This window comes from Rhizobium sp. BK491 (assembly GCF_014194925.1).
GTDB lineage: Bacteria > Pseudomonadota > Alphaproteobacteria > Rhizobiales > Rhizobiaceae > Rhizobium.
Genome location: NZ_JACIAR010000002.1, coordinates 335,114 through 559,340, shown reverse-complemented (window position 1 = coordinate 559,340; position 224,227 = coordinate 335,114). Strand labels below are relative to the sequence as shown.

Here is a 224,227-nt window from a genome sequence, read left to right as displayed (position 1 = left end):
CCGATTTCGTCGCGGCGCTGCTCGCCGGAGATCGAAGTTTCGAGCAAACCGTCGGCAATGCGGCGCATGGCGGCGGTGATCTGGCCGATCGGTCGCTGCAGGGTCAGGACGAGCGCGATACCGCCGGCAATGGAGAGGATGATGCCGAGTGCGGTTGCCAGGATGGATATTGAATTTGCCTGGTTGCGCTCGCTGCCGGCGCTCTGCTTCTGCGTCTCGGCGAAGGCGGTGAGCTGGCCCCAGACCTGATCGAGCTGCTGACGGGCGCCGGCATATTCGGCGATCCGCTGGTTGATCGTATCGACCAGCTTACCGCCGGCGTCATCCATCGATTTGATTGCCGGACGAATGGCCGAGTCGATGTCGCCGGCAAAATCCATGCTCTTGGCGCTCTGGTTCAGCGTATCGATATCGCCGCCGAGTTTGGAGACTTCTTGACGCAGGCGGACGAGATTGTCCTTGTTGGTATTGGCGTTGAAATCCGCCAGTACGAGCTGCAGGGAATAGATGGAATCCTGCAGGCGACGCGTGTCCTGCAGAACCGAATTGGTCTGTGCGACGCGGGCGTCGAGGGACACGAAGGTCGTGGTCGCCTGGCGCATCATCTGCGTCGCCGTCAGCTGCGTGTAGGTCGAGGTCTGGCGGAAGCGCGAGAGCAGCCGGCCGATATTGGTGATCGTGTCATCGGTCGGAGCATCGGTGCTTTCAGTAAAGGCGGCGAGATCCTTGATCGTGCCCGTCAGCGACTGGACGACGCTCTTCTGGTTCTGCGGCAATGCGAGGTCGATCGACCGCTGCGCCTTGTTCAGATCCGGCAAACGATCCTTCAGAAGCTTGACCTTGTCAGCCGGCGTCGCCGCATTATTGAAGTCTTGCGCCACGGCAACCAACAGGTCGCCGCCTTTCAGCAACCGATCGGCCGAGCGCAGGGTCGAGGTCGCATCAGCCTGATCCTTGCGCATCTGGTCTTCAAGCTGCTGGCTGTTGAAATTGACGTTGAAGCGGGCGCTGATCAGGGCGCGCTGGCCGTCGTCGATCGTCTTGCGCAGGGACAGTTCCTGTTCGTGCAGCGACCACAGCCTGCCGACGAGGTTGGACATGTCGGCGGTCTTTGTCGTCGCTTCGGTGAGGTTGTCGCGGCCCTCCGCCTCGGGAGCGAGCTGACTCAGCGTCGAATTGAGCACGCTCTGCTGCGACTTTATGTCTTCATAGAGCTTGTCGCGCTGGCGAGTGTTGGTGATGCGCAGGAAGTCATCCATGGAACCATACAGGTTCTTGAACCCGGTCAAGGACTGCAGGACGCTGTTGGAAATCTCCATACGTCCCTGAAGCAGGCCCGACGCATAAAGCCCGGTAAGGCCCACGGCGGAAATGCTGATGACGAACGGCAGGACGAATATCAGAACCTTCGTCCTGATGTTGAAACGCGACAATATCTTATCAATGAACATTTTGGCCCAGACCTCACACCGCTCCCCCGTCGACGCCGCCTCGGCGCTGACCGGATGTATAACCATCGTTCTTGAAATATCCGCAGGCGGGGTTCCTGAGTATAAGTCAGGAAGCAATCATTGCTTCGGCTCCAGCTTGCAGTGGAGCGCCCCAAGAAATCGAATGAGATTGTGTGGGTGATTAATTAATTTTCAGATAAAGATGTAATGCGACCACCGTCACACAACCAAACGCTGAAAAGCGGGCGATGAAGCCTATCTATATGCGCGAGGCAGCGCCGCCGCTCGATGGCGGCCAGGAACAATGGGGGCGGCTTTAATCAGAAGCCGCGGATGGCGAGGTAGGCGATGCAAGCGGCCGTAGCGCCAGTCGCCAACATCAGTAGTCTTGCCGCCAGAAGCTTGGCATTGTCACGGGTTTGAGCGATTGCAATGGCGCGAGCACGACGATGTGTTCTGTTCATGAGTATATTCCCATTTTCGCACTGACACGATAACCGGCAAAAGGCCGTTTTCGCAACAGGCAATATACAAAACAGAAATGTAGGAAAAGAAAACGTGAAAACCAGATGTTAGCCGCAAGCCTTGCGGCTAACCGTAATAGATGCGGGAATTGTGGCCGAAGCGCGCTACTTCAATAATGCCGCGATTGCAGGATCCGTCGCCGTTTCCGCAGCCGTCTTGCCGGAGGCAGACTTGATGGTCTTGTCGGCGCCATTCTTCAACAATGCCTTGACGACGGCCGGATCATCCTGCTGGCTCGCCATGTGCAACGGTGTCCAGCCATCGTAATCGCCGGGCGCGTTGACGTCGGCGCCCCTGGAAACCAACAAATCAATCATTTCGGGAGGACCGTAATAGGCCGCGGTATGGAGCGGATACCAGCCCTCTGTCGTCTTCATGTCCAGCTTGGCGCCGCATGCCAGCATCTTCTTGACGACATCGCCTTTCTTGTCGCGGATCGCAATGGCGAAATTCGTGTCGCCGCCCGCATCCTGACCGTTAGGATCCAGCTTCTTGCATTGCGCAGAAGCAGCGCTCGCATCGGACGCCGTGGCGGCAAGCATGCCAGGCATCGCCATGGCCGTAACGATACCTGAAAGAATTGTGCCGCGGCATATCAGAGCCTTAAACGTCATGATTGTCTCCATTGAGTATTTTCGCGCTGGAGATGCTCCTTGCCCGTTTCGCGGCCTGTTGGCAAGGTCAATTCAGGCCGCCTCGCCGGCGACATGGCCGGAAGCCCACGCCCATTGAAAATTGTAGCCGCCGAGCCAACCGGTCACATCGACGCATTCGCCGATGAAGAACAGACCGGGAATGGTCTTTACCTGCATCGTCCGCGAATCGAGGCAAGCTGTATCGATGCCGCCGAGCGTCACCTCCGCCGTGCGATAGCCTTCGGAGCCCGAGGGTTTGACGCTCCACGACTGGATGGCTGCCGCGAGCTGCTGCAGGCGCTTATCGGATTGATCGGCCATGTTGCCGGAGATGCCTTCGCTCTCGACGACATACTGGGCCAGCCGCTTCGGCAGGATTTCCGCAAGAGCGGTCTGCGCCGATTGTCGGCCATTCCCCTGCTTGGCTTTCTTGAGAAGCGCAAAGACATCGATATCGGGCTCGATCACGACCATGATCTCCTCGCCCTCTCGCCAATAGGAGGAGATCTGCAGGATGGCGGGGCCGCTGAGGCCGCGATGGGTAAAGAGCAGGGCCTCGCGGAACGCCGTCTTGTCGTGGCGGATCTCCGCGGGCGCGGCGATGCCCGAAAGCGGTGCCAACCGCTGAAGCAATTGTGGATCGAGGGTTAGTGGCACGAGGCCCGGCCGGGTTTCGACCAAAGGCAGGCCGAATTGCTCGGCGATGCGATAGGCAAAGCCAGTGGCGCCCATCTTTGGGATCGACTTGCCACCGGTGGCGACGACAAGCGAGGATGCTTCGAAGGCGCCTTCCGAGGTGCTGAGGCGATAGCCGCCGGCAGTTTGATCGATATCGCCGATTTCCGTCCGCAACCGCAGTTGCGCGCCCGCATCGCGCATCTCGTCGGTCAGCATGCGGATGATGTCCTTGGCGCTGTTGTCGCAGAAGAGCTGGCCGAGCGTCTTCTCATGCCAGGCGATGCCATGGCGTTCGACCATGGCGATAAAATCCTGCGGTGTGAAACGGGCGAGCGCCGATTTGGCGAAGTGCGGATTGGCCGACAGGAAGTTCTTCGGCCCGGCATGGATGTTGGTGAAATTGCAGCGGCCGCCGCCGGAAATTCGGATCTTTTCGCCCGGCGCCGCAGCATGGTCGAGCACGAGGACGGACCGCCCGCGCCGGCCGGCGCGGATGGCGCACATCATGCCTGCTGCGCCCGCACCGAGGACGATCACATCATATCTGCCTGCCACGCTTCAGCCCTTCATTCTTCGCCGCGCGCTCTCGTCACTTTTCCATCATACGGCGAAAGTCCGAGCGGTTTTCCCCCTCGCCAATTGGCAAACTGCAGTTATGATGCAGTCGTCGATCAACCCAAATACGGTGTTTTATGCCCGCGAGAAAGACCCCGCTGAAAGCTTCCATACCCGTCTCGAAAGCCCCTACAGTACCTCCTTCTCTGAGATCGGCACGCGGCGTGGCAAACTGGAAGGAAGCGGCGCAATGGCTGCGGGCACGCGGGATCGAGGACATAGAATGCATCACGCCGGATCTCGCCGGCGTACCGCGCGGCAAGATGATGCCGACCTCGAAATTCACCTCCAATACGTCGCTGGCACTGCCCTCGGCGATCTATCGCCATACGATCTCAGGCGAGTATCCGGAGGAGACCGAAAGTTTCCGCTACGAACCGCGCGACAGCGATCTGAAGCTGGTGCCGGACCTTTCGACGCTTTCGGTCGTGCCCTGGGAGAGCGATCCGACGGCGCAGGTGATCTGCGATATCGTCAATTCCGAAGGACATGCGGTGTCCTACACGCCGCGCAATCTATTGAAGCGGATCATGGGGCTCTATCGCGAGCGCGGGTGGAAGCCGGTGGTGGCGCCGGAAATCGAGTTCTATCTCGTCGCCAAGAATGACGATCCGGACTATCCGCTGCATCCGCCGAAGGGCCGCTCCGGCCGCTCGATCCTCGGCGGACAGGGCTATTCGATCGCCGGCATCAACGAGTTCGACGAACTGATCGATGATATCTATCACTTCTCCGAGAAGCAGGGTCTCGAGATCGATACGCTGATCCATGAAGAGGGGCCGGCGCAGCTCGAGATCAACCTGCGTCATGGCGACCCGATCGAACTTGCCGACCAGGTGTTCATGTTCAAGCGCACCATTCGCGAGGCGGCGCTGAAGCACGGCATTTACGCGACCTTCATGGCCAAGCCGATGCAGAGCCAGGCCGGCTCGGCGATGCATATCCATCAGTCGGTCGTGAACATCGAGACCGGTAAGAACGTCTTCACCAATCCGGACGGCAGCCCTTCGCAGGAGTTCTTTCATTTCATCGGCGGCATGCAGCGCTATGTTCCGAATGCGCTCGCCATGCTCGCGCCCTATGTGAATTCCTATCGCCGGCTGGCGCCGAACATGTCCTGCCCGGTCAACAATGCCTGGGGCTACGACAACCGCACCACGGCCTTCCGCGTTCCCGTTTCCGATCCGCAGGCCCGCCGCGTCGAGAACCGGTTGCCGAGCTCCGATGCCAATCCCTATTTGGCGCTCGCCGCCTCGCTCGCCTCCGGCCTGCTCGGCATCATGAAAAAGGTGGAGCCCACCGCGCCGACCGAGGATTCGGCCAATGAAGGCTCGATCGACCTGCCGCGCGGCCTTCTGGAAGCCATTGCGCTGCTTGAGGGCGAGCCGGCCTTCGAGGAGGTACTCGGCAAGGACTTCATCGACATCTATGCCGGCGTCAAGCGGGGTGAATTTGAAACCTTCATGCAGGTGATCAGCCCGTGGGAGCGGGAATTCCTTCTGCTCAACGTGTGAAGGAGGCGCCCATGACGCTCCAGGAAACATGGCAAAGCCCGATCGCGCCCGGCCTTTCCTTCTACCAAGCGACCGTCGGCCCGCGTGCGAGCTATCCGAAGCTCGACGGCTCGCGCCGCGCGGATGTCGCGATTATCGGTGGCGGCTATACCGGTCTTCAGGCCGCCTACAATCTTGCCAAAGGTGGCGCAGAGGTCGTGCTGATCGATGCCAACCGCTTGGGCGACGGCGCCTCCGGCCGCAATGGCGGACAGCTCGGCACCGGCCAGCGCTGGTGGCCGGAAGAGATGGAAGAGAAGATCGGCTATGAGCGGTCGAAGGCCCTGTTCGATCTGGCCGAGGACGCCAAGCGGCATCTTCTCGATTTCTCCGCCGAGCATGGCATCGACATCGATTTCCTGCCCGGCCAGATGAATGTCACGCACAAGCGCAGCGACAAGCGTGACTATGTGGACAGTGCGGAGATCGCAGCGACCCGCTATGGCTATCCGCACATGACGTTCATGGATGAGGCCGAAACCCAGGAGCGGCTGGGTTCGTCGTTCTATCTCTATGGCGTTCGGGATATGGGCACGGGTCATATCCATCCCCTGAAACTGCTCATCGGCCTTGCCCGCGTCGCGGCAGAGGCCGGTGCGTCGCTCTTTGAAATGACCAAGGCGAAGGGCTTCCGGCAATTCGGCGGCAAGACGATCATCGAAACGGATGGCGGCGAGATCATAGCCGACCGGGTGCTGATCGCCTGCAATGGCTATATCGGCAATCTGGAGCCGGTGACGGCAAGTCACGTCATGCCGATCCGCTCCTTCATCGGCGCGACCGAACCGCTCGACCGCTTTCCGGCGGTACTGCCTGGTAACGAGGCCGTCGCCGATTCGCGATTCGTCGTGCGCTATTTCCGCAAATCCAAGGATGGACGCCTGCTTTTTGGCGGGCGCGAGGCCTATACGGCGGACAATCCGCGCGACATAACGCAGCACATCCGCCGGCAGATCACCGAAATCTATCCGGCTCTCGGCGATATCAGCATCGATTATGCCTGGGGCGGCTCGGTCGGCATCACCATGCCGCGCCAGCCCTTCGTGCGCGAGGTCATGCCTGGCGTCACTTCCATCGGCGGCTATTCCGGCCATGGGGTGATGCTGTCAAATTATTGCGGTAAACTCTATGCGAAAACGGTTCTCGGGAATGCGGATGAACTTCATCTCTTCAGAGAGTTGAACATACCGCCCTTCCCCGGCGGTGCGCGCATGCGGGCGCCTCTGCTGTTCCTGGCGCTCTCGTGGTTTGCGTTGCGCGACAGGTTTTAAAAACCGGAGGATGATTTCTTCCGCCGGCAATCCGCTCCAAAAAGCCGCATCTGATTTTTGCGATGCACACTGGCCTTTTTAAATCGATTAGATTAAAAGGGGCCTCAACCAAGACCGATTGAGAGATAGCTCATGAGCAGCCAGATCATTCCTGTTGAACCATTTGATTATGTCGTTTTCGGCGGCAGCGGCGACCTTGCCGAACGCAAGCTCCTGCCCGCTCTTTACCATCGTCAGGTCGAAGGCCAGTTTTCCGAGCCGACGCGCATCATCGGCGCCTCGCGCAGCGCGCTTTCCAATGAAGAATACCGCAAATTTGCAGATGCCGCCCTGAAGGAACACCTGAAAAAAGGCGAATATGACGACGCCGAGGTCAAAAAGTTCCTGGCTCGCCTGTTCTACGTGCCCGTCGACGCCCGCAGCGATGCCGGCTGGGATCAGCTCAAGAAGATCCTGGACGAAGGCAAGGAGCGCGTGCGCGCCTTCTATCTCGCTGTCGCTCCGGGCATCTTCGGCGACATCTCGCAGAAGATCCACGATCACAAGCTGATCACCAAGCAGACCCGCATCGTCGTCGAAAAGCCGATCGGCCGCGATCTTGCCTCGGCTCTGCAGCTCAACGACACCATCGGCAAGGTCTTCAAGGAAGAGCAGATCTTCCGTATCGACCATTATCTCGGCAAGGAAACCGTGCAGAACCTGATGGCGCTGCGCTTTGCCAACGCTCTCTACGAGCCGCTGTGGAACGCCAACCACATCGACCACGTGCAGATCACGGTGGCGGAATCGGTCGGCCTCGAAGGCCGCGCCGGCTATTACGACACGGCTGGCGCCCTGCGCGACATGGTACAGAACCACATCCTGCAGCTGCTTTGCCTGACCGCAATGGAAATCCCCTCCTCCATGGATTCGGAAGCCGTTCGCGACGAGAAGCTCAAGGTTCTGCGCGCACTGAAGCCGATCGATGCTTCCAACGTCGAGCAGGCGACGGTTCGCGGCCAGTATCGCGCCGGCGCTTCGGCGGGCGGCCCGGTCAAGGGCTATCTCGACGAGCTGGAAGGCGGCGTTTCCAACACCGAAACCTTCGTCGCCATCAAGGCCGAGATCGGCAACTGGCGCTGGGCGGGCGTTCCCTTCTACATCCGCACCGGCAAGCGCCTGGCCGGCCGCATGTCGGAGATCGTCATCACCTTCAAGCACATTCCGCACACCATCTTCGATCAGGCCGCCGGCCGCATCGTTGCCAACCAGCTCATCATCCGCCTGCAGCCGGACGAAGGCGTCAAGCAGTCGCTGATGATCAAGGACCCGGGTCCGGGCGGCATGCGCCTGCGCAACGTCTCTCTCGACATGAGCTTCGCGTCTGCATTCAACGTCCGCAATCCGGATGCCTACGAGCGCCTGCTGATGGACGTTATCCGCTCCAACCAGACGCTGTTCATGCGCCGCGACGAGGTGGAAGCCGCATGGAAGTGGGTCGATCCGATCCTCAAGGGCTGGGAACACGCCGGCCAGCAGGTGCAGGGCTATACAGCCGGTACCTGGGGTCCGAGCCAGGCTATTGCGCTCATCGAGCGTGACGGCCGCACCTGGCACGACGATATCTAAACCGGGACGACAACGATGACAGCCAACATGCATGCTTTTGCCAATGGTGCCGAACTCGCCGGCAAGCTCGCGGACAAGGTGGCCGAAACCCTTTCGGCTGCGATTACCGCCCGCGGCTCCGCAAGCATCGCGGTCTCCGGCGGCTCGACGCCGAAGGCCTTTTTCCAAGCGCTGTCATCGCACTCGATCGACTGGGGCAAGGTGATGGTCACCCTCGTCGACGAGCGGTTCGTGCCATCAGACAATCCCCGTTCGAACCACCTGCTCGTCCAGGAAAACCTGCTGAAGGATAAGGCGGCTGCCGCCAAATTCCTTCCGCTCTATCAGGCTGCGGCTTCCGTCGAGGAGGCCGCGGTCATCGCCACCGAAAAGACCAAGGCTATCGGCCATCCCTTCGATGTCGCCATCCTCGGCATGGGCAATGACGGCCACACGGCTTCCTTCTTTCCGGGCGGCAGCAATCTCAAGACCGCGCTCGATCCGAACACCCCGCGTGGTATCATCACGATGGAAGCGGAAGGTGCCGGCGAGCCGCGGCTGACGTTCACTTTCTCCAGCCTTCAGGATGCCCGATTGCTGGTGCTCCATATCGAGGGAGAAGGAAAGAAGGACGTTTTGGCCAAGGCCGAAGCGCCGGGCGAAGAAACCGAGATGCCGATCCGTGCCATGCTGCGCCGGGCGGCTTCCCCGGTCGAGATTTATTGGGCTCCGTGATACGGCCTGAAGGCCTGGTCATCGAACCCTGACAGACACAGCAACCCGTGCTGCGCCATGTGCCCCTAGGGCGCAGCGGCAAAGCATTGACTTTTAGACCCCGCGCCGTGCCTTCTGACGAATAGGTACCAAGGGCACCGCGCAGAACAGACGGAGGCAGATCGACCATGGCCGCTGACGCCCGCATATCAGCGATTACCGCACGTATCGTCGAGCGCTCAAAGCCGACGCGCGAGCGCTATCTGGACCGCCTGCGCAGTGCTGCAACCAAGGGAGCGCAACGCTCCGTGCTAGGCTGTGCCAACCTTGCGCATGGCTTCGCCATCTGTTCCCCCACCGAGAAAGACGCGCTGGCGGGAGACCAGGTGCCCAATCTCGGGATCATCACCTCCTATAACGACATGCTCTCGGCGCATCAGCCCTTCGAGACCTATCCGGCGATCATCCGCGAAGCGGCGGCCGAAGCGGGCGGCATTGCCCAGGTTGCGGGCGGCGTGCCGGCCATGTGCGACGGCGTCACGCAGGGACAGCCGGGCATGGAGCTTTCGCTCTTCTCGCGCGACCTGATTGCCATGTCGGCGGCGGTCGGCCTGTCACACAATATGTTCGATGCGGCCGTCTTCCTCGGCGTCTGCGACAAGATCGTCCCCGGCCTCGTCATTGCCGCTCTCTCCTTCGGCCATCTGCCCGCCGTCTTCATTCCGGCCGGGCCGATGACTTCGGGCTTGCCGAACGACGAGAAATCGCGCGTGCGCCAGCTCTATGCCGAAGGCAAGGTCGGCCGCGCCGAATTGCTGGAAGCGGAATCGAAGTCCTATCACGGTCCCGGCACCTGCACCTTCTACGGCACGGCCAATTCCAACCAGATGCTGATGGAGATCATGGGCTTCCACATGCCGGGCGCCTCCTTCGTCAATCCCGGCACGCCGCTGCGCGAAGCTCTGACCCGCGAGGCGACCAAGCGCGCGCTCGCAATCACCGCCATGGGCAATGAGTTCACACCGGCCGGCGAGATGATCGACGAACGCTCGATCGTCAATGGCGTCGTCGGCCTGCATGCGACCGGTGGCTCGACAAACCATACGATGCATATCGTCGCCATGGCGCGTGCGGCCGGCATCGTGCTGACATGGCAGGATATTTCCGAGCTTTCGGACATTATCCCGCTGCTTGCCCGCGTCTATCCGAACGGGCTTGCCGACGTGAACCATTTCCACGCCGCCGGCGGCATGGGCTTCCTCATCAAGGAGCTCCTGAAGAAGGGTCTGCTGCACGATGACGTGCGCACCGTCTACGGCCAGGGCCTCGGCAGCTACTCCATCGACGTCAAGCTCGGCGCCGACGGCAACGTCGTACGCGAGCCGGCTCCGGAAAAAAGCCACGACCCGAAGGTACTGGCAAGCATCGACACGCCTTTCCAGAGCAATGGCGGCCTGAAGATGCTGCGTGGTAATATCGGCAAGGCGGTCATCAAGATCTCCGCCGTCAAGCCGGAGCGCCACATCATCGAAGCGCCGGCCGTGATCTTCCACGATCAGCTGGAAATGCAACAGGCCTTCAAGGACGGCAAGCTGAACCGCGATTTCGTGGCCGTCGTCCGCTTCCAGGGACCGAAGGCGAACGGCATGCCCGAGCTGCACAAGCTCACGCCGGCGCTCGGCGTGCTGCAGGACCGTGGTTTCCGCGTAGCGCTCTTGACCGACGGCCGTATGTCGGGCGCATCGGGCAAGGTGCCTGCCGCCATCCATGTGACACCGGAAGCCGTCGAGGGCGGCCCGATCGCCCGCATCAGGGAAGGCGACATCATCCGCATCGATGCGATTGCCGGTACGCTGGAGGTGCTGGTCGATGCCGCCGATATGGCGGAGCGCGAGCCGGTCGTGGCCGATCTCTCGGAGAATGAATTCGGTATGGGCCGGGAGCTCTTCGTTCCGTTCCGCCACGCCGCGGGACCGGCGGATCAGGGTGCAAGCGTCCTGTTCCGCCACTGAGCTATCCGGCGGATTTCAGCAGTGTGGCATCGAAGGCCAGTCAAGGAGCTTTGGATGCCGCACTTCCTGCTTCCGGCGGAGCCTTGTCCGTCCATGCCGGCGGAAGGCCGAGGCGCCCGCCCACGAAGCCTGTCACGCCCGGCGATTTCCCGAATACCTTGCAGGCGTCGTATTTCGGTGCCCGGCCGATGAGTGACGCCAATTTCGCCCTGGATGGGAAGGAGGGCGCGGCGCCGAACGGCGTCTTGCCCTTGACCAGCATCTTACTGAAATCTCCGCCGAATTTGGCGGCGAGGCCATAGGCATCCCCTTCCTTGGCGACGGTGCCCGAATCAAAGAATGCGTTTGCACCACGTCCCCAGATCATGACAGCCTTCTGTACACCCTGGGGATTGAAAGCCTCAGCCTCGAGCGAGAGGCTGCCCATGCCGATCGGAATACGCGGAACGGGCACCGGTACACCCGGCAGCAACACGCTTTTGCCCACGGAGGCAATTTTCGAGACTCCGACGGCGGTTGCATTGGTTGCCTTCACCTGCGTCACGACGGCGCGAACGGTGAGATCCGCCGGCTCAGATAGACCGACGACGGCGAAACGTTCACTCAATCCGGAACAAAGCGCTCTATCGACGGCATTGGTGACGAGATCGCGCTGTTTGGGTGTGAAAGCAGCGGTTTCGGCGCGCATCGAAAAGGCGGTGGGAATGATCTTCACGGTCTTGGCCGCCAGAACATCGTCCTTGCTTACCCTAAGAAGCGAGTGCGCAACCAGCCCATCCGATCGGGTCAGCCCTTCATAGGACCGCAAAGATCCCGCCCGATCCAGCGGCGCGGAGGCACAGCCGCCCAGCAGGCTCATCAAGAGGGCCATCGACCACATATCAGCCCTCCGATGGCTTTCAGCGGCAGATGGACCATAGGGTCTGCTTACAGCATGATTTGAGATTGTAGCGACTGGCATGGATGTTTGCGCTCCTGCACCGGGTTATGAACATCAGCATCAACATTAAATATCGCACTTAGTGTAATATTAATATCGACCAATTTGCGGCAATCGAGGAGCGAAGCGGAGAATTTGTTTCACCAGAGATTGAGACCACACGGAGCGGAGTGCGGCGAACGCCGATAATTTGAGTGGTATTGCGACTCATGCCAAAGTAAGCGCATGCACGATGCAACATCAAAGCCGGAAGGCTTGCGCGAACAGAAGCGCCGCCTGACCTTTCAACGCATAGCGGACGTCGGAATGAAATCCTTTCTCGCGAAAGGCTATCAGGAAACGACGATCGACGAGATTGCCGCAGCGGCCGGGATTTCCCGCCGGACTTTCTTTTATTACTTTAGAAGCAAGGACGATATTCTTCTGGCGCATCAGCGCCGATATATGGATGCACTGCGGACTGGCATCATGGAGAATGCGTCTGCCGGGCGACCGCTCGAGGTCGTCCATCAAGCCACCCTGGGACTTGTGGCCCGCATCGAGGCGGAAGCGCCTCGGCTTCTGGAGACTGCCAAACTTTTACGTCAAAGCGAGACCTTGCACGCCCGTTCGCGGGGTAACTCTTTGCAGCTTGAGCAAATCGCCTACCAAGCCCTGTGCGAATTGTTTCCGACTAGGGACCGCGACGGTCTGCAGCTGGTTTCGATGATCGGAGTGAGCCCGCTTCGCCTCTCGGTCAACAAATGGCTGCAGGAAAATGGCAGGCTACCGCTGATCAAGTATCTTGAGGATGCGCTCGCAAAATGCCGAACGGAAATCTGATCCGTCAGCCGAACGCAGCGCTAGGCCGCTTCTTGTGGGTCGTTGATTAGGATCTGATGTCGAGCACGCGGTTTTTATGGGCCGGGTGCGTGCTGTAGACGAAGATCTTGTTCATTTCCTTCTCCGTGAGAAGCCGCAGGAAACGAACTTCCACCGTGTTGTTGGAGAAGACCTTCATTAGCACACAGCCGACCTTGGTGATGCGGGCGTCAGGAATATCCAGATAGAACTGCTTCGGCAGATTATACTGGGTGAGGATCGCAAGAACCGCGCTGCTCTGCGAGATACGGATAATATCGCAGCGGCGGGACGCAAGATTCATCACGCCCTTTTCAGTGTATTCGAGGCGGGCGGCATTCATGGTGTCTTCCATGCGAAACCGCACTTCGCGGTCATACATGAAGGATTCTTCCTTGTTAAGGAAATGCTGACCTGAATTAGCTCTGCCGAACGCGGCCATCTTGGTAGACCCCTGAAGTATATTATGAAGAGAAGACTATCAGCCGGTCTTTAACAGAAGGTTTGAGTGCGCCGGCCCAAGATGAATTTTGTTGTTCATTTTTACTTGGGCCGGGGCATCCGGTAAGCGCCTACTTGCGATAGGAGTGGCCGCTGGCGTCGAAAAGATGCAGCTTCTGACGGTCGGCGGCAAAACGCATCTTTTGGCCGCGATGAATATCGGCAATGCCGGGGATCTTGACGATGATCGGCTCGCCATCAACGAGGCCTTCGATATAGAGCTGCGTCACTTCGCCGAGCGCCTCGACGATGGAAACCTCGCCTTCGAAGAGATAGTCATCGCCCGTCGCGAGACGAAGATCTTCCGGACGTACGCCGAAGCTGGCGGCCTTGCCCTTTTCGGAGGCCTCCGTCGGCACGTCCAACGTTACCGATTTGCCGCCGGTCAGCGTCACCGTCGTCGCAGCGCCTGTTTCGGTTACCGTTGCCGGGATGATGTTCATGGCCGGCGAGCCGATGAATTTTGCAACGAACAGGTTCGCCGGGCGCTCGTAGAGTTCAAGGGGAGCGCCGACCTGTTCGACCCGGCCGGCCGACAGCACGACAATACGGTCGGCCAGCGTCATGGCTTCCACCTGGTCATGGGTAACGTAGATCATCGTCGTCTCGGGCATGGAATCGCTGAGTTTGGCGATCTCGATGCGGGTCGCGACGCGTAGCGCGGCGTCCAGGTTCGACAGCGGCTCGTCGAACAGAAAGACCTTGGGATTGCGGCAGATGGCGCGGCCGATGGCAACGCGCTGCCGCTGACCGCCCGAAAGCGCCTTCGGCAGACGCTCGAGATATTGCGTGAGCTGCAGGCTCGCCGCCGCCGCCCGCACACGACGATCGATCTCCTGCTTGCTTTCGCCGGCGATGCGCATGCCGAAGGCCATGTTGTCATAGACGGTCATATGCGGATAGAGCGCATAGGACTGGAAGACCATGGCAATGCCGCGCCGTGACGGCGGCACTTCGTTCACCTTCTGCCCGGCGATCATCATATCGCCCGCGGTGATGCTCTCCAGCCCGGCGATCATCCTGAGCAAGGTGGACTTGCCGCAGCCGGAGGGGCCGACGAAGACGATGAACTCGCCTTCGTTGATCTCCAGATCGATCCCGTGCAGCACATGCACGCTGCCGTAGGATTTCTTGATATCCTTCAGAACAAGTCCAGTCATTATGCTTCCTCCTCCCAAAGGTCAGGCAAGACGCGCGAAATAGGCGCCCCAGGCCGGAATATCGATCTTGTTGCCGTAGTTGTTGCTGGTAAATCCATGTCCCGTCAACGCCTGCCAATTGCCATCAGGCAGGGTTGCCAGCGTTTCGACGGGGCTCATATTGAAGACGCAGAGAATGGTCTCGCCGACATAAGTGCGGGTGTAGATCAGCACGTCGCCCTGCGGCTCCGAAAAGGCAATCTCGCCTTTGGCGAAGGCCGGATGCTGTTTGCGGAACGCGAGGAAGCGACGGTACTGCTCCAGCACCGAATGCTCATCGCCCTGCTGGACGCTGACGGCGCGCAGGATATGTTCGACCGGCACCGGCAGCCAGGGCTTGACGGTGGAAAAGCCGCCCTGCGCCACCTGGCTGTCCCAGACCATGGGCGTGCGGCAGCCATCGCGGCCCTTGAACTCGGGCCAGAACTGGATGCCGTAGGGATCCTGCAGATCCTGATAGGCGAGATCGGCTTCCGTCAGCGCCAGTTCCTCGCCTTGATAGATGCATACGGAGCCGCGCAGGGTCAGCAGCAGCGCCGCATAAAGCTTGGCGAAAGCATCGCGGTCGGCCACCAGATTGCCCCAGCGGCTGACATGGCGCACGACGTCGTGGTTGGAGAAGGCCCAGCAGGCCCAGCCTTGCGGAGCTGCCGTGTCGAAGTCGTTCATCACCTCTTCGACGCGATCCGGCGAAAGAGCGTCCGGCGCGAGGAATTCGAAGGCGTAGCACATGTGCATCTTGTCGCCGCCGGATGTGTATTCACCGACGATTTCGAGGCCGCGCTGGCTATCGCCGACTTCGCCGACGGCGGCAATCGCCGGATATTCGTCGAGCACGGCGCGGAAGCGCTTCAGGAATTCCAGGTTCTCGGGGCGGTTCTTGTCGTAGAGATGCTCCTGAAAATTATAGGGATTGACCGCCGGTGCCGTAGAGGCATTGCGGCGCGAAGGTTCCAGCGCCGGGTTGTCGCGCAATTCCTTGTCGTGGAAGTAGAAGTTGATGGTGTCGAGACGGAAACCGTCGACGCCGCGGTCGAGCCAGAAACGCACGACGTCAAGCAAGCGGTCCTGCACTTCCGGATTGTGCAGGTTCATATCCGGCTGCGAGGTCAGGAAGTTGTGCATGTAGTACTGCATGCGGGTCGGATCCCACGCCCAGGCCGAGCCGCCGAAGATCGACAACCAGTTGTTGGGCGGTGTGCCATCCGGCTTGGCATCAGCCCAGACATACCAATCGGCCTTAGGGTTATCCTTGCTCGAGCGGCTTTCGACGAACCAGGGATGGCGGTCCGAGCTGTGCGACAGCACGAGATCGATCATCACCTTGATGCCGAGGCGATGGGCTTCCGTCACCATCGCATCGAAATCGGCAAGCGTACCGAAGATCGGATCGACGTCCTCGTAATTGGAGACGTCATAGCCGAAATCGCGCATCGGCGACGTGAAGAACGGCGAAATCCAGATAGCGTCGACGCCGAGCGACGCGACATGCGGCAGGCGGACGGCGATGCCCTTAAGATCGCCGATGCCGTCACCGTTGGAGTCCTGATAGGAACGCGGATAGATCTGATAGATCACGGCGCCGCGCCACCAGTCCTTGTCAACTTCCGAAGCCGATTGAAGAGCAATGCTCATGCTGAGTGGGTCCTGTAGTAAGTGCGTGTTTTTGGATCAGCCCCCCTTCACCGACCCGGCGAGCAGACCGCGCACGAGATAGCGCTGCAGACCAAAGAAGACGAGGAGTGGGATAAGGATTGTGACGAAGGCCGATGCCGTCAGGATTTCCCAGTTGCCGCCGCGCGAGCCGAGCAGCGCGTTGAGGGCGGCCGTGAGCACGAGGTGATCCTTGTCGGTGCCGAGGAAGACCATCGCGATCAGAAGGTCGTTCCACACCCAGAGGAACTGGAAGATCGCGAAGGAGGCCAATGCCGGGAAAGACAGCGGCAGGATGATCTTGACGAAGATATCGAAATCGCTGGCGCCGTCGACGCGGGCGGATTCGATGATTTCCTTCGGCAGGCCGGCAATGTAGTTGCGCAGGAGATAGATGGCCAGCGGCAGGCCGAAAGCCGTGTGCGCCAGCCAGATGCCGGGATAGGTCTTCGACGGAACGCCGAATATCTGGCCGATTTCGTTATAGATGCGCAGAAGCGGGATCAGCGACATCTGCAACGGCACGACGATCAGGCCGACAACGAGCGCGATCAGGATCGCGCGGCCGGGAAACTCCATCCAGGCAAGCGCATAGGCCGCAAAGGCGGCGATCAGGATCGGGATGACGGTTGCGGGGATCGTTACCGTCAGCGAATTGATGAAGGACTGGCCGATCCCCTCGCCGCCGAGTACGTTGCGGTAGTTGTCGAAGGTGAATTGCGGCGGTGTGGCAATGGTCAGGTAGATGCGCTTGCTGCGGGCATCGGCCTCAAAGGGACCAGTTTTCTGGTAGCGATAGCTGCCGTCAGCATTCACTGTTAGGGTCTCGCCATTGCCGAGATCGGCTGGCGAGCCGATCTTATAGGCGGCCGGCTCCTGCACGCGCAGGCCGAAGGACTGGATCCTGCCGTTGCCGCTGTTGCCTTGACCGGCAACCGTACCGGCGATGACGTAATTGGCACCGTCCTGCTTTGCCTTGTCCGGGCCGTCGAGGCGGACGGCGGCCGTCTGCGACGAACCGGAGAAAGCCGTCCACCAACCGGAGGCGACGATCTGGTCCTTGTCGCGCAGCGCCGTGACGAAGATGCCGAGCGTCGGAAGCAGCCAGAGCAGGACGATGAGCAGCACCGCGGCATGAACGAAGATGCGTGCGGGACCGATACGGCCGAGATTCCCAATCATGTCAGCGCCCCTTCGTTTCTGCGTTTGCGCGGCGGATATTCCAGATCATGATCGGTGTGACGGCGACCATGATGACGAGCGCTATGACGGCGCTTCGGCCGCTGTCGCCGCCGCCACGGAACATCCAGTTGAACATCAGGTTGGCAAGCACCATCGTGTTCCATTGACCATTGGTCATGGTGAGAACGATATCGAAGACCTTGAGGACGAGGATGGTGATGGTGGTCCAGACTGTGGCGATCGTTCCCCAGACCTGGGGAACCATGATCTTCCAGAAGATCTGCCAGCCATTGGCGCCGTCGATGACAGCCGCTTCGATGGTTTCCTCCGGAATACCGCGCAGCGCCGCCGAGAGGATGACCATGGCAAAACCAGTCTGGATCCAGATCAGCATGACCATCAGGAAGAAATTGTTCCAGAACGGAATGGTGATCCAGACTTCCGGCGTGCCGCCGAACAGCTGGACGATCGCGTTCAGAAGGCCGATCTGCGCATCCGTGCCGCCGCGATATTCATAGATGAATTTCCAGATGACGGAAGCGCCGACAAAGGAGATTGCCATCGGCATGAAGATGACGGCCTTGGCGATATTGCCCCACCAGATGCGGTCGGTCATTACGGCGATAACGAGACCGAAGAAGGTGCAGGCCGCCGGCACAACGGCGAGCCAAAGGATGTTGTTGAAGATCGACTGGCGGAATTCGGTATCGTTGAGCGCCCAGAGATAATTGGCGCCGCCGACGAACTTGCTGCCATCAGGCCCGTAGAACGACAGGATGAAGGTCGCGACGACGGGATAGACGAGATAGACGACAAGCAGGAACAGCGCCGGCCCCAGGAACAGCCAGGGGCGGATAAGACCGCGGCGGCGAAGGTTGACAGCCGCCCGATGGACCTCATCGCCTTCCCTTGCCGGAAAGATCAAGTCCAAGAGCTTGTTGGAAAACCAGAAATAAGCGGCGCAAATGGCAACGCCGAATATCATGGCGGCAATCGCCGATACGATCTGTGAAAACATCCCTTCCCTCCCCGAATTATCTACTTTTGTCCATCAGTCGGGCGTCGGCCGCGCTGAAGGGCGCGTCGTCATATGCAGTATGGCGCCGCCGGCGAGTTGCCGGCGGCGATAGGGCTATGATGTCTTACTTGATGGCGTCCCAGGACTTCTGGATACCGTCGGCTACATCCTGAGCAGACTTGCCGCCGACGAAATCCACCATGCCGGTCCAGAACGAACCCGCACCAATCTTGCCCGGCATCAGGTCGGAACCGTCGAAGCGGAACGTGGTGGCCGTGGTCAGGGTCTCGCCTTCCTTGCGCAGTGTGTCGTTGGCGTAAGCCGCGGTATTGACGGCCTTGTACGGCGTCAGGAAGCCGGACTGGGCCATCCAGACTTCCTGGGCGATCGGCGTCTGCAGGAACTGGATGAAGGCGCGTGCAGCCTTCGAATCCTTGGTAATGGCAGCGAGCGTGCCGGCGCCGAGAACCGGCTTGCCGAGTTCAGGATGCGCGGCGGAGGGCGGGAAGTAGAAGAAGTCCGCATCCTGACCAAGCTTCGTACCTTCCGGGAAGAAGGACGGAATGAAGGATGCCTGCTTGTGCAGGTAGCACTTCGGCGGAACCGTGAAGAGGCCCTTCGGGCTGTCGCGGAAGTCGGTCGAGGCAACAGCTGCAACGCCGCCGGCAACATATTTCGGGTTCTTCGCGAACTTGCCGAATTCCTCGATCGCCGCAACGACCTTTGGATCGTTGAACTTAAGCGAGTTATCGACCCAGTGATCGTAATCCTGCGGCGTGTTCAGGCGCAGCATCAGGTCTTCAACCCAGTCGGTTGCCGGCCAGCCGGTCGCGCCGCCAGAACCGAGGCCGATGCACCAGGGGGTGCCGCCGTCCTTGACGATCTGATCGGAGAGCTTGATCAGATCCTCCATGGTCGTCGGAACCTTGTAGCCGGCTTCTTCGAAATTCTCCGGCACGTACCAGACCAGCGACTTCAGATCGGCCTTGTAGGGGAAGGCATAGAAGGCATCCTTGCCATCCTTGCCCTTGTAGGTGCCATAACCGACCCAGCTATCGCCGGCACCGTAATTGGTCTTGACCCAGCTCGCGAGATCATCGCCGAGCGGCGTCAGGTAACCCTTGCTGGCAAGGTTTGCGAGCAGGCCCGGCTGCGGGAGGATGGCGACATTCGGCGGCGAACCGGCCTGAGTGTCGATGACGATCTGCTGCTCGTAGTTTTCCGAGGACGAATATTTGGCGTTCACGCCGGTCGCTTCGGTGAAGTAGTTGAGGACGCTGGTGAAGAGAGCCTCGTCCTCGCCGCGCCAGGGGCCGAAGATGGTCAGCGTCTCGCCCTTCAGGTCGGCATGCGCCGACTTGAACTCGTCGTAGCTTTTCCAGTTGAACTTGGAGTCCTGGCCGGGCTGGAACTTCAGATCGGCCGCCATCGCCGTACCGGCCACCAGAGCGGCGGCAGCGACGGTCATCAAGAACATCTTTTTCATGCGTTGTCCTCCCTAATAACGAAACCCATGAGCCCAAACACACTCTCGTGCTACGCGCCCCATTCCTCAAAGCGCTTTGGCTACCTCTCTCATCCATTGAGAGCGCGTCAAAGTCAAGCGGTTTTCAAATTCGGGGCGATATACACAGCAAATCTCGCGTTGCAGCATAGAATGTGCATCGATTTCTTGCTAATCGCCTTGTCTCGCACACTTCTCCTGCTACATAATTGAAAGCGCTTTGAATGCTCGCGGCTTTTCAGGAGGTTGGCTCGGCATCTTGGCTGCCTGTAGTGGGAGGAGCTGGAATACCGTGAATCTGAAACAGCTATCGCAGATGCTCGGGCTGTCGCAGACGACAGTCAGCCGGGCATTGAACGGATATCCGGAAGTCAATCACGAAACGCGCGAGCGCGTTCTCAAAGCGGTTCGGGAAACCGGCTATCGACCCAACAAGGCAGCCCAAAGACTTGCGACCGGTAAGGCCGGTTCGATCGGACTTGTGATGCCGACCTCGCCCGGCAACTCTTCGGACGTGCATTTCAGCGAGTTCCTGACGGGGCTGGGAGAAGAGGCCTTGCGGCACGATTTCCATTTCGTCCTGACGCCCGCGGATCCGAACGATGAAGTCGGCGCTCTCAGGCGATTGGCGGCCAGCGGCAATGTCGATGCCCTCTTCGTTAATTATATGCGTGGTCACGATCCGCGCCTGGAGATGCTGAAGTCTCTATCCATGCCCTTCCTCGTGCATGGACGATCGATCGGTTCCGAACCCGACTATCCATTTCTCGACATCGACAATGAAGCCGCCTTCTACGACGCCACGAAGCTGCTGCTGCAGCTCGGACACCGGCGCTTCGCCCTCTTGAACGGCCCGATCTATTTCGATTTCGCCATTCGCCGGAAGAACGGCATGGATGCGGCCCTTGCCGAGCGTGGCCTCGCGCTCGACGAAGCCTGCACCAGCCATACGCCGATGACGGATGAACAGGGCTTGCTCGCCATGGAACGCATCCTACAAATGGAAAAGGACAAGCGCCCAACTGCGGTGCTCTGCTCCAGTACCGTATTGGCGCTCGGCGCCGTTCGCGCCATCAACCAGGCTAAGCTCAGACTTGGCGAGGATATATCGATGATCGCCCATGACGACGTGCTGACCTTGCTCAAGCCGGAAAATTTCACCGTGCCGCTGACGACCACCCGTTCATCGCTGCGTGCAGCCGGTGTGCGCATCGCCGAACGGCTGATCGGCGAAATCAAGCATACGGAAACATTTCCAGCGCAGGAATTGTGGAAGGCCGAATTGATCGTACGCGCATCGACCGGCGTTGCGCCGGCTTAAAACTTCGGCGGCTTCTGACCAGCAGCGCAATGGGCCGCGATGACGGTGTTGGCCATCAGCATGGCGATCGTCATCGGACCCACACCGCCCGGAACCGGCGTAATCGCTGCGGCGACTTCGGATGCCTCCGCATAGGCGACATCCCCCACCAGCCGGCTCTTGCCCTCGCCGCGCTCAGGTGCCGCGATCCGGTTGATGCCGACATCGATGACGGTCGCACCTGGCTTCACCCAATCCGCCTTGACCATCTCCGGACGGCCAACGGCCGCGACCAGGATGTCGGCGCTACGGGCAACACCTGCCAAATCCTTCGTCCGCGAATGCGCCGTCGTTACCGTCGCATTGGCATTGAGCAGCAATTGCGCCATCGGCTTGCCGAACAGGTTGGAACGGCCGATGACGACGGCATTCAGACCCGACAGGTCTTCGCCATGCACCTGGCGCACCAGCAGCATGGCGCCGGCCGGCGTACACGAGATCAGTCCGGTTTTGAGATCGCCGGTTGCCAGCTTGCCGGCATTGACGACATGCAGGCCGTCGACATCCTTCTCCGGCCGGATCGACTGAATGATGTCATCCGAATCAAGATGCTTCGGCAGCGGCAGCTGTACGAGAATGCCGTGGATGGACGGATCGTCGTTCAGCGACTGGACGAGCTTTGCCAGCTCACCTTGCGTCGTTTCCGCCGGCAGCGTGTGCTGGACCGACTTGAAGCCGCATTCCTTGGCCATCTTGCTCTTGGAGTTCACATAGGCGTGGCTGGCCGGATCATCACCGACGATGACGACCGCAAGCCCGGTCTTTACACCGGCCTCTGTTTCAAGTCCCGCCGCCGCAGCCTTCACGGCTTCGATCACCGAAGCTGCTGCCTTCTTCCCGTCGATCACTGTCGTCACGCTCGTCTCCCGATCATGAATTCGCTGGCAATCTACAAGCCATCCGCTCCATGGAATGGCCTGCAAACGCCCTATGGTGTCTGAAAGCGGTAATTGCAAGGGAAAACGATGAGACGATCAGGCGCGGTCCGGATGTCTGCGTACAGCGTAGGTTTCGACCTTGGCACGCAGCGATGCAAGCTCTTGCCGGATGAGGCCCCACTCGTCCGCAATATCGAGCCGATCCGCATCATGGACGAGAGCAGCCGGTGGTTCAGGTGCGATCGCCGGCAGTAACTGAGGCTCCAGATCATCCTCATGGCGAAAAGCGTAGGCTTCCGGCATAGTGCCTTCATCAGCTGCCTGATCTTCTGTCGGCGCGGCACCAGCCAGCCATTTGCGCAGGAATACGGCGCAGAGTGCCAGACCAAAACCTATGAGGAAACCGACAGCCTGATTGCTCACGAGCCGGTTATCCAACGGGGCGGCGGCCGCGACGGCCTGGGACAATACCGTCAGCGGCGGCCTGACTTCGGAAATCGTCATGCCGGCATTCTGCTGATCGGCCTCGTAGCGGCTCTGCGCTGTCGTCATGGCATCCTGCAGTTGCCCGAGGCGAGCGAGGTCCACATCACTCCCCGTCTGACTGAAAGCCGTCATTTGCGCCGAGAGAGCGGTCTGCTTTTCCAGAGCCGCTTTCACGTCCGCCTCGCTGCTGACGGCGAGCCGCTGCAACTGACTGCGCATATTGGCCGCGAGATCATCGACCGTTGCCTGTTGCGCCAGCAGGCGGGGATGGCGCGGGCCGAGCTGCACAGAAAGCTGTGTCAATTGTGACTTTGCGGCGTTGTAGCGGCTGCGCAGGTCATCAAGACCTGGCGACGAAAGATCGCCCGACAATGCGCCACTCAGCACCGATGCCGGCGTCGCCGATTTGACAGCTGCGAGACGGGCCTTGGCGGTGCGTACCGCCAGATCGGCTGCCTTTATCTGCACATCCAGCTGCTGGCGCTGCCGCCGGAGTGTCTCGGCCGCGGCAATCCTGTCTTCGCCATAGCGCGTCTTGAATTCGGCAAGGGCGGCAGAGGCGCGATCGAGTTCCTTGCGGCTGCGATCAACCGCCGTTTCAACCCCGAGTGACGTACCGGCCGCCTTCGCAACACCCGGATCATAGAGGGTTGCGATAACCAGCCGGTTGGCAATATCGGCCGATCTGGCGGGATCGCCCGACGTAACGATCAGGCGCAGCAGACCCGTCTGACTATCGATCTCGACGGCAACGTCTTTGCGCAGCGTGGCCTGCGCGCGCGACGGCGCATCGGATGCGTTGCCGCTGCCGGAAAGCAACTCGACGGCAACGCCGAGGGCACCCGCCCGGCTGCCGGTAAATTCCGGATCGCGATCAAGCTTCATTCTGGCAACGACGTCGGACAATACGGACGGAGCGACGACCCGCTTTGCCGCAACATCCAACAGGGCCTGACGCGCGCGGCCATCGCCTTCCGCATGAAGCACTGCCTGCGAGACATAACGCGGCGGCGGCGCAAGCAGGATCGGAACGACCGCCCCCATCAGTGCGGTTGCGGCGACGAAACAGAGCGCACGGAGGCTGAGAGACCAGCGCCCAGTCCGCGACATGTGTTCAACGGCAACGGGAGCGGAGCCGATTTGCGGTGGAAGCTCCGGCATGCCCTCAAGCAGATCGGGCACGAATTCCAGCAAATCGGGCGCCGGTTCCGATACCCGTTCCGGCAACCGGCGGCGTTCCGCATAGTGGACGTCCGAGATATTTTCGGCCTGTGCGGCTGCTAGCGCGCGCTCCTGCGATCTTCTATGGCCGGACACCGGATAGGGGTCGCCATTCAAACGTCTGCGCAGGATGGCGCGCAGTTCCGCATCACGCGGATCGTCGGTGTTGGCAGCGCGCAGATCGGCTCCACTGGTCAAATCATCGTCTTGACCATAGGGAGAGGCACGTGTTCCAGCGCGCCGCGAAACCTCAGGGGTTTGCGCATCGTGGGGGTAAAATCCGATCCTGGCTTTGCTTTCAAACATGGCGGGCTATCTCGCGCACATGGTCGGAGACCAATGCAAATGGTTAACCCACTCTAAACTTTCATACCAAAGAAAGAGTTAACGCCAAGCCCGCAAATACCAAAGCATTTCCGCTTTTCTTCGAATCGCGAAAACGTTTTAAGCTCTTGTTTCTTTGCGCATTCCGGACGGAAAGCCGCTACGCACTTTTCCTGGAAATGCTCTAACTTGCCAATTTGTCCGGCGGAGCAATGCGCCGCTGCGGCAATGGATGCGGCTCTGCGCGAAGGACGCGTTCCTTGCGGCCGAACTGATGCCTGACAACCTGATAGAAGAACAGCGGTATGCCCAGCATATAGCGCCGCCAGAGCCTGCCCGGCTCCAACACCAGACGGAACAGCCACTCGCTGCGCATCGCGCGCACGAGGCTTGGCGCCCGCGGCACAGTCTCCGAAATGAAATCGAACAGGGCGCCGACGGTCAGGACAAGACGGGCGTGCTGCGGGCCGACATGCTCGGCGACCCATTTTTCCTGCAAGGGCGTGCCCATGCCGACGATCAGGACATCGATCTTCTGGCGGCTGATTTCCGCCGTGACTGCGCTACTCCGGACCGGATCGAAGAAGCCGTCCGATACGACGACGAACTGGTGCCAGGGAGCATGCCGGCGAAATCTCTCGGCTGCCTTCTCAACAACAGAGCGCTTGCCGCCCAAGAGGCCGATCCGTTTTGGCCGCTCCATGAATGTCAGCAGCGCGGGCACGAAATCCGTACCGTTCAGATTGGCCGGGAAAGGTTCGCCATGAGCAACGCGTGAGGCGATGTCGAGGCCGACGCCGTCGGGAAGCACCAGATTGCGCTCGAGAACACTACGGTAGGTTTCATCGCGCAGCATGATAAGCATGTTATGCGCATTGACGAAGGAGATCGACGTCTGTCCGACCGGCAGGGAAGCGAGTTCGTTGACGAAGGTCAGCGCGTCATCCCAGTCGAGATCGCATACCGGCAGATCGAAGATCATGCGGCGTGACGCGGCGACGGCAAAATCGGCTACCTGGTTCAATCCAACACCCTCCTGCCCGGCATCGCTGACGCGCATGATGCCAGTACGCATAAAGCGCATGCCCCTCACCGTTCATCGATGCGGCGACTGGGAGACATGGCTCGTAGGAGTTTATAGCAAGACAAATCCAACTTTCCGTTAGGAAGGAAGGTTGGATTTGCTGGAAGCTATCAGGAGTTTGTTAGGCATACCGACAAAATATAAGAAATTGCTTACGTTTATCGCTTTGCCGTCCAGAGATCTCACTCGACCGGCACTTTGTCCTTTGCCGCGTCCTGCACGATCTTGACGGGTTTGACCGTCCTCTTGCCCACGGTTTCCCCGCCGTGGGTTTCTTCTTTGGAAAGATAGTCGAGCTGCTCTATCAGCACATCGGCGACATAGTCGCCACCAAGTCGCTCGTTCATCCGCTTTTTCAAATCAGCGCGAAAGGCGGCAATATCGAAATTCTGCGCATGAGCGATGTCGATCGTCTTGTTGCCGATCAACAGCGAAAAAAGTTCGTCCGTCGTCAGCTCCGGCAGGGGGATCTGCAGAGCATTTGCCTTGCCCTTCTCCATCATGAAGGAGATGCGCGTCAGGAAATAGCCGGTCACCTGGCCGTTGGCGATAACGGGAACGTTGATCGATTCGCCTTTGACGAGCTCCTGCTGCGCCTTTTTGGCATCGTCAGGGCTGATCGCGGGCGCCGTCGCCACCTGCACCGAAAAATAGACCGAGGCCAATGTTACGGCGCAGACCCACAGGCCGGTGATAACGAGCTTGATCATCCGGCCTCACGGACGCGGAACTGCTCCTGCGAATAGGTGCCATCCCCATCGGCATTCTGCACGGCATTCTTCAAGATGTCGGCGACAGCACGAACCGCCTCGAGATGCGCCTCGACCCGACGAGCGTTCAGAACCAGCTTCTTCTTTAGATCATGCAGCTGTTCGATGTGGGCGGCGGCGAGATCAGCCGGATCGGTATCGCGAAAGAGCATCGACAATTCGTAGAGGCAGCGGCTCTTGTGTGCGTTCGATACCTTGAGATCGAATTCCGGGTCGCTGCCGATCCGGTTGTTCTCATTGTCGATAATCATCTCCAGGCGACCAAGGACAGACTTGATCCGATAGTCCTGCGACATCATTTCCATGTTTGTTACCTCGCTCATGCTTTCTGGGACGTCAACGAATTCTGGTTGGTGATGCTGGTGTTGCCGTCGTTATCGGCATTGGCAGCGGCCAGCGTCTTGCGCTGAAAATCGGTAATCGCGCTGAGCGCCATTTTCTTGTCGTTCTCGTCGGTCGCCGCATGGATGGCGCCGGGATTGCGCATCTTGTCGACCTGTTCCTTGTACATTTTTTCGGCGATGCCCACGCCTCCATTCTTGGAGATCGTATCGCCCAGCTGCTCGGCCATCATGCCCTTCCAGATCTCGCCGGCAGAACCTTTGCCGTAGAGCGTTTCGCTGCTCGGCAACATGTTCTTCACGAAGTTCTGCAGCACCATGGACTCGAACTTGCGATAGGCCTGCGGGACCTTGGTCCCGGCGACATGGGTATTGGCATTGGCAAGGCCCGCCTGGGTGGCGGCGCTGTTCATCGCATCCACCGTCGCGCCGAAGCCGTTGCCGTTTTCGGCAAGGCTGGTGGCAGCAAAAGCGGCCCGGTTGGCGGCAAGCTTGGCCTGCGCGGCCTCGACATCGGCGGGATTGGCGGCCTTGACGACATCAAGGACCAAATCACTCGGAGGCGAAATAGCCATGTCACGTCTCCTTCTGCTCTCGCATGCACTGAAAACGAGCGGCTCAGCGCTCGTGTCAGGGCATGTCGAATCAAACTGTCAAAACGGATCGGCAACCCAACGCTGCGAATCCTGTTCCATGATCGCGATGATTATGGTTTTTGAACCTTGCTGGAGGCTGGCGTTGCACCGGCGAAGCGCTGGTCGATGATGTCGTAGACGCCATTGTCGTCCGCCTCCCGCGTTTCCAGCTCGCGGGCATCCTTCATGTGCTCTTCCAGCCTGTCGCCCTTGGTGCGCTCCTGCTGGACCTTCATCTGAATGAGCGTCTGGATGCTTTCCAGTTGCTGGTCCCGGATCATCAGGCGGCCATAGCGCTCGGCGTAATGGATCGAGAATGCCATGTGAACGGGATCAACGGAGCCGATGGCGACCATGACCCGCTCCATCGATTCGGTGACTTCCGACCGCTGTCGGGTGGTATCGGCCAGCTCGCTTTCCGCCATCCGTTCCAGATGGCGCTGTACCGCGACGAGGCGCTTCAGTTTTTCGGACCGGTTTTTCTCAGCCATCGCTACCTACCCGCCGGTCGCCTTGTTCCGGCTGCACTCGAATCGGTGTTCGCCCTTGTGTCATTACGGCTAATGCCCGTTGAAGACAGTCAGGAACGCATTGGAAAACTGACTGACCAACGCCGCAATACTGACATAGAGCATGAACAGCCCTCCCATCAGCAGATAGGGCGTGGAAATGAAATAGATCGGGATCTGCGGCGCCAGCTTGTTGATGAAACCGATCGAAATCTGAAACATCAGGCCGTAAAGCAGGAAAGGGCTTGCCAGCCGCAGCATGATGAAGAAGGTCGTCGCAAGCGTGTCGGTGATGGAAATCAGTGCCGCGCGCGGCTCGATATGTCCGCCGAAAGGAATGACCGAATAGGAATCGACCAGCGCCTGCAAAACATAATGGTGAAAGTCCAGAATGAAGAGGATCATCAGCCCGCAAAAACTAATGAGGCTGGTGAGCGATGTTTCATTCGATTCCTCGACGAGGTCGGCACCGCCGGGCGCATTGAAGCCGATCAGCATCGATATGACCGTGCCGGTAAACTGCAGGCCCAGCGTGTAGATGCGAGCCATCATCCCATACATCAATCCGATGACGGTTTCGGTAAAGATGAGGCCGATATAGTTCGCATCGCCCTTCGACACCTCAGGATAGATCGTGTTCCAGAGCAACGGCAGGATCGCCATCGTCAGGGCCGCGGAAAGCAACAGCCTGATCTGCGGGGGAACGCGGCCGGAGGAAAATCCCGGGAGGACCATCATGCAGCCGCCGATGCGGCAGAAGGCGACGAACAGCGCCAGAATGGTCCCCTGGGGGTCTGATATCATGAAATCGAACCTAGAATCTTGATCTCGATCCCCTTGGCCAATTCCACATGCGACAGGACCGGAAGCGTCGCGAACAGGCGTTCGATGATCATGCGCACATAGGAGCGCGTTTCCGGCGACGTGACAAGAACGAAGGGCATGCCCCGGTCCATGTATTCACGGATAACTTTGCCCGCCTGCTCGCTGAACTCTTCCAGGCTGCGCGGATCGATATCGAATTCGACGACTTCGCCCTTCTGGTCGCGCTTCAGCGCCTGATGGAAGATGAGGTCCCATTTGCTGCCCAGGCGCAGGACACGCAGCACTCCGTTATCGGCCAGATCGCCGCAGAGCTGCTGTGCCATGCGGACACGCACATGCTCGACGATCTGCTCGGTCTTGCGCACATGCGGCGCCAGTTCCGCAACGGCTTCGAGGATGAGATGCAGGTTACGGATCGAGACACGCTCGGCGAGCAGCAGCTTCAACACCGCCTGCAGGCCGGAATAGGACATATGCGACGAGCAGATTTCGTCGGCGAGCTTCTTGTATTCCGGATCGAGACGGTCGATCAGGACCTTCACGTCCTTATAGGACAGCAGCGCCGGCAGGTTGTTGCGGATGACTTCGCTCATATGGGTGAGCACGACGGAGACATTGTCGATTGGCTGGAAGCCCTCGCGCTTCAGATCCTCGGCAAAGGCTTCGAGGACAGAGAAGGCCGGCATGCCGAAAGCGGGTTCGCGGATCTCGTCGCCCGGGACGGTCGGCTTGCGGCCGGAGCCGGTGACGACGAGCACTTCGCCGACGCGCAGCATGTTGGAGGCGATCGTCGTGCCGTGGATGCGGATCTGGTACGACTTGTCGGCAATCGCCATGTCGTCGATCACCTTGATCTCCGGCACGACGAAGCCGTATTGCGTCGCGAACTTCTTGCGCATCTTGCCGACGCGGAAAGCCAGTTCCTGATGGGCGCCGAGCAGACGGGTGGAGACGATCTTGCCGAGCGCCAGTTCGATCTCTGCGGTCTTCAGCACCGATTTGACCGAATCCTTTTCCATTTCCTTCGTCTGCATCACCTTCTGCTCTTCGGCGTCGCGGCGAAGCTTGTTCTCAGCTTCGATCTGGCGCGGAATGAACCAGGCGCCGGCGGCCATCAGACCGCCGAGGAAAACGAAGGGAAGGAAAGGCATGCCAGGCATGATGGCCAGGATGCCCATGAGGACCGCAGAGACGGCGAGCGCGCGCGGATAACCGCTCAGCTGATTGACGACGGCCTGGTCGGTCGAACCAGAGGTGCCACCGCGCGAAACGAGGAGGCCGGCAGCGAGCGAAACGATGAGGGCCGGCATCTGCGACACCAGACCGTCGCCGACGGAAAGCTTCACGAAAACGTCCGCAGCCTGGCCGATCTGCATGCCATGACGGAAATAGCCGATGATGATGCCGCCGAAGACGTTGATGCAGGTAATCAGAAGACCGGCAACCGCGTCACCACGTACGAACTTGGACGCACCGTCCATCGCACCGAAGAAGGAGCTTTCCTCTTCCAGTTCGCGGCGGCGACGCTGCGCTTCCTTCTCGTCGATGAGACCGGCCGAAAGGTCGGCGTCGATCGCCATCTGCTTGCCGGGGATGGCATCCAGGGTAAAGCGGGCGCCGACTTCGGCGATACGCGTCGCACCCTTGGTGATAACGATGAAGTTGATGGTGATGAGGATGAGGAAGACGATCAGGCCGATGACGAAATCGCCCGACATGACAAGGCTGGAAAAACCGGCAATGACGCCGCCGGCGGCATCATGCCCTTCATAACCGTGCGAAAGGATGACGCGGGTCGTGGCGATGTTCAGCGCCAGGCGCGTCATCGTGGCGATCAGCAAGATCGTCGGAAAGGACGAGAATTCCAGCGGCTTCTTTATCCAGAGCGCCACCATGAGGATCAGCACGGAAAAGGCGATCGAGAAAGCCAATCCAAGGTCGATCAGAAACGGCGGAATCGGTAGGAACAGCACGCACAGGATGACCATGATACCGAGGGCAAACCCGATATCGCGGACGCTAGGATTGGCTTTGGGGAGTGCTATTGCGGGTGGTTGTGCCATCGACCGGTTCCGTCTCTTCATGAGAGGAGGCAAGCGGCTGAACCGCCTGCCCTATTGGAACCGACCTCTAAAGGCCGAAGCTTGCGCGAGCATGGCCGATGCCATCGATGCGCGCGATCCGGAGGCCGAAATGGCCTTCAGATTTATCCTAGAAACCCGATTGAATGCGGGAGAAGACGAGATTGGTGAAGATTGAAATCTGCGCACCGACGAATGGCGCCGAGATGCCGATCGTGACCATGACGGCGACGATCTTCGGAACGAAGGTCAAGGTCGCCTCCTGCACCTGGGTGAGCGCCTGAATCAGCGCGATGACCAGACCGACGACCATGGCGGCGATGACAGCCGGACCGGAAGCCACAAGCACTGTCCAGATTGCCGCCTGGAAAATATCCAATGCATCGGCTTCATTCATAATCTGTCCGCTCCCGGTTCAGCGGCACGTCATGTGCCGCTGGTCTGATCCGTATTCGACGACGAATCACTGTTGCTACTATCGCTCGACGTGGGCGAGGTATCAATGGTCGTGCCCGCCGGAGCGATCGTCACGCCGGCCTGGATCAGAATCTTGTCGCCGGCATTAGTTTCGGCAATGATACCGTCCGTATAGACGCTTACCTGCTTGATCGTGCCGGTGGTCTTGCCGTCGGCGCTCATGATCTGCTTGCCGATGTAATCCGAGGCCTGCGAGATCCACTGGTTCTGCAGCACGGTTTCCAGATGCGAGTTCGTCTGGATCTGCTGCTCCACCTGGGAGAAGCTCGCCAGCTGGGAAATCTGCTGGCTGGCATCCATCGGACTGGTCGGATCCTGGTTCTTCATCTGCGCGATGAGGAGCTGCAGGAAATCGTTGTAGTTCAAAGTAGCCTTTGAGGATGCGGCGGCAGCATTGCTGGCAGTGTTCGGAGAGTTGGTGCTGCTGGCGACGCTGTCTACCGCTGCCATGGAGCGATCTCCCGGCGGATGTGCTCGATCGTTGCCGCCGGCATTTCCTGGCTGTTCAGAATCTGATCCTCTATCGCGTACAGGCTGCGGATCGCCTTCAGCGCGTCAAAGGCGCGGCCGGTGGAGACAAGCCCGTCGATGCGCTTGAGTTCCGCCAGCACTTCCTCATTGTGGAAGCACGACAGCAGCATGACGATCGATTTGCGGAACATCGCCGTCGACTGCTCCTTGCCCTCAGGATTGATAAGGATCATCTGCGCGATGAAATAGAGCTGGCGCAGAGGCGTTGTCGCCTCCTCGGGCTGAAGCACGTGGTTTTCGAGCAGGAATGTCACATCATTCAGGAATTCCAGAGCAACCTTGCGATCGACACGCAGGACGGCCCCGTTGATAAAGATCTTTTCCCCGGCTTTGAGCGATATGCGAAGCGTACTTTTCATTTAAGTCCATCCCTGATGATGGTGGTGACATCTATGATGCCTTGATAATTTTCCGACTGGCGCAGCCGAATTCGATCGCATTCCTTCAAAATCCAGATGGCGATCGAGATAAGGTTGGCACGCAGTTCGACATTGAGCTGGTTCTCCGGGCTTTTAAGGTCGTCGACGAAGCTCACCCATACGCGACGCGTATAGAAGAGAGCCTCGATCGCTTCACGACCGTATTTTTCCGCATCGCGGGCCGCGGAGAGAAGAGCTATCGACCGGTCCAGAACTTGCCGTTCTCGTTCCTTGGCGTCGGCCACAGCGTCCTGCATGACTTCCGCATATGAGAACTGATACATTCATGCATCCTTCCTGGTCATTACATCCCTTTGATCATCAAAGGTAATTTACAAGGCTTAACTGCTGGATCTTGGAAACAATAGTGTAAGCCGTTTGGAGTTGCGTCTGGAGACTGTTGACCTTGGTCGACGCCTCATAGGGATCGACCCCGGTCAGATCGCCAATGCTCGTGGTGAGAATGGTCTTCTGAGCGTTGAGCGTCGTATTCGCATCCGAAAGGCGCGACTGCGACAGGCCGAGCTGGCTTGCCTGGCTGTTCAGCCCGTCAACCGACTGACGCGTATAGCTGATGGCCTGCTTCGTGACCGCGTTCACGGCGCTCTGATTGAGACCGGGAGGCGTGCCCATGAGCGCGTTGGTCACGCTGGTCGCCAGCGCCAGATACCGAATGCCGGACGAATTCGCATTCGTCGAGCTTTCGATGACTTCCGAATTGCTGATACGACTGGTCATATTCTGATCGGACGCACTCGACCAGCTCGACCAGCTGGGGTCGGACGTGAACATCGGCTCGACCTTGGTCTTGATGAAATCCGTTATCTGGTCTGCGGATATGGTCGCTGCGGTTACCGCCGGCGACTGAGCGGCCATGTAGGTCGTCAGTGCCGATTGAATAGCCGCGTTCGTTGTAGCGGATTGATCCGTCATCGGCTGAACGTCGGTGTTGGTTCCGGCAAAGAGATACTCGCCGTTCACCATCGTATTGGCGGAAGCGATGACGTTCGACAGGGTCGATGACGCCGCCTGCTGCGCCAGGGCGACGCTGCTGCCGTCGGTGTTGCCGCTCAGCGCCACCAGTTGATCCATCAGCTTCTGCGCCTGCGTGCCCATGCCGGTCAGGGCGGTCTGCGAGGTTGTCATCCGCTGGTTGGCAATGGAATTGCTGCTGAGGATCGAGTCGATACGGGACACTTCCCGCGTCAGGTTCACATTGAGCGACGTGCTGCCGCCGAGCGAAACACCGATATCGGCGTAAACGCCAGTGGTCGCCTCCGTAGAGGCGCTCGTCATCTCATTTTGCGCCTGGCGGACGGTCTGCCGCATGGCATTCTGAATGGCTGTGCTCGAAATGAAAGAGAGTTTCATGGCTTAGCTCGCAAGGTCCAGTACAGCTTGAAGCATCTGGTTGACGGTGTTCAGTATCTTTGTTCCAGCCTTGTAGGACTGCTCAATATCCATCATCAGTGTCAGCTCTTCATCGAGACTGACACCGGTCGCATTCGAATAGGCGCCCGAAGAGCGCGAAAGAGCGGCGGACGTATTTTCCGCCGCGGTCGTCGCCGTGCTGCGCTGGCCTTCCAACCAGCCAATGGAGCTGGCTGAATAATCCATCAGGCTGGCATTGGTGCTGGAGCCTGCGGTAGGATCGAACGCCATCTTCGCATTCATTGCCGTAATGAAGGCATCAAGCTGTGTGGAATAGCCGCTGCCGCCGCTGGTATTCTTCGTATAACCGGTCTCAGTCGCGCTATTATTGATACCACCATCCCGCAGCAACGTGGGGTCGCCACCTTGGGATGTGATTAATTTCGAATTAACGGTGATCGAGCCGGCCAAGCCAGTGACCGCGGTCCCGCTGGCAGGAATAGTGCCGCCACTCCAGGTAAAAAGACCCGGCAATGTGGGCTTGGAAGGATTGCTGTTCGTTTCCGCAAAGACCGTAACCAACCCTCTGGCGATCTCATCGAGCTGCTTCTGGTAGGTCGGCGCAACGTCGTCGCGGATTTGAAGCGCCGCCTGCAGAGTGCCCTGCGCCGTCGTGTTCGCACTCTGGCCCGGGGTCAGAGCAACGCCGTCGATATAGACGCTGTTGCCGGGGACCGGAGTGGCCGCTATATACGTATCCGTCGACTTGAACGTCACCGTGCGCGGAATGGTCTCGAACAGGGTCGTTCCACTGCTGGTATAAAGCGCCATGTCGTTGTTGCCGCGCGTCACCGTCGTCACGCCAACGATCTTCGAGATCTGGTTCAGGATCGAATCGCGCTGATCCATCGCGTCGGCAAGCGCGCTCGACGTGGGACTGGCAGCCGCCGTGGCCGATTTTACCGCCTCGTTGGCCGTCTGGAACTGCTTGAGAAGGCTATTCAGCGTATCGACGTCGGACTTGATCTGCTTGTCGGCGTCGGCGCGGGCGCCCTGTACCGCCGTCGTGGCATTGTTGAGAGATGTGGCCAGGCTCTGGGCTGCATTGATCGCGGATTGGGCCGCCGTGGCATTGGACGGCGATCCGGCGTAGTTTTGCATCGCATCCTGAAATGCAGACAGATAGGTCGCCGGCGCAATTTCGTTGTCGTTGCCGCCAATCGTTGCCGACTGAAGATTGCTGTAGGCGTTCAGGAGCAGTTGCTGCGCCGAATCCGACGACGCCGAGCTGAGATAGGCCTTCTGCAGTGCAGGTTCGCTGCTGCGCGAGATTTGCACAACCTGTGCGCCGGCCATGTCGGTGGTCAACATTGCCTGGCGCCGCGAGTAATTCGTATTGTTGGCGTTGGCGATGTTGTTCGACACCACGCTGCTCTGCGTGCCGGTATTATTGAATATTGCCTGCGCGTTGTTGAGAGCTGTTGTAAGCGACATGACTGACTCGATACCCTATTCGTTTAGCGCGGCAGATCGGCCGAGGACGCTGGAAATGTCGGAATAGCCTGTCGGAGCGAGGCCGGCGAAATAGACCAGATTGTCGTGGGCAACGGACGGACGGCTCCCCCAGAGAATCCGCGCACATTGATACGGCGGTCAGAAGCGGCGCTGAGGCGGGCTGCCTCTGCACTCACTTCCGCAAACGCGGTCTCTCTGCTGCCGAAATTCCTCATCTGGAATCCTCGTTATCCTTCATACGACTGAGAGTAGGTGGCGGGCCTTGCGTGAAGCTGTCTGAGAAAACGAAAAAACGATCATCGCGAAAAGCGTCGTCGCAAGTCTCGTGCGAGAGGAATGACCGCTCGTTATTATGCCATGGATGGTAAGGGAAGGCGCACTTATTCTTGCTGTGATTGTCCCGCGCACTGCAAAAGAATAAGCCCGGAAATCAAGGGATTTCCGGGCTTATCAGCAGGCTTTAACATCTGGAATGCACGACTGGCAGTATCAGCTCCAGTCGATGCAGTAACCAAGGAAGCGTTTGGAATCGACCGGATCGAAACCGAGCTTCTTGCGCAGCTTCTTGCGCAGCTTAGAAATATGGCTTTCGACGACGTTCTCTTCGACTTCCTCGTCGAAGATGCCGTAAATGGCGTTGAAGATCTGGGTCTTCGTCACGCGGCGGCCGCGATTGGCGATCAAATATTCGAGGATGCGGCGCTCGCGGCGCGGCAGGGCAAATACGGAACCGTTTATTTCCGGATCGCGGCCATCGGCGAAGACGCGGATGGGGCCGATATCGGTATAGTTGTTGATCGCCTTCAACCGGCGGCGGATCGCCGCCGCCCTGGCCAGGATTTCGCGAGGATGGACCGGCTTGCGAACGACATCGTCCACGCCGCAATCAAAGAGTGCAAGCGTGGCTTCCAGCGAGGGCTGGTCGCTGACCGCGATGACAGGTGCCGCCGTCCGGTCGCGAATCGCCCTCGGAAGCTCGAGCACTTGCTGCCCCTGTCCGATCAGGAAGGCTTCGACCGCGGCAATGTCGCCCTCTGCCGCGGTCGAGACCCATTCGCTAAATTCACGCGGATCAAATCCCGTCGAAGGGATGCCCTCGCGCCCAAAGAGTGATGTGTATCCGTCTTTAACGAGCTCTCGCTCATCAACCACTACGATCATTCGTCCGCCTCCGAATCAGTGTGGTGTTTCGATGACCTATGGGTACGAATCGGGCGAATCACGAACAACTGTCGGAAATGAGTGACGGAAATTAATAATTGATTAACCATAAGGGTGCGATTTGCACTAGATGTAGTATGTGCTTGGCGTTTTACACCGATAAAAAACCTGTTAGCAAGCGTATGATTAACATTTCCATTTTAGGCAAAACCACGGCAGTCAACCGCTTCGATTGGGTTAGCGCTGGCTAACCGGATACCGTACTCAACCTATGGGTGCCTAATCCCGACAAAACGTCGCCGCGTTTGGCGTCCATTTTCCGTAACCGGTGGCGACCAGATTGGCGATCACGCGGCAGACATAGACCTTCTGGGCGGGGTCATTGTTCGGGCCAGCATGGTATCTTGCTACCGCCATAGTCCAGGTCTCATGCCTGTCATGCAGATTGCGGAGAAACTTTGCGGCATATTCGACATTGCTGCGCGGATCGAACATTGCGTCGACGGAAGCAAAGTTTTCGCCATGAAAATACTGATTGATCTGCATGCAGCCGACATCGATGAGCTTTGCCCCACTCTGCCGTGCAGCGGCAAATACCTGCAGGGCGGCGCCTTCCGACGGCGGGAAGATCGGCCGTCCCTCGACATTGAGCGCATAGGGATAAAGCGACCCTTTACGACCGGTTTCCGTCAGACCGACGGAATAAAGGATCCCTTCCGGTATTCCGTATTTTGCGGCAGCGGACTGGATTTCCCGTTCACAAAGACCCGCGGCACCGTTGTCCGGCGGCGCCGGATTGCCTGATGCCTGGACCTCAGAGGTAAACCGCACCAGAGCGAGAACGCTGCAGGCCACCACCAGTGCCATCCTCAACGCTGCGCTCACCCGAACTGCGATTGCCATCGTTTCCATTTGCCTGCTGCCCTGAGTAATTCTGGCCCCTGGAGCGCGCGTCGCCCCCCTGCCCCTGGTTCAACAGGGACTGCTGCTGCGGCTGGTTCGATCCGGAGTTGCGGCCGCCGTCCGACTGCTGGTCGGCATTGGACGCCAGGGTGACGGTGATGTTATCGACCTGATAGCCTTGTGCGCGCAGCGCATCGACCATGCGGCTCTGATCGGCATGAAGCTGCCTGTAGGCTTCGCCGGTCTGCACCTTCAGATCGACGCTCAGCTGGTCTCCCGAAAGCCGCATGGTTGCCGTAACGTCGCCGAGATTGTCCGGACGTAGCTGGATCTTCAGCGTGTTGACGACCTTGCCGGTGCTCGTCAGGTTTGCGGCATTGGAAAGCGCCGAGCCCGGCTGCATCGCAGCCGACCATTCGCGGTCGCCCCCGAGACTCCCAGCGACCAATGCCGAGTTGGTGGCAAGCCCGAGATAACGACGCGAATCCAGTACGGTGACTGCCACCGCATCGCCGCCCGCAGCAGCGCCGACTTTGACATCGGCAACGTCATCACCGCTCTTGCTGATCGACAGGTCGAGCGCACCGCCGCGGCCATCCGCCCGCGCCAGGCGGAACGTCTGTGCGACATCCGTTCCCTTGCCGTCATCCGGCAACGTCACAGCCGTGTCTGCGGCATCATTCGCAAATGCTGCCTTGCCTGATGACAATGACTGGACCTTGGCATCGTCTGCCGTCTTGCCTGCCTGGATCGCGCTACCCTGTGCCGTGCTAACCTGTGTCGCAACGACGGGCGGCGCAACGTTCAGCAGGGACAGGGCATCGGAAATCGTATTGGCCGGCAGGCTGCCTTGCGTCGACGCAGACTTACCGTCATCCGCCGCCTGGGCATCCTTTCCATCCTTCGCGCCAGACGTCTTGCCGTCGCTCTTGACCGGCGCCGTCTGACCGTCCGTGGTCGCGACATCGGCCAACTGCTGCGCGATCTCGGCAAGCTGGTCGAGTGCGGCAGACTGCACCGGCACTTTGGCCGTATCGGTCGTAGGCATGGCCGGGTCTGTGGCTGCCGTAGGCTGATCGGCTCCGGTGGATGTTGCGCCGGCCTCACCCGCCGCTGCCGCTGTATTCTGCAGCGCGATCAGCGATTTCGAGAGCGAGACGGCGCCGGCAGGCTGCGAAACTTTCGCGCCCTTGGCCAGGCCGGCGAGATTGGAAAGGTTGGCTCCGGAGGTATCGATCATCCCAACTCCGGCCTTGGTGCTGTCGTCGACGGAGAGAGCTGCCGCGGAGGAATTTCCCACGACCGTCTGTGCCGCACTTGCATCCTTATCGGCAGTCGTGTCCGCATTGGCGGAGGTATCGGCACCGGCATCGGAGCTTGAAGATTTGCCGCCATTGCCGAGCGAGCTCGTCAGCGCATCAATAAAACCCTTGCCGTCATCCTGCTTCGCCGAGCGGCCGCCTTTGGCAACCGCACGAATATCCACCCCCGATGGGGCGCCGGACACACCAATGTCGTTCATATCAATGACTTTCCTGCTTCAACAGGCCGTCGATGGCATCCAGCTTCGAGCGGCTCGTCGTGACGAATGCGTTGAACGAAGAGTCGGCCTCCTGCCGCCCTCCCTCCGGGGCGGGAGCCGCGTTTGCCGAGGCTCCCTGCTCAACACCCGCCGTGCCGGGAGATTGGCCTCCCGCTTGATTCGTCACAGCAGCATCGTGTTCAGTCTTCTGTTGGTTGGGCAGGTTAGGAAAACTGCCTTGCCCGAGGCTTGCAGCATCGGGTGTTCGCAATATCTCCGCCGCGACGGCCTTTGCGGCGTCGCGCAATGCGCGGTCGCGCGCATTCAGCTCGCCCGCCGGCATCTGGTTCACATCGTCGATCGCCGCCTTCAGTTCGGGCGTGGATATGCCCGCCACGCCGCCATAGAAATTAGCCAGCGCACCAAAGGCATCGCCGCCGTCATTGGAGATCGCCTGGGCACGATTGGCCGCCAGCGCGGCAAGATCGGCCTTGCCGGCGATCGCGGCCCGGCGCGCCATGCGCAGATAGATCTCCCGCTGTCTCGGCGGGTCCATGAAGGACAGGATGTCGACGATGTCCTGCTGCTTCACGCCGGAATCGTGGTCCACCACCAGCTGCACGAAAAGATCGGCAAACTGGCTGGCGTAAGGCGAATGCAGAAAGCGCCGCGTATAACGCCGCGCATAATCTAATCCTTGCGGCACCATGCCCGCGTCGGCGCACAAAGCCAGCGAGCGGCGCAATGCCGATTCCTCCACGATCGTGCCGGGTGCCATCAATCGCGCCCAGTCGTAGAGAGGCAAGGCTGCCTTGGCATTCTTGCCCGACATGACATTGCCCGCAACTAGCGAGAGGTAGGGGCCGATCGGCTTGCCGCGATACTCCTTGGAGATGTCGACAAGCGTGTTGACGACAAGCAGACCCTTGCCGTTCAGATATTTCCTGAGCACATCCGCAACGCGATTGTCGAAATTGCCGTTGACGTCGCGTGACATCAGATATTCGAGCGTTTCGGGGTTGCCGCCGCTCATGGCGTAGATGAGAGCCGCATCGACGTTACGACTGTCCTCGAAGACGGATTTGTCCGCGCTGCGCAGCCGCTCATCTATGGTTCCGAGCAGAAAGCGCTGCATCTCTGCGGCAGAACTGTCGCCCGCGACAACGGAATCCTGTACGAATTCGAGCGAGCGCAGCATCTTGTAGAGCGGCAGACCGTCCTGTCTCTCAGCACTCGCAACCCCAGACATCAGCATGCCGAGGGTGAGCGTGAGCGCAAGGCGATGACGATGCTGTTTGCGCGCCATGAACTATCCCTGCTTGCCTTGACCGGACTTGCCCTTGCCCGAAGCCGGCTTGACGGGAGCTTGCGTTCCCGAGGCTGCGGGGTCCGTCGCCGCCTGAGTAGAGGGACTCGCAATCAGGATCTCGATACGGCGGTTCGCATCGTTGAATGGATCGTCGGGCAACTTCAAACGCCGGTCCGCGAAGCCGGACACCTGCACAACCCGCTTCTCATCCAGCCCGCCGCTGGTCAGCATGTAATAGGCGCTCTGGGCGCGATCGAGCGACAGACGCCAATTGTCGTTGCGGCCGCCGACAAGATAGGGGCGCCCATCGGTGTGGCCGCGGATCAGGATCGATCCCTTACGCTCCGCGAGAAGCTTGCCGATCTTCTCCATCGCCAGCACCATCTCGCGCCGGGGAACCGCGGAACCGATATTGAACATCGGATCGTTGGTCTGGTCGGAAATCGTGACCAACACCCCGCCTTCAGCAGCAGTCACCTGCAACCCTTCGGCCAGTTGGCCGGCAACGCCCTTGATCTCAGCCTGAATTGCCTGTTGCAGATCCTTGGCTTCCTGCTGCTGCGCTTTCGTCGGCTGAGCATCCCTGTTTGCAGGCAAAGCGGCATTGTCTTCAGGGGTGGATGCACCGCTTTGCGTGCCGGCCTTGGCAACCTGCTGAGCCTGCGTCTGTTTTTCCTGCGCCTTGCCGGCCGCCTGCTGCTCGCTCACCGTCGGCTGTTGTTCGGGCGTTTGCGGCTGATCGGCCGGCTGGCCGTTGTCCGCAGCCGTTGCCTTCGACAAGGCGACGACTTCACCCTTGGGCGATTGATCCGACTTGGCGGACTGTTCCTCGTTCGCCTTCTTCGAAGCGCTGGAAACCTGCACCTGCTTGGTCCAGAAATCCGGATCGAACGGATCTCGATAGGCCTGGCCGCCATCCGCACCTGTCGCCGGACCCGATTGGGCGGCACCGCCCTCGCCCTTGGCGCTGACATTCGCCTGCTGACCGACTTCCTGTGCGATCTCGGCTAGGACCGAATAGGGATTCTCGAAGAAATCCGCCTCGGAGTAATTCGTCTGATCGCCCGATGTCGAGGTCAGATCCTCGCCGGTCTTGGCTGATTTGCCGTCATTCGGCTTTTCCTGCGGCTTGTCGGACTTCTGCTGGTTCTTTTCGCCCTGGGCCTGATCGACGGGCTTCTTGAGGCCCTTTTCCGTGGGCTTCTCGTCGGCAAGCTTGATGGGATTGAAATAGGAGGCGACCGAGGCCTTCGTTTCTTCGTTGGCGGCGTTCACCAGCCACATGACGAGGAAGAAGGCCATCATCGCGGTCATGAAGTCGGCATAGGCGATCTTCCAGGCCCCACCATGGCCGCCTTCGTGATCGCCGCCGCGGCGCTTGACGATGATAATCTCGTGCTTGCCGTGATTTTGATCGCCGTCGCTCATTTCAGGATCTCTCTCAGACTAGCGGCCCAGGCGGACATACGGGTCACGAGAACGCTCTCGCCGATGGTGACGGTGAGATCGACATCATTGGCCTCGATATGCCGCAGCAGCGCACCGTCGTCGCCGAGGCGGCTATGGAGAACCTCGAAGAGATGGCGCGGACCAGTGACCGAGATCGGCCCGACGCTGCCGTCGAGGATCGAAGCTTTGACCAGCTCGGCAAGATCGCCGACCGCCCTGGTCGTCAGCGTCTCTGTCATGATCGGCGCAAGGATGCCGGCGGCTTCCGTGCTGATCGCCTGCCCGAGCATTATGGCGACGCGGTTCATATCTGCCGCGATCTTTTCCGCCGCCTGCTCTTCGTAATGTATCCGCAGCGCATCCATTTCCGCGCGGAACGACTGGGCCATGGCATCGATTTCGGCCTGATGCTTCTGCGTCAGTTCCTGCGTCGCCGCCTCATGCCCCTCCGCATAGGCAGCGCGACGCTCTGCCTCGACATCAACGGGCGGCTCGCCTGGAATTTCAGCAAATTCGATCGGCTCCGGAAAGGCCATATCCTCGACATGCGACGGAGGAACCTGTTCGGCGCTGAAATCCTTGAGATATCGAGATAGTGCCAAGCTCACGCGCGCATCTCCCCATTCGCGCCGCAGAGGCGCTGCAAGTCGATGCCGGCAGCCGGCCAATCCATTTCCATTCTCAAAACGTCGATCATCACGCTTCCGGTTTCCATCATCAGGCAACAGCGTCCGGGACCAATGTCACCGGCACCTTACGCAACCAAGGCATTGCAAAGGACCGTAGGCAGTCAAACTTGTGCGAGGATGAATGCGATGCGGCATAGCCGATCCGAGTTCTGCCCGACGGTCATTTCGATTGAAGGATGATCAGAATCTTGCTCGCCATGCTGTTGGCGATCGACAATGTCTGAACACCCATCTGCTGCGCTGTCTGCAGGGCACTCTGCCGCACCGAGGCCTCTTCCATGTTGGTGTCGACCAGGTCGCCGACGCTGCTCTTGATGGCGTCGCCAAGCTTGGAAATATAATCCGACTGGTCGGTGATATTGGACGACATCAGACCCAAGGTCGAATCGGCAGACGTTGCCGATTTCAGGAGCGAATTGGTGACGTTGATCATGTCGGTCAATTCGTCGTCCGTCGTGCTGCTGGAGATCGAGATCTCCGTTCCACCTGATGGCGTCGAACCGCCGCTGGCGGCAAGGAGATAGTAGTTGCGAGCCGTCCCGCCGCTGGTTCCCGGAACGCCGAGTGTGCTTGCGTCGACATTCTTCGTCAACAAACCTCGCGCCGGTTGCGCGGTATCGATCATCAGGGTTTGGGAGCTGTCATAATCGATCGTCGTAAAATTGATCTGTCCGCCTGTGCCCCGCGTGAAGTTGCTGATCACCGATTGCTGCGTATTGGCTTGCTGCTCGGTGTTGTAGAGCCAGTTCTCACCGGAGAAGGATGCTGATTGGGCAACGGATTGCAGCTGGCTCTTGAGCTGCTGGATATCGGCGTTGATCGCATTCTTGTTTGTGCCCGATTCCTTGGCCGAAACCAGTTTGGACTGGATCTGGGTCAGCAGGCTGACGACCGTATCCATGGCGGTGGATGCGGTATCGACCTTCGAGGCGCCGAGACCAAGCGCGTCCGTGATCGTGGAAAGGCTGCTTCGGTCCGAGCGCATGGTGGTCGCCATCGACCAATAGGTGGGATCGTCGCTCGCCGTTTGAATGCGGTAACCGGACGAGACCTGCTGCTGCACGACATCGAGATCTTTGTTGATACCGCGCAGCACGGTCAGCGCCGCCGACGTGGAAGGATTCGTCGTCACATTGCTCATCTGAAAATCCGTAATTCCATTGGAACTGGCAAGCCGGACCGATCCGGCAGCAACGATTGGCCTCATGCCCACCAGCGGGAAACATCCCAGCACGGCCCGTCGCTGAAGCGCGGCCCGGCAACCGCTTGGTAGGAGAACGAACGCCGGACCTGCGCATAAACTGCAAATCAATTAGCGGCAACGTTAACAAAAGCTTATACGCGGCGACAAGAGGGAAATGCCGCCGCGCGATCGCAACGCAAGCTCCGGTCAAGGCTCACTTGAAGAGAGCGAGAACGTTTTGTGCGCTCGAATTGGCAATCTGCAGCGATTGGATTGCCAGTTGTTGCTGGGTCTGCAGCGCGGACAGCTTGCTCGACTCCTCTTCCATGTTCGCATCGACGAGCTTGCCGACACCGGAATCAATGGTGTCGTGCAAGGTGGAAACGAAGCTCGTCTGCAGGTCGATGCGCGTCGAAAGCGAACCGAGTTGCGAGGCCGTGCTCGTCATAGCATCGAGAGCACCCTGAATGAGATTCATGGCCTTGCCGATGTCCCCGCCCGTCATGTTGGTGATATCGAGACTGAAGACGGAATAGGATGTACCGCTGATATTCTGCTGAGTGCCCAGAATACCGGAACTGGTATCGATCGTACCGCCGCTTGCGCCGAACAGCACGTTGCCTTGCGAACCGGTGTCGAAGGCGTAACTGGTGCTGTTGACGGAAACCGTGCCGTTATTATTGCGCACGAAGGAGGAAACAACGGAAGCCGAGGCGCCATTCGCCGCATACATCCAGTTTTGCCCGGAGAAGGATGCGGACTGTGCAATGCTTTCCAGCTGCTGCTGGAGCTGAGTAACCTCCTCCTGGATATCAGCCTTCGAAACACTGCTTTCGGTTGCCGCGACCAGTTTGTCCTTGATCTGTTGAACAACTGTAATGGCGTTGTCCATTGCGGCATATGCCGTATCGACCTTGGCCGCACCCAGGCCCAATGCATCGGAGACGGCGGAAAGCGCACCATTGTCGGAACGCATGGTTGTCGCGATCGACCAATAAGCGGCATTGTCGGCTGCCTTCGCAACCTTATAGCCCGAGGAAACGCGGCTCTGCGTATCCTGCAGATTCGTGTTGATGCCGCGCAGGGTCTGGAGAGCGGACATCGCCGCGTCGTTGGTGAGGATGCTGGTCATCGAAAAGTGCCCCTTATGGCTGACTTTGGAAGGGACATTCCGGTCTGCGGCCGGGAACGGCAATCAGCCTCATGCTTGTTAACCGGCTCTTAGGAGAGGTTAACCAACCGTTGCGTTAGCCGCAACTGACAGCAATAGAGTTAATAAAAGGTTAATGCCGCCTGCAAAAGTTAATGGAAGCAACTATTCCGCCGATGACCAGCAGGCAGTGCTTGCTTTGCCATTCCTTGAACAGGAAAGGAGCTGATCCGCCCGGCAGGCGCCGACATGCTATTTTCCATCCGCGCGGCCGTCTGAAGGAATGCAAGAAGCCACGTCAGCCTCGCGCCATCTTCGGCGTCGTAGATAGGCCAACCCGGTGCCGGGCAAAGAGGCCGCCATTTTATCGGTAGCGCTCCGATGACGGTGGCGATACCGGCGGCCGCATGCGAGGTTCAGATGTTCAGTTTGCAAGAGACCGGAGGGGCGGCGGTCGATCACCACGAGCGAACAAGTCTCGACCCCGACGACTGGCAGGCCCTGCGCAAGCAAGGCCACCGGATGCTCGACGACATGTTCGATCATCTCCAGACACTTGCAACGAAGCCAGTCTGGCAGCACGCTCCCTCTCCCGCTCGCGCCAAATTCGATGGACCACTGCCCATAGAAGGCAGCGATCTGGCTGACGTCCACGCCATTTTTCGGGACCACATCCTCCCCTATGGCAGCGGCAACATTCACCCGGGCTTCATGGGCTGGGTCCAGGGCGGTGGCACCGTTACCGGCATGCTCGCCGAAATGCTCGCCGGCGGGCTGAATGCCAATCTCGGCGGACGCGACCATATGCCGATCGAGGTCGAGCGCCAGATCGTCCGCTGGACGCGCGAGATCTTCTCGTTTCCGGAAACGGCAGGCGGTATATTCCTGACCGGTGCATCGCAGGCCAATTTCGTCGCGGTGCAGATCGCCAGATGCCGCAAGCTCGGCCGCGATGTTCGTGCAACCGGTCTGTCCGACGAATCCCGGCTCGTCGCCTATGCCTCGAGCGAAGTACATGGCTGCGTTCCCCGGGCCTTCGAAATGTCCGGCATCGGCAGCAATCAGCTCCGGCGCATTGCCGTCAACGAACTCGGCCAGATCGATATCGATGCGGTGGAACAAGCAATCCTCCGCGACCAACAGGAAGGCTTCACGCCGTTCCTCCTCATCGGCAGCGCTGGAACGGTCAACACCGGCGCGGTCGATGACCTCGTGGCCCTGCGCGGCATCGCCGACGCCCATAATCTTCATTTTCATGTCGATGGCGCGCTCGGCGCTCTTGGCGTTCTCAGCGAGGAGCTCGCGCCCTTGTTTGCGGGGATCGAAGCCTGCGATTCGCTCGCTTTCGATTTTCACAAGTGGGGTCAGGTACCCTATGATGCCGGCTTCCTCCTGGTGCGGGATAGCGAGTGGCAACGGCAAACCTTTGCTTCGGATGCCGCCTATCTGAGCCGCGCAGCGACCGGACTTGCCGGTGGGGACTGGTGGCCCTGCGACTACGGTCCGGATCTTTCCCGTGGCTTCAGGGCGCTGAAAACCTGGTTCACGCTGAAAACCTATGGCGTTAAAGCCTTGGGGGACGCAATGAGCGCCAATTGCAGGCTAGCCCGCCGACTGGCCGAGCGCATCGAACAGGAACCTGCCCTCAAACTACTCGCGCCCGTCGCCCTCAACATCGTCTGCTTCGCCTATGTCGGAGCCTCCGGAACGATGCCGGCATCGGTTAATTCCCACATTGTCGAGCGTCTCCACGCCGAAGGCCGCGTCGCCCCGTCCCTGACCCATCTGAACGGTCAGCCCGCAATTCGCGCGGCGATCGTAAACCACCGTACCCGACAAACGGATATCGATGCGCTCGTTCGGAGCGTTTTGACAATCGGCTCCCAACAGGATCTTCCGCAATGCTGATGACCAAAGCCCCCATCGCCGATCCGGCACTATTGAACATACCGGTTGGCGCCCGAATTCTCGGCATGCGGAGAATAGTCTCCCTCGTCTATGCCGGTTACGACGTGACCCCGCTCTGGAACGAGCTCATGCAGCGCGTAACGGCGGATCCGACCGCCGCCGCTGCATTTCTGGACATGGCCATCATCCTGCAGACGCTCGGCCGCAGTAATGAGGCTCGCCAGATTTTAAAGAATGCCGTGCAGATGCGCCGCGACTATTGCGTCGTCCATGGCAACGGGACTGGTCCGCGGATACTCGCTTTCGTGACCGAAGGCGATTTCATGGCCAATACGCCTATCGATTTTCTGCTGGCCGGCAGCGACTGCGTGCTGTGGCTGCATTACGTTGACCTGCAAACCTTCGCGCTCGTCGATCTGCCGGAGCACGACATCGCTTTCATGGCGATCGGGGAATCGACCGAAAACGCCCCTCTTCTCGCCCATATGCAGACATTGCTTGCCAAATTCGACGGTCCGGTGATGAACCGTAATCCGGGACTGATCGCGAGACTGACGCGCGACGGCGTCAGCGCCATGCTGGCGAATGAGCCCTCCATCCTTTCGCCCTTTACCTACCGCGTATCGCACGCCGATCTTATGGCCGTCGCCATGGGCGTGAAACGACTGGACGATTGCGCTCCGGGCCTTGACTACCCTTTGGTCGTGCGCCCGATCAGCACGCATGCCGGCAACGGCATGGAACGCATCACCGACTCCGTCGAGCTTGTCACCTTTCTGAAGGCTCAGCCCGCTCCGGAACTTTACGTCGCGCCCTTCATCGATTTTCGCGGTTCCGACGGCTTCTATAACAAGCAGCGCATCGTGTTCATCAACGGCAAGCCGTTCGCGAGCCACATGGCGCTCTCAGACCATTGGATCGTGCATTATCTAAGTGCCGGCATGGAGCAGAGCGCGGCAAAACGTGCCGTCGAACAGGCATGGATGGAAAATTTCGATCAGGATTTCGCCCTGCGCCACAAGGAAAGCTTCCTCGCTCTTTGCCGTCATATCCCGCTCGATTATTTCGGCATCGATTGCGCCGAACTTTCCGATGGACGCCTGCTGGTGTTCGAGCTCGATGTCGCCATGGTGGTCCACGACATGGATGATCCGGGCGTCTATCCCTACAAGCAGGCGGCAATGCGGAAGCTGTTCGATGGCTTCGTCGATGCCGCTAGGCAAAAGGCTGCCGCGGCCCTCGGAAAGGCGTCCTGAGCCGGTCGGTACCGATGCGCTGAGCCAAAAACGAAAACCGCGCCTTCCGGAGAAGGCGCGGCGAAGGCTTGTCTGCTACCATCGACCAACGCGCTGCGTTGGTTCTTCCTATTAACGGAAGAGCGACAGGATCGACTGGCTCGAAGAGTTGGCGATCGACAGAGACTGGACGGCCAGCTGCTGCTGCGTCTGCAGAGCGGACAGCTTGCTCGATTCCTGTTCCATGTTGGCGTCAACCAGCTTGCCGACGCCCGACTGGATCGAGTCGGAGAGCGAGGAAGCGAAGCTCGACTGCAGATCGATGCGAGCGGAGACGGAGCCCAGCTTGGAGCCGAGGCTGGTCATGGAGTTCATAGCGGTCTGAACCATGTTCAGGGCGCTGGAGATCTGGCCGCCCGTCATGTTGGTGATGTCGAGGCTGAAGACCGAAGCGCCAACCGACGCATCCGACGTACCGAGGATGCCCGAAGTCGTGTCGATCGTGCCACCGCTCGAGCCGAACAGAACGTTGCCGGTTGCGCTGGCGTCGAAGGCGTAGGAGGTCGTGCTGATCGAAACGGTGCCGTTGGTGCCGCGGATAAAGGACGAGACGACCGAAGCGGAGCCGCCGCTCGAAGCCATGACCCAGTTTTCGCCGTTGAACGAAGCCGACTGGGCAACGCTCTGCAGCTGCTGCTGCAGCTGGCCGATTTCTTCCTGGATGGACTTCTTGTCGACCGAAGCTTCCATGGCGGTGGCAAGCTTGTTCTTGATCTGGCCGACGATGTCGATGGCGCTGGTGACGGCGGTGGTTGCAGTGTCAACCTTTGCGGCGCCGAGGCCGAGAGCGTCGGAAACCGCGCCGATGGCACCGTTGTCGGACTTCATGCTGGTGGCGATCGACCAGTAAGCGGCGTTGTCGGAAGCCTTGGAGATACGCAGGCCCGAAGAAACGGCGCTCTGCGTCTGCTGCAGGTTGGAGCCGATGCTGCGCAGCGTCTGGAGAGCGGCCATTGCGGCGTTGTTGGTAAGAATGCTCGTCATGATATTTGCCCCTTTGGCAGTGGTTAAATAAGGGACATTCCGGACCTAAACCGGTAACGGCATTCAGCATCATGCCTGTTAACCAAAATCGTTAAGGTTAACTCGCCGCTTCGATGGTCCTAAGAAACAGCAATATAGTTAAGAAAAGCTGAACTGGCTTGAGGCAGAAAATATAAAAAAAACCGCACCTTAGGTAGGTGCGGTTAACTTGTTGTTTAGGATTTTCGACCAGCGCGGAGCGCTGGGGCTTCCTATTAACGGAAGAGCGACAGGATCGACTGGTTCGAGGAGTTGGCGATCGAGAGCGACTGGATAGCCAGCTGCTGCTGCGTCTGCAGAGCGGACAGCTTGCTCGATTCCTGTTCCATGTTGGCGTCAACCAGCTTGCCCACACCCGACTGGATCGAGTCGGAGAGCGAGGAAGCGAAGCTCGTCTGCAGATCGATACGGCTGGAGACGGAGCCCAGCTTGGAGCCGAGGCTGGTCATGGAGTTCAGAGCAGTCTGAACCATGTTGAGGGCACTGGAGATCTGGCCGGTCGTCATGCTGGAGATGTCGAGGCTGAAGACCGAAGCGCCAACCGACGCATCCGACGTACCGAGGATGCCCGAAGTCGTGTCGATCGTGCCACCGCTCGAGCCGAACAGAACGTTGCCGGTTGCGCTGGCGTCGAAGGCGTAGGAGGTCGTGCTGACCGAAACGGTGCCGTTGGTGCCGCGGATGAAGGACGAGACGACCGAAGCGGAGCCGCCGCTCGAAGCCATGACCCAGTTTTCGCCGTTGAACGAAGCCGACTGGGCAACGCTCTGCAGCTGCTGCTGCAGCTGGCCGATTTCTTCCTGAACAGCCTTCTTGTCAACCGAACCTTCCATGGCGGTGGCAAGCTTGCTCTTGATCTGGCCGACGATATCGATGGCGCTGCCGACGGCCGTCGAAGCGGTGTCAACCTTTGCGGCGCCGAGGCCGAGAGCGTCGGAAACCGCGCCGATGGCACCGTTGTCGGACTTCATGCTGGTGGCGATCGACCAGTAAGCGGCGTTGTCGGAAGCCTTGGAGATACGCAGGCCCGAAGAAACAGCAGCCTGAGTGTCCTGCAGATTGCTGCTGATGCCGCGCAGCGTCTGGAGAGCGGCCATTGCGGAATTGTTGGTAATAATGCTGGTCATAGGAGTGTCCCCTGGAAACTGGATACAAAAGGAGGACATACCGGACTGGAGATACCGGCGATGACGGAGCAGCTTCATGCCCCTCGATCCATTTTCCTAGAGGACCAAACCCGTCATGTCGCAAGGAAAGTCGCATCCATTGCTTGCCAATTTCTTAAATTCGATCCGCCGGTAAGCAGCTCTCCAGAACGTAGCTAAAAATGCGTAAAGGCATTTTCGGCCGCTGCTTCGGTTTCAGGCAAGCTACGTGCGCGAAGATCGGGCGGAATCCATGATTCCGGCACTCGGCTGTTGGCGAGTGCCAGTTCAACATTCCGCTTGGAGTTCTCGCTCGTGACTACGAAAAATGCCTTTTCGACAGCGTCCGGTTTCTATCAGAAGGGACAGTATACGCGCGCGCTCGAGACACTGAACGAGCTGCTTAATGTCGACAGATCGCCCAAGACCTATGCGTTGCTGGCAAAAACACTGCTCAAACTTGGGTTCAGATCGGATGCGGCGAGCGCCTATGAGCTGGCGGGCCGGCAAAAGCCGCAGCGCGACGACTATCTTCGCGAGGCGCTGCTGCTTCATAGCGAATGCGGCAATGACGATCAGGCTCTCGCGGTCGGCAACCTGATCCTTCCAATGGCGTTCAAGGACCCGGATCTTGCCTTTATTCTCGCCCGCATTTTCCTGAGCCGAGAGCAGAAAGAACTCCTGAGCGGCTTCAAGACGGTACTGGTCGAGGGACCGAAGGCCGAGCATCGGCTCATGGCATCGAAACTCCTCACCGACGATCTCTACGACGAAAGCAACCGGCACCTGGTTGCGACGCTATTCAAGAAACATCCCGACAGCAGCATCGCTCGCATACTTCATCTGATCTTCGCCCGAGAAATATCCGATCTCGCGGTTGTCGACAGGTACATGCCGCCGATCACAGCGGCACTGGCAGAGGGCAATCTCGCTTACGTGATCCCGGACAACCCCTTCTTCCACCTGCATTGGTGTGGCGATGAAGCAATTAACAAGCATGCTATCCACGACACAAAACCCCTGCCCGCCGGCCTTGCCGAGGCTCGTCGCAAATTGCCACACACGTGGAGCAACAAGATCCGCGTCGGCTATCTCTCGTCCGATTTCTGGCCTGGCCACGCGACGATGAAGCTGATGCAGCGGACCCTGGAGCTGCACGACAGGGATCGGTTCGAGATCACCCTCTTCGACCATTCCGATCTCGCTTCCCAGAAGGAACAAGGGTTCGATGATCAGAAGTGGGGGACGATGGTCGACGTTCGCGGTCTGTCCGACCAGGGCGCGGCAGACGAGATCCGAACTCGAAATATCGACATTCTTGTCGATCTCAAGGGGCACACCAAAGCAAGCCGCGCAGCTATCCTCAACCATATGGCAGCTCCGATCCATGTTTCCTGGCTCGGTTTTCCCGGCTCCGTCGTCAACATCGACCTCGACTACATCATCGGCGATCATTATGTGCTTCCGGATCATTCAAAGCCACATTTCCACGAGAAATTCTGCCGCCTACCCGAATGCTACCAGCCGAACGATCCGCTCAACCGTCCGAAGCCGCGACCGACGACCCGCGCGCAGCACAAGCTTCCCGAAGACGCCTTCGTCTTCGCCTCCTTCAACGGCAATCGCAAGATCACCTCACAGATGGTCGACGTGTGGTGCAACATTCTGAAGCGCAGCAAGAACAGTGTGCTTTGGCTGCTCTGCAACGGTCCCCGCGCAGAGGCCAATCTCTGGGCACGTCTGGAAGCGCGTGGCATCAGCCGCAAGCGGGTCGTCTTTACCACTCGCATTCGCTACGAGGATCACATCGACCGTCAGCAGCTTGCCGATCTCGGCCTCGACACCTTCCCCGTCAACGGCCATACGACCACATCGGAGCAGCTGTGGGGCGGTCTGCCGGTCCTCACGGTGAAGGGCACCAACTTCGCCTCACGCGTCAGCGAAAGCCTGCTGAATGCGATCGGCCTGCCCGAATTGGTGGCCGGAGACATCCAGACCTACGAGGACATGGCCGTGCAGTTCGCCGGGCAACCGGAACGTATCGCTGAGTTCAAGCAAATTCTGGCCGCCAATCGCTCCATCAAGCCGCTCTTCGATGCTGAACGCTTCACGCACCATCTGGAGACGGCTTTCGAAATGATGGTAGCCCGAGCCAAGCAGGGACTGGCACCCGATCACATCGACGTGCCGGCGCTGCCGGAGCGCTCGGAACCGTTCATGGAAGATGACCAGAACTCGGCTGCGATCGCGGCCGAGTAAGCTTCAGCGATCATCGGGGCTGCGGCTCCGATGATCGCCTTGCGCTTTTCATATCAGTGGAAAGAGCGGACCAAGCTGCCGACCAAGAGGTTCCAGCCGTCGATCAGCACGAAGAAGAGAATCTTGAACGGCAGAGAGATCGAGGTCGGTGGCAGCATCATCATGCCCATCGCCATGACGATGGTCGACACGATCAGGTCGATGACGAGAAACGGCAGTACCACCAGGAAGCCGATTTCGAAGCCGCGGCGGATCTCCGAGATCATGAAGGCCGGGATCAGAACGCGGTAATCGATCTTGTTGTCGACGACCGTCGACTGGCCGCGTTCCTTCGCCAGATCGACGAAAAGCTTCAGGTCCTTGTCGCGCGTATTGTTCGACATGAAGGTGCGGAAAGGCTCGGCAATGCGCTGCACCGCGTCGGCTTCCGAAACCTGGTTGGCAAGCAGCGGCTGCACGCCATCCTTCCAGGCCTGATCGAAGGTCGGCGACATGACATAAAACGTCATGAACAGTGAAAGACTCAGCAGGATCATGTTCGACGGCGTCGTTGCGAGACCCATGCCGGTGCGCAGGATCGAAAAGGCGATGATGAAGCGCGGAAAGCTCGTCACCATGATCAGGATACCCGGCGCGATCGACAGGATCGTCAGGAGCCCGAAGGTACGGATGATCCAGGCAGCAACCGAGCCGTTGACCGGCGCGTTCAGAAGATCGGTGGGAAGCTGCTGCGACAATTGCTGCGCCGCCGCCAGTTCAGGCGACAAGGCAGCAATCACGAATATAAATAGAGCAAGTGCTGGCCGACTCATTCGATCACGAAAGTTCTGAACATAACTTTCGATACTCGTCCTTCCGAGCGCAGGTCAACACGCTCCTGGATGTCATCCCGAAGATATTGCAGGCCACGGGCGCCTTCGATCTGCTGCAGGGAGACCGTGCGGATATAGGCGAGGATGTCCTGATGGATCGCCTGGGCAAGCTGGGCGTCGGGCGGCCCTTTGAAAACGAGCGCAAGCTCTAGCCTGATCCAGTTCTGCGAGGGATAAGCGAGGTTGACGGTGATCGGATCCAGCGCGATGATGCCGTTTGCCTGGGCGGCGGTTGCAGCCTGCTTGCTGTCGCCGCCAGTCTTTGCCGTCGCCTGCACCGCAGCGGTGGCCTGCTTGATCCGCGGCGCCACCATGGTTCCCAGTACCCAGCCTCCGCCGCCGCCGAGTACGGTGAGTACCAGCAGCCCGGCAACCATCATGATCAGCGACGATCCCTTGCCCTTTGCCGATTCGTCTGCGACTGCTGCCATATCCCTATCCGTTCGCTATCAAATCAGAGCGGCGAGAGCAGGTCGACCGCCTGCTGCCCTCTCGGCGGCTGCTGTATTTCCGTCAGGCGGCCGCGGCCGCCATAGGAAATGCGCGCCTCGGCAATCTTGTCGTAGGAAATGGTATTGTCGGACGTCACGTCCTGCGGCCGGACGATGCCGGCGACATTGAGAATGCGGATTTCCTGGTTCATACGCACTTCCTGCGAGCCGCTGATCATCAGGTTGCCGTTTTCGAGAATGCCCGTCACGACAGCTGCGACCAGAAGGTTGATCTGCTCGGAGCGCTGCATCTTGCCCTTGCTGTCGGTGCTGGTGTCGGAGCCCGAGGTGGCGTCGGCGTTGGTGGCAGGCCTCCAGCCAAAAATCTTGGCCGAAATATCCCAATTCATATCGCTCTTGTTCGTGCGATTGCGATTGGTCTCGTTGTCCCAGTTCGCCTTATCGTCGATCTTGATCGTGACCGTCAGGATGTCGCCGACATTGAGCGCGCGCGAATCCTTAAACAAGGCGGCCTGCGAATCGTTCCAGAGCGAATAGCCCTGTGCGACCTGATGAGGCCGCTTTGGATATTGAGACATCTGCGGCGTCTGCGCATATTGCAGGCCGCTGCCGATCGGACTCATGGCAGGCGCCCTGCCGATTTCCCTGAGGGCCTGCGACTGGCAACCGGCGAGAAAGACGACGATTGCGCAGGCGGCCGTAAGACGCGTGTTCATGAGGGGTCCTTCGACTTCGATGTATTCGGGTCGGATGCGCTGGCGATGATGTTGGTGATGACCGCCGCCTTTTTCGCATCCATCTCTGCAAGAATGAGGCTCGACTGGCGCGCGGAGAGCTTCATGATGATTGCAGCCGCCACGACGGTTCTGACATCATTGAGGCTGGCTGCGGCCGCATCCGGCTTCATGTTCTTGTAGATATCGACCAGGCCTAGATCCGCGGTCTTGAGGAAGTCATCGCGCTTTTTCAGCCAGTCTTCGTATTCGGCCTTGCGCTTGTCCATGGTGGCGATACGCTGATCGACGTCCGCCTGGAGTTTTTCCAGTTCCTGCTTCTGCAGCAAATAGCGTTGGTCGCGGGCCGGATCGGCAATATTGGTACAGAACTGGCGGATCTCATCCTGGCTGGAAGCCGGATCGGCCGCGACCGGCTTCGGCGCTTCCTGCGCAAGAGCCGCACCGAGCGACAAGAGCAGGGCTGCCGTTGCGAGGCTGCAGCCGATCAGCATATTTCTGGCAATGGCGTTCGGGATCATTGCAGCACGAGCTCCGCTTGCAGGGCGCCGGCCGACTTGATGCCTTGCAGGATGGCGATGATACCGTCCGGCTTGACGCCGATATTGTTGAGGCCTGCGACCAGCGTCTTCAGGTCAGGCCCTTCCAGCACCGCCACACGGCCGCCGCTCTTGGTGGCGGTGATATCGGTCTGGTCCTGGATCGCCGTCTGGCCATCGGAGAAGGGTTCTGGCTGGATCACCTGCGGGTTCTCGCTGACCTGCACGGTCAGCGTTCCGTAGCTGACGGCGACCGGCGAGACGCGGACGTCGGCGCCAATGACGATCGTACCCGTGCGCTCGTTGATGACGACCTTGGCCGGCGTGTCGGTCTGAACATTGAGATTTTCGATATCGGCCATCAGCCGCGCCAGATCGGCCATCTTCGGCTTGGCAATCGTCACTTCCTGCGAATCCTTGGCTTCTGCGATCGGCGCACCAAACCGCGAGGTCGCCCAGGTGTTGACCGTGTCGGAAATGCGGATCGATGTCGAGAAATCCGGATTGCGCAGCTGCAGGACCAGATTGACGGAATCCTTGAAACGAGACGGCAGCTCACGCTCGATGATGGCACCGCCGGGCACGCGGCCAGCCGTGGTAACACCCTCGGTCACCGTGGCGGCGGCACCCTGCGCCTGGAAGCCGGATACGATGACGGAGCCCTGCGCCACGGCATAGATCTGTCCATCGGCGCCGCTCAGCGAGGTCATGATCAGCGTGCCGCCGCGCAGCGACGTCGCATCGCCGAGCGAGCTGACCGTCACGTCGATGCGGCTGCCCGGGCTTGCAAAGGGCGGCAAGTTCGCCGTCACCATGACGGCTGCCGTATTCTTGGCGGCGGACTGGCCGCCTTGCGTCGAGATGCCGAGGTTCTGCAGCATCGCGCGCATGGACTGCTCGGTGAAAGGCGAGGAACGCAGCCCGTCGCCGGTCCCCTGGAGACCGACGATCAGACCGTAGCCGATCAGCTGGTTGTCACGGCCGGATTGCAGCGATGCGATATCCTTGATGCGCGATTGCATCGCGAGCGCTGGATCGGCGACGATCAGGCTCGGCAATGCGAATAGGACTGCGAGTAATTGACGAAGCCGTTTCATTTCGCGACCACGCGTATCGTGCCGTTTTGGAGGACCGTGCCGTTGACGATGATGCCGGAGTCCATGTTGCGGGCGCGGATATTGTCGCCGACGGCGCCGTCATCCAGCGGCGTGCCCGCGGCGGTGATCGTCATGCTGCCCATGCTCATCACCAGACGAACATTGGAGCCGCGCGTTACCGCATATGGCTGGCGCAGCGCGGAAATGGAAATGGTGCGTCCGGGAAGTAGCGTGCGCTTCGAGACCAAGCCGGTCACTTCGCGGAGCCGCTTGGCATAGTCACCGCTCAGATTGGGGTTGGTAACATCAACCTCTTCGAGCTGACCGCTGGTGATGATATCGCCCGGATAGATCGTCTCGGTCGGCACTACGGCAGTTCCGAAACTTCCTCCATCGGTGCTCTGCGCACCGGCGGGTGTAGGCGACGCAAATACGACGGAGAGGCTCGCTGCGGCGAACCATGCCATTGCCAAGCTTTTCATCCGGCGAAACCTCATGTTTGGCCCGTCCCTCTCGTTACTTCAGGTTCTTGCTGACGACCTGCGCCATTTCGTCGGCCGTGGTAATGACCTTCGAATTCATCTCATAGGCGCGCTGTGCGGTGATCAGATCGGTAATTTCCTTGACCGGATCGACGTTCGACGATTCGAGATAGAATTGCTTCATGTAGCCGAAGCCGTTCTGGTTGGGATCTGAGACAACCGGATCGCCGGAGGCCGGCGTCTGCGTGAAGAGGTTGCTGCCCATCGGCTGCAGGCCGGCTTCGTTGACGAAATTGGCAATCTGCAACTGGCCGAGTACCGTCGGCGTGGTCGCCGTGCCGATGATTGCAGAAACCTGGCCGGACTGGCTGACGGTGAGGCTGGTGGCATTGTTCGGAACGGTAATGCCCGGCGCCAATGTGTTGCCATCGGGCGTGACGATCTGGCCGGTATCACTTCTGTTGAAAGAGCCGGCGCGGGTGTAAGCGATCGTGCGGTCGGGCATCTGGATCTGGAACCAGCCGCGACCGACCAGAGCGATATCGAGATCGTTTTGCGTCTGCGAGAGTTGGCCCTGGACCTGGATGTTGCGTACGGCCACGGTCTGCACGCCGAGGCCGATATTGGCGCCTTCCGGCACCACCGCCTGGTTCGGCCTGTTGGCAATGCCCTTGGCGCGTTCCGTTTGATAAAGAAGGTCGGAAAACTCGGCGCGCGAGCGCTTGTAACCCGTCGTGTTGATATTCGCGATGTTATTCGCGATCACTTCGAGATTGGTCTGCTGGGCGTCCATGCCCGTCGCGGCAATTGCGAGCGCTCTCATGCTTTCGTCCTTCGAGCCAGGGCGGGATCTCCGAAACCGCGAAGCGGCCTGCGAACAACTCACGCCAAATCAAATAATTAGAGCGGAAAACCCCGCACTAGATCTGCATCTTCGTAATATCGAGAAACGCCGAGACCACCTTGTCGCGCAGTGCGATCGCGGTCTGCAGGGTCTGATCGGCCTGCATGACCTTATCGACCACCTCGCGGGTGCTCATCGTGCCCTTGATACCGGCAAAGGAGGCTTTTTCAGCATCCTTGAGCGAATTGATGGAATCCTTCGCGACATTCGACATGACGGACGCAAAGCTCATTCCGGCATCTACGCCCGCGGCAACGGCCGGCGAGGCGTTCAGCGCGCTGGAAGCGGCGGAGGTCATATCCGTGGCGATGCTGCCAAGGCCGCGTGTCGCCGAGAGGGAGGCTACATTCTTAATCGCGTCGATCATTGGTTCTTCAGCAAATCAATGGTGGAGGAGATGAGATCACGGGCCTGTCTGACCGTCTGCAGATTGGCTTCGTATGAACGATTGGCCTCCCGCATGTCGGCCATCTCGACCAGAACGTTGACGTTGGGCATCTTGACGTAGCCCTTCTGGTCGGCGGCAGGATTACTGGGATCGTATTCTTCGACGAACTTGCCCGTGTCCTCGCCGAGCTTCTTGACGCCGACCGTGGTCAGGCCATTGGCACGATCCATCTCGGCACCGAACGTCACGGTCTTGCGCCGATAAGGATCGGCACCCGGCGTGTCGCCCGTCGAGCGGGCATTGGCGATATTTTCGGAGACGATACGCAGGCGAGTCGATTGAGCCTCGAGGCCGGAGCCTGCAATTTTCAATGCGGCTGATAAGGGGTCCATGACATCTTCACTTCATCTATTGTTTTACGGCCATCAACATCATGCGATGAAAGGAGCCGACGAGGGCGGTGTTCAAGCTGTACTGGCGCTTGATGTCACCGGCCTTGGCGAGCTCGTCTTCCAGGCCGACGGTGTTACCCGACTCCTGGACACCAATTTCCTGGTTGAGCGGCGCCTCTTCGACGTTGACGTTGCCGCTCGTGCTGAATTCGTTGCCCGAAAGATGCGCAGGACTGGTCCGGACCATGTTGACGTTCTGGTTGTCCAGAACCGCCTGGAACGGCGTGACATCCTTGGCGTGAAACTTCGGGGTATTGGCATTGGCGATATTGCCGGCAACAACCTGCTGACGCACCTGGAGCCACTCCGCTTGCCGCGAGGCCAGGTCAAAGAGCTGAATGGGTTGCATGGGCTTCTCTCCGTTCTTACACTGTGAATCTAGCGGGATAATCTTGCGTGGGACTTGCGGGAAATGCGTTCCTGTAAAGTCTTCGAGTGCCTGAAATCCAGGCGATTCCGTGCTTGCCTCAATTGCTGCCGTAGACATCGCCCGTCGAGGTGACGATGACCCATTTTCCTTCCCGTTGTTCGATCGAAGCCAGCCGGCTGCTGTCAGGCAGAAGCGATCCGACACGGACGACATACATGCCGGTGTCGTCCTCAATCAGAGCGCGGCCATTGGCGACATGCAGCAGCTGGAAGGCAGACTTGCCGGGGAACGGCTGCTGATCGGCCGGCGGCCCCTTGTCATCCTCACGGCCGGTATCGCTGACCGTTGCCGTCGTCAGCGGATCGGGGATGAGATCCTTCGGTTGCGAGGGATTCTTGTTGACCATGGCAAGCGGCGAAACGCTGACAACGGCGCGGCCAGGCCAGTTGGGCAGATCGCGGGTGCGATCGCCTTCGGCCACCTGGATGCCGAACTTCTCCGGGTTCAGAAAGACATACCAGGGAAAGAAGGCCGAGGCGCCGGCCAGCGCCAGCCCGGTAAAGGCCAGAGCCTTGTCCGCAACAGTTCGCCTTCTCGCCGATTTCGGCGGGGCGACCGGTTCGTCTGCTTCGGATTCTCTCACTTGCGGCCTCTTTCTCAGCATGACGTTCAGCAATCTTCGACAGGCTTGCGGACAGGAAAAAACGAGATCGTGCGACGGACGACCATCACTTGGCCCTGGCGGGGACGCCGCCCGAAGCATTCCTGAGCGCCGTCGCGAGATCGGTAAAAGCATCCGCCGACGGCTCTTCGCCCGGCGTCTGCTTCAGTATGTCGTAGATAATCGGGACCTGGCGCACCGCGATATCGAGATCGGCGTCGGCGCCCTGGCGATAACCGCCGATCAGGCGCAAATCGCGCGTTTCTTCGTAGCGATGCACCAATGCCTTCAGGCGCGAAACCAGCTTCTCCTGATCCGAGGTCCAGGCCTTGCGCGCCAGACGCGACACGGATGCCAGCGGGTCGATCGGCGGATAGCGTCCCTCTTCGGCCAGGCTACGCTGCAGCACGATGTGACCGTCGAGAATGCCACGGGTGGAATCGGCGATCGGGTCGTTATGATTGTCGCCATCGACCAGGATGGAGATGATGGCGGTGATGGTGCCGGTTCCCTCCGGTCCCGGGCCTGCCCGCTCGAGAAGGCGTGGCAACTCGGTAAAGACGGACGCCGGATATCCGCGTGCGATCGGCGGCTCGCCGGAGGCAGTCGCCACTTCGCGGATGGCATGAGCAAAACGGGTGACGCTATCGACGATCAGGAGAACGTTATCGCCCCTGTCGCGGAAATGCTCGGCTATGGTGATGGCCGAAAGCGGCGCCATCTTGCGCAGCATCGGGCTCTCGTCGCTGGTCGCAACGACGGCGACCGACTTCTGCATGTGGGAACCCAGCGTATCCTCGATGAATTCGCGCACTTCGCGGCCGCGTTCGCCGACGAGCGCGATCACCACCTTGTCGAAAGCATCGGCTCTCGCCAGCATCGACAGCAGCGTCGACTTGCCGACGCCGGAGCCGGCGAAGATGCCGAGGCGCTGGCCAAGGCAGAGCGGCGAGAAGATATCGATGGCGCGAACGCCGGTTTTGAAGCCGGTTTCGACGCGCTTTCGCATCATCGACGGCGGTGCCGTATTTGCGATCGAGCGCGCTTCCAGACCCGATGTCAGGGGACCAAGGCCATCGATCGGCTCGCCGAGCGAGTTGATCGTGCGGCCGCACCAGCTGTCATCGGGCGCGATACGGAAAGCACCCTTGCGGATGATGGTGTCCTGGATGCCGATCGGCTCGCCCGGCTCGATCGGACAGACATAGGTGAGTTCGGGTTCGACGCGAACGACTTCGCCGAGATGGACACCGGTCGACGACCGATGCGCGACGAAATCGCCGAGGCGCACCTGCCTGGAAAGACCGGCAACCGTATAGTGTCCAGCGGCGATGGTGCGCACATGACCGCCATGGGCCACGGCATTCTCCGCCAGCGCATATTGGCCCGCCAGGACGGCCATATGCGAAAGCTTCGGCGACAGCGCGCCCTCCGGCAACCGATCCTCGACCATGACAAGCCCTCTTTACTGGCTGCCGCCGAGGGTTTTGATGGCGTCGGTAAGCGTGCCTTCGCTGCTGCTGGTGAGCGTGCTGATATTGTCGAAGGCACGGCTGACCTCGATAAGATTGGTCATTTCCCGCATGCCGTTGACGTTGGAGTTTTCGAGGTAGCCCTGTGCAATCCCGATGCTCGAGCGATCGATCACCGGCTGCGGCGTATCGGTCGGCAGGATGCCGCTGTTTTCGTAGCGCAGGAAGCCCTTGCTGACATCGGCGCTATAGAGGCCGATCTGACCCATGCTCCGGCCATTCTGCGTGATCGTGCCGTTCGACGCTACGCTCGGCGGACCGCCGGCGGGGTCGAGCTGGATCGGCGCACCGCCCGGATCGAGGACCGGGAAGCCGCGCGTGGAAACCAGCGCGCCGCTTTCGGTCATGGTGAAGCGGCCGTCGCGCGTCAGCACCAGGCCGGCCGGCGTATTCATGCCGAAATAGGCATCCCCCTTGACGGCAAAATCGAAGAGATTGCCGGTGTTTTGAAGTTCGCCATTGTCGGTGGAGAGATAATCGTTGCCCTGAGAGACGAAGGCGACCTTGGCGTTGAGCTTGTTTTCCGTATTGCTGAGGACCTGATCGAACTTGACCTCGGTGCCACGGAAGCCCGTCGTGTTCACGTTCGCCAGATTGTCGGCGATCGTCGTCAGACGCCGCTCGAGCGCCATCTGGGATGACAGCGCGACATAAATACCAGACTGCATTTTCAACGCCCTCCGGACATTGGAGAATAACGGGAAAGGAAACGCCGCAGGCGCTCCTACATTTCGTTAGCGGGGCATGGATGCCCTTACCCGCAATCCTGCAGGGCTTGGCTTGTGCGAAGCTGACAAGGCAAAAAGGATGTTCGGAGACCCATCGAACAGCCTCACGCAAGGCAGGTCCCCTAGTTCGTCATATGAAGCAACGTTCAGGTGTGGACCGACGATGAATATTATTATCGGATTTGTAGTGACCTGCGGCTGCATCATAGGCAGCTTCATGGCTATGGGCGGAGATGTAGGTGCGCTGTTCCAGCCTTTCGAATTCGTCATTATCGCAGGCGCCGGTCTCGGCGGCTTCATCATGGCCAATCCGATGAAGGTGGTGAAGGATTCCGGCAAAGCGCTCGGAGAGGCCTTCCGCCACGCGGTTCCCAAGGAGCGTGACTATCTCGACACGCTCGGCGTACTCTATGCCCTGATGCGCGATCTGCGCACCAAGTCGCGCAACGAGATCGAAGCCCATATCGACAATCCCGATGAATCGGCGATCTTCAAGGCTGCTCCGACGGTACTGAAGAACAAGGATCTGACGGCTTTCATCTGCGACTACGTCCGGCTCATCATCATCGGCAATGCCCGCTCGCACGAGATCGAGGCACTGATGGACGAAGAGCTGGAAACGATGCAGCACGACAAGATGAAGCCCTATCATTCGATCACGATCATGGGCGATTCCTTCCCGGCGATCGGTATCGTCGCTGCCGTTCTCGGCGTCATCAAGGCCATGAGCCACATCAACGAATCACCCGAGGTGCTCGGCCATCTCATCGGTTCGGCGCTGGTCGGCACCTTCCTCGGCATTATCCTGTCCTATTCCGTCTGCGCACCGCTGGTTTCCCAGATCAAGGTCGTGCGCAACAAGCAGCATCGCCTCTACGTCATCGTAAAGCAGACGCTGCTTGCCTACATGAACGGATCGGTGCCGCAGGTCGCCCTCGAATACGGCCGCAAGACCATCTCTTCCTACGAACGTCCATCGATCGATGCCGTCGAGCAGGAAATGATGAACCCCGGCGGTGAGAGCAAGGCAGCCTGACGAATATGAGCCAGCAATCCGCGCACAGAGCACAGACGATGGACCGCACCCTTTTTGCCAAGCTTACAGGCAATCTCGGCGATCAGGCGACGCTTGCGAAACTCGGCACCGCCTTCGCCCAGGTCTATGCCGAATTCCTGCCCGACATCATCAAGACCGAGACGGGCCTGGACATCAACATCGCCTATGCCGGCCATCAGTCCGGCTCGATGAACGAGCTGATCGCCGGGCTCGGTGGCCATCATGCGCTGGTCAACGGTTCGCTGCGCAACTGGGCGCCTAACTTTATCCTCGGCTGCGGCGCCGGCTTTATCATGACGCTGATGGAGCATATGCTGGGTGCGCGCGCGGAAGATATGGAAGCGCCGGTCGCGCGGCCACTTTCAGTGATCGAACTCGATCTTTCCGTCATGGTGTTCGAAAAGATCGCCAAAGTGCTTCGTTCGGCGGTGAATGCAGCCGGCGGTTTCGAGCCCTACCTCGATCCGCCCTACAATATCGAGGACCGCCCGGCGGCCATCGGTGACAACGGTAACGATTTTGCCGCTGCGATCACGATGACGATCTCGCTCGGCAAGTCGATTTCGCAGATCGTTATCATCGCACCGCAACGCGACCTGCTGCGCACCGTCGTCAGCACGCCTCGCGCCAAGAACCCGACGACCGCTTCCCAGACATGGTCGGAGCAGCTCAGCGAGCAGGTGCGTCGCTCGCAGGTAACGCTCGAAGCGCGAGTTCGGCTCGAATCGCTGACGCTCGATACCATTTCCAAGCTCGCGGTCGGCGATGTCATTCCATTCATGGATCATAGCGGCGACGTCCGGGTCGAGGTCAGCGCCAACAGCAAAGACCTCTACATTTGCGAATTCGGCCGCTCTGGCGAAAATTATACCGTGCGCGTCAAGGACAACGTCAACTCCGACGACGAGCTTCTTCGACACTTGATGAATTGATCTGCTGGCGTGTGAGCCCACTCACGGCAGCTTGAGGCAAGTTTCAACTGGAATAGTGATTTCATGGCTACGAAGACGACACAGCAAAGCAGCGAGGAATCGCTCGACATTTCGAACAGCGATGCCGCCTTGGACGAGGCCATCGATGGTCTGCGGGGCGTCCTGAAGAAAGACAATGACGGCAGCCTGCCCGACTTCGAGGCCGACGCATTCGGCGCCGAAACGGGCACGGACCTTTCCACCTTCGGCGATTTCGGCGACGACAATTCCACTCCGGCCTTCGATGACGGCGAATTCGGCGTCGCTTCGGCGGCGGCCGCATCGGTTGCTCCCGGCAGCGCGCTGACCGCCAATATGGACCTGATCATGGACATCCCGATCGACGTCCAGATCATGCTCGGCAGCAGCCGCATGCCGGTATCCGGCCTGATGAACCTGACTGAAGGCGCAATCATCGCGCTCGACAAGAAGATCGGCGAGCCGGTCGAGATTACCGTGAACGGCCGCAAAATCGGCCGGGGCGAGATTACCGTTCTGGAACATGACGACACCAGATTCGGCATCAAGCTCACTGAAATTTATAACGCGAAGAAAAGCTGAACCCTGCTCATGACGAGCCCACTCCCCCTTGCGGGACGGAGACGAAGACCATGATGGACTTTGACGATTTCAGCGGCGCGATCGCCGAGAAACCGTTATCTCAGACTGAAAAGGCAGCCGCCGTCCTTCTCGCCATGGGCAAGCAAGTGGCTGGACGGCTGCTGAAATATTTCACGCAGAACGAGCTGCAGATGATCATCGCCTCGGCGCAATCACTGCGAGTTATTCCGCCGGACGAGCTGGCGCAGCTCGTGGCGGAATTCGAGGACCTCTTCACCGAGGGCGCCGGCCTCATGGACAACGCCAAGGCCATCGAGAGCATCCTCGAAGAGGGCCTGACGCCCGACGAGGTCGACAGTCTGCTCGGCCGCCGTACCGCCTTCCAGGCTTACGAGACCTCCATCTGGGATCGCCTGGGCGAGGCTGATCCGGTCTTCGTTGCCAAGTTCTTCCTGCGCGAGCATCCTCAGACGATTGCCTATGTGCTCTCCATGATGCCTTCGGCCTTCGGTGCCAAGATCCTGCTGCAGCTTCCCGAGGCACAGCGCGCCGACATCATGAACCGCACGGTCAACATCAAGGATGTCAGCCCGAAGGCTGCCCAGATCATCGAAAACCGCGTGGTCGGGCTGATGGCGGAGATCGACACAGAGCGCAACGCCTCCGGTTCCACGAAGGTCGCCGACCTGATGAACGAACTCGACAAGCCGGTCGTCGATACCCTGCTGAGCTCGCTGGAATCGATCAACAAGGAATCGGTCGAGAAGGTGCGCCCGAAGATCTTCCTCTTCGACGATCTCACGCGCATGCCGCAGCCGAGCCGCGTCCTGCTGCTCAACGACATCGCCGCCGACATCCTGACGATGGCGCTGCGGGGATCCGGCAACGAGATCCGGGAGATCGTGCTGTCCTCGATCAGCCCGCGTCAGCGCCGCATGATCGAATCCGACCTGCAGATGGGCAATGCCGGCATCAATCCGCGCGAAATCGCAATTGCCCGGCGTGCCATCGCCCAGGAAGCCATTCGTCTGGCCAACTCCGGCCAGATCGAGCTCAAGGCCAAGGAAAATACGCCTGTGGAAGAAGCCGCATAAGCACGGCGCGACTCAGCCAAAACATCGTAAACTGATGATCTGAGGGCCGCGTATCATGCGCGGCCTCTTTCCGTTTCGCAAAGGGCGGCTGCTTTGGCTGACGAAGACAAGGACAGTAAAACAGAAAAACCGACGGAGAAAAAACTCCGCGATACGATCGAGAAGGGCAATGTCCCTCACTCCAGGGAAGCGACGCTCTTTGCTTCCATGCTCGCGACTGTCATCTACGTCACCTTCTTTCTGCCAGAGCGCATGGGCCGCATGGGCGAGGTTCTACGCGACCTTTTCGAAAAGCCGGATCAATGGCAGCTGGAAACAGGCCCGGACGCCATATCGCTGTTTACGCGCATAGGCTGGGAAGTCGGCAATATGGTGCTGCCGGCCGTGGTGCTCTTCTTCGTCTTCGGGATCGGCGCCTCGATCTTCCAGAACCTGCCGACCCCCGTTCTCGAACGAATCAGGCCACAGTTTTCGCGCATATCGCCGGCCAAAGGGTTCACGCGTATCTTCAGCGCCACCGGCCTGGTGGAATTCGGCAAATCCCTCACAAAAATCGTGCTTGTCAGCATCGTCATGTTTTTTGTGCTGCGCAGCCAGTATTTCCACGCGATCGATTCGATGGTGTCCGACCCGCAGACCATCTTCGTGCGGCTCTCGACGATCGTTCAGCGCATCCTGATTATCGTGCTGCTGGCGACCATCGTCGTTGGCATCGCCGACCTGCTGTGGAGCCGACACCACTGGTTCGACCAATTGAAGATGACGAAACAGGAAATCAAGGACGAACACAAGCAATCGCAGGGCGATCCGATCGTCAAGTCGCGCCAGCGCTCGATCGCGCGCGACCGCGCCCGCCGCCGCATGATGAAACAGGTGCCGCGCGCCACGCTCGTCATCGCCAACCCGACCCACTTTGCCGTCGCGCTGCGCTATGTGCGCGAGGAAAACGACGCGCCCGTCGTCGTTGCCAAGGGCCAGGATCTTATTGCCTTGAAAATCAGGGAGATAGCTGAGGCTAACAATATTCCCGTTTTCGAAGATCCGCCACTCGCACGCTCCATGTTTGCGCAAGTCTCGGTTGATAGCGTCATACCATCAGCATTTTACAAAGCTGTCGCAGAGCTCATCCATCGGGTCTATGCGGCGCAGACGAAAAAACGGGTACGATAAACCAAATGAAAAAATGCCCCTACTCTGCCCAGCGCGAACAAATATTAGCCGAAGCCATCAGCCCGGTCGCAAGCGAACTGCGCCTTCTCGATGCCGCCGACCTGATCTCGCTGCTGCGCTTCGAACGATATGGCAATCTCGGTGATCTCGTGGCCTCGGCGGCTGAGCTTTATTTTCTTCCCGGCACGGTCAACTTCGGGCTCGGCGGCGACTATAAGCTCGAGTGGGGCGGGCCGGCGGAAGTGACGCTCGATCTGGAGATCAAGCCGCGGGGCATCACCATCTATGCCAAGCTCGCGCTGACGGAACATTATGCGGGCATCGAAATCAGCCACATCGCCTTCGACAAGGCCTCGTCCGACCCGGACGAAAATACGGCGCTGCTTGCACGCAGCCTGAGAGACGCACGTTATCTCGTCCGCGGCGAAGCGGCACACGCAGTCTGAAAAATCCAGCATTGCAAGACTTGCGAGGATGATCCGTTTCGGTGCAGCGTCAGCTTATGTAGCCGAAGCGGATCGCCTTTGCGATTGCCTGGATGCGGTTGACGCTATCGAGCTTGATCGTCGCCGATCCGAGATAGGCATTGACCGTATGTACCGACAATCCCAGTTTCTCGGCAATCTCCTCGCTGATGCGTCCATCGCCGGCAAGCTGCAGACAGGCGATTTCGCGCTCGCTCAGCGCTTCGGCAGCCTGTGACCGGCGTTCATCCAGTGATAGGAGCTCCATCATGAGCTGGCAGCTGCGGCCGTGCAGCTCGACGATCATATCGCTCGAAAGGTCCATGAACTTGGCCGTGAAGACGGTGTAGCCATTGCCGACGGCACCGAGCCGCACGGGAAAGGCAACGCCGGCAAAGGGCAGGAGATGCGGCTTCAGGCGCTGCGTGAAGGCGGCAAAATCCGGCGTCTCGGCCGTGCTGTCGCTATCGCGCCCGTTCCACATCAGCGGCAGCAGCGATTTGTCGACATGCTCGATCAGCGCTTCGCCATAGGCCTCAACGAAGGATTTGCCGGCGACCGAGTTGGCCGAGCCCCAATTATCGAGCTCGCATACCAGGCGCTGCTTATGCGGGAGGCCTGAGCCGTGCAGCCGATAAACGGCAAAATGCTGTGCATCGATCAGCCTCTGCATCGACACGAGCTTCGGGAACAGATCGGAGCGGCCGGAAATCCGCCCGGAACGGGTAAGCCGTGATTCGGTCGGCATACCCATTGTCCTGTCTGGCTGATAGCGCATCCGGTCGGCCCTTAAACGAGATTGTTGCGCACGGCGAAGGCGATCGCTTCCGAGCGGGTCTTGGTCGCGGTCTTGCGCATGACACTGGTGATGTAGTTATTGATGGTATTGCGCGAGATCCCAAGAATCATGGCGATCTCGTCGCTTGTCTTGCCTTCGGCGATCCAGAACAGGCATTCCAGTTCGCGCTCGGTCAGCTCGAAGTCGCGCTCCAGCTTACCCTCGAAGCAACGCGTCGAGCTGGCGAGATAGCCGGCGAGGAGGCCGACGTCCCTCAGCCGCTCGGGCGACAGTACTGCCGCTTCATTCGCCAGCAGCAGCAACGAGAAGCGTGTTCGGCCAACATTGAACGTCAAGGCGTGATACTGACGGCCTATACCGTCAGGCAGCGCGATATCATCCGGCAGGGCCGCCAGGCTCGGCTGAAACAGCGCCATGCATTTTTCCAACTCGCCGATACGGCCATACCCGCTCGTCAGTTCCGTCGCCAGACGCCGGACGAGATCGAAGGGCCAATCGGAGGCAATCACGAAGTCGAGACCGCTTTCCTGAATGAGATCGGATCGAACCAGAAGATAATGGGAGGCACCGGCATAGCTCGCCAAGGCATGAAGGCCGGCTTGCAGATAGGCAGGGCCGGAAACGGCACTCAGCTGCAGAACGAGCTGCTCGCGCGAGATGGCTCTGGCGGGCACGCTCGATCGCGCATCCCTATCGCCTTTGCTTACCTGCGATATCTGCATGTCCATACTTGCATTTCCTGCCGCTGTTGGACGATCGGCCGTCAACGAGAGCATTGTTTCGTCAGAACCCAATCCCTTCACCTCAGAGAACCGGCGATATATCTCGATGAAACATCGAAGCCGGGTCTTTCTCGACCGCGGCACAGATACATCCCGGCGGGTTCGGGAAGGTGAGCATAGCTCGCCTCTGAATTCGACATCCGCAATCGTGTCGGCATACATCGCCGCAAACACAAACCGCGAACCATGGACTAAATCTTTCCGCTTTGAACTCTACGAACTTAGACATGCGAAACGCCGAAAAGCGGGGCCGAATCGTTCCGTTTATTCATGTATTACGCAATAAGCACAGTATTTGTAAGTCGATTCTCCATACCCAACAACTGTATGTCCTTTGAATTCCATCTTACGAGCACGTCAATTCGGCTTATAGCGACTAATTAATCACAGGTTCAAATCGACGGCGCTGCAGGCTCCAATGCCACCTGCCTAGACAAAAAAAGACCGGGAGATTTCCCGGTCCTTTCATCAGGCTGCCTGGTCGACGGCCCATTTTCTGAGGATCTTTGCTGCGCGCTCTTCGCTGATTTCCACCATGCGGGACAGGCGGCGCTCCGGCCCTTCCTTGACGCGGCGGTTGAAGGTGCCGGCATCGTCGCCCATGGTCAGCAGATCGTCGGTGCTGTCGAAACCGAAGTCCGAGCCGAAGCCGTCCATGAGAGCCGCGCCAGGGCCACCCACAGCCGGTGCGAAGTCTGGCAGCTCGAGGCCAGCCGCTTCCGGCAGCGCTGCGCTGCCATTTGCACCACCAAGCGAGCGGATCAGCGGACGGAAGCCCATCCAGATGATCAGGACAGCGACGGCGACGAAGGCCAGCGAGTTGATGATGCCAGCCATGTTGCGACTCAGCATGTCGGTGATGCTGAAGCTGGAGGAGGTATCTTCAAGCAGCTGACTGTCGAGGAAATTCATGGCATTGACAGTGACGATGTCGCCGCGGGCCGGATCGACGCCCGCTGCCGTTGCGACGATCTTCTGCATCTCGGCGATATAGGCATCGACCTTCGCCTGGTCGGCACCTTCGCCGACCATTTGCGCGATGCGGCCCTTGTTGACCACTACGGCAACGGAGAGCTTTTCGATCTTGTAGCTGTTGCGGGTCGTGGCCGTCGTCTTGCTGTTGATTTCGTAGTTGGTCTGCTCCTCGCGCTTGTCGGACTGGTCGTTCGACGTCGGCGAGTTGCCACCGGATTTCGGAGCCGCCTGCGGGATATTCTGCTCCACGGTGGCTGCGGTGTCCGGCTGGCTTTGCTGCGACTTCTGCGCTTCCTTAACTGTGCGGACGGAGCGCTCGACCTTCGAGTCGGGATCGAAGGTGGTTTCCTGCACCTGCTGACTGTCAGTATTCAACTGCGCCGTCACACTGGAACGGAAATTGTCCATGCCGAGGAAGGGCGCCAAGGCCTTGTCGATGTTGGATTCGACTTCGCTCTGGACGTTCTGCACGATGCCGAGATTGCGGCTCAGCGCTCCGTTGCCGGGATCATCTCCCGATGCGAGGAGCTGGCCGGTGGAATCGAGGATGGTGACGTCGTCGACCTCCAGGCCGGGAACGGCAGAGGCGACAAGATGGCGGATAGCCGAAGCCGATTTGCGGGCAGCCTCCGCACTCGCGCGGATCATGACCGATGCCGTCGGCTTCTGATCCGCCTTCCGGAAGTTGCCGACATCCTGCATGACGATGTGGACGCGGGCAGCGCTGATACCGGCGATAGAAGTGATGGTGCGGCTGATTTCACCCTCGAGAGCACGCACGCGGGTAACTTCCTGCATGAAGGAAGTCAGACCGAGCGAACCGACATTGTCGAAGAGCTCATAGCCGGCCTTGCCGCTCGTCGGCAGGCCGCGCTCGGCGAGAAGCGCGCGGGCCTTGCCGGTCATGCCTGCCGGAACGGTCAGGCTAGAACCGTCCGTGCCGACCTGGAAATTGATCTTGGCTTCAGCGAGCGCGATGCTGATCTGATTGAGATCCGTCGCGTCCAGGCCGACATACAGCGTCTCCTGAGCGGGCTTATTGACGTAGAGGGCCGCCAAAAGGATCAGCAGCACGGAGGCGGCGCCTACGCCTCCCATGATCATCAGCCGCGTTCTCCCGAGATTCTGCAGATTCCGAAACAGGGGAACTAATTGATTTAACAGATTCATTCTGTTCTCGCACGATTCGTCAAAGACCTGATGGCTTTGTAACCTGCTGCGAAAATAGAAATCGAAACTTGTGCGAGCGTTTCGTCCGGCCAGAAGAGCCCAGGAAAAAGCCGGAAAGAATCGGAAGATTATATAAGAAAAACAGTATCTATCGTCGGCGGCAGCTAGAAGAAGTCGAAATCGCCCGCAGCCTTTGCCATGGGTTGGACCAGGGGCTGGGCCATGGACGGGGAATGTGCGTGAAAACTGCTGCCGCCAAGCGCCCTTTGCATTTCTGTGAGCTTGACGAGGCTCAGCGCCGTTGCCAGATCCACCGTCCAGGCCTCGGGCATCGCTCCGGCAATGGTATCGATGAATTCGGCGATGCCGCGCGTCTTCTGCACCGCAAGATCGATGCCCTGGACGACCTTCATGGCCTCCGGCGAGGCCAGTATATTGGCATCGCTGATGTCAAGCAGCTGAGGTTCGACGCGTTCGATCAGATAGGCGATGTCATGCAATTCGGAAACGATGCGCAGAAGGATAGCCGGAAGCGTCTCCTCAATGGCAGCCGTCTCAACGTGCTGAAAGGGGGTCATGCACTTGCCTCGCTGATCAGAAAAATTCGATCGTGTTGTCGACTGGCTTGGGAGCCACGACCGGACGCTGTTCCAGCGCTACGGTCTTCTGTGTCTCGGCGCCGGTCAGCGGATATTGCCTGGCTCTTCCGGAAATCGGCCAATATTCGATCTTGCGCCCGTGCTCGCCGCCCGTGCTGGAACTGACGACCGGGATACCCTCGTCTTTCAGAAACTGCATGGCAAAGATCGCGTTCTGCTCGCCGACATTGGAGAAGGTCGCGATCGTCTTGGCGCCACCGAAGACTTTCGCCTCCAGCCGGTCGCGCCTTGCGCCCTTCTTCAGCAGACCGTTGATCAGAAGTTCCATCAGGTGCACGCCGTAACGCGTCGCATCGCCACCGCTCACCGGCGAGTTCGCCATTCCAGGGAGAAGGAAATGGTTCATGCCGCCGACGCCGGCGATGGGATCGCGCAGGCAGGCCGCCACGCAGGAGCCGAGGATGGTCGTCAGCACCACTTCGGGATCACTGATGACCGTGTACTCGCCCTGAATGATATGCACGCGACGGGCAGCACCCTCGACGATCATTTCAGAGCTCCGAAGACAGCCTCAATGGCAGCTTTCATCTTTTCGATGGTGAAGGGCTTGGCAAGCACGTTGTTTGCCCCGAGCTGCGCTGCCTTCTGCACCAGCGCCCGGTCGCCCTGCGCCGTCAGAATGATGAAGGCCGCCTTCTTCGTCGTCGGATTCGTGCGGACGGCCTGCAGGAGGCCAAGCCCATCCATCTTCGGCATGTTGAAATCGGAGATGACTAGATGATGGGGCTGCTGCTCCATGATTTTCATCCCCTGTTCGCCGTCGCCGGCAGCCGTGATCTGCTTGAAGCCGAGCTGCGTCAGCGCATCGCTGAGCAGAAGACGGCTGGTGACCTGATCGTCAACGATCAGAACTTTGATTTTCTCCGCTAGAGACATTATTCGCTCCCTTCCTTTCGGGCGGCTGTTATTTTCAAAATTTCCTCGCCAATGGCGTTCAGCGGAAACTGTTGTTCGACGGCGCCAAGCTCGTAGGCGACCCTCGGCATGCCGTAGACCACGCAGGTCTTTTCATTCTGGCCGATGGTGCGCGCGCCGGCATGACGCATCTTGAGAAGACCGGCGGCGCCGTCGCGCCCCATACCGGTCAGGATCACGCCGACGGCATTGCGGCCGGCCAGTTCGGCAACCGAATCAAAGAGCACGTCGACGGAAGGGCGATGGCCGTTCACCGGCCCGCCGTCCACCAGACGGCAATGGGGCGCGGAGGTATTGGCGACCCGCAGGTGCCTTTCGCCGCCCGGCGCCAGATAGATCTTGCCGATTTCCAGCCTTGCGCCATCCGTCGCTTCCTGGACAACAGGGGCGCAGAGACGGTTCAGCCGTTCCGCGAAGCTGCGCGTAAAGGTCGGCGGCATATGCTGCGTGATGACGGTCGGCGGGCAGTTGGCTGGGAATTTCTGCAGTACATTGATCAGGGCCTCGACGCCGCCCGTGGAAGAACCGATGGCGACGATCTTACGCCCCACGCGGAAGTCCGCGACGGCCGGCGGCGGCACGCGCTGAGCGCTGGGCTTCACATACTGACGCTGCGAGCGGGCAGCCGCCTTCACCTTATCCGCCAGATCGCCGAAAGGATGCGGCTCGCCCGGCGAGGGCTTTCCGACGCAGTCGAATGCGCCGATTTCGAGGGCGGCAAGCGTCGCGTCGGCACCACGATGGGTCATGGTGGAGACCATGATGACCGGCATGGGCCTGAGCGTCATGATCTTTTCCAGGAATTCGAGGCCGTTCATGTTCGGCATCTCGATATCGAGGGTGACGACATCCGGATTGAGCGCCTTGATGGCGGCGCGCGCTTCCAAGGCGTCGCCAGCCTGGCCGATGACATCGACCTCTGGATCGGCACGCAGGACGGCGGTGATGAGACCCCGCATGGTTGGGGAATCATCGACGACAAGAACACGAGCGGGAGAATTCATGGTTTCCTTCCCGCGGTCTTGCCGAGATAGCGATAGGTGGTGATGCCGATATTGTCGAAGACGTGCTTGGCCTCCCCGGCTACGCGCTCGGAGTGGCCGATATAGAGATGGCCGGCATCCTGGAGCTGGCCGGCAAAGCGCGTCCAGATTTTCGTCTGGGTCGGCTCGTCGAAATAGATGACGACGTTGCGGCAGAAGATGACGTCGAACAGACCCTTGAAGGGCCACTGCCCGAGCAGGTTCAGTTCGTTGAAGGTGATGAGCCGCTTGACGCGATCGTCGATCTGGAATTTGCGGCGACCCTGGACATTGACTTCCTGGAACCACTGCTTGCGCATGGCAGGAGAAACCGTTTCGAGCGAAGATTCATCATAGGCACCGGCGCGGGCAAGCCCGAGGATCTTGGGATCGATATCCGTCGCCAGGATCCTGAAATCGAAATCGGCGACATTCGGCATCAAGGCAAGCACCGTCAGCGCGATCGAGTAAGGCTCCTGCCCGTCGGAGCAGGCGGCAGACCAGATGCGCACCCGGCCGCCGGCCTTGGCGCGCGCCAGGAGACCAGGCAGAACCTCGTCGCGCAAATGATCGAAATGATGGTTCTCGCGGAAGAATCGGGTGAAGTTCGTCGTCAGATGCGACAGCATCTCGCGACGCGCCGCACTTCCCGCCGGCGACGACACCAGCTGGCAGTAGTCGCGGAAGCCGGCGAGGCCCAGCGCGCGGATATGCTTCGACAGCCTGGAATAGACCAGCGACGCCTTGCTCTCGTTGAGAGAAATGCCGGCATCCGCATAGATCATTGCGGCGATTTCCGAGAGGTCGCGGCGCGTCAGCGGGTATTCGCCGCTCGCCAGCACCTCGTCCGGAGACGCCTTAAAATCCATTGCTCCCATCATGCTCATGCAGCCTCGCTTTCGCTTTCAGGGAACAGGGCTTCCAGTTCGATCAGGCAGATCATGCGGCGATCGATCGCCACGATGCCGCGGGCAAACTGCCGCTCGTGATCGGAGGAAACCTCCGGCGTCGGCTGTATGCTGTCGTCGGTAATGGTCAGGATATCCGAAACCGCATCGACCAGAAGACCGACCGCCTTGCGCTTGACCTGGGCCACGATGATCACATGCCGAACTGTCGGTTCCGCCCGCTTCATCCCGAGCCGGGCGGAGAGATCGATGATTGGCAGCACCGCGCCGCGCAGGTTGACGATCCCGAGCACATATCCCGGCGCATGCGGCATGGCCGTTGCGGGCGTCCAGCCGCGGATTTCCCGAACCGACATGATGTTAACGCAGAATTCCTGGTCGCCGATGCGAAAGGCGATCAGCTCGCGATTGCCCTGGTTCAGGTTCTTGACGGCATAAGACATCAAGTCACCCCGCCGCCGCGTAAGACATTTCGGGCTTCAGCGCCTGGCCGCGCGAAGCGCCGACCACCGCATCGACATCCAGGATCAGCGCCACGCGGCCATCGCCGAGGATGGTCGCTGCAGCAATGCCCGGGACATGCGTGTAGTTGGCTTCGAGGCTCTTGATGACGACCTGGCGCTGGCCCTGGATGGCATCGACCATGAGAGCACGCTGACCACCGCCTTCCGATTCCACCAACAGCGCGACGCCGTCGACCGGATTGGCCTGTGTGGCGCGGAAGTTCAGGATGCGGCCGACGTCAACCAGCGGGCAGAAGCTGTTGCGGATCGAGATCAGGCGGTGGTTGGCGCCGAAGGAGTGGATCGCGGAAGCCTCGGGCTGCAGCGTCTCGACGATCGCCGTCAGCGGCACGACCAGGGTCTGGCCGGCAACCGTGACCACCATGCCGTCGAGAACGGCCAGCGTCAGCGGAAGGCTCATGGTGAAGACCGAGCCCTGCCCCGGCCTGGACGTGATGTTGATGCGGCCGCCGAGCGCCTGAATAGAGCGCTTGACCACGTCCATGCCGACGCCGCGGCCGGAAATATCCGAAATCTTGTCGGCGGTCGAGAAGCCCGGCAGGAAGATCAAGTTGTCGATTTCCTCATCCGATAGATTGGCGTCTGCCGCGATCAGGTCGTTGTCGATGGCCTTCTGGCGCACCCTCTCGCGGTTGATACCGGCGCCGTCGTCGGCAAGCTCGATCAGGATGCGGCCAGAACGATGCTTTGCCGTCAGCCGGACGGTGCCCTCCGGGTTCTTGCCCAGCGTCGAGCGCTTTTCCGGCGTTTCGATGCCATGATCGACGGCATTGCGGATCATGTGCGTCAGCGGTTCGGCAAGCTTGTCGATCACCGTCTTGTCGACCTCGGTGTTTTCGCCCTCGGTGATCAGACGGATCGACTTGCCGGTCATATCGGCGATTTCGCGGACGATGCGCGACATGCGCTGGAAGACGGGCTTTACCGGCTGTGCGCGGATCGCCATGACGCTGTCCTGGATCTCGCGGGTGAGCTGCTGCAACTCCTCGAGACCCATATTGATCGAGGACGCGCCGTTATTGTCATTCTCGATGACACTCTGGGAGAGCATCGCCTGGTTGATGACAAGCTCGCCGACGAGATTGATCAGACGATCGACGCGGTCGAGATCGACACGGATGGTCTGGCCGGCGGCTGCGGCGGCATTGTTCTGCGCTGCGGCGGCATTGGAAGCGGCAGCTGCGGCAAGGGCGGCTTCCTTCTTCTCGACGCGTGCAGCGGCCGAGGCGAGCTGCGTAACATTGCTTGCGGTTTCCGCAGCTGCAACGGCGGCAGCGACATCGTTTCCGGGCGCCGGTGTTTCCTTTCCGGCCTCTGCAGCCGCGGCGGCGCCGTCATTGTCAAGGATCGAAAGATCGAAGGGCACCGGTACCATCGGCAACTCTTCGCTGGTCGAAGACCCGCCGCTTGCGGCCGGCTGGACATCGAGATCGCAATCCCATTCGGCAAATTCAAAGACGGTACGAATGGCGTCTTCGCCCTTGTCCGTCTTGATCGAGATTGCCCATTTGAAATAGGCGCCTTCTGGATCGATGTCGGGAAGGCCCGGCAATGCATCCATATCGCAGAAGATATTCATCTCGCCGAGCCGCGAGAGGTCGCGCAGCAGCAGCGTCGCGTCGTTGCCCTTGGCGTAGAGATCGGACCGCGGCTTGAAGCCGACTTCATATTCCGGCCTGGCATCGACGGCCAGCTCGTCGCTGCCGAAATCATCGTCGAAGCTGAAGGGGATCGGCTGGAAACCACTTTCGTCGGTCGGCGCGGCCGCGACGGACTTCAGAGCAACTTCGGCAACCACCGCTGCCGACGGCGCGGGAACATCGCCATTTGCCAGCGCTTCCAGTTCCTTGACAAGGCCGCGGCTGCGCGCCGGATCGACGCTGCCGCCATCGCGAGCAGCGTTGGTGAGATCCGCCAGAACGTCGGCGGCCTTGAGCATGACCTTCAGGACATCCTGGGTCGGCTCCAGCTTGTTGGATCGAACGCAATCGAGCGTCGTCTCGAAGACATGAGCGAAGGCGACCAGATCATCCAGACCGAAGGCACCCGCCCCACCCTTGATGGAATGAACGGCGCGGAATACGGCATTGACGGTTTCCGGGTCACGGTCGCCATCATTCATTTTCAGGAGACCGGATTCCAGTTCGGCGAGCTGCTCTTCGCACTCCTGGAAGAAAATCTCTTTGATTTCGTTCATGTCCATGAGGGATGGATCCTGTCTAGGCGGTTACGCGCTCGATGGCATCGATGAGCTTGGCGGGATCGAACGGCTTGACGATCCAGCCGGTCGCACCGGCCTGGCGGGCACGGTTCTTCTTTTCCGCGTCGCTTTCCGTCGTCAGCACGAGGATCGGAACGGCGCGGTATCTGTCGTTGCGGCGAACGCCCTCGATAAAGCCGAAGCCGTCAAGACGCGGCATATTGATATCGGTGACGATGACGTCAGGATTGGCTTCTTCCAGAATTTCCAGGCCCTCGACACCGTCTTCGGCCTGAATGGTCTCGAAGCCTGCATTGTTGAGGGTCACGAGAAGCATGTTTCGGATGGTTCGAGAATCATCCACCGTCAGCACTTTTTTCTTCATTGCCGGATCTCCTTGGCAAGCAGATGGGAGATATCCACCCCGATCACCTGCATCGTTTTTTGAAATGCATCCGACACCTTGGAGAAGGTGAAGGAGAGTTTGTCCTCATCCCAGGTCTTGGCGGCAGCCATGATGACCTGCACGCACAAAGTCCCGATCCTTTCGACACCGGACGCATCGATCGCGACATTGCTGCCGCGCAACCCCATCAGCGTACCGCGAAGGCTCGAGGCCTCGTTGAGATCCAGCACTGCGGCCAGACTGATTGTCTTTTCGCCTTTCCTGCTCGGCATCGCGTCATTCCTCGTTGTCTGAAATCAGGCCCGTCGGCCCGCATGTGCATGAAACTGAAAGATCAATAGGCATTGCGATCGCCTCCTGCTGCGGCCCTGCGAAGCGGGAAGCCGAAATCAGCCATATCCTCTTCGTTCTGCGTGATGCCGAGCTCCTCGCGGGCTGGGAGCTGCGGTTGCTGCGCGGCCCTGACCGGGACGGCAGGGGCCGCATGCCGCCGCTCGCGCTCGATGCGGAATTCGCGGATGGTCCGGCCGAGTTCGACGACGACGGTATGAAGGTGATCGGCACCTTCCTCGGAGCGGCTGGCCTCGCTGCCGGCAGCGGCCGCACGCTCGCTATGGCCGCCGATATCTGATGTTAGTGCCTTGAGGCCGGCGACTTGTTCGTCGCTCGCCGCGACAATTCCGGAAATGGCTTCATTGATATCCGTCACCTGGCGGACAATGCTGCCGATCGCTTCCTGGGTGCGGCCGACCATCTGCACGCCGGCATCCACCTGCGCCTTGGTGCCCGTCACCAGAACCTTGATCTCGCGTGCGGCATCGGCGGAACGCTGGGCAAGCGCGCGGACTTCCTGCGCAACGACGGCAAAGCCGCGGCCGCTATCACCGGCGCGGGCGGCCTCGATGCCGGCATTCAGCGCAAGAAGATTGGTCTGGAAAGCAATCTCATCGATGACGCCGATGATCTGGCCGATCTTTTCAGCTGACGTTTCGATATCGGCCATGGCCGATATCGCCTGCCCGACGATCTTGCCGCTGTCTTCGGCCGCCACTCGGGTCGATGCGGTGACGCGCTCGGCCGAGCGGGTATTGGCTGCATTGCCGCGCACCTGTTCGGCCAGTTCCGCTAGCTGCTTTGCAGAGGCCGCAAGTCCTTGCGACTGTTCGAACGATTTTTCCGCCAGGGATTTCGTGGCACGGGAAATGGCGTCGCTCGTCGTTTCGGCCGCCCGCACACCACCGGACAGCGCCGAAAACTGCTGCTGAATATCAGTAAGCGCCGCGTTCAAGGCTTCCGCCACTTCGGTATAGGCCTCGGGACAATCCGTCGGCATACGGGTCGTCAGATCGCGAGCGGTAAGGCCGTTGGCGAGATCGGCAATCAAGGCTGCTGCCTCGGCGCGGTCGGCAGCCCGCTGTTCGGCCAGCGCCCGCTGGTGACCGACCCGCAATTCGTTGAACCGCAACGATACGGCAATCTCGGCATCGACCATCACCAAGCGCACGACCGATGTCACGAGTTCGCTGAGCTCGCGGGCGCGGCGCTTTGCTCCCGGCAGAATGGCGCGGCCGCCCATATCTTCGAGCAGGCCGGCGAGAAGATGCTCCAACATGACGCCGTGGCCGGCAACATGCCAGCGCGGATCGAGCCCCATCTTGCTTTCGCTGTCGGACAGAACCTTGACGCGCTCGGCATAGAGGCTGTCGAAGCGAGCATCCGTCAGCACATCCCAGTGCGAGGAGTGCAAATCCTGGAGCCGTACGAGCTGGCTTTCGCTCGAAAAATTGCGCGCAGCGTCGGGATAGGTCTGGAAACGGAGGAAAAGATCGCGCAGGCCGGCTTTCAGATGCGCCTCGAGCATCGGCCGGTGACGGCGCAGCGTTTCGCATTGTCCCGCATCGAGACCAGCAAAGCGCAAGCGATCGCGAAGGCTGCCAGCCTGCGCCCTGCCTGCCTGATCTGAAGGCGTATCCTGCGCCAAAGTCGCCCCTGCCGAACTGCCGCGCATTGAAGCGCCGGCGAAACCGCTGATGATCCGCGCCAGGCGCAATGAGGAGGCGAGAAAAGGCAGCCGTCGCCGTCGATCGACTGATCGAGGCACCGAAGCTCGCTCGTTCATCAAAGTCTGTTGCGGACCTGTTTGATGGACATGGATACCGGATCGGACCCGGTACGACGGGGCGGCTTCATGCCTGGTGAGAACGAGTCACAATTTTCCCATTCCGACGTTCAAGTTCAATATTTATGGTTAATTCCTTGCCCGAAGGTTAATGACGGACGAGACGCGGCTCGTAGTTATCCCTACTAAATTAGCGACTACTTTGTTGCCGGAAAAGAACATCGATCGTAAGTCACGAGCAAGCTTCATCCCTTACTACCCAAGGGATAGACAGTTTCGATGTCGTTACGGAGAGAGCAATGATTGTTCTTGGTTTGACAGCCTCGCTGATGGCCAGCCTGACGCTTACGGCCTTCATGCTTCTATATCGTCTCGAAGAGGCGCGCGGCAAAGCCACTAGCCGCATTCTCTAGACAAAGCTGTAACGGACGTCTCAGATCCAAGATCGGACATATGGCAGCTCGTGGCCAAGACGGCGAGCGCTGCTGTTCTTACGGACGGCAGGGAGCTAGCTTTGGCCTCAATAGTTCCGTATTAAGCCTCACGATCAGGCACCGAGACCCATCTTTTAATGCTCGACACGACCCATTCCCGAACAAACGCCCAGAAACTTTCGCTGGGGCTCGCCCTCGCGATCATCTTCGGAGTGACGCTCTGGCGCGTGCTCATGTTGCTTCTCAACAAGACGGATCTCTTCGTCGATGAGGCGCAATATTGGTTCTGGGGTCAGAATCTGGATTTCGGCTATTATTCCAAGCCGCCGATGATTGCCTGGGTCATCCGCTTCTTCAATACGATCTCCGGCTCGGATTCGACCTTCTGGATCCGCATATCGGCGCCGCTCTTCCATCTTGCCACCGCCCTGATGCTGATGTGCACCACGCGGCGGCTGATCGACGACGAGACCGGACGCGAGATTGCGCCATGGGTCGGCGTCATCTTCATCACCCTGCCGGCTGCCTCGCTTTCCGCCGTGCTGGTATCGACCGATACGATCCAGATCCTGTTCGTGACGATCGCCATCTGGGCCTTTATCGGTCTGACCAAGCGCTCCTCGGTACTGGAAGCCGTCATCCTCGGCGCCAGCCTCGGTTGCGCTTTCCTGACGAAATATTCGGTGCTCTTCCTTCTGCCGGGCGTCGGGATTGCCATGCTGACGATGCGTTCGGCGCGGATCGCCTGGCGGGATATGGTGATTGCCGCCATCGTCGGCGCCATCGTCGTTTCGCCCAATCTCTGGTGGAACCTTACCCATGACGCTGCGACCATAAAGCACACGGAAAACATCGCCCAATGGAGCAAGAGCGGCGGCGGCAACACTCTGGCGAAGCACATACTCAACGGGCTTAACTTCTTCGGCGCGCAGTTCGGCGTGGTCGGCCCGGTCGTCTTCTTTGCGCTCTTGTGGGCGACGTGGCGCCTGATCCGTGGACAGAGCGACGACCGCGAAAAGCTGCTGTTCTGGCTATCGGTACCTGTCGTAGCGCTAATCACGCTGCAGGCACTTCTCGCCAAGGCCTATGCCAACTGGGCCGTCTCGGCCTATGCCGCCGGTACCATTCTTGCCGTATGGCTGCTCTATCGGCTGACGAAAAAGGGGCTGAGCACCTCGCTGATCATAGGCGCCGTCGTCGCCGTCGTGATCCCGGTACTGACGGTCTTCGCCTATGACATCAAACTGCCGAACGGCAATCTCGTTATGAAGCGCTATGTCGGCCGTAGCGTCATCAGTCAAGAAATCGCCGATATCGCCACGCAGGCGAAGATGAGCGAAATCGTCGCGCAGGATCGCGATATCCTTGCCGATCTTTATTATACGCTGAAGGGCAAGCCGTTCCGTATCTATGCCCGGCCTTTCGGCGGCTTCCCCCACAACTATTATGAGCAGGATTTTTCCCTGCCGGCCAGTGTGACCGGTCCGGTATTGTTCGTCGACAACGATCCGATCGAGTGCCCGGAAGGCCAGGCCGAGCCGCTGAAGAGCTGGTCGCCGCCCTATGGCGAAATGAAGGGCAAGACGCTCTACGCCTATCGCGTGCCGGCATCCTGTCTGGCGCCCAAACCGTCAGTAAGGGGTGCGGCGGAAAATTAAGAAATCGAGCCGGGACTGTTGACCGGCTCGTGCAACTGCATCATGACAGGCCGCTACTAGGAAGACGCTAGGCGTCCTGTTATCATGACCGAACCGCCGGAGTTCGCTCCGGCAAAGGAATGAAGGCATTTTGGACCGTTGAGCCCGCTCGAATTCGGCGCCGCCGACAGCGAAGATAGAGACGAGAGGACGCATCGCGCCGGAGCGCGCGTGATCGCCTCGCTGTTCGTCGCATTTTTCGCCTATATCGGACTGGCGCTCGGCGGCGGCATCAATCTTGCCACGCGCGCCGATGCCGAAGCCCTCTCCTCAGGCAAGGACAGTCAGCCCCTCTACCTTTCCCTGCGCGATCCGGTGCGCGGCATTATCGTCGCCGACCGGCTGGTGACGCCGAAGGCCGCATGGCAAGACCTCGGCCCTGCAACACTTGCCGCCCTGCCCACCCTCGGATATCCGGCGACCTCCTGGCTGCTGAGCCGCCCGAAAGATGCCGCACGGCTCGAATCCCTGGCGTTTCGCGCCTATCTAGCGCGCGCGCCTCCAGGCGCGCTCACCTAAGCGTTGGCGCCTACGCGCCGCATTTCCGATAAGACCTCAAGTCCGCCTGCGGCCAGGCCGTCGGCATAAGCCTATTTTCAAGGATAATACCCATGCGTACCTCACCATGGCTCGTGGCACTCTATACAGTGGTCATCGTCATCGGCTTTCTGATTGCAATGCCGAACGTGCTGCCGCAGTCGGTTCTCAGCAAGATCCCATCCTGGCTGCCTCATAGCCAGGTTTCGCTCGGCCTCGACCTTCGCGGCGGTTCCTATCTCGTTCTTGAAGTCGACGAGAAGGATCTGACGAACGGCCGGCTGCAATCGCTGCAGCAGGACGCCCGGCGCGTGCTGCGCGACAAGAACATCCAGACCCGCTCGATCATCCGCAACGGCGATCAGATCGTCGTGACGCTCACTGATCCCTCGCAGAGCAGCGATGCAGTCACGCAACTGCGCACGCTTGCCAATACGATCACATCCGGCCTCTCAGCCGGTCAGTCCGATCTCAACATCACGCCGAATGGCGCGACGATCGCGATGTCCTTCTCGCAGGCAGGTATTTCGGCCAACGTCGATTCCGCCGTCCAGCAGAGCCTTGAAGTCATCCGCAAGCGCGTCGACCAGGTGGGCGTTGCCGAGCCGACCATTCAGCGCGTCGGACCGAACCGAGTTCTCGTCCAGCTTCCGGGTGCGCAGGATCCCTCGCATCTGCGCGAGCTTCTCGGTTCGACCGCCAAGATGTCCTTCCATCTGCTCGCCGATAATGCCGATCCAAACAATCCGCCTCCCGGCGTCACCATCATGAAGGACGAGCGGGGCACCAGCTATCCGGTTCTCGACCGCATCGAACTGTCCGGCGACCGTCTGACGGACGCCCGCGTCAGCTTCGATCCGAACACGCACGAGCCGCTCGTCACCTTCCGCTTCGACAGCGCCGGCGCCAACCGTTTTGCCGAAATCACCCGCGAAAATGTCGGCAAGCCCTTCGCAATCGTTCTCGACAACAAGGTGCTGAGCGCACCGAATATCCGCGAGCCGATCACCGGCGGTTCAGGCCAGATCTCCGGCAACTTCACCGCAGACAGCGCCACCACGCTTGCAGCCCTGCTGCGCGCCGGCGCTCTGCCCGCCAAGCTCACCGTCATCGAAGAACGCACCGTCGGCGCCGATCTCGGTAGCGACGCGATCCAGAAGGGCATCTATAGCGGCCTCGTCGGCTTCGTCCTGGTTGCCGCCTTCATCTTCGTGCTCTATGGCGCCTGGGGCATTCTCGCCAATGTCGCGCTGCTCATCCACACGGTCCTGACCTTCTCAGCCCTGACGCTTGTCGGCGCCACGCTGACGCTGCCCGGCATCGCCGGTATCGTCCTTGGCATCGGCCTTGCGGTTGATGCCAACGTTCTCATCAACGAGCGCATCCGCGAAGAAACCCGCAAGGGCCGCGGCGCCTTCGCCGCCATCGACAATGGCTTTAAGAAGGCCTATTCGACGATCATCGACGGCAACATGACAGCCCTCATCGCCGCCGCGATCCTGTTCTACTTCGGCTCCGGCCCCGTTCGCGGCTTTGCCGTGACCATGGGTCTCGGTCTCATTATCTCGATGTTCACCTCCGTCGCCTTCGTGCGCGTCGTGATGATCGCCATCACCCGTGGCCGCAAGCTGAAGGTGATCAACATCAGACCGCTGATCCCCTTCAGCCCCTATGACAAGCACATCCAGTTCATGAAGGCCCGCTTCTTCGGCGTCACCGTCTCGGCGATCCTGTCGATCGCCTCGGTGGTTCTGTTCATCCATCCGGGCCTCAACTACGGCGTTGATTTCCGCGGCGGCATCCAGATGTCGGTCAAGACCAAGGACGCAGCCGATCTGTCTACGTTCCGCGAGGGCTTGAACACGCTCGGCCTCGGCGAAATCGCACTGCAGTCCTTCGGCGACAACAATAGCCTCCTTGTCCGCGCTCAGCGCCAGGACGGCGGCGAAGAGGCGCAGACGGCAGCTGTGACCAAGCTCAAGGCCGAAATCGTCAAGATCGACCCAAGCGCGACCATCGAAGGCACCGATGTCATCGGTCCAAAGGTCTCGGGCGAGCTTGCCTGGGCCGGCATCCTGTCGGTCGTAATCGCCAGCCTGGCGATGCTCGTCTATATCTGGGTGCGGTTCGAATGGCCGTTCGCGGTCGGCGCCATCGTCACGCTGGTGCTCGATGTGACCAAGGCGATCGGCTTCTTCGCGATTACCGGCCTCGATTTCAACCTGACGGCCATCGCCGCGATCCTGACGCTTGTGGGATATTCGGTGAACGACAAGGTCGTGGTCTATGACCGCATGCGTGAAAACATGCGGCTCTACAAGTCGATGCCGCTGCGCGACATCATCGACAAGTCGATCAACGAGACCCTGGCGCGAAGCCTCTATACCAATGCCACCGCCTTCCTGGCGCTGGTGCCGATGGCGATCTGGGGCGGCAGCGCCGTCTCCAGCTTCGCGATCCCGATGGTGTTCGGCATCCTCGTCGCCGGCGCCTCATCGGTCTTCATCGCGGCGCCGATCCTGCTGTTCCTCGGCGACTGGCGTCGCCGTCATGCCAAGCCGGTCGCCAATGACACGGCGTCGGCAGTCGGCAAGTCCGGTAAGGACAACAAGCAGATTCCTGCTGCTTAACACATGAAAAGAGGACATGCCCGGCTTCCGGGCATGTCCTCCAGCCGCTTACGAAATCGGCGGCATATGCAAAGGCAAGCCCGGACGCGGGGCCGTAATCTTTTCTACAACTCCGTTTTCCTGCTCGCTGACGAGCAGATGCTTGCCGTCCACGGTGAAGGCGATATTGGCCGGCCTTGTGCCGTCGGTGCGGATATGGCCGGCCATTTTTCCCTCGGTGTCCACCATGGAAATTTCACCCAGGCCGTACATGGCACAATACAGCATGCCACTGCGATCAAAAGCGAGGCCTGCCGGTCCGCGCAGCGCATTGACGGCAGGGGATGTCATCGACTGGACAAACATTTCCTGCCTGCCGCCCACGACTTGCCGATAGATTTTTCCGGTCAGCGTTTCGCTATAGTAGAGCAATCCGTCGGTACCGAAGGCAATACCGCTCGCAAAGAGCAAGCCGGCTGCCAGGACCCGGATGACCCGGCCCTCCGACGGATCGATCTGATAGACGCAGCCATTATAAGCCGCCTTGAAGAAATCGGGATGGATGTGGCCGCCTTCGAGAAGATTGGCAAGGCGGATACCGGAATCGATCATATAAAGCAGGCCGTCAGGTCCGAAAGCGAGTGCATTCGGATGGAGAAACGGACCATCGGCGCTGCCTTCAATGACCTGCAGGACGCGGCCTTGCGCCGACAATCTGACAAGGGAATTCTCCGGGCCATTGGCAACCCAGAAACATCCGTCACCATCCGCCGCAATCCCCATCGGCCAGCCGCCGACCCGGCAAAGTTCCTGCGGTACGCCGCTTGCGTCGAAAAGTTTCAGACAGCGGCGACTGGCATCCATTTCTGCGACCGCGAGGCGGCCGTCCGGCAAGGCCACGAGGCCGCTAGGCAGACGCAGCCCGGTGGCAATCGTTTCGTTCATGTTTTGAAACCTTCATTCTACGCATTACGAAGCCCCAAAAACTCAAAATGCTGCGCCGAAATGATACATAAGCACGAAGAAGATCCTTTTCGAGCCGGGCGAATGCAAATCCCGATAAGATTCTTGCGCCAGAGGTCACATCCGCGTGCGAGCCCTGCTAATCTTGACAGGCTTTAGCGATTCGGAACATCCATAGAACGTTCCTATATCTTCGCGTTTGCGATTCGCCGCATATCGCGCTCCGCGCCGGCCGCCGGAGGTAGTCAGGAGAGTTAATGACCGCCGCCTATCTGGAAAAGCTGAACCCGGAGCAACGGCTGGCGGTGGAACACGGCACGACTGTAGGCGACGGTCATATTGCCGGGCCTCTGCTGGTCATCGCCGGAGCCGGCTCCGGCAAGACGAATACGCTTGCGCATCGCGTCGCGCATCTGATTGTTAGGGGTGCCGATCCGCGCCGCATCCTGCTGATGACCTTTTCGCGCCGCGCCGCCGCCGAAATGGGCCGCCGCGTCGAGCGCATCTGCCGCGAGGTACTGGGAGCGAATGCCGGCATCACCGCCGATGCACTTGCCTGGACCGGTACGTTCCATGGTATCGGCGCGCGCCTGCTCCGGGATTATGCAGAACAGATCGGCATAGACCCGGCGTTCACGATCCACGACCGCGAAGACAGTGCCGACCTCATGAATCTGGCGCGTCATGACCTCGGTTTTTCCAAGACGGAGAACCGCTTCCCGACCAAGGCGACCTGCCTTGCTATATATTCGCGCTCCGTCAATGCCGAAGCGCCGCTCGACGGCGTGTTGCGCGACTTCTTCCCATGGTGCACCATGTGGGAGCAGCAGCTGCGCGATCTTTTCGCCTGTTATGTCGAGGCAAAGCAGGTGCAGAACGTACTCGATTACGACGACCTGCTGCTTTACTGGGCGCATATGCTGCAGGAGCCGCTGATCGCCGAGGATATCGGCAGCCGCTTCGATCATGTGCTTGTCGACGAATATCAGGACACCAACAGGCTGCAGTCCTCCATCCTGCTCGCCCTGAAGCCGGATGGCCGGGGATTGACCGTCGTCGGCGACGATGCGCAATCGATCTATTCTTTCCGTGCCGCAACCGTGCGCAACATTCTCGATTTCCCCAAGGCTTTCACGCCATCGGCCGACATCGTGACGCTCGACCGAAATTACCGCTCGACCCAGCCGATCCTAGCTGCAGCTAACGCCGTGATCGATCTTGCGTCCGAGCGCTTCACCAAGAACCTGCGCACCGAGCGGCAGAGCGCCGAGCGGCCGCGGCTGGTAACGGTGCGCGACGAGGCCGATCAGGCGCGCTACATCGCCGATCAAATACTGGAAAATCGCGAGGGCGGTGCAAGGCTCAAGCAGCAGGCGGTGCTTTTCCGCACTTCGAGCCATAGCGGCCCGCTGGAAGTGGAGCTCACTCGCCGCAACATTCCCTTCGTCAAGTTCGGCGGGCTGAAGTTTCTCGATAGCGCCCATGTCAAGGACATGCTGGCGGCGCTGCGTTTCGCCCAGAACCCGCGCGATCGCGTAGCGGGGTTCCGCCTGATGCAGCTCCTGCCCGGCGTCGGCCCTTCGACAGCACGGCGCGTGCTCGACCAGATCGGCGAAGAGGCAAGCCCTATCACGGCACTCACAGAACTCCCGCCGCCGCCGCGCACGGGAGACGACTGGACCGCCTTTGTCGAGACGATGCGGGAGGTCAAAAGCGGGAAGGCCGGCTGGCCGGCGGAAATCGGCCTCGTTCGCCAATGGTACGAACCGCATCTGGAACGCGTACATGAGGATGCATCGACCCGCCAGGCGGATCTCGTCCAGCTCGAACAGATTGCCGCGGGCTACGGCTCGCGTGAGCGCTTCCTCACCGAGTTGACGCTCGATCCACCCGACGCCACCAGCGACCAGGCGGGTGTGCCGCTACTCGATGAGGACTATCTGATCCTTTCCACCATCCATTCCGCCAAGGGCCAGGAGTGGACGAAGGTCTTCATCCTCAACGCCGTCGATGGCTGCATCCCCGCCGATCTCGCCGTCGGATCATCCGCCGAAATCGAGGAGGAACGACGGCTGCTCTATGTCGCGATGACGCGGGCTAAGGACAATCTCGATCTCGTCATTCCGCAGCGGTTCTTCGTGCACGGCCAGCATGCGCAGGGCGACAAGCATGTCTTCGCCTCGCGCACCCGCTTCATTCCGGCAACATTGCTGCAATTTTTCGAGGTCTGCGGCTGGCCGCAGGCACGGGCTGAAAGCGCTGCCGCCATTCGGGCGCGCGAGGTGCGCGTCGATGTGGGTGCGCGCATGCGGGGCATGTGGCGGTGAGTTGGGGTTATTGAGGCCGGCAGGTCAGGCATGTTCTTTGATGCCGCATCATCGTCCGTGGCCCCTCACCCTAGCCCTCTCCCCGCGAGCGGGGAGAGGGCTAGGGTGAGGGGCAATCCGAGCTCAATTCACTCGATCACCGCGCGTTACACTCACTTCGCCTCGCGAAACATCTCGATGATCGCCGAAAAATCGCGGCCGCCGTTGCCGAGCTTTTCGAAGAGCGCGTAAAGCTGCGCGGCTTCAGCACCCAGAGGCGTCGACGCGCCGCTGGAGAGCGCCGCTTCCTGTGACAGGCGCAGATCCTTCAGCATCAAGGCGGCGGCAAAACCGGGCTTGTAGTCGTTGTTGGCGGGCGACGTCGGCACAGGGCCGGGCACCGGGCAATAGGTATTGATCGACCAGCACTGCCCTGACGAGGTCGATGCGACGTCAAAGAGAGCCTGGTGCGAAAGGCCAAGCTTTTCGCCGAGCACGAAGGCCTCGCAGACGCCGATCATCGAGATACCGAGGATCATGTTGTTGCAGATCTTTGCGGCCTGGCCGGCGCCGGGATCGCCGCAATGGACGATCTTCTTGCCCATCACCTCGAGCAGCGGTTTGGCAGCGGCGAAGCTTTCCGCCGAGCCGCCGGCCATGAAGGTCAGCGTCCCGGCCGCGGCGCCTCCGGTGCCGCCGGACACTGGCGCGTCGAGTGAGAGGCAGCCGGCATCGCCTGCCATGGCATGCGCCTTGCGGGCGCTGTCGACGTCGATGGTCGAGCTGTCGATCAGTAAGGTTCCCTTGGGCACGGAGCGCAGCACGTCGGTCCAGACGGTCAGGACATGCTGGCCCTTCGGCAGCATGGTCACGACCACTTCTGCATCGGCCAGGGCCTCGGTCAGCACGCTGGCGGCTTTCACGCCCGACGTCTCGGCCGCCTTCAGCACGTCATGCGAGAGGTCGAATCCTGTGACGGCGTGGCCGGCCTTCACGAGATTGGCGGCCATCGGGCCTCCCATATTGCCGAGGCCGATGAATGCGATCCGCGTCATGATGTTTTCCTCCCATGATCGGTTATCTTGCGAAAAGCGGCGGCTGCGCCGGTATGAAGAAACGGTCGATGGCATCCGCCGTCACTTCGGCAAGGCTTGCCGGAGACCATTTCGGATTGCGGTCCTTGTCGATGACAGCGGCGCGTACGCCTTCGTAGAAATCGTGATTATACAATATGCCCTTGCAGGCGCCGAGTTCACGATCAAGGCATTCGGCCAGATTGGCGCTCGCTCTCCCCGCCCTGAGCAGCCGCAAGGTCAGCTTCAGGCTCGTCGGCGAGCGGCTGGCGATCACGCTTGCAGCTTCTGCGGCAAACTCTCCCGGTTCTCCGGCCAAGGACTTCAGAATTTCCTCCACCGTGTCTGCCGAAAACGTCCGATCGATCACATCGCGGTTTGCCGCAAGCCGGCTTTCGCCGGCATCTACAGCCATCGTCCTTATGAGGGCGTGCACGTCTGCGGTAGAGGCCGCAGCGGGCAGCGCGGCTATCGCATCGATGAGGGCTGGCAATGCGGAAGACGCGACACAATGATCGGCAAAACCGGCGTGGATAACATCGGCTGCACCGACGGTCTGCCCGGTCAGACCCATCCAAGTGCCGGCCTCCCCCGGCGCGCGCGGCAGCAGCCAAGTGGCACCGACATCCGGGAAGTAGCCGATGCCGGTTTCGGGCATGGCAAGGCGCGTGCGTTCGGTGACGACGCGATGGCTGCCGTGGGCCGAGAGGCCGACGCCGCCGCCCATCGTGATGCCGTCCATCAACACGACATAGGGTTTGGGATAGCGCGAGATGGCATGGTTGAGCAGAAACTCCTCGCGCCAGAAGGTTTCCGCTTCATCAGTGCCCTCCTTGCCGCTCCGATGCAGCAGGCGGATATCACCGCCTGCGCAGAAGCCACGTTCCCCCTCGCCCAGGACGATGACGCTTGCGACCTTCGGATCTACGGCGAAATCCTCCAGGGCCGGCACAATGACCCGCACCATCGGCAATGTCAGGCTATTCAGTGCCTTCGGGCGGTTAAGCTTGATAATGCCGGCCGATCCGCGCCGCTCAATGATGACTTCGTCCGTGCTATCCATGCAAATCTCCTATCCCTGCTGCCATCCATGAATAGGGCTTCATCTGTTGTCGGCAAGGATCATTTCGGCTGCCTTCTCGGCGATCATGATGGTTGGCGAATTGGTGTTTCCCGAGGTGATCGACGGCATGACGGAGGCGTCGGCGATGCGCAACCCTGTCAGCGCCCGCAGCCGCAGGCGGGGATCGACGACGCTTTGCGCGTCACCGCCCATGCGGCACGTGCCGACCGGATGGAAAATCGTCGTGCCGATATCGCCGGCGGCGCGCTCCAGATCGGCATCCGTCTCATAGGCCGGCCCCGGCTTGAATTCCTGCGGCCGGAACCGGGAAAAGGAGGGCTGGGCGACGATGCGCCGCGTCAGGCGAATGGAGCGCACGGCAATTTCCCGGTCGCGTGCGGCAGAGAGATAGTTCGGACTGATGGCCGGCTGCATCGCGAAATCGGGGCTGCGCACATGCACGGAACCGCGGCTTTCGGGACGGAGATTGCAGACACTCGCGGTGATCGCCGGAAAGGGATGAACGGGATCACCGAACCTGTCGAGCGAGACCGGCTGCACATGATATTGCAGGTCCGGTGTTTCCTTGTCCGGTCCGGAGCGGGTGAAGATGCCGAGCTGGCTCGGCGCCATCGCCATGGGGCCTGAACGGCGCACCAGATATTCGAGGCCAATCGCCGCCTTTCCGATCAGTTTCGTCGCCTTCTCGTTCAGCGTGGGCACGCCGGTCACCTTGTAGGCGAGGCGAAGCTGCAGATGATCCTGCAGGTTCTCGCCGACGGACCGAACCTCGCGCACGACCTCGATGCCCGCTTTGCTCAACACCTCGCCATGGCCGATGCCCGAAAGTTCTAGAATATGCGGTGAGCCGATGGAGCCGGCTGAGAGTACTGTCTCCTTGTTCGCATAAGCGTGCTTCGCCACACCATCGTGCTGGAATTCGACGCCGGTGACGGCATCGCCATCGACGATCAGGCGGCGGACCTGCGCCTTGGTATGGACTGTGAGATTGCCGCGCTTCATCGCCGGGCGCAGGAAGGCTTTTGTCGTGTTCCAGCGGATGCCGGAGCGCTGGTTGACGTCGAAATAGCCGGAGCCTTCATTGTTGCCACGATTGAAATCCGCTGTCTCCGGGATACCGGCCTCCTTGGCCGCGGCCTGGAAGGCATCGAGCACTGCCCAGCGCACGCGCGCCTTCTCGACGCGCCATTCGCCGCCGGCGCCATGCATCTCGTCCTTGCCGCGATAATGATCCTCGGACTTGATGAAGTAGGGAAGCACATCGTCCCAGCCCCAGCCGGCGCAGCCGAGCTGACGCCAGAGATCATAGTCGCGCGCCTGGCCGCGCATGTAGATCATGCCGTTGATGGAGGAGCAGCCGCCGAGCACCTTTCCGCGCGGATAGTTCAGCGACCGGCCGTTTAGGCCTGCCTCCGGCGATGTGGTGAAGCACCAGTCCGTGCGCGGGTTGTTGATGCAATAAAGGTAGCCGACCGGGATATGGATCCAGTGGTAATTATCGTTGCCGCCCGCTTCCAACAGCAGCACCCTGTTGTTGCGGTCGGCCGAGAGCCTGTTGGCCAGCACGCATCCGGCACTGCCGGCACCGATGATGATGTAGTCGAAGCGATCCATGTTCAAACTCAGTGATCCCCTCTCCCCGCCAGCGGGGAGAGGGTTAGGGTGAGGGGCCGGAAGGTTCGGCAGAACTCGGTTTTCAAACTACCCTCGGAATAGCCCCTCATCCCCCCTCCGGGCACCTTCTCCCCGTCAAAACGGGGAGAAGGAAATCAAGCGGTCAGCGGCGATATTCAAATCCCAGCTTCCGTCCCAGCCTTGAGGCATAGAACTCGCCCACCACACCGCGGCGGAAGAGCAGGACGCAAACCATGAAGACGATGCCGGTGATGATGGTGACGGGGAATTCCGAAGTCGCCAGATAGTTTTCCAGCGTCGCCACGAATCCCGCACCGAAAATCGGGCCGATCAGCGTGCCGATGCCGCCAAGGAGCGTCATGAGAATGACTTCGCCGGACATCTGCCAGGCGACATCGGTGAGCGTCGCGAACTGGAAGACCAGCGCCTTGACCGCGCCGGCAAGCCCCGCCAGCGCCGCCGACATGACGAAGGCGCCAAGCTTGTAATGCGCGACGGAATAGCCGAGCGAGATCGCCCGCTGCTCGTTCTCGCGGATCGATTTCAGGATCATCCCGAAGGGCGAATTGATGAAACGCCAGATGATCAGCACGCCGATCAGAAAAACCGCAAGGACGAAATAATACATGTTGAAAGAGTTGCTGAGATCGAGGACGCCGAAGAGATAGCCGCGCGGAACCGACTGAATGCCGTCCTCGCCGTGGGTAAATGCCGCTTGCAGGCAGAAGAAATAGAACATGTAGGAGAGCGCCAGCGTGATCATCGCGAAATAGATGCCCTGCCTTCGGATGGCGACGAAGCCCATGACGAGACCGAGCAGGGACGCGCCGGCGACGCCGATCAGGATACCGAGCTCGGGCGGGAGACCCCATTCCTTCACTGCATGAGCAGTGAAATAGGCCGCGCCGCCGAAGAACGTGGCATGGCCGAAAGAGAGCAGGCCGGCATAGCCGAGCAGCAGATTGAAGGCGCAGGCGAACAGCGCGAAGCACAGCACCTTCATGACGAAGATCGGGTAGATGAAGAACGGCGCCCAGATCAATCCGACGAGGCCGACGACCAGAAGCAGCTTTTGTACGGAAAGCTTCGAACGCTCCTTGGAGTTCAAGCTGATCAACCCAGCCATATCACGCCTCCCGACCGAAGAGGCCGGCTGGCCTCAGAAGCAGTACGATCGCCATGATCACGAAGATGACGATATTCGAGGCTTCAGGATAGAAAACCTTGGTGAGGCCCTCGGCAATCCCAAGCATATAGCCTGTGACGATCGCGCCCATGATCGAGCCCATGCCGCCGACGACAACGACGGCGAAGACGATGATGATCATGTTCGATCCCATCAGCGGCGAGACTTGATAGATCGGCGCGGCCAGCACGCCGGCAAAGGCGGCAAGCGCCACGCCGAAGCCGTAGGTGAGCGTCAGTAGCACCGGCACGTTGACGCCGAAAACCTGGACGAGCGTGGAATTCTCGGTCGCGGCACGCAGATAGGCGCCGAGCTTGGTCTTTTCGATCAGCAGCCAGGTGCCGATGCAGACGATCAGCGAAGCGATGACCACCCAACCGCGATAGACGGGCAGGAACATGAAGCCGATATTTTTCGCGCCCGCCAATTCCGTCGGGACGGCGTAGGGCTGACCGGAGGAACCGTAGAGATAGCGAAAGGTCCCCTCGATGGTCAGGGCCATGCCGAAGGTGAAGAGCAATCCGTAGAGCGGATCGATCTTGTAAAGCCGGCGCAGGCAGAGCCGCTCGACCAGCGCACCGAACAGGCCGACGATCAGCGGTGCCAGAACGAGGGCCGGCCAATAGCCGATGCCGGCATAGGCGAGCAGCAGATAGGCGGTGAAGGCGCCGAGCATATAGAGGGCGCCATGGGCGAAATTGATGACCCGCAGCATGCCGAAGATGATCGCGAGCCCAAGGCTCAAGAGCGCGTAGAAGGAACCGTTGATGAGCCCGATCAGCAATTGACCGAGAAGGGCCTGCGCGGGAATGCCGAATATCGTCGTCATGGCTCAGACCCCCAGGACCTTGTGGAGCATACCCATGCGTTCGGAGAGCTCGCCGACCGGGAATTCCGAGACCATCTGGCCGCGATCCATCACATAGAAGCGATCGGCGATGCGGCTCGCAAAGCGGAAATTCTGCTCGACGAGCAATATGGTCATGCCGCGACCTTTGAGCTTCTGCAGGACTTCGCCGATACGCTGGACGATGACGGGCGAAAGGCCCTCGGTGGGTTCGTCGAGCAGCAGCATACGGACGCCAGTGCGCAGGATGCGAGCCATGGCGAGCATCTGCTGCTCGCCGCCCGAAAGCCTGGTGCCGACGCTGTTGCGCCGCTCATGCAGATTGGGAAACAGCTCGAAGATCTCGTCGAGCGTCATGCCGCCCGCTGCGACGACTGGCGGCAGCATCAGGTTTTCATAGACGCTGAGCGTCGAGAAGATGCCGCGCTCCTCCGGCACGAAGCCGATGCCCTGATGCGCCGTCTTGTGCAGCGGCACCTGCATCATGTCCTTGCCGGCGAATGTAACTCTGCCCTTGCGGGCGCGGACGATGCCGACGATCGTGCGCAGCGTCGTCGTCTTGCCGACGCCGTTGCGGCCGAGGATGGTGATGGTCTCCCCCTCGCCCACACGCATATCGACACCGTGCAGAATATGGCTTTCGCCATACCAGGCATTGAGACCCTGAACGTCGAGAAGCGTCGCCATCGTCAAGCCTCCTCCGTGCCCATATAGGCTTCGCGGACGCGCGGATCGCGGCTGACTGTCGCGTAATCGCCCTGGGCCAGGATCTCGCCGCGCTGCAGCACCGTGACATGATGGCAGATATCGGCAACGACCGAGAGATTGTGCTCCACCATGAGCACGGCCCTGTCGCGCGCGACGTCGCGGATGATCGCGGAGACCGTGTTTACGTCCTCCAGCCCCATGCCGGCCATCGGCTCATCGAGCAGCAGCACCTTCGGATCGAGCGCAAGCGTGGTGGCAATCTCCAGCGCGCGCTTGCGACCATAGGAAAGATCGGCGGCGACGGCATTGCGCTCTTTAGAAAGGCCGACGGAGGCAATGAGCTGTTCGGCGCGCGCATTGAGGCTGTCGAGGGCCGATAGCGGCCGCCAGAACTGGTGGGCGAGATTGCTTGGCCGCTGTAAGGCGACCCGCACATTGTCCAGCACCGTCAGATGCGGGAAAACGGCGGAAATCTGGAAGGAGCGCACCAGGCCCATGCGCGCGACCTTGTCAGGTCTCGTCTTGGTAATATCGGTGCCGAGCAGTGTGATGGTCCCATGCGTCGGCTGCAGGAACTTGGTGAGCAGGTTGAACACCGTCGTCTTGCCGGCGCCATTCGGGCCGATCAGCGCGTGGACCTGGGCATGATGTACGTCGAGATCGACATTCTTGACAGCGGTGAAGCCGCCGAAATCGCGGCGCAGTCCCCGGGCGGACAAAACCACCCGGGGCTCTTCATGCGGATGTGTCGCGGACATCGCCATGGGCCGGTCCGTGTCCTATTGCTTGACGAGGTCGCAGCCGCTCTTGGCCGGATCGATATAGGCTTCCTTGCCAGGGATCGTTGCCAACACGTTGAAGTAATCCCACGGCTCCTTGCTCTCCTCAGGCTTCTTGACCTGAAGCAGATACATGTCGTGGATCATTCGGCCGTTGGCGCCGACCGTGCCGCCGCGGCCGAAGAAATCATCAACAGGCATCTCATGCAGCTGCTTGGCAACGGCGTCGGTATCGTCCGTGCCGGCCTTCTGCACGGCCTTCAGATACTGCATCACGGCGGAATAAGTGCCGGCATGGATCATGTTCGGCATCTTGCCGGTGCGGGCAAAGAAGCGCTTGCCGAATTCGCGGCTCTTGTCGTCGAGGTTCCAGTAATAGCCTTCCGTCAGCGTCAGGCCCTGCGCTGCCTGCAGGCCGAGGCCGTGCACTTCGGCGAGCGTGAAGAGCAATGCCGCCAGGTGCTGGCCACCCTGGGTGATGCCGAATTCGGAGGCCTGCTTGATGGCGTTGGAGGTATCGAGGCCGGCATTGGCAAGACCGATCACCTTGGCGCCAGACGATTGCGCCTGCAGCAGGAAGGATGAGAAATCATTCGTTGACAGCGGATGACGGACGGAGCCAAGTACCTTGCCGCCGCTGGCCTTGACGAAATCGCTGGTCTGCTGCTCGAGCGAATAGCCAAAGGCATAGTCCGCAGTCAGGAAGAACCAGGTGTCGCCGCCCTGCTTGACGAGCGCGCCGCCGGTGCCGACGGCGAGAGCATGCGTGTCATAGGCCCAATGGAAGCCATAGGGCGAGCATTGCTTGCCGGTGAGATCGGTCGTGGCAGCGCCGGTGACGATGTCGATCTTCTTCTTTTCCTTGCCGACCGCCTGAACGGCGAGCGCGACCGAGGAGGTCGTCAGCTCCATGATGGCATCGACCTTGTCCTGGTCGTACCATTGGCGGGCGATGTTGGAGGCGATATCAGGCTTGTTCTGGTGGTCGGCATCGACGATTTCGATCGGCACGCCGAGAACCTTGCCGCCGAAATCCTCGGCGGCCATCTTGGCGGCCGCTACCGATGATTTCCCGCCGAAATCCGCATAGACGCCGGATTGGTCGTTGAGGATGCCGATCTTGACGACACCATCGGACGGGCCGGCGGCGAAAGCCGCAGTGCTGGCTGCAAGCAGAAATGCAAGGGACGCAATAAGACTCTTTCGCATATCCTCTCCTCCCAGAGATTTGGCAAAAATGAATCTGTTCAAAATTGGCTAGCCGCTTTCCTCAAAACGGCTTTTCCCGACCGCCAAGATCACGGAATTCGCGCGTTGACGCAAGTCGCGATTGCAATTAATTCCAAACAAGGTCTGTTCATTTTTGAACAGAGGAGGATGCATGAAGCGTACGCCGCACTTTACCTGGGACGATTTGCAATTTTTCCTCGCCGTTGCGCGAACAGGGCAGCTTTCTACCGCGGCGCGACAATTGCGCAGCAGCCATGCCACGGTCTCGCGGCGCATCGACCGGCTGGAATTCGCCTTGAAGGTCAAGCTCTTCGAACGCAATCCACGCGGTTACATGCTGACCAGCATGGGGCAGCGCTTCGTCGATACGGCCGAGCACATGGAGCAGGAGACGGAACGTCTTCGCGCCGATCTTTCTGCGGGATCGGCAGCACAACGAGGTGTCGTGCGCATCAGCGCGCCAGAGGGGTTTTCCAACTTCTTCTTCACCGGCGTCCTGCCGGAATTCACTGCGAAGCACCCAAACATTTCACTCGAGCTGATCACCATCCAGCAGATCATGTCGCTCTCGCGCAAGGAGGCCGATATCGTCGTGGTGCTCGACCCGCCGAAGGCCGGACCCTACTTCACCGAGAAGCTTACCGACTATCATCTCCAGGTCTACGGATCGCGCGACTACCTCGCCCGCCATCCGCCGATCGAAAGCCGCGATGACCTGCCTGACTTCGCCTTTATCGGCTATATCGAGGATATGATCTTCGCGCCGGGCCTGGATTATCTCGATGACGTCCATCCGCGCATCAGGCCGCAATTCCAGAGCTCAAGCATCTTTGCGCAGCTGACGGCGACCAAGAATGGCCAGGGGCTGTGCGTGCTGCCGTTCTTCATCGCCGGCAAGCACCCCGATCTGCAGGTGGTCCTGCCGCACGAGGTGGATCTTAGGCGCCACTACTGGATCACATGCCATCGCGACCTGCGCCAATCGCCGCGGGTGCGCACCGTCATCGATTTTCTCGCGGACGCCGTGCGCAAGAATGCGCCGGCCTTTCTTGGTCCCTGGAGACGTCCGGAAAGCTGAGATCGTCAGTCGCGTTACAGCATGCTTGGAGCGGCGTAGACCCTGCTGACGCCGGCGGCATCAAAGCCCGCGCGTTCGGCGAGGCGGAGCTCCCAATCCAGCGACGAGCGCACGATCATTTCCAGATCGTTGTATTTCGGCGTCCATCCCAATTCGCGACGAGCAAGCGTCGCATCGGCGACGATACTGGCCATATCGCCGACGCGCCGGGGAGCGATGTGGATGCGGAAGGCGCGGCCATAGACGCGCATGACCATGTTGAGCACGTCCAGAACCGAATAGCCCTGGCCGTAGCCGCAATTGGCAACCAGTGAGCGGCCGTCTTCGCGCAGATGCCGCAATGCCATCAGATGCGCCTCGACGAGATCGCTGACGTGGATATAGTCGCGAACACCGGTGCCGTCATGCGTCGCATAATCGGTGCCGTAGATATCGACCTGACCCCGGCGGCCGAGGGCCGCCTCGCAGGCGACCTTGATGAGGTGGGTGGCGCCGTTGGTCGATTGCCCAGCCCGCCCCTCGGGATCGGCGCCGGCCACGTTGAAATAACGCAGCGCCACATAGCGGAAGTCATAAGCAACAGCGGCATCGCGCAGCATCAGCTCGGACATCAGCTTGGATTGACCATAGGGGGATTCAGGCCGCAGCGGCGCATCTTCGCCGACCGGCCTATCCGCCGGCTGCTGGCCATAAACAGCGGCGGTGGACGAAAAGACGAAATGACGGATGCCAGCCCTGATGGCGGCACTCATGAGGATGCGGGTCTTGCCGGTGTTGTTCTCATAATAGGCAAGTGGATCCTCGATCGACACCGGGACGACCGCCGAACCGGCAAAATGAATGATGGCCTCTATATGGTTTTCAGCGAAAATCTGATGCAGGAGCGCTTCATCGGCGATATCGCCGAGATAGAAGCGGGCAGCCGGCGGAACGGCCCAGCGAAAGCCCGTGGAGAGACGATCGAGGACAACCACGTCCTCTCCCGCGTCCAGCAATCTCCAGACCATGTGGCTGCCGATATAGCCGGCCCCGCCCGTCACCAAGACAGTCATTCTTCGCGTCCCCGCCAAGTCTACCGGCTCCATATGAGGCCGCTTCCCCTGCGAAATTGATTAAAAGCGGGCGGCGTGGCGGGAAAGATTGCGGCGATGGTTAGGGTGGGCTTTCGAGGATCGATTGGATTTTATGGATTGACGCTATTGCATGCTTGGAGAGTACGCACCCCCCTTTGTCACTTCGTGACATCTCCCCCACAAGGGGGGAGATTGGAAACTTGTTGCAGCCTCTCGCGCCCAATGAGCGTCATATCTGTTGACGCCAAAGCTTCATCGCTCTTGCTGAGCGCGGCAAACTCCCAACGATCTCCCTCCTCGTGGGGGAGATGTCGCGATAGCGATAGAGGGGGCTCAGAGGTGAAGCAATCGAGAGAATACTTTTCGATCGTGGAGCCGATCGAAGCAAAGCCCTCACAGACCCAAAATATACCGACTCAACCGCTCCGCCGCATCCGCGACCTGTACCGGATCGCGCAGGAAGCAGGCACGCATGAACAGCTCGCCGCCTAGACCGAAAGCCGTCCCAGGCGCGAGGCCGACACCGGTCTTGTCGACGATGTCGATGGCGGCCTTGCGGCTGTCGGTGACGCCATCGATCTTCAGGAAGGAATAGAGCGCGCCATCCGGCTTCAGCGTCTGCACGCGATTGGTAGCAATCAGCGCATCGCAGAGGATATCGCGCGAGCGAGTGGCCTTCTCGATATTGGAGCGGACGAAATCATCGCCCTCGTTCAAGGCCGCAACCGCGCCTCTCTGCATGAACTGCGCGACGCCCGAGGTCGAATATTGCACGAGGTTTTCGATCACCTGCCCGAGCTCTGCAGGTGCGACGATCCAGCCGACGCGCCAACCGGTCATCGACCAGTTCTTCGAGAAGGAATTGACGAAGAGGATCTTGTCGTCCGCTTCCTTGACGTCGAGGAAGCTCGGCGCGCGGCCGCCGGCATAGTAGTAGAGCGCATAGATTTCGTCGGCCATGATCCAGAGATCGTGCTTGCGCGCTAAGGCGAGAATATCGCTGAGATCCTGATGGGTCGCCGTCCAGCCCGTCGGGTTGGACGGGGTATTGATGAACAGGCCCTTTGTCTTGGGCGTGATCGCCGCTTCCAACCGATCGAGATCGAGCGACCATTTACCGTGCTCGAATTGTAAGGGTACGGCGACGGAGCGGGCGCCTGCGATCTCGAGCGCGGCAGCGATGTTCGGCCAGGCGGGGGAGAGATAAACCATCTCGTCGCCGGGAGCGGTGATGGCCTGCACGGACAGCTGAATCGCCTGCATGCCGGAGCCGACGACATAGAAGTTCTCCATCGGCAGCGAGGTGCCGAAATGCCGGCCATAATAATCGGCAAGCGCCTGGCGCAGTTCCGGAATGCCGCGCTGCCAGGTGTAGAAGGTTTCGCCGGCGTTGAGCGAGGCCATGGCGGCGCGATTTATGAAATCCGGCGTCGGCAGGTCACCCTCGCCGACCCAAAGCGGCAGTAGGCCCTCACGGCCACGGGCATAATTGACCACTTCGACGATCCCGCTTTCAGGTGCTGCAAGCGCGCGCGGGCTGAGGCTATCTAGTATCGACATGCAAAGTCTCCGGTTTCCGCCTTCATAAAGCAGAGCGGCGGACAAATCCCATGACTTTGCCTTAGTGACCAATCGATTTTGGTGATGAATAAAGCCCCAGTCCTCGCATGGACCGGGGCTTGCAAAAAGAGTCGAGCAAAGCGAGTCAGCGCTTTGCGAGAAGGTCGCGGATTTCCGTCAGCAACTGGACATCAGCCGGCGGCGGTGCCGCTTCGGCGACCTTGTCATCCTTACGCTCGACTTGCGCGCGCAACGCGTTCACGCCCTTGACCATCAGGAAGATGATCCAGGCGAGAATGAGGAAATTGATGAGGACAGTGATGAAGCTGCCGTAGGCAAGAACCGCGCCCTGGGCACGGGCCGCAGCGAGCGTCGGTGCGTTGACACCCGAGGCGAGGCCGATGAAGTAGTTCGAAAAATCGAAGCCGCCGAAAATCGCGCCGACGATCGGCATGATGATATCGTCAACCAGCGATTTCACGATGCCGCCGAAAGCGCCGCCGATGATCACGCCGACCGCAAGGTCCATGACGTTGCCTTTAGCGATAAAGGCCTTGAATTCATTAAGCATTGAGCAGTCCCCTTCGCGTTGCCGTTGAATTCACTGATGATAATTAGCACCATCTTTTTCCTTATTTTTCAACAGCAAATCGACAGCGCGCCTTGCTCAAGCATGCATATCCCATGATAATTCCACAACCAAAACAACCTTACCGCGCATATGTTCGACTACTTATTCGTCAGTTGCGAGCAACCAAGCCGAAGCGACAGAATGTGCTTGGGGAGTTCGAGTGAGTCGTTCGCAATCGCCGATCGCGCATCAAGTCCTGGCTGTACTCTCCGGCATTACCTTCGTGACGAGCCCGCGAACGTAGTCGGAGTCGGGCGCCTGGTCGAAGAGGATGCGATAAATGATCGGCGAAATGACGTGATCCATCAGTTCCGTCAAGGTGGGAAAGGGCTCGCCGCACGCCTCTGCCCGTGCGATGAAGACGCTCAATTGACAGCGCATATAGGTGCCGCATTTCTCCGCGTTTGCACTGTCGGCTGCCGCAAGAACGTCGCGCAGCATTTGCCGGCCAAGCCCGGAGGCCATCTCATCGGCATATTGTTCGACCCATGCCGCCAAATCTTCACGCGCGCTACCGATGCTCGCCGGCTCGCCCTCCGGCCGCAGGTGCGACGCGGCAACGTCGGCCAAAAGCGCCTGAAGGTCGCCCCAGCGGCGGTAGATCGTCGACGGCGTGACGTTGGCACGCTGCGCGATCAGGGGGATCGTTACATCGGCGCGATCCATGGTTGCCAGCATATCGCGGACGGATTGATGCACGGCCGCCTGCACTCTGGCGCTGCGCCCGCCGGGGCGGGGATTTTCTCGATAGCCCATAAGCCCTTGCCAATTTTTCCCGTTTTGCGGATCGCGAATGACTAAGGGCATCCACTAACGCAAATTATTTGCTTTTATACGCCAGGCATCCTATATCCGCCTAACGCAATCTTTTAGCTTTAGGTAGGATATAGTCGATGACCGAACTCGATTCCACCGCCAGCGCTCCGATTTCAGCCGCCAGACGCCTAGCGCCGTTCTATTATGCCGCAACCAGCGCCTTGTTTTTGGCCGCCTCATCCGCACCGACGCCCCTCTACCGCCTTTATCAGCAGGCCTTCGCCTTCTCGCCGGTATTGCTTACGGTGATCTTCGCCGTCTATGCCTTCTCCCTTCTCGCCGCACTGCTCATCGTTGGCTCGATTTCGGACCATCTCGGGCGCCGACCGGTGATCTTCACATCGATCCTCCTCAATATGGTGGCCACAGCGCTGTTTTTAATGGCTCGAGGTCCGGATTGGCTGATTACCGCCCGCATCGTGCAGGGCTTTGCGACGGGCACTGCCATCAGTTCGATCGGCGCCGCCCTTGTCGATCTCGATCCGATCAGGGGATCGATCACCAACAGTCTTGCCCCGCTTGCCGGCATGGCGATCGGCGCGATCGGCACGAGCCTGCTGATCCAGTTCGCGCCGGCTCCGACCGTGCTTGTCTATGTCGTGACACTTGCCCTGCTGACACTGCAAGCCGCGCTGCTATGGATGGTGCCGGAAACAACGAGCCGACGGCCCGGCGTATTCGCATCGCTGAAGCCGGAAGTCGCCGTTCCCAAGCAGGCACGCCGGACGCTGCTGGCGCTGACGCCGATCAATATTGCCGTCTGGGCGCTTGCCGGCTTCTATCTGTCGCTGGTGCCTTCGCTGGTCAGCGCGACGACCGGCAGCACGGCGCCACTGGTCGGCGGCTCCGTGGTCGCAGCCTTGACGATCAGCGGCGCTGCCGCCGTCTTCCTGCTGCGCCGGAGATCCGCCACCATGATCATGAAGTTCGGCATACCGACCATGAGCCTCGGCATACTGACCATCATCGCCGGCATGCATGCGGCTGAAGTGTCGATCCTAGCGCTCGGAACTCTGATTGCCGGCTCGGGCTTCGGCGCAGCTTTTCTCGGCACGGTGAGAAGCATCATGCCGCTGGCCAAGCCCGACGAACGCGCCGGGCTGCTTTCGGCCTTCTACATCCAGAGCTATCTCGCCTTCAGCGTCCCCGCCATCCTGGCCGGCTTCCTTTCGAAAGCACTCGGCTTCGCCGAAGCCACCGATATCTACGCGGCGGCGATCCTTCTGCTCATCGGCTGGGGTGTGGTTGCGTTGAGGGCGGGGCAAGAGAAGCCATTAAGCCATGCGTAAGCATAATCTTACGCAATCTCTCTGATCTGACGCTGAACCAATCAGTAAAAGGGCCGCTCCCGACAAGAGCGGCCCTTTATTTGTCGCCGGCAATGGCTTGTTGCCTCAAGCCGCCTGCTTGGCACCATAAGGATCGAAGCGCCCGTAAAAGGTCTCGCCCTTCGCGGCCATGTCCTTCAGCAGCGCCGTCGGCCGGAAATGCGGGCCGTAGGCGGTGGCCAGCTTTTCGCAGAGTTCGACGAAAGCTTTGACGCCCATGCCGTCGATGTAGGACAGCGCGCCGCCGGTATAGGGGGCGAAACCGAAGCCGAGGATGGAGCCGACATCGGCCTCGCGCGGATCGGTGACGATGCCTTCTTCAATGGTGCGGGCGGCTTCCAGTGCGATGGTCACGAGGAAGCGCTGCTTCAACACGTTGATATCAACCTCGTCGGCCTTCTTTTGCGGATAGAGATCCTTGAGACCCGGCCATAGCGACTTCTTCGCCGGCTTCGGCGGATAGTCGTAGAAACCCTTGGAGTTCTTTCGGCCCAGACGCCCCTCGCGCTCCACCAGGCCGGCGACGAGCTGCATGTGACGCGGGTCGACCGCCTTCTCGCCGAGATCGGCGACAGTCGCCTTCAGGATCTTGTAGGAGAGATCGATGGCGACTTCGTCGTTGAGCGCCAAAGGCCCGACGGGCATGCCGGCCATCTTGGCGGCATTCTCGATCATGGCAGCGGGTACGCCCTCGATCAGCATGTCATAGGCTTCATGGATGTAGCGGAAGACGCAGCGATTGACGAAGAAGCCGCGCGTGTCGTTGACGACGATCGGCGTCTTTTTTATCGCCGCGACGTAGTCGAGCGCGACGGCAATGGCACGGTCGCCCGTTTCCTTGCCGAGGATGACTTCGGTCAGCATCATCTTCTCGACAGGCGAGAAGAAGTGGACGCCGATGAAATCGGCCGGGCGCTTGGAATTCTTGGCAAGGCCCGTGATCGGCAGCGTCGAGGTGTTGGAGGCGAAGACGGCGCCGGCCGGTAGCACGGCTTCGACGGCCTCGATGACGGCCTTCTTGACTTCGCGATCCTCGAACACCGCCTCGATGACGAGATCGGCATCCTTCAGGTCGGCGTAATCGGCCGAAGGTGTGATGCGGGACAGAAGGGCCGCGCCCTCATCCTGCGTCAGCCTTCCCTTACCGATCGAGTCCTTGACCAGCCCTTCGCCGACGCCCTTGCCCTTAGCCGCAGCCTCGATGTCGCGGTCGATGAGGGTGACGGGAATGCCCGCGGAGGCCGTGACATAGGCGATGGACGCACCCATGAAGCCGGCGCCGACGACACCGACCTTCTTCAGCTCTGCCTTCGGCTGGCCTGCCGGGCGGCGGGCGCCCTTGCCGAGTTCCTGCATGGAGATGAACAGCGAGCGGATCATCGAATAGGCTTCGGTGGTCTGCAGCACATGCGTAAAGTAGCGCTGCTCGATCTTCAGGCCGGTATCGAAGGGAACCTGCAAGCCTTCATAAACGCATTTGAGGATGGCGAGTGCGGCCGGATAATTGCCCGAGGTTTCGCGGCGCAGGATGGCGGGCGCTGCCGGCCAGAGCTGAGCTGCGGCAGGCGTCCAGATGCCGCCACCGGGTGCCTTGAAGCCCTTTTCATCCCAGGGTGCCACAGGCTTGAGGCCGTCCTTGATCATCTGCTTGGCAGCCGGGATCAGTTGATCCGGCTCGACCACCTGATGCACGAGGTTCATCGCCTTGGCGCGTGCTGCCGTCAGCGACTGGCCCGTCGTCATCATCTGCAGGGCGGATTGCGCATCCGTCAGGCGCGCGATGCGCTGGGTGCCGCCGGCGCCGGGGAAGATGCCGACCTTGACCTCGGGCAGCGCGATCTTGACGCTCTTGGCGCTCGACGCGACGCGGCCGTGGCAGGCGAGCGACAGCTCGAAAGCGCCGCCCATGCAGGTGCCGTTGATGGCCGAAACCCAGGGCTTGCCGCAGGTTTCGAGCTTACGGAACAGACCCGTCATGCGGCCGACGAGATCGAAGAGCTTCTTCGCGGCTGCTGCCGGGTCCTTGGCCTTCTCCTCCTGATAGAAAGAGAACATGGACTTGATCATCGAGAGATCGGCGCCGCCGGAGAAGGAAGACTTGCCCGAGGTGAAGACCACGCCCTTGACGGCGGCATCGGCAACCGTTGCATCGATGATGGCGTTCAGCTCTTCGAGGATCTCGGCGGTGAAGACGTTCATGGACTTGCCGGGCATGTCCCAGGTGACAAGCGCGATGCCGTCTGCGTCGGTCTCAACGGTGAAATTTGTGTAAGCCATTGGTTTCCCCTCCTCAGACGCGTTCGATGATCGTGGCGGTGCCCATGCCGGCGCCAATGCAGAGCGTTACGAGCGCTGTGTTGAGATCGCGGCGTTCCAGCTCGTCGAGTACGGTGCCGAGGATCATCGCGCCGGTTGCACCGAGCGGATGCCCCATGGCAATCGCGCCGCCATTGACGTTGATCTTGTCATGCGGAATGTCGAAAGCCTGCATATAGCGCAGCACGACGGCGGCGAAGGCTTCGTTGAGTTCGAAGAGGTCGATATCGGCCAGCGTCAGGCCGCTGCGCTTCAAAAGCTTTTCGGTGACGTCGACCGGGCCGGTCAGCATCAGCGCCGGGTCGGAGCCGATATTGGCGAAGGCCTTGATGCGGCCGCGCGGCTTCAGGCCCATGCTCTCACCGCCCGCCTTGGAGCCGAGCAGCACGGCGGCAGCACCATCGACGATGCCGGAGGAATTGCCGGCGTGATGCACGTAATTGATGCGCTCGACTTCCGGATGCGCCTGAATACCGACGGCCTCGAAGCCGCCCATTTCGCCCGGCAGCTGGAAGGACGGATTGAGCGAGGCGAGCGCCTGCATATCGGTACCGGGGCGCATGTGCTCGTCGCGGTCGAGAATTGTCAGGCCGTTGATATCCTTCACCGGAATGACGGAATTCTTGAAATAGCCCTTTTCCCAGGCGTGGGCAGCACGCTTCTGGCTCTCGACGGCATAGGCATCGACGTCATCGCGCGAGAAGCCGTATTTGGTGGCGATGAGATCGGCCGACACACCCTGCGGCATGAAGTAGGCCGGGAAGTTGACCGAGGGGTCCATGAACCAGGCGCCGCCGGACATGCCCAAGCCGACACGCGACATGCTTTCGACACCGCCGGCAATGACGATATCATCAGCCCCTTGAGCGATCTTCGCCGCACCAAAATTGACGGCATCGAGGCCGGAGGCGCAGAAACGCGAAATCTGCATGCCGGGCGCCTTGGTGGAATAGCCGGCCTCGAAGGCGGCACCCCTTGGAATAACGGCGCCGGCTTCCATGACCGGATCGACGCAGCCCATGATGATGTCGTCAACGGTCTCGGTGTCGAGGCCGTTGCGGTCGCGGATCGCCTCAAGCGTCTTGGCGGCGAGACGAACGGAGGGCACTTCGTGCAGCGAGCCGTCCTTCTTGCCCCGCCCGCGCGGCGTGCGCACATGGTCGTAAATGAAAACCTCGGTCATGTCTCATCTCCCTGCAGCAGCTAACGCCGCCTTGCTCAAAAGGCTTCCGCCGCCAGTTCCATCATCGTGTCGGCGCCGGTTTCGATGCGGGCCTTGCGCAATGCCGTTTCCGGCATGATGCGCTCCATGTAGAACCGTGCCGTGACAAGCTTGTTCTTCAGATAATCCTCGCGCGCGCTGTTGCCAGCCGCAAGGCCTGCTTGAGCCGCTTTCGCCATCTTCGCCCACATGTAGCCGAGGACGACGAGGCCGAAGAGGTGCATGTAATCGGTCGAGCCGGCGCCGGCATTGTCGGGCTTTGCCATGGCGTTCTGCATGAACCACATGGTCGCGGCCTGCACGTCATTCAAGCCCTTCTTCAGATGCTTGGTGAAGAAGGCCATCTGCTCGTCGTTGCGGTTTTCCTCGCAGAAATCGCCGATTTCCTTGAACAACGCCATGACGGCGCGGCCGCCGTTCAGCGCCAGCTTGCGGCCGACGAGATCAAGCGCCTGTATGCCGTTGGCACCCTCATAGATCATGGTGATGCGGGCATCGCGGACATACTGGCTCATGCCATGCTCTTCGATGTAGCCATGACCGCCGAAGATCTGCTGCGCCATGACGGCATGCTCGAAGCCCTTGTCGGTCATGACGCCCTTGAGGATCGGCGTCGACAGACCGAGGATATCGTCGGCTGCCTGACGCTCCTTCTCATCGGGAGAGCGATGGGCGATATCGGACTTCAGCGCCGTCCAGAGCAGGAAGGCGCGGCCGGCCTCGTTGAAGGCACGGATCGTCATCAGCGAGCGGCGGATATCCGGATGGACGATGATCGGGTCAGCCTTCTTGTCCGGCGCCTTCGGGCCGGAGAGCGAGCGGCCCTGGATGCGTTCACGCGCATAGTTGGCGGCATTCTGATAGGCGATCTCGGCGATGGAGAGACCCTGCAGGCCGACGCCGAGGCGCGCTTCATTCATCATGACGAACATGGCATTGAGGCCCTTGTTCTCGGCGCCAATCAGGAAACCCGTAGCCTCGTCGTAATTCATGACGCAGGTGGCGTTGCCGTGGATGCCCATCTTGTGCTCGATCGCGCCGCAGGACACCGGGTTGCGCGCGCCAAGCGAACCGTCTTCCTTGACGAGGAATTTCGGCACGATGAAGAGCGAGATGCCCTTGGTTCCCTCAGGCGCACCTTCGATGCGAGCAAGGACGAGATGGACGATATTGTCCGTCATGTCGTGCTCGCCGGCCGAGATGAAGATCTTCTGGCCTGAGATCTTGTAGCTGCCATCAGCCTGAGGCACCGCCTTGGTGCGCAAGAGGCCGAGATCGGTGCCGCAATGCGGTTCGGTGAGGTTCATGGTGCCAGACCAGCTGCCCTCGACCAATTTCGGCAAGTAAGTCTGCTTCTGCGCATCGGTGCCATGGACGAGGATCGCTGCGATCGCGCCCTGGGTCAGGCCCGGATACATCATCAGCGACATGTTGGCGGCCGAGGTATACTCGCCGACGGCGCAGTGCAGCACGTAGGGGAGGCCCTGCCCGCCGAACTCCTCCGGCACGGCGAGACCCAGCCAGCCACCTTCGCGATAGGCACGATAGGCCTCCTTGAAACCCTTCGGAGTCGAGACCGTGCCATCGTCATGGCGCACGCAGCCTTCCTGATCGCCGGAATAGTTGAGCGGGAAAAGCACCTCTTCCGACAGCTTGGCCGCCTCGCCGACGATCGCCTCGATCATGTCGGGCGTGGCATCGGCATAACCGGGAAGATTGTTGTAGCGCTCCAGCCCGAGCACATCGTTCAGGACGAAGAGCGTATCGTTCACCGGGGCCTTGTAGACTGGCATTTCTCGAATTCCTCCAATTCGCCGCCGGACCTTTAGATTCCGGCCACTGTCATACTCTTACAAAATATTGACGTTTGCGTAAACGTCAAATTCGTGTCTCGCGGTGAAATTTTGGTGAAGCCGGTGAGGAAGAGCATTCCGCATATCGCCGATACGCCTCTCCCCCTCAGCAACCGGGCACCGCCTGCGTGCAAGAATATCAGGCCGTGGGACAGCAGAACCGAAATAAAAGGTTAAGACATCAGACAAACTTAACGAGTTGTTTACCACGTTTCGTAAATTGTACGAGTTGAGCAGCAGTGCTTCGGGTTTCTTCAACTTATGCTTGGAAATCGCGCTGTCTTTGCCGCTCTGTTTGAGGAAAGCCAATACATTTATCCCTTTCCGAACGACGGATGCAGACAGCGCGGCGATATAGCAACGTCTTCTTCCATCAGCATGACGGCCCGGGGTGGTCCATAGTTCAAGGCGAGCAAAGATATGAGCGGATCGCGATCAAATCCTACCGGTACGGGCGACTGGACGTCGCTGGATGCTTTGAGCCGCACGATCGAGGGGCTGGAAGCACGCATCGAAGGGCTGATGGGAACCGCCGCCGCGCGCGATACGCGCCAGCGCGTCGCCGCGGGCTATGCGCCGGCCCCCGAACGAGCCGCCTCGGAGCGGATACCGCCCCGCCCCGAACGCGAGCAATATGCCAGCCGCGCTTACGAGCGCCCGTTGCGCAACGAACGCCATGAGAGCGATCTCCGATCCGATCCGCTTGCCGAGATCCGTCAACGCCAGCGCACGCTGGAGGCAAACCGCGAACGTCTGCAGCCACGGCGCGAGGAAATCTCGCACGCAGAACCGCAGCCGGCCCGGCGGCCGATCGACAGCCATGCGCAGCGCCAGCCGATACGGGCAGCCGCCGCCGACGCACCGGTCGATATCGCCCAGGCGCTCGTCAACCTCCGCCAGGATCTGAAGCGCGACATCGCCGACAGCGTGAGCCGCGAAGTCACCGCTCTGCGCGCCGAAATCCGCGATATCCGCGAAAACGCCGAGGACAAGCATTTTGTCGCCGATGTCCGCCAGGACATGGCCAGGCTTGCCGACAGCATCAACCAGCTCGCCGGTCAACCGGAAACAGCCGGGCTGAAAGCCGAATTCGACGAGCTGCGTTCGCTAATGGACGGCCTTGCCCGCGAGGAATCCCTGCATCACGTCGAGCGCCAGGTGAAGGCGATCGACACATCCGGCCTGCAGGACGAGCTCGTCTCCCTTGCCTACCGCCTCGATGACATCAAACAGCATCTCGGCGGCATGAACGACAGCCCGGCCGTGCATGCGCTGGAAAACAAGCTGCTGACGATCGCAACCGCGATGGAGAGCCTCGGCTCCATGATGCAGCCGCAGGACCAGGCCATGCAACGGCTGGAAGGCCGCCTCAGCGGTCTTGCCGACCAGATCGACCTGATGAGCCGCGATGCTGCCGGCCGGCGTCAGCCTGCCGACGATCTTTCCGGCCGCCTCGAAGCGCTCGCCATGCGCATCGACGAGCTCGGCAGCGCCAAGGCCGTCGCCCGCCTTGAGGAGCGGCTGGACCAGCTTTCGCACTTAATGGAACGTGCGCAGAAGGCCGCGCCGCAGCCTGAACTCGTCACCTATCTCGCCGACATCTCCCACAAGATTGATGCGCTGGAACATGGGTCCGTCGGCAACGTATTGGCCGACCGGCTGGATTATCTCGCCCGCCGCATCGACGAGATCGATTTCCATCCGCCCGCTCCGGCAGCAAGCCTCGACGACAGCATGGCGCGCCGGCTTGAGGGCCGCCTCGCCGATATTGCAGCCCGGCTGGAAGCAAGCACCGCAGCACCGCCGACGGATATGCAGGCACTGCGCAGTCTCGAAGAGCAGATCGCCCATCTCTCGACATTGCTGACTGCCGAACCACGGGCCGTTGCGGATCATCTGCCCCCGGATTTCGATCGCCGCATGAGCGCGCTCGAAGACTATATGGCGACGAATGACGAATATATCATCGAAGCGGCCCGCCATGCGGCGGAAACCGTCGTCGAGGCCTATTCCCGCGAAGGCGGAATGGTGAACGGGTCGCAAGCAGCCGACATGTCGGCTTTGGCGGCTCTTGCGGACGATCTTCGTCATCTCGAGGACCTCAGCCGCGCCACCGACGAGCGGACGCATCGCACCTTTGAGGCCCTGCATGACACGCTGCTGCAGATCGCCGACCGTCTCGATCATATGGAGCAGCGCAAGCCTGCGCCCGCCATGCCGGCCGCAACGTTCGAAAGCGACGTTTTCGCCGAAGAGGATGCTCCAGGCCTGAAGCCGCCCATGGCGGCGCAGCAGAAGGCAGGTCCGATCATCCGCACGGTTGCGCCAGCAGAATCCTTAGTCTCCGGCGAAGTCGCCGTCGCACAGGCGATCGACGCCAATACGAAGGCCGAAATCAAGGCAGCCGTGAAGAAGAGCGGCAAGTCCAGCCTATTCGCGAGCCTCGGCAAGCGTTTCTTTACACCGGAAAAGGCCGAGCCGATCTTTCCGCCGGACCGTCCGGTCATCGAACAGGCGCCATCGATTGATCCCGCCGACGTGATGCCCGGCGAAGAGGCCAACGAACTGCTGGAGCCGGGTTCCGGCGCACCCGATATCAAGAAGATCCTAGAGCGCGTGCGCGCCAGCCAGAACACATCGCGCAGCGGAAACGCGCGTCAGCCGACCGAAAACGAACGGGCCGACTATATCGCAGCCGCCCGCCGCGCCGCGCAGGCCGCTGCCATGGAAGTCGACCAGACGCAACGCTCTGCCCCTGCTTCCAGGAAAGACGCCAAGAAGGGCGGCGCGTTCTCGCGCTTCCGCCGGCCGATCCTGCTTGCATTGGGCGCCGTCATGCTTGCCATCATGGCCTATCCGCTGGCGAACACGCTGACCCGCGGCCAGAAGGCGCCGACACCAGCCCAAGTATCGACGATGGTCGCGCCTGCCGATAGCGCCGCGACCAATACCGTCGCTGCCAATACGAACCCGGTCGCCAACAATCAGCAGCCTGCCGCAAATCAGGCTGCCGCATCCTCGGTATCCACGACGCAGACGGCGGAAGTCCAGCCCGCACCCACGGCCAGCGATCCCGTCGCTGCGCCAGCAAATGATCACCTGACGGCAGCGACCCCGCTCGACGGCAACCAGACAGCAAGCGAAGAGTTGGCACCTGCCGCCAGCGCACCTGCACAGCAGGCCGCTGCCTTCGTTCAGACCGAGAATACGGCGGCCGCAACTCCCGCCGCCACGCCGGCAGCGCCTGATATCGCTGTGCCCGACGGCATCCAGCCGCCATCGCTCGTCGCTGCCGCAAAATCGGCCGATCCGGTCGCGCTCTTCGAAATCGGCGCGCGCTACACGGATGGCCGCGGCGTTGCTGCCGATATGAAGCAGGCTGCGAGCTGGTATCAGCTTTCGGCCGACAAAGGTTATGCCCCGGCACAGTACCGCCTCGCCAGCATGTATGAGAAGGGCAATGGCGTCGATCGAGATCTCGTCAAGGCCAAGCAATATTATGAGCAGGCCGCCAATCAGGGCAACGCCAGCGCCATGCACAATCTCGCGGTTCTCTATGCTTCCGGTACTGCCGGCCCGCAGGATTATAACAGCGCGGCGAACTGGTTTATCCGCGCCGCCGATCTCGGCGTCTCCGACAGCCAGTTCAACCTTGCGATCCTCTATGCACGCGGCAACGGCGTGAAACAGGACCTGCAGGAATCCTACAAGTGGTTTGCTATCGCCGCAAAGAGCGGCGACAAGGACGCCGCCCAGAAGCGCGATGAAGTCGCCAACGCCATGAAGCCTGCCGATCTGGAAAGCGCCCGCGCCAAGGTCGACCTCTGGAAAGTGCAGCCGGCCGATCCGAAGGCCAATGGCACAAATATTCCTGACGAATGGACTACCGGCAAGGGTGTGAACACGGCCTCCATCGACATGAAAAAGGCAATCCGCAACATTCAGGCCATTCTCAACAAGAATGGCTTCGATGCCGGTTCGCCCGACGGCGCCATGGGTGACAAGACGGTAGCCGCCCTGAAGAGCTTCCAGAAATCCGTCGGCCTGCCGGCGGATGGACGGGTCACCGATCAAGTGGTCAAGGAACTGCTCGCCCGCAACAAGTAGCTCCGGGATTTCGTGCGAAAGCGATCTACCGACATGCCGGCGCCAGCGCGCCGGCATTTTGTTTAGGCGCTAAACGCCGCCGCATCCTCTGCAGAGGCTGGCTATTCCGCTATACAGCGTCACAGAAAAGTGGAAAAAACCGAGTTAGGGTGAAATCCGGCCATTCGAAAACTGTGGCAGCCCGGCCTTTCCTAAGGCTCTGGCAATGATTTCAGATTAGAATCCGCCGTTTAAGGGGAAATAGGCTTCGGTCACCGCGCCGAAAAGCCTGCAAATGGGAACAAGGCGTGACGATCTATCTGCCGATCGCAGAATTGTCGGTGAATATTTTCATTATTCTCGGCATGGGAGCAGCCGTAGGGTTTCTTTCCGGCATGTTCGGTGTCGGCGGTGGTTTTCTCATCACGCCTCTTCTGATTTTCTACAATATCCCGCCTGTTGTTGCCGTCGCCACCGGTTCCAATCAGGTCGTTGCCTCCTCTGTCTCGGGCGCACTCAGCCATTTTCGCCGCGGCTCGCTCGACCTGAAACTTGGCTCGATCCTGCTTGCCGGCGGTCTGGCGGGGGCGACCTTCGGTCTCTGGCTATTCGTGCTGTTGCGTAGGCTCGGCCAGATCGACCTGATCATCTCGCTAATCTACGTGATCCTCCTCGGCACGGTGGGCTCGCTGATGCTGTGGGAAAGCGTGCGGGCCATGCGTCGCGCCGCCGGCAAGCTGCCGCCAACAACCGGCAAGCCGCGCCATCACAACTGGGTGCAGCGGCTGCCGTTGAAACTGCGATTCAAGAAATCCAAGCTCTATCTCAGCGCCATTCCGGTCATCGGCCTCGGCTTCTTCGTCGGTATGCTGACGCCGATGGGTATCGGCGGCGGCTTCATCCTCGTGCCCGCCATGATCTATCTGCTGCGCGTGCCCACAAACGTCGTCGTCGGCACCTCGCTGTTCCAGGTCATTTTCGTGACGGCCTTCACGACAATCGTCCAGGCCGCGACGAACTATTCCGTCGATATCATTCTGGCCTTCCTCTTGATGGTGGCGGGCGTCATCGGCGCGCAATACGGCGTTCGCGTCGGCCAGAAACTGCGCGGCGAGCAACTGCGCGCGCTCCTTGGCCTGCTCGTCCTGGCCGTCGGCCTTCGCCTCGTCGTTACTCTCCTGGTGACGCCGGCGGACGTTTACTCCGTCGTCATGGAAGGAGTGAGCCGATGAGGGGATTCGGACTGCTTCTTGCTACCGCATTGCTGCTCGCTCCGTTCACCACGCAGGCGCAGGTGCTGCTCGATCAGCCGACGACCTCGACCACGGCGCGCGAGACGATGGAGATCGGCACGTCGACGAGCGAGATTGCCATTACCTCGGACTTCACCGGCGCCGATCTGACGATTTTCGGCGCGCTCTCCAATACCGACCAACTGCTGCTGGCGATCGGCCAATACGATATCGTCGTCGTGCTGGAGGGCCCACGCGAGAATGCTACGGTACGCCGGAAAGAGCGCGTCTTCGGCATATGGGTCAATACCCGCTCGATGACGTTCGAGCATGTGCCGGAAGCCTATTCGCTCTCCAGCACGCGCGCGGTCGACAACATCACCACACCGCTCGAACTCAGCGACCGCGGTATTGGCGTCGATCATATTCCGCTGACGCCGGTCGGCTTCGTCGGCAATGTCGGCGATGTTCCGGAATTTCGTAATGCCTTCCGGCGCCTGCAAAAGACAGGTGGGCTCTATGAAAGCGATCCCGCCGGCGTGCGCTTCGTCAGCTCCTCGCTCTTCAAGGCAACGCTCAGGGTTCCCGCCGACGTGCCGAACGGTGTGCACATGGTGCGCGCCTATCTCTTCAAGAGTGGCAAGTTCCTGAGCGAGAAATCGCTGCCGTTGCGCGTCATCAAGACGGGAATAGAGCAAACGATCACGGATGCGGCGCATCAGCGGCCGATCACCTATGGCATTCTTTCCGTGCTGCTGGCCCTCGTCACCGGCTGGAGCGCAAGTTTCATCTTCCGGAAGAACTGATCAGCCGGTTTTCCGGCGATTGGCGACTTCGAGATAGGCTTCGGTCAACCGGCCGAGCACCGAGGGCGTGCCCGGAGGCAGCACCTTGCCGAGATGCTTGGCACGCAGCTCGTCCATGAAATCATCCCAGAGCTTCTGGCCACCATCCTCCAGGAGCTCCGCCCGGATCGACAGCTCTTCGGACACCGGAAGATGCTTGCGGCCCCAGGCACCCATATGGGCAAAGAGCGGCACGAGGTCTATCGCCATTTCCGTCAGGCTGTAGATAGCCTTCTGCTTATGCGTCGGATCATCTTCGCGGGTCAACAAGCCGCGCTCCACCAGCCGCTTCAGCCGGTCCGCAAGGATGTTGGAAGCAATCCCCTCCTGCGACTTCTGCAGCAGTTCACGAAAATGCCGGCGATTGCCGAACATGATGTCGCGGATGACGATCAGGCTCCAGCGGTCGCCGAGAATTTCCAGCGTCAGATTGATCGGGCAGCCAGAACGATGCAGCGCGTCCATAATGATCTCCAAAAACTACTTGCATTTTGCCATCAGTCTAGCTAGCTTTCAACTACTTGCTTTTAACAACCAGTTTTGATTATGAGGCAGTTATCACAACGGAGGAAGTGATGAGAAAGCTCGTTATCTGGAATCTTATGACGCTCGACGGCTATTTCGAGGGAACCAAGCCCTGGGACCTCGATTTTCACATGCTCGCCTGGGGCGATGAGCTGGAGCACTATGCGACCGAGCTCGGCAAGGAAGGCGATCTGCTGGTCTTTGGCCGCAAGACCTATGAAGGCATGGCCGCCTATTGGCCGACCGCGACGGAAACGTCTGACATCACCGCCTATATGAACGGCATCGCCAAGATCGCCGCCTCGCGGACGCTCGACAAAGCGGACTGGAATAATACCCGCGTCGTCGGCGACATTGTCGCTGAAGTGAAGAAGCTGAAGGAAGAACCAGGCAAGACCATGTTCGTCTTCGGCAGTGCTGAAGTGGCCGATGTATTGCTCAAGGCGGGGCTAGTGGATGAGCTCAGGATCTGCCTCGTTCCCGTCGTGCTTGGCAGCGGCAATCCGCACTTCAAACCGGCGGCCGAACAACGGCCGATGAAGCTCATCGATTCACGCCCGTTGAAGACCGGCGCGGTGATCCTGCGCTATGAGCCGGCGAACGCGGCCTAGGCCGAGAGATTGCCGAACCGCACGGAATAGATGCGGTCGCGGCCGAGCAGGTGCGCAATCAGGCTTTCCCGCGCGAAGAGGCCAGCCATGGCCTTGTGGCGCAGGTCGAGACCGCCGGTCATCACGCCGAAGGCCGGCATCAGCAGGCGGCCGCCATCCGTTGCAAAGCACGGGCGGCGCACTGATTTCTCCCGACGCCGAACGGTGGCAGAGGGATGCAGGTGGCCAGCGATCTCGCCGGCCTGCAATCCGGCCTTTGGCTCATGACGGAAGGTCAAACCACCACAATGCATCTCGTCGACCGAGTGCCCCGGCAGGTCGACCGTGCCGTCCGGATCATGATTGCCATTGATCCAGATCCATTCGCGACCGCGGGCCATGTTGACGATCAGGCTGCGAAACTCGTCCGGCAAGTGCTGCGAACCGATGCGATCATGAAAATTGTCGCCCAGTGAAACGACGAGTTTCGGATCGTAGCGCGAGATGACGGCGGAAAGAACGGTCAGCGTCGCCAGCGTATCGTATGGCGGCAGCATCATGCCGCGGCGGGCGAAGGCCGCGCCCTTTTCCAAATGCAGGTCGGAGACGACGAGAATGCCGGCATCCGGCAGATAGAGCGCGCCGAGCGGATCACAGACGGCGGCGACACCATGAATGACGGCCTCCACACCCAGCCCGTTGGCTGTGCCGTTGCCTTGAGCATTCATATCTCGCGCTAGCGCCAGGCGATTCATCACTTTAACAATCTACCTTCGTCGTCTGCTTTGCAGCATCCCTATTCCATTGCCTCGCGGATCAGGTCATCGGCCGCTTCCGCGAGCAGGGAATCGTGCGCCTCGCCCGGCACCGGCACCTTGCCGATTTCCAGCATCACCGGCACGGCGAGCGGCGAAATATGGTCCAGCGCGCGATGGGTTATATGGCCCTTGATTCGCTTCAGCATATCCGCAAGTCGGCCAATATCCAAAAGTCCGGTCGCGGCGTCCTGCCTTGTGGCCTGCAGCAGGATATGATCGGGCTCATGGCTGCGAAGCACATCATAGATCAGATCCGCGGAAACCGTTACCTGCCGGCCGGTCTTTTCCTTGCCCGGATGTCGGCGCTCGATCAAGCCGGCAATCACGGCACAATTGCGGAAGGTGCGCTTTAAAAGAAAGGATTCGTCGAGCCAGGCCTCGAGATCGTCGCCGAGCATATCCTCGTCGAAGAGGTCGGAGAGGCTGAGACGCCCGTTAGCGATCATAAGCCCCATATCCTCCAGCCCCCAGATGCCGAGGGAATAATCGGTCGCGACGAAGCCCATAGGCTTGGCGCCGGCGCGCTCCAGCCTTCGGGTGAGCAACATGCCGAGCGTCTGGTGCGCCAGCCTTCCCTCGAAAGGATAGGCGACCAGATAGGCGCGGCTGCCGCGTGGAAAGGTCTCGATCAGAAACTCATCGCGCTTCGGTAGCAACGACTTCTCGTTTTGAATTTCCAGCCAGTCGCGCACCTGATCCGGCAGGCGGTGCCGCCGGTCAGGATCGGCAATCATCGCCCGCACCTGATCGGCGAGATAGGTCGAGAGCGGAAACTTGCCGCCGGCATAAGAAGGGATTTTTGGGTCCAGCGAGAAAGCCTGCGAGGCCAGGCATTCGCTTTCGCGGATGCCCTCGAAGCGCAGCACCTTACCGGAAAAGAGGAAGGTATCGCCGGGCGAGAGCTGCTCGACGAAATATTCCTCGACCTTGCCCAGCGGCGCGCCGCCTCTTCCAAGCGAGCCCAGCGCATTGCGCTTCACCAGCCGGATATTGAGCATCGCCTCTTCGACGATCGTGCCGAGATTCAAGCGATACTGCTGCGCGACCTGCGGATTGGAGACACGCCAGCGGCCATCCGCCATCTTGCGGATGCGGGCATAGCGCTCATAGGTTCTGAGCGCATAGCCGCCAGTGGCGACGAAATCGACGATGCGCTCGAAGGTCTCCCAGGAAAGCTCAGCATAAGGTGCGGCGCTCTGCACCTCGTCGTAAAGCTCCAGCATGTCGAAGGGTTCGGCGCAGGCCATGCCGAGCACATGCTGGGCGAGAACGTCGAGCGCTCCTGCGCCGATGGGCGGCGTGTCTTGGGCGCCCATGTAGTTCGCATCAAGTGCTCCCTGGCATTCCATGACCTCGAAGCGGTTGGCCGGCACCAGGATCGCCTTCGACGGCTCGTCCATGCGGTGGTTGGCGCGGCCGATGCGCTGGGCAAGGCGGCTTGCGCCTTTCGGCGCACCGACATGGATAACGAGATCGACGTCGCCCCAGTCTATGCCGAGATCGAGTGTGGAGGTGGCGACGACAGCGCGCAGCCGGTTTTCCGCCATGGCCGCCTCCACCTTGCGGCGCTGGCCGACATCGAGCGAGCCGTGATGCAGGGCGATCGGCAGATTGTCGTCATTGGCGGACCACAGCTCTTGAAACAGCATTTCGGCCTGAGAGCGCGTGTTGACGAAGAGCAGCGTCGTACGATGCGCCTTCAGCTCACGATAGATATCGGGGATGGCATATTTGGCGGAGTGGCCGGACCAGGGGATGCGCTCTTCCGTCGCAAGGATCGAGATATCGGGCTTGGCGCCACCCTCGACGATGACGAGGCCCGCATGGCGCTCTTCCCCCGACTGCTGCGCCACCAGCCATTTCTGCAGGTCCATGGGGTCAGCGACCGTCGCCGAAAGGCCGATGGTCTGCACGCGCGGCGCCAACTTTCGGATGCGCGCAAGGCCGAGCGACAGCATATGGCCGCGCTTGGAGGTGACGAGCGAATGCAGTTCGTCAAAGACGATATATTTCAGATCCTTGAAGAAGCGTTCGGCCTCGCGATTGGCGAGCAACAGCGCCACCTGCTCGGGCGTCGTCAGCAGAATATCGGGCGGGTTGAGCTTTTGCCGCTGGCGCTTGCCAGCAGGTGTATCCCCCGTGCGGTTCTCGACCGTGACAGGCAGGCCCATTTCCGAAACGGGCTTCATCAGGTTGCGCTCGATATCGACTGCGAGCGCTTTCAGCGGCGAGATGTAGAGCGTGTGGATGCCGGTGAAGGCCGAGCCGGGCGGAATCTTGCCGCGCCGGGTGAGGTCCGTCAGCGACGGCAGGAAGCCGGCGAGCGTCTTGCCGGCGCCTGTGGGAGCAATCAGCAGCGTGCTTTCGCCGGCCTCAGCGCGGGCCAGCAGTTCCAGCTGATGGGCGCGCGGCTGCCAGCCCTTTTCCGCAAACCAGCGGGTGAAGGGGGCGGGCAAGGTAAGGAGGCGGTCGGCGTCGATCTGGTCCACGGGCTGAATGTAGTTGAAATGTGGAGGATAGGAAGCGGGATGGCCGGAGAAGAGCAAGATGGGCCGCGCGTTCTTTCACCAAGGCCGCTTAGGCGCATTGGCTTCCACACGCACCGTCATCCTCGAGTCAAGTCCGAGGATGACGAACCCTTCTTCTAGTAGCAGCTATAACCGGGCATTTCTCGCTCATTCGCCCAACAACAATTCTCTCGCATTCCTCGCTTGACTCCCACCATAATCATAGATAAAAAATATCTACGATTAGAAAGGCACGAAAATGAAGCTCGGAGACGGCGTCGAACAATCCATTCATTGCGTCGGCATGCTGGCTGGCCTTTCCGATGGCGGCGTGCTGTCAGCAGCAGCGCTTGCCGAATTTCACGGTGTCTCTGTCAGCTATCTTCTGAAGCATCTTCAGGCGCTTTCGGGTGCCGGCATCCTCGATACCGTGCCGGGACCGAAAGGCGGATACCGGCTGGCGCGCAAGCCGGAGGAGATCACCCTGCTCGATATCGTGCTGGCCGCCGAGGGCCCCGCCCCCGCGTTTCGCTGCGCTGAAATCCGCCAGCGCGGTCCGAACCCGCTAGAAGGGCGCTACTTCGCCAAGCCCTGCGGCATCAATGCCGCCATGCTGGCGGCCGAGCGCGTCTATCGGGCTGAACTAGCAAAGACAACGATCGCCGACGTGCTGACCGACCTCAGGCAGACGGACACGGACGGTGGCATAGCCGCGAGAGGCTGCGCCTTTCTCGAGCTGCATGAACGCAAGACCAGAAACTGAACCTCAATTTAAACCCAAGGAGAAGACCCATGCATCCGCGTTTCAACTTCGCTAAAGCCTCCCCGGACTCCTACAAGGCCGTCGTCGCGCTGGAAAACTTCGTCCAGAGCAGCGGCCTCGAACGGCGCTTCATCCACCTGATCAAGCTCCGCGCCTCGCAGATCAATGGCTGCGCCTATTGCGTCGACATGCATGTGAAGGAAGCCCGCCATGATGGCCTCAGCGAACAGTGGATCAACCTGATGTGCGTCTGGTGGGAATCGCCTGTTTATGACGACCGCGAGCGTGCTTTGCTCCGCTGGGTCGATTCCGTCACCAAGATCGCCCAGACCGGTATTCCGGATGCCGATTTCGAGCCGTTGAAGCAGCATTTCAGCGAAGAAGAGATTGTGAAGATCACGGTCGCGATCGGCACGATCAACATCTGGAACCGCCTTGCCGTCGGTTTCCGCTCGCAGCACCCGGTGGATGCGGCAAGCAAGGCTGCTTGAGCCTGCTTTCTCTGAGCGTGTTATGGCCGGAGCTCTCCCTTGAACGCCGTCATCCTCGGGTCAAGCCCGAGGATGACGGACCGTGGAGTTAGCAGCGAGGCCCAATAGGGTCTGAGCGACAGCCGCGGCCTGATAAAATTCCAAAACGAAAAACGCGGGACCAAAGCCCCGCGTTATTTATTGGCTCTCTCGTGCTTGGCAAGCAAGCGTGAAAGCTATCAGGCAGCAACCGAGCCGAAACCAGCCGTCGGAACTTCCGAGATGGTCTTCAGAACCTGGGAAGCGATCTGGTAGGGGTCGCCTTGCGAGTTCGGACGACGATCTTCGAGGTAGCCCTTGTAGTCGTTCTTGATGAACGAGTGCGGAACGCGGATCGAAGCGCCGCGGTCGGCAACGCCGTAGCTGAACTTGTTCCACGGAGCCGTTTCATGCTTGCCGGTCAGGCGCATGTGGTTGTCCGGGCCGTAGACAGCGATATGGGCTTCGAGGTTCTTGTCGAATTGAGCCATGAGCGCTTCGAAATAGGCCTTTCCGCCAACTTCGCGCATGAACTTGGTCGAGAAGTTGCAGTGCATGCCCGAGCCGTTCCAGTCGGTATCGCCGAGCGGCTTGCAGTGGAACTCGATGTCGATTCCATACTTTTCGCAAAGACGCAGCAGCAGGTAGCGAGCCATCCAGATCTGGTCGGCGGCCTTCTTGGAGCCCTTGCCGAAAATCTGGAATTCCCACTGGCCCTTGGCCACTTCGGCGTTGATGCCTTCGTGGTTGATGCCGGCTTCGAGGCAAAGGTCGAGGTGCTCTTCAACGATTTCGCGAGCGACATCGCCGACATTCTTGTAGCCGACGCCGGTGTAGTACGGACCCTGCGGAGCCGGATAGCCCGCTTCCGGGAAGCCGAGCGGACGGCCGTCCTTGTAGAAGAAGTATTCCTGCTCGAAGCCGAACCATGCGTCTTCATCGTCAAGGATGGTCGCGCGGCTGTTGGATTCGTGCGGGGTGACGCCGTCGGGCATCATGACTTCGCACATGACGAGAGCGCCGTTGGTACGGGCCGGGTCCGGATAGATGGCGACGGGCTTCAGCACGCAATCGGAGCTGCGGCCTTCGGCCTGCATCGTTGACGAACCGTCGAAGCCCCAAAGCGGAAGCTGCTCAAGCGTCGGAAATGCGTCGAATTCCTTGATCTGCGTTTTACCGCGCAGGTTCGGTACCGGGGTGTACCCGTCGAGCCAGATGTACTCGAGCTTATATTTCGTCATTACGCACCTCATAACAGTTAATCAGGCGAAGTAGGAAAATTTGGCCGGCGCGCCCGCCGGGAAATCCTCTCTACGATCGGCTGGCAAGAGAGATGCATGTGCCGTGCCAGATCGCATCGACATCTGACGCGTCAGGCGAGATTTTTATGATTCAGCCGCGTCCGGGCAAGATTTCCCGGTGCCAAGCATCAGATTCTTTTCAAATCGCCGCCATGGTCCCAATCGAGCTGCCAAAGTGTCGCAGGCTCCACCGGCCCTAAAATGGATTGGAAAATCGGCAGATCAAAGAAGCGGCATCCGCTGCACTATCATCGAATTGCCTATAATTTCATCATTTAGCATTTTTTTTAAGCGGAATGGTGATATTTGCCTTGGGCTTTGCTATATATGAGTTGTCTCTTGAAGCGCGCCCGCTTGAACACCAAAAAGGGAGAGACAGCGAATGGCAATCGGTACTCGGTGCGAAACCGCAAAGATCTATCAGTTTCCCGTCACGGCCCGCCCCACGGCGCTCAGCCAGCGTCCGAAGGTGAACCTCACCCCGGATATCGGCCCGTCTATTGCGACGGCCGCATTCGACAGCTGGTATCACGAAGCCGCGATCGTCGAATCCGACGAGACGCGCAAGCAATAGATACAAGCTTTACAGCGCTATATAGCGGTCTGAGCGATGATTGATCGCAACGAAAAGGTTGAGGACAATTGCGCCGATGACGGAGCAGATGACCACTGGCGGCGTGGTCACGGCAAAAGCGACCGCGAGCACGCATAGGTCGATTGCAAGCTGCACCAGCCCTGCCCTGATGCCGAAACGCTCCTGCAGATAAATCCCCAGAATGCCGACGCCGCCGAGGCTTGCCCGATGGCGATAGAGTGCGAGCAGCCCGAAGCCGAGCAGAATGCCGCCGAGGAGCGCCGACCAAAGTGCATTGATATGTGCGACATTGAACAGCATCGGCTGCAGGTTGGTCAGCAGTGAGGTCAGCGCGATGGCGATGAAGGTCTTGATGGTGAAGGCCGCGCCGAGCTGTTTCAGCGATAGATAGAAGAACGGCAGATTGACCACAAAGAAAGCCAGGCCGAAATTCACGCCGATTGCGTAATGCAGCAGGAAAGCGATGCCGGCAGTACTGCCGGTCAAAAGGCCGGCGCTCGAAAGGCAGAACAGCCCCAGCGACGAAATCAGGCTGCCGGCGACGATACCCTGAACATCCTCAATCCACGAATGCCGGGTCGCGGACGTCTTCCAGACACCAAATGCGCTCTTTGCGTTTGCCATGTGCTTTCCCCTGGGTTTCCAGGCTTTTTGCTGGAAGCTCCGGCGACAATCAAGCAAAAATACGTAAGCAATACTGACCTATTTTAAATTCGCAAGATTCGAAATCATCAAGCCGATTTCCGGGTAATGAACAGAATGCCGTGGACCGGTTTTCCGCCATCCATGCGAATGATGCTGCGGGTAAGATCCAGCACCGTAAAGCCGTGACCGGCCAATATCTCCCGGACATAGGCTTCGGAGTGCGCAAATCGGAGGGAATCACGCAGCACATAGCAATCTGCCTGCTGCGCATCCTCGACTGAAAAGGCGAAGATCGCTCCATCGACCGAAAGTTTGCGGACGATCGCCATTACACCTTGCAGATCGCCGAGATACATCAACACGTCGGCCGCAGTGACCAGATCCGCCCGACTGGCGGCAAGCTCGGCATCGAAAACGCCTGACAGATCCGGCTCTAGCGAGAGGTCGGCTTGGCCGAGATGATCGTAGACGTCCTTTTCCGCCGCCTTGGCGAGCATGCCCTTTGACAGGTCGTAGCCCTCCAGCCGATCGACGCGAGCACGGATTTCCGGCCCGAGCAGGCCTGTGCCACAGCCGAGATCGACCGCGAGGCGGAAATGTTTGGTGGCACCGGCCGTTTCGGCGATCAGGGCCGCAAGCTTGCCAGGCACGCTATAGCCGAGCTTCTCGACAAGCGAGGTTTCGAAGCGGTCGGCATAGTCGTCGAACAACCGCTCGACATAGAGGCTCGGCGGCCGATCCGGCACTTCGGCACCGCCGAGAACGGCAAGCTTCAAGCGGGCGCCGAAGACATCGCCCGCATCGAGCGCCAACACCTCGTTCAACGCTGCGATTGCGCCTGATGCATCGCCGGCCTTCTCGCGATAGGTCGCGAGCGTGAACCAGCCCGCCGCCCAGCGCGGCGCCAGCTCCAGCGCCTGCTCCATCAGCTCGGCAGCACTCGCGGGTTCGCCGCTCTCGGCAAGCATCTTCGCATAGTCGGCGCGGCGGTCGGCAATGACATCGCCGGAGGAAAGCTGGCTCGGCAGCATGGGTTTCATCCTGTTTGACGCTTGCCTTTGAATGCGGCCATAAAAAAACTCAAGTCCTATTTCAGGCAGACGCTGGTTTACGGTGTAAGCTGGGGCAAAAGTGCTTGCGAGTCGCAAGCGCTGGCCCTATCTCAACACCGACCGACTGCCATTATGGAGACGTCAGCATGTCCGATCAGGTGAACAGATTCCTTGGCGACTCGCCAGGCAGAACGCTGGTGAAGCTCGTCATCGTGTCGCTCGTCGTCGGCGCCGTGATGAAGTTCTTCGGCTGGCGGCCTCTCGATTTCCTCTATGGCGTCCGCCGCTTCCTGCTCGATCTCTGGCACAGCGGCTTTGCCGCACTTGGTGAGTTTGGCGATTATGTGCTGCTCGGCGCATCCATCGTCATTCCGATCTTCATCATACTTCGTTTGTTCAATTACCGCAGCTGACATGACCTCCCCGACCCTGACCTTAACGCGCCGCGATGCGTTGCGCCTCACCGCTCTTGCGCTTACCGCATCCGTTGCGAGCTGCGCCACGCCGCCCGCCCGCGTTTCCAATATCCCCGCGAGCGACCAGACCGCCTCCGCCCTGCCGCTCGTCAATGCACTGCGCGCCAAGAATGGCCTGCCACCGCTGAAGGTCGACGCAGCCGCCAGTGCCGCCGCAGTCTATCAGGCCAGGCGAATGGCGGATGCTGGCAAGATGGAGCATCTGATCGGCCTCGGCGACGATTTCGGCAAGCGGGTCAAGACAAGCGGCGTCAGGCTGCCGGCGGCAGAAAACATTGCCGAGGGCCAGCGCGACGTGAGCGCGGCGGTGAAGGCCTGGATCAATTCGCCGAAGCATTTGCACAACATGCTCGGCAAATATGATGGGCTTGGCGTTGCTCTGGCCTACAACCCCTCTTCCGGCGACAGGCCCTATTGGTCCATGGTGCTGTCCTCGAACTGAGGAGGCGTAACGCAGCATGGATATTCAGCAGAGGAGCGTAAGGGTCCTACCCTTCGACGTGACGCATCGACTGGTGCTGTCGATCGCGATTCCGATGACGCTCGGCTTCATGACCACGCCACTGCTCGGCCTTGTCGATACCGCCGTCGTCGGACATATGGGCCAGCCGGACGCCCTGGCGGGGCTTGCGATCGGCGCCGTGCTCTTCGACCTTCTTTTTGCAAGCTTCAACTTCCTGCGTGCCTCGACGACGGGCCTGACAGCTCAGGCCTATGGCCGCCATGATCGACGCGAACAGCAAGCCGTCTTCTGGCGGGCACTGATATCGGCGCTCGGCTGCGGTATCCTAATCGTCATTCTTTCGCCGCTGCTGCTCTGGATCGGTATCAAGCTGATGGGGCCGGAAGGCGGCATTGCCGATGCGACGCGCACCTATTTCTCTATCCGTATGCTCTCCGGCCCGGCCGCACTTGCCAATTACGCGCTGCTCGGCTTCGTGCTCGGCCGCGGCCAAGGCCGCATCGGGCTCTTGCTGCAAACCGTCATCAACGGCGTCAACATCGTGCTCGCCATCCTGCTCGGGCTCCATCTTGGCTGGGGTGTGGCCGGCGTTGCCTGGGGTACCCTGATCGGCGAGGCGAGCGGCATGCTGCTCGGTCTTTTCATCGTGCTGCGCAGCTTTGCCGGCGAGGAGCGGCCGGCGCGCACAGAATTGTTCTCGCGCGCCAAGCTCACACAGCTCTTCGCGCTCAACCGCGATATCCTGATCCGCACTTTCGTACTGATCGGCGCCTTCACGCTGATGACGCGCATCGGCAACAGTTTTGGTGCGGTCATGCTCGCCGCCAACGCCGTATTGATGAACTTCTTTTTGTTATCCGGCTACTATCTCGACGGGCTCGCCAATGCCGCCGAGCAGATCACCGGCCGCTCAATTGGCGCCAATTACAGGCCGGCCTTCGAGCGCGGCTTGAAGCTGACCGCACTCTGGTCCTTCGGACTGGCGCTTGCAGCCGCAATTTTCTTCTTCACGGTCGGGCCGGCGCTGATCCGCCTACTGACAACATCCGAAGAGGTGCGCCTCGCTGCGGAGACCTATCTGCCCTGGGCAGCGATCACGGGCCTGACCGGCGCGCTCGCCTTCCTGATGGATGGCGTCTTCATCGGCGCCACATGGTCACGCGAGATGCGCAACAAGATGCTGCTTTCCTTCGGCGGCTATTTGCTCGCGCTTGGGGTCTTCGTACCGACGCTCGGCAATCACGGCCTATGGATGGCCATGAATGCCTTCCTGCTGTTTCGTGGCATCTTCCTGGCCATGGGCCTGAAGAAGCGGGCGGATCAGACGTTCCGGTTCGCCCAGTAATCCAGCTTGGCGTCGCGCAGGTCGCGGATCGAGCCGGCACGCTCGCGGTCGAGCAGCTTCGACAGGCCGGTGACGATCTGTCCCGGCAGGCCGGGGCCTTCGTAGACCATGCAGGAATAGAGCTGCACCAGATCGGCTCCGGCCTTGATCTTCTCCAGCGCCGTCTCTGCCGATGATACGCCACCGACGCCGATAATCGGCAATGCGGCACCCACGCGGCGGCGCATCTTGGCGAGCACCACGGTCGATTTTTCGAAGACCGGTTTTCCCGAAAGTCCGCCAGCCTCCTTGGCCTGGCGCTGATCCTTCAACCCATCGCGCGACAGCGTGGTGTTGGAGACGATCAGACCATCAAGCACGTGAGACAAAGCTTCGGCGGCGATATCGTCCATGCCTTCCTCGGTCAGATCCGGAGCGATCTTGAGAAAGACGGGAATGCGCTTGCCGGCCTTTGCCGCTTCCTCGTCGCGGGCGGCAAGCACGGCCGACAGCAGGGCCGACAGGCTTTCGCGCGCCTGCAGATCGCGCAGGCCCGGCGTATTCGGCGAGGAGATATTAGCGGTGAAATAGCGCGCCACGGAGTAGAAGCGGCGGATGCCGGCGACATAATCGGCAATACGATCGGCGCTGTCCTTGTTAGCGCCGATGTTGACACCAATGATGCCATTGCCGCGAATAGTTTTGAGGCGTTGGAAAGCCGCTTCATGGCCCTCATTGTTGAAGCCGAGGCGGTTGATGACGCCTTCATCCTCGACCAGACGGAAGATACGCGGACGTGGGTTGCCCGACTGCGCCTTCGGCGTGACAGTGCCGATCTCGGTAAAACCGAAGCCGAGTTTCAGCAATGCCTCCGGCACTTCCGCATTCTTGTCATAGCCGGCGGCCATGCCGATGGGATTGGCAAAATCGAGCCCGGCCACGGTCTGGCGCAGGTGAGGATCGGCGTTGATACGGCAGGTCGGAACCAGCCCCGATTTCAACGCCGCTATCGACATGCCGTGGGCGGTTTCCGGATCGAACAGGAACAAGCCGCGCCGGCCGAGATCGCGAAAGGCGCCGATCATTCCGACATCTCCGGAAAGACGTGAGCGCCATCATCGCCGATCGGCAGTGGCTTTTCCCAGAGCACGGCCGAAAGCGGCAGTGGCGCATAGAGATGCGGGAAGAGATCGCCGCCGCGCGAGGGTTCGAAAACCAGCTTCTCGCCAAGTGCATCGCCATCGATCGCGACGAGCAGCAGCCCGGTCTGACCTGCGAAATAGAGCTCGACGGTTTTCTTTGCCTGCTTCGCGGTGGAGAGATGAATGTAGCCGTCGGTCAGATCGATCGCCGCGCCATGAAAAACGCCGGTTTGTCTGGCTTGCTGCCAGAGCGTGTCCGACACGATCTTGTAAACCACTGGCATGGCGATCATCATCCCTCTGTAAAGCTGTGCTGATAGGGCTTTGCACGAAAACATCAGCCGATGTCCACGGTTTCCGTGATGGATTTGGGGTTTAACGCAGAAAATCCGGAGGATGACATGACGAAGGAACTGAAAATCGGCCTTGCGGCCATGCTTCTGCCCGCTGCTTTTCTTCTCTCCACACCGACTTTGTCGGCCGAACCGGATGCGGAACGCTTCCAGCTGGAGCGCAGCGGCGATCACTTCATCCGGCTCGACAAGCAGACCGGCGCGATGTCGATCTGCCAGGATCAGGGCGGCAATCTCGTCTGCCGCATGGCCGCCGACGAGCGCACAGCCTATGACGATGAGCTGGACCGGCTTTCCGACCGCGTAACGAAGCTGGAAAAAAACGTTGCCGCAAACAAGGGCTCAAGCCTGCCCGACGATGCCGAGATCGACCGCACGCTCGGCATCATGCAGAAATTCATGCGCGGCTTTATGGGCATGGCGAAGGAATTCCAGAACGAGCAGCCGGATGTCAAGCCGCAGCCACAGAAGACCTGACGCCGAAAAAGGCGCCGCCGCGAAAGCACGGGGATAAAGGACCCTATTCCTATGCCGGTCTTTACTCGCCAAAATGCCTCGGTTAACGTTTTCTAAAGAGCACAGCGCCGGGGAGCCGGCGCGCGGATACCGAGCGGTGATGCTGTCACACGAACAGATATGGGGTGCGATCGACCGGCTTGCGGAGCGGCATGCCTTGACCCCTTCCGGGCTTGCCCGCCGCGCCGGGCTTGACGCTACCTCCTTCAACAAATCGAAGCGGCTGAGCCAGGACGGACGTCTCCGCTGGCCATCGACGGAATCGATCGCCAAGATCCTGGATGCGACCGGAGCAAGCCTGGAACAATTCCTGAGCTTTATCCGCCCGGCCGAACCACTGACCACAGCAGTCGTGAACGGAATCCTGCCCTCCGGCACCTCCATCCCGCTGATCGGCTTCGCCCAGGCGGGGGCTGGCGGCTTCTTCGATGATGGTGGCTTTCCCGCCGGACAGGGCTGGGACATGGTGGAGTTTCCGGTTGCCGCGGCACAGAGGGCCGGCGTCTATGCGCTGGAGGTGCAGGGCGAAAGCATGTTGCCGCTTTATCGCGACGGGGATATTCTGATCGTCGAGCCGGGAGCCCAGATCAGAAAGAACGATCGCGTCGTCGTGAAGACCCGAGAGGGTGAGGTCATGGCGAAGGTTCTGCTGCGGCAGAGCGCCAAGTCGATCGAGCTTTTGTCGCTCAATCCGGAACACCCCAACCGCAGCTTCGATCTTGCGGATGTGGAATGGATTGCCCGGATCATATGGGCCAGCCAATAGGAAAGTTTTCTCGTTATGCGTCGTGATATTTGGCTCGCAGGTGTGGCAGGCGCGGTCGTGGGTTCTTGGTTGACCCTGGTCGCGGTACAGTTCGCGGGATATGGCTTCGATTTGCACGGCCGTGGCAACTCGACTGCAGACAATAAACCAGCTGCGACGACGCAGAGCGACACCGCCAAGGCCGAAACCACGCTGCCAAAGGCTATCGAGGCACCCAAGCCTGCCGAAGCGACGAAGGATAAAGCAACAGTCCTGGCGACGGCGTCCCCTTCGACAAGCAGCTCCGACAGCAGCCCCGAGCTGTCTGCGACTGTCATGGCGGCGGCTGCCGCGGCGAGTGCCGGCGACGATACGAAGGTCGAGGAAAACAAGACGGCGGCGGAGCCGGTGAAGCAACAGGACACCAAGGTTTCAACTGATCCCGCGCGCTCCAACGACATGTCGACGAAGCCAGAGGAAGCACAAGCATCGCCGCCCGCAGCAGATACCGTCAACGGCAAGGGCGCTGCCGCGCCTGCATCGCAGCCAAATGAGGCCAAGCCGGACAAGACGGCTGTTACTTCATCGGACACAGGATCTTCCGGTGAGGCCAAGGCCGATCCTGCTCCGGACAACCGGATACCTGCCGATCAGATCGACAGGCAAACGGCGGCGGCCGAACATCGAACCCTATCGCCGGTATCGCCGCAGCAGCAGGCTCAGCCCATGCCTCAGTCTGAACCTCAGCCTCAATCCGAACAAGCAGCGATTGATCCTGCATCCAAGCCGCAGGAGCAGACGACGACGATCGAACTCGTCCGTCCCTTCTCTGATCAGGCTGGTATATTGACTATCGGCGGTAGAAGCGTGCAGCTCACCGGTATCATTCCGACCGATGTCGACCGGATGTGTACCGGCCCGAGCGGAAAGGACTGGCCCTGCGGCCAGGCAGCACGCACGGCATTCCGCATGTATCTGCGCGGACGCTCCATCGATTGCGACGTGCCCGATGCCAATTGGAAAGGCACGGCCAAGGGCGCCTGCCGCTATGTCCGGGTCGATCTCAGCGCCTGGCTGGTCCGCTTCGGCTGGGCCGATCCGGAACCGGGTTCGCCGCTCACGGCTCTCGTCGATGAAGCCAAAGAAAAGAAGCGCGGCATCTACGGCGACGACCCACGCAAGAGCGGAAAATCGACGCTTGCACCGCCTCCGGTCAAGGAAGACCCGCTCAATCCCATCTGACGCCTTGCTTCCGCCACCAGCTTTTGCCATGAGATGCGCGACTTTTCAGTCTGCCAAATTCAAAGGACTTCGCCTGTCATGAACAAGCCGCTTTCTGCTCACGAGGCCCTGATCTACGTTATGGTACTGGCCTCGGCCGTCGACCGCACGATGAACGACCGGGAACTCAGCCGCATCGGAGAGCTCATTCACGCCCTGCCGGTCTTCAAGGGGTTCGACGACGAGAAGCTGATTTCCGTGTCCCGCGATTGCGCCAAGCTGCTTTCGAACAATGAGGGATTGGACATCGTGCTCGAAACCGTGCGCGATACGCTTCCTGCACGTCTGTACGACACGGCCTATGCGCTCGCCGTCGAAGTCGCTTCGGCCGACCTGTCGGTCAAGGCCGAGGAATTGCGCCTGCTCAGCCTGCTCCGCGACCGCTTGGGCCTCGACAAGCTGACCTGTGCGGCCATCGAGCGCAGCGCGATCGCCCGCTATCGCAAGGCCTGAGGCATTACGCATTCCGGACGGAAAACCGCTGCGCGGTTTCCTGAAACTACTGAATCAGTAAAGCCCGTAAGGAAAATAGCGCAGATAGATTTCCTGGAGCCTGCCATCCCGCGACAGGGTGGCAAGCGCATGATTGATCGCCGCCGTCAGATCGGCATCCTGCTGGCGCAGCATGATGGTCATGCCTTCGCCGAGAAATTGCTGCGACAGGTAGGGGCCGTCAAACAGAGCGCAGCATTTTTCCGCCGCCGGCGACGATACCCAGAAGGAAAGCTGCAGGCCATCGGCAAATGCCGCATCGACCTTGCCGTCCTTGACGGCGGCCAGAAGCCCATCCTTGTCGTCGAAGGGCACCGGCTTGATCGCCGGGAAGAAGGCCGCCAGCATCGCGGCGTGCACCGTTCCCTTGACGACGCCGACCGGATGTCCCGAGAGCGAGGCGGCGGTCGTACCGCTGATCGATGCCTTGAGATTGCGCACAAAACGGGCCGGCAACATCAGGAAAGGCCGTGAAAAGGCGAAAGTCTTGCGCAGTTCGGGCGTAACCGCCACGCCGGCGATGATGGCATCGCCTTGCGAAGCGGCAAGTGCGCCCTGCAATTCGCCGAAGGGCAAGGCCTGGATCTGGCATTTGTCCGATATTGCCAGCTCATCGCAGATCTTACGCGCCAGCTCGACATGGAAGCCGGTGAGCTTGCCGTTCTGATCGAGGAAATTGAAAGGCGGAAAGTCGATCGATGTCAGGAAGCGCAGCCTGACCAGTGAGGACAGATCCGGCTTCGGCAGGCGCTCACGCGCATCGAACAGGATCGGCAGGCTCTGCGGCTTCGTCTCCTGAGCGGCAAGCGGCACGGTGCAGGATAGAGAGATCAAGGCCGCAAGCGCCAGATGCCGGGCGACTGACATGATCGACGAAAGGCAAACACGCATGGTCTCGATACGGCCTCCGGTCGTGGATGCACATTCTGATTCACGAATCCGATGTAGCAGAGACAGGCCGCAGGGGGAATATCGCGCTGTTAATGATGACCGAAGCAGCGCCGGGATGGGTGGCGTTGGAGCCTTTTATTTTTTCGGCAGAACGAGCCGTTCAATCTTTCCCGATTGGCTGTCTTCCGCCTCTCCGCGCCGTTTCAACAGCCTTGCAGGAGCGCCGACATAGATGCCGTAAGGCTTGGTCCGGCCCTTGACGACGGCGTTGGCGCCGATAACGCATCCCTTGGCGATATGGGAACCACCGAGGATCTTGGCGCCCGCCCCTATCCAGACATCGTCCTCAATGACGATCGGCTTCTTCGTCACGCCCTGAAGGCGGATCGGCTGCGAGATGTCATCGAAATTGTGATCGAAGGAGACGATCATTGCATGGGCGGCGATGCGCACATCATTGCCGATCACAATCCCGCCGCGGCCGAGCAGAATGCTGTAGTCGTTGAAGGAGACATGGTCGCCGATTTCGATGTTGCCTTCTTGCGCATCGATGATGACGCCCTTGCGGAAATGCACTCTTTCCCCGATGCGGACATCGCCTCGCTTCCAGATGATTTTAGTGCCGAGAGGTACTTTGGTGCTGCGGGCAATCTTCAGCGCACCGCTTCGAAAGAGCGCTCTCAACCTGTAAAACCATGCAATGCCACGCATTTCGACGCTCCTGACAAGGAGCGCCCGTTCTTACACGCTTGTCTGACGCCCGCTTGAATGCGCTACAGATGGCGATGCGGCAGTGCATTCGCAAGTGCCACCCCGTTGCCTGCGCTGTTTAGATGCGCGCGGCAAGGCCTGTGATCAAAGCAATCACGCCGAAGCCCGCGGCCCCTGCACAGACGGCAACCCAGCCGCCGAAATCCCAGGCGGTTCCGGCAAGAGCCGATCCCAGCGCGCCGCCGAGAAAGAATATGCCGACGAAGAGACCGTTGATGCGGCCGCGGGCTTCCGGCTTCAGGAGATTGACGGCACGACGACCCAGGGTCTGATCGCCCGTGACGCCGACATCGAGCAAGACCGCGCTGACGCCCAGAAGGATCAATAGCGCCACAGAGTCGCCAGACCGTATTCCACCCACCCAGGCAGCCAGCGCCATGGCGGCAAGTACGATCAGATGCGACGCCAATGTCGCCGTCCGCGTCCAGCCCCTGTCGCCCATGCGGCCGAAGACGGAAGTCGCGGCAGCACCACCGGCGCCCACGAGGGCAAACAGCGCGACGCCGGACTGGCCGAGTGAGAATGGCGGCTGCGCGAGACGCAGGGCAACGGATGTCCAGAACAGGCTGAAGCTCGCCATCATCAAGGCTGCAGTGAAGGCACGCAGCCGCAGCACCGGCTCCTCCCGCAGGAGCCCGAAGAGCGAACCGATCAAGGCCCCGTAACTCGCGTTGATCAGAGGGCGTCGCTCCGGCAGGCGTAAGGCAAGCACAGCGGCGAGCAGTGCAAGCGTTGCGGCACTCAAGGCATAGAAACTTCTCCAGCCCCAAAAGTCGGCAATCAGGCTCGCCAACGGGCGCGAGACAAGAATGCCGACCATGACGCCGCTCATGACATTGCCGATAACCTGGCCACGATGTTCAGGCGGCGCCATCGCTGCCGCGATCGGCACGAGGATCTGGATGGCGGAACAAGCTGCTCCCAGCAGGAAGAGGAAGATCAGAAGGCTCCAGCCCGTCGGTGCGAAGGCGGCGGCAATAGCCATGACCAGAGCCGAGAGAAGCATGCGCAGCACCAGCTGCCGGTTTTCCATGAGATCTGCCAGCGGCACCAGAAAGAACAGGCCGGCGGCATAGCCGAGCAGCGAAGCCATGGCCACCAGGCCGGCACCGCTTTCGGAAAAGCCGAGCGACGGGCCGATGATGCCGACCAGCGTCTGAGGCGCAAAGAGATTGAGGATGATAACGCCGGTGGCGATGGCGAACAACAAGGTCGAAGGAGCAGCCGTTGTGGAAACCTCTTCCTCCGGCTCGCTCGTCATGTGTTCGGGGACTTGCGACATGAGCTCTCCAATAATCTTTGATAATAATGATAGCCATGTGTATCGCTTTGTCGCATAATGCGGCAATTGAAATGAACTAATAATGATTATGCGAGTTCGGCATGAACATTCATGATCTGGAAGCCTTCGTCGCCGTGGTGGAAACGGGTTCGATTGTTGCCGCCTCGGCGCGCATCAATCTGACCCAGCCCGGCATCACCCGACGCATACAGAACCTGGAAGACAGCCTCGGCATCGCCTTGCTCGACCGGCAGTCAAAGCCCCTGCGGCCGACCGCGGCAGGCCGCGAGGCCTACGAGCATGGGCGCCGCGTGTTGCGCTCGCTCGACGATCTCAAGGCCGGGGTTTCGCCCGGCGGTGCGATCGGCGGCGAATTCCGTCTCGGGATCATGCCCTATCTTTCCGAAGCGGCTTTATCCGCTCCGCTTGATGAGTTGCGCAGTCAGTTTCCGCAATTGACGCTGCGCATCGTCACTGGCTGGTCGCCGCAACTGATCGAGCAGGTCGCTCACAGCCAGCTCGATGCGGCAACCGTCTGCCTGCCGGAGGGGGTGCAGCCGCCGGATAATGTCGTCGGCGAGATGCTCGGAGTCCATGCCGTCATTCTCGTCGCGGCGCCTTCGCTTGGCGTCCCCAAGCAACCGAGGCTTGAGGATCTTTCCCGTTTTCCCTGGATCATGAACCAGAGCGGCTGCGGCTTCCGCGCCTTCATTCAGCATCGCTTCGAAGCCGAGCGCCTGCTCTTCGACGTCGGGGTCGAGGCCATGAGCGCCGATCTGCGCATGTCGCTGGTCGCGCGCGGGCTCGGCATCGGCGTCTTGACGCCGGCGGCATTGGCGCACAGCCGCTGGCGCGATTTGGTCGAAATCGTCGAGGCACCGGATTTCAGCCCGAAAGTCGTCAACTGGCTGGTGCATCGTCCGCCAGCCGGGCGGCTGGCGCGACCGATCGCAATCTTTGGAGATGCGCTAAAGGAAGCGCTGAAATCGAAGAGACCGCTTCTAGCGTGAAGATTATGGAGCGGGTGAAGGGAATCGAACCCTCGTATTCAGCTTGGGAAGCTGCTGCTCTACCATTGAGCTACACCCGCCTGACACCCTGAGATGTCCAACAGTTGGCGGCCTCTGTCAAGATCAGTGAACCGGCTTCTCCCGTCTTCGATGGATCAATCACCGCCGGCGGGCATCGGAAAGGTACCTAGCCACTAAAACACGTTTCCTAGCAATGGCGCGGCAGAATAAGAAACATCGCGGGAAGTATCATCGTTCCGAACAAGGCGCCGTTCGAAATATATGGCAGAAGACGTTTGCGCTTCGGCTTTTTGCGACTTCTCGGTTTCGGAAGAGGGCCGTACGGGCCTTCACCATTTGACTGAAAATAAAAGAAACCAATTGCCATATGTATCAACACGGCGACAACGGCAATCGATAGTATGACAATGGTGCGGGCCCATGCACTCGCGGCGCATTCCACCTGCCGATCGTCTATGTTGAGACCCGTAGCAATCTTGACAACTCCGATAACCGGCAAATACGCGAACAAATATACGAGCATCATATATGCCGCCCCGAGCCGGCCGGTTGGATCACTCGGTAATTTCATATCAGCGCACCCGAATAGACAGCTGAGTCTTCCATTTATCGCCACAAATTTATCCCACGAAATGTGGAGGCGCTCCGCTTCCACCTCAAGATGAGTTCATCACATTCTTTGCGCGAGATTATAGCAAAAGGGGCGCCTGATATTCATCGGACATCCCAGTAGACAGCACCTATCGTTTTCCCAGAAAGGATCACTACAGCCGGAAGTGTTTCGAAAGCTTCAGGCCCTGTGCCTGATAGTTCGAGCCGAGGCCGGAGCCGTAGAGGCTGCTTGGCTGTTCCAGCATGTGTTCGTAGATCAGGCGGCCAACGATCTGGCCGTCCTCGAGGATGAAGGGCACTTCATGGCTGCGCACTTCCAGCACGGCGCGGCTGCCGCGGCCTCCGGCCGGTGCATGGCCGAAGCCCGGATCGAAGAAGCCGGCATAGTGGACGCGGAATTCGCCGACCAGCGGATCGAACGGCGTCATTTCGGCGGCGAAATGCGGGGGAACATGCACCGCCTCGCGCGAGACGAGTATATAGAACTCATCGGGATCGAGGATCAGCTCGGTGCGCCCCCGGCTGTAGAGCGGCTCCCAAAAATCGAAAATATCGTGCTGGGCCTTCTTGTCGACGTCGACGACGGCCGTGTGGTGCTTGCCGCGATAGCCGATCAGCCCTTCCTTGTCGCCGGCAAGATCGATCGACAGTGCGATGCCGCCGCCGGTGATATTCGGCTTCTTGCTGGCAACCAGCGTCTCGCTCTCGTGCAGCGCCAGCAATTCCGGTTCGGTGAGTAGGGCCTGGCCGACGCGGAAGCGGATCTGCGACAGGCGCGAGCCGCGACGCACGACGATCGGGAAGGTGCGCGGGCTGATTTCGAGATAGAGCGGGCCGGAATAACCGGCTGGGATCTTGTCGAACTCCTGCGCACGGTCGGTGATGACGCGGGTGAAGATGTCGAGACGGCCGGTCGAGCTTTTCGGATTGGCCGATGCCGACATATCTTCGGGCAGGTCCAGGCGCTCCATCAGCGGCACGATATAGACGCAGCCTGTTTCCAGCACAGCGCCTTCCGAGAGATCGACGACATGCAGCTTCAGCCGGTCGAGCTTGTCGGCGACCAGATGCGAGGGGCCGGGCATGAAGCTGGCACGGACGCGGAAAGCATGCGAGCCGAGCCTGAGGTCAAGGCTTGCCGGCTGGATCTGATCGACGTCCAGTTCTCTCTCGCTCGTCAGCCGACCTGCCTCAAACAGGGCTGCGATGGCCCGGTCGGCCAGAATTCCAGTATTGCGAGCCATCATGCTTCTCTCATAATTTGCCGCAGACAAAACCAAACTCAGGGAATTGACGCAAGCCGTCAACGGCAGTATTGCAACTTATCCCGTGGTGATTTGGCCGGTCGGCTTGCAGCCACGTTAAACAAATGGCTAAAAAGACCGGGGTTGAACCGGTCTGCTTTTGCGACCGGTTTTTTTGTTTTGAAAGTGGTGATGGCATGAGCAAGACTTGGCGCCCCGCAACCCAGCTCGTTCACGGCGGAACACTCCGTTCGCAATTCGGCGAGACCTCCGAAGCAATCTATCTGACCCAGGGCTTCGTCTATGACACCTCGGAGGCGGCGGAAGCCCGCTTCAAGGGCGAAACGGATGGGTTCATCTACGCGCGCTACGGCAGCCCGACCAACGACATGTTCGAAAAGCGCATGTGCGCTCTCGAAGGCGCTGAAGACGCCCGCGCCACCGCGTCCGGCATGGCCGCCGTTTCTGCCGCCATCCTCTGCCAGCTGAAGGCCGGCGATCATATCGTTGCCGCCCGTGCGCTCTTCGGCTCGTGCCGCTGGGTGGTCGAGACGCTCGCGCCGAAATACGGCATCGAATGCACGCTGGTTGATGGCCGTTTCACCGAGAACTGGGAAAAGGCCATCCGGCCGAACACCAAGGTCTTCTTCCTCGAAAGCCCGACCAATCCGACGCTGGAAGTGGTCGATATCGCCGCTGTCGCCAACCTCGCCAACCAGATCGGCGCCAAGGTCGTGGTCGACAACGTCTTTGCAACGCCGCTCTTTCAGAAGCCGCTCGAACTCGGCGCTCATATCGTCGTCTATTCCGCCACCAAGCATATCGACGGCCAGGGCCGTTCGCTCGGCGGCGTCATCCTCTCCGACAAGCAGTGGATCGACGAGAACCTGCAGGACTATTTCCGCCATACCGGCCCGGCCATGTCGCCCTTTACCGCCTGGACGCTGCTGAAGGGCATCGAGACGCTGCCGCTACGCGTTGCGCAGCAGACGGCGAATGCCTCCAAGGTTGCCGATTTCCTCGCCGAGCAGACGAACAAGGTCGCCCGCGTGATCTATCCCGGCCGAAAGGATCACCCGCAGGCCGATATCATCGCCAAGCAGATGAGCGGCGGCTCAACGCTGGTTGCCTTCGAGCTGAAAGGCGGCAAGGAAGCGGCCTTCAAGCTGCAGAACGCGTTGGAGATCGTGAAGATCTCCAACAATCTCGGCGACTCGAAGAGCCTGATCACGCATCCTGCCACGACGACGCACAAGAACCTCACCGACGAGGCCCGCGCCGAGCTCGGCATTTCGCCGGGCACCGTGCGCTTCTCCGCCGGCATCGAGGACAGCGCCGATCTGGTCGAAGATTTCGCTCGCGCGCTCGAGCAGGTTTCCGCCTGATATCCGTCGAGCCGCCCGGATTTTCTCCAGGCGGCTCGATTGCCTTTAGACAATTGGCAGCCCGTCAGCTGGCGACCTTGAATTCGACCAGGCCGTTGTTCAGGAAGACCATCTTGTCGAACAGCTTGAGATCCAGGGGATTCGGCAGGCGAATATCCGCAAGATCGGGCACGGGCTTCAACGCCGGATCGTAGGAACGGTCGATCTGCGAGATGAAGACGACGATAACGCCTCTGGCGCGTGCAAACGTCTTCAATATCTGAACCTGGATCATTAATTCCGGATTCTCCCGCTTCTGATCCAGTAGTTGCAGAAAATCGACCACGGCCAGCGTGCCAGGCGATGCCTGAGCCAGCCTCTCCACGATATAATCGGCGCTGATGGCATCCGAATTATCGAACTCGAATAGATCAGCAAATTCCGCATGATCGGCACCGATGACCGGAAAACGGTCCAGAACGACCTTTTCGGTGTCTTCCAACGTGAAGAAGATGCCACGGTTGCCAGCCTTCATGGCGTCGACGGCGAGCCTCAGGCTCATCAGGGTCTTGCCGTGACCGCGCCATGCGCCGATCAGCACCAGATCGCCCGGGCTTAAACGCGAATACAGCTCGCCGACGGGCACGGCTGAGTTCGTTTTGCTCGCAAGCAAACTCCAGCCTCCGAAACCCTCGACGGTCGCGACGCGATCCAGCGCGGCGTGCAACGGGATGTTCTGCTGGCGGGACAGGAGCCTCGCCTTACGTTTCAAATGATAAACAGGGGCAGAAAGCCTCATATAAACCTCCTATTGCGAGCAATGACCGCAACCCCTCCTTATGCCAGGCGCTCAAACAGTCGGTTTGGATATCGACGGCCCTGCATGAAATATACTTTCCCGAATGGAGGGGGGAGGCATGGGCGATGCCAGAATCAGATGATAGCCGAAATCCTCCAGCAGGGGAATCTCATGCAAGTCCCGCAAGAGGAACATATAAAAGGAATGGGGGTTATATGGCCCGGAGGTTTTGATGCCGGGAGATCAGGTTGACCACCAATCACAGAAGTCCACGGACAATCGTGGCAAGCGTTTCCTGAGTACGGAGGATGCGCCTACCTCTACTCCGGCAGATAAGATCAAATCACGGTGATCTAGGATACTTGGAGACGACTTGGTTAACCTTCAACATGAACCGTAATAGCTGGCATCGAAACCGTCCCAACCGTTCACGCAAGATTTCATTACGTCGTTCCTTGACGGAAAGCATCGGTTATAGGATACCGCTAAATATCCTGCACTTTGCGGGAATGGTGGAAAGCGGATAATATGCCGCAAACTTAAAAATGCTGAAACGGCGATGCGGCTTCAAGGAGCGCTCGACGTTTCAGGGCAGTGGCAAGGTGTCAGGCATGTATCGCGCCCTAACACGCGACATCGAGGTGGTTGTAGAGCCGTTTTATCTGGAGGAGCAATCCGATCCGGATGATGACCGTTATGTCTGGGGATACCGCATCGTCATTTCCAACCACTCGAAGGAAGCCGTGAAGCTGGTAACGCGCTATTGGCACATCACCGACATGAACGGCATCGTGGATGAAGTGACAGGCCCCGGCGTGGTCGGCGAGCAGCCGCACCTAAAGCCCGGCGATACCTATGAATATTCCTCGGGCTGTCCACTTGATACACCATCAGGCATGATGTTCGGTCATTACCAGATGGAAACGGACGGCGGGGAGCAATTCCATGTTAAGATCCCCGCCTTTTCACTGGATACGCCTAACCTGCTGCGTACGCTGAACTGAGCGACCTCATGCCACCTCTATTTCCGACACTTCGAAGCGATAGGTCGTCGAGCAGAACTCGCAGGTGACGGCGATCTCGCCATTCTCCTGGCTGGCCTCGATCTCCTCGGCTGAGAAACCTTTCAAGACGCCCTTCAGCTTGTCGCGCGAGCACGAACAGCGGTCATAGACGGCCTTCGGTTCATAGACGCGGACGCCGCGCTCGTGGAAGAGGCGATAGAGAAGCCGCTCGGTGCCGACCTGCGGATCCGTCAGCTCATCTGCATCGATGGTTTCCACCAGGCTGCGCGCTTCCGCCCAAGCATCATCCTCGGCATGATCGCGCCCACCGGTATCGCCATCGCCGCCATGCAGGTCCGGCTGGCGCATGCGCTCGGGCGCTTCCGGCAAGAACTGCGCGATCAGGCCGCCGGCACGCCAGCGGTGACGCGGCTTGCCGTTCTCATCGCGATCGAAGAGCTCTGCAGCGCCCAGACGCACGCGCGTCGGGATCTGTTCCGACTGGCGGAAATACGTGCCGGCAATCTCCTCCAGCGAAGCGCCATCAAGCGCGACGATACCCTGATAAGGCTGACTGAAGCGGCCCTGATCGATGGTAAAAGCGAGCACGCCCTTGCCGAGCAGCTGCTCCGGCTCGGTTCTGCCTTCCGCAACTGCCTTTGCCAGCGCTTCTTCATTGAAACGCGCATAGGCCCGAACGTTTTCCGGCGTCGAGAAATCGGCGACCAGAAGGTCGACGGGACCGTCGCCCTTGGTCTGCACGGTGAACTTGCCTTCGAATTTCAGCGACGTACCGAGCAGGACGGTCAGGACGATGGCTTCGGCGAGCAGCCGCGCGACCGGCGTCGGATAATCGTGCCGGGCAAGGATCGCGTCCAGCAGCGGACCGAGCTGCACGGCACGGCCGCGCACGTCCAGACCTTCCACCTGGAAGGGAACGACGTGATCGTCACCGGCGAAATCAAACTGACCCAGCGAGGCTGCATTTTCGGCCATTGCTTTACTCCTACTGCGCCCGCGCCCTTAAAACGCGGCTTCATATCCTCAGATCGCGCCCAGGCACCAAGCAAGAATCGACTTTTGCGCATGAAGGCGGTTTTCCGCCTCATCGAAGACAACGGATTGCGGACCGTCGATCACCTCGTCCGTCACCTCTTCGCCGCGATGGGCTGGAAGGCAATGCATGAACAACGCGTCTTTACCGGCCTGTGCCATCAAAGCCTTGTTGACCTGATAGGGCTGGAAGACGTTGTGACCGCGTGCCCGGTGCTCCTGATTCATGGAAACCCAGGTATCGGTTACCACACAATCAGCGCCGGCGACCGCACGGTCTGCATCATGCGAGAGCATGATTTCGGCGCCCTCGTTGCGGGCCCAGTTCAGATAGTGATCCTTCGGCTCGGAACCAAGGGGTACCGCCATATTCATGCGATAGCCGAAACGGGCGGCCCCTTCGATCAGCGAATGCAGCACGTTATTGCCGTCGCCCGTCCAGGCAAGCGTCTTGCCCTTGATCGGGCCGCGATGCTCTTCGAAGGTCATGATATCGGCCATGATCTGGCAGGGGTGCGTATCGTCGGTCAGCGCATTGATGACCGGAACGGTCGCATGTTCCGCCAGCTCCAACAGGCGGGAATGATCGGTGGTGCGGATCATGATCGCATCGACATAGCGCGACAGCACTTTCGCCGTATCGCCGATCGTCTCGGCGCGGCCAAGCTGCATTTCGGTGCCGGAGAGGAACAGCGTCTCGCCGCCGAGCTGCCGCATGCCGACATCGAAGGAGACACGGGTTCGGGTGGACGGCTTCTCGAAGATCATCGCCAGCATCTTGCCGGCAAGCGGCCTGTCGGCCGTGCCGGCCTTCTGCGCGCTCTTTCGGACGATCGCGTCATCGATGATGTTGCGCAAATCGGCAGCCGGAACGGCAGAGAGATCGAGAAAGTGTTTCGGAGAAGCCATGTCCTTACCTGTGCTCCAGAAAAAACAATAACGCCCGCGTGGGGCAGGAACGCCCCGACAGCGGGCGTTGAATTCAAGCCGATTTCTTGGTGCGGGCAGCGCGCGCGCGCTCGGCGGCGCGCTCCAGGCGGGCGAGACCTTCGCGTGCTTCCTCGGCAGTGACGACCAGCGGCGGCAGCAGGCGGATGACGTTGTCGCCGGCCGGAACGCCGAGCAGATGCTCGGCACGGATCGCCTGCAGCAGTTCCGCCTGCGGAATGGCCGCTTTGATGCCGAGCATCAGGCCTTCACCGCGAACGTCCTCGATGATGTCAGGAAAACGATCCTTGAGCGAGGCGAGCCCCTGGCGGAAGACCAGCGAGACATCGCGCACATGCTGCAGGAAGCCTTCGGCAAGCACGATATCGAGAACCGCATTGCCGACTGCCATGGCAAGCGGATTGCCGCCATAGGTCGAGCCATGCGTGCCGGCCTTCATGCCGGAAGCGGCTTCCGCCGTCGCAAGGCACGCACCGAGCGGGAAACCGCCGCCGATACCCTTGGCGACCGCCATGATGTCAGGCTTGATACCGGACCATTCATGGGCAAAGAGCTTGCCGGTACGGCCGACACCACACTGTACTTCGTCGAGGATCAAAAGCAGGCCGTGCTCATCGCAGATCTCCCGCAGCCCGCGCAGGAATTCGTTTGTCGCCGGGCGGATACCGCCCTCGCCCTGCACCGGCTCTATCAGGATAGCGCCCGTCGCATCGGTAATGGCAGCGCGGACGGCGTCGAGATCACCGAAGGGCACCTGGTCGAAGCCCGGTGCCTTCGGGCCGAAACCTTCGATATATTTTTCCTGGCCACCGGCGGCGATCGTTGCGATGGTGCGGCCGTGGAAGGCGCCTTCGAAGGTGATGATATGGAACTTCTCGGGATGTCCCTTGGCGAATTGATAGCGCCGCGCAGTCTTGATGGCGCACTCCAGCGCCTCCGCGCCCGAATTGGTGAAGAAAACCTTGTCGGCGAAGGTCACTTCCGTCAGCCGCTTCGACAGCTTCTCCTGGCCGGGCACCTCATAGAGGTTGGACAGGTGCCAGACCTTGTCGGCCTGCGCCTTCAGCTCGGCGACAAGATGGGGATGAGCATGACCGAGCGAATTGACCGCGACGCCGGCTGCGAAATCGAGGTAGCGTTCGCCATTCTCAGTGACCAGCCAGACGCCCTCGCCTCGCTCGAACCGCAGCGGAGCGCGCAAGTAGGTGTCGTAAAGCGGCGTGGTCTCGGCCATGGCCATATCTCCTGATCACAACTTTAAGGACCGATCGCTTCCATTTGATGAAACGGGTCCGAAAAAATCAAAAATGCCGCCTTGCGGCGGCTTGGGCACTATTGATGTTTTGCACCGCGATGTCAACAAAACTGCCGTTTTAGCAGGTGCGAGAAAACGCTTGCCGGCAAAAGAGATGCGTCGGGCGGCGCCTATGGCAGAAATGCCACGCCCGGACAGCAAGTTGGGGAAAACCTCGAAATCGATTCCTCAAGATTCCCGCGACTCTTGTCACGGAGTCAGCCTCACACTAGGTTAAAAACCAATTGCTAGACTGCATGCGGCGGAACTAGTCACCACAATTTTAGAGCGTTTCGCGCCTCGATACCATGCGAGGCAATGGTGAGGGATTCTGCCATCGGAAACGCGACAGCGGAGACAGGGCATGAATTGGACAGACGAACGCGTCGAGAAGCTGAAAAAGCTATGGTCCGAAGGGTTGAGCGCCAGCCAGATCGCTGCGCAGCTCGGTGGCGTGAGCCGTAATGCCGTCATCGGCAAGGTGCATCGCCTGAACCTCCCCGGCCGAGCGAAGGCGGGCGGCGCGACAACCGCAGCGCGCACGCCGAAGCGCAGCGCAGCGGCACCTCGCGCTGCGACCTACGGATCGCGCGTTGCTACCCGCACGGTGGTTGCCCGCCAGCAGGGCGCAACCATGCTGAAGGAAGAGATCGAGATCGATTCCGTCAACGAAATCCAGTATCGCCCGGCATCGAACGTCGTCGTTCCGATCTCCCGCCGCCTCGGCCTGACGGAACTGACGGAGCGCACCTGCAAGTGGCCGGTCGGCGATCCGCTGAAGGACGATTTCCATTTCTGCGGCAACGAGAGCCCAGATTCATCGCCTTACTGCACCTACCATCAGCGCCTGGCCTACCAGCCGGTGCATGAGCGGCGTAGGCCGGCCCAGCCGCGTGGCTGAGAGGCTTGATGACTAAGATAAAGAAACGGGCCCTTGAGGCCCGTTTTCTGTTTCCGCCGCTATGTTGATGCCTGATCGGGTATCGCCGTTCAGGCCTCCATGGAGTAGCCCGCGCCGCGAACGGTGCGAATGACATCCTGCATATTGGAGAAATTGAGCGCCTTGCGCAGGCGGCCGACATGGACGTCGACCGTGCGTTCGTCGACGTAGATATCGTGACCCCATACGCCGTCGAGCAGCTGCGAACGCGAGAAGACCCGGCCCGGCGAGGACATCAGGAACTCCAGCAGGCGGAATTCCGTCGGCCCCAGCCGCACTTCGCGGCTCTTGCGGTGGACGCGATGGGTTTCGCGATCCAGCTCGATATCGCCGCAACGCAGCACTGTGGAGAGAACCTCCGGGCGGGCACGCCGCAGCATCGCCTTGACGCGAGCCATCAGCTCCGGCGTAGAGAACGGCTTGACGACATAATCGTCCGCGCCGGTCGAAAGCCCGCGCACGCGCTCGCTTTCCTCGCCGCGGGCCGTCAGCATGATGATCGGCAGGCGCTCCGTCTCCGGCCGCATACGCAGCCGGCGGCAGAGCTCGATGCCCGATACGCCGGGCAGCATCCAGTCGAGGATCAGGAGATCGGGGATGCGCTCCTGGAGACGCAGCTCGGCCTCATCGCCTCTGAGGATCGTGTCTACCTCGAAGCCTTCGGCCTCAAGATTGTAGCGCAGCAGAACGCTGAGCGCTTCCTCGTCTTCTACAACAGCAACTCTCGGAACCATGCGCCTATGGTCTCCTTTCTTCGCTTTCGGATTATTCGGTCACTGCGCCGACGGTATTGGCGGTATCGTCCTTCGGGCGCTCGCCTTCCGGCTGCGCGCCCGTCGCCATGTAATAGATCGTCTCGGCGATGTTGGTGGCATGGTCGCCGATGCGCTCGATGTTCTTGGCGCAGAAGAGAAGATGCGTGCAGGTGGTGATGTTGCGCGGATCTTCCATCATGTAGGTCAGCATCTCGCGAAAGAGCGAGGTGTACATGGCGTCGATTTCCTCGTCGCGTTCGCGGATCGATACGGCCTTGTCCGGCGAGCGGGTCGCGTAGACATCCAGAACTTCCTTGAGCTGGCTCAGCGCCAGTTCGGAGAGATGCTCGATGCCGCGGGCGAGACGGCGCGGGACACCGGTGCCCTGGACGGCGATGACGCGCTTTGCGGTGTTCTTGCCGAGATCGCCGACGCGCTCCAGATCGGATGCGATGCGGATCGAGCCCATGATTTCACGCAGGTCCGCCGCCATCGGCTGACGGCGGGCGATGGTAACGATCGCCTTGTCGCCGACTTCGCGCTCGGCATGGTCGAGAACGACGTCGTCGGAGATGACCTTCTGGGCCAGGGCAGCGTCGCTATTGACCAGCGCGCGTACGCTGTCGCTAACCATCTGCTCTGCCAGGCCGCCCATTTCAGCAATGCGGCGCGTCAGGAACTTCAGGTCTTCGTCATAGGCAGAGAGAATGTGAGTGGAGACCATTTTTCTATCCTCAAGGTGAACTGTGTGAAATGAGCCGCGCGCCTGACATCATCAACCAAAACGGCCCATGATGTAATCCTGCGTGCGGAAATCGTCGGGATTGGTGAACATCTTATCGGTGTCGTTCTCCTCGACCAGATGGCCGAGATGGAACATTGCGGTACGCTGCGAGACGCGGGCTGCCTGCTGCATGGAATGCGTCACGATGACGATGGTGAAATTCTCCCGCAGCTCGTGGATGAGATCCTCGACCTTGGCGGTCGCGATCGGATCGAGCGCCGAGCATGGCTCGTCCATCAGGATGACCTCCGGACTGACCGCGACGGCGCGGGCGATGCACAGACGCTGCTGCTGACCGCCCGATAGACTCGTGCCGGCATCATGGAGCCGATCCTTGACCTCGCCCCAGAGACCGGCCTTCTGCAGGCTGGTCTCGACGATATGCTCGAGATCGGCCTTTGAGCGATGCAGGCCATGGATGCGCGGGCCGTAGGCGACGTTCTCAAAGATGGACTTTGGGAACGGGTTGGGCTTCTGGAAGACCATGCCGACGCGGGCGCGCAACTCCACCACGTCGATGCTGTCGTCGTAGACATCCTGATCGTCGAGCGTGATTTTGCCGGTGACCCGGCAGGTCTCGATCGTATCGTTCATGCGGTTGAGGCAGCGCAGGAAGGTGGACTTGCCGCAACCGGAAGGGCCGATCAAAGCCGTGACGGTATTGGCGCGGATCTTCAGATTGACGTCGAAGAGCGCCCGCTTGTCGCCGTAGAACACAGAAACGTCCTGGCCGATCATCTTGTAAGGGATCGTGGTCATCTTCTTGGCCAAGGCTCTTTCGCTTGCGGCTTCCGTCATCATGTTCATTCCCCGGCCCTCCCTTACCAGCGCCGCTCGAAGCGGCGGCGCAGCAGGATGGCACCGATGTTCATCGCGACGAGGAAGAAGAGCAGGACGATGATGGCGCCGGACGTTCTTTCGACGAAGGCACGCTCGGCTTCGCTCGCCCACATGTAGATCTGCACCGGCAGCGCCGTCGAAGGATCGAGCGGCGATGCCGGATAGTTGGCGACGAAGGCGACCATGCCGATCAGAAGCAGCGGCGCAGTCTCGCCAAGCGCGTGCGCAAGCCCGAGGATCGTGCCCGTCAGAATGCCGGGCATCGCAAGCGGCAACACGTGATGGAAGACCATCTGCATGCGCGATGCACCAAGACCGAGCGCTGCGCTGCGGATCGACGGCGGCACGGCCCGCAACGCCGAGCGTGTGGCGATAATGATCATCGGCAGCGTCATCAGGCTCAACACGAGACCGCCGACCAGCGAGGCCGAGCGCGGCAGACCCATCATGTTGATGAAGACCGAGAGACCCAGCAAGCCATAGACGATCGATGGGACGGCCGCGAGATTGTTGATATTGACCTCGATCAGGTCCGTCAGCCGGTTCTTCGGCGCGAACTCCTCCAGATAGATCGAGGCGGCGACGCCGACCGGCAAGGCAAGCACGAGAACGGTCAGCATCAGGTAGAACGAGCCGATCAGAGCGACGCCGAGCCCGGCGGCTTCGGGCCGGCTCGAGTTGCCCGACAGGAAGAGACCGCTGTTGAAGGCCTTGTAAAGCGCGCCGCTTTCGCTGAGTTGCTTCATCCAGGCGACCTGGCGGTCGGATATCTTGCGATCCTTCTCATCGACTGTCAGATCGATCTGGCCCTTGTTGGCTGAATCGATATTGGAGCTGGCAAGAAAGGTGACGTTCTGCGTCGTCCCTATCATCGAGGGATTGGCAACGACCTTGTCGCGCAGCGCGATCCTGGCACTGTCCGACACCATCGCCGTTGCCTCGCGAACGAGCGCGCGATTGGCGGGATCGATGCTCAAGGCTTTCATCAGCGCGTCGCGCACCAATACCGGGTAGTTGGCTGATACCAGCACCTTCGGATCGCTGGCGCGCTTGCCTGCGGGGTCGATCACCTTCTCGGTGAATTCGATCGGCAGGTTGATCGAGGTCTGAACGAAGGCGGTATAACCCGTGCGGACCACGGTGGAGATCAGGATGATGAGGAAGATAAGGCCGAAAATGACGGCAGTGAGCCCATAGGCGCGGAAGCGGCGTTCGGCGGCATAGCGCCGTCTGATGCCGATATCGCGACGCAGCGACGCACCCGGCGTCAGGCCGCGCGGCATGTTGAGCTGAGAGGAGGATACGACGTCGCTCATTCGTATTGCTCCCTATATCGACGGACGATGTAGAGCGCATAGACGTTGAGGCACAGCGTCAGGAAGAATAGCGTGATCCCGAGTGCAAAGGCGACGAGCGTCTGCGGCGAGGTGAACTCCAGATCGCCGGTCAGCTGGTTGACGATCTTCACGGTGACCGTCGTCATCGGTTCGAAGGGATCGAGTTGCATGCGCGCGGCCACGCCGGCCGCCAGCACCACGATCATGGTTTCACCGATCGCCCGCGATGCGGTCATCAGCAGCGCGCCGACGATGCCCGGGAGGGCGGCCGGCAGGAGCACGCGCTTGACCGTTTCGGAACGGGTGGCACCAAGGCCGAGCGAGCCGTCGCGCAACGAGCGCGGCACGGCCATGATGATATCGTCCGACAGCGAAGAAACGTAAGGGATAAGCATGATGCCCATGACGAAGCCGGCCGTCAAAACGCTCTGTGCCTCGATAAAACTTCTATAGTTGCCCGTCATCAAGCCATCGATCTCGGCTGAAATATCGCGCAGGAAGGGGCCGACGGTGACAAGAGCGAAGAAGCCGTAGACGATCGTCGGGATGCCGGCCAGGACCTCCAGCATCGGCTTGGCGATGGAGCGGACGCGCGCCGAGGCGTATTCGGCCATGTAGATCGCCGCGAACAGGCCGATGGGCACAGCAAACAGCATGGCAACGAGCCCGATATAGATCGTGCCCGCCAGCAGCGGGATCAGGCCGAAGGTGCCTGAAGTCTGCGTGCCGGCGCCGGCGAAGCGCGGGTCCCAGACCGTGCCGAAGAAGAACTCGCTGGCCGGCACCATGCTAAAGAAACGCGCCGCTTCCGAAAGCATGGAAACGACGATGCCGACCGTCGTCAGCACCGCGATGGAGGAAGCGACGATCAGGGCTCCGAGAATGACCTGCTCGACCCGGTTGCGGGCGCGAAAACGTGGGGCGATGGCACGAAGGCCGTGGGCTGCGCAAAGCAGCGATAGGACGATTGCCGCTGCCGACATCACCATACGGCTCACTTCGCGCATGCCATTATATTTGTTGGCGGCGTCGATCATGTAGCCCGTGGGGCGAACGGCGAGCGGAACGCCCTTCTGCGCCAGCAGCAACTGAAGATCAGCCTTGCCTCCATCGACATCGGCGAGCTCCTGGCTATCGAGCATGCGCATCCCATGGGCGATGCTGCGCACCATGCCGTAGCTGAGATTGAGCTCCGCCTGCGGCAAAGACCTTACTTCCTCAGGAAAGGATTTCGTCACTACGCGATCGATCACAATGGGGCTGACGATCAGCCAGACGCAGACGAGCGCGAGAGCGGGAAGCACAGCCCATATAGCGGCATAGGCCCCGTGATAACCGAGCCGGGAATGCATGGATGAGGGCCTGCCGCCCGACAGCGCAGCCGCCCTCACCCGCCCCAGCACGAAAGCGGAGGCGCCGATGACCGACAAGCAGAGCAGCAGCAGCGATACACTCATTCCCATTCCCCGGCGAACGCCGGCACAGCGGAAAGCCGCACCGGTGCTCGACCCTTCAGCATTCACATGATCTTCCCGGCCGCGACATCCTTACGGATCTGGTCGCGCTCAGCATCCGGCGCCGGCACGAGGCCATATTCCGCCAGCGGACCGTCCGGTCCGATCATCTGATCGCTCGTGAAGAAATCGACATATTCCTTGAGCCCCGGGATGACACCCAGATGGGCCTTCTTGACGTAGAAGAACAGCGGCCGCGATACCGGATAGGTGCCATCGGCAATCGTCTGACCCGAAGGCACGATGCCGCTGACGGTGGCAACCTTCAGCTTGTCGGCGTTGTTCTGGAAGAAATACAAGCCGAACACACCGATGCCGTGCTTGTTGGCATTGATGCGGGCCAGCGTCTCGGGATAGTCGCCGTCGATATCGACGGCGGCGCCATCCTTGCGCACGGCAACACATTTTTTCGCCTGCTGAGCCGCATCGGAGACTGCGGCCTTGATGACATCGGCTGCGCCAGAAGCCTTGCAGCCGGCGGCAAGCACCTTCTCTTCGAAGACTTCGCGCGTGCCGTGCTTCTCACCCGGAATATAGGTAGCGATTTCAAAATCCGGCAGCGATGGATTGATCTCAGACCACTTCTTGTAGGGGTTGGCGACGAGCTTGCCATCGACGACCACTTCGGCGGCAATCGCCTTATAGAGATCGACGGGTTCGAACCTGATGTCTGGATTGCTCTTGTCGAAGGCAAAGACGATGCCGTCATAGCCGATCTTGATCTGCTGGATATCGGTGACGCCGGCGGCCTTGCAGGCTTGGACTTCGCTATCCTTGATCGGGCGCGACGAATTGGCGATGTCGATGGAATCCGTTCCGACACCCTTGCAGAATTCCTTCAGACCGGCACCGGAGCCGCCGGACTCGACCACAGGAGTCTTGAAATCGGTAAAGGTCTCGCCGAAGGTTTCGGCAACGATCTTGGCATATGGAAATACGGTCGATGAGCCGGCGATCTGAATTTGATCGCGGGCGGTTGCAGTGCCGACAAGGGCAACCGATGCAACCAGCGCAAGAACGGACATTTTCAAAGCATTCACAACCAATCCCCCTGATGAGCTTTGAAGAGCGCCGAGGTGGAGGCCACATCCACTTTTTCAGCAGTCCATTCTTACTGGCGAAAACACCGCCCTTTTATGTCAGGCGAGTGAAACAATTATGACAGGCTATATGCCTGATATAATTTGGATAAATCGCCGCCCATACTGGGATAGGTGGAGGTTGTCAGAAGCGGACTGTGAAGTCAGTACCTTTTCCGACTTCCGACTTGACGATCAGCCTGGCGCGATGGCGGGTCAGAATGTGCTTGACGATGGCAAGCCCGAGACCGGTCCCCTTCTTGGACCGGCTGTCCTCAACGTTAACGCGATAGAAGCGCTCGGTCAGGCGCGGCACATGTTCTGCGGGTATGCCCGGCCCCTTGTCCGAGACGACCACTTCGACGGCCTGGCCGGCACCGCTGAGTAGCGAAACCTCCACCGACTTGCCTTCCTGGCCGTATTTGCAGGCATTCTCGATCAGGTTCTCGAAGACCTGCACAAGCTCGTCTCTATCCCCCAATACCTCCACCTTGCCCACCGGCAAATGCAGATTGATGCTCACGTCGAGATCCCCCGCAAGCGGCAGCAGAGAGTCACGCACATGACCGAGCAAGGGGACGAGATCCACCTTCTGATCCGGCGCGATATGCGACTTCAACTCCAGACGCGACAGCGACAGGAGATCGTCCACCAGCCTGCTCATGCGGGTCGTCTGATCGAACATGATGCCGAGGAAACGCTGCTGCGCCTTCGGATCGGCTTTGGCAGGCCCCTGGATCGTCTCGATGAAGCCGCGCAGCGATGCCAAAGGCGTGCGCAATTCATGGCTGGCATTGGCGACGAAGTCCGAACGCATGCGATCGATGTGGCGCAACTCCGATATGTCGCGGAACGAGAGCAGAAAGAGCGCATCTTCCTGCCTGTCGATCTCAGGCAGATCGATCGGCGCGATGCGCACGACATAGACCCGCTCCGATGGCAGTCGCTCGGAATGCTCGATCTGGTTCGGCGCATTGGTGGCGATGGTCTCGCGTACCATATCGAGCAGACCCGGCGAGCGCAGCTTGGAGGAAATATGTGCGCCGATCGGAAAGGCACCGAAGGCTTTTTCGACGGCCATGTTCTGCACCAGCACCGACGCCTCGCGATCGATGATCAGCACCGGCATATCGAGCGCCGCAAGTCCCGCAAAGGCGGTGCGCAACAGGGTTTGCGCATCGGCAGGCGCGGGTTCGGCTTGTGACGGCACCTCCACCCGCTCGACCAGCGGCGGACGAATGAGCGTGACGATCATGACGATCGCCCAGATCCAGAATACGGCGCCGGTGTTGATGCCTTCGACGAGGGCGAGCGCGGCAATCAGCGTCGCCAGAACCAGGATGGCGCTCTCCTGCCGCAGCCGCACCGCCAACTTCCTGACAAATGACCATTCGTCTTCCAACTGCGCCGTCCTTCGCCTGCCATCATGGAACGCTGGATTCCGCGTCTTATCTGCGATTCATGACAGAAGTATTCGGCTCTATCCACAGAAGCCAGTAACTGGCAAAAATAAATGTAGCCGGCAAAAGAGGGCGGCGGCAAAAGGCTTGAAACTATTGAATAAATGCCCCAGTTTTCTGGCCAAGCTTTTTGCCGCCGCCGGCGGCAGGGTTAACGCCATGTAAACAGCCGAGGAGCCGAGATATGGGGGAGAAGACAGAGAGCCGGGCGGTGGAGCTGGATATCCACGGCATCAAGCGCATCTTCGATGTCGATGACCCCGTGCTGCCGAGCTGGATCGATGACGAGGCGCTGACCTCGGGCGGTTATCCCTACAAGAAGAAGCTGAAGGAAGAAGAATATCTCGATGAGCTAAAAACGCTGCAGATCGAACTCATCAAGGTGCAGTTCTGGCTGCAGGCGACCGGCAAGCGCGTGATGGCGCTCTTTGAGGGACGCGATGCCGCGGGCAAGGGAGGCTCGATCGCTGCGACCTCGGCCCATATGAACCCTCGTCTGGCGCGCGTGGTGGCGCTGACCAAGCCGACCGACCGCGAAAGCGGCCAATGGTATTTCCAGCGCTATGTCGCCCAGTTTCCGACGGCGGGCGAATTCGTGCTCTTCGACCGCTCCTGGTATAACCGCGCCGGGGTGGAGCCAGTCATGGGCTTCTGCACGCCGAAGCAATACGAGCAGTTCCTGAAGCAGGCGCCGCAGATGGAGAAACTCATCGTTCAGGACGGCATCCATTTCTTCAAATTCTACCTCGATATCGGCCGGGAGATGCAGCTGAAGCGTTTCCACGACCGGCGCCACGATCCACGCGCAGTCTGGAAGCTCTCCTCGATGGATATCGCCGCCCTACCGAAATGGAAGGATTACAGCGAGAAGCGCGAGCGCATGCTGAAGGACACGCATACGGACCACGCACCCTGGACCGTCCTGCGCGCCAACGACAAGCGGCGCGCGCGCCTGAACCTTATCCGTCACATTCTGCTGACGCTCGATTATGACGGCAAGGACAAGAAGGCCATCGGCGAAATCGACGAGAAAATCCTAGGCATGGGATCGGATATCCTCGCCTGACGAGTTCGACGCGTGGCCCGGGCCTAAAGCACTTCCAGGAAAAATGCGCAGCGGTTTTCCGTCAGGAATGCGTTGAGAAATACGAGCATAGAGCGGTTTCGCGATTCAAAGAAAAGTGGAAACGCTCTATTGCCCGGGCAGGACGCGGATGGCGTAGATATTGACACCGCGGGCCTTGCCATCGACATCGCTGTTGATGATCAGGCGCCCTGAACTGGTCGGCGCCATAGCGCGATCAAATTTGACCTGGAACAGCGAATCCGTCTTTTGCCGGCTGACGGTGAAACGATGCCGGCCGCAACGGCCGAGAGAACCGAAATCGCACTCCACCGTGATCTGCGTCGGTGCATCCGAGGTGGACTGCAATGTCAGAGCGACCGTCGAGGCCTTGCCGGCCATCTGCTGCAGTACATTGACGGGCACCTCGATTGAGCCGCTGCCGTCCGGGCCGCTGCTGAGCGAGGTCAGCCTCACGGCCGGCCCTTCATTCTCCGATACGTTTTCGGCCTTCGATTGCGGGCTGGTGGTAACCTTCGGCGCGTCGGTGGGCTTCAATACCTCCAGCCATTCCGCGGAGAAGCTGTTCTGTGGATCGATGGTGGCAAGACCCGGATTGACCGGACCGCTATTGTCGTCCTGATCCGATGTGTCGTCGTCGTTGCTGTTGCCGCTGAAATCCTGCGAATCGACATGCGCCGGCGGATTGGGCACGCTCGTATCCCGCTGGGCGGCGGACATGAGCACGCCCGAGGTCTTGATCCACCAGGCACCGACGCCGAGGAAGGCAAGCAGAATGCAGAAGACGAGCAAGCGCGAGAAGAACTTGCGCGGCTTGCGGCGCACGGCCGCGCGCTCCGGCTTGAAGTTCATCGACCGCGCCGGCCGCGCATCGGCCGTCGGACGCACATCGCTGTCCGCACCGAGATGATCGGCGGGACCGGCGCGCATATCGCCGAAATCATCTTCACGTCCCGCCCGCTCGGCCGACATCGGCTCCACCGGAACGGCAGGGCCAGCCGACATCGGCGGATCGCGTGTTTCCCCGCGCACACTCATGACGGGCTCCTGCGGCCGTGCGGCAGCCTGGCTTGCTTCAGGCCTGGGCGCGGATGGAGAAACGTGCGGAGCGTCCAGCTCCGGTGAAACCGGTATCCCCTGCGCGGGGCGGGCGCGCTCCTCGGCCTCGATCTCGCGGATCGTCGCCTCAAGACGCTGGCGCTGGGCGGCTACGACATTGACATCGGTAATGTCCTGCTTGCGAAGACCGGCTTCCAGCGCCTGCCGTGCCGACTGATAGATGCGAGCCCGAATTTCCGGATTGGCGCGATCAGACCGATCCAACGCGCTTCTGATGGCCGTTTCTAATCCGCTCACATCCGATCCTTTACGCTCACTCGCACCATACTTGCATAGCCCGCTGGCAAGGCAGCCATATTTTCATCAATCGTTAACCGGATTCGGTAACGCCCCGTTCTGCAATACGCAAGCCTCCGCCTTGGGTTAAGGGCACTAGGGCGGGGATAAATGGCAAAGACGACACAAATGGGGTGCCGGTAGGCAGCAGCAGTAGGCGAAGGTGTCGGACCGGGACGGTCAGGCACTATTGCCCATTGCCTCCTACTCTTGCCTGCCTCCTCCACCATCTTCCCCTCTCGGCAGACATCTGCTATCCATTTTGACGTTTTCGTAAACGTCAAAATGGATGATGTTCATGACCCTCCCCTCGATCCTGACCGAGCACCTGCGCCTGCCGGTCGTGGCTTCGCCTCTCTTCATCATCTCTCATCCCGCCTTGACGCTGGCGCAATGCAAGGCCGGTGTCGTCGGCTCGTTTCCGGCGCTGAACGCGCGCCCGGAAAGCCAGCTCGACGAATGGCTTGCGATGATCACCGAGGATCTTGCCGCTTATAATGCCGCAAATCCGGATCGTCCGGCAGCTCCATTTGCAGTCAATCAGATCGTCCATACGTCAAACAAGCGCCTAGAACACGATCTGATGCTCTGTGTGAAATACAAGGTGCCGATCGTCATTTCCTCGCTCGGCGCCGTGCCCGAGGTGAATGCGGCTGTGCATTCCTATGGCGGCATCGTGCTGCACGACATCATCAACAACCGGCATGCCAATTCGGCGATCCGCAAGGGTGCGGACGGGCTGATTGCCGTCGCTGCCGGCGCCGGCGGCCATGCCGGCCAGCTTTCCCCCTTCGCGCTGGTGCAGGAAATCCGCGAATGGTTCGATGGGCCGTTGCTGCTGGCCGGTGCCATCGCCACCGGCGGCGCGATCCTCGCGGCGCAAGCTGCCGGCGCTGATCTTGCTTATATCGGCTCGCCCTTCATCGCCACGGAGGAGGCCCGCGCTGCCGACACCTACAAGCAGGCGATCGTCGAGGGCACCGCTGCCGATATCGTCTATTCCAATTATTTCACCGGTGTGCACGGCAACTATCTGAAACCCTCCATCCGCGCCGCGGGCCTCGATCCGGACAAGCTGCCCGAGGCCGATCCTTCCAAAATGGATTTCGAGGCCGCCACGACAGGCCTGAAGGCTTGGAAGGATATCTGGGGTTCCGGCCAGGGCATCGGCGCGGTCAAGTCCATCCAGCCCGTATCCGCTCTCATCGATCGGCTGGAGAGAGAATACCGACAGGCACGCGCCCGGCTGGTGCTTTGACCGGCACTGAAAAGCGGGGCTATTTTCACAAGTCCCCCCGCTTTTTTGCCAAATGGCAATTTGAGCGCTTGAAATCTGACCGCATAGACTGTATCAGCGCCATGCAAATCGCGGGGCCGAACCGAATGCTCCGCAGAATGCCGCTTTAGCTCAGTCGGTAGAGCACATCATTCGTAATGATGGGGTCACGTGTTCGAGTCACGTAAGCGGCACCATTTTTCTTCCGATTTTTATCGCGTTTCCCTGTCACGCCATCGACGTTGATTTGCGAATGATAAGGTCATGTCACTGAAATTGTGACACTATCCATCTTCCGCACTTTATCCTGGGGCGAGCGGGCAGCGTAATCTGGATTTCGACCTGCTTCGCTTCGTGACGGATACCGCTGCCATTCGAAATCTTCACAAACTTTACGGCATCGAGGCTGTCGGCCACATGGTCTGGCAAATAGAGCGAGCTATGTTCGGCTTCGGTATCAATATTGGCCTTGCGTACCTGCCAAGCGGCACAAATACGTCCACGATCTGAGCGAGATAACCCTGATCGTCAGTCTTCCTCACTGGATGAAGTTGGTATCGCACGAAGAATTCGAATCTTCGTTGCGCACTGAGAATGTGCCGTCCTAGACCGCTAGACGAATGGGACGTGCTATTTCTTTCAAGCTTGGCAGGGTGAATAACGTAGATAACCACATCAAAAACCCATCTGATGTGTAAATCATGATGTCCCCATCTTGCATCACAACGAGATTCCTGTCAGGCTACTATCGAAAGGAATCAGTGATGCTGAAGGAATATGAAATCCAGGCCATTCGCGGACTACTAGTCCGCTTGATTGACGCCGGTCGGTTGGCGGAAGCTTCGCAGGCAGCGTTGCAACATGCGCAGCAGAAATTAGCCGAAGCTCACCACACCATTCGGACTCTGCGCGCGGCATTGGCCGTGTTTGGGTTTTCAGAGGAGCCCGATTTGTGGGACAAGGTTAAGGCTGCGGTTGGCGAGGAGGTCTATGCGGAAGCCTTTCAAGTGGCTCCGTTCTATGAACCGTTTACCTTGAATCCGCTGCCCGTGACCGTTGCAAGCGCAAGAGCAGCGCCGTTTCTTTCCGATGGCGGCGAAACGAACGAGACGGCGCTTCAGCCTATAAGCCAAATGCCCGAGACTGATACGGGTGCACCCAATATCAAGGAAATGGTCCTTCAAAAGCTTAAAGAGGCTGGAAAAGAAGGCATCGAGGCAAACAAGATCAAAGAATCTCTTCGAGCACAAGGCGTTGAGATGCATGATAAAACAGTTGGAATGAATCTTTATCGCCTGTCGCAGGATGGTTTAGCCGAACGACTCAGGCGCACATGGTTTTACCGGCCGCGACGCGAAGAAGAACCCGCTGACGATCAGCCGTCAACTGAAACATCAGCGGCTTCAATCTTTGATTAAAGGAGGTGACCGCGATGTCGGGCGATCCATAACTCCTTCCCGGAGAAAGTCGTTCACAGCGACCCAATCCGGCAGGGGCCGATAGGGCTCCAGGGGTCCGAGGCGTTACGCCTCGGGCTCCACTCCTAATTGACCGTATCATAATGTCCAATTGATCGTCAAACTCTCCAGGATCTCCGCTATAGGACTGGTTTTGGGAGTAGACCTCCCTACGGGTCGAGATACGAGCCATCAGGCCGAGCGCCACCTTTGTAGAGAAGATCGTACTCTGGGCCTTCGGACCAGCGACAGCCTCAAGGTCCAAAGATCGTTCCAACATCCACGTCGACGCTGTCCCACCACGTCTGATTATCGCATCAAGGGCAGATGCCTTCGGTCTTCATGGTTTCATGGACACGATACTCGCACCACTGGTCCCAATTGAACCGGCTCGCCTGAAAGACGCCAACGTCCTTGTTATCGCCGCGGATTCGGACTGGGGGCCAGTCGTTGAGATCGCTGGGTTCTGATGCTTATGCATGTGCGCCAGCTAATGGTGGCGCGTCCGACGACGAAGAATGGGGCCGTCGTCGGACGCTACACTAACGAACTCACGGGTGACGTCCGGGCCGGCATTTGGAATTCTAGAATCTACCGTAGGTTTAGCTGAGCTACCCGTTGTCGTTGCGACGCACCTCGAAAGTGTTCAGGCACTTTGGTGCGGCACTGATCAACCGACCTCAAAGGCACAAACGAGTTGGTTTCTCCCGACAAAGCGCGTTTGCACGCGATCTGTTGAATGCGCACAATTAATACAACCAAAGATTCAGATTTCGATGGTTTTGTGCACCTTGGGATAAGGGTCGGGGGTGCATCATGAAAATTGCCGTTGGCGTGGCGACATGCGGTCGCAAGGCGGTCCTCGCCTCAATGATCGACAGGCTCGCGACACAGGCGCGCAAGCCGGATCACCTCTTCCTGTGTCCGACCAAGGATGACGATATCGACATGGCGCGCCTGAGCTCTGCGCCGTTTCCGGTAACGATCCTCTCCTCGCCGCAGGGAAGCTGCCCGCAGCGCAATGCCATCATCGATGCGGCTGTCGGCATAGATGTCGTCGTCTTCTTCGATGACGATTTCTTCCCGGCAACGAACTATCTTGCTGAGACGGAAGCCCTATTCGAGGCGGATGAAGATATTGTCGTGGCGACAGGCGAAGTCGTTCGTGACGGTATCCTTGGGCCAGGCCTGACGGCGGACGAAGCGGATGCCGCACTCGCAGCCGATGCCACTCCCTTTCCGGCACCGACGATCGAGGCCACGCATAATGCTTACGGCTGCAACATGATCTTCCGACGAAAAGCGATGCTGGCAAATGGTATCTATTTCGACGAGGATCTGCCGCTCTACGCCTGGCAGGAAGATGTCGATCTGTGCCGGCGGCTGCGTCCTTTCGGCAAGATCGTCAAGTTCAATCGCCTGCGTGGCGTCCATCTCGGCGTCAAGGCGGGCCGCACATCGGGCCTGCGCCTTGGGTACTCCCAGGTCGCCAATCCGCTCTATCTCGTCAAGAAGCGCTCGGTATCGCTGAAATGGGCGCTGAAGCTGATGGGCGGCAATATCGCCTCGAATGTCGTCGGCTCGGTCAGTCCACCGCCCTATATCGACCGGCGCGGTCGCCTGCAGGGCAATCTCCTTGCAGTCAGCCATCTACTGAGCGGATCGCTCGATCCAAAATACATCAATCGGATGTAAACCCGCCGGAAGCGGCGGGATTCGAAGCGCGATTAAAATAGACGTTCGGCGTTCGGCTCGCGTCTTTCCGTGATAATGGTGAACCGGCCGCGCATTCGGCAGCGTCCGCTCGTTTCATCCGTATAGCTATCTTGCCAAGGACATCTCCATGATTCACGTACTCGCCATCCTCACCGCCCATCCCGGCAAGCGCGCCGAAGTGCTTAAAGCATTCCAGACGAATGTTCCGGCCGTTCACGCCGAAGACGGCTGCATCGAATATACCGCCGTTGTGGATGTCGAAGGGGCCGATCCAGCTTTTGGGCCTGACACTTTCGTCGTGGTCGAGAAGTGGGAGAGCCTGGCGGCGCTGAAGGCGCATGCCGCCTCCGCGCATATGGCCGCCTACGGCGAGAAGGTGAAGCATCTGATGGCCGATCGCGCCGTTCACGTCCTGAACCCGGTGTGAACCTGCAGTGCCGGACAGCTTATAAACTCATCCTGACACGGCGCCAAAGGGCGCCGTTTTGCCATCGGACAGGCCCTCAGTTGTGCGAGAAATGCGGCTCGCTGTAATAGCGCCAATGGCCGCCGCCGCCGTGCCATCCGCGATGACCACCGGCATACCAGCCGTGATGGTATCCGCGCCCGCCATACCAACCGTGGTGATGGTGATAGCCGCCATAGCCCCCGAAAACGCCGAATACCCCCAAAGGATAATAGGGCTGCTGGTAATAGCCGTAATAGGGTCGGTCATAGCCATAATACGGCGCGTAATAGCCGTAATATGGGCGATAGTAGTGATGGCGGTAATAGTAGTGGTGATGATAATACCGATGGACGATCATCCGATGGTGGTGCCCATGATGATGAGGACGCGCCTCGGCATAGGTTGCCGGCAACGCGACCATACCTAGCGCAATCAGCGCTGTTGCCAGAATTTTCATTTCCAGCCTCCTTGAATGCCGGACGTAAACGCTACTCGGATTACTTGCGTCCTCCGGACGATATAGTAAACGCAATAGCGCCTTCGAAAGTTCCGCTATCCCTTGAGGAGCAGGCGTTTTCGCGACATCGCCATCGGACCCGCCTGATTACGATCGCAGGCTCATCGGCGGGTGCGCTTCAACCGATATTAGCAGGACGGAAGAATAAGGACGCAGTTGGCCAGTGGCCAAAAAAAACGGCGCCCGAAGACGCCGTTTTGATGCCTGTCCGCAGCCGTCAGGCATGCGAGAAATGCGGCTTGCTGTGCCAGCGATGATGGCCATGGCCATGCCGCCAGCCTTCATGGCGATGCCAGCCATGATGATGAGGGCGATAGTCGCGATGATGGTGCTGATGCCAGCGGTGATGGTGATGATCACGCGCCTCGGCATAGGTAGCGGGCAGAATAATAATGCCTAGTGCGACGAGCGCCGTTACGAGAATTTTCATGTATGGTCTCTCCTTGGGTGCCGAACGCGCCCCCCGGCTGCGTACGCCCGGACTAACCTAACCGACCTAAACGCGAAGATGCCGCATTTGTTCCGCTACCCGCGGGACGACAGGCGCCTTCGTGTCGTCCCCATCTCTCCAACCAGTTCGCGAACCGCCTGCTGGATCAGCCGGCACGCTTCAACCGAGGCTTTACGGCCATTATGGGCGAGGTGATAGGACAGCGGCAAAATCTCATCGGGATCGACGATGCGGACCTTGTCGGCGATTGGAAGCGCGCTGACCCGGCCGAGGAACGACACATAGCCGTGATTGGCGACGAGATCGACGATGACGGGCAGGGAATCGGCCGAGGTGATATCGCGGCCGCGAAACCGGCGGCGGTCGCGGCTGTCGTAACCGAATGCCGTCGCGGCATTACCAATGCCGGTGCGCGGGCTTGGCACGCAGAGCGGATGGTTTTCCATGAGCGCGGCGAAGGTCTGCTCAGTGCTACCCGGCGGGGCGATCGCCACCATGTCCGTGGCGACCAGTTCCACATGTTCGAAGGCGTCGAGGCCGAAGACGGAATCGACAATGGCGACATCGATGCGGCCGGAACGGAGCGCCTCGCGCAGATCATCCGCCGTCATCAGCAGCAGCGATAGCATGTTGCTGTTACCGCCGATGTTCCAGCGCGATACCAGGCTTGCAAGCGAGCGCGCAACCCAGCTTTCCGAACCGGTTGGAATGATCGAGCCGATGCGCACGGCGCGGGCGGTTCGCTGGAAGCGCTCGTCGGCTGCCGCTTTCATCTCGTCCCAGGCCTGCGCTATGGCGGAGAGGATAGCATGAACCTCCTGTCCGGCCGCCGTCAGCACGGAACCCTGCGCCTGCCGGGCGAACAGGCGGCAGCCGAACAGTTCCTCCAGATTGGCAATCTGCAAGGAGAGTTGCGGCTGGCCCAGCCTAAGACGGCGGGCGGCGCGATTGATGCTGCCTTGATCGGCAACCTCAAGGAAGCGTTCGATGGTGGCGATCTTCAGCGGCAGGCGTGCGGCCCATTGGTCGTAGTCCTTTGGAGCCGGCGGTTCCTTCATCAGGGTCGAAAGCTGGCGCATGCCACTGAGAATGGGCTGCAGCCCCTTCTGAACCTTGGAACTCGCCAGAAGGGTCGCAAGCTCACCGGAGGCACGCTCGACAAGCTTCATGGCAAGCTCCGTTTCGAGCCGGCGCAGGGCTCCGGAGACGGTCGACGCGGAAAAAGACAGCCGCCGCGCGGTCTCCCTCACCGAGCCGACGGAGAACACCATGTCGGCTACGAACAAAGCACCGAGATACAAAACCCATCCCCTTATCCGCAGCACGCATCCTGGCTCGGCCGCAAGAAGATCAATGATATCCCGACGATATGCCGTGTTCTCGAAAAAAGATATCCCTAAGCTGAAAAGCGGCGACTATCGTTTCCTTGCCGCCTCACCGACCCAGCCGCAAAAATGAGATCGGAATAGCGTCAAACGGGTAAGGGGAACAAAAACAAACGCACTTGCCCCCGAAAAAAGAAATCCAATTTCGCGCGAATGTCGAGTACGCTCATCATAATCGCGCGACTGCAACGGGTATCCGAAGCGCATCGACTTTTCCGCGATGAGCGCTACGTCCCTGAAGCAGCCACGAATTCGCCGTGGGCCGCCGGCCCGCTCCAAGCGGCCTGTCCGGACTGCGGCCCTTTAAGGCGGCGCGGGCAAGCCGAAGAACGATTTAACGGGGTACGAAGGGAAACATCATGTTCAAGAAGCTTGCACTTGCCGCCACGCTGACGGCTCTCCTTGCCAGTGGCGCCAGCGCCGCCGACGTCGTCGTCTCCTCCAAGATCGATACCGAAGGCACTCTGCTCGGCAACATCATCCTCGCAGCACTCAATGCCAACGGCATCAAGGCGCAGGATCGCATCGCTCTCGGCACGACGCCGGTCGTGCGCAAGGCGATTACCGCGGGCGAAATCGACATCTATGCCGAATATACCGGCAATGCCGGCTTCTTCTTCAACAAGGCCGACGATGCCGCCTGGAAGAACCTGCAGCAGGGCTACGATCTGGCCAAGAAGCTGGATTATGACGCCAACAAGATCGTCTGGCTGACACCCTCGCCCGCCAACAATACCTGGGCGATTGCTGTGCGCAACGATGTCGCCGGCCCAGCGAAGCTGAAGACCATGTCGGACTTCGGCAAGTGGGTCGCCGGCGGCGGCCCGATCAAGATCGCGGCTTCTTCGGAGTTCGTCAATTCGCCGGCGGCCCTGCCTGCCTTCGAAACCACCTACAGCTTCAAGCTGAAGCCGGATCAGGAAGTCGTACTTTCGGGCGGCGATACGGCGGCGACCATCAAAGCTGCGGCCGACCAGACCAACGGCGTCAACACGGCGATGGTCTACGGTACCGACGGCGCCATCGAAGCCGCCGAACTGACTGTCCTTGAGGACGATAAGAGCGTGCAGCCAGTCTACGCGCCGACGCCGATCATCCGTGAGGCCGTGCTGAAGGCCAATCCGAAGATCGAAGAAGTACTGGCACCGATCTTCAAGGGCCTGACTGCCGACGTGCTGCGCAAGCTCAACGGCCGCATCCAGGTCGATGGTGAGCCGGCGAAGGCTGTTGCCGAATCCTACCTCAAGGACAATGGCTTTCTGAAGTAAGGCATTGACGCTGCTCTGGCGGCTCCATTTTGATAAAGTGGAGCCGCGGGGTTTCAATTGGGCATGATCTTGTCCGAACCCGCCTTGAATTCTGGGCTCATGCGCTGACGGAGCTTGCCTGATGGAAGATGCGCTAGCGGTCCGCAGAGTGGACCGTCTCGGAGTGGTATTGGTGGCCGGCGGCGGGCTGGCAATGGCCTGGATGCCGTTCATCATCGTCAAGGCAAACCGCATCGCCGCCGGCAAGCCGCAACTGCTGACGCAGCTCATTGCCCAGCCGGCAGCATTGGTGCTGATCGCCCTTCTCGCTGCGGCGGCGCTTTCCGCACTCTTCCTCCATAATCAGCTCATTCGTCTCGGCGTGGCGACCCTTGCGATCGCTGCATTGATCGTCACGCTTGGCCTCGTCTCGACGGCTGCAACGCCGGCAGGCAGCACTGTGGCACGAATTACGCCCGGCGGTTCCTTCTGGGTGCTGCTCGGGGTGGTCGGGTTGATGATTTCGGACGCGCTGGTCAAGCTGCGGCTGACGCCCTGGCTACGGGTGGCGGCGCTTGCTGCCTATGCCGTACTGCTCGTCCTCGTCCTGCGCTCCGGCCTGCTCAACAATCTCTCAATCATGAAGGAATACGCCAACAACGCCGACAAGTTCTGGCATGAAGCGCTGCGTCACGTCTTCCTTTCTCTCGGCTCCGTCGCCATCGCCATCGTGCTTGCATTGCCGCTCGGTATCTTTTGCTATTGGCAGCCGCGCCTCCGCGCCGTGGTGCTGCGGGCACTGAGCCTGGTGCAGACCATTCCGAGCCTGGCGCTGTTTGGCATTCTCATGCTGCCGCTCGGCTATATCGCCGCCCACGTGCCGCTTGCTGCCGCGATCGGTATCCAGGGAATCGGCGTGGCGCCGGCGCTGGTGGCGCTTATCATCTATTCGCTGCTGCCGATCGTCGCCAATACCGTCGTCGGCCTTGCCGGCGTCGATCCTTCCGTGCGCGATTCCGCCGCCGGCATGGGGCTGACGCGCCGGCAGATCCTGACCGGCATCGACCTGCCGCTTGCCTTTCCAGTCATCCTCACCGGCATCCGGATCGTGCTGGTGCAGGCGATCGGGCTGGTGACGGTCGCAGCCCTCATCGGCGGCGGCGGCTTCGGCCTCTTCATCTTCCAGGGCATCGGCCAGACGGCCAATGACCTCGTTCTGCTCGGCGCCGTGCCGACGGTCTTTCTCGCCTTCTCATCGGCCGTCATCCTCGATGCGGTCATCGACAGCATCCGGGGACAACGCGCATGACCAGCATGATCGAGCTCAAGGGCGTCACCAAGCGGTATGGCAACGCCACCGTGGTCGATAATGTCAGCATGAACATAGAGAAGGGCACGATCACCGTCATCGTCGGTACGTCCGGCTCCGGCAAATCGACGCTGATGCGCATGATCAACCGGCTGGTGCCGATATCGGCAGGTCACATCTCCGTTGCCGGTGAGGACATCATGAATGTGCCGGCGACCGAGCTTCGCCGCCGCATCGGCTATGCCATCCAGGGGCACGGGCTCTTTCCGCATCGCACAGTCGCGCAGAATATCGCCACGGTCCCTGAGCTGCTGAGCTGGGAAAAGACGCGCATCGACAGTCGTGTCGAAGAACTCCTCAACCTCTTCCATCTCGACCCCGGCACCTTTGCCGGCAAATATCCAAGCCAGCTTTCCGGTGGCCAGCAGCAGCGCGTCGGCGTCGCGCGGGCTCTTGCTGCCGAACCGGAACTGCTGCTGATGGACGAGCCCTTTGGCGCGCTCGACCCCGTCATCCGCGGCAAGGCACAGGACGACCTGCTCGCCATTCAGAAGCAGTTCGGCACGACCATCGTCCTCGTCACCCACGATATGGACGAAGCCTTCCATCTCGGCGACCAGATCGCCGTCATGAGCGAAGGCAAGCTTCTGCAATGTTCCGAGCCCGAGAAGATCCTGACCGAGCCGGCCGATCCCTTCGTGCAGCAGCTGACCGGCACCTCCGACCGCGCCTTGAAGCTGATGTCGCTGCTGCCGCTGAAGGAAAGCATGCAGCCGCCACGGCCCGGCCTCGGGCACCGCCTGCCGCAGACCCTCAATCTGCGCGACGCCTTGGCGGAATTGATCTGGCAGGGTGCGGACGAGGCGACGGTCGAAGACGAGCGCAAGGTGCCTGTCGGCTCGATCTCGATCCAGCACCTGATCGAGCTGGGCCGCAAGGCATGAGATTTCTCGCCGCCAATCTCTTTCGCGTCCTGGCCCTGGCCTTGCTGCTAATCATGCTCTTCCGTCCGGAATGGCTGACGCCCGTTCTGACGCCGCTGACCAAATTCGGTGCGTCGCCGATCTATACGCAAAACAGCCTGCCGAGCCTGGCGCTCAGCCATCTCGAGCTGATCCTCGTCTCGATCGCGGCAAGCGGCATCCTGGCGGTGCTCGGCGGCATCTTCGTCACGCGGCCGATCGGCGCCGACTTCCTGCCGCTGTCGCGGGCGATCGCCAATGCCGGCCAGACTTTTCCGCCGGTTGCCGTGCTGGCCCTTGCCATCTCGACCACGGGCTTCGGCGCTGTCCCGACATTCATCGCGCTTTTCCTTTACGCCCTGTTGCCGATCTTCGAGAACACGGTTGCCGGTCTGCAGCAGGTGCCCGGCTCCGTGCTCGATGCCGCCGACGGCATGGGCATGAACGGCTGGCAGCGGCTCTTCCGCGTCGAGCTGCCGCTCGCCCTGCCGCTCATCATCGAAGGGCTGAAGATCGCAACCGTCATCAATATCGGCACGGCGACGATCGGCTCAACCGTCGCCGCCAAAGGGCTTGGTGAAGTCATCATCGCCGGGCTTATCAACGACAACACCGCCTTCATCCTCCAAGGCGGCCTGATCGTCGGCTTGATGGCGGTGCTGATCTATGACGGCATGGAGATGATCGAGCGGTCAGTCACCGGCAGGATCGGCCTCCAATCCCATGGAGATTGAGGCGATCACAGCCTGCCATCAATTGCCTTTGCCTGGCGGCAAGGATGCACCGGGCAGGTAAAGCGAAATCGGCCTGACTTCATAAACGGCGGTAGGATTGACGCGACGCAATTCGCGCGCTGCCGCAACTGCCTCCTCAATCGTCGGAAAATCGACGACGTAGAAGCCGAGCAGCTGTTCCTTGGTTTCTGCAAATGGCCCGTCGATGACCATGCCCACACCCGTCCCCCGCAAGGTGACGGCGTTTTGGGTCGATCCGAGACGTGCAGCCGGCCCCAGCGATTTCTGCGCGACTAGGCGGTCATTGATCTCCAAAAGGTCCGTCATGAGTGCGGCATCCTCCTCCTTGCTCCAGGATTCGACGACATCTTCCTCGTGATAGGCCAGAATGGCGTAGTACATGGTTTCTCCCCCTTGAGCCGTATACTTGAGCGCCGGGAAGTTAAGCAGACCGATCGCAATTCGGGAACCCTCGATCTATATTCAACTGGAGACGTGGCGAGTTTCCCCATGCTTGCCTTCACCGGCTGCCGATGGCATTGGCTGCAATGACATGCCTTGACGATTTATGGAGACGCCGATGGCCAAGATGATCCACTCGATGATCCGCGTGCTCGACGAAGCGCGCTCGATCGAATTCTACGACAAGGCTTTCGGCCTCAAGGTTGCCGACCGCATTGCCTTCGAGACCTTCACCCTGGTCTATCTCAGCAATGCCGAGACCGGATTCGAACTGGAGTTGACCATTAATCAGGGCCGCATCGAGCCTTATGCGCAAGGGGATGCCTATGGCCACCTTGCAGTCTCCGTTGCGGAATTGAAGGACGAGCATGCACGCATGATCCAACTCGGGCTCAACCCGGGCAAGATCATCGAACTCAATCGTGATGGGAAGCTTTTTGCATTGCTGTTCTTCGTCACCGACCCCGATGGTTACAAGATCGAGGTCGTGCAAAGGCTTGGGCGGTTCAAATAGCCCAAACAAGACACCGGCCCCGCCTCGGCGGGGCATCCGGCAGTTCCGCCAGCACGTTCACATCCAATAGGGCGGCACGCCAAAATAATCGTGGCCCTTGTGGCCATGATTCTTATGGTCGTGATCGTCCTTGGCCGCGAAGCGGCACGCCTTTTCGATGTCGTTCTTGGTCATGCTGACGCGATAGCCGTCAATGCGGGCATCGTAGCGCAGCTTCTCCCACGGCAGCCGGTAGTGCTCCTGACCGATGCCGAAGAAACCGCCGAAGCTCAGAATGACGAAAGCGATGCGTCCATCACTTTTTTCCATCATCAGCCGCTCGATATGACCAATCTGCTTGCCGTCCGAGCCGTATACCCTGGACCCTTCGACGCGGTCGCAGGCGACCAGCATCGACATGTCCTTGATGTAAAGGTCACGACCCGAGAAATCGGCACTCTCTTTATGCATATGCGCACCTCCTTTTAGATACGCGTCACATAAACTGTGGAGCGTCCGATCTGCTCTTTAAGGCAGCACGATGCTCCGATGGGTTTAAACCCATGGCGCTATTAACGCTCCGTTGTCATAAAAGTTCCAGTACTTTTTTCAGGATTGTAAAAAAACGTGAGCACGCAACAAATATTGACGTTTACGTCAAGGTTATTGTAGCTTCAGTTGCGCTCTGGTGATTTATCTGAGAGCAAGACTACGGCGATGCGAAAAGCGGGAGACTTTTTGATCGTCCAATGACACTCTGCATAGCCGCCGCATATGACGGCCGGGCGTGGTGATGGTGCGTAGAGGAGGAAATGCGCATGAATTCAGTCTCCGCTCCTTCGGATAAACCGCAGGTCAAGAAAATATGGCTCGCTTCTTACCCGGATATCGTACCGGCGGAGCTGCCGCCGCTGGAGCATGCCTCGCTCGCCGAACTGCTGGAGGAAAGCTGCGCGCGCTACGCCGACAGACCCGCCTTCACCAGCATGGGCAAATCCATCACCTATCGCGATCTCGACCTGCAGACGCGCAAGATCGCCGCCTGGCTGCAGAGCCTCGGCCTGCAGAAGGGCGATCGCGTTGCCGTCATGATGCCGAACGTGCTGCAAAACCCGATCGCGGTTTACGGCATCCTTCGCGCCGGGCTCGTCGTCGTCAACGTCAACCCGCTCTACACGCCGCGCGAGCTTGAGCATCAGTTGCGGGATTGTGGCGCCAAGGCGGTTTTCGTTCTGGAAAACTTCGCCCATACGGTCGAGCAGGTTCTGGCCCATACGGATGTGCGCCATGTGGTCGTGACCGCGCTCGGCGACATGCTTGGCGTCAAGGGCCACATCGTCAACCTGATTGTCCGCAAGGTGAAGAAGCTCGTGCCGGCCTGGTCCATTCCCGGCCATCGCAGCTTCAAGAGCGTGATCGCCGAGGGCTCGCGTCTGCCCCTGAAGCTATCGGAGCTGACAGGCAGCGACATTGCCTTCCTGCAATATACCGGCGGCACGACCGGCGTTGCCAAGGGCGCGATCCTCACGCATTCCAATCTGCTCGCCAACCAGCTGCAATTGCTGCTCTGGCTGCAATCCGCCTATATCAACAAGCCGCGACCGGAACAGCTGACCTTCGTCTGCGCGCTGCCGCTCTATCATATCTTCGCGCTGACGGTGAATTCACTGATGGGCATGTCGCTAGGCGGCCATAATGTGCTGATTGCCAATCCGCGCGACATACCCGCCTTCATCAAGGAACTCGGCAAATACAAGTTCGACATGTTCCCCGGCCTGAACACGCTGTTCAACGCGCTGATGAACAATCCGGAGTTCAGCAAGCTCGACCTGTCCAATACCGCAACGCTTGCCGGCGGCATGGCGGTGCAACGGCCGGTCGCCGAACGGTGGCAGAAGATGACGGGCGCTTGGATCACCGAAGGCTATGGCCTTTCCGAGACCTCGCCGGTCGCAAGCGCCAATCGTTTCGACAGTTCCGAATTCTCCGGCACGATCGGCCTGCCGATCACGGGCACCGATTTCGATATTCGCGACGAGAACGGCAATTCCCTGCCGCTCGGCGAAGTCGGCGAAATCTGCATCCGTGGACCCCAGGTCATGGCAGGCTATTGGAAGCAGCCGGCCGAAACTGCACGCGTCATGACGGAGGATGGCTTCTTCCGCAGCGGCGACATGGGTTTCATGGACGAGCGCGGCTACACCAAGATCGTCGATCGCAAGAAGGACATGATCCTGGTCTCGGGCTTCAACGTCTATCCGAACGAGATCGAGGAAGTCGCCGTCATGCATCCGGGCGTTCTGGAAGCAGCTGCGATCGGCGTGGCCGATCCGCATTCCGGCGAGGCGGTGAAGCTCTTCATCGTCAAGAAGGACCCGGCTTTGACCGAGGCCGACGTCAAGGCTCACTGCGCGGAAAATCTTACTAACTACAAGCGCCCGCGCTTCATCGAGTTCCGCACCGAATTGCCGAAATCGAATGTCGGCAAGATCCTGCGCAAGGAGTTGCGCGGCTGACATAATTCCGTGTCATTCAGGAAGCCGCTCGTGCTTGTTTCACGAGCGGCTTTTTTCGTTTTGGGCGATAGGTGAACTTGATTTACGCCCTACATAGGGAATAGTTTTCGCGACCAAACTCAAAGCGCTTGGCCCGGTTTTGAAGGCCAGCAGCGCGAACCGCAAGGAGCCTCCCATGAACGCCCTCGTCGATCAACTGAAGAGCACCGCATCGGCAACGAAGGCCACGGATATTCGCGCCGCCTTCGCCGCCGATCCGAAACGCTTTTCCCGCTTCAGCGCCTCGTTCGACGACCTGCTGATGGATTACTCCAAGACAGCTGTTAACGACGATATCCTCGCCCTTCTCGAGAAGCTCGCAGCCGAAGGCGGCGTCGCCGCCAAGCGCGAGGAAATGTTCTCCGGTGTCGCCATCAACTTCACCGAAAACCGCGCCGTTCTGCACACCGCGCTGCGCAACCGCTCGAACAAGCCCGTGCTGGTCGATGGCAAGGATGTCATGCCTGACGTCAACGCTGTTCTCGCCGCCATGGGCAAATTTGCCGACGGCATCCGCTCTGGCGCGCTGAAGGGCTCGACGGGCAAGGCGATCACCGATGTCATCAACATCGGCATCGGCGGCTCCGATCTCGGCCCGGTCATGGCGACGCTGGCGCTGGCGCCTTTCCACGACGGCCCGCGCTCGCACTTCATCTCCAATATCGACGGCGCCCATATCGCCGATATCCTGAAACTCGTTAAGCCGGAAACGACGCTCTTCATCGTGGCTTCCAAGACCTTCACGACGATCGAAACGATGACCAATGCCCAGACGGCGCGCAAGTTTATCGCCGATGCGCTCGGCGAAGCTGCCGTACAGCACCACTTCGCGGCCGTTTCGACGGCGCTCGACAAGGTCGCCGCCTTCGGTATCGACAGCGAGCGCGTCTTCGGCTTCTGGGATTGGGTCGGGGGCCGCTACTCGATCTGGTCGGCCATCGGCCTGCCGCTGATGATCGCGATCGGTCCGGAAAACTTCGGCAAATTCCTTGATGGCGCGCATGCGATGGACAACCATTTCCGCCAGGCGCCGTTCAAGGAAAACCTGCCGATGCTGCTCGGCCTCATCGGCTTCTATCATCGCAACGTGCTCGGCTATCCGACGCGCGCGATCCTGCCCTATGACCAGCGCCTGTCGCGCTTCCCGGCCTATCTGCAGCAGCTGGATATGGAATCGAACGGCAAGGGCGTGACCATCGACGGCACGCCGGTCGAAGGCAATTCTGGCCCGGTCGTCTGGGGCGAGCCCGGCACCAACGGCCAGCACGCCTTCTATCAGCTCATCCACCAGGGCACGAGCATCATCCCGGCCGAATTCATGATCGCCGCAAACGGCTTCGAACCGGAGCTGCGCCACCAGCACGACCTGCTGATGGCCAATTGCCTGGCGCAGTCGGAAGCACTGATGAAGGGCCGCACCTTCGAGGAAGCCAAGGCTCAGCTCACCTCCAAGGGCATGGACGACAAGAAGGCCGATTTCATCGCGCCGCACCGCGTCTTCACCGGCAATCGTCCGTCGATCACCTTCGTCTACGACAAGCTGACGCCCTTTGCGCTCGGCCGCCTGATCGCGCTCTACGAACACCGCGTCTTCGTCGAAGGCGTGCTCTTCCGCATCAACTCCTTCGACCAGTGGGGCGTCGAACTCGGCAAGGAACTGGCAACCGGCCTGCTCCCGGTCATCGAAGGCAAGGAAAGCGCTGCCGGCCACGATTCCTCGACACAGGGGCTGGTGGCTGCGCTGGCAAGCCGCGCGAAGTAAAGCATTTCATCTACCTCCCCCTTGAGGGGGAGGTCGCCGCGAAGCGGCGGGTGGGGGGTGATTAAGCTCTCCCGCATTGGAAGGAATAAAGGATCACCCCACCCCGGCACTGCGTGCCCACCCTCCCCCTCAAGGGGAGGGTTGGGTCAAAGCCCGATCTCATGCGCCCAGGGCGGATTGGCTCCAGCGCGGGAGACCGTGACCGCCGCAGCCTTCGCGCCCAGAGCCAGCGCATCCTGCAGCGCCTTTTCGTTCAGCGATGCCACCTGCGCCTTGGTCAGCAGGTTGTTCATCTTCAGCGATGCCAGAATGCCGGCATCGAAGGTATCGCCCGCGCCGACCGTATCGACAACCGTGACACGCTCGCTCGGCACCGAGACTTTCAGCGACTTGGTATAGCCGGTTGCGCCTTCCGCACCCTTGGTGATGACGACGAGTTTGGCGCCCTGGTTCAGCCAATGAGTGGCGAGTTCGTCGTGATTGCCCGCAATGCCGAACCATTCCAGATCCTCATCGGAGAATTTGAGAATGTCGGACATGGCCGCCATCCGGCTGATGCGGCCCATGTGAGCTGTTTTGTCCTTGATGAATCCCGGGCGGATGTTCGGGTCGAGCGAGATGACCCGGCGCTGGTACTCGCGCTTCATCAGCGCCTCGTAGGTTCCGCCACACGGATTGGGGATCAGGCTGATCGCACCGAAGTGCAGCGCCTCGCAATCATCGCCGAGCGTCGGGAGATCCGCTTCGGTGATCATGCGGCCAGCCGTGCCTTCGTCATAGAAGGCATAGGTTGCCTGGCCGTTGACGAGCTTGACGAAGGCGATCGTGCTCGGACGGGGGGTGATGGCGCAATAGCTGAAATCGACCTTGGAGGCCGATAGCGTATCGCGCAGGATTTCACCCATCATGTCGTCGGCGATGCCGGTGAAGAAGCCCGTGGGAATGCCGAGACGGCCGAGCGCGATCGCGGTGTTGAAGATCGCGCCGCCGGCGTAGGGGGCAAAGCCCTTTTCACCCAGCGTCGTATCCCGCGGCAGCATGTCGATCAAAGCTTCGCCACAGCACAAAATCATTCCGGCCTCCCAAAGAGCGCGTCCATCGTGTCCATTACATAAATCGATTAGATAGATTCAGTGCAAAAGCAAAGCGTCAGTTTGTTGGCAGCTCCGAAATACCACCGTTCCGGCCGGACCAGGCGAGCGGCGCATTGAGAAAGGCTTCGACTTCCTCCAGCGTCTTGTCGTCGAACAGCTTCTGTTCCTTGGCAACGGCGAGCACTTCGCGCCAGGTCGTAATGTATTGCAGGCTCACCTTCCGATTGGCAAAGCGTTCGACCGCCTCGGGGAAGATGCCGTAATAGAACAGCGCCATGCCATGATCGACAATGCCGCCGGCTGCTCGGATCGCGTCGATGAAGGTGAACATGCTGCCGCCGGCCGTCGTCAGATCCTCGATGACGAGCACGCGGGCGCCGTCTTTCATATCGCCTTCGATCTGGGCGTTGCGGCCATGGCCCTTCGGTTGCTTGCGTACATAGATCATCGGCAGGTTCAGGCGCTCGGCCAGGAAGGCGGCGAAAGGAATGCCCGCCGTCTCGCCGCCGGCGACGCAATCGAACTGCTCGAAGCCGACATTGCGCACGATGATGCTGGCGGCGAAGTCCATGACCGTCGAGCGGATGCGCGGATAGGAGATCAGCTTTCGGCAATCGATATAGACCGGGCTCGCCATGCCGGACGCGAACTTGTAGGGCTTGTCGGCATTGAAGTGGACCGCCTTGATCTCCCAAAGCATCCTAGCCATCAGCTCAGCCATGACGGTGCGATCGGTGAATATCATCTGGGTCATGCAAGGCCTCCTTGGCGAGCGCTAATGTTCCAGCGGCAATAGCAGCAAGCGGGCCGAGTTTCCAGACATATGAAAGCTTTTGCGGGCATCCCCTCGGTCGCCCTCTGCAGGGCGACCAGAAGCAATCAGTGCAGTGCTCCAAGATCGGCAGGGAGCATCGCCTTGAACAGTTCGATGACCTTGTCGCCTTCTTCCCGTTCGATCGAAATCGCATAGCGCACCGCAGCCGCGACAAGCTGCATAGTCAACCGGGCTGTTCTCGCAAGTTCGGAGTCGTCGCGCGCCGGCCATAGGCGTTTTAGAACGGTCAGAAACGCCTGCGAATGCCATTCCATATCCTCGGCATCGACCTGCTGCAGCAGTTTGTCGGCATGGGTCGCGTGCCATATGTCGCGCATGACAGGCTCTTCCAGAAACATAGCGTAGTAGCCATCGACAATGCGGCCGAGAGCGGACTGCAGCTGATCGCGGCTTTTGATTGCCACCAGTTCGTCTTCGACGCATTGCCGGCCCTGCTCGTTGAAGCGCTCGGCCAGCACACGGATGATCGCCGTCTTGTCGGGGAAATATTGGTAGAGCGAGCCGAAGGAAACGCCCGCCTTCTCGACGATCTCGCCCATGCGCAGCGCATCGCTGCCGTTTTTCGCAATCAGCTCGGATGCCACCGAAAGGATCAGATCCACGCGTTCGCGGCCGCGTTGCTGACTGGGTATGCGGCGCGGCGTCCCCGCCTCATCCTTGCTGCGCCTGCGTCTCGCGATCGGTTCCCGTGCCATTCCATTCCCTGCCTACGCCTGTTGACAAGCAGTATAAGAGAGTTTATCACATTTGCAAATGAGAGAATTTATCACATTTTGTGCTGGAGAAGCTTGAAATGCAGATCTCGACAATTGCCGTCATCGGCGGATTGGGAAAAATCGGCGACCGCTTCGCCGAGCGTCTCGACGGCTGCAACTCGCCTGTCATGAACGGCATCGGCTGGCTCCTCCGCAGGCAGCCGAAAGATTTTTTCGATTATGCCCGACAAACCGCCGCAACCGGCATCTGGAGTGCTCAATCATGACCTTTCCGATCACGAATATTGCTCTCATCATCGCCGCGCTCAGCAGCGGGCTTCTCGCCGGCGTCTATTTCGCCTTCTCGACGTTCATCATGCAGGCTTTCGCCCGCCTTCCCGTCGATCAGGGGATTGCCGCGATGCAATCGATCAACACGACGATCGTGCGCTCGCCCTTCATCGTGCTGTTCCTGCTGACGGCGGCGCTCTCGATCTTCATCGCAGTGATGGCCATCCTTTACTGGCGAGGCGGCACCAGCGTTCTGATGCTGACGGGGGCAGCGCTCTATATCGTCGCGAGCTTTCTTTCGACCATGGTCTTCAATGTGCCCCTGAACGACGCACTCGATAAAGTGGACGGCCATTCCGCTGAGTCGGTGCAGCTATGGTCCACCTATATTAGCGACTGGACGCGCTGGAACCATGTGCGCACGGTCGCCTCGCTACTGGCCGCATGCGCCTTCGTGAAGGCCCTGTTCTGACAGCCTGTGACGAGAGATGGTCAGCCGAAAACGCCCGGCTAGACAGCCCGCAGATAGGCCGCGACCTCTACACGGTTGCGGCCGTTTCGCTTTGCCTCATAAAGCGCCTTGTCGGCGGCGCGAAGCACATCATCGAAGCCGAGCCCTTTGGCAGTACCGGTCGCAATGCCGGCGCTGACGGTGCAGGCGAAAGATTTGCCTTCGATGCTGATCGCCCGTGCCGCAAAGGCATCACGCACCCGCTCTGCGACCTGCTCCGCGCGACCCGGCAGCGCGTTGTCGAGAACAAGCGCAAATTCCTCGCCTCCCAGACGCGCCACCGTGTCGGAAGGCCGCAAACCGAAGGCGAGTTCCTGGCCGAAAAGCTTGAGCACGAGATCGCCAGCGGCATGGCCGTGCTGATCGTTGATCGCCTTGAAACGGTCGATGTCAAAGATGATGACGGCCATCGAAGGGCCGAAGGACCGGCGGCCATAAAGATCGAACAGCGCGCGGCGATTAAGCAGCCCGGTCAGAGCGTCGGTGATCGCCTCCTGACGATGAAATGCGGCTTGGCGCCACTGGTGCAAAGCAAGGGACAGTGCCCCGATCCCGGTCATTCCGGCGATGCAGACGGCGAGGCTGACATCCTCCGCCCAGTTGTCCGGCGCATGACCGAGTACGAGCTTGTCATCGGCGATCAGCGCGGCCGCGCATAAGGCAAAGGAAATGGCCGTCAGCGTGTAAAGCGCCGTAATGCCATAGAGCGGCGTCGGTGCCTCGCGCCGGCTGAGCCAATATTCGCGCGCCGTCAGAAGCAGAAGCACGCAGATGACAAGGTTATCAGCGATGAAAGCCAGGCCGTCGTAGCCGGCAAGCATCGGTCCGATCGATGCTGACATGCCCGGCAAGCAACCGAGGGCAAAGCGGATCCTGGAGAGGCGACCCGTGCGAAACTGATAACCGGCCACCCAGATCGTCGCGAAGCCAAGGAAGAACAAGACGAACGTCAAAATGGCAAAAATCGGCTTGGGATGGTCGACATAGGCGCCGTAGACGAAGATGCCGCCGACGATAGGCACAAGGCCGGCAGAACACGTCAGCAGGAAGGTGTCGGGCCGGCGCGAAAACCAGCTTCCGACCAACGTGACCGCAAGGCATGATGCGGAAACACCGAGGGCGAGAAGCAGGGAATTGTAATCGACCAGCATCATGCTCTTTCGACGGTTGGACTTCTACCGCAGGGTGTGTCGTCGGCACACTAGGCCTTCAGGCGTATCCAATTAGTTACGGCAAATAATAAAGAAAATATATTTCAACAAAATATACGTTTCATATTGCGGCAAACACCAACTGGTTGCCGCAATATCATTTCTATATTTTAATTTACTTATGTAAGACCCGTCTAAATCTCGACATCCCAATGCAATGGGAACATCGGGTCGAAAACGGTGACCGGGCCGGCTCCGGTCTCGATCTTGGCAGGGAAAGTCACGGCCTCAGGCCGGCGTACCAGGATGATGCTATCCTCGTTGACGGGCAGGCCATACCAGGCCGGGCCGTTCAGCGACGCAAAAGCCTCAAGCCTGTCCAATGCACCTTCCTGCTCGAAGACATGGGCAAGGCAGCTCATGGTGTTGATCGACGTATAGATGCCAGCGCAGCCGCAGGCGCATTCCTTCAGCGGATCGACATGCGGAGCCGAATCCGTGCCGAGGAAGAACCGGGCATCGCCGCTGGTTGCGGCCGCACGCAAGGCAAGACGATGGTTTTCGCGCTTGGCGACCGGCAGGCAGTAATAATGCGGGCGAATACCGCCGACCAGAATGGCATTGCGGTTGATGATCAGGTGATGCGTCGTGATCGAACCGGCGAGGTTTGCCTTTGCCGACTTGATGTAGTCGACCCCGTCCGTGGTGGTCACATGCTCCATCGTGACCTTCAGTTCAGGCAGGCGTTGGCGCAACGGATCAAGCACGGTCTCGATGAACACGGCCTCGCGATCGAAAATATCCACCTCGGGCGTCGTGACCTCGCCATGAACACAGAGCGGCAGGCCTATCTTCGCCATGCGCTCCAGCACCGGCATTGCCTTGTTCAGATCGCGCACGCCGCCATGCGAGTTGGTTGTCGCACCCGCCGGATAGAGTTTGACAGCGGTGATGAGGCCGCTCTTCTTGCCTTCTTCGACGTCGTCAGGATTGGTATGTTCGGTGAGATAAAGCGTCATCAGCGGCAGGAAGCGATCACCCGCCGGCAGCGCTTTCAGGATGCGCTCGCGATAGGCGGCCGCATCCGCCGTTGTTACCACAGGCGGCACGAGATTGGGCATGATGATGGCGCGGGCGAAATGCCTGGAGGTATCGGCTATCACGCCTTCCAGCATGGCTCCGTCCCGCAAATGCAGATGCCAGTCGTCAGGACGGCGGATGGTGAGCTTTTGCATGGGCGCGACCTCTGGAAATGTGAGCGCGATCCTACCCGAAAGCTGCTTCAGCCTTTTCGAGATCGCACTTTCTGCTATCGCGCTTCGATAGCACCATCCGCCCTCGCAAAACAATCCGCGACGGCGGTTAAATGATGGGCGAGGTCAATCCTGCACGATATCTATGGTGACGTCCGCGCGGCGCCGGTTCTCCAGAATCAGCCGGCCGTTCGGCAGATCGTTGCCGTAAACCTTGGCCCGGGCGGCTTCTTCATCGAGATCGTAGCCCCTCCAGCGCGCCCAAAGTCGCTCTTCCAGCACTTCCATCGGCGGCGCGAGCATGATCGAATAGTCGAACATGCCTTCCAGCTCCGCCCATTTGCCCTGGTTGAACAGCAGATAATTGCCCTCGATGACGATGAAGCGATGATCTGCCGATACGATGCGGGCCGAGGCGATGGCAATCTCTCGCGAACGGTCGAAGACCGGCACCAGGACCTCCTGGTCGGCGGCGCGTACGGCCCTGACGATATCGAGGAAGGCCCGCACATCGAAACTGTCAGGCACGCCCTTCCGTTTCAGAAGTCCCTTCTCGATGAGGACGGCGTTATCCATGTGGAAGCCGTCCATGGGCAGGACTTCGGCGCTTTCACCCCTCGCCTTCAACGCCTTGGCGACATTATCGGCCAGGGTGGATTTGCCTGCCCCGGGCGGCCCGGCAATCGCCACCAGGAAGCGTTTCGTGTTGCCGGCGCGCGCGATGATCTCGCCGGCAACATCGTCAAGAGAAACACTCATGCAGCGACGTTCTCGACCGGCGGAGCCTTGGCGCCGGTCATGAAGGCAACCGCGTCGGACATGGTGTATTCCTTCGGATTGATGACGGTCAGGCGTCGTCCAAGGCGGTGGATATGGATACGGTCCGCAACCTCGAAGACATGCGGCATATTGTGCGAGATCAGAACAATCGGCAAGCCGCGCGCACGCACGTCGAGGATGAGTTCAAGGACCTTGCGGCTTTCCTTGACGCCTAGGGCTGCCGTCGGCTCGTCCATGATGACGACCTTGGAACCGAAGGCGGCGGCACGTGCCACGGCAACGCCCTGACGCTGACCGCCGGAGAGCGTTTCCACCGCCTGGTTGATGTTCTGGATCGTCATCAAGCCGAGCTCGCTGAGCTTGTCGCGGGCGCGCTTTTCCATGGCCGGCCGATCGAGCATGCGGAAGACGGAACCGAGGAAACCGGGCTTGCGGATCTCGCGACCGAGAAACATGTTGTCGGCGATTGAGAGCGCCGGCGACAGCGCCAGGTTCTGGTAGACCGTTTCGATGCCGGCATCGCGCGCTTCCATCGGCGACCTGAAATGAACAGGTTTGCCTTCCAGCTTGATCTCGCCTTCATCGGGTGTCACCGCGCCGGAAATCGCCTTGATCAGCGAGGATTTTCCGGCGCCGTTGTCGCCGATGACCGCAAGGATTTCGCCGGGATAGAGATCGAAATCGGCGTTGTCGAGCGCGGTGACGCGTCCATAGCGCTTGACGAGACCGCGGGCAGTGAGGATGGGTTCGACGGTCGTGGTCATGCCGATACCTTTCTGATCCATTGATCGATCGCGACGGCGCCGATGATGAGCACGCCGGTCAGAAGCACCTTCCATTGCGGATCGGCGCCGAGCATGTTGAGGCCCATGGAAACGACGCCGACGATCATGGCGCCAAAGAGCGTGCCGAGGATCGAGCCGCGGCCGCCGAAGAGCGAGATGCCGCCAATCACGGTTGCGGTAATCGCCTGAAGATTGAAGTCCGTCACGGCCGAAGACGGTGAGACAGAGCCGTTGCGGCCGATCGAAACCCAGGCGGCAAAAGCCGCGATCAGTCCCGAAACGCCATAGACGGCAAGCAGTACCTTCTTGGTCTGGATGCCCGACAATTTCGCCGCTTCCGGATCATCGCCGACGGCATAGACATGCCGGCCCCAGGCGGTATGATTGAGAATATACCATAGGCCCAGCACCAGCAGCACCATGGCGATGACGCCGAGGGTCAGCACCGCACCGCCAAGCCGGAAGCTGATCGCGAAGAGATGCAGGAGCGGCGCCTTTTCATCGACATCGGTATCGCGGATGGTTTCATTGGCGGAATAGATGAAGTTCGTCGCCATGACGATGTTCCACGTGCCGAGCGTCACGATGAACGGCGGCAGCTTCATGTTGGCGACGAGGAAACCGTTGAGCAGCCCACAGAGGCCGCCAGCGGCCATGCCGGCGATGATGGCGACCGGCGCCGGCAGACCGTAAGTGACGGCAACGTTGCCCATGACGACGGAGGAAATAACCATGATCACGCCGATCGAAAGATCGATGCCGGCGGTCAGGATGACCAGCGTCTGGGCAGCACCGAGAATGCCGACGATCGCGATCTGCTGCAGGATCAGTGTCAGCGTATAGGCGGAAAAGAACCGCCCACCGATCGCGATGCCGAAGATCACGATCGCCATTACCAATACGATCAACGGCACGGCGGCCGGCGTCGAATGCAGAAAGTGCTGCACGCGCTTGAGAAAAGAGACATCGTGCTGCTCGAACGACGCGACGTTCTTGTCGCTGCCGTCGAGAACACGTTCGAATTCCTGTGCTCCGGACATAATTATTCCTCCGCCACCGCGCTCATGCGCGGAAACCGCCGGCTGTTAAGGGGTCCGCCGAGGGGATGAACCCCGGCCGACGTGACTGTTGCGATGGTCTGCTCCCTTATAAGGAGAGCCGCGCCAGCAGGCGCATGACGCGGCTCCCGAAGGGATTATATCACATTTCGCAAGGGGCTTAGCCCCAGCACTTTGCCGTGCCTTCCTTGGTGTCGATCGACTTCAGGCCGGAAACCGGCTTGTCGGTGACCAGGGAGACGCCGGTGTCGAAGAAGGACTTGCCTTCGGTCGGCTTCGGCTTCTCGCCGCTATCGGCGAACTTCTTGATCGCCTCGACGCCAAGGGCTGCCATCATCAACGGATACTGCTGCGACGTAGCGCCGATCACGCCTTCCTTGACGGATTTGACGCCCGGGCAACCGCCGTCAACCGACACGATCAGAACCTGCTTTTCCAAGCCGACGGCCTTCAGGGCCTGATAGGCGCCGACAGCGGCCGGTTCGTTGATCGTGTGGATGACGTTGATGCTGGAATCCTTCTGCAGGAGGTTTTCCATGGCCTTGCGGCCACCTTCCTCGTTGCCGTTGGTGACATCATGGCCGACGATGCGCGGATCGGTTTCGTCGCCGATCTTGTTCGGATCCTTCGGGTCGATGCCGAAGCCGATCATGAAGCCCTGGTCGCGCAGGACGTCGACGGAAGGCTGCGACGGCGTCAGGTCGAGGAAGCCGATCTTGGCATCCTTGGCCTTGTCGCCCAGCGTCTTGTTGGCCCATTCGCCGATCAGCTTGCCGGCAAGAAGGTTGTCGGTGGCGAAGGTCGCGTCGGCGGCGTCAGCCGGTTCCAGAGGCGTGTCGAGCGCGATGACCAGCAGGCCGGCATCGCGTGCCTTCTTGACGGAGGAAACAATGCCCTTCGTGTCGGAAGCGGTGATCAGAATACCCTTGGCGCCGCTGGCGATGCAGCTTTCGATCGCGGCAACCTGGCTTTCGCTGTCGCCGTCGATCTTGCCGGCATAGGACTTCAGCGTGACGCCGAGTTCCTTGGCCTTGGCGGTGGCGCCTTCCTTCATCTTGACGAAGAAGGGATTGGTATCGGTCTTGGTGATGAGGCAGGCGGATACGCCGGCGGCCTTGGCCGGAGCGGCAAATGCAACGCCGAGCGCCAGGGCGGCAACGGCTGCGGAAATAATGGATTTCTTCATTCAATCCTCCCGATGTTTGAAAAGCCGGACCCTCCGGCTGTCGCGGGTTCGCTTCGAACCCGGTTAAAGATGCGTCAAGCCTGTGGGATTGTTTTCGGTGGACCTCCTCCAAGGCTATGCGCGCATCCTCGACGGTCGATATCAGACCCTAAAGAAATCCGCCTGTCAATAAATAAATCGGATTGAATTATTAATTCGATGTGGCATTCTGGAAAAAAATAGGGCATGGCCATGATGGAAGGAGCAGGCCCATGTCTCTCGTGCATGACCCGGAGGACACACCGACAACACCGGCGATTCTCGACCCCTCTGGGGGCGCGAACCAGCTTGGCGTGCGCGCCCACAACGAACGGCTTGTGCTTTCGCTCGTGCGCCGTCACGGCGCTCTTTCGAAGGCCGATATTGCGCGGCGGAGCGGGCTTTCGGCACAGACGGTGTCCGTCATCATGCGGGAGCTGGAAAAGGACGGGTTGCTGTCCCGCGATGCGCCGGTCCGCGGGCGCGTCGGTCAGCCTTCCACTCCGATGCGGCTCAATCCGGACGCCGTACTCTCCTTTGGCGTCAAGATCGGCCGACGCAGCGCCGACCTCGTGCTGATGGATTTCGTCGGCGGCATCCGGATGCAGCTCCATCAGATCTACCCCTACCCGCTGCCGCAGGACATCATCACCTTCGTCGCGGCCGGCATCAAGGAACTGGAAGGGCGCCTCAGCGAAGAGCAGCGCCGCAAGATCGCGGGAATGGGCGTTGCCGCACCGTTCGAGCTCTGGAATTGGGCCGAGCAGGTGGGCGCGCCGCCGGGAGCGATGGATGCCTGGCGAGGCTTCGATCTAAGAGCCGAAATCGCCTCGCGCGTGGCTTACCCGGTCTTCCTGCAAAACGACGCCACCAGCGCCTGCGGTGCCGAACTGGTCTTCGGGATCGGCCCGCACTATCCGGATTTCGTCTATTTCTTCATTGGCTCGTTCCTCGGCGGCGGCATCGTTCTGAATTCGTCCGTCTTCGTTGGCCGAACGGGTACCGCGGGCGCACTCGGCCCGCTGCCCGTGCGCGGCCGCAACGGCGAGAATCGCCAGCTTCTCGAGATCGCCTCGATCTTCGTGTTGGAAAATCTATTGCGGGATCATGGTTTCGACCCCCGCCCACTTTGGTATTCGGCGGATAATTGGATCGATTTCGGCGAGCCGCTGGAAATCTGGATCCAGGACACGGCCAAGGCACTGGCACAAGCGATCGTCGCCGCCGCCTCCGTTCTTGATTTCAGCGCCGCCGTCATCGATGGCGGCTTTCCCGGCTGGGTGCGAGAACGCGTGGTGCGCGCAACCATCAAGGCAGCGGCGGAACTGGATCTTCAGGGCGTCGTCATGCCCGAGATCATCGAGGGCGCCGTCGGGCCGCAGGCACGCGCCATCGGCGGCGCCAGCCTGCCGATCTTCGCGCGCTACCTCATCGACCAGAACGTTCTTTTCAAGGAGATAGAGCATGCTGAAGGGCATTGACCCGCTGTTGAGCCCGGAGCTTCTGGCGACGCTACGCGCCATGGGCCATGGCGACGAGATCGCCCTCGTGGACGGCAATTATCCCGGTCTCGAACATGGACGCCGCCTCATCCGCCTCGACGGCCACGGCGTCATTCGCGTGCTCGATGCCGTGCTGAGCGTGCTGCCGATCGACGATTTCGTGCCGCAGGCGATATTCCGGGCGACCGTCAAGCAGGACCGCGATGCCGTCGACCCCGTCCATGCGGAGATGATCGAATGCTGCGCCCGGCATGTGCCCGAGATCAAGGTCGTGCCGTTACTGCCGGCGGAATTCTACGAGCGGGTGCAGCGTGCGCATGCGCTGATACAGACCAGCGAGCCCAGGCTCTATGGGAACATTATTTTGCGCAAGGGTGTGATTTATCCGAAAGCATAAGATTGTGCCAAAGGCCCCTCATCCGGCCTCCGGCCACCTTCTCCCCGCTCGCAGGGAGAAGGGGATGGGCGCACCCGCAGCCTTCCTATCAACCAATTGCCCAAAGTAGCGTGAGAGGTCGTCCCCTCTCCCCGTCAAACGGGGAGAGGGTTAGGGTGAGAGGCAAAACTCTCGAAGAGACAGGTGGGAACTGTTTGCTCGGCCACCCTCAAATATCTCCCGCCGAGGGTCCCCAGACATCCGTCATGGCAAAACCTTCCGCCATCGGGTCGAAGGGATCGAGTGCCACCTGACTCAAGCCGAAGGTGAAGCCGCGGCCGGTAATCGTCGGGATGATAGCCGGCTTTCCGGCAACTTCGGTCTCTGCCTGCAGCCCCACTTCGAACTCCGAACCGATGATCGAGCGGGATTTGAAGACATCTCCGACCTTGGCCTTTCCGCGCGCGTGCAGCGTCGCCAGATTGGCCGAATTGCCGGTGCCGCAGGGCGAGCGGTCGGCGCGGCCGGGCCACATGGTCGTGCAGGTGCGGATGGCGCCATCGGCGTCGATATCGCGGAACATCACATAGGCAACGCCCGAGATGGCCGGGATTTCCGGATGAACTACGGTCATCGCACGGTTGATCGCTTCCTTGATGACCATGCCGGCATGGACGAGGGCAGCCGCATTGGCCTTTTCGATCTTCAAGCCGATCTGGCCGACATCGACGAGCGCGTAGAAGATGCCGCCATAGCAGAGATCGAGCTTGATCCTGCCCCATTGCCGTGTGTCGAGCCCGACATCCAGCTCATGCACGAAGGACGGCACCATGGTCAGCCGCACTTTTTCGCAGCGGCCGTCGCGGCAGGTCGCAGTGGCGCGCACGAGGCCGGCGGCGGTATCGAGCGTGACGACCGTTTCCGGCTCCTTCATCTCGACGATGCCGGATTCGAGCAGCGCCGTTGTCACACAGATGGAATTCGAGCCCGAACTCGCATGCGCCTGATCCGGCTGCAGAATGATGAAACCGGCATCGGCCTCAGAATGCTTGGCCGGCAGCAGCAGGTTCACCGATCCGATCGGCGCGCCGCGCGGCTCCAGCACGAGGAAACGGCGCAGCTCCTGGCCCTTTGGATCCGTGTTCAGCCAATGGAGCTGCTCGGCAATGCTGTTGCCGGGGATCTTCGGCACGCCGCCGATGGCAACCTTGCCGATCTCACCCTCGCAGTGAACGTCCAGCAATTGGATCGTGCGCTTCCATCTCATCTCATCCACTCCAATCACACACGGCAGATCGTGCAGCCGTCGACACCGATATCGGGCCAACGAATTGGCCGGCGCCATCTGACTGCTTGCATCTCTGATATATCAGATGGCGAAACATGACTATCGCGTTTCGCAGCAACGATGAATGCGGCTGCTCCGGATCGGATCATGATAGCATTATTGACGCAATGCTTCGCCGACATTGCTGCCGGTCGCCTCGACGCTATCGCCCAGAGATCCCACCGTATTGCCGGCCGATGCGCCGACGCGACGCCATTGCTCGCCGTAATTCGCCCGCGTCCGAGGATCGAAAATGGCAATCGGAGCGCTGACGGCAGCACCCGCCACGCTGCCGACCGTCTGGGCAGCACCCATGGCAACTGCTCCGACGGCATCGCCGATGCCGACATCGGAATCGGTGATCGTCTGGCCGGCAATCAACCGCGCACCGATCAGTTTCACCACTTCCGGGCTTTCGGCGAACTTGCCGTGATTGAGACCATCGCCGGTTTTGAGCTTCGTGAGATCGAGCACAGTAATCCCCTGCTTTTCCAGCTCACTGCGATAGGGCTCAGCTGTCGGGTCGATCTGTCCGAGCCGGTCGATATTGCCGGAAATGCGACGCGAGAGTGAAAGCGCGCGATCGTCCCGCGAGACGAACAGCGTGAAATGCGGCTTGTCCTTGCCGAGTGCTGCGAACTGTCTTCCGAAGACATCGACGTCGAGATCGGGCGAAGCCAGGATGACATTCTTGATCTTCGGCGCAACGCGACCGTTGCGGATCGCCATCTGTCGCAGCGATTCGACTGCGAGCCAGCTGCCCATCGAATGCGCCATGACGGTGATATCGCCGACGGCCGGATCAGCGGCGACGCGGCGCAGCAATTCCTCGAGCGAGTCACGGGAATAGTTCGTGCTTTCCTTGTCATAGGCATAGTCGAAGATGCTGGCGCGCGACGGCCAGGTAAACACGATCGGTGCGACATCGGCATGCGAATCGTGAACGATCTGCGCAAAGCGGTAGACGGCATCCTCATAGCGGTTGTTGAACCCATGCACGAAGATCAGCACCCGTTTGTTTTTCGGCAATTCCGCATGCACCCAGGCTCGCCCATCCGCCTCCGTCGCCAAAGGCTTGACGGCGGTGGTGACGAAATTTTTCAGCGGATCGCCTGGCAAGCGGCTCGGCCACTGCACCTGGCCGACCTTGCGATTGGCCTCTGGCGGAATAGAGACGCTGACGGCATCCACCTTGAGCCCCGGCCCGCGCTCACCCGAAAACAGGATGGCCGGATCTTTGTCCGGCAGGCGTGTCGTCGCGACGAGGAGATCGACCTTGGATGTGCCAGGCACGTTTTCACTGATGGGCTGCATAACCCCGATAGGGCGGCCGCAAGCGGCGAGCGACAATGTCGCAACCACGGCCATAGTTCGGAGAAACAGCTTTCCCCACCGGCCCGAACCCGCCATGCGCTGCATCATGCAACCCTTCCATACCGCCATAACGTCGCGCCACTCTACGCATGGATACCTGCGGTGCAAGCCGCTCCCGCGGCTTATGGCCACATGACGCGATGCTAATTCGCGGCGGCATTGCAAAGGCGCAACGCATCGACGCATTCTGACAAGTCACTCACGATGGGAAGATAAAAAAAGAGCCCGACGCGGGAGGAGGATGCATCGGGCTCTTGATCCGGATTGGCAACTGGGAGGAGGAGGAGTGTTGCCAATCATTGAAGGAGCGCTGGGAGGAGGAGTGCGCTGCCTTCGAGGGATTAGATATAACGCCTGCGACAGCATGAACAGATCGGCTTTCGCAATGCAGCAATGCATACAGCGCATTGCTTTCTTTGCAGATACCGGAAATATCGCATAATACGGGCATTTTAGGGCTTACCAGCGCCTATTTTGCAGTCGTTATTGACCCAAATCCCAGGATTCACATGATCGTGATCGGCGTTTCTGCATGGGAAAGGGCCTTCGCCGACGCTTGTCCGGTCAGCACCCGCCCACCGGACAAACGAATTTCGACTTATACAGCCTTGAAGGCCTTTTTGCCTTCCGCGTCCAATGCTGCAAACTCCTCGTCGGAGAGGGCGATGTTCACGGCGGCGATGTTTTCCTCGAGATGCTTGACCTTGCCCGTTCCGGGGATCGGCAGCATCACAGGGCTGCGCTTCAGCACCCATGCAAGCGCGATCTGGCTCGGAGCGGCATCGTGCTTTTTCGCGATAGTATCGAGCAGCGAGCCTTCCTTGGCGAGATCACCGGCGGCAAGCGGAAACCACGGGATGAAGCCGATGCCGTGCTTTTCGCAATAGTCGAGTACATCTTCGCTGGTACGATCGACCAGATTGTAGCGGTTCTGCACCGTCACCACCTTGAAATGCTTTGAAGCCGCCTCGATGTCGGCAACCGAGACTTCGCTCAAGCCCGCATGACGGATGATGCCGTCGCTCTGCAGCGACTTCACGGCATCGAACTGCTCGGCCGCCGGCACCTTGGAATCGATGCGATGCAACTGCCAGAGATCGATGCGATCGACGCCGAGATTGCGCAGGCTTTTGTGCGCCTGCTGGATCAGATATTCGGGGCGACCCACCGGCACCCAGACATTCGGTCCGGTTCGAGTAAGACCACCCTTGGTCGCGACCACAAGACCATGGCCATAGGGATGGAGCGCTTCCTTGATAAGACGTTCGGAAACGTCCGGGCCATAGGAATCGGCGGTATCGATGAAATTGATGCCAAGTTCCGGAAGGCGCCTCAGCGTGCGGACGGCTTCGTCACGGTCCTCTGGCTCACCCCATATACCGGCACCGGTAATGCGCATGGCACCGAAACCGAGACGATGAACGGGGAGATCACCGCCGATCTTGAACTGGCCGGACTTGGCTGCGTCGAGTTCTGACATGATTATAGTCCCTTTTGCTGATCTGAAATGTATCTGGCATGAGCGGCATCCGGGAGGGATGCCGAGATTTTAAGGGCAAATCTGGGTTTCGCGAGGGAGAATGCGGTCGCGACCCGGTACTAGATGGGTCTGCATCGCGGCATATGCAATGCGTCGAGGCCGATCAGGCGGCTTCCCCTGCTCTAATCTCGCGCCGTCATATGTGCCGCTGCGCCTGCTTCCCGAGATCGGCAAGCGCCGCCCAAAGCTCGTCGAACAGATTGCGGGCGAACTGCTCTACCGAGATATCCTGTGGAGATCGCATCCATCGCTCGCTGCCGATGCGCAGCATCGTCACGACGGCGGCCGCAAGCATGCCAAAGCGGAGACGCTCCTCCTCGCCGCCGCTGCCACGGGCAGACAGCGCGTCCGCGAGCTTCTTCTCCAGCTTGGCATATTTCAGTTGATCGCGAGCCTGAAGCGTCGGCGTATTGTGAATGAGGGCGGCCAGAGCAAGGCTTTGCGGATCTGCTACCGCCGTACGAAGGGCAGAATTGACGGCCGCCTCGATGACTTCGACGACCGAAGCATCCTCGGGCTGCGCGGCAACCGCACCGATCAGCTCGCGGGCAAAACCATCCTGCCAGGCAGCAACGACCTCTTCCTTACTGGGGAAGTAATCGAAGAAACTGCGCTTGGAAACATCGGCCGCTTCGGTGATGTCTTCAATCGTGGTAGCGTCAAAGCCGCGCTCGAGGAAAAGCTTCAGGGCGGCGGCTTGGATGCGTTCGCGGGTTTGACGGCGCTTGCGCTCGCGCCGGCCTTCCTTTACCGCGCTATCGACATCCGGCTTTTTTGCCATCCGCTACCCCCGGCACTCGCTTCGGCCGCCCCAAATCGGCCTTGCCGGCATTCGCTCCTAAGCGCTGATTCCGGCTTTCCCTCCGGTGCTACGATATTTGGCGCCGATGATCGAGAGCTCCAGAGGATTTTGCCGCGATATCCTGTAAACACATGCCGGCGGAATGTTGCGCACTGTGCCGCCGATGCGCTTTGCAGTGAGACCAAGGCTTTCAAGGATAGCTTTCTGCACGGGACAGCGCGGGCCGTAGGTGAACTGATAGAAAGCCCCGCCCGGCTTCATCGTTTCAAAAGCGCCGCCAACAATGGCCGCGACCTTCGAGGGCGGCATGGAGAGTAGCGGCAGGCCGCTGATGACAGCGCCGAAAGGCGCGCCATCGAAAAGACCGCATTGGCCGAGCTTGGCGGCATCCATATGCACCACTCGCGCTTCGGGGAAGCGCCCCCGCAGGCGGACGGCAAACTCCTCGCCGAATTCGACGAGCGTCAGCGCGTTTTCGGGAATGCCTCGCGCCAGCAGCGCGCGGGTGAATACGCCGGTGCCTGGACCGAGCTCAAGGATCGGGCCATCGACCGGCCCGATCTCCTGGGTCATCAGTCTTGCCAGCCGCTCGCCCGAGGGCGCGACTGCCGCAACGCGCATCGGATTGCTCACCCAGGAGCGGAAGAACTGCACAAAATCAGCGCATGAGGTCTTTGTCGTCATTCCGCAAATCCAATCTTCGGCCATAAGGCATGATGAGTGCCGAACAGCATGGCAATTCAAAGGCATGCCGCGCCATCCGGCTGCTGAAAGTCCCTGATACGCAAGTGTTGTCGCGCATTTTGCGCTTCCATATTTTCATTCAATGCAAACTTGCATTTAGTATATGAATTACCAGATACAACGGGCAATGCCAAATCTCTTCACAGGAGCCCGCAATGCCAGACTGGACAGTGAAAGATATTCCGCCGCAGACAGGTCGTATCGCAGTCGTTACCGGCGCCAACAGCGGTATCGGCTACGAGGCGGCAAAGGCTCTGGCAGCGGCCGGCGCCAAGGTCGTCATCGCATCACGCAACGAGGCCAGGGCCCAAGAGGCGATCGCCAAGATCCGTGCAGCAACACCGGGAGCAGACGTGACCTTCGAGGCGCTCGATCTAGCCAGCCTCAAATCCGTCGGCCGCGCGGCCCATCGCATTGCCGATACGGTGCCGCATATCGATCTACTTATCAACAATGCCGGCGTCATGGCCATTCCGGACCGGCACGAGACCGAGGATGGTTTCGAGATGCAGATGGGAGCCAATTATATCGGCCATTTCGCCTGGACGATGCGGCTGCTGCCGAAGGTTTCAGCGGCCGAAAATCCGCGCGTGGTCACGGTCAGCAGCCTGGCGCATCGCAGCGGCAGGATCAATTTCGACGATCTGCAGTGGCGCAAGCGCTATCGGCCCTGGCCCGCCTATTGCCAATCGAAGCTGGCAACGCTGCTCTTCAGCCTGGAGCTCGATCGCATCGCACGCGCTGAAGGCTGGAAGCTTAAGAGCATTGCCGCCCATCCCGGCTATGCCGTCACCGGTCTGCAAACCACGGGTCCCCGCATGGGCAGAGACCGACCAAGCCTGTTTGAACTTACCATGAAGTGGATGGAGCCGCTTGCTGCGCAATCGGCAGCAGCCGGCGCCCTGCCGACGCTCTTCGCCGCTACCGCGCCGGAGGCGGAAGGTGGCGCCATGTATGGCCCGAACGGTTTCTATGAACTCAAAGGTCCGCCGGTGCGCGCCAAAATTGCCGCTCACGCCCATGATCAGGCGATCTGGCGACGGCTGTGGGACATTTCCGAGCAACTGACCGGTTGAAGGCACCCCTTCCCGCAACAGTCTGAAAGAAATCCCCCTCAGCGGAACGGAGAGGGATTTCGATCTGTTTCACATTACGGGCTGACGCACTGGCGCCGCGGACCGTTGGTCGGCTGATAGGTATTGTCCGATGCACGATAGGTCTTGTAGCGGCTTGCACACCAGCGGACATGCGCGCCGCCGCGCGGAGGCTGTGATACGGCCCCGCCGATGATTGCTCCGGCTGTGAATGCAGCCATCGGATACCACCAGCCGTCATGACGCCGATAGCCAGGGCGATGATAGCGATAGCCGCGATGGCCGTGCCAGTAGCCGGGGCGATGATGCGGACGGTAGTGCGGACGATAATGGGGGCGATGCCGCCCGCGATAGTGCCTGTTGTGATGACGGTATTGAACTTCCGTCAGGCCGGGGGGCTGCTCACCCGTCTGCTGGATGGCCGGCTGGGTCAGCGGCTGGATTGGGGCGGCTGCCACCGGATCGAAAGACGTAACGGCAAGCAGTGCACTCAAGGTAGTTACTGTTACGGTTGTCAGAAATCGTTTCACAGCTCTTCTCCTCCCGTCGAGTCGCAATACTGATGAACAACGCGCAATGATTGAAAATCTTTCACAATATTATTGCTTGCGCAAGTACGTGCCACGCGATAGGCATATAGATAGGAAGCCTATCTATCTATCAGTGAGAGACGTAATGGGTAAAGCCGACCGCCGTCAGGGCCGCGAGGACGCCTACGCGCTGGCCGAGGCTTTGCGCCCTGCACTCCATCGACTCTATCGACAACTGCGGCGCGAGAGCGACGAGGCCGACCTGTCGCCGCTGCATGCCCTGCTGCTCGTCGCCATCATCCAACAGCCAGGCATCGGCGTTGCCGAACTAGCTCGGCTGGAAAGACTGAGAGGACCGACGATTTCAGGCCATGTGAAGGCGATGGAGCGGGATGGCCTCATTGCCCGCTCGGAACCGGACCCGAGCGACCGTCGCCGCAATGGCCTGGTGGCGACCGAGAAAGGTAAGGAAATCATCCGCAGCCTGAAACGACGGAGAACCGACTGGCTCGCCTCAGAACTCGCCAAACTGTCGCCGCAGCAGCGCGACGCCATTCGCGCCGCCATCGAACCGCTCATGGAGATCGGGCAATGAATGCGACTCTTCCGGGTAGTGCCACGCCATTGGCTTCGGCAGCAGACGTTCCGCCCGATCGCCGCGAGATCCGCGCCGTCATCCTCGGGTTGATGATCGTTCTCGGCCTCGGCGCCATTGACCAGAGCATCGTTGCGACGGCGCTGCCACGCATCGTCAGCGATCTCGGGGGCCTGACGCATCTCTCCTGGGTGGTCAGCGCCTATGTGCTCGCCTCGACCAGCACCATGCCGCTCTACGGCAAGCTCAGCGACCAATATGGCCGCAAGCCGATGATCTATGCGGCAATCCTCATCTTTCTTCTCGGCTCGGTGCTGAGCGGCATGGCGCAGACGCTGATGCAGCTCATCATCTTCCGAGCGATCCAGGGGATCGGCGCAGGCGGATTGCTGCCGCTGGCGCAGATCATCATCGGCGACATCGTGCCGCCGGCGAGACGCGGGCGCAATCAAGGCTCGATCGCGGCCGTCTTCGCCGTCTGCAGCGTCATCGGCCCGATCGCCGGCGGGGTCATCACCGATCTCCTGTCATGGCACTGGATCTTCTACGTCAACCTGCCGATCGGCGCCGTTGCGCTCGTCATGATCGGCCGTGCACTCAAGCGCCCGCATCAGGCGCGCAGCCGCCGCATCGACTATCTCGGCGCGGCGCTGCTGACGAGCTGTACGACGAGCTTCCTGCTGGTGCTCGCGCTCGGCGGCAATGAATGGGCCTGGAACTCGCCCGAGATTTTCGGGCTTTCTGCGCTTGCACTCGTTCTCTTCGTCTTTTTCATCCTGCATATCCGGCGTGAGCCTGAGCCGGTGCTGCCGCCCGATCTCTTCCGCAACCGGCTCTTCGTCGTCGCCTGCATCGTGCTCGCCCTCACCTTCATGGGCATGCTGGGAGCAAGCCTCTTCTTTCCGCTGTTCTTCCAGATGGTCATGGGGGTCAGCGCCTCGCATTCCGGCCTGCTCACCGGCCCACTGATGATCGGCGTCGTCATCTCCTCCATGGTCAACGGGCGCGTGCTGCTGCATCGCTTCGGGCGCTACAAGCCGGCGCAGCTCTGCGGCCTGAGCCTCGCAACCGTCGCCTTTGCCGTGCTCGCCTGGGCCGCCGCAACCAGCCAGGGCTTCTGGATCATCGAACCGACGGTCTTTGCGCTCGGCCTCGGCCTTGGCCTCGTCATGCCCACAATGACGATCGCGGTACAGAATGCTCTCCCCCCGGTCCATCGTGGCGTGGGGACGGCGACGCTCGCCTTCTTCCGCTCGCTCGGCGGCCTCATCGGCGTCACCGGCTCGGGGGCCATTCTCGCCTATCGCGTTCAGAAAGCCGGCGGCGTCCTCCACGCGATGCATGGTTCTTCACTGACCGAAGCCGGCATGAAACAGCTCGCCACCGCCTCTCCCGAGGCGCATGACGCGGCGATAGCGCTCTATCGTCACGCTATCGCCATGACCTTCGCGACGGGCACGGCGATCGTAGCATCGGCGCTGATCGTGCTGTTGTTCTTGCCGGAATTGCCGCTGGCGACAGATCACAGGCCGGGGGCCACGCAATGAAACTGAATCGGCGTGGAGAACAGTCAGAATGCGCATGCGCCGGACATCGAATATCTCGAAGACGCAGTACGTCCGCACCTGATAGATATAAAACTCAAATCTTTATAAAGAAATGGCGCACCCGAAGAGATTCGAACTCCTGACCCCCAGATTCGTAGTCTGGTGCTCTATCCAGCTGAGCTACGGGTGCGTGGCCGAAACGGAAGAAACCGTTGGCGTGGGCGGTTCTCTAAAGCCTCCCTTGAGGGAATGCAAGTGGATTTCTGAAAAAGATCGCAATTTTCGTGCATAGCGACGTCAAATAACTGAAAATAATCAGTTTTCTTGCAGGCTTCTGCTGCGGTAATCATCGAGGGATACCGGGCGGTCGGGAATTTCGATGCGGAACTGCGTGCCGGCCGCCGGTTTTTCGACGAGCGCAATCGTGCCGCCATGGGCAAGGACGAGTTCCCGGGCGATCGCCAGGCCAAGGCCGGTGCCGCCCGAGCGGGCGGAACCGCGAAAGGCCGTAAACAGGTTCTCCCTCGCCTTTTGCGGCATGCCCGGCCCGGTATCGTCGACGGTGATGCTGACGACGCTGCCGATCCGATGCGCCGAAACCGTGATTCGCTTGATGCTATCGGGTTCCGCCTCGCCGAAAGCGATCAGCGCCTGATAGGCATTTCGGCAGAGATTATGAATGACGCGGAAGAGCTGCTCGCTGTCGGCATCGACCTCCAGATCCGGGCTGAGCTGCACGATGAACTCGATGCCGCTGTCCGGATCGATCGCCAGGATATCACGCACCTCTTCAATGAGTTCGAATATGCGAATCTTGCGCCGGCGTGGGGCCGACTCGGAGGTCTGGCCAAAGGAGAGAACCTCGGTCGTGTAGCCGACGGCGCGATCGATGGTGCGCAACAGCTTCGGAGCAAAGCGCTTGACCATCGGGTCGTCGACATCGACCAGACGATCCGACATCAGCTGCGCGGCCGAGAGGATATTGCGCATGTCGTGATTGATCTTCGACACGGCGAGGCCCAGCGCTGCCAGGTTCTTCTGCTGCTTCAGGGTCTTCTGCAGTTGCGACTGCATGGAGGCGAGATGGCGGCCGGCCACGGCAAGCTCGTCGCCTCCCCTGTCGGGAACAAGGATGCGGCCTGGATCCTCCGGATCGTCCGAATAGGCCTGCATGCTGTCCGTCAGGCGGCGGATGGGGCGGATCATCATGCGATTGATCGCAAAGAAGATCAACGTTGCGGTGAACAGCGAGATGAGGATGGAGACGAAGAAGACGCTGGTCGAATAGGCAAGCATCGCATTGCGCAGCCGGGTATCCTTCAGCACCACCTCGATGCCCGTATTGGCATCACCGCCAACCGGACCGAACACGCGGATGATGCGATTGCCGCCGAAGAGCAGCGTATCGAGCGCATCCTTGATGGCGGTGAGCTGGGACACGTCGCTGAGATCATACTTCTCATCGACGGCGGCCGGCATCTCGGCTGTAGCCAGCAGGCGCGACGTGCCGTCCTTGCGCAGAACGATGGCCCGCGTGCCCGTCGCCATCAGCGTCTCCTTTTGCAGAGCACGCGGCAGTTCAGCCGGCTGCAGACCGTCGATGACGATGGCAGCGGCAGCGGCGGTGTTCAGCCGATCCTGCAGCCACCGCAGCCGCATATTGGCGACCGACGGCACGAAAATCAGCACTTCCGCCATCGAAATGAAAACGACGGTGAGGATGAGGAGCTTGCCGGAGAGGCCGCCGAAAATACCTGTGGGACGACAAAGCTGGGACAGGCGGCCTTTCTCGACCTTGCCGTCCTTTACGGCATCCTTATCCCGCCCACTGTCCATTTCACTTGTCCCGCTTCGCTTAAAAAGCGATCTGATGCGATCTGATCGAAACTAGATAATAGGCGATTGTGGAGCTTTTTCCAATCGGCTCGGGATTTTGACAGAAGGCGGAAGCCGGCAGCGACGCTCGGGCGCTGCAGCCAGCCTCATATCTGACGGATCAGAACTCTTCCCAGCCTGGCGCCGCTGCGGCCGGAGCAAGCGCCCCGCCGCCAAAGGCGGTCGCGACCCTGTCGATCATGCGGCGTGCCGGCGAAGCGGCCGGGCGATGCGTCTCGGCGCGCGCGGGAACGGGAGCGGAAACATTGGCGGCGTCCACCTTGAAGCGCGAGACGAGCTGGACAAGGCCATCCGCTTCGGCCGCCAGCCGATGGGTCGCGGCCGAAGTCTCCTCGACCATGGCGGCATTGCGCTGAGTGACCTCATCCATCTGATTGACGGCCTTGTTCACCTCCGACAGGCCCGTTGCCTGTTCGCGTGCCGCTGTCGCTATCGAGTGAATGTGATCGTTGATCTTCAGCACGCGGGCCTCGATGGAGGACAGCGCCTCACCGGTTGCCTGCACGAGCTTGACGCCGACCTGCACCTCGTTACCGGACTTGCCGATCAGCGCCTTGATATCCTTCGCCGCGGTGGCGGAGCGCTGGGCGAGCTCACGCACTTCCTGGGCAACGACGGCAAAGCCCTTGCCCGCATCGCCGGCGCGTGCGGCCTCTACGCCGGCATTGAGCGCCAGTAGATTGGTCTGGAAGGCGATGTCGTCGATCACGCCGATGATCTGGCTGATCTCGCCCGATGCCTGCTCGATGCGTCCCATGGCGTCGATCGCGTTGCGAACCACCGTGCCGGAGCGGGCCGCGTCGTCCTTGGCTTCGCTCACCATGACGCTCGCCTCGCGCGCCCGTTCCGTCGAATTCTGAACGACGGAGGTGATCTCGTCGAGCGCTGCCGAGGTCTCTTCCAGAGCGGCCGCCTGCTGTTCAGTGCGCTTGGAAAGGTCGTCGCTGGCGTGACGGAGCTCGTTGGTATTGGAATTGATCGAACCGGTGGTGCCGCGCACTTCGCTCATGGTGCTTTTGAGCGTCTCGAATGTCGCGTTGACGTTCTGCTGCAGTTCGGCGAAGGCGCCCTGGAAATTGCCCTTCATTGCCTGGGTCAAGTCTCCCTCGGCCAAGCTCGCGATGACGCGGCGGACTTCGCCGATACCCGTGTCGACGCTCACAAGCAGTTCGTTCACATTGCCGGCGAAACGATTGAGGTTGACGTCGCCATAGTCCTTCTCGATGCGGTGGCTGAAATCGCCGGCCGCGGCAGCAGAGACTGCGAGAGACATGCTCGACTGAAGCTCGTCGCTTTTTGCGCGCAAGGCCGCCTCCTCGGCATTCATGCGGCGCACGGCCTTGCCGTTTTCCTTGAAGACGTCGACGGCCGCCGCCATCTCGCCGATTTCGTCCTTCCGGCCGGCAAATGGCACCTCGATATCGAAATGACCATTGGCGACATTCTTTATCGCATCGGTCACCTTGCGGATCGGACGGCTCAGATGGACGGTTCCGATATAGGCGCCAAGGCCGACGCCCGCCGCAATACCGGCAGTCATGATTCCGAGAACGACCCACAGGACGCTGCTATGAAAGGCTGCGATCTCGGTCTCTGCCTTTGCAAGCTCGGCCTTGTCGGTCTGGACGATCGCATCGATCTCAGCCTGAAAAGCCTTGCGGTTTGCGCGGTTCGCCTCGTTGTTGCCCTGCTTGCCGGCGGCATCCGGGCCATCGGTCACGCCGAGCCTGGCCGTTTCCGTTCGAAAGACGCGAAACTCCTGGGCACGGGCCTGCAGCTTGGTGAATTCCGGCTGCTGCATCTCCGGCACCAGGGGTGCCCAGCTTGCAAGCACCTTGTCGATCTCGTCGAGATCGACCATCAGCCCATCGGCAAAGGGTTTGGAATCCTTTGCGGCAGCGGCGGCATAAATGCCGCGCGCTTCCATCACGACCGCGGTCACGTAACGATTCAGGCGCTCGCCCATGTAAGCGCGGCTCGCCGTCTGCTCGTAGCTCTGTAATTTCTGGTCATATTGATGCAACGCATAGAGCGCAGTGACGCCGATCATAAGCGCCGCCCCGGCCATGACAGATACAAGCAGATTGATTTTGCCGCGAATTTTCACAATACCCCTCCGGCGCAGATCCCATCCCCCATAAATCGATGGGTTTTACCGCACAAAGCTAGATATCGGCTAAAATCATTAATGTTATATTGAGTTATCTTTAATCCAAGCGCCCAACATTCTTCACTATACTATCCGTATATTTTAGAGGTTATGCAATTTATATTCAAGGTTGCGCGCACTCCTCGGGAGCAGCAGCCAGACGGCAATCAGCCGCCGCCGATCGCGCGAAATTGCCTATCTTAAAGGAATCTGCACCCATATAATTGACTTCCGGAGGCTTGATCCGTATAAGCCCGCGCACGTCCGGTCATGGAGCCTGCATTTGCGGGCCAGGTCCGTTCGCCATAATCAACAACGCTCCTTGCTGTAAAGCAAAGCTCAAGAAGGGCCGCACTCCGCGGTGTTTAAATAAATGAAGCGTACCTACCAACCATCCAAGCTTGTCCGCAAGCGTCGCCACGGCTTCCGTGCGCGCATGGCCACCAAGGGCGGCCGTGCGGTTCTTTCCGCTCGCCGTAACCGCGGCCGCAAGCGTCTTTCGGCCTAAGGGCCGAAGTGCCCGATAATCCAGGATGGCGGGCAAATTGACGAATGAACGACCAAAAAAGACTGTCGGGCGGCTGAAAAGCCGGCCGCAGTTTCTTGCAGTCCGCGAAGGCGAGAAGCGCAGAGGCAGCTTCTTCCTCATCGAAATGCTGGACCGCAAGACCGCCGACGCCGAACCCCGCGTCGGTTTTACCGTTACCAAAAAACATGGCAACGCGGTGGAGCGCAACCGCATGCGGCGCAGGCTGAAAGAAGCCGTGCGGCTTCACGCCGGATTTGCAATGCAGCCCGGACACGACTATGTGGTTGTCGCGCGACGCGAGGTGCTGACCGCGCCTTTCGAAAAACTGGCGAGCGAACTCGTAAGCCGCATCGAAACCAGGCCGAAACACCGGCGGTCGGAAAAGGACCGCTCCAGGAAAGTATGATGGAAAACAACCGCAATTACTTCATTGCAATTGCACTGTCTGTGCTGATTGTTCTCGGCTGGCAGTTTTTCTATATGAACCCACGCCTCGAAGCGCAGCGTCAGGCCGAGCAGGCCGCCAAGCAGCACCAGCAGGCGCAGCAAGCCCAGACGACGCAGTCGCCCACAACGGGTGCCGCCGTGAACGGTTCGCTTCCCGCAGGTGGTCAGACGGCGCCGACGGTTCTCACCCTCGAGCAGTCCGTCGCCAAGACCGCTTCGTCGCGCGTCACCATCGACACACCCGCGCTTGCCGGCTCCATCAATCTGGAAGGCGCCCGCTTCGACGACCTCCAGCTCAAGGCCTACCACGAGACCGTCAGCAAGAGCAGCCCGATCATCACGCTCTTCAGCCCGGCCGACACCAAGGACGGCTATTTCACAGAACTCGGCTATGTCGGCAGCGACGCGACGGGCGCAGTCCCCGGCCCCTCGACCATGTGGAAGCTTACCAGCGGCGACAAGCTAACCGACAAGACGCCGGTGACGCTCTCCTACACCAATGACAAGGGCATCACCTTCAGCCGCACGATCTCCGTCGACGATCGCTATATGTTCACGATCACAGACAAGATCGCCAACGCCAGCCAGGCTCCAGTTTCGCTGTCGAGCTACGGCCGCGTCACGCGCTACAACAAGCCCGAGACGCCTTCCGCCTACGTCCTGCATGAAGGTTTCATCGGCGTCATCGGCGATGACGGTTTGATCGAAACCAAATACGCTTCGACCGAAAAGGAAGCCACGACGCCCGCGAAGGCAACCGGCGGCTGGCTCGGTATGACGGATAAGTACTGGGCTGCGACCATCGTGCCGCCGCAGTCGACGGCCTATGACGCCCGCTTCTCGCATTTTACCGATGGCACTCCGCGCTATCAGGCCGATTACAAGCAGGATGCGGTCACCATCGCTCCCGGCCAGTCGCAGGATCTGAAGAATCTGGTCTTCGCCGGCGCCAAGGAAGTCCCGGTCATCGACCGCTATGAGACCAGCTACTCGATCCCGCGCTTCGACCGCCTGATCGATTGGGGCTGGTTCTATTTCATCACCAAGCCGATGTTCAAGCTGATGGATTTCTTCTTCCGCTACTTCGGCAATTTCGGCGTCGCCATCCTCTGCACCACCATCGTCGTCAAGGCGCTCTTCTTCCCGCTCGCCAGCCGGCAATATGCCTCCATGGCGAACATGAAGCGTGTTCAGCCGAAGATGGAAGAGCTGAAGGCCAAGTTCGGCGACGACCGCATGGCCCTGCAACAGGCGACCATGCAGCTTTACAAGGAAGAGAAGATCAACCCGATCGCGGGCTGCTGGCCGGTGCTTCTGCAGATCCCGATCTTCTTCTCGCTCTACAAGGTGATCTACATCACCATCGAGATGCGCCATGCGCCGTTCTTCGGCTGGATCCAGGATCTTTCGGCCCCGGATCCGACCTCGATCGTCAACCTCTTCGGTCTGCTGCCGTTTGCGGCTCCGACCTTCCTGCATCTCGGCGTCTGGCCGCTGATCATGGGTGTCACCATGTTCTTCCAGATGCGCATGAACCCGACGCCGCCGGACCCGACCCAGGCGATGATCTTCAACTGGATGCCGCTGGTATTCATGTTCATGCTGGCGAGCTTCCCGGCCGGTCTCGTGATCTACTGGGCCTGGAACAATACCCTCTCGGTCATCCAGCAGTCGATCATCATGAAGCGCCATGGCGTGAAGGTGGAGCTCTTCGACAATCTGAAGGGCCTCTTCAAACGAAAACCGGCGCCATCGAAATGACGACAAAAGCCCTGCTTCGGTGGGGCTTTTTCTTTTGTGGCGACAGGTGCCATCGGCGAACTCCGGCACCGATGTGCCGCCAATAACGGTCATCGCAATGCTGCGATGGAAGATAGAGCAGCGATTGAAAGCCCACCCAGAGCGGCCGCGGTAAGGCCGCCTGCCAGAAGCGCGACCGATAGTGCGCCAAAGACCCATTCGCTCGACCATGCGAACTGCATGGCCATATCGGGCGCAAGTATGCTGAAACTGTAATAGAGGGTGCCGTAACCGATGATTTGTGTAACGCCGAGCGCAAACACGGCATGAAGCGGCACGCGTTCAGACAAGGCGCTTGCCGTCGGCGTCGAGAACCTGCTCGCCATCTTCCTTGGTGAACGGGCCTTTATGCGTATCGGGCAGGATATCCAGGACGACTTCCGAAGGACGAGCCAAACGCGTGCCCATGGGCGTGACGACGAACGGCCGGTTGATCAGGATCGGATCCTTCAGCATAGCATCTAGCAACTGGGCATCGGTCAGGTCTGGATTGTCGAGGCCGAGCTCGGCATACGGCGTGCCCTTTTCGCGAATCGCCTGCCTGATGGTCAAACCCGCATCGGCAATCATCTTGATGAGATCATCGCGGCTCGGCGGATTGCTCAGATATTCGATGACGGTCGGGTCGATGCCGGCATTGCGGATCAATGCCAGCGTGTTGCGCGAAGTGCCGCAGTCGGGATTGTGATAGATCGTAACATCCATGGTCATGGGACGGTTTCCGTTTCAGCGAGAGTTTGAGGATTGTGGGCATCTATCAGCAGCCAGTTCGCAAGCGTCAGTGCCAGCAATGCGCCGAGGATTTCCGCGACGATAAAACCCGGCAGATCGACAGGACGGATGCCGGCGAAGGTGTTCGTCAGCGAGCGGGCGATTGCGACAGCCGGATTGGCGAAAGAGGTGGAAGCGGTAAACCAGTATGCAGCCGTGATGTAGAGGCCGACCAGCCATGATACGGCGTCGGCGCGAAACCGCAGGCCGGAGAGGATGACGAAGACGAGGCCGAAGGTGGCCGTCACCTCGGCCAGCCATTGCGCGCCACCACTGCGGATGGTTGTCGAGGCCTGTAGCAACGGCAGTTCGAACATGGCATGCGCGAGGATCGTCCCCGCAATTCCGCCAAGGATCTGGGCGACGACATAGCCCAAAGCCGACATCGCGGTCAGCTCGCGGCGTATCGCAAAGACGAGCGATACCACCGGGTTGAAGTGAGCGCCGGATATCGGACCGAGGACGATGATCAACACGGCGAGGATCGCGCCCGTGGGCAGCGTATTGGCGAGCAGCGCAAGCGCCGCATCGCTCGTCAGCCTGTCCGCCATGATACCCGAACCGACGACTGTCGCGACCAGAAGGCCCGTGCCCAGAGCCTCCGAGACAAGGCGGCGCGAAAGCGGAAAAGATGTCATGGTTTCGGTCCCCGGCTCAGCATATTCATGGAACGTTTCTCACAGCCGGCGCACAGCAGGCGGCGACTTGCGCCGCCGACGCGCAGACCTCCGGATGCCCCGCGCAGCAGTCTTCCATCAAGAAGCGGACAAGGCCTCCGAGCACATCGTAATTGGCGGTGTAGACGATGGAGCGGGATTCCCGCTGCTGGCCAATGAGGCCGGCCCGATCCAGTTCTTTCAGATGGAACGAAACATTCGAGGGCGATACTTCGAGCTTCTCTGCAATCATGCCCGCAGCCATCCCATCAGGACCGGCAACGACGAGCATGCGGACGATCTGCAGGCGGGTCTCTTGAGAGAGTGCGCCGAACGAAGCGAGGGCTTGACCTTCATCCATATTTCAATAATCCTTTAAGTGTTGAAATATGGAGTACATCAAATGAATGCGATCGACAAGACCCGGTCTTCGGATATCAACCTCGGCCTTTTGCTTGAGACTTTGGCCGTTGCCGGCGATCTGCCCCTTGTATTCCGCTATGACGGTCGGCCGGTGAGGCCGGGCTATCACGTCACAGAAGTTAAGGCCGGGCAGTTTTCGGCATTGTACTGCGGGGCCAACCCGGAAGCATGGGCTGAGATTTTCGTGCAGCTTTGGGATATCGATGAAGGCAACCGCACGCATATGCCGGCGGGCAAATTCGCCGCTATCATCCGCAAAGTTTCCGAGCACGTGCAGCTCGACGGCTCCGCGAGGCTGACCTTTGAGGTGAGCGACGGGGTGCAGCCGATGCAGCTCTACTGCGCATCAACTCCTGTTATCGGCGACGATGCCGTCTATATCGAGCTCATTGCCCGCGCAGCCAGCTGCAAACCACGTGACCGGTGGCTGGCAGAACAGACCCAAGCGGCAGCCTGCTGTGGATCAGCGAATGCTGCCAAGTGCTGTGGCTAGCCATTACCGGCTCCTTGGCCGACACCGAAGCTCGGCGGCATGAAGCCAAATGCCGATCCAAACTTGACTTTCGCGGACAAAAGCTTGAAGCCAATCCACGGAACCAAGCAAAGATCGAGAGAATGGCAGACCAGACGACAAAAGACGACAAGCCGCTTTTCGGGCGTCCGTGGATTTTCATTCGCGGCGTGCCGTCGATGAAATTTCTGCCGCCGGAAGGGCCGCCGGAAATCGCCTTTGCCGGCCGCTCCAACGTCGGCAAGTCTTCGCTGATCAATGCTCTGGTCGGGCATAAGGGACTGGCGCGCACGTCGAATACGCCGGGGCGCACACAGGAGCTCAACTATTTCGTTCCCGACGGCTTTTCCGGCGAGGCTGGCGATCTGCCGCCGATGGCTCTGGTTGACATGCCCGGCTACGGCTATGCCGAAGCGCCGAAGGATCAAGTCGACGCCTGGACGAAGCTGGTCTTCGACTATCTGCGCGGGCGCACGACGCTGAAGCGCGTCTATGTGTTGATCGACAGCCGCCACGGTATCAAGAAGAACGATGCGGAGGTTCTGGACCTTCTCGACAAGGCCGCCGTTTCCTATCAGATCGTGCTGACCAAGACCGACAAGATCAAGGAGGCGGGCATACCGAAGCTGCTCGCTGATACCGCCGAAAAAATCCGCAAGCGCCCGGCCGCCTATCCCGGCATTCTTGCGACGTCTTCGGAAAAGGGCCTTGGGCTTCAGGAATTGCGCGAAGCCATTGGCCTGACGGTCGGCATCCAGGTTTGAAGACCGCATCGATACAATGAGGCCGCCGCCCCTGACCTCGTATCAGGAGACGACGGCCTGTTGCCGATGAGGATCACATCTTCGGCAACAATACCTTGTCGACGACATGGATTACGCCATTCGACTGCTTGACGTCGGCGATTGTGATGTGAGCGGTGCCGCCCGCTTCATCGGTGAGCGTCAGCTTGCCGCCCTTGGCCATAGCCTTGATCGTGCAGCCGCCGACAGTCTTCAGATCGTACTCACCGCCTTTGCTCTTTGCCCATTTCTGGATGGCCGCCGCCATGTCATCACCAGCCACGACATGGCAGGTCAGGATTTTGACCAGCTTCTCCTTGTTCTGCGGCTTCAGCAACGTCTCGACGGTGCCGGCCGGCAGCTGGTTGAACGCTTCATTCGTCGGTGCGAAGACGGTGAACGGGCCTTTGCCTTCAAGCGTATCAACGAGACCGGCCGCCTTCACGGCAGCGACCAGGGTCGTGTGGTCCTTGGAGTTCACGGCATTCTGGATGATGTTTTTGCTGGCATACATCGCAGCACCACCGACCATCGGGTCCTTGGCATAGGCAAGGCTGCTCGCAGCGGACAACATTGCGGCTGCGGCAGCAATGCTAAATACGGTCTTGATCATAACGTCTCCTCTTCCTCTCTATTGCCCCGATCGGGCGGGGTCGGAAGAAGATACGGAGCGGGCTTTCAAACAGTTTCAGCTTGGATCGCTTTTTGCGAGCAGAAATTCGTCAGGGCAAATGGATCGTGCCAGAAGCGACCACATCGCCCGTCGGCTTGCCGGTCGGCGAACCGCCAAAGGGCTCGACGCTGACGGCAATGATTGCGCCCTCCGTCAATTTACTGTGAAGCTCCGGCGGGAGGACGATTTCACCATCGCCGCCCTGTGGCAGAACGCCAAGCGCCTCGGCCGGATCGCTGCCACGAATCAGCCAGAGCTCCAGCGACTTTTCTTCCGGTTTGCCCGCAGCCACCGGCGTCACCTTCAAACGCCCATTGGCAACGTCATAATTGGCGAGGAGCGTGATCGGGCTATTCTGACCGGAAAGCGATGCCGTCAATTGCTTGCCCGATGTTCCGCGCAGGGCACCTTCATTGGTTATGGCAAAGACGAGAACGCCGGCCGCCAAGAATAGCGAACCGAAGGCCATCGAGCGCCAGACCAAAAGGGAGTTCCAGAGCTGGGCACCGAATGCCACGTCACCGAAAATCCGCTTCTCGATCTTCGGATAGACCGAAGAAGAGGGCGTCACCGTTTCATATTCCTCATTGAATTCCGAGAGGTTCTGTTCCCAGCGGCTGACGATGGCGGCAAACTGGCGATCGCTGCGCATCCGGCGCTCGACCTTCTGCCGGTCCTCCAGGGAGAGCACGCCCAGCACATATTCTCCGGCCAGGACTTCATCGCGGGAGCGGCCTCCCTTGCTTTGATCGGGCGTACTCATCGGTCCATGCACTCTCTCAGTCTGATCAGGCTTCGACGCAGCCAGGTGCGCATCGTGTTCAATGGTACAGCGTGTTGGTCGGCGAGCTCCTGATAGCTCAAGCCCTCGACATAGGCGCTGCGGACAGCCCGCGCGCGATCAGCTTCCAACTCTTCCATGCACCTGTCAATCCGCCTTCCCTCCCCCTTCACGATTGCTTGCTCTTCGGGGCCGGGTTCCAGGTCGGCGAGATCGTAGGCGCTATCTATTTCATCGGCTACCGGCTTGCGGGCACGCACGAAATCGATGGCTCGATTGCGCGCTATTGCCGTCAGCCAAGGCATCGCGGGCCCTTCCGCAACAGCAAATTGTTCGGCTCGCTGCCAGACCTTGATATAGACCTCCTGCAAAACCTCTTCCGCATCTGTCTTGTTGCCGACGATACGCAGGCAAACACCGAGAAGTTTCGGGCTGGTACCCTTGTAGAGCGCGGCAAAGGCTTTCTGATCGCGCATGGCAACGCGGCCGATCAGCGCTTCCGTCTCCTCATTCGCCATCCAAATCCCCGGGTACAACGCCTGCACCATCTTTAGAAGAAAACATCACTTCGGCAAATGCGTCTGCACCATCAATTTCGGCGACGCTGATGTGACATAGCGTCAACGAAAGCACAGCACGATCTTTCAGATAGGCATTCGCGTTCAGGTAATTGATTTTATGTATGTCATCGCCGCAAAACCGCTGCGCACTTTCGCGCGACATGTTTTATTGCCGAGATCATTATTCCCTCTGTCAAAAACTTGAGATAAAAGGCCCGCGAACAATTTCGAAGGGTGCACCATGTCCGAAGCCCAAAGCGAACTCCAAGCCAACCTGCTCGCACAGGCGCTGCCCTATATGCAGCGTTACGAAAACAAGACCATCGTCGTGAAATACGGTGGCCATGCCATGGGCAATGTCGAGCTTGGCAAGGCCTTTGCGGCCGATATCGCGCTCCTGAAGCAGTCCGGCGTCAACCCGATCGTCGTCCATGGCGGCGGCCCGCAGATCGGCGCCATGCTGACGAAGATGGGTATTGAATCGAAGTTCGAAGGAGGGTTGCGCGTCACCGACCAGAAGACGGTCGAGATCGTCGAAATGGTGCTCGCCGGCTCGATCAACAAGGAAATCGTCGCGCTGATCAACCAGACCGGCGAATGGGCGATCGGCCTTTGCGGCAAGGACGGCAACATGGTTTTTGCCGAAAAGGCGCGCAAGACCATCAAAGACCCCGACTCCAACATCGAGCGCGTGCTCGATCTCGGCTTCGTCGGCGAAGTGGTCGAAGTCGACCGTACGCTGCTCGACCTGCTTGCCAAGTCCGAGATGATCCCGGTCATTGCCCCTGTTGCCCCCGGCCGCGACGGCGCGACCTACAACATCAATGCCGATACCTTTGCCGGCGCGATCGCCGGAGCGCTCAGTGCCACCCGCCTGCTGTTCCTGACGGATGTTCCCGGCGTGCTCGACAAGCAGGGCCAGCTCATCAAGGAATTGTCCGTCGCCCAGGCCCATGCCCTGATCGCCGACGGTACGATTTCCGGCGGTATGATCCCGAAGGTGGAGACCTGCATCGACGCCATCAAGGCCGGCGTTCAGGGCGTCGTCATCCTCAACGGCAAGACGGCACACTCGGTGCTGCTCGAAATCTTCACCGAACACGGCGCCGGCACGCTTATCGTTCCGTGATAGGGCGCACTCATCGAGAACATTCAGGCGCTCCGCAAATGTGATTGCGAAGTGCCGACAGCCGTATCAGGACGGCCGGTAGATCGCTTCGGCCTCGCTTTTCAGCATTCCCATGACTGAACGATAGGGAGCCGGCCCATAGCTGATGCGGCTGACGCCAAGTTTTGCCATCGTCTCGTTATCAGGCGTCGCCGGGCGCACCATGATGTTGACCGGCAAGGGCGAGCGCTCGCATAGAGCGCCGATCAGATCCGGTTCGACCAGTCCCGGCGCGAAGAAACCGCTGGCACCGGCCGCGGCAAAAGCGTCGGCGCGCTGAAAGGCGTCGTCCAGCAGGAGCTGATGATGTGCCGTATCGCTTTCCTGCAGGAAAAGATCGGTGCGGGCGTTGATGAACAAGGGCATTTCCCGGCGATTGGCCATTTCGCGGATGGCGCGGATGCGTGCCGCCTGTACCTCGATGGGATGAACGCCTTGACCGCCGATCACCTGATCTTCGAAATTGATACCGATGGCGCCGTGATCCATGATCTTTTCGACATTGGCGGCGACCTCCTCGGGTTCGACGGCGTAACCGCCCTCGAAATCGACCGACAGCGGCAACGGGCTCGTCACCGAAATCAGCTTGGCGGTGACCGCCAGCAATGATAACGGAATGGCCTGGCCATCGCCGAAGCCGTTGGCGGCGGCAACCGACCAGCTACCCGTCGCCAGCGCCTTGGCGCCGGCCTCCGTGACGGCCTTGGCAGAGCCGGCATCCCAAATATTGAAAAGGATCAGCGGCTCGCCCTTCTTGTGCAGCCGCGCAAATTCCTGCGCCTTTTCCACTTGACCCATCGCATCCCCTCCGAAAAGCGCAGTCGGGCGATTTCCCCTCCGCGACCATAAAGAGCGTCAGCTCTCCCTCACATGACAAATAGCGTAAAACCCCGGAAATCAATAGTAAAATCATAGCCGGCATTGGATCGCACGGCAATCTCCCCCCATGGCCGGGGATGCAGCAGCATGAATATTTTCCTTCCCCCGTGCCGACCGTGCGTGCCATAAGACGGGCATGAACCAGACAAAAACGCTATCCGAACCTTCAGATTTTGCCGGCATCCGCGATTGGGTGTTCGATCTCGACAACACGCTTTATCCGCATCATGTCGATCTCTTCGCGCAGATCGACAAGAACATGACGGCTTACGTCTCGACCCTGCTGCAGATGGAGCGTGAAGACGCTCGCAAGCTGCAGAAGCAATATTACCTCGAGCACGGGACGACCTTGCAAGGGTTGATGATCCATCATGGCATCGACCCCAACGACTTCCTGGAAAAGGCGCATGCGATCGACTATTCGGCGCTGACGCCGCAGCCGGAGCTGGCCGCCGCCATCAAGGCGTTGCCGGGACGCAAGTTCATCTTCACCAATGGCAGCGTCAAACACGCCCAGGCGACGGCCGGCGCGCTCGGCATCCTCGACGGCTTCGACGACATTTTCGATATCGTCGCTGCCGACTACGTGCCGAAGCCTGCCGGCAGCACCTATGACAAGTTCATGAGCCTCCATCGCGTCGATACGAAGAAGGCTGTTATGTTCGAGGACCTACCGCGCAATCTCACCGTGCCCAAGGCGCTCGGCATGAAGACCGTGCTTCTCGTACCGCAAAATCTCGAGACGACGATCGTCGAATGGTGGGAACGAACGACTGGCGAAGACGATCACATCGATTACGTGACCGACGACCTCGCCGCTTTCCTGAAGGCGCTGGTTTAACTGTTCATTAGGACGTGGTTACGAAAGTTTCATGCGCCTTACAGAGGTTTAATTGGCCGTTTTTGACCGCCAACCGTATCGTTTGCCCATTCCTCGACACGAAAGGAAAAGCGATGAACGGGAAAAAACTTCTTCTGGCCGGACTTTCTGCAACCCTGCTTCTCGGCGGTGCCGCACAGGTGGCGCTCGCCGCTTCGCATGATGGCGACCGTGGGCGCAGGCATCATCATCACGGCCGCTGGCACAGACCGCATATTTCGCCCGAAGTCCTTTACGTGCGCATGCTGAAGGAATTCGGCAATCCCGGTAACACGAAGCTCACCAAGGATGAGGTCAAGGCAGGCGTCGACAAGATCTTCGACCAGATCGACGTCAACCACGACGGCGAAATCACCCCCGGCGAATATCGCGCCTACCGCCAGGAGCAGATGAAGCAGTGGCGGGCCGAACAGGCCAAGGCCGATGGCGATCAGGCCCAAAATGGCCAGGCGCAAGGCGGCGACCAGGCACAAAGCAATCAGGCGCAGGGTAATCAGGCCCTAGGCAACCAGGCGCCGGCCGACCAGGCTCAAAACGACAATGACAACGACAAGGGCGGCGAAGGCCATCGCCATCACAGACCGCATGGCCGCTTCATGCATGAAGCGATGATCTTCCGCTTTGCCGATACCGATCAAAGCGGACAGATCAGCAAGAAGGAAGCCGAAGACGCCATGAACAAGCTCTTCGACCGGCTGGACCGCAACCACGATGGCGTCGTCAACCTTGACGACATGCCGGGCCGACCGCTGCTCTAAGCCGATCGCTCCGCCGGCAATAAACCCATGAACAAAAGCCCGCCTCGCCCAAGCGATGGCGGGCTTTCGGTTTTCAGTGACCGTTGTCGTGTTCGTAGAAATCGGCAACGATCTTCCAGGCTTCGTCGGCGGTATCGACGAAGCTGATGAGGTTCACATCGTCGGGCGCAATAGTGCCGAACTCGGCCAGCGCCTCGAAATTGATGATGTTGCGCCAGAATTTTTCGCCGAAGAGAATAAGCGGCAGGCGCTCCATGCGGCCGGTCTGAATGAGCGTTAGGCATTCGAACAGCTCGTCGAGCGTGCCGAAGCCGCCTGGGAACACCGCGATCGCCTTGGCGCGCACCATGAAGTGCATCTTGCGGATCGCGAAATAATGGAAGTTGAAGCTGAGCTCCGGCGTCACATAGGCATTCGGCGCCTGCTCATGCGGCAACACGATGTTGAGGCCGATCGAGGGAGCCCCTTCTTCGGCCGCGCCGCGATTGCCCGCTTCCATCACGCCGGGACCACCGCCGGTGACGACGACATATTCATGGAAGTCGAAGCCGGCTGAATAGCGAGAGCAAAGCCGAGCGAACTTGCGTGCCTCTTCGTAGTAGACCGATGCGGCTTCCAGATTGGCGCGCTGCACATCGTTGCGGGCAGCCCAGGCATTGGCGCCGGGGGCGGGAATGCGCGCGCCGCCGAACATGACCACGGTCGATTTGATGCCACGCTCGGCCAAAGACATTTCGGTCTTCAGCAACTCCAGCTGCAGGCGGATCGGCCGCAGCTCCTCGCGGCAAAGGAAATCCTCATCGGCATAGGCAAGACGGTAGGACGGCGACATCGACTGCGGCGTGCGCGGCACCGACTCGGCTCGCTGCTTGTCCGCCGAGCTCGTCTTCAACGGGTCCCAAACCCCGTCCTTGCGCCTCAGCCTGCCGTTCTTTCCCTTGCTCATCTATTCATGCCTTTCAAATCGATCATGACGGCCCGTTTTCCGTCCGAGAATGGAAATAGCCAAGCTCTTGCATATGCCCCTACAACGCCTTGAATCCAAGCTCAATCGGCGCGGAAAAGACATTCCATTTTCGGCATCCATGCTATAGGACCAATCGACCGCTTCCGGACCCTTATCCGGAAATCACGATAGGCCCTGACGTTGTAAGGAATTCCCATGAGCGCTAACGACCTCGCTTCCCTCGAAAAGTCCATCGAGGCTGCCTTCGACAATCGCGACAATGTGAACACGTCGACGCGCGGCGAAGTCCGCGACGCCGTCGAGACGGCGCTCAATCTCCTCGATAGCGGCAAGGTTCGCGTGGCCGAACGTGGTGCCGACGGCAACTGGACCGTCAACCAGTGGCTCAAGAAAGCGGTTCTGCTCTCCTTCCGTCTCAACGACATGAAGATCGTCGAAGGCGGCTCCGGCGGCGCCACCTGGTGGGACAAGGTTCCCTCGAAGTTCGAAGGTTGGGGTGAAAACCGCTTCCGCGAAGCCGGCTTCCGCGCCGTGCCGAACGCCGTCGTGCGTCATTCCGCCTATATCGCCCCCAACGCCATCCTGATGCCGTCCTTCGTCAATCTCGGCGCCTATGTCGGCGAAGGCACCATGGTCGACACCTGGGCGACAGTCGGCTCGTGCGCCCAGATCGGCAAGCATGTGCATCTTTCCGGCGGCGTCGGCATCGGCGGCGTGCTGGAGCCGATGCAGGCCGGCCCGACCATCATCGAAGACAATTGCTTCATCGGCGCCCGTTCCGAAGTCGTCGAAGGCTGCATCGTCCGCGAAGGTTCCGTACTCGGCATGGGCGTCTTCATCGGCAAGTCCACCAAGATCGTCGACCGCGCCACCGGCGAGATCACCTATGGCGAAGTTCCGCCTTACTCGGTCGTCGTCGCCGGCGCGCTGCCGAGCGGTAACACCATGGCGAACGGCCAGCCGGCTCCCAGCCTCTATTGCGCGGTCATCGTCAAGCGCGTCGACGAAAAGACCCGTTCGAAGACCGGCATCAACGAGCTGCTGCGCGACTGATCTGCAAGATTTTGGAAGCGCGGTTGCCATATCGCGCTTCCCTCATGCTTGCCGGGTGAGCATGCCTGTGCGATTGCTGGAATCGCGGCAAAGATTTTCGAGTCGTCACCGACCCTTTGCCATCGCTTTGCCATTTCCCGCCGGATAAGTTGCCTCCGATGACCGTTACGAATCCCATCACGAACCTGCAGACCCTGATCCGTTGCGCTTCCGTCACGCCTGCCGAGGGCGGCGCACTGACAGCGCTTGCCGACATGTTGCAGCCACTCGGCTTCAGGATCGAGCGCATGACGGCAAGCGAGCCGGGAACGCCCGATATCGAAAACCTCTATGCGCGGCTCGGCACGGACGGACCGCATCTGATGTTTGCCGGCCATACGGATGTCGTGCCGGTCGGCGATGCCGCTTCCTGGAGCCATCCGCCCTTTGCCGCCGAAATCGCCGATGGCGAACTCTTTGGCCGTGGCGCGGTCGACATGAAAGGCGGCATTGCCTGCTTCGTGGCAGCGGTTGCGCGTCATATCGAGAAGCATGGCAAGCCCGCCGGCTCGATCTCCTTCCTGATTACCGGCGACGAAGAGGGACCGGCGATCAACGGCACGGTAAAGCTGCTGCAATGGGCGGCCGAGCGCGGCGAGACATGGGACGCATCGCTCGTCGGCGAACCAACCAACCCCGACCGGCTCGGCGACATGATCAAGATCGGCCGCCGCGGCTCGGTCTCCGGCACCATCACCGTCCACGGGGTTCAAGGCCACGCCGCCTATCCACACCTTGCCGACAACCCAGTGCGCAGCATCATCAAACTGACGGAAGCGCTGCTCGATCCGCCCTTTGACGCCGGCACGGACAATTTCCAGCCGTCGAACCTCGAAGTGACGACGATCGACGTCGGCAATACCGCGACCAACGTCATTCCCGCCAAGGCAACCGCTGCCTTCAACATCCGCTTCAACGACACCTGGACGGCCGATACGCTGAAGGCCGAAATCCTGGCGCGCCTGGATGCGGCAGCCGCCGACCAGACGCTGCGGCCCGGACGTCCGCCGGCGAAATACGACATTGTCTGGTCCGAACGCCCGAGCCAGGTCTTCCTGACGCGCAACAACGCGCTGATCGCCTCGCTCTCCTCCGCCATCGAAAACATCACCGGTCAAAGGCCGGCGCTGTCGACCACCGGCGGCACGTCGGATGCCCGCTTCATCAAGGACTACTGCCCCGTCGTGGAATTCGGGCTTGTCGGCCAGACCATGCATATGATTAACGAGCGTGTGGCGCTCTCGGATCTCGAAACGCTGACCGGGATCTACCAGACCTTCATCCAGCGCTGGTTCGAGAATGCCGAGCTTTAAGGAAGTCCAGTATTACCTGTCCGGCCTGTGGCTGCTGATCCGGATGGATGCGCGCGGATTCCAGTATCTGGATATTTCAGACCGCGGCATGCTGCGCTCCTTCTGGGCGATTTTCTGGAGCCTTCCCTCGATCGGCATTTCCTGGCTGTGGTGGCAGCAGGCCTATCTGCGTGCCATGCCGCCCGAAACATCGACGGGCCTCGCCTTTTTCCTAAGGCTGGCGCTGGTCGAGGCGGCGAATTGGCTGATCCCGCTGGTTCTTGCCGGCGTATTGCTGCTGTTTTTCCGTGTCGGTGAGAAGTTCACGCCGATCGTCGTGGTGGTGAACTGGCTTGGGGTGCCGACATCCTATCTCAATGCGCTGCTTATCGCCCTAATCGCCTTCGTGCCTGGCTCCAGTGGATTGGCGGCGCTGCTGTGGCTTGTCCTGATGGGGACGATCATCTTTTCGCTGGCACGCATGCTTCGAATGATCTGCGGCACGCATCCGCTCTTTATCGGCACACTGACGCTGGTGCTGCTGATCCCGACCATGCTGCTGACGGATTTTCTGCAACGCTTCCTCGGCGTCTATCCGCCTGTTTGAGGCAATCGCAGAGGGACTACGACAGATCCTCGCCATCATCGGCATTTTCGCCCTCGCCAGGCAAACCGGCGCCATCGCGATAATCCACATGCATGAAATATAGCCCATCCGGTGGGGCGACAGGGCCGCAGGCCTTGCGATCCTTTGCCTCGAGCGCAGCGCGCACATCGTCGGGCGTCCATTTACCCTCACCCGCAAGCTTCAGCGTGCCGGCGAAAGAACGGATCTGATTGTGCAGGAAGCTTTGCGCCGTGGCACGGATCTCGATGAGCTCGCCGCTGCGCGTCACATCCAGCCGGTCGAGCGTGCGCACCGGGCTGTTTGCCTGGCAATGCGCCGAGCGAAAGGTGGTGAAATCATGCCGCCCCACAAGGGTCTGGGCCGCGGCATGCATGACCTCGTGATCCATATCCTTCGGCACCCACCAGGCGCGCCCGGCTTCCAAAGCCAGAGGCGCACGGCGGGCGATGATGCGATAGAGATAGTGGCGGCGGATGGCAGAAAAGCGCGCGTCGAAGCTTTGGTCGACCTCGACGATATCGAGAATGGCAATACGGTTACCGGCAAGCCTCAGATGGGCATTGAGCGCATTGCGCAGCGTATAGACCTTCCATTCCTTCGAGAGATCTGCATGCATGACCTGCCCCATGGCATGCACGCCGGAATCGGTACGCCCTGCACCGCGGATAGACACCGTTTCGCCGGTCAAGGATAGGATGGCGCCTTCGATCGCACCCTGTACGGAGGGGCCGTTGTCCTGGCGCTGCCAGCCGACATAGGGAATGCCGTCATATTCGACGGTCATCTTGTAACGCGGCATCAGGCTTGCTCCGAGGCGAGCACGGTGCCCGGCGCGATCGGCGTGCCGCGCAGGAAGTCGGCTGCCGCCAAGGGCTTGCCACCGGCCTTCTGCAGCTTCGTCAGCCTGATGGCGCTGGAGGCGCAGGCAATGACGAGATCATCTGTCAGGATCTGACCGGAAGCTCCGTTGCCTTCTGCCAATTCCGAACCCAGCACCTTGATACGCTCAGGGCGGCCAGCAATTTCGGCCTCGAACCAGGCGCCGGGAAAGGGCGACAGGCCGCGAATATGATTATGGACATCGGCTGCGGGCTTGCCGAAATCGATACGGGTTTCACCCTTATCGATTTTGGCGGCATAAAGAACGCCTTCGGACGGCTGCGCGGTCAACGGCAACTCGTCATGTTCCAGCTTGTTCATCGCCTCGGCCATGGCTTTTGCGCCGACAAGCATCAGCCTGTCATGCAACTCGCCCGCTGTCATGGTGTCGCCGATTTCGACTTCACGTGTCAAAGCGACCGGGCCGGTATCCAGCCCCTTGTCCATCTTCATCACCATCATGCCGGTTTTTTTGTCGCCGGCCATGATCGCCCGCTGGATAGGAGCAGCCCCGCGCCAGCGCGGCAGCAGGGAGGCATGACCGTTGTAGCAGCCGAGACGTGTCCCGGTGAGAATCGCTTCCGGCAACAACAGGCCATAGGCCACGACGACGGCAACATCGGCATCCAGATCGCGAAAGCGCTGGCGCTCCTCGGGGTCCTTGAAATTAATCGGCGTGAAAACCGGCAGGCCGAGCAACTCGGCCGCCTGATGCACCGGCGATTTCTGCAGGTCGAGCCCGCGCCGCCCGCCGGGACGCGGCGGCTGCGTATAAACGGCACGAATCTTGTGACCGGCATCGATCAGGGACCGCAATGTCGGCACGGAGAATTCGGGCGTTCCCATAAAGATGATGTTGAGCGACATGTGATCCATCCGGCGAAGATATCAGATTTAGAATGACCCGGCGGCCGCGGCACATGCCGTTGGGTCCAATGCTAGCCGCCTTCAAACGGGTTTACGAGCCTGAGATCAAGCCCCTCGAAGTCTTTTGTATTGCGCGTCGCCAATGTCGCACCATTCGCAAGGCAGATGGCGGCGATCATGGCGTCCTGTACGGAAATCTGATGTCCCGAGCGCTCGCGACGGGCGCGAATGCGGCCCGTTAACAGCGCGCTGTCTTGATCCAGTTGCAAGATACGCCCCATAAAGTGATGTCCCATGAGAGAGTCGAGGCCTTCGAAAAATCGTTTTGATCGATCCCCCAGCAGCACCTTTTCTGCGCCATAGGACAGCTCCATTAGAACGGGAGAGCAGAGATACAGGGTCTCCATCTCCTGCCGCTCAAACCATTCACCGACGTTTGGAGATAAATTCGCCTTTGTGATTTCCGAAACCACGTTCGTATCGAGAACAATCATTCAGAGCAACGGCGCTCCGCCTCTCTACGGCGGGCCTCATCTGTGGCAGACATGAAGTCGCGATGTTCTTCGTCGCTCAATGCAAGGCCGACGAACGCAGAACGCAGCTGGCAGAGCGTCGAGCCAGCCTTTGCAGCATTCTCCAATCGCGTAGCATTGAGGCCCTTTCGAACCTGAATCTTAATTTCCTCCGAGAGACTGTGACCAGAGCGCTTCGCCTCGTCGCTAAGCTCTCGCTTCAAGCTTTCGGACATGTCTCTGACCAATATATCAGCCATTCGCGCCTCCATTTGATATCAATGATATCATAGGGCTTTTAGGCCGATCTTTCAACGGCTGGAGATCAAAGAGCCTTGGCCTTGGCGGCCTTGGTGAACTTCTTGATCACCATCTCCCGCTTCAAGCGCGAGATATAGTCGATGAAGAGCACGCCGTTCAGATGGTCGATCTCGTGCTGCACGCAGGTCGCAAGCAGGCCGTCGGCCTCGGTGAGCTGCTCCTTGCCGTTGCGGTCCAGATGCTTGACAGTGACGCGCGCCGGGCGCTCCACCTCTGCATAATAATCCGGAATGGAGAGGCAGCCTTCCTCATAGACCGAACGTTCATCCGAAGACGCGACGATCTCCGGATTGATGAAGACCAGTGGCGTTTTCTCTTCGCCCTCGCGCGCGACGTCGATGACGAGCATGCGGCGGGGAACGCCGATCTGGATCGCAGCAAGGCCAATGCCCGGCGCGTCATACATGGTTTCCAGCATGTCGTCGGCGAGGCGCTGAATTTCGGTATCGATCTGCTCGATGGGCTTGGAAGCCTGGCGGAGCAGCGGATCGGGCAAAATGATGAGTGGCTTGATCGTCATGACGTTTCCCATAACGCATCTTGTTGTGCGATGGAATCGCCAAGATGGCGGTGAGACAGTGTTTTTTCAACGATGGTCATCCGGATCAGCGCAAATGACCCAGAAATTATGTTCACGTTTTGATCTGGATATTCGCGATGGTTTTGCTATGGTGCCCATAAGAACTTCACCAGCGCGCCAGGTTTCATGTCCTTCATCATCTTCGGCCAAGCCATTTCCACGGTCCAGGTTCTGACCGGCCTCGTTATCCTGCTTACGATCGCAGTCATCGTCCTTTTCGTCCGCAGCAAAGCACGGGCGGAAGACGACGCACTCGACGCCGAGCAGACGATGGCAGCATTGTTGCGGTCGCAGGCTGAGATGCAGGGGCGGCTTGCCACCATGGCAGAAGTCTTCGGCTCCAGACAGGCCGAGCTTAATCAGGCCATCGGCCAACGTCTCGACGGGATGTCGCAGCGGGTGACGGCAACGATCGGAGAGCAGACGCGCTCGACGCATGAGAATCTGCGCCGCCTGCAGGAACGGCTCGCCGTGATCGATGCCGCCCAGACCAATATCCAGACGCTGGCCAAGGATGTCGTCGGCCTGCAGGCCATTCTTTCCAACAAGCAGACGCGCGGCGCCTTCGGACAGGCGCGCATGGAAACCATCATCGCCGACGGGCTGCCGATGGGCGCCTATACGTTCCAGGCAACGCTATCCAACGGCTCGCGACCGGACTGTACCGTGCGCATGCCGAACGGTTCGCCACCGCTTGTGATCGATGCGAAATTTCCGCTGGAAGCTTGGAACGCCATTCGCAGCGCCGCCAGCCCCGAACATGGCAAGATCGCCGCGCAGCAGTTCCGGAGGGATATGGAGCTGCATATCCGCGATATCTCGGAAAAATATCTGATCCCCGGTGAGACGCAGGATACGGCCTTTCTCTTCGTGCCGTCGGAGTCGATTTTCGCTGAGATCCATGAGAATTTCGAGGCGATCGTGCAGAAGGCCCAGCGCGCGCGCATCGTCATCGTCTCACCATCGTTGCTGATGCTGTCGATCCAGGTCATCCAAGCTGTCCTGAAGGATCAGCGCATGCGCGAGCAGGCCCATGTCATCCAAAGCGAAGTCGCGCATCTGATGGACGACCTGTCACGTCTCGACGAGCGGGTGCGCAAGCTGCAGGGGCATTTCGCCATGGCGCAGAAGGATGTCGACATGATCGTCACCTCGGCCGACAAGCTGGCGAGGCGCGGCGAGCGGATAGAAGCGCTGGAATTCGAGGCGGCGAAAGAGCCTGCCAAGGTGCGCCCGGAAGAACGGCCCAAACCTGTCGACAACCGTACAAGCCAACTCAAGCTCAGGGTAGTTGACGAAGACTGATCGCTTCGGCAGTGTCGCGCCCACTCGATGTATGATCCGAAAAGACAAAGGCAGCCTTCTGGCAGGATCATGCAAGCGCAACACCCAGGGCAGGACATTGCATGATCACTATTTTCGGCTCCATCAATATGGACCTCATCGCCACCACGGATCGTTTGCCGAAGCCGGGCGAAACGGTTGCCGGCAACGGCTTCTCTACGGCCGCCGGCGGCAAGGGCGCCAACCAGGCGCTGGCCGCTCGCCGCGCCGGCGCAACGGTCCGCCTCAGCGGGGCGGTCGGCAATGATGCCTTCGCGGAACCCGCGCTTGCGTTGCTCGATACGGCAGGGACCGATCTTTCCACCGTCCGGCGGGTATCCGAAGCGACGGGCACGGCACTCATCCTCGTGGGGGGTGACGGCGAGAACATGATCGCCGTTGTGCCGGGTGCCAATGGTACGAACACCGCCGAACACGCAGAGGCCGCCGTCGCTGCTCTGAGGGCCGGCGATACGCTGATGCTTCAGCTCGAAATTCCGGTCGCGGCCGTCGAGACGGCGCTGAACGCCGCGAAGGCAAAGGGCGTGCGCACCGTGCTCAATCTGGCGCCGCTGATCCCGGAAGCTGCCCGCCTCGGCCGCCTTGCCGATATTGTCATCGCAAACGAAACCGAATTCGAGAGACTGGCCGGCCAGGACAACATGTCGGCTTCCGAGCGCGAGGCAGCCCTGGTTCGCCTACATGGTGAAACCGGCCAGACGCTGATCGTCACGCTTGGCGGCGATGGTGTCATCGCCATTCGCGACGGCGAGCTCGCGCGCGCCAAGGGTCTCGTGATCGAGCCGGTCGACACCGTCGGCGCCGGCGATACCTTCTGCGGTTATTTTGCAGCCAGCCTCGATCAAGGCCTGGATTTCCACGCCAGCCTGCGTCGGGCTGCCGTCGCCGGTTCGCTCGCCTGCTTGAAGCCTGGCGCACAGCCGTCCATTCCGGTTGCCAGTGAAGTCGCCGAAAAGCTTTAAAGCTAAAATTCCCCACGCATCGGGAAGCGCAATTAATTAAATTTTTGCGCTTCCATATCATTCTCCTCTGGCCTGGCGCTCATAGCCTTCCGGTTGCGGCAGGAATCTTAACGGCGGCTCCATGACAGGGCCATCCTGCGCCGACCTTGCATTCGGATAATGTGTATCCGACGCATCGCTTTTTCGAGGAAATGATGTTCATCTTTCGCATGAAGTCGCTTGCGGCCAAGCTCATCTTGGTCACCGGGCTGGCGATCGCACTCGTTCTGCTGGTTTCCAATTTTCTGCTGATTTCCCAGACCCGCGATCGCGTCGAGACGCTGACGATGGATCAGGCGAATACCGAGGCCAAGTCCATTTCCAACGAGATCGCCGCAAATGTCGGCGAACTGGCGAGTGCCGCCCGCTCCATGGCCGCCATCATCGGCCGCGGCCACGAGGGTCATACCTTCGACCGCAAGGGCATGATCAATATCCTCAAGGCAAATGTCGAGCAGAATGCCTTTGCCTTCGGCAGCTGGTTCTGTGAGCAGCTCGGCGCGCTGGATGGCAAGACGACCGAACTTGCCAACAACAAGGATCAGGCCGTCAACGACAAGGGCGCCTTCACGCCCTATTGGTCGAAGACCAAGGATGGCGGCATCCAGTTCTCGACCTTCGACAATGATTACAGCGCCGCCTGGTGGAAGCTTGCCGCCGACAGCGGCAAGGGCGCGATCACGCCGCCCTATCTCGCACAGGGCACGGACGTTCCCACGACCATGAGCTCGATCGCCTATCCCGTCATATCGGGCGGCAAACTGATCGGTGTCGCAGGCGTCGACATTTCTCTCGGCTCGCTTTCGACGAAGCTGCAGAAGATGCAGCCTTTCGGCACCGGCCGCGTGCTGCTGGTTTCCCAGGACAACAAGTGGCTGGTGGCACCGAGCGTCGACCTGCTGATGAAGGACTATAACGGTTCCGGCGCTGATGTGATCAAGGCGGCACTGACCACCTCTTCTTCAAGCGTCCTCAAGAACCTTTCTGAAAATGGCGGCGAAGCATTCGACCGCGTCGTCTACCCTTTCGCCGTTCCCGGCCTCAACGCCACCTGGGTCGTTCTCATCGACGTGCCGCATAGCGCAATCGCAGCACCGGTACGCGATCAGACCTATATGATGATCGTTGCCGGCATTCTCGTGCTTGCCGCCGTCATGCTCGCCCTCTACGTCGCTGTGCGCGGTTTCGTGCAGAAGCCGCTCGCCGGTCTCGTCGCAAGCGTCAATCGCCTCAGCACCGGCAATTATGCCGAACCGGTCGCCGGCCAGGCGGGTGCAGACGAAGTTGGTTCAGTCGCCAAGGCACTGGAAGGGTTCCGCTTTGCGCTTGCCGACACCAAGCGCCTCGAAGGTGAAGCCAACGACCAGCGCCTGGCTGCCGAAGGTGAACGCCGCCGCTCGGAGAGCGAACGCAACGAGAGCGTGACCCTCCAGCGCCACATCGTCAGCATTCTCGGCCATAACCTCGCCGAGCTCTCCAAGGGCAACCTCACACAGCGGATCACGGACGATTTCCCCGGCGAATATGCCCAGCTCAAGCAGGACTTCAATGCTGCGCTGGCGAGCCTTGAGGAGACGGTTCATACCGTCAATGTCAGCGTCGGCAATATCGGCAGCGGCACCGGCGAAATCAGCAACAGCGCCTCGGATCTCGCCCGCCGCACCGAACAGCAGGCGGCCAGCCTCGAAGAGACGGCGGCAGCCCTTAACGAGCTGACCGCGCAGGTCAACTCCAGCGCCGAAAACGCACGCACGGCGGCAAGCAGCGTAAATGCGGCGTCTCAGGATGCCGAGCATTCTGGCGAGATCGTGCAAAAGGCCATTTCCTCCATGCACGGCATCGAGCAATCGTCGCAGGAGGTGTCGCGCATCATCGGCGTCATCGACGAGATCGCTTTCCAGACCAATCTTCTCGCGCTCAATGCCGGTGTCGAAGCGGCGCGTGCGGGCGACGCGGGCAAGGGCTTCGCCGTTGTCGCACAGGAAGTGCGCGAGCTGGCTCAGCGCTCGGCCAATGCCGCAAAGGAGATCAAGACTTTGATCAACGCCTCGGCCGGACAGGTCAAGGAAGGCGTCGATCTGGTCGGCCGCACGGGCGATGCCCTGCACAAGATCGCCCAGCAGGTTATGGAGATCAACGGCTTGATCCGCCAGATCTCCGCTTCCGCCAGCGAGCAGGCGATCGGTCTGAAGGAAATCAACTCGGCCATGAACCAGATGGATCAAGTAACCCAGCAGAATGCCGCGATGGTAGAGGAAACCACAGCTTCGAGCGTTGCCCTTGCCGAAGAAGCCCAGTCACTTCGGACACTCGTTGCGCGCTTCCGCACCGCACGTGCCGCCCAGGAGAATGCCAGCGCATTGCGGGCGACCGCCCAGCAGATGCGGGCTCCGGTAGCCCCGCGTCGGCCGGCAGCACCCGTTAGCGCACCGGCACGCAGAGCAGTTCCGCAGACACAGGGTGCCACGGCGCTTGCCCAGGACGATTGGGAGGAATTCTGAGCTAATCCCGCTGGGGGTGAAATCAAAAGGCCGCCGGAGCGATCCGGCGGCCTTTCTCATGGAGCCTAATCAGATGCGGGCGAAGCGTTCCGTCAGTAGCGCGAAGAAGCCGTCGGCATCGACATCGCGCATGACCTTGGCGTTGCGCTCGCGGTCGGTGACGTGCCACCAGTCGACGACGGTCATGCCGACCGTCAGTTCTGACGTCACTTCGATTTCCACGTTGCATTCGCGGCCCTTGAAGAGCTCGGGCTTCAGAAGGTAGGCAATAACAGTCGGATCATGCAGCGGGCCGCCGTCCGAACCATATTTCTCGATATCGAAACGCTCGAAGAACTGCAGCATTTCGACCATGGCCTTGGCCGGCGGCGTGCCGACTGCGGCGATGCGCTCGACGCGATCCCGGCGCGTCAGCAGCTTGTGGGTGACGTCGAGCGGCATCATGACGATGGGAACGCCCGAACGGAACACCACGTCTGCCGCCTCCGGATCGACATAGATGTTGAACTCGGCGGCCGGCGTGATGTTGCCGCCCTCGAAAAAGCCGCCGCCCATCATCACGAGCTCGCGCACGCGACCAATGATGTCAGGCGCCTTCTGAAACGCCATTGCGATATTGGTCAGCGGGCCGAGCGTGCAGAGGGTCACGGCGCCTTCCGGTTCCTTACGCAGCGTATCGATGATGAAATCGACGGCGTGGCCCGGCTGCAGTTCCATCGTCGGCTCGGAAAGTTCCGGACCATCAAGGCCGGTCTTGCCATGCACATGTTCGGCCGTGACCAGCTTGCGCTTGAGCGGCGCATCAGCGCCGGCAAACACCTTGACGTCGCGACGATCGCAGAGCTCGCAGACGATGCGGGCATTCCGGCTCGTCAACCGCAGCGGCACGTTGCCGGCGACGGTGGTGATGCCAAGCACGTCGATCTCCTGACGGCTGCCGAAGGCGAGGAAGATCGCCGCGGCATCGTCCTGACCGGGGTCGGTATCGATGATGATTTTTCTAGGTTCGGTCATGTCTTCAACTTTCCTCCGGTACAGATCGACAGGCTTTGTCGCGGGTCCGGTCCGGCTTTGTCAAGCGCTCGCTCGCCATGTCACAAAACCATTTTTCACCATGGATTTCGATCTCGCAAATGCGAAGACCTCATGGCTTGCACTCGCAGGCGCGTACTCCCATATTAGGGACAACCGGGTGCTGAAGATCAGGTCCGGAACGGTCGCTTGACACCCAAGGACTTTGAGACGATGAGCCGGACGACTCCCTTTGCCAGCCCGCTGCTTCTGGGCTTCGACACTATGGAAAAGACGCTTGAGCGAATTTCCAAGGTCAGCGACGGTTACCCTCCCTACAATATCGAACGGATGCGCGCGGATCGCCTGTCGGGCGAGCCAGAACGTCTGCGCATCACGCTGGCGGTCGCCGGTTTTTCCGAAGACGAGCTTGACGTCACCACGGAAGAGAACCAGCTGCTGATCCGCGGACGCCAGACGGAACAGGGCGAGCGAGACTATCTCTACCGGGGCATCGCAGCCCGGCAGTTCCAGCGTGTTTTCGTCCTTGCCGACGGCATGCAGGTGCTCGGCGCTACGCTGAAGAACGGGCTGCTCTCCGTCGATCTCATTCGGCCGGAACCGAACCGCGTGGTAAAGAAAATTAACATTTCGGTCTCACAGTAGAACAACGGCCTAGAGCCGGATGATTTCAGGCCGAATCAACCTGAAGTCCGAATCGGCTCTAGAATCAAAGAACTAGAGCACGACGTCACCCGAAAGCCGCTCACACTTTTGGTCATCATGCTCTGGAGCCGTTGGTCCCTCATACTGGAGGTACGAGCATGTTGTTGAAAGAAGCTAACGCCCGCCTGACCCCATCCGAACTTGCCAATATCGGCACCGGCGAGGTCGCTTATATCAGAAAAATGGATTGGTCCGAAGTATCCCGCTGCTTCCCGGAAGCGCCGGATATCGATCCGGATGTCGATCTGTGGGCGCTTTTCGGCGCCGACGGCACGCCGATCCTGCTCACGGACAATCGATCCAGCACATTCTATCGTGCTGCAGAAGACGAATTGAAGACGGTCAGCCTGCACTGACTATGAGCGTCGCCCGACGGTGAAATCACCGTCCGCAAGGACCGCATCGAACCGGCCCCACCTGGCAATGCGCGCGCATGATCCAGACCGCCCAAAGCGGCGGTCCTCACGGGATGATGCGAATATTTCAATTTGAGATTCTCGCCCGTAATTGGAGCGATCAGACCCTTTTGAAGGTCAGATAGGCCGACGAGCGCCCTTCGCGGCGGGCCTTGGCCTCGTAGCGCGTGCTCGGCCAGCCCTCATAGGGCGTCAGCCAGTCGGCAGCATTCTGCGCAGTCCATTCGAAGCCACCATGCGCCTGGCAATGCTGCAGCGTCCAATTGACGTAGGTGTCAATGTCGGAGGCGAAGCAGAAGAGCGCCCCGGGCTTCAGGACGCGATGGAAGCGGGAAAGGTTCACCTGCGAAACGAAGCGGCGCTTCCAATGCTTCTTCTTCGGCCAGGGATCGGGATAGAGCAGATCGATTTGGTCCAGGCAGGCATCAGGCAACCAATCCAGCACCTGCGTCGCGTCGTCATTGTAGACACGGATGTTGCGCGCGCCAGCGTCGTCGACGCTCGCAAGCAGCTTCTGCATCGAATTGACGAAAGGTTCTACCCCGATGAAGCCGGTCTTCGGGTGCTCCCGCGCCCGGTGGATCAAATGCTCTCCACCGCCGAAACCGATCTCCAGGCGCAGACGCTCGGTCGGCACCGGGAAGAGATCGTTCAGCGGCTGCGGCGCCGGGGCGGAAAGATCGAGGATGAACTGCGGCAGCAATACTTCCAGCTTTTCGGCCTGCTGGCCGCGCAAGGCTTTACCCTTGCGGCGGCCGAAGAATGCTTCCGTCGCCCGCGACCGGCGCTCGGTATCGATCATGCGGCTTCCCGGAGCTTTACGGCTTCCTTGAGAGCCTTCACCAGGTCCGTACGCTCCCAGGAGAAGGAGCCGTCACGACCGGCCTTGCGGCCGAAGTGACCGTAAGCCGAGGTCTTGGCGTAGATCGGCTTGTTGAGGTCGAGGTGACGGCGAATGCCGGTGGGCGAAAGGTCCATGTTCTTGCGGATGGCCGCTTCGACCTGATCCTCGGTGACGTCCTTGCCCGTGCCGTGCAGGTCGACATAGATCGACAGCGGCTGGGCAACGCCGATCGCGTAGGAGAGCTGGATCGTGCAGCGATCGGCAAGACCGGCGGCAACGACGTTCTTTGCAAGGTAGCGCGCAGCATAGGCAGCGGAACGGTCGACCTTGGTCGTGTCCTTGCCCGAGAAAGCACCGCCGCCATGCGGGGCAGCGCCGCCGTAGGTATCGACGATGATCTTGCGGCCGGTGAGGCCGGCATCACCATCCGGACCGCCGATGACGAACTTGCCCGTGGGGTTGATGTACCACTTGCAGTCGGAGGCAATCTTCAGGTCGCCGAGCGCTTCGCGGATATAAGGCTCGACGACGGCGCGTACCTTCTTCGAATCCCAGCTGTCGTCGAGATGCTGGGTCGACAGCACGATCGAGGCCACTTCGGAGGGCTTGCCGTCGACATAGCGAACCGTCACCTGGCTCTTGGCGTCAGGCCCGAGCTTGGCGACTTCGCCATCGCCCTTCTTGCGGGCGGTTGCGAGCAGCTGCAGGATCTTGTGGGAATAGTAGATCGGCGCCGGCATGAGGTCAGGCGTTTCCTTGCAGGCGTAGCCGAACATGATGCCTTGGTCGCCGGCACCTTCGTCACCCTGCTGGTCAGCGGCATTGTCGACGCCCTGGGCGATATCGGCGGACTGCGAGTGCAGAAGCACATCGATGCGGGCCTTCTTCCAGTGGAAGCCGTCCTGCTCGTAGCCAATATCCTTGATGGCGCGGCGGGCGGCGGCCTTGAACTTCGAAGGATTGATGACGTCGTTGCCGTCCTTGTCCTTCTTCATCAAGCTCGGCGGAAGACGAACCTCACCGGCGATGACGACGCGGTTGGTGGTGGCAAGGGTCTCACATGCAATGCGCACGCTCCAAGGGTTCACGCCGGTCTTTGTGGCCTCGCGGTAAACCAGATCGACGATTTCATCGGAAATGCGGTCACAAACTTTATCCGGGTGACCTTCGGCAACAGACTCACTCGTAAACAGATAATTCGCGCGCATACGGGATTCCCCTCAAAGAACAAATCTCTGCTTTTGATATTCGTCTCCGGCGTGAAAAACAAGTCGCACAAGGACATAAATATATCTTTATATCCCCGCCAAAGTGATAAAATTTTGCCTTAAATAGGGGAAAGGCGGCCAAAACGGCCGCCTCTCGACTTTCTCGATCTTCGCTTGCTTTCGAAGGACTGCTTACTCAGCGTCAGCCTCGGCCGCGAGTGCCTTGACCAACTCGACAACCTTGCGTCGGACCTTGCCATCGGAAATCTTCACGAAGGCGCGGTTAAGCTGCAATCCTTCGGAAGAGGACAGAAAGTCGACGACGTAGTTGGAACTGGATGCTTCGGCCATGCCGCCGGCACCGGCTGCGTGCTCACCCGGCGCGTCCTCGAAAAAGAAGGAGACCGGGACGTTGAGGATGCTGGAGATGTTTTGGAGGCGGCTGGCGCCAACGCGATTGGTGCCTTTTTCGTATTTCTGAATCTGCTGAAACGTAATTCCGAGGCTTTCGCCGAGCTTCTCCTGGCTCATACCAAGCATCGTGCGGCGGAGGCGTATGCGGCTACCGACATGAATGTCGATGGGGTTCGGCTTCTTTTTATTCTCTATCATCATTTTACCCTAACATAGGTTGAATTCAGGACCTGCCACCCGGTACCCTTCTCCACCCCTATAACGCTACGTTGCAGCCGATGCCCCCAAGGCCTCCAGTCTACGTTCAAAAGGCGGATGTCTAGCACTATGCAATTTTAGGGTTTTTTGGTCAATTCACCCTAAAAATAAAACCCATGCGCGAAATCGCAGCGATCATACCGGCTGCAGCGATGATCAACCAAAAGTATGTTTTTCTGGCCTTATCGTCGATGCGCGAAACGGTTGCGCCACCCAGAGTAGCATCAATAAAGCCTTGCTGGTTATAATCGATACCAGAAAGCAGACGTCCGTGTGCATCAACAAATGCTGAAATACCAGTATTGGCGCTCCGAATCAGCGGCAATCCCTGCTCCACCGCTCTCACTCTTGCCTGCAGGAAATGCTGGTATGGGCCTGGCGTATCGCCAAACCAGCCGTCGTTCGTAACGTTAAGGATGGCGTTGGC

General features: G+C 60.1%; 218 protein-coding genes, 3 tRNA genes, 1 pseudogene and 1 riboswitch (2 of these 223 cut by a window edge). Of the genes and pseudogenes, 76 read left to right on the top strand and 146 right to left on the bottom strand.

Features of this window, described 5'->3' with window-relative positions:
- From FHX05_RS10595 to FHX05_RS10580, 4 genes are all read right to left on the bottom strand, one after another.
- Positions 1-1,451: the 5' portion of a HAMP domain-containing methyl-accepting chemotaxis protein gene (locus tag FHX05_RS10595; protein ID WP_183872422.1), read on the bottom strand. Its footprint begins 1,090 nt before the window's first position; 1,451 of the gene's 2,541 nt are visible here — the first part of the coding sequence; the start codon lies at positions 1,449-1,451; the stop codon falls past the left edge of the window.
- Between the two features lie 320 nt (positions 1,452-1,771).
- On the bottom strand, positions 1,772-1,915 hold the full coding sequence (locus tag FHX05_RS10590; protein WP_181476150.1) for a hypothetical protein: 144 nt from the start codon (positions 1,913-1,915) through the stop codon (positions 1,772-1,774).
- Between the two features lie 165 nt (positions 1,916-2,080).
- A complete protein-coding gene (locus FHX05_RS10585; protein ID WP_183871529.1) occupies positions 2,081-2,590 on the bottom strand; it encodes an ankyrin repeat domain-containing protein in 510 nt (169 codons plus the stop codon).
- Positions 2,591-2,662: 72 nt separating this feature from the next.
- Positions 2,663-3,844 (bottom strand): NAD(P)/FAD-dependent oxidoreductase, encoded by a 1,182-nt coding sequence (locus FHX05_RS10580; RefSeq protein ID WP_183871527.1) that lies wholly within the window; start codon positions 3,842-3,844, stop codon positions 2,663-2,665.
- A 137-nt stretch (positions 3,845-3,981) separates the two neighbouring features.
- Between FHX05_RS10580 and FHX05_RS10575 the strand changes: the two genes are divergently transcribed.
- From FHX05_RS10575 to edd, 5 genes are all read left to right on the top strand, one after another.
- Positions 3,982-5,418 (top strand): glutamine synthetase family protein, encoded by a 1,437-nt coding sequence (locus FHX05_RS10575; protein WP_112608305.1) that lies wholly within the window; start codon positions 3,982-3,984, stop codon positions 5,416-5,418.
- 11 nt (positions 5,419-5,429) lie between these two features.
- Complete coding sequence (locus FHX05_RS10570) at positions 5,430-6,728, top strand: FAD-binding oxidoreductase (protein ID WP_183871525.1); 1,299 nt, start codon at positions 5,430-5,432, stop codon at positions 6,726-6,728.
- A gap of 132 nt (positions 6,729-6,860) precedes the next feature.
- Entirely contained in the window at positions 6,861-8,336 is a 1,476-nt protein-coding gene (gene zwf, locus FHX05_RS10565; RefSeq protein WP_015338847.1) for a glucose-6-phosphate dehydrogenase, read from the top strand.
- Between the two features lie 15 nt (positions 8,337-8,351).
- Entirely contained in the window at positions 8,352-9,050 is a 699-nt protein-coding gene (pgl, locus tag FHX05_RS10560) for a 6-phosphogluconolactonase (protein WP_112608309.1), read from the top strand.
- Positions 9,051-9,217: 167 nt separating this feature from the next.
- Positions 9,218-11,041, top strand: a complete 1,824-nt coding sequence (gene edd / locus FHX05_RS10555; RefSeq protein WP_183871522.1) for a phosphogluconate dehydratase — start codon at positions 9,218-9,220, stop codon at positions 11,039-11,041.
- Positions 11,042-11,081: 40 nt separating this feature from the next.
- Here edd and FHX05_RS10550 read toward each other — a convergent pair whose 3' ends face one another.
- Entirely contained in the window at positions 11,082-11,921 is an 840-nt protein-coding gene (locus FHX05_RS10550; RefSeq protein ID WP_246698895.1) for a DUF3313 domain-containing protein, read from the bottom strand.
- 285 nt (positions 11,922-12,206) lie between these two features.
- Between FHX05_RS10550 and FHX05_RS10545 the strand changes: the two genes are divergently transcribed.
- Positions 12,207-12,803, top strand: coding sequence for a TetR/AcrR family transcriptional regulator (locus FHX05_RS10545; RefSeq protein WP_183871518.1), 597 nt, complete (start codon positions 12,207-12,209; stop codon positions 12,801-12,803).
- Positions 12,804-12,849: 46 nt separating this feature from the next.
- Here the strand turns inward: FHX05_RS10545 and FHX05_RS10540 are convergent, their stop codons facing one another.
- The 6 genes from FHX05_RS10540 to FHX05_RS10515 form a co-directional block, all read right to left on the bottom strand.
- Positions 12,850-13,203: a hypothetical protein gene (locus tag FHX05_RS10540; protein ID WP_112335318.1), complete on the bottom strand. Its 354-nt coding sequence runs from the start codon at positions 13,201-13,203 to the stop codon at positions 12,850-12,852.
- A gap of 190 nt (positions 13,204-13,393) precedes the next feature.
- Positions 13,394-14,482 carry a sn-glycerol-3-phosphate ABC transporter ATP-binding protein UgpC gene (gene ugpC, locus FHX05_RS10535; protein ID WP_112335317.1) on the bottom strand — a complete coding sequence of 363 codons (1,089 nt, stop codon included), beginning with the start codon at positions 14,480-14,482 and terminating at the stop codon, positions 13,394-13,396.
- Between the two features lie 21 nt (positions 14,483-14,503).
- Entirely contained in the window at positions 14,504-16,156 is a 1,653-nt protein-coding gene (locus FHX05_RS10530; protein WP_183871516.1) for an alpha-glucosidase, read from the bottom strand.
- 36 nt (positions 16,157-16,192) lie between these two features.
- Positions 16,193-17,356, bottom strand: coding sequence for a carbohydrate ABC transporter permease (locus FHX05_RS10525; RefSeq protein WP_112409906.1), 1,164 nt, complete (start codon positions 17,354-17,356; stop codon positions 16,193-16,195).
- A gap of 1 nt (position 17,357) precedes the next feature.
- Entirely contained in the window at positions 17,358-18,374 is a 1,017-nt protein-coding gene (locus tag FHX05_RS10520; protein WP_112335314.1) for a sugar ABC transporter permease, read from the bottom strand.
- A 124-nt stretch (positions 18,375-18,498) separates the two neighbouring features.
- Positions 18,499-19,860, bottom strand: a complete 1,362-nt coding sequence (locus tag FHX05_RS10515) for an ABC transporter substrate-binding protein (protein ID WP_183711087.1) — start codon at positions 19,858-19,860, stop codon at positions 18,499-18,501.
- Between the two features lie 310 nt (positions 19,861-20,170).
- Here FHX05_RS10515 and FHX05_RS10510 point away from each other — a divergent pair, with 310 nt between their 5' ends.
- The gene (locus tag FHX05_RS10510) at positions 20,171-21,199 is read left to right on the top strand and encodes a substrate-binding domain-containing protein (protein WP_183871514.1); all 1,029 of its coding nucleotides are present in this window, start codon (positions 20,171-20,173) and stop codon (positions 21,197-21,199) included.
- On the opposite strand, the gene folD is transcribed toward FHX05_RS10510, so the two are convergent.
- The 23 genes from folD to FHX05_RS10395 all read right to left on the bottom strand — a co-directional run bounded on the left by folD (position 21,196) and on the right by FHX05_RS10395 (position 44,053).
- Positions 21,196-22,095 carry a bifunctional methylenetetrahydrofolate dehydrogenase/methenyltetrahydrofolate cyclohydrolase FolD gene (gene folD / locus FHX05_RS10505; protein ID WP_183871512.1) on the bottom strand — a complete coding sequence of 300 codons (900 nt, stop codon included), beginning with the start codon at positions 22,093-22,095 and terminating at the stop codon, positions 21,196-21,198. The genes FHX05_RS10510 and folD overlap by 4 nt on opposite strands.
- A gap of 117 nt (positions 22,096-22,212) precedes the next feature.
- Complete coding sequence (locus FHX05_RS10500; RefSeq protein WP_183871511.1) at positions 22,213-24,129, bottom strand: succinoglycan biosynthesis transport protein; 1,917 nt, start codon at positions 24,127-24,129, stop codon at positions 22,213-22,215.
- Between the two features lie 202 nt (positions 24,130-24,331).
- Positions 24,332-25,171 (bottom strand): WecB/TagA/CpsF family glycosyltransferase, encoded by an 840-nt coding sequence (locus FHX05_RS10495; RefSeq protein WP_183872420.1) that lies wholly within the window; start codon positions 25,169-25,171, stop codon positions 24,332-24,334.
- 242 nt (positions 25,172-25,413) lie between these two features.
- Positions 25,414-25,941 (bottom strand): hypothetical protein, encoded by a 528-nt coding sequence (locus FHX05_RS10490; protein ID WP_132715837.1) that lies wholly within the window; start codon positions 25,939-25,941, stop codon positions 25,414-25,416.
- On the bottom strand, positions 25,938-26,306 hold the full coding sequence (locus tag FHX05_RS10485) for a hypothetical protein (protein ID WP_015338831.1): 369 nt from the start codon (positions 26,304-26,306) through the stop codon (positions 25,938-25,940). Before FHX05_RS10485 ends, FHX05_RS10490 begins: the two co-directional genes overlap by 4 nt.
- Before the next feature lie 14 nt (positions 26,307-26,320).
- Positions 26,321-26,917, bottom strand: coding sequence for a rod-binding protein (locus FHX05_RS10480; RefSeq protein WP_112610974.1), 597 nt, complete (start codon positions 26,915-26,917; stop codon positions 26,321-26,323).
- A gap of 131 nt (positions 26,918-27,048) precedes the next feature.
- Complete coding sequence (locus FHX05_RS10475) at positions 27,049-27,468, bottom strand: hypothetical protein (protein ID WP_183871509.1); 420 nt, start codon at positions 27,466-27,468, stop codon at positions 27,049-27,051.
- 69 nt (positions 27,469-27,537) lie between these two features.
- Entirely contained in the window at positions 27,538-28,290 is a 753-nt protein-coding gene (gene fliR / locus FHX05_RS10470) for a flagellar biosynthetic protein FliR (RefSeq protein ID WP_112610970.1), read from the bottom strand.
- Positions 28,287-30,374: a flagellar biosynthesis protein FlhA gene (gene flhA / locus FHX05_RS10465; RefSeq protein ID WP_112336513.1), complete on the bottom strand. Its 2,088-nt coding sequence runs from the start codon at positions 30,372-30,374 to the stop codon at positions 28,287-28,289. Before flhA ends, fliR begins: the two co-directional genes overlap by 4 nt.
- A gap of 148 nt (positions 30,375-30,522) precedes the next feature.
- The gene (gene fliQ / locus FHX05_RS10460) at positions 30,523-30,789 is read right to left on the bottom strand and encodes a flagellar biosynthesis protein FliQ (RefSeq protein WP_015338826.1); all 267 of its coding nucleotides are present in this window, start codon (positions 30,787-30,789) and stop codon (positions 30,523-30,525) included.
- 29 nt (positions 30,790-30,818) lie between these two features.
- Positions 30,819-31,319 (bottom strand): flagellar hook assembly protein FlgD, encoded by a 501-nt coding sequence (gene flgD / locus FHX05_RS10455; protein ID WP_112336514.1) that lies wholly within the window; start codon positions 31,317-31,319, stop codon positions 30,819-30,821.
- A complete protein-coding gene (flbT, locus tag FHX05_RS10450) occupies positions 31,307-31,759 on the bottom strand; it encodes a flagellar biosynthesis repressor FlbT (RefSeq protein WP_112336515.1) in 453 nt (150 codons plus the stop codon). Before flbT ends, flgD begins: the two co-directional genes overlap by 13 nt.
- On the bottom strand, positions 31,756-32,103 hold the full coding sequence (gene flaF / locus FHX05_RS10445; RefSeq protein WP_106996633.1) for a flagellar biosynthesis regulator FlaF: 348 nt from the start codon (positions 32,101-32,103) through the stop codon (positions 31,756-31,758). Before flaF ends, flbT begins: the two co-directional genes overlap by 4 nt.
- 37 nt (positions 32,104-32,140) lie before the next feature.
- Positions 32,141-33,190 (bottom strand): flagellar hook-associated family protein, encoded by a 1,050-nt coding sequence (locus tag FHX05_RS10440; protein WP_112336516.1) that lies wholly within the window; start codon positions 33,188-33,190, stop codon positions 32,141-32,143.
- A 3-nt stretch (positions 33,191-33,193) separates the two neighbouring features.
- Positions 33,194-34,684, bottom strand: coding sequence for a flagellar hook-associated protein FlgK (gene flgK / locus FHX05_RS10435; protein ID WP_183871507.1), 1,491 nt, complete (start codon positions 34,682-34,684; stop codon positions 33,194-33,196).
- Between the two features lie 510 nt (positions 34,685-35,194).
- Entirely contained in the window at positions 35,195-35,866 is a 672-nt protein-coding gene (locus FHX05_RS10430) for a winged helix-turn-helix domain-containing protein (RefSeq protein ID WP_015338820.1), read from the bottom strand.
- Positions 35,867-36,145: 279 nt separating this feature from the next.
- Positions 36,146-36,733, bottom strand: coding sequence for a transglycosylase SLT domain-containing protein (locus FHX05_RS10425; protein ID WP_183871505.1), 588 nt, complete (start codon positions 36,731-36,733; stop codon positions 36,146-36,148).
- Positions 36,681-38,291: a flagellar hook-length control protein FliK gene (locus tag FHX05_RS10420; protein ID WP_183871503.1), complete on the bottom strand. Its 1,611-nt coding sequence runs from the start codon at positions 38,289-38,291 to the stop codon at positions 36,681-36,683. Before FHX05_RS10420 ends, FHX05_RS10425 begins: the two co-directional genes overlap by 53 nt.
- A 1-nt stretch (position 38,292) precedes the next feature.
- Positions 38,293-39,597 carry a chemotaxis protein MotC gene (gene motC / locus FHX05_RS10415; RefSeq protein WP_183871501.1) on the bottom strand — a complete coding sequence of 435 codons (1,305 nt, stop codon included), beginning with the start codon at positions 39,595-39,597 and terminating at the stop codon, positions 38,293-38,295.
- 3 nt (positions 39,598-39,600) lie between these two features.
- Complete coding sequence (locus tag FHX05_RS10410; RefSeq protein ID WP_183871498.1) at positions 39,601-41,028, bottom strand: MotB family protein; 1,428 nt, start codon at positions 41,026-41,028, stop codon at positions 39,601-39,603.
- A complete protein-coding gene (locus tag FHX05_RS10405; protein WP_183871497.1) occupies positions 41,025-41,657 on the bottom strand; it encodes a hypothetical protein in 633 nt (210 codons plus the stop codon). Before FHX05_RS10405 ends, FHX05_RS10410 begins: the two co-directional genes overlap by 4 nt.
- 241 nt (positions 41,658-41,898) lie before the next feature.
- Positions 41,899-42,879: a flagellin gene (locus FHX05_RS10400; RefSeq protein ID WP_112610982.1), complete on the bottom strand. Its 981-nt coding sequence runs from the start codon at positions 42,877-42,879 to the stop codon at positions 41,899-41,901.
- Between the two features lie 256 nt (positions 42,880-43,135).
- Positions 43,136-44,053, bottom strand: a complete 918-nt coding sequence (locus FHX05_RS10395; protein WP_112336522.1) for a flagellin — start codon at positions 44,051-44,053, stop codon at positions 43,136-43,138.
- 438 nt (positions 44,054-44,491) lie between these two features.
- On the opposite strand from FHX05_RS10395, the gene FHX05_RS10390 reads away from it, so the two are divergent.
- Positions 44,492-45,979, top strand: a complete 1,488-nt coding sequence (locus FHX05_RS10390; protein WP_183871495.1) for a pyridoxal-dependent decarboxylase — start codon at positions 44,492-44,494, stop codon at positions 45,977-45,979.
- Positions 45,973-47,235: a tetratricopeptide repeat-containing protein gene (locus FHX05_RS10385; protein ID WP_183871493.1), complete on the top strand. Its 1,263-nt coding sequence runs from the start codon at positions 45,973-45,975 to the stop codon at positions 47,233-47,235. The genes FHX05_RS10390 and FHX05_RS10385 overlap by 7 nt, the downstream gene beginning before the upstream one ends.
- 111 nt (positions 47,236-47,346) lie before the next feature.
- On the opposite strand, the gene FHX05_RS10380 is transcribed toward FHX05_RS10385, so the two are convergent.
- Both FHX05_RS10380 and FHX05_RS10375 read right to left on the bottom strand, forming a co-directional pair.
- Entirely contained in the window at positions 47,347-48,258 is a 912-nt protein-coding gene (locus FHX05_RS10380) for a flagellin (protein ID WP_183713060.1), read from the bottom strand.
- A gap of 254 nt (positions 48,259-48,512) precedes the next feature.
- Entirely contained in the window at positions 48,513-49,424 is a 912-nt protein-coding gene (locus FHX05_RS10375) for a flagellin (RefSeq protein WP_183713063.1), read from the bottom strand.
- A 333-nt stretch (positions 49,425-49,757) separates the two neighbouring features.
- Here FHX05_RS10375 and FHX05_RS10370 point away from each other — a divergent pair, with 333 nt between their 5' ends.
- Complete coding sequence (locus tag FHX05_RS10370) at positions 49,758-51,701, top strand: glycosyl transferase (protein WP_183871491.1); 1,944 nt, start codon at positions 49,758-49,760, stop codon at positions 51,699-51,701.
- Positions 51,702-51,754: 53 nt separating this feature from the next.
- Here the strand turns inward: FHX05_RS10370 and fliP are convergent, their stop codons facing one another.
- The 13 genes from fliP to flgF all read right to left on the bottom strand — a co-directional run bounded on the left by fliP (position 51,755) and on the right by flgF (position 60,852).
- On the bottom strand, positions 51,755-52,513 hold the full coding sequence (fliP, locus tag FHX05_RS10365; RefSeq protein WP_041677216.1) for a flagellar type III secretion system pore protein FliP: 759 nt from the start codon (positions 52,511-52,513) through the stop codon (positions 51,755-51,757).
- Complete coding sequence (locus tag FHX05_RS10360; RefSeq protein ID WP_183871489.1) at positions 52,510-53,004, bottom strand: flagellar basal body-associated FliL family protein; 495 nt, start codon at positions 53,002-53,004, stop codon at positions 52,510-52,512. The genes fliP and FHX05_RS10360 overlap by 4 nt, the downstream gene beginning before the upstream one ends.
- Before the next feature lie 23 nt (positions 53,005-53,027).
- Complete coding sequence (gene flgH / locus FHX05_RS10355; protein WP_112608117.1) at positions 53,028-53,741, bottom strand: flagellar basal body L-ring protein FlgH; 714 nt, start codon at positions 53,739-53,741, stop codon at positions 53,028-53,030.
- On the bottom strand, positions 53,738-54,280 hold the full coding sequence (locus FHX05_RS10350; protein WP_112336528.1) for a MotE family protein: 543 nt from the start codon (positions 54,278-54,280) through the stop codon (positions 53,738-53,740). The genes flgH and FHX05_RS10350 overlap by 4 nt, the downstream gene beginning before the upstream one ends.
- Positions 54,277-55,395: a flagellar basal body P-ring protein FlgI gene (locus FHX05_RS10345; RefSeq protein WP_112397934.1), complete on the bottom strand. Its 1,119-nt coding sequence runs from the start codon at positions 55,393-55,395 to the stop codon at positions 54,277-54,279. The genes FHX05_RS10350 and FHX05_RS10345 overlap by 4 nt, the downstream gene beginning before the upstream one ends.
- The gene (gene flgA, locus FHX05_RS10340; RefSeq protein WP_041677215.1) at positions 55,392-55,892 is read right to left on the bottom strand and encodes a flagellar basal body P-ring formation chaperone FlgA; all 501 of its coding nucleotides are present in this window, start codon (positions 55,890-55,892) and stop codon (positions 55,392-55,394) included. Before flgA ends, FHX05_RS10345 begins: the two co-directional genes overlap by 4 nt.
- Before the next feature lie 19 nt (positions 55,893-55,911).
- Positions 55,912-56,700, bottom strand: coding sequence for a flagellar basal-body rod protein FlgG (gene flgG, locus FHX05_RS10335; protein WP_015338801.1), 789 nt, complete (start codon positions 56,698-56,700; stop codon positions 55,912-55,914).
- Between the two features lie 97 nt (positions 56,701-56,797).
- Positions 56,798-57,148 carry a flagellar hook-basal body complex protein FliE gene (locus FHX05_RS10330; RefSeq protein ID WP_112608115.1) on the bottom strand — a complete coding sequence of 117 codons (351 nt, stop codon included), beginning with the start codon at positions 57,146-57,148 and terminating at the stop codon, positions 56,798-56,800.
- On the bottom strand, positions 57,145-57,561 hold the full coding sequence (gene flgC / locus FHX05_RS10325) for a flagellar basal body rod protein FlgC (RefSeq protein WP_112336531.1): 417 nt from the start codon (positions 57,559-57,561) through the stop codon (positions 57,145-57,147). Before flgC ends, FHX05_RS10330 begins: the two co-directional genes overlap by 4 nt.
- Before the next feature lie 16 nt (positions 57,562-57,577).
- On the bottom strand, positions 57,578-57,970 hold the full coding sequence (gene flgB / locus FHX05_RS10320) for a flagellar basal body rod protein FlgB (RefSeq protein WP_112336532.1): 393 nt from the start codon (positions 57,968-57,970) through the stop codon (positions 57,578-57,580).
- 118 nt (positions 57,971-58,088) lie between these two features.
- A complete protein-coding gene (locus tag FHX05_RS10315; protein ID WP_183871487.1) occupies positions 58,089-58,634 on the bottom strand; it encodes a flagellar protein in 546 nt (181 codons plus the stop codon).
- A gap of 85 nt (positions 58,635-58,719) precedes the next feature.
- Positions 58,720-60,105 carry a flagellar protein export ATPase FliI gene (gene fliI / locus FHX05_RS10310; protein WP_112397932.1) on the bottom strand — a complete coding sequence of 462 codons (1,386 nt, stop codon included), beginning with the start codon at positions 60,103-60,105 and terminating at the stop codon, positions 58,720-58,722.
- 12 nt (positions 60,106-60,117) lie between these two features.
- Positions 60,118-60,852 (bottom strand): flagellar basal-body rod protein FlgF, encoded by a 735-nt coding sequence (gene flgF / locus FHX05_RS10305; protein ID WP_015338795.1) that lies wholly within the window; start codon positions 60,850-60,852, stop codon positions 60,118-60,120.
- A 223-nt stretch (positions 60,853-61,075) separates the two neighbouring features.
- On the opposite strand from flgF, the gene motA reads away from it, so the two are divergent.
- From motA to FHX05_RS10275, 6 genes are all read left to right on the top strand, one after another.
- Complete coding sequence (motA, locus tag FHX05_RS10300) at positions 61,076-61,948, top strand: flagellar motor stator protein MotA (protein ID WP_015338794.1); 873 nt, start codon at positions 61,076-61,078, stop codon at positions 61,946-61,948.
- Positions 61,949-61,953: 5 nt separating this feature from the next.
- Positions 61,954-62,901 carry a FliM/FliN family flagellar motor switch protein gene (locus FHX05_RS10295; RefSeq protein WP_183713069.1) on the top strand — a complete coding sequence of 316 codons (948 nt, stop codon included), beginning with the start codon at positions 61,954-61,956 and terminating at the stop codon, positions 62,899-62,901.
- Positions 62,902-62,964: 63 nt separating this feature from the next.
- Positions 62,965-63,501, top strand: coding sequence for a flagellar motor switch protein FliN (gene fliN, locus FHX05_RS10290; RefSeq protein ID WP_183713073.1), 537 nt, complete (start codon positions 62,965-62,967; stop codon positions 63,499-63,501).
- A 50-nt stretch (positions 63,502-63,551) separates the two neighbouring features.
- On the top strand, positions 63,552-64,595 hold the full coding sequence (fliG, locus tag FHX05_RS10285) for a flagellar motor switch protein FliG (protein WP_112336537.1): 1,044 nt from the start codon (positions 63,552-63,554) through the stop codon (positions 64,593-64,595).
- 93 nt (positions 64,596-64,688) lie between these two features.
- Positions 64,689-65,765, top strand: coding sequence for a flagellar biosynthesis protein FlhB (gene flhB, locus FHX05_RS10280; protein WP_183871485.1), 1,077 nt, complete (start codon positions 64,689-64,691; stop codon positions 65,763-65,765).
- A gap of 5 nt (positions 65,766-65,770) precedes the next feature.
- Positions 65,771-66,211 carry a hypothetical protein gene (locus FHX05_RS10275; protein ID WP_183871483.1) on the top strand — a complete coding sequence of 147 codons (441 nt, stop codon included), beginning with the start codon at positions 65,771-65,773 and terminating at the stop codon, positions 66,209-66,211.
- 49 nt (positions 66,212-66,260) lie between these two features.
- Here FHX05_RS10275 and FHX05_RS10270 read toward each other — a convergent pair whose 3' ends face one another.
- The 13 genes from FHX05_RS10270 to FHX05_RS30750 all read right to left on the bottom strand — a co-directional run bounded on the left by FHX05_RS10270 (position 66,261) and on the right by FHX05_RS30750 (position 78,597).
- Positions 66,261-66,977, bottom strand: coding sequence for a helix-turn-helix transcriptional regulator (locus tag FHX05_RS10270; RefSeq protein WP_246698892.1), 717 nt, complete (start codon positions 66,975-66,977; stop codon positions 66,261-66,263).
- A 41-nt stretch (positions 66,978-67,018) separates the two neighbouring features.
- A complete protein-coding gene (locus FHX05_RS10265) occupies positions 67,019-67,756 on the bottom strand; it encodes a helix-turn-helix transcriptional regulator (RefSeq protein ID WP_015338787.1) in 738 nt (245 codons plus the stop codon).
- Between the two features lie 522 nt (positions 67,757-68,278).
- A complete protein-coding gene (fliF, locus tag FHX05_RS10260; protein WP_112608103.1) occupies positions 68,279-69,955 on the bottom strand; it encodes a flagellar basal-body MS-ring/collar protein FliF in 1,677 nt (558 codons plus the stop codon).
- Positions 69,956-70,119: 164 nt separating this feature from the next.
- Positions 70,120-70,533 (bottom strand): hypothetical protein, encoded by a 414-nt coding sequence (locus tag FHX05_RS10255; protein ID WP_183713080.1) that lies wholly within the window; start codon positions 70,531-70,533, stop codon positions 70,120-70,122.
- A gap of 16 nt (positions 70,534-70,549) precedes the next feature.
- Positions 70,550-71,104: a chemoreceptor glutamine deamidase CheD gene (cheD, locus tag FHX05_RS10250; protein WP_112336543.1), complete on the bottom strand. Its 555-nt coding sequence runs from the start codon at positions 71,102-71,104 to the stop codon at positions 70,550-70,552.
- Positions 71,101-71,490 carry a response regulator gene (locus FHX05_RS10245; RefSeq protein WP_004128537.1) on the bottom strand — a complete coding sequence of 130 codons (390 nt, stop codon included), beginning with the start codon at positions 71,488-71,490 and terminating at the stop codon, positions 71,101-71,103. Before FHX05_RS10245 ends, cheD begins: the two co-directional genes overlap by 4 nt.
- Complete coding sequence (gene cheB / locus FHX05_RS10240; protein WP_112608101.1) at positions 71,490-72,533, bottom strand: protein-glutamate O-methylesterase CheB; 1,044 nt, start codon at positions 72,531-72,533, stop codon at positions 71,490-71,492. Before cheB ends, FHX05_RS10245 begins: the two co-directional genes overlap by 1 nt.
- Positions 72,530-73,438, bottom strand: coding sequence for a protein-glutamate O-methyltransferase (locus tag FHX05_RS10235; RefSeq protein WP_112608099.1), 909 nt, complete (start codon positions 73,436-73,438; stop codon positions 72,530-72,532). Before FHX05_RS10235 ends, cheB begins: the two co-directional genes overlap by 4 nt.
- Positions 73,435-73,902, bottom strand: coding sequence for a chemotaxis protein CheW (locus tag FHX05_RS10230; RefSeq protein ID WP_112336546.1), 468 nt, complete (start codon positions 73,900-73,902; stop codon positions 73,435-73,437). Before FHX05_RS10230 ends, FHX05_RS10235 begins: the two co-directional genes overlap by 4 nt.
- A 4-nt stretch (positions 73,903-73,906) precedes the next feature.
- Positions 73,907-76,186: a chemotaxis protein CheA gene (locus tag FHX05_RS10225; RefSeq protein WP_183871479.1), complete on the bottom strand. Its 2,280-nt coding sequence runs from the start codon at positions 76,184-76,186 to the stop codon at positions 73,907-73,909.
- 16 nt (positions 76,187-76,202) lie between these two features.
- Positions 76,203-76,568 (bottom strand): chemotaxis response regulator CheY1, encoded by a 366-nt coding sequence (gene cheY1, locus FHX05_RS10220; RefSeq protein WP_004128526.1) that lies wholly within the window; start codon positions 76,566-76,568, stop codon positions 76,203-76,205.
- Positions 76,565-76,861, bottom strand: a complete 297-nt coding sequence (locus FHX05_RS10215) for an STAS domain-containing protein (protein ID WP_015338779.1) — start codon at positions 76,859-76,861, stop codon at positions 76,565-76,567. The genes cheY1 and FHX05_RS10215 overlap by 4 nt, the downstream gene beginning before the upstream one ends.
- A gap of 62 nt (positions 76,862-76,923) precedes the next feature.
- Complete coding sequence (locus FHX05_RS30750; protein WP_281411857.1) at positions 76,924-78,597, bottom strand: globin-coupled sensor protein; 1,674 nt, start codon at positions 78,595-78,597, stop codon at positions 76,924-76,926.
- Between the two features lie 682 nt (positions 78,598-79,279).
- Here FHX05_RS30750 and FHX05_RS10205 point away from each other — a divergent pair.
- The 3 genes from FHX05_RS10205 to secD all read left to right on the top strand — a co-directional run bounded on the left by FHX05_RS10205 (position 79,280) and on the right by secD (position 84,006).
- Positions 79,280-80,800, top strand: a complete 1,521-nt coding sequence (locus FHX05_RS10205) for a glycosyltransferase family 39 protein (protein WP_183871478.1) — start codon at positions 79,280-79,282, stop codon at positions 80,798-80,800.
- A 138-nt stretch (positions 80,801-80,938) separates the two neighbouring features.
- Positions 80,939-81,358, top strand: coding sequence for a hypothetical protein (locus FHX05_RS10200; RefSeq protein WP_183871476.1), 420 nt, complete (start codon positions 80,939-80,941; stop codon positions 81,356-81,358).
- A 92-nt stretch (positions 81,359-81,450) separates the two neighbouring features.
- The gene (secD, locus tag FHX05_RS10195) at positions 81,451-84,006 is read left to right on the top strand and encodes a protein translocase subunit SecD (protein ID WP_183871474.1); all 2,556 of its coding nucleotides are present in this window, start codon (positions 81,451-81,453) and stop codon (positions 84,004-84,006) included.
- A gap of 48 nt (positions 84,007-84,054) precedes the next feature.
- Here secD and FHX05_RS10190 read toward each other — a convergent pair whose 3' ends face one another.
- Positions 84,055-84,930, bottom strand: a complete 876-nt coding sequence (locus FHX05_RS10190) for an SMP-30/gluconolactonase/LRE family protein (RefSeq protein WP_183871473.1) — start codon at positions 84,928-84,930, stop codon at positions 84,055-84,057.
- Positions 84,931-85,205: 275 nt separating this feature from the next.
- On the opposite strand from FHX05_RS10190, the gene FHX05_RS10185 reads away from it, so the two are divergent.
- Positions 85,206-87,275 carry an ATP-dependent helicase gene (locus tag FHX05_RS10185; RefSeq protein WP_183871471.1) on the top strand — a complete coding sequence of 690 codons (2,070 nt, stop codon included), beginning with the start codon at positions 85,206-85,208 and terminating at the stop codon, positions 87,273-87,275.
- Between the two features lie 152 nt (positions 87,276-87,427).
- On the opposite strand, the gene mmsB is transcribed toward FHX05_RS10185, so the two are convergent.
- From mmsB to FHX05_RS10145, 8 genes are all read right to left on the bottom strand, one after another.
- Positions 87,428-88,309 (bottom strand): 3-hydroxyisobutyrate dehydrogenase, encoded by an 882-nt coding sequence (mmsB, locus tag FHX05_RS10180; protein WP_183871468.1) that lies wholly within the window; start codon positions 88,307-88,309, stop codon positions 87,428-87,430.
- A 22-nt stretch (positions 88,310-88,331) separates the two neighbouring features.
- Complete coding sequence (locus FHX05_RS10175) at positions 88,332-89,390, bottom strand: enoyl-CoA hydratase/isomerase family protein (protein ID WP_183871466.1); 1,059 nt, start codon at positions 89,388-89,390, stop codon at positions 88,332-88,334.
- Between the two features lie 39 nt (positions 89,391-89,429).
- Positions 89,430-91,025 (bottom strand): GMC family oxidoreductase N-terminal domain-containing protein, encoded by a 1,596-nt coding sequence (locus FHX05_RS10170; protein WP_183871464.1) that lies wholly within the window; start codon positions 91,023-91,025, stop codon positions 89,430-89,432.
- Between the two features lie 163 nt (positions 91,026-91,188).
- Positions 91,189-92,172 (bottom strand): branched-chain amino acid ABC transporter permease, encoded by a 984-nt coding sequence (locus FHX05_RS10165; protein WP_183871463.1) that lies wholly within the window; start codon positions 92,170-92,172, stop codon positions 91,189-91,191.
- 1 nt (position 92,173) lies between these two features.
- On the bottom strand, positions 92,174-93,061 hold the full coding sequence (locus FHX05_RS10160; RefSeq protein ID WP_183871462.1) for a branched-chain amino acid ABC transporter permease: 888 nt from the start codon (positions 93,059-93,061) through the stop codon (positions 92,174-92,176).
- Between the two features lie 3 nt (positions 93,062-93,064).
- Positions 93,065-93,766, bottom strand: coding sequence for an ABC transporter ATP-binding protein (locus FHX05_RS10155; protein ID WP_183871461.1), 702 nt, complete (start codon positions 93,764-93,766; stop codon positions 93,065-93,067).
- 2 nt (positions 93,767-93,768) lie between these two features.
- Positions 93,769-94,551 (bottom strand): ABC transporter ATP-binding protein, encoded by a 783-nt coding sequence (locus FHX05_RS10150; protein WP_183871460.1) that lies wholly within the window; start codon positions 94,549-94,551, stop codon positions 93,769-93,771.
- A gap of 15 nt (positions 94,552-94,566) precedes the next feature.
- Positions 94,567-95,775 (bottom strand): ABC transporter substrate-binding protein, encoded by a 1,209-nt coding sequence (locus tag FHX05_RS10145; protein ID WP_015338764.1) that lies wholly within the window; start codon positions 95,773-95,775, stop codon positions 94,567-94,569.
- Between the two features lie 172 nt (positions 95,776-95,947).
- On the opposite strand from FHX05_RS10145, the gene FHX05_RS10140 reads away from it, so the two are divergent.
- Positions 95,948-96,874: a LysR family transcriptional regulator gene (locus FHX05_RS10140; protein ID WP_183871459.1), complete on the top strand. Its 927-nt coding sequence runs from the start codon at positions 95,948-95,950 to the stop codon at positions 96,872-96,874.
- Between the two features lie 14 nt (positions 96,875-96,888).
- Here FHX05_RS10140 and galE read toward each other — a convergent pair whose 3' ends face one another.
- The 4 genes from galE to FHX05_RS10120 form a co-directional block, all read right to left on the bottom strand.
- Positions 96,889-97,926, bottom strand: coding sequence for a UDP-glucose 4-epimerase GalE (gene galE / locus FHX05_RS10135; RefSeq protein ID WP_183713123.1), 1,038 nt, complete (start codon positions 97,924-97,926; stop codon positions 96,889-96,891).
- A 414-nt stretch (positions 97,927-98,340) separates the two neighbouring features.
- Positions 98,341-99,507, bottom strand: coding sequence for a pyridoxal phosphate-dependent aminotransferase (locus tag FHX05_RS10130; RefSeq protein WP_183713125.1), 1,167 nt, complete (start codon positions 99,505-99,507; stop codon positions 98,341-98,343).
- A 145-nt stretch (positions 99,508-99,652) separates the two neighbouring features.
- Entirely contained in the window at positions 99,653-100,078 is a 426-nt protein-coding gene (gene mscL, locus FHX05_RS10125; RefSeq protein WP_112608065.1) for a large conductance mechanosensitive channel protein MscL, read from the bottom strand.
- A 249-nt stretch (positions 100,079-100,327) separates the two neighbouring features.
- Complete coding sequence (locus FHX05_RS10120; protein ID WP_112400945.1) at positions 100,328-100,894, bottom strand: TetR/AcrR family transcriptional regulator; 567 nt, start codon at positions 100,892-100,894, stop codon at positions 100,328-100,330.
- 137 nt (positions 100,895-101,031) lie between these two features.
- On the opposite strand from FHX05_RS10120, the gene FHX05_RS10115 reads away from it, so the two are divergent.
- Entirely contained in the window at positions 101,032-102,243 is a 1,212-nt protein-coding gene (locus tag FHX05_RS10115) for an MFS transporter (RefSeq protein ID WP_183871458.1), read from the top strand.
- A 105-nt stretch (positions 102,244-102,348) separates the two neighbouring features.
- Here the strand turns inward: FHX05_RS10115 and FHX05_RS10110 are convergent, their stop codons facing one another.
- Genes FHX05_RS10110 through FHX05_RS10100 form a run of 3 tightly spaced genes read right to left on the bottom strand, consistent with a single transcriptional unit; the run spans position 102,349 to position 107,613 of the window.
- Complete coding sequence (locus FHX05_RS10110; protein ID WP_183871457.1) at positions 102,349-104,559, bottom strand: 3-hydroxyacyl-CoA dehydrogenase NAD-binding domain-containing protein; 2,211 nt, start codon at positions 104,557-104,559, stop codon at positions 102,349-102,351.
- A gap of 13 nt (positions 104,560-104,572) precedes the next feature.
- The gene (locus FHX05_RS10105) at positions 104,573-105,781 is read right to left on the bottom strand and encodes an acetyl-CoA C-acetyltransferase (RefSeq protein WP_183871456.1); all 1,209 of its coding nucleotides are present in this window, start codon (positions 105,779-105,781) and stop codon (positions 104,573-104,575) included.
- A 35-nt stretch (positions 105,782-105,816) separates the two neighbouring features.
- Entirely contained in the window at positions 105,817-107,613 is a 1,797-nt protein-coding gene (locus tag FHX05_RS10100; RefSeq protein ID WP_183871455.1) for an acyl-CoA dehydrogenase C-terminal domain-containing protein, read from the bottom strand.
- 480 nt (positions 107,614-108,093) lie between these two features.
- On the opposite strand from FHX05_RS10100, the gene FHX05_RS10095 reads away from it, so the two are divergent.
- From FHX05_RS10095 to FHX05_RS10085, 3 genes are all read left to right on the top strand, one after another.
- A complete protein-coding gene (locus FHX05_RS10095; protein WP_183871454.1) occupies positions 108,094-111,780 on the top strand; it encodes a peptidoglycan-binding protein in 3,687 nt (1,228 codons plus the stop codon).
- A 287-nt stretch (positions 111,781-112,067) separates the two neighbouring features.
- Positions 112,068-112,991 (top strand): sulfite exporter TauE/SafE family protein, encoded by a 924-nt coding sequence (locus FHX05_RS10090; protein ID WP_112336572.1) that lies wholly within the window; start codon positions 112,068-112,070, stop codon positions 112,989-112,991.
- Complete coding sequence (locus tag FHX05_RS10085; protein WP_112336573.1) at positions 112,988-113,797, top strand: TIGR02186 family protein; 810 nt, start codon at positions 112,988-112,990, stop codon at positions 113,795-113,797. Before FHX05_RS10090 ends, FHX05_RS10085 begins: the two co-directional genes overlap by 4 nt.
- Here the strand turns inward: FHX05_RS10085 and FHX05_RS10080 are convergent, their stop codons facing one another.
- Positions 113,798-114,301 (bottom strand): helix-turn-helix domain-containing protein, encoded by a 504-nt coding sequence (locus FHX05_RS10080; protein ID WP_112608047.1) that lies wholly within the window; start codon positions 114,299-114,301, stop codon positions 113,798-113,800.
- 110 nt (positions 114,302-114,411) lie between these two features.
- Between FHX05_RS10080 and FHX05_RS10075 the strand changes: the two genes are divergently transcribed.
- Positions 114,412-114,972 (top strand): dihydrofolate reductase family protein, encoded by a 561-nt coding sequence (locus FHX05_RS10075; RefSeq protein ID WP_183871453.1) that lies wholly within the window; start codon positions 114,412-114,414, stop codon positions 114,970-114,972.
- On the opposite strand, the gene pdeM is transcribed toward FHX05_RS10075, so the two are convergent.
- Together pdeM and FHX05_RS10065 are read right to left on the bottom strand one after the other, a co-directional pair.
- Positions 114,969-115,706: a ligase-associated DNA damage response endonuclease PdeM gene (gene pdeM / locus FHX05_RS10070; protein ID WP_183713638.1), complete on the bottom strand. Its 738-nt coding sequence runs from the start codon at positions 115,704-115,706 to the stop codon at positions 114,969-114,971. The two genes, FHX05_RS10075 and pdeM, sit on opposite strands and share 4 nt — an antisense overlap.
- A gap of 41 nt (positions 115,707-115,747) precedes the next feature.
- A complete protein-coding gene (locus FHX05_RS10065; protein ID WP_183871452.1) occupies positions 115,748-118,258 on the bottom strand; it encodes a ligase-associated DNA damage response DEXH box helicase in 2,511 nt (836 codons plus the stop codon).
- Positions 118,259-118,535: 277 nt separating this feature from the next.
- Here FHX05_RS10065 and FHX05_RS10060 point away from each other — a divergent pair, with 277 nt between their 5' ends.
- Positions 118,536-119,039, top strand: a complete 504-nt coding sequence (locus tag FHX05_RS10060) for an Rrf2 family transcriptional regulator (protein WP_183871451.1) — start codon at positions 118,536-118,538, stop codon at positions 119,037-119,039.
- 29 nt (positions 119,040-119,068) lie between these two features.
- On the top strand, positions 119,069-119,530 hold the full coding sequence (locus FHX05_RS10055) for a carboxymuconolactone decarboxylase family protein (protein WP_015338745.1): 462 nt from the start codon (positions 119,069-119,071) through the stop codon (positions 119,528-119,530).
- A gap of 218 nt (positions 119,531-119,748) precedes the next feature.
- On the opposite strand, the gene FHX05_RS10050 is transcribed toward FHX05_RS10055, so the two are convergent.
- Positions 119,749-120,789, bottom strand: a complete 1,041-nt coding sequence (locus FHX05_RS10050; protein ID WP_183871450.1) for a glutamine synthetase beta-grasp domain-containing protein — start codon at positions 120,787-120,789, stop codon at positions 119,749-119,751.
- A gap of 442 nt (positions 120,790-121,231) precedes the next feature.
- Here FHX05_RS10050 and FHX05_RS10045 point away from each other — a divergent pair, with 442 nt between their 5' ends.
- The gene (locus tag FHX05_RS10045) at positions 121,232-121,423 is read left to right on the top strand and encodes a DUF2735 domain-containing protein (protein ID WP_183871449.1); all 192 of its coding nucleotides are present in this window, start codon (positions 121,232-121,234) and stop codon (positions 121,421-121,423) included.
- Between the two features lie 9 nt (positions 121,424-121,432).
- On the opposite strand, the gene FHX05_RS10040 is transcribed toward FHX05_RS10045, so the two are convergent.
- Positions 121,433-122,068: a YitT family protein gene (locus FHX05_RS10040; protein WP_183871448.1), complete on the bottom strand. Its 636-nt coding sequence runs from the start codon at positions 122,066-122,068 to the stop codon at positions 121,433-121,435.
- 107 nt (positions 122,069-122,175) lie between these two features.
- Positions 122,176-123,120 carry a methyltransferase gene (locus tag FHX05_RS10035; RefSeq protein ID WP_183871447.1) on the bottom strand — a complete coding sequence of 315 codons (945 nt, stop codon included), beginning with the start codon at positions 123,118-123,120 and terminating at the stop codon, positions 122,176-122,178.
- A 167-nt stretch (positions 123,121-123,287) separates the two neighbouring features.
- Between FHX05_RS10035 and FHX05_RS10030 the strand changes: the two genes are divergently transcribed.
- The 3 genes from FHX05_RS10030 to FHX05_RS10020 are packed head-to-tail and all read left to right on the top strand — an operon-like array spanning position 123,288 to position 125,425.
- Entirely contained in the window at positions 123,288-123,554 is a 267-nt protein-coding gene (locus FHX05_RS10030; RefSeq protein ID WP_183871446.1) for a DUF6460 domain-containing protein, read from the top strand.
- A 1-nt stretch (position 123,555) separates the two neighbouring features.
- Positions 123,556-124,059, top strand: a complete 504-nt coding sequence (locus tag FHX05_RS10025; protein WP_183871445.1) for a CAP domain-containing protein — start codon at positions 123,556-123,558, stop codon at positions 124,057-124,059.
- Positions 124,060-124,075: 16 nt separating this feature from the next.
- Positions 124,076-125,425, top strand: a complete 1,350-nt coding sequence (locus FHX05_RS10020) for an MATE family efflux transporter (protein WP_183871444.1) — start codon at positions 124,076-124,078, stop codon at positions 125,423-125,425.
- Here the strand turns inward: FHX05_RS10020 and FHX05_RS10015 are convergent.
- Positions 125,401-126,489 carry a quinone-dependent dihydroorotate dehydrogenase gene (locus tag FHX05_RS10015; RefSeq protein ID WP_183871443.1) on the bottom strand — a complete coding sequence of 363 codons (1,089 nt, stop codon included), beginning with the start codon at positions 126,487-126,489 and terminating at the stop codon, positions 125,401-125,403. The two genes, FHX05_RS10020 and FHX05_RS10015, sit on opposite strands and share 25 nt — an antisense overlap.
- A complete protein-coding gene (locus FHX05_RS10010; RefSeq protein WP_183872416.1) occupies positions 126,486-126,842 on the bottom strand; it encodes a DUF952 domain-containing protein in 357 nt (118 codons plus the stop codon). The genes FHX05_RS10015 and FHX05_RS10010 overlap by 4 nt, the downstream gene beginning before the upstream one ends.
- A 105-nt stretch (positions 126,843-126,947) precedes the next feature.
- Here FHX05_RS10010 and FHX05_RS10005 point away from each other — a divergent pair, with 105 nt between their 5' ends.
- The 4 genes from FHX05_RS10005 (at position 126,948) to FHX05_RS09990 (ending at position 129,894) form a co-directional block, all read left to right on the top strand.
- The gene (locus FHX05_RS10005; protein WP_112336836.1) at positions 126,948-127,376 is read left to right on the top strand and encodes a hypothetical protein; all 429 of its coding nucleotides are present in this window, start codon (positions 126,948-126,950) and stop codon (positions 127,374-127,376) included.
- A 139-nt stretch (positions 127,377-127,515) separates the two neighbouring features.
- Complete coding sequence (locus tag FHX05_RS10000; RefSeq protein WP_183872414.1) at positions 127,516-128,181, top strand: helix-turn-helix transcriptional regulator; 666 nt, start codon at positions 127,516-127,518, stop codon at positions 128,179-128,181.
- A 15-nt stretch (positions 128,182-128,196) separates the two neighbouring features.
- Positions 128,197-129,402 (top strand): thermonuclease family protein, encoded by a 1,206-nt coding sequence (locus tag FHX05_RS09995; RefSeq protein WP_183871442.1) that lies wholly within the window; start codon positions 128,197-128,199, stop codon positions 129,400-129,402.
- Between the two features lie 78 nt (positions 129,403-129,480).
- Positions 129,481-129,894 carry a tellurite resistance TerB family protein gene (locus FHX05_RS09990; RefSeq protein ID WP_015338732.1) on the top strand — a complete coding sequence of 138 codons (414 nt, stop codon included), beginning with the start codon at positions 129,481-129,483 and terminating at the stop codon, positions 129,892-129,894.
- Between the two features lie 54 nt (positions 129,895-129,948).
- On the opposite strand, the gene FHX05_RS09985 is transcribed toward FHX05_RS09990, so the two are convergent.
- The 3 genes from FHX05_RS09985 to FHX05_RS09975 form a co-directional block, all read right to left on the bottom strand.
- Entirely contained in the window at positions 129,949-130,824 is an 876-nt protein-coding gene (locus FHX05_RS09985) for a transporter substrate-binding domain-containing protein (RefSeq protein ID WP_183871441.1), read from the bottom strand.
- Positions 130,825-130,959: 135 nt separating this feature from the next.
- On the bottom strand, positions 130,960-131,535 hold the full coding sequence (locus tag FHX05_RS09980; RefSeq protein ID WP_183713157.1) for an acyltransferase: 576 nt from the start codon (positions 131,533-131,535) through the stop codon (positions 130,960-130,962).
- Positions 131,536-131,653: 118 nt separating this feature from the next.
- Complete coding sequence (locus FHX05_RS09975) at positions 131,654-132,877, bottom strand: MFS transporter (RefSeq protein ID WP_183871440.1); 1,224 nt, start codon at positions 132,875-132,877, stop codon at positions 131,654-131,656.
- 101 nt (positions 132,878-132,978) lie between these two features.
- On the opposite strand from FHX05_RS09975, the gene FHX05_RS09970 reads away from it, so the two are divergent.
- Positions 132,979-133,887 carry a LysR family transcriptional regulator gene (locus tag FHX05_RS09970; protein ID WP_183871439.1) on the top strand — a complete coding sequence of 303 codons (909 nt, stop codon included), beginning with the start codon at positions 132,979-132,981 and terminating at the stop codon, positions 133,885-133,887.
- Between the two features lie 6 nt (positions 133,888-133,893).
- Here the strand turns inward: FHX05_RS09970 and FHX05_RS09965 are convergent.
- A tRNA-Gly gene (locus tag FHX05_RS09965) sits at positions 133,894-133,967 on the bottom strand.
- A gap of 705 nt (positions 133,968-134,672) precedes the next feature.
- On the bottom strand, positions 134,673-135,767 hold the full coding sequence (locus FHX05_RS09960; protein ID WP_183871438.1) for a 2'-deoxycytidine 5'-triphosphate deaminase: 1,095 nt from the start codon (positions 135,765-135,767) through the stop codon (positions 134,673-134,675).
- Positions 135,768-135,839: 72 nt separating this feature from the next.
- Positions 135,840-135,918: riboswitch (SAM riboswitch) on the top strand.
- Positions 135,919-135,961: 43 nt separating this feature from the next.
- Between FHX05_RS09960 and FHX05_RS09955 the strand changes: the two genes are divergently transcribed.
- Entirely contained in the window at positions 135,962-137,149 is a 1,188-nt protein-coding gene (locus FHX05_RS09955) for an O-succinylhomoserine sulfhydrylase (RefSeq protein ID WP_183871437.1), read from the top strand.
- Positions 137,150-137,213: 64 nt separating this feature from the next.
- Here FHX05_RS09955 and FHX05_RS09950 read toward each other — a convergent pair whose 3' ends face one another.
- Positions 137,214-137,927: a DNA helicase gene (locus FHX05_RS09950; RefSeq protein WP_183871436.1), complete on the bottom strand. Its 714-nt coding sequence runs from the start codon at positions 137,925-137,927 to the stop codon at positions 137,214-137,216.
- Positions 137,928-138,538: 611 nt separating this feature from the next.
- On the opposite strand from FHX05_RS09950, the gene apaG reads away from it, so the two are divergent.
- Positions 138,539-138,931, top strand: a complete 393-nt coding sequence (gene apaG, locus FHX05_RS09945; protein WP_015338724.1) for a Co2+/Mg2+ efflux protein ApaG — start codon at positions 138,539-138,541, stop codon at positions 138,929-138,931.
- A 6-nt stretch (positions 138,932-138,937) separates the two neighbouring features.
- Here the strand turns inward: apaG and FHX05_RS09940 are convergent, their stop codons facing one another.
- The 3 genes from FHX05_RS09940 to FHX05_RS09930 all read right to left on the bottom strand — a co-directional run bounded on the left by FHX05_RS09940 (position 138,938) and on the right by FHX05_RS09930 (position 142,166).
- A complete protein-coding gene (locus FHX05_RS09940; protein ID WP_112336595.1) occupies positions 138,938-139,927 on the bottom strand; it encodes an Hsp33 family molecular chaperone in 990 nt (329 codons plus the stop codon).
- 48 nt (positions 139,928-139,975) lie between these two features.
- Positions 139,976-140,893: an ornithine carbamoyltransferase gene (argF, locus tag FHX05_RS09935; RefSeq protein ID WP_112608013.1), complete on the bottom strand. Its 918-nt coding sequence runs from the start codon at positions 140,891-140,893 to the stop codon at positions 139,976-139,978.
- A 73-nt stretch (positions 140,894-140,966) separates the two neighbouring features.
- Positions 140,967-142,166, bottom strand: coding sequence for an aspartate aminotransferase family protein (locus FHX05_RS09930; RefSeq protein ID WP_112608011.1), 1,200 nt, complete (start codon positions 142,164-142,166; stop codon positions 140,967-140,969).
- Between the two features lie 424 nt (positions 142,167-142,590).
- Between FHX05_RS09930 and FHX05_RS09925 the strand changes: the two genes are divergently transcribed.
- Positions 142,591-143,127 (top strand): GcrA family cell cycle regulator, encoded by a 537-nt coding sequence (locus tag FHX05_RS09925; protein ID WP_112608009.1) that lies wholly within the window; start codon positions 142,591-142,593, stop codon positions 143,125-143,127.
- Positions 143,128-143,216: 89 nt separating this feature from the next.
- Here the strand turns inward: FHX05_RS09925 and phoB are convergent, their stop codons facing one another.
- The 7 genes from phoB to phoR form a co-directional block, all read right to left on the bottom strand.
- Entirely contained in the window at positions 143,217-143,900 is a 684-nt protein-coding gene (gene phoB, locus FHX05_RS09920; protein ID WP_004128368.1) for a phosphate regulon transcriptional regulator PhoB, read from the bottom strand.
- Positions 143,901-143,931: 31 nt separating this feature from the next.
- On the bottom strand, positions 143,932-144,645 hold the full coding sequence (phoU, locus tag FHX05_RS09915) for a phosphate signaling complex protein PhoU (protein WP_015338719.1): 714 nt from the start codon (positions 144,643-144,645) through the stop codon (positions 143,932-143,934).
- Positions 144,646-144,696: 51 nt separating this feature from the next.
- On the bottom strand, positions 144,697-145,512 hold the full coding sequence (gene pstB / locus FHX05_RS09910; RefSeq protein WP_112608007.1) for a phosphate ABC transporter ATP-binding protein PstB: 816 nt from the start codon (positions 145,510-145,512) through the stop codon (positions 144,697-144,699).
- A 14-nt stretch (positions 145,513-145,526) separates the two neighbouring features.
- Complete coding sequence (gene pstA, locus FHX05_RS09905; RefSeq protein ID WP_183872412.1) at positions 145,527-146,828, bottom strand: phosphate ABC transporter permease PstA; 1,302 nt, start codon at positions 146,826-146,828, stop codon at positions 145,527-145,529.
- A 29-nt stretch (positions 146,829-146,857) separates the two neighbouring features.
- Entirely contained in the window at positions 146,858-148,339 is a 1,482-nt protein-coding gene (gene pstC, locus FHX05_RS09900) for a phosphate ABC transporter permease subunit PstC (RefSeq protein WP_183871435.1), read from the bottom strand.
- A gap of 62 nt (positions 148,340-148,401) precedes the next feature.
- Positions 148,402-149,436, bottom strand: coding sequence for a substrate-binding domain-containing protein (locus tag FHX05_RS09895; RefSeq protein WP_183871434.1), 1,035 nt, complete (start codon positions 149,434-149,436; stop codon positions 148,402-148,404).
- Positions 149,437-149,620: 184 nt separating this feature from the next.
- A complete protein-coding gene (gene phoR / locus FHX05_RS09890; protein WP_183872410.1) occupies positions 149,621-150,847 on the bottom strand; it encodes a phosphate regulon sensor histidine kinase PhoR in 1,227 nt (408 codons plus the stop codon).
- Positions 150,848-151,119: 272 nt separating this feature from the next.
- On the opposite strand from phoR, the gene ppk2 reads away from it, so the two are divergent.
- Positions 151,120-152,001 (top strand): polyphosphate kinase 2, encoded by an 882-nt coding sequence (gene ppk2, locus FHX05_RS09885; protein WP_183871433.1) that lies wholly within the window; start codon positions 151,120-151,122, stop codon positions 151,999-152,001.
- A gap of 126 nt (positions 152,002-152,127) precedes the next feature.
- Here the strand turns inward: ppk2 and FHX05_RS09880 are convergent, their stop codons facing one another.
- Positions 152,128-153,375, bottom strand: coding sequence for a hypothetical protein (locus FHX05_RS09880; RefSeq protein WP_183871432.1), 1,248 nt, complete (start codon positions 153,373-153,375; stop codon positions 152,128-152,130).
- Positions 153,376-153,712: 337 nt separating this feature from the next.
- On the opposite strand from FHX05_RS09880, the gene FHX05_RS09875 reads away from it, so the two are divergent.
- The 5 genes from FHX05_RS09875 to FHX05_RS09855 all read left to right on the top strand — a co-directional run bounded on the left by FHX05_RS09875 (position 153,713) and on the right by FHX05_RS09855 (position 158,290).
- Positions 153,713-154,672 carry a nitronate monooxygenase family protein gene (locus FHX05_RS09875; protein WP_183871431.1) on the top strand — a complete coding sequence of 320 codons (960 nt, stop codon included), beginning with the start codon at positions 153,713-153,715 and terminating at the stop codon, positions 154,670-154,672.
- Between the two features lie 139 nt (positions 154,673-154,811).
- A tRNA-Thr gene (locus FHX05_RS09870) sits at positions 154,812-154,887 on the top strand.
- A 567-nt stretch (positions 154,888-155,454) separates the two neighbouring features.
- A complete protein-coding gene (locus FHX05_RS09865) occupies positions 155,455-156,108 on the top strand; it encodes a hypothetical protein (RefSeq protein WP_183871430.1) in 654 nt (217 codons plus the stop codon).
- A gap of 855 nt (positions 156,109-156,963) precedes the next feature.
- Positions 156,964-157,842: a glycosyltransferase gene (locus FHX05_RS09860; RefSeq protein WP_183871429.1), complete on the top strand. Its 879-nt coding sequence runs from the start codon at positions 156,964-156,966 to the stop codon at positions 157,840-157,842.
- 148 nt (positions 157,843-157,990) lie between these two features.
- A complete protein-coding gene (locus FHX05_RS09855) occupies positions 157,991-158,290 on the top strand; it encodes an antibiotic biosynthesis monooxygenase (RefSeq protein ID WP_183871428.1) in 300 nt (99 codons plus the stop codon).
- Positions 158,291-158,366: 76 nt separating this feature from the next.
- On the opposite strand, the gene FHX05_RS09850 is transcribed toward FHX05_RS09855, so the two are convergent.
- The 3 genes from FHX05_RS09850 to FHX05_RS09840 all read right to left on the bottom strand — a co-directional run bounded on the left by FHX05_RS09850 (position 158,367) and on the right by FHX05_RS09840 (position 160,580).
- Positions 158,367-158,768 (bottom strand): hypothetical protein, encoded by a 402-nt coding sequence (locus FHX05_RS09850; RefSeq protein WP_183713185.1) that lies wholly within the window; start codon positions 158,766-158,768, stop codon positions 158,367-158,369.
- 277 nt (positions 158,769-159,045) lie between these two features.
- Positions 159,046-159,258 (bottom strand): hypothetical protein, encoded by a 213-nt coding sequence (locus FHX05_RS09845; RefSeq protein WP_183713188.1) that lies wholly within the window; start codon positions 159,256-159,258, stop codon positions 159,046-159,048.
- A gap of 95 nt (positions 159,259-159,353) precedes the next feature.
- A complete protein-coding gene (locus FHX05_RS09840) occupies positions 159,354-160,580 on the bottom strand; it encodes a LysR family transcriptional regulator (RefSeq protein ID WP_183871427.1) in 1,227 nt (408 codons plus the stop codon).
- A gap of 443 nt (positions 160,581-161,023) precedes the next feature.
- Between FHX05_RS09840 and FHX05_RS09835 the strand changes: the two genes are divergently transcribed.
- The 4 genes from FHX05_RS09835 (at position 161,024) to FHX05_RS09820 (ending at position 164,916) form a co-directional block, all read left to right on the top strand.
- Entirely contained in the window at positions 161,024-161,932 is a 909-nt protein-coding gene (locus FHX05_RS09835) for an ABC transporter substrate-binding protein (protein WP_112607981.1), read from the top strand.
- 121 nt (positions 161,933-162,053) lie between these two features.
- Positions 162,054-163,220, top strand: coding sequence for an ABC transporter permease (locus tag FHX05_RS09830; protein WP_112607979.1), 1,167 nt, complete (start codon positions 162,054-162,056; stop codon positions 163,218-163,220).
- Positions 163,217-164,164, top strand: coding sequence for an ABC transporter ATP-binding protein (locus FHX05_RS09825; RefSeq protein ID WP_112336612.1), 948 nt, complete (start codon positions 163,217-163,219; stop codon positions 164,162-164,164). The genes FHX05_RS09830 and FHX05_RS09825 overlap by 4 nt, the downstream gene beginning before the upstream one ends.
- Positions 164,161-164,916, top strand: coding sequence for an ABC transporter permease (locus tag FHX05_RS09820; protein WP_183871426.1), 756 nt, complete (start codon positions 164,161-164,163; stop codon positions 164,914-164,916). Before FHX05_RS09825 ends, FHX05_RS09820 begins: the two co-directional genes overlap by 4 nt.
- 18 nt (positions 164,917-164,934) lie before the next feature.
- Here the strand turns inward: FHX05_RS09820 and FHX05_RS09815 are convergent, their stop codons facing one another.
- The gene (locus FHX05_RS09815; RefSeq protein WP_183871425.1) at positions 164,935-165,318 is read right to left on the bottom strand and encodes a YciI family protein; all 384 of its coding nucleotides are present in this window, start codon (positions 165,316-165,318) and stop codon (positions 164,935-164,937) included.
- 178 nt (positions 165,319-165,496) lie between these two features.
- Between FHX05_RS09815 and FHX05_RS09810 the strand changes: the two genes are divergently transcribed.
- Entirely contained in the window at positions 165,497-165,892 is a 396-nt protein-coding gene (locus FHX05_RS09810) for a VOC family protein (protein ID WP_183871424.1), read from the top strand.
- A gap of 57 nt (positions 165,893-165,949) precedes the next feature.
- On the opposite strand, the gene FHX05_RS09805 is transcribed toward FHX05_RS09810, so the two are convergent.
- The gene (locus FHX05_RS09805; RefSeq protein WP_183713212.1) at positions 165,950-166,342 is read right to left on the bottom strand and encodes a PRC-barrel domain-containing protein; all 393 of its coding nucleotides are present in this window, start codon (positions 166,340-166,342) and stop codon (positions 165,950-165,952) included.
- A gap of 347 nt (positions 166,343-166,689) precedes the next feature.
- On the opposite strand from FHX05_RS09805, the gene FHX05_RS09800 reads away from it, so the two are divergent.
- Both FHX05_RS09800 and pgi read left to right on the top strand, forming a co-directional pair.
- A complete protein-coding gene (locus tag FHX05_RS09800; RefSeq protein WP_183871423.1) occupies positions 166,690-168,387 on the top strand; it encodes a long-chain fatty acid--CoA ligase in 1,698 nt (565 codons plus the stop codon).
- A gap of 175 nt (positions 168,388-168,562) precedes the next feature.
- Complete coding sequence (gene pgi, locus FHX05_RS09795) at positions 168,563-170,188, top strand: glucose-6-phosphate isomerase (protein ID WP_183713215.1); 1,626 nt, start codon at positions 168,563-168,565, stop codon at positions 170,186-170,188.
- A gap of 146 nt (positions 170,189-170,334) precedes the next feature.
- Here the strand turns inward: pgi and FHX05_RS09790 are convergent, their stop codons facing one another.
- From FHX05_RS09790 to FHX05_RS09780, 3 genes are all read right to left on the bottom strand, one after another.
- Positions 170,335-171,261: a carbohydrate kinase gene (locus tag FHX05_RS09790; RefSeq protein WP_112336619.1), complete on the bottom strand. Its 927-nt coding sequence runs from the start codon at positions 171,259-171,261 to the stop codon at positions 170,335-170,337.
- 76 nt (positions 171,262-171,337) lie between these two features.
- A complete protein-coding gene (locus tag FHX05_RS09785) occupies positions 171,338-172,036 on the bottom strand; it encodes an orotate phosphoribosyltransferase (RefSeq protein WP_112609453.1) in 699 nt (232 codons plus the stop codon).
- A 125-nt stretch (positions 172,037-172,161) separates the two neighbouring features.
- Positions 172,162-172,812, bottom strand: a complete 651-nt coding sequence (locus tag FHX05_RS09780) for a TetR/AcrR family transcriptional regulator (RefSeq protein ID WP_112336621.1) — start codon at positions 172,810-172,812, stop codon at positions 172,162-172,164.
- Positions 172,813-172,910: 98 nt separating this feature from the next.
- On the opposite strand from FHX05_RS09780, the gene FHX05_RS09775 reads away from it, so the two are divergent.
- On the top strand, positions 172,911-173,099 hold the full coding sequence (locus tag FHX05_RS09775) for a hypothetical protein (protein WP_183713221.1): 189 nt from the start codon (positions 172,911-172,913) through the stop codon (positions 173,097-173,099).
- Positions 173,096-173,575, top strand: a complete 480-nt coding sequence (locus tag FHX05_RS09770) for an anthrone oxygenase family protein (protein WP_112336622.1) — start codon at positions 173,096-173,098, stop codon at positions 173,573-173,575. The genes FHX05_RS09775 and FHX05_RS09770 overlap by 4 nt, the downstream gene beginning before the upstream one ends.
- A 38-nt stretch (positions 173,576-173,613) precedes the next feature.
- Here the strand turns inward: FHX05_RS09770 and FHX05_RS09765 are convergent, their stop codons facing one another.
- The 6 genes from FHX05_RS09765 to FHX05_RS09740 form a co-directional block, all read right to left on the bottom strand.
- The gene (locus FHX05_RS09765; protein WP_183872409.1) at positions 173,614-174,765 is read right to left on the bottom strand and encodes a GGDEF domain-containing protein; all 1,152 of its coding nucleotides are present in this window, start codon (positions 174,763-174,765) and stop codon (positions 173,614-173,616) included.
- A 194-nt stretch (positions 174,766-174,959) separates the two neighbouring features.
- Positions 174,960-176,000 carry a dihydroorotase gene (gene pyrC, locus FHX05_RS09760; RefSeq protein WP_183871422.1) on the bottom strand — a complete coding sequence of 347 codons (1,041 nt, stop codon included), beginning with the start codon at positions 175,998-176,000 and terminating at the stop codon, positions 174,960-174,962.
- Between the two features lie 144 nt (positions 176,001-176,144).
- Positions 176,145-176,777: a nucleoside triphosphate hydrolase gene (locus tag FHX05_RS09755; RefSeq protein WP_183871421.1), complete on the bottom strand. Its 633-nt coding sequence runs from the start codon at positions 176,775-176,777 to the stop codon at positions 176,145-176,147.
- On the bottom strand, positions 176,774-177,583 hold the full coding sequence (locus tag FHX05_RS09750; RefSeq protein WP_181476231.1) for an ATP-binding cassette domain-containing protein: 810 nt from the start codon (positions 177,581-177,583) through the stop codon (positions 176,774-176,776). The genes FHX05_RS09755 and FHX05_RS09750 overlap by 4 nt, the downstream gene beginning before the upstream one ends.
- Positions 177,559-178,623, bottom strand: a complete 1,065-nt coding sequence (locus tag FHX05_RS09745) for an ABC transporter permease (RefSeq protein WP_015338686.1) — start codon at positions 178,621-178,623, stop codon at positions 177,559-177,561. The genes FHX05_RS09750 and FHX05_RS09745 overlap by 25 nt, the downstream gene beginning before the upstream one ends.
- 178 nt (positions 178,624-178,801) lie before the next feature.
- Positions 178,802-179,827, bottom strand: a complete 1,026-nt coding sequence (locus FHX05_RS09740; RefSeq protein ID WP_112609448.1) for a sugar ABC transporter substrate-binding protein — start codon at positions 179,825-179,827, stop codon at positions 178,802-178,804.
- Positions 179,828-180,078: 251 nt separating this feature from the next.
- Between FHX05_RS09740 and FHX05_RS09735 the strand changes: the two genes are divergently transcribed.
- Complete coding sequence (locus FHX05_RS09735) at positions 180,079-181,326, top strand: ROK family transcriptional regulator (protein WP_183871420.1); 1,248 nt, start codon at positions 180,079-180,081, stop codon at positions 181,324-181,326.
- Positions 181,310-181,744: an RbsD/FucU family protein gene (locus tag FHX05_RS09730; protein ID WP_183871419.1), complete on the top strand. Its 435-nt coding sequence runs from the start codon at positions 181,310-181,312 to the stop codon at positions 181,742-181,744. Before FHX05_RS09735 ends, FHX05_RS09730 begins: the two co-directional genes overlap by 17 nt.
- Before the next feature lie 208 nt (positions 181,745-181,952).
- Here FHX05_RS09730 and FHX05_RS09725 read toward each other — a convergent pair whose 3' ends face one another.
- The 5 genes from FHX05_RS09725 to FHX05_RS09705 form a co-directional block, all read right to left on the bottom strand.
- Positions 181,953-182,990 (bottom strand): 4-hydroxyproline epimerase, encoded by a 1,038-nt coding sequence (locus tag FHX05_RS09725; RefSeq protein WP_183871418.1) that lies wholly within the window; start codon positions 182,988-182,990, stop codon positions 181,953-181,955.
- A gap of 177 nt (positions 182,991-183,167) precedes the next feature.
- Positions 183,168-184,472 (bottom strand): alpha/beta hydrolase, encoded by a 1,305-nt coding sequence (locus tag FHX05_RS09720; RefSeq protein WP_112609444.1) that lies wholly within the window; start codon positions 184,470-184,472, stop codon positions 183,168-183,170.
- A 550-nt stretch (positions 184,473-185,022) separates the two neighbouring features.
- Positions 185,023-185,904: an aldo/keto reductase gene (locus FHX05_RS09715; protein ID WP_183871417.1), complete on the bottom strand. Its 882-nt coding sequence runs from the start codon at positions 185,902-185,904 to the stop codon at positions 185,023-185,025.
- A gap of 196 nt (positions 185,905-186,100) precedes the next feature.
- A complete protein-coding gene (locus tag FHX05_RS09710; protein WP_183713241.1) occupies positions 186,101-186,745 on the bottom strand; it encodes a TetR family transcriptional regulator in 645 nt (214 codons plus the stop codon).
- A gap of 57 nt (positions 186,746-186,802) precedes the next feature.
- Positions 186,803-187,450 (bottom strand): methyltransferase domain-containing protein, encoded by a 648-nt coding sequence (locus tag FHX05_RS09705; RefSeq protein ID WP_183871416.1) that lies wholly within the window; start codon positions 187,448-187,450, stop codon positions 186,803-186,805.
- A gap of 215 nt (positions 187,451-187,665) precedes the next feature.
- Between FHX05_RS09705 and FHX05_RS09700 the strand changes: the two genes are divergently transcribed.
- Positions 187,666-188,586, top strand: a complete 921-nt coding sequence (locus tag FHX05_RS09700) for an oxidoreductase (protein WP_183871415.1) — start codon at positions 187,666-187,668, stop codon at positions 188,584-188,586.
- Positions 188,587-188,660: 74 nt separating this feature from the next.
- Here the strand turns inward: FHX05_RS09700 and FHX05_RS09695 are convergent, their stop codons facing one another.
- A complete protein-coding gene (locus tag FHX05_RS09695; protein WP_246698926.1) occupies positions 188,661-188,993 on the bottom strand; it encodes a BA14K family protein in 333 nt (110 codons plus the stop codon).
- 286 nt (positions 188,994-189,279) lie between these two features.
- Between FHX05_RS09695 and FHX05_RS09690 the strand changes: the two genes are divergently transcribed.
- The gene (locus FHX05_RS09690) at positions 189,280-189,729 is read left to right on the top strand and encodes a MarR family transcriptional regulator (RefSeq protein WP_183871414.1); all 450 of its coding nucleotides are present in this window, start codon (positions 189,280-189,282) and stop codon (positions 189,727-189,729) included.
- Positions 189,726-191,276, top strand: a complete 1,551-nt coding sequence (locus FHX05_RS09685) for an MDR family MFS transporter (RefSeq protein ID WP_183871413.1) — start codon at positions 189,726-189,728, stop codon at positions 191,274-191,276. The genes FHX05_RS09690 and FHX05_RS09685 overlap by 4 nt, the downstream gene beginning before the upstream one ends.
- Before the next feature lie 113 nt (positions 191,277-191,389).
- Here FHX05_RS09685 and FHX05_RS09680 read toward each other — a convergent pair.
- The 3 genes from FHX05_RS09680 to FHX05_RS09670 form a co-directional block, all read right to left on the bottom strand.
- Positions 191,390-191,466: transfer RNA gene (locus FHX05_RS09680), tRNA-Arg, on the bottom strand.
- 125 nt (positions 191,467-191,591) lie between these two features.
- Positions 191,592-193,112, bottom strand: coding sequence for a HAMP domain-containing sensor histidine kinase (locus FHX05_RS09675; protein WP_183871412.1), 1,521 nt, complete (start codon positions 193,110-193,112; stop codon positions 191,592-191,594).
- Between the two features lie 160 nt (positions 193,113-193,272).
- A complete protein-coding gene (locus tag FHX05_RS09670) occupies positions 193,273-195,279 on the bottom strand; it encodes a methyl-accepting chemotaxis protein (protein WP_183871411.1) in 2,007 nt (668 codons plus the stop codon).
- A gap of 415 nt (positions 195,280-195,694) precedes the next feature.
- Here FHX05_RS09670 and rpmH point away from each other — a divergent pair, with 415 nt between their 5' ends.
- Genes rpmH through yidC form a run of 3 tightly spaced genes read left to right on the top strand, consistent with a single transcriptional unit; the run spans position 195,695 to position 198,058 of the window.
- Positions 195,695-195,829 carry a 50S ribosomal protein L34 gene (gene rpmH, locus FHX05_RS09665; RefSeq protein ID WP_041677194.1) on the top strand — a complete coding sequence of 45 codons (135 nt, stop codon included), beginning with the start codon at positions 195,695-195,697 and terminating at the stop codon, positions 195,827-195,829.
- Positions 195,830-195,854: 25 nt separating this feature from the next.
- Complete coding sequence (rnpA, locus tag FHX05_RS09660) at positions 195,855-196,256, top strand: ribonuclease P protein component (RefSeq protein WP_015338668.1); 402 nt, start codon at positions 195,855-195,857, stop codon at positions 196,254-196,256.
- Complete coding sequence (gene yidC / locus FHX05_RS09655; RefSeq protein ID WP_183871410.1) at positions 196,256-198,058, top strand: membrane protein insertase YidC; 1,803 nt, start codon at positions 196,256-196,258, stop codon at positions 198,056-198,058. The genes rnpA and yidC overlap by 1 nt, the downstream gene beginning before the upstream one ends.
- Before the next feature lie 134 nt (positions 198,059-198,192).
- Here yidC and FHX05_RS09650 read toward each other — a convergent pair.
- The 4 genes and pseudogenes from FHX05_RS09650 to FHX05_RS09635 all read right to left on the bottom strand — a co-directional run.
- Positions 198,193-198,423 (bottom strand): annotated as a pseudogene (locus FHX05_RS09650) (MFS transporter); the annotation flags it as partial.
- Positions 198,380-198,808: an arsenate reductase (glutaredoxin) gene (arsC, locus tag FHX05_RS09645; protein WP_183871409.1), complete on the bottom strand. Its 429-nt coding sequence runs from the start codon at positions 198,806-198,808 to the stop codon at positions 198,380-198,382. The pseudogene FHX05_RS09650 and the gene arsC, both read right to left, overlap by 44 nt.
- Complete coding sequence (locus tag FHX05_RS09640) at positions 198,805-199,506, bottom strand: MIP/aquaporin family protein (RefSeq protein ID WP_112609433.1); 702 nt, start codon at positions 199,504-199,506, stop codon at positions 198,805-198,807. The genes arsC and FHX05_RS09640 overlap by 4 nt, the downstream gene beginning before the upstream one ends.
- Positions 199,507-199,531: 25 nt before the next feature.
- Complete coding sequence (locus tag FHX05_RS09635) at positions 199,532-199,885, bottom strand: metalloregulator ArsR/SmtB family transcription factor (RefSeq protein WP_183871408.1); 354 nt, start codon at positions 199,883-199,885, stop codon at positions 199,532-199,534.
- 42 nt (positions 199,886-199,927) lie between these two features.
- Between FHX05_RS09635 and FHX05_RS09630 the strand changes: the two genes are divergently transcribed.
- Complete coding sequence (locus FHX05_RS09630) at positions 199,928-200,440, top strand: DUF6428 family protein (RefSeq protein ID WP_183871407.1); 513 nt, start codon at positions 199,928-199,930, stop codon at positions 200,438-200,440.
- 122 nt (positions 200,441-200,562) lie between these two features.
- Entirely contained in the window at positions 200,563-201,222 is a 660-nt protein-coding gene (gene yihA, locus FHX05_RS09625; RefSeq protein WP_015338661.1) for a ribosome biogenesis GTP-binding protein YihA/YsxC, read from the top strand.
- 73 nt (positions 201,223-201,295) lie between these two features.
- Here yihA and FHX05_RS09620 read toward each other — a convergent pair whose 3' ends face one another.
- The 4 genes from FHX05_RS09620 to FHX05_RS09605 all read right to left on the bottom strand — a co-directional run bounded on the left by FHX05_RS09620 (position 201,296) and on the right by FHX05_RS09605 (position 203,417).
- Positions 201,296-201,853 carry a fasciclin domain-containing protein gene (locus FHX05_RS09620; protein WP_183871406.1) on the bottom strand — a complete coding sequence of 186 codons (558 nt, stop codon included), beginning with the start codon at positions 201,851-201,853 and terminating at the stop codon, positions 201,296-201,298.
- A 109-nt stretch (positions 201,854-201,962) separates the two neighbouring features.
- Positions 201,963-202,676: an anti-sigma factor gene (locus FHX05_RS09615; protein ID WP_112336646.1), complete on the bottom strand. Its 714-nt coding sequence runs from the start codon at positions 202,674-202,676 to the stop codon at positions 201,963-201,965.
- Complete coding sequence (locus FHX05_RS09610) at positions 202,673-203,212, bottom strand: sigma-70 family RNA polymerase sigma factor (RefSeq protein WP_183871405.1); 540 nt, start codon at positions 203,210-203,212, stop codon at positions 202,673-202,675. Before FHX05_RS09610 ends, FHX05_RS09615 begins: the two co-directional genes overlap by 4 nt.
- Positions 203,202-203,417, bottom strand: coding sequence for a hypothetical protein (locus FHX05_RS09605; RefSeq protein ID WP_183871404.1), 216 nt, complete (start codon positions 203,415-203,417; stop codon positions 203,202-203,204). Before FHX05_RS09605 ends, FHX05_RS09610 begins: the two co-directional genes overlap by 11 nt.
- A gap of 78 nt (positions 203,418-203,495) precedes the next feature.
- On the opposite strand from FHX05_RS09605, the gene argB reads away from it, so the two are divergent.
- On the top strand, positions 203,496-204,383 hold the full coding sequence (argB, locus tag FHX05_RS09600; RefSeq protein ID WP_095433831.1) for an acetylglutamate kinase: 888 nt from the start codon (positions 203,496-203,498) through the stop codon (positions 204,381-204,383).
- A 66-nt stretch (positions 204,384-204,449) separates the two neighbouring features.
- Here the strand turns inward: argB and FHX05_RS09595 are convergent, their stop codons facing one another.
- Positions 204,450-205,220: an isocitrate lyase/phosphoenolpyruvate mutase family protein gene (locus FHX05_RS09595; RefSeq protein ID WP_183871403.1), complete on the bottom strand. Its 771-nt coding sequence runs from the start codon at positions 205,218-205,220 to the stop codon at positions 204,450-204,452.
- Between the two features lie 217 nt (positions 205,221-205,437).
- Between FHX05_RS09595 and FHX05_RS09590 the strand changes: the two genes are divergently transcribed.
- Together FHX05_RS09590 and FHX05_RS09585 are read left to right on the top strand one after the other, a co-directional pair.
- Positions 205,438-206,142, top strand: a complete 705-nt coding sequence (locus FHX05_RS09590; protein ID WP_183871402.1) for a pyrimidine 5'-nucleotidase — start codon at positions 205,438-205,440, stop codon at positions 206,140-206,142.
- Positions 206,143-206,255: 113 nt separating this feature from the next.
- Positions 206,256-206,939: an EF-hand domain-containing protein gene (locus tag FHX05_RS09585; RefSeq protein ID WP_183871401.1), complete on the top strand. Its 684-nt coding sequence runs from the start codon at positions 206,256-206,258 to the stop codon at positions 206,937-206,939.
- 73 nt (positions 206,940-207,012) lie between these two features.
- Here the strand turns inward: FHX05_RS09585 and FHX05_RS09580 are convergent, their stop codons facing one another.
- On the bottom strand, positions 207,013-207,885 hold the full coding sequence (locus FHX05_RS09580; protein WP_183871400.1) for an LOG family protein: 873 nt from the start codon (positions 207,883-207,885) through the stop codon (positions 207,013-207,015).
- 216 nt (positions 207,886-208,101) lie between these two features.
- On the opposite strand from FHX05_RS09580, the gene dapD reads away from it, so the two are divergent.
- From dapD to FHX05_RS09565, 3 genes are all read left to right on the top strand, one after another.
- Positions 208,102-208,959 (top strand): 2,3,4,5-tetrahydropyridine-2,6-dicarboxylate N-succinyltransferase, encoded by an 858-nt coding sequence (gene dapD, locus FHX05_RS09575; RefSeq protein ID WP_112336652.1) that lies wholly within the window; start codon positions 208,102-208,104, stop codon positions 208,957-208,959.
- 158 nt (positions 208,960-209,117) lie between these two features.
- Entirely contained in the window at positions 209,118-210,311 is a 1,194-nt protein-coding gene (dapE, locus tag FHX05_RS09570) for a succinyl-diaminopimelate desuccinylase (RefSeq protein WP_183871399.1), read from the top strand.
- Complete coding sequence (locus tag FHX05_RS09565; RefSeq protein WP_183871398.1) at positions 210,298-210,897, top strand: hypothetical protein; 600 nt, start codon at positions 210,298-210,300, stop codon at positions 210,895-210,897. Before dapE ends, FHX05_RS09565 begins: the two co-directional genes overlap by 14 nt.
- A gap of 16 nt (positions 210,898-210,913) precedes the next feature.
- On the opposite strand, the gene truA is transcribed toward FHX05_RS09565, so the two are convergent.
- From truA to def, 5 genes are all read right to left on the bottom strand, one after another.
- Positions 210,914-211,717: a tRNA pseudouridine(38-40) synthase TruA gene (truA, locus tag FHX05_RS09560; protein WP_112609422.1), complete on the bottom strand. Its 804-nt coding sequence runs from the start codon at positions 211,715-211,717 to the stop codon at positions 210,914-210,916.
- Complete coding sequence (gene fmt / locus FHX05_RS09555) at positions 211,717-212,664, bottom strand: methionyl-tRNA formyltransferase (RefSeq protein WP_183713298.1); 948 nt, start codon at positions 212,662-212,664, stop codon at positions 211,717-211,719. The genes truA and fmt overlap by 1 nt, the downstream gene beginning before the upstream one ends.
- A 71-nt stretch (positions 212,665-212,735) precedes the next feature.
- Positions 212,736-213,158 carry a type II toxin-antitoxin system VapC family toxin gene (locus FHX05_RS09550; protein WP_112609419.1) on the bottom strand — a complete coding sequence of 141 codons (423 nt, stop codon included), beginning with the start codon at positions 213,156-213,158 and terminating at the stop codon, positions 212,736-212,738.
- Entirely contained in the window at positions 213,155-213,436 is a 282-nt protein-coding gene (locus tag FHX05_RS09545; RefSeq protein WP_183871397.1) for a hypothetical protein, read from the bottom strand. The genes FHX05_RS09550 and FHX05_RS09545 overlap by 4 nt, the downstream gene beginning before the upstream one ends.
- A 65-nt stretch (positions 213,437-213,501) precedes the next feature.
- The gene (gene def, locus FHX05_RS09540) at positions 213,502-214,017 is read right to left on the bottom strand and encodes a peptide deformylase (RefSeq protein ID WP_112398457.1); all 516 of its coding nucleotides are present in this window, start codon (positions 214,015-214,017) and stop codon (positions 213,502-213,504) included.
- Positions 214,018-214,203: 186 nt separating this feature from the next.
- On the opposite strand from def, the gene FHX05_RS09535 reads away from it, so the two are divergent.
- The 3 genes from FHX05_RS09535 to FHX05_RS09525 all read left to right on the top strand — a co-directional run bounded on the left by FHX05_RS09535 (position 214,204) and on the right by FHX05_RS09525 (position 218,923).
- Positions 214,204-215,382, top strand: a complete 1,179-nt coding sequence (locus tag FHX05_RS09535) for a DNA recombination protein RmuC (RefSeq protein ID WP_183871396.1) — start codon at positions 214,204-214,206, stop codon at positions 215,380-215,382.
- Between the two features lie 101 nt (positions 215,383-215,483).
- Positions 215,484-216,383 carry a ribokinase gene (locus FHX05_RS09530; protein WP_112609413.1) on the top strand — a complete coding sequence of 300 codons (900 nt, stop codon included), beginning with the start codon at positions 215,484-215,486 and terminating at the stop codon, positions 216,381-216,383.
- Positions 216,384-216,577: 194 nt separating this feature from the next.
- Positions 216,578-218,923, top strand: a complete 2,346-nt coding sequence (locus tag FHX05_RS09525; RefSeq protein ID WP_112609476.1) for a methyl-accepting chemotaxis protein — start codon at positions 216,578-216,580, stop codon at positions 218,921-218,923.
- A 69-nt stretch (positions 218,924-218,992) separates the two neighbouring features.
- Here the strand turns inward: FHX05_RS09525 and FHX05_RS09520 are convergent, their stop codons facing one another.
- On the bottom strand, positions 218,993-219,937 hold the full coding sequence (locus FHX05_RS09520) for a nucleoside hydrolase (RefSeq protein ID WP_183871395.1): 945 nt from the start codon (positions 219,935-219,937) through the stop codon (positions 218,993-218,995).
- A 231-nt stretch (positions 219,938-220,168) separates the two neighbouring features.
- Here FHX05_RS09520 and FHX05_RS09515 point away from each other — a divergent pair, with 231 nt between their 5' ends.
- Positions 220,169-220,600, top strand: coding sequence for an Hsp20 family protein (locus FHX05_RS09515; RefSeq protein ID WP_112336664.1), 432 nt, complete (start codon positions 220,169-220,171; stop codon positions 220,598-220,600).
- Positions 220,601-220,758: 158 nt separating this feature from the next.
- Positions 220,759-221,016, top strand: a complete 258-nt coding sequence (locus tag FHX05_RS09510; protein ID WP_112336665.1) for a DUF1150 family protein — start codon at positions 220,759-220,761, stop codon at positions 221,014-221,016.
- A gap of 160 nt (positions 221,017-221,176) precedes the next feature.
- On the opposite strand, the gene trmB is transcribed toward FHX05_RS09510, so the two are convergent.
- From trmB to lnt, 4 genes are all read right to left on the bottom strand, one after another.
- Positions 221,177-221,878, bottom strand: a complete 702-nt coding sequence (gene trmB / locus FHX05_RS09505) for a tRNA (guanosine(46)-N7)-methyltransferase TrmB (protein WP_183871394.1) — start codon at positions 221,876-221,878, stop codon at positions 221,177-221,179.
- Positions 221,875-223,128, bottom strand: a complete 1,254-nt coding sequence (metK, locus tag FHX05_RS09500) for a methionine adenosyltransferase (protein WP_112336667.1) — start codon at positions 223,126-223,128, stop codon at positions 221,875-221,877. Before metK ends, trmB begins: the two co-directional genes overlap by 4 nt.
- A 192-nt stretch (positions 223,129-223,320) precedes the next feature.
- Positions 223,321-223,740 carry a helix-turn-helix domain-containing protein gene (locus FHX05_RS09495; protein WP_041677790.1) on the bottom strand — a complete coding sequence of 140 codons (420 nt, stop codon included), beginning with the start codon at positions 223,738-223,740 and terminating at the stop codon, positions 223,321-223,323.
- Positions 223,741-223,891: 151 nt separating this feature from the next.
- Positions 223,892-224,227: the final stretch of an apolipoprotein N-acyltransferase gene (gene lnt / locus FHX05_RS09490; RefSeq protein WP_183871393.1), read on the bottom strand. Its footprint extends 1,266 nt past the window's final position; only the last 336 of its 1,602 coding nucleotides appear in the window; its start codon lies off the right edge, out of view; its stop codon occupies positions 223,892-223,894.

Excerpts from the sequence above, each read along its gene's own strand:
- FHX05_RS10590 (WP_181476150.1), bottom strand. The coding sequence starts at position 1,915 with ATGAACAGAACACATCGTCGTGCTCGCGCCATTGCAATCGCTCAAACC.
- FHX05_RS10585 (WP_183871529.1), bottom strand. The coding sequence starts at position 2,590 with ATGACGTTTAAGGCTCTGATATGCCGCGGCACAATTCTTTCAGGTATC.
- FHX05_RS10575 (WP_112608305.1), top strand. The coding sequence starts at position 3,982 with ATGCCCGCGAGAAAGACCCCGCTGAAAGCTTCCATACCCGTCTCGAAA.
- FHX05_RS10570 (WP_183871525.1), top strand. The coding sequence starts at position 5,430 with ATGACGCTCCAGGAAACATGGCAAAGCCCGATCGCGCCCGGCCTTTCC.
- zwf (WP_015338847.1), top strand. The coding sequence starts at position 6,861 with ATGAGCAGCCAGATCATTCCTGTTGAACCATTTGATTATGTCGTTTTC.
- pgl (WP_112608309.1), top strand. The coding sequence starts at position 8,352 with ATGACAGCCAACATGCATGCTTTTGCCAATGGTGCCGAACTCGCCGGC.
- edd (WP_183871522.1), top strand. The coding sequence starts at position 9,218 with ATGGCCGCTGACGCCCGCATATCAGCGATTACCGCACGTATCGTCGAG.
- FHX05_RS10550 (WP_246698895.1), bottom strand. The coding sequence starts at position 11,921 with ATGTGGTCGATGGCCCTCTTGATGAGCCTGCTGGGCGGCTGTGCCTCC.
- FHX05_RS10545 (WP_183871518.1), top strand. The coding sequence starts at position 12,207 with ATGCACGATGCAACATCAAAGCCGGAAGGCTTGCGCGAACAGAAGCGC.
- FHX05_RS10540 (WP_112335318.1), bottom strand. The coding sequence starts at position 13,203 with ATGTATGACCGCGAAGTGCGGTTTCGCATGGAAGACACCATGAATGCC.
- ugpC (WP_112335317.1), bottom strand. The coding sequence starts at position 14,482 with ATGACTGGACTTGTTCTGAAGGATATCAAGAAATCCTACGGCAGCGTG.
- FHX05_RS10530 (WP_183871516.1), bottom strand. The coding sequence starts at position 16,156 with ATGAGCATTGCTCTTCAATCGGCTTCGGAAGTTGACAAGGACTGGTGG.
- FHX05_RS10525 (WP_112409906.1), bottom strand. The coding sequence starts at position 17,356 with ATGATTGGGAATCTCGGCCGTATCGGTCCCGCACGCATCTTCGTTCAT.
- FHX05_RS10520 (WP_112335314.1), bottom strand. The coding sequence starts at position 18,374 with ATGTTTTCACAGATCGTATCGGCGATTGCCGCCATGATATTCGGCGTT.
- FHX05_RS10515 (WP_183711087.1), bottom strand. The coding sequence starts at position 19,860 with ATGAAAAAGATGTTCTTGATGACCGTCGCTGCCGCCGCTCTGGTGGCC.
- FHX05_RS10500 (WP_183871511.1), bottom strand. The coding sequence starts at position 24,129 with ATGTTTGAAAGCAAAGCCAGGATCGGATTTTACCCCCACGATGCGCAA.
- FHX05_RS10490 (WP_132715837.1), bottom strand. The coding sequence starts at position 25,941 with ATGATCAAGCTCGTTATCACCGGCCTGTGGGTCTGCGCCGTAACATTG.
- FHX05_RS10485 (WP_015338831.1), bottom strand. The coding sequence starts at position 26,306 with ATGGAAATGATGTCGCAGGACTATCGGATCAAGTCTGTCCTTGGTCGC.
- FHX05_RS10480 (WP_112610974.1), bottom strand. The coding sequence starts at position 26,917 with ATGGCTATTTCGCCTCCGAGTGATTTGGTCCTTGATGTCGTCAAGGCC.
- FHX05_RS10475 (WP_183871509.1), bottom strand. The coding sequence starts at position 27,468 with ATGGCTGAGAAAAACCGGTCCGAAAAACTGAAGCGCCTCGTCGCGGTA.
- fliR (WP_112610970.1), bottom strand. The coding sequence starts at position 28,290 with ATGATATCAGACCCCCAGGGGACCATTCTGGCGCTGTTCGTCGCCTTC.
- flhA (WP_112336513.1), bottom strand. The coding sequence starts at position 30,374 with ATGGCACAACCACCCGCAATAGCACTCCCCAAAGCCAATCCTAGCGTC.
- fliQ (WP_015338826.1), bottom strand. The coding sequence starts at position 30,789 with ATGAATGAAGCCGATGCATTGGATATTTTCCAGGCGGCAATCTGGACA.
- flgD (WP_112336514.1), bottom strand. The coding sequence starts at position 31,319 with ATGGCAGCGGTAGACAGCGTCGCCAGCAGCACCAACTCTCCGAACACT.
- flbT (WP_112336515.1), bottom strand. The coding sequence starts at position 31,759 with ATGAAAAGTACGCTTCGCATATCGCTCAAAGCCGGGGAAAAGATCTTT.
- flaF (WP_106996633.1), bottom strand. The coding sequence starts at position 32,103 with ATGTATCAGTTCTCATATGCGGAAGTCATGCAGGACGCTGTGGCCGAC.
- FHX05_RS10440 (WP_112336516.1), bottom strand. The coding sequence starts at position 33,190 with ATGAAACTCTCTTTCATTTCGAGCACAGCCATTCAGAATGCCATGCGG.
- flgK (WP_183871507.1), bottom strand. The coding sequence starts at position 34,684 with ATGTCGCTTACAACAGCTCTCAACAACGCGCAGGCAATATTCAATAAT.
- FHX05_RS10430 (WP_015338820.1), bottom strand. The coding sequence starts at position 35,866 with ATGATCGTAGTGGTTGATGAGCGAGAGCTCGTTAAAGACGGATACACA.
- FHX05_RS10425 (WP_183871505.1), bottom strand. The coding sequence starts at position 36,733 with ATGGCACTGGTGGTGGCCTGCAGCGTTCTCGCTCTGGTGCGGTTTACC.
- FHX05_RS10420 (WP_183871503.1), bottom strand. The coding sequence starts at position 38,291 with ATGAACGACATTGGTGTGTCCGGCGCCCCATCGGGGGTGGATATTCGT.
- motC (WP_183871501.1), bottom strand. The coding sequence starts at position 39,597 with ATGGCGCGCAAACAGCATCGTCATCGCCTTGCGCTCACGCTCACCCTC.
- FHX05_RS10410 (WP_183871498.1), bottom strand. The coding sequence starts at position 41,028 with ATGAGCGACGGCGATCAAAATCACGGCAAGCACGAGATTATCATCGTC.
- FHX05_RS10400 (WP_112610982.1), bottom strand. The coding sequence starts at position 42,879 with ATGAGCAATGTGACGACGAATCCTTCCACGTCGGCGGCGCTGACCGTG.
- FHX05_RS10395 (WP_112336522.1), bottom strand. The coding sequence starts at position 44,053 with ATGACCAGCATCCTCACCAACGACGCGGCGATGTCCGCTCTCCAGACC.
- FHX05_RS10390 (WP_183871495.1), top strand. The coding sequence starts at position 44,492 with ATGTTCAGTTTGCAAGAGACCGGAGGGGCGGCGGTCGATCACCACGAG.
- FHX05_RS10385 (WP_183871493.1), top strand. The coding sequence starts at position 45,973 with ATGCTGATGACCAAAGCCCCCATCGCCGATCCGGCACTATTGAACATA.
- FHX05_RS10380 (WP_183713060.1), bottom strand. The coding sequence starts at position 48,258 with ATGACGAGCATTCTTACCAACAACGCCGCAATGGCCGCTCTCCAGACG.
- FHX05_RS10375 (WP_183713063.1), bottom strand. The coding sequence starts at position 49,424 with ATGACCAGCATTATTACCAACAATTCCGCAATGGCCGCTCTCCAGACG.
- fliP (WP_041677216.1), bottom strand. The coding sequence starts at position 52,513 with ATGAGTCGGCCAGCACTTGCTCTATTTATATTCGTGATTGCTGCCTTG.
- FHX05_RS10360 (WP_183871489.1), bottom strand. The coding sequence starts at position 53,004 with ATGGCAGCAGTCGCAGACGAATCGGCAAAGGGCAAGGGATCGTCGCTG.
- flgH (WP_112608117.1), bottom strand. The coding sequence starts at position 53,741 with ATGAACACGCGTCTTACGGCCGCCTGCGCAATCGTCGTCTTTCTCGCC.
- FHX05_RS10350 (WP_112336528.1), bottom strand. The coding sequence starts at position 54,280 with ATGATCCCGAACGCCATTGCCAGAAATATGCTGATCGGCTGCAGCCTC.
- FHX05_RS10345 (WP_112397934.1), bottom strand. The coding sequence starts at position 55,395 with ATGAAACGGCTTCGTCAATTACTCGCAGTCCTATTCGCATTGCCGAGC.
- flgA (WP_041677215.1), bottom strand. The coding sequence starts at position 55,892 with ATGAGGTTTCGCCGGATGAAAAGCTTGGCAATGGCATGGTTCGCCGCA.
- flgG (WP_015338801.1), bottom strand. The coding sequence starts at position 56,700 with ATGAGAGCGCTCGCAATTGCCGCGACGGGCATGGACGCCCAGCAGACC.
- FHX05_RS10330 (WP_112608115.1), bottom strand. The coding sequence starts at position 57,148 with ATGATCGACGCGATTAAGAATGTAGCCTCCCTCTCGGCGACACGCGGC.
- flgC (WP_112336531.1), bottom strand. The coding sequence starts at position 57,561 with ATGGACCCCTTATCAGCCGCATTGAAAATTGCAGGCTCCGGCCTCGAG.
- flgB (WP_112336532.1), bottom strand. The coding sequence starts at position 57,970 with ATGCAACCCATTCAGCTCTTTGACCTGGCCTCGCGGCAAGCGGAGTGG.
- fliI (WP_112397932.1), bottom strand. The coding sequence starts at position 60,105 with ATGGTCGAGGATCGGTTGCCGGAGGGCGCGCTGTCGCCGAAGCTTTCG.
- flgF (WP_015338795.1), bottom strand. The coding sequence starts at position 60,852 with ATGCAGTCTGGTATTTATGTCGCGCTGTCATCCCAGATGGCGCTCGAG.
- motA (WP_015338794.1), top strand. The coding sequence starts at position 61,076 with ATGAATATTATTATCGGATTTGTAGTGACCTGCGGCTGCATCATAGGC.
- FHX05_RS10295 (WP_183713069.1), top strand. The coding sequence starts at position 61,954 with ATGAGCCAGCAATCCGCGCACAGAGCACAGACGATGGACCGCACCCTT.
- fliN (WP_183713073.1), top strand. The coding sequence starts at position 62,965 with ATGGCTACGAAGACGACACAGCAAAGCAGCGAGGAATCGCTCGACATT.
- fliG (WP_112336537.1), top strand. The coding sequence starts at position 63,552 with ATGATGGACTTTGACGATTTCAGCGGCGCGATCGCCGAGAAACCGTTA.
- FHX05_RS10275 (WP_183871483.1), top strand. The coding sequence starts at position 65,771 with ATGAAAAAATGCCCCTACTCTGCCCAGCGCGAACAAATATTAGCCGAA.
- FHX05_RS10270 (WP_246698892.1), bottom strand. The coding sequence starts at position 66,977 with ATGCCGACCGAATCACGGCTTACCCGTTCCGGGCGGATTTCCGGCCGC.
- FHX05_RS10265 (WP_015338787.1), bottom strand. The coding sequence starts at position 67,756 with ATGGACATGCAGATATCGCAGGTAAGCAAAGGCGATAGGGATGCGCGA.
- fliF (WP_112608103.1), bottom strand. The coding sequence starts at position 69,955 with ATGAATCTGTTAAATCAATTAGTTCCCCTGTTTCGGAATCTGCAGAAT.
- FHX05_RS10255 (WP_183713080.1), bottom strand. The coding sequence starts at position 70,533 with ATGACCCCCTTTCAGCACGTTGAGACGGCTGCCATTGAGGAGACGCTT.
- cheD (WP_112336543.1), bottom strand. The coding sequence starts at position 71,104 with ATGATCGTCGAGGGTGCTGCCCGTCGCGTGCATATCATTCAGGGCGAG.
- FHX05_RS10245 (WP_004128537.1), bottom strand. The coding sequence starts at position 71,490 with ATGTCTCTAGCGGAGAAAATCAAAGTTCTGATCGTTGACGATCAGGTC.
- cheB (WP_112608101.1), bottom strand. The coding sequence starts at position 72,533 with ATGAATTCTCCCGCTCGTGTTCTTGTCGTCGATGATTCCCCAACCATG.
- FHX05_RS10235 (WP_112608099.1), bottom strand. The coding sequence starts at position 73,438 with ATGAGCATGATGGGAGCAATGGATTTTAAGGCGTCTCCGGACGAGGTG.
- FHX05_RS10230 (WP_112336546.1), bottom strand. The coding sequence starts at position 73,902 with ATGTCTTATGCCGTCAAGAACCTGAACCAGGGCAATCGCGAGCTGATC.
- FHX05_RS10225 (WP_183871479.1), bottom strand. The coding sequence starts at position 76,186 with ATGGACATGAACGAAATCAAAGAGATTTTCTTCCAGGAGTGCGAAGAG.
- cheY1 (WP_004128526.1), bottom strand. The coding sequence starts at position 76,568 with ATGAAGAAAAAAGTGCTGACGGTGGATGATTCTCGAACCATCCGAAAC.
- FHX05_RS10215 (WP_015338779.1), bottom strand. The coding sequence starts at position 76,861 with ATGCCGAGCAGGAAAGGCGAAAAGACAATCAGTCTGGCCGCAGTGCTG.
- FHX05_RS30750 (WP_281411857.1), bottom strand. The coding sequence starts at position 78,597 with ATGCGCGGCAGTTCGGCAGGGGCGACTTTGGCGCAGGATACGCCTTCA.
- FHX05_RS10205 (WP_183871478.1), top strand. The coding sequence starts at position 79,280 with ATGCTCGACACGACCCATTCCCGAACAAACGCCCAGAAACTTTCGCTG.
- secD (WP_183871474.1), top strand. The coding sequence starts at position 81,451 with ATGCGTACCTCACCATGGCTCGTGGCACTCTATACAGTGGTCATCGTC.
- FHX05_RS10190 (WP_183871473.1), bottom strand. The coding sequence starts at position 84,930 with ATGAACGAAACGATTGCCACCGGGCTGCGTCTGCCTAGCGGCCTCGTG.
- FHX05_RS10185 (WP_183871471.1), top strand. The coding sequence starts at position 85,206 with ATGACCGCCGCCTATCTGGAAAAGCTGAACCCGGAGCAACGGCTGGCG.
- mmsB (WP_183871468.1), bottom strand. The coding sequence starts at position 88,309 with ATGACGCGGATCGCATTCATCGGCCTCGGCAATATGGGAGGCCCGATG.
- FHX05_RS10175 (WP_183871466.1), bottom strand. The coding sequence starts at position 89,390 with ATGGATAGCACGGACGAAGTCATCATTGAGCGGCGCGGATCGGCCGGC.
- FHX05_RS10170 (WP_183871464.1), bottom strand. The coding sequence starts at position 91,025 with ATGGATCGCTTCGACTACATCATCATCGGTGCCGGCAGTGCCGGATGC.
- FHX05_RS10165 (WP_183871463.1), bottom strand. The coding sequence starts at position 92,172 with ATGGCTGGGTTGATCAGCTTGAACTCCAAGGAGCGTTCGAAGCTTTCC.
- FHX05_RS10160 (WP_183871462.1), bottom strand. The coding sequence starts at position 93,061 with ATGACGACGATATTCGGCATTCCCGCGCAGGCCCTTCTCGGTCAATTG.
- FHX05_RS10155 (WP_183871461.1), bottom strand. The coding sequence starts at position 93,766 with ATGGCGACGCTTCTCGACGTTCAGGGTCTCAATGCCTGGTATGGCGAA.
- FHX05_RS10150 (WP_183871460.1), bottom strand. The coding sequence starts at position 94,551 with ATGGCGATGTCCGCGACACATCCGCATGAAGAGCCCCGGGTGGTTTTG.
- FHX05_RS10145 (WP_015338764.1), bottom strand. The coding sequence starts at position 95,775 with ATGCGAAAGAGTCTTATTGCGTCCCTTGCATTTCTGCTTGCAGCCAGC.
- FHX05_RS10140 (WP_183871459.1), top strand. The coding sequence starts at position 95,948 with ATGAAGCGTACGCCGCACTTTACCTGGGACGATTTGCAATTTTTCCTC.
- galE (WP_183713123.1), bottom strand. The coding sequence starts at position 97,926 with ATGACTGTCTTGGTGACGGGCGGGGCCGGCTATATCGGCAGCCACATG.
- FHX05_RS10130 (WP_183713125.1), bottom strand. The coding sequence starts at position 99,507 with ATGTCGATACTAGATAGCCTCAGCCCGCGCGCGCTTGCAGCACCTGAA.
- mscL (WP_112608065.1), bottom strand. The coding sequence starts at position 100,078 with ATGCTTAATGAATTCAAGGCCTTTATCGCTAAAGGCAACGTCATGGAC.
- FHX05_RS10120 (WP_112400945.1), bottom strand. The coding sequence starts at position 100,894 with ATGGGCTATCGAGAAAATCCCCGCCCCGGCGGGCGCAGCGCCAGAGTG.
- FHX05_RS10115 (WP_183871458.1), top strand. The coding sequence starts at position 101,032 with ATGACCGAACTCGATTCCACCGCCAGCGCTCCGATTTCAGCCGCCAGA.
- FHX05_RS10110 (WP_183871457.1), bottom strand. The coding sequence starts at position 104,559 with ATGGCTTACACAAATTTCACCGTTGAGACCGACGCAGACGGCATCGCG.
- FHX05_RS10105 (WP_183871456.1), bottom strand. The coding sequence starts at position 105,781 with ATGACCGAGGTTTTCATTTACGACCATGTGCGCACGCCGCGCGGGCGG.
- FHX05_RS10100 (WP_183871455.1), bottom strand. The coding sequence starts at position 107,613 with ATGCCAGTCTACAAGGCCCCGGTGAACGATACGCTCTTCGTCCTGAAC.
- FHX05_RS10095 (WP_183871454.1), top strand. The coding sequence starts at position 108,094 with ATGAGCGGATCGCGATCAAATCCTACCGGTACGGGCGACTGGACGTCG.
- FHX05_RS10085 (WP_112336573.1), top strand. The coding sequence starts at position 112,988 with ATGAGGGGATTCGGACTGCTTCTTGCTACCGCATTGCTGCTCGCTCCG.
- FHX05_RS10080 (WP_112608047.1), bottom strand. The coding sequence starts at position 114,301 with ATGGACGCGCTGCATCGTTCTGGCTGCCCGATCAATCTGACGCTGGAA.
- FHX05_RS10075 (WP_183871453.1), top strand. The coding sequence starts at position 114,412 with ATGAGAAAGCTCGTTATCTGGAATCTTATGACGCTCGACGGCTATTTC.
- pdeM (WP_183713638.1), bottom strand. The coding sequence starts at position 115,706 with ATGAATCGCCTGGCGCTAGCGCGAGATATGAATGCTCAAGGCAACGGC.
- FHX05_RS10060 (WP_183871451.1), top strand. The coding sequence starts at position 118,536 with ATGAAGCTCGGAGACGGCGTCGAACAATCCATTCATTGCGTCGGCATG.
- FHX05_RS10055 (WP_015338745.1), top strand. The coding sequence starts at position 119,069 with ATGCATCCGCGTTTCAACTTCGCTAAAGCCTCCCCGGACTCCTACAAG.
- FHX05_RS10050 (WP_183871450.1), bottom strand. The coding sequence starts at position 120,789 with ATGACGAAATATAAGCTCGAGTACATCTGGCTCGACGGGTACACCCCG.
- FHX05_RS10045 (WP_183871449.1), top strand. The coding sequence starts at position 121,232 with ATGGCAATCGGTACTCGGTGCGAAACCGCAAAGATCTATCAGTTTCCC.
- FHX05_RS10040 (WP_183871448.1), bottom strand. The coding sequence starts at position 122,068 with ATGGCAAACGCAAAGAGCGCATTTGGTGTCTGGAAGACGTCCGCGACC.
- FHX05_RS10035 (WP_183871447.1), bottom strand. The coding sequence starts at position 123,120 with ATGCTGCCGAGCCAGCTTTCCTCCGGCGATGTCATTGCCGACCGCCGC.
- FHX05_RS10030 (WP_183871446.1), top strand. The coding sequence starts at position 123,288 with ATGTCCGATCAGGTGAACAGATTCCTTGGCGACTCGCCAGGCAGAACG.
- FHX05_RS10025 (WP_183871445.1), top strand. The coding sequence starts at position 123,556 with ATGACCTCCCCGACCCTGACCTTAACGCGCCGCGATGCGTTGCGCCTC.
- FHX05_RS10020 (WP_183871444.1), top strand. The coding sequence starts at position 124,076 with ATGGATATTCAGCAGAGGAGCGTAAGGGTCCTACCCTTCGACGTGACG.
- FHX05_RS10015 (WP_183871443.1), bottom strand. The coding sequence starts at position 126,489 with ATGATCGGCGCCTTTCGCGATCTCGGCCGGCGCGGCTTGTTCCTGTTC.
- FHX05_RS10010 (WP_183872416.1), bottom strand. The coding sequence starts at position 126,842 with ATGATGATCGCCATGCCAGTGGTTTACAAGATCGTGTCGGACACGCTC.
- FHX05_RS10005 (WP_112336836.1), top strand. The coding sequence starts at position 126,948 with ATGACGAAGGAACTGAAAATCGGCCTTGCGGCCATGCTTCTGCCCGCT.
- FHX05_RS10000 (WP_183872414.1), top strand. The coding sequence starts at position 127,516 with ATGCTGTCACACGAACAGATATGGGGTGCGATCGACCGGCTTGCGGAG.
- FHX05_RS09995 (WP_183871442.1), top strand. The coding sequence starts at position 128,197 with ATGCGTCGTGATATTTGGCTCGCAGGTGTGGCAGGCGCGGTCGTGGGT.
- FHX05_RS09990 (WP_015338732.1), top strand. The coding sequence starts at position 129,481 with ATGAACAAGCCGCTTTCTGCTCACGAGGCCCTGATCTACGTTATGGTA.
- FHX05_RS09985 (WP_183871441.1), bottom strand. The coding sequence starts at position 130,824 with ATGCGTGTTTGCCTTTCGTCGATCATGTCAGTCGCCCGGCATCTGGCG.
- FHX05_RS09980 (WP_183713157.1), bottom strand. The coding sequence starts at position 131,535 with ATGCGTGGCATTGCATGGTTTTACAGGTTGAGAGCGCTCTTTCGAAGC.
- FHX05_RS09975 (WP_183871440.1), bottom strand. The coding sequence starts at position 132,877 with ATGTCGCAAGTCCCCGAACACATGACGAGCGAGCCGGAGGAAGAGGTT.
- FHX05_RS09970 (WP_183871439.1), top strand. The coding sequence starts at position 132,979 with ATGAACATTCATGATCTGGAAGCCTTCGTCGCCGTGGTGGAAACGGGT.
- FHX05_RS09960 (WP_183871438.1), bottom strand. The coding sequence starts at position 135,767 with ATGATGGCTCGCAATACTGGAATTCTGGCCGACCGGGCCATCGCAGCC.
- FHX05_RS09955 (WP_183871437.1), top strand. The coding sequence starts at position 135,962 with ATGAGCAAGACTTGGCGCCCCGCAACCCAGCTCGTTCACGGCGGAACA.
- FHX05_RS09950 (WP_183871436.1), bottom strand. The coding sequence starts at position 137,927 with ATGAGGCTTTCTGCCCCTGTTTATCATTTGAAACGTAAGGCGAGGCTC.
- apaG (WP_015338724.1), top strand. The coding sequence starts at position 138,539 with ATGTATCGCGCCCTAACACGCGACATCGAGGTGGTTGTAGAGCCGTTT.
- FHX05_RS09940 (WP_112336595.1), bottom strand. The coding sequence starts at position 139,927 with ATGGCCGAAAATGCAGCCTCGCTGGGTCAGTTTGATTTCGCCGGTGAC.
- argF (WP_112608013.1), bottom strand. The coding sequence starts at position 140,893 with ATGGCTTCTCCGAAACACTTTCTCGATCTCTCTGCCGTTCCGGCTGCC.
- FHX05_RS09930 (WP_112608011.1), bottom strand. The coding sequence starts at position 142,166 with ATGGCCGAGACCACGCCGCTTTACGACACCTACTTGCGCGCTCCGCTG.
- FHX05_RS09925 (WP_112608009.1), top strand. The coding sequence starts at position 142,591 with ATGAATTGGACAGACGAACGCGTCGAGAAGCTGAAAAAGCTATGGTCC.
- phoB (WP_004128368.1), bottom strand. The coding sequence starts at position 143,900 with ATGGTTCCGAGAGTTGCTGTTGTAGAAGACGAGGAAGCGCTCAGCGTT.
- phoU (WP_015338719.1), bottom strand. The coding sequence starts at position 144,645 with ATGGTCTCCACTCACATTCTCTCTGCCTATGACGAAGACCTGAAGTTC.
- pstB (WP_112608007.1), bottom strand. The coding sequence starts at position 145,512 with ATGAACATGATGACGGAAGCCGCAAGCGAAAGAGCCTTGGCCAAGAAG.
- pstA (WP_183872412.1), bottom strand. The coding sequence starts at position 146,828 with ATGCCGCGCGGCCTGACGCCGGGTGCGTCGCTGCGTCGCGATATCGGC.
- pstC (WP_183871435.1), bottom strand. The coding sequence starts at position 148,339 with ATGAGTGTATCGCTGCTGCTGCTCTGCTTGTCGGTCATCGGCGCCTCC.
- ppk2 (WP_183871433.1), top strand. The coding sequence starts at position 151,120 with ATGGGGGAGAAGACAGAGAGCCGGGCGGTGGAGCTGGATATCCACGGC.
- FHX05_RS09875 (WP_183871431.1), top strand. The coding sequence starts at position 153,713 with ATGACCCTCCCCTCGATCCTGACCGAGCACCTGCGCCTGCCGGTCGTG.
- FHX05_RS09865 (WP_183871430.1), top strand. The coding sequence starts at position 155,455 with ATGCTGAAGGAATATGAAATCCAGGCCATTCGCGGACTACTAGTCCGC.
- FHX05_RS09860 (WP_183871429.1), top strand. The coding sequence starts at position 156,964 with ATGAAAATTGCCGTTGGCGTGGCGACATGCGGTCGCAAGGCGGTCCTC.
- FHX05_RS09855 (WP_183871428.1), top strand. The coding sequence starts at position 157,991 with ATGATTCACGTACTCGCCATCCTCACCGCCCATCCCGGCAAGCGCGCC.
- FHX05_RS09850 (WP_183713185.1), bottom strand. The coding sequence starts at position 158,768 with ATGAAAATTCTGGCAACAGCGCTGATTGCGCTAGGTATGGTCGCGTTG.
- FHX05_RS09845 (WP_183713188.1), bottom strand. The coding sequence starts at position 159,258 with ATGAAAATTCTCGTAACGGCGCTCGTCGCACTAGGCATTATTATTCTG.
- FHX05_RS09835 (WP_112607981.1), top strand. The coding sequence starts at position 161,024 with ATGTTCAAGAAGCTTGCACTTGCCGCCACGCTGACGGCTCTCCTTGCC.
- FHX05_RS09830 (WP_112607979.1), top strand. The coding sequence starts at position 162,054 with ATGGAAGATGCGCTAGCGGTCCGCAGAGTGGACCGTCTCGGAGTGGTA.
- FHX05_RS09825 (WP_112336612.1), top strand. The coding sequence starts at position 163,217 with ATGACCAGCATGATCGAGCTCAAGGGCGTCACCAAGCGGTATGGCAAC.
- FHX05_RS09820 (WP_183871426.1), top strand. The coding sequence starts at position 164,161 with ATGAGATTTCTCGCCGCCAATCTCTTTCGCGTCCTGGCCCTGGCCTTG.
- FHX05_RS09815 (WP_183871425.1), bottom strand. The coding sequence starts at position 165,318 with ATGTACTACGCCATTCTGGCCTATCACGAGGAAGATGTCGTCGAATCC.
- FHX05_RS09810 (WP_183871424.1), top strand. The coding sequence starts at position 165,497 with ATGGCCAAGATGATCCACTCGATGATCCGCGTGCTCGACGAAGCGCGC.
- FHX05_RS09805 (WP_183713212.1), bottom strand. The coding sequence starts at position 166,342 with ATGCATAAAGAGAGTGCCGATTTCTCGGGTCGTGACCTTTACATCAAG.
- FHX05_RS09800 (WP_183871423.1), top strand. The coding sequence starts at position 166,690 with ATGAATTCAGTCTCCGCTCCTTCGGATAAACCGCAGGTCAAGAAAATA.
- pgi (WP_183713215.1), top strand. The coding sequence starts at position 168,563 with ATGAACGCCCTCGTCGATCAACTGAAGAGCACCGCATCGGCAACGAAG.
- FHX05_RS09790 (WP_112336619.1), bottom strand. The coding sequence starts at position 171,261 with ATGATTTTGTGCTGTGGCGAAGCTTTGATCGACATGCTGCCGCGGGAT.
- FHX05_RS09785 (WP_112609453.1), bottom strand. The coding sequence starts at position 172,036 with ATGACCCAGATGATATTCACCGATCGCACCGTCATGGCTGAGCTGATG.
- FHX05_RS09780 (WP_112336621.1), bottom strand. The coding sequence starts at position 172,812 with ATGGCACGGGAACCGATCGCGAGACGCAGGCGCAGCAAGGATGAGGCG.
- FHX05_RS09775 (WP_183713221.1), top strand. The coding sequence starts at position 172,911 with ATGCAGATCTCGACAATTGCCGTCATCGGCGGATTGGGAAAAATCGGC.
- FHX05_RS09770 (WP_112336622.1), top strand. The coding sequence starts at position 173,096 with ATGACCTTTCCGATCACGAATATTGCTCTCATCATCGCCGCGCTCAGC.
- FHX05_RS09765 (WP_183872409.1), bottom strand. The coding sequence starts at position 174,765 with ATGCTGGTCGATTACAATTCCCTGCTTCTCGCCCTCGGTGTTTCCGCA.
- pyrC (WP_183871422.1), bottom strand. The coding sequence starts at position 176,000 with ATGCAAAAGCTCACCATCCGCCGTCCTGACGACTGGCATCTGCATTTG.
- FHX05_RS09755 (WP_183871421.1), bottom strand. The coding sequence starts at position 176,777 with ATGAGTGTTTCTCTTGACGATGTTGCCGGCGAGATCATCGCGCGCGCC.
- FHX05_RS09750 (WP_181476231.1), bottom strand. The coding sequence starts at position 177,583 with ATGGATCAGAAAGGTATCGGCATGACCACGACCGTCGAACCCATCCTC.
- FHX05_RS09745 (WP_015338686.1), bottom strand. The coding sequence starts at position 178,623 with ATGTCCGGAGCACAGGAATTCGAACGTGTTCTCGACGGCAGCGACAAG.
- FHX05_RS09740 (WP_112609448.1), bottom strand. The coding sequence starts at position 179,827 with ATGAAGAAATCCATTATTTCCGCAGCCGTTGCCGCCCTGGCGCTCGGC.
- FHX05_RS09735 (WP_183871420.1), top strand. The coding sequence starts at position 180,079 with ATGTCTCTCGTGCATGACCCGGAGGACACACCGACAACACCGGCGATT.
- FHX05_RS09730 (WP_183871419.1), top strand. The coding sequence starts at position 181,310 with ATGCTGAAGGGCATTGACCCGCTGTTGAGCCCGGAGCTTCTGGCGACG.
- FHX05_RS09725 (WP_183871418.1), bottom strand. The coding sequence starts at position 182,990 with ATGAGATGGAAGCGCACGATCCAATTGCTGGACGTTCACTGCGAGGGT.
- FHX05_RS09720 (WP_112609444.1), bottom strand. The coding sequence starts at position 184,472 with ATGATGCAGCGCATGGCGGGTTCGGGCCGGTGGGGAAAGCTGTTTCTC.
- FHX05_RS09715 (WP_183871417.1), bottom strand. The coding sequence starts at position 185,904 with ATGTCAGAACTCGACGCAGCCAAGTCCGGCCAGTTCAAGATCGGCGGT.
- FHX05_RS09710 (WP_183713241.1), bottom strand. The coding sequence starts at position 186,745 with ATGGCAAAAAAGCCGGATGTCGATAGCGCGGTAAAGGAAGGCCGGCGC.
- FHX05_RS09705 (WP_183871416.1), bottom strand. The coding sequence starts at position 187,450 with ATGACGACAAAGACCTCATGCGCTGATTTTGTGCAGTTCTTCCGCTCC.
- FHX05_RS09700 (WP_183871415.1), top strand. The coding sequence starts at position 187,666 with ATGCCAGACTGGACAGTGAAAGATATTCCGCCGCAGACAGGTCGTATC.
- FHX05_RS09690 (WP_183871414.1), top strand. The coding sequence starts at position 189,280 with ATGGGTAAAGCCGACCGCCGTCAGGGCCGCGAGGACGCCTACGCGCTG.
- FHX05_RS09685 (WP_183871413.1), top strand. The coding sequence starts at position 189,726 with ATGAATGCGACTCTTCCGGGTAGTGCCACGCCATTGGCTTCGGCAGCA.
- FHX05_RS09675 (WP_183871412.1), bottom strand. The coding sequence starts at position 193,112 with ATGGACAGTGGGCGGGATAAGGATGCCGTAAAGGACGGCAAGGTCGAG.
- rpmH (WP_041677194.1), top strand. The coding sequence starts at position 195,695 with ATGAAGCGTACCTACCAACCATCCAAGCTTGTCCGCAAGCGTCGCCAC.
- rnpA (WP_015338668.1), top strand. The coding sequence starts at position 195,855 with ATGGCGGGCAAATTGACGAATGAACGACCAAAAAAGACTGTCGGGCGG.
- yidC (WP_183871410.1), top strand. The coding sequence starts at position 196,256 with ATGGAAAACAACCGCAATTACTTCATTGCAATTGCACTGTCTGTGCTG.
- arsC (WP_183871409.1), bottom strand. The coding sequence starts at position 198,808 with ATGACCATGGATGTTACGATCTATCACAATCCCGACTGCGGCACTTCG.
- FHX05_RS09640 (WP_112609433.1), bottom strand. The coding sequence starts at position 199,506 with ATGACATCTTTTCCGCTTTCGCGCCGCCTTGTCTCGGAGGCTCTGGGC.
- FHX05_RS09635 (WP_183871408.1), bottom strand. The coding sequence starts at position 199,885 with ATGGATGAAGGTCAAGCCCTCGCTTCGTTCGGCGCACTCTCTCAAGAG.
- FHX05_RS09630 (WP_183871407.1), top strand. The coding sequence starts at position 199,928 with ATGAATGCGATCGACAAGACCCGGTCTTCGGATATCAACCTCGGCCTT.
- yihA (WP_015338661.1), top strand. The coding sequence starts at position 200,563 with ATGGCAGACCAGACGACAAAAGACGACAAGCCGCTTTTCGGGCGTCCG.
- FHX05_RS09620 (WP_183871406.1), bottom strand. The coding sequence starts at position 201,853 with ATGATCAAGACCGTATTTAGCATTGCTGCCGCAGCCGCAATGTTGTCC.
- FHX05_RS09615 (WP_112336646.1), bottom strand. The coding sequence starts at position 202,676 with ATGAGTACGCCCGATCAAAGCAAGGGAGGCCGCTCCCGCGATGAAGTC.
- FHX05_RS09610 (WP_183871405.1), bottom strand. The coding sequence starts at position 203,212 with ATGGCGAATGAGGAGACGGAAGCGCTGATCGGCCGCGTTGCCATGCGC.
- FHX05_RS09605 (WP_183871404.1), bottom strand. The coding sequence starts at position 203,417 with ATGTCGCGCGAAAGTGCGCAGCGGTTTTGCGGCGATGACATACATAAA.
- argB (WP_095433831.1), top strand. The coding sequence starts at position 203,496 with ATGTCCGAAGCCCAAAGCGAACTCCAAGCCAACCTGCTCGCACAGGCG.
- FHX05_RS09595 (WP_183871403.1), bottom strand. The coding sequence starts at position 205,220 with ATGGGTCAAGTGGAAAAGGCGCAGGAATTTGCGCGGCTGCACAAGAAG.
- FHX05_RS09590 (WP_183871402.1), top strand. The coding sequence starts at position 205,438 with ATGAACCAGACAAAAACGCTATCCGAACCTTCAGATTTTGCCGGCATC.
- FHX05_RS09585 (WP_183871401.1), top strand. The coding sequence starts at position 206,256 with ATGAACGGGAAAAAACTTCTTCTGGCCGGACTTTCTGCAACCCTGCTT.
- FHX05_RS09580 (WP_183871400.1), bottom strand. The coding sequence starts at position 207,885 with ATGAGCAAGGGAAAGAACGGCAGGCTGAGGCGCAAGGACGGGGTTTGG.
- dapD (WP_112336652.1), top strand. The coding sequence starts at position 208,102 with ATGAGCGCTAACGACCTCGCTTCCCTCGAAAAGTCCATCGAGGCTGCC.
- dapE (WP_183871399.1), top strand. The coding sequence starts at position 209,118 with ATGACCGTTACGAATCCCATCACGAACCTGCAGACCCTGATCCGTTGC.
- FHX05_RS09565 (WP_183871398.1), top strand. The coding sequence starts at position 210,298 with ATGCCGAGCTTTAAGGAAGTCCAGTATTACCTGTCCGGCCTGTGGCTG.
- truA (WP_112609422.1), bottom strand. The coding sequence starts at position 211,717 with ATGCCGCGTTACAAGATGACCGTCGAATATGACGGCATTCCCTATGTC.
- fmt (WP_183713298.1), bottom strand. The coding sequence starts at position 212,664 with ATGTCGCTCAACATCATCTTTATGGGAACGCCCGAATTCTCCGTGCCG.
- FHX05_RS09550 (WP_112609419.1), bottom strand. The coding sequence starts at position 213,158 with ATGATTGTTCTCGATACGAACGTGGTTTCGGAAATCACAAAGGCGAAT.
- FHX05_RS09545 (WP_183871397.1), bottom strand. The coding sequence starts at position 213,436 with ATGGCTGATATATTGGTCAGAGACATGTCCGAAAGCTTGAAGCGAGAG.
- def (WP_112398457.1), bottom strand. The coding sequence starts at position 214,017 with ATGACGATCAAGCCACTCATCATTTTGCCCGATCCGCTGCTCCGCCAG.
- FHX05_RS09535 (WP_183871396.1), top strand. The coding sequence starts at position 214,204 with ATGTCCTTCATCATCTTCGGCCAAGCCATTTCCACGGTCCAGGTTCTG.
- FHX05_RS09530 (WP_112609413.1), top strand. The coding sequence starts at position 215,484 with ATGATCACTATTTTCGGCTCCATCAATATGGACCTCATCGCCACCACG.
- FHX05_RS09525 (WP_112609476.1), top strand. The coding sequence starts at position 216,578 with ATGTTCATCTTTCGCATGAAGTCGCTTGCGGCCAAGCTCATCTTGGTC.
- FHX05_RS09520 (WP_183871395.1), bottom strand. The coding sequence starts at position 219,937 with ATGACCGAACCTAGAAAAATCATCATCGATACCGACCCCGGTCAGGAC.
- FHX05_RS09515 (WP_112336664.1), top strand. The coding sequence starts at position 220,169 with ATGAGCCGGACGACTCCCTTTGCCAGCCCGCTGCTTCTGGGCTTCGAC.
- FHX05_RS09510 (WP_112336665.1), top strand. The coding sequence starts at position 220,759 with ATGTTGTTGAAAGAAGCTAACGCCCGCCTGACCCCATCCGAACTTGCC.
- trmB (WP_183871394.1), bottom strand. The coding sequence starts at position 221,878 with ATGATCGATACCGAGCGCCGGTCGCGGGCGACGGAAGCATTCTTCGGC.
- metK (WP_112336667.1), bottom strand. The coding sequence starts at position 223,128 with ATGCGCGCGAATTATCTGTTTACGAGTGAGTCTGTTGCCGAAGGTCAC.
- FHX05_RS09495 (WP_041677790.1), bottom strand. The coding sequence starts at position 223,740 with ATGATAGAGAATAAAAAGAAGCCGAACCCCATCGACATTCATGTCGGT.